General features: G+C 71.5%; 184 protein-coding genes, 5 tRNA genes, 2 pseudogenes and 1 riboswitch. Of the genes and pseudogenes, 88 read left to right on the top strand and 103 right to left on the bottom strand.

Annotated elements, in window-relative coordinates; translation table 11 throughout:
• The 3 genes from AB0N17_RS07550 to AB0N17_RS07540 all read right to left on the bottom strand — a co-directional run.
• On the bottom strand, positions 1–488 hold a 488-nt coding region (locus AB0N17_RS07550; protein ID WP_366010209.1), incomplete at its 3' end, for a chaplin family protein.
• A gap of 120 nt (positions 489–608) precedes the next feature.
• Positions 609–836: a chaplin gene (locus tag AB0N17_RS07545; RefSeq protein WP_366010208.1), complete on the bottom strand. Its 228-nt coding sequence runs from the start codon at positions 834–836 to the stop codon at positions 609–611.
• 283 nt (positions 837–1,119) lie between these two features.
• Positions 1,120–1,533, bottom strand: coding sequence for a rodlin (locus tag AB0N17_RS07540; RefSeq protein ID WP_366010207.1), 414 nt, complete (start codon positions 1,531–1,533; stop codon positions 1,120–1,122).
• A gap of 284 nt (positions 1,534–1,817) precedes the next feature.
• Between AB0N17_RS07540 and AB0N17_RS07535 the strand changes: the two genes are divergently transcribed.
• Together AB0N17_RS07535 and AB0N17_RS07530 are read left to right on the top strand one after the other, a co-directional pair.
• Positions 1,818–2,228, top strand: a complete 411-nt coding sequence (locus AB0N17_RS07535; RefSeq protein ID WP_366010205.1) for a rodlin — start codon at positions 1,818–1,820, stop codon at positions 2,226–2,228.
• Between the two features lie 239 nt (positions 2,229–2,467).
• Entirely contained in the window at positions 2,468–2,875 is a 408-nt protein-coding gene (locus AB0N17_RS07530; protein ID WP_366010204.1) for a rodlin, read from the top strand.
• 57 nt (positions 2,876–2,932) lie between these two features.
• On the opposite strand, the gene AB0N17_RS07525 is transcribed toward AB0N17_RS07530, so the two are convergent.
• The 9 genes from AB0N17_RS07525 to iolC form a co-directional block, all read right to left on the bottom strand.
• Positions 2,933–4,876, bottom strand: a complete 1,944-nt coding sequence (locus tag AB0N17_RS07525) for a long-chain fatty acid--CoA ligase (RefSeq protein ID WP_366010203.1) — start codon at positions 4,874–4,876, stop codon at positions 2,933–2,935.
• 267 nt (positions 4,877–5,143) lie between these two features.
• Entirely contained in the window at positions 5,144–5,998 is an 855-nt protein-coding gene (locus tag AB0N17_RS07520) for an ABC transporter permease (RefSeq protein WP_366010202.1), read from the bottom strand.
• Complete coding sequence (locus AB0N17_RS07515; RefSeq protein WP_366010201.1) at positions 5,995–8,646, bottom strand: CocE/NonD family hydrolase; 2,652 nt, start codon at positions 8,644–8,646, stop codon at positions 5,995–5,997. The genes AB0N17_RS07520 and AB0N17_RS07515 overlap by 4 nt, the downstream gene beginning before the upstream one ends.
• Before the next feature lie 164 nt (positions 8,647–8,810).
• On the bottom strand, positions 8,811–10,250 hold the full coding sequence (locus AB0N17_RS07510; RefSeq protein WP_366010200.1) for an APC family permease: 1,440 nt from the start codon (positions 10,248–10,250) through the stop codon (positions 8,811–8,813).
• A gap of 388 nt (positions 10,251–10,638) precedes the next feature.
• Positions 10,639–12,141: a CoA-acylating methylmalonate-semialdehyde dehydrogenase gene (gene mmsA, locus AB0N17_RS07505; RefSeq protein WP_366010199.1), complete on the bottom strand. Its 1,503-nt coding sequence runs from the start codon at positions 12,139–12,141 to the stop codon at positions 10,639–10,641.
• 17 nt (positions 12,142–12,158) lie between these two features.
• Positions 12,159–14,036 carry a 3D-(3,5/4)-trihydroxycyclohexane-1,2-dione acylhydrolase (decyclizing) gene (iolD, locus tag AB0N17_RS07500; RefSeq protein WP_366010198.1) on the bottom strand — a complete coding sequence of 626 codons (1,878 nt, stop codon included), beginning with the start codon at positions 14,034–14,036 and terminating at the stop codon, positions 12,159–12,161.
• Positions 14,033–14,872: a 5-deoxy-glucuronate isomerase gene (iolB, locus tag AB0N17_RS07495; RefSeq protein ID WP_366010197.1), complete on the bottom strand. Its 840-nt coding sequence runs from the start codon at positions 14,870–14,872 to the stop codon at positions 14,033–14,035. The genes iolD and iolB overlap by 4 nt, the downstream gene beginning before the upstream one ends.
• A 7-nt stretch (positions 14,873–14,879) precedes the next feature.
• Positions 14,880–15,758: a deoxyribose-phosphate aldolase gene (locus tag AB0N17_RS07490; RefSeq protein ID WP_366010229.1), complete on the bottom strand. Its 879-nt coding sequence runs from the start codon at positions 15,756–15,758 to the stop codon at positions 14,880–14,882.
• 65 nt (positions 15,759–15,823) lie between these two features.
• Positions 15,824–16,774, bottom strand: a complete 951-nt coding sequence (gene iolC, locus AB0N17_RS07485; protein WP_366010196.1) for a 5-dehydro-2-deoxygluconokinase — start codon at positions 16,772–16,774, stop codon at positions 15,824–15,826.
• A gap of 216 nt (positions 16,775–16,990) precedes the next feature.
• On the opposite strand from iolC, the gene AB0N17_RS07480 reads away from it, so the two are divergent.
• Together AB0N17_RS07480 and AB0N17_RS07475 are read left to right on the top strand one after the other, a co-directional pair.
• Positions 16,991–17,935: an AraC family transcriptional regulator gene (locus AB0N17_RS07480; protein WP_366010195.1), complete on the top strand. Its 945-nt coding sequence runs from the start codon at positions 16,991–16,993 to the stop codon at positions 17,933–17,935.
• A gap of 395 nt (positions 17,936–18,330) precedes the next feature.
• Positions 18,331–18,531, top strand: a complete 201-nt coding sequence (locus tag AB0N17_RS07475; RefSeq protein WP_366010194.1) for a MerR family transcriptional regulator — start codon at positions 18,331–18,333, stop codon at positions 18,529–18,531.
• A 212-nt stretch (positions 18,532–18,743) separates the two neighbouring features.
• On the opposite strand, the gene AB0N17_RS07470 is transcribed toward AB0N17_RS07475, so the two are convergent.
• Positions 18,744–19,793, bottom strand: a complete 1,050-nt coding sequence (locus AB0N17_RS07470) for a zinc-dependent alcohol dehydrogenase family protein (protein ID WP_366010193.1) — start codon at positions 19,791–19,793, stop codon at positions 18,744–18,746.
• A gap of 53 nt (positions 19,794–19,846) precedes the next feature.
• Positions 19,847–22,060 (bottom strand): MMPL family transporter, encoded by a 2,214-nt coding sequence (locus AB0N17_RS07465; RefSeq protein ID WP_366010192.1) that lies wholly within the window; start codon positions 22,058–22,060, stop codon positions 19,847–19,849.
• Positions 22,061–22,222: 162 nt separating this feature from the next.
• On the opposite strand from AB0N17_RS07465, the gene AB0N17_RS07460 reads away from it, so the two are divergent.
• The 4 genes from AB0N17_RS07460 (at position 22,223) to AB0N17_RS07445 (ending at position 26,543) form a co-directional block, all read left to right on the top strand.
• Positions 22,223–22,861 carry a TetR family transcriptional regulator gene (locus AB0N17_RS07460; RefSeq protein ID WP_366010191.1) on the top strand — a complete coding sequence of 213 codons (639 nt, stop codon included), beginning with the start codon at positions 22,223–22,225 and terminating at the stop codon, positions 22,859–22,861.
• Positions 22,862–22,947: 86 nt separating this feature from the next.
• A complete protein-coding gene (locus AB0N17_RS07455; protein WP_366010190.1) occupies positions 22,948–23,895 on the top strand; it encodes a PrsW family glutamic-type intramembrane protease in 948 nt (315 codons plus the stop codon).
• Between the two features lie 74 nt (positions 23,896–23,969).
• The gene (locus AB0N17_RS07450) at positions 23,970–24,209 is read left to right on the top strand and encodes a heavy-metal-associated domain-containing protein (RefSeq protein WP_366010189.1); all 240 of its coding nucleotides are present in this window, start codon (positions 23,970–23,972) and stop codon (positions 24,207–24,209) included.
• Positions 24,210–24,293: 84 nt separating this feature from the next.
• Positions 24,294–26,543, top strand: coding sequence for a heavy metal translocating P-type ATPase (locus AB0N17_RS07445; protein WP_366010188.1), 2,250 nt, complete (start codon positions 24,294–24,296; stop codon positions 26,541–26,543).
• Between the two features lie 841 nt (positions 26,544–27,384).
• Here the strand turns inward: AB0N17_RS07445 and AB0N17_RS07440 are convergent.
• The 5 genes from AB0N17_RS07440 to AB0N17_RS07420 all read right to left on the bottom strand — a co-directional run bounded on the left by AB0N17_RS07440 (position 27,385) and on the right by AB0N17_RS07420 (position 34,580).
• Complete coding sequence (locus tag AB0N17_RS07440; RefSeq protein ID WP_366010187.1) at positions 27,385–28,674, bottom strand: citrate synthase; 1,290 nt, start codon at positions 28,672–28,674, stop codon at positions 27,385–27,387.
• Positions 28,675–28,872: 198 nt separating this feature from the next.
• The gene (locus AB0N17_RS07435; RefSeq protein WP_366010186.1) at positions 28,873–31,143 is read right to left on the bottom strand and encodes an ATP-dependent RecD-like DNA helicase; all 2,271 of its coding nucleotides are present in this window, start codon (positions 31,141–31,143) and stop codon (positions 28,873–28,875) included.
• Positions 31,144–31,444: 301 nt separating this feature from the next.
• Positions 31,445–32,284, bottom strand: a complete 840-nt coding sequence (locus tag AB0N17_RS07430; RefSeq protein WP_366010185.1) for a sugar phosphate isomerase/epimerase family protein — start codon at positions 32,282–32,284, stop codon at positions 31,445–31,447.
• Positions 32,281–33,432 (bottom strand): dihydrodipicolinate synthase family protein, encoded by a 1,152-nt coding sequence (locus AB0N17_RS07425; protein ID WP_366010184.1) that lies wholly within the window; start codon positions 33,430–33,432, stop codon positions 32,281–32,283. The genes AB0N17_RS07430 and AB0N17_RS07425 overlap by 4 nt, the downstream gene beginning before the upstream one ends.
• Positions 33,429–34,580 (bottom strand): Gfo/Idh/MocA family oxidoreductase, encoded by a 1,152-nt coding sequence (locus AB0N17_RS07420; RefSeq protein ID WP_366010182.1) that lies wholly within the window; start codon positions 34,578–34,580, stop codon positions 33,429–33,431. Before AB0N17_RS07420 ends, AB0N17_RS07425 begins: the two co-directional genes overlap by 4 nt.
• Before the next feature lie 264 nt (positions 34,581–34,844).
• Here AB0N17_RS07420 and AB0N17_RS07415 point away from each other — a divergent pair, with 264 nt between their 5' ends.
• The 5 genes from AB0N17_RS07415 (at position 34,845) to AB0N17_RS07395 (ending at position 39,660) form a co-directional block, all read left to right on the top strand.
• Positions 34,845–35,891 (top strand): LacI family DNA-binding transcriptional regulator, encoded by a 1,047-nt coding sequence (locus AB0N17_RS07415; RefSeq protein ID WP_366010181.1) that lies wholly within the window; start codon positions 34,845–34,847, stop codon positions 35,889–35,891.
• 104 nt (positions 35,892–35,995) lie between these two features.
• Positions 35,996–36,481, top strand: coding sequence for a hypothetical protein (locus AB0N17_RS07410; RefSeq protein WP_366010180.1), 486 nt, complete (start codon positions 35,996–35,998; stop codon positions 36,479–36,481).
• 133 nt (positions 36,482–36,614) lie between these two features.
• On the top strand, positions 36,615–37,541 hold the full coding sequence (locus tag AB0N17_RS07405; RefSeq protein ID WP_366010178.1) for a bifunctional helix-turn-helix transcriptional regulator/GNAT family N-acetyltransferase: 927 nt from the start codon (positions 36,615–36,617) through the stop codon (positions 37,539–37,541).
• An 18-nt stretch (positions 37,542–37,559) separates the two neighbouring features.
• Positions 37,560–38,360, top strand: coding sequence for a sugar phosphate isomerase/epimerase family protein (locus tag AB0N17_RS07400; protein ID WP_366010177.1), 801 nt, complete (start codon positions 37,560–37,562; stop codon positions 38,358–38,360).
• 76 nt (positions 38,361–38,436) lie between these two features.
• Positions 38,437–39,660, top strand: coding sequence for an MFS transporter (locus tag AB0N17_RS07395; protein ID WP_366010176.1), 1,224 nt, complete (start codon positions 38,437–38,439; stop codon positions 39,658–39,660).
• A 19-nt stretch (positions 39,661–39,679) separates the two neighbouring features.
• Here the strand turns inward: AB0N17_RS07395 and AB0N17_RS07390 are convergent, their stop codons facing one another.
• Positions 39,680–40,291 (bottom strand): hypothetical protein, encoded by a 612-nt coding sequence (locus tag AB0N17_RS07390; RefSeq protein WP_366010175.1) that lies wholly within the window; start codon positions 40,289–40,291, stop codon positions 39,680–39,682.
• A gap of 131 nt (positions 40,292–40,422) precedes the next feature.
• Positions 40,423–42,255 carry a glycoside hydrolase family 3 protein gene (locus AB0N17_RS07385; protein WP_366010174.1) on the bottom strand — a complete coding sequence of 611 codons (1,833 nt, stop codon included), beginning with the start codon at positions 42,253–42,255 and terminating at the stop codon, positions 40,423–40,425.
• A 363-nt stretch (positions 42,256–42,618) separates the two neighbouring features.
• Here AB0N17_RS07385 and AB0N17_RS07380 point away from each other — a divergent pair.
• Positions 42,619–42,978: pseudogene (locus AB0N17_RS07380) on the top strand (3-phosphoshikimate 1-carboxyvinyltransferase); the annotation flags it as partial.
• A 12-nt stretch (positions 42,979–42,990) separates the two neighbouring features.
• Here AB0N17_RS07380 and AB0N17_RS07375 read toward each other — a convergent pair.
• From AB0N17_RS07375 to AB0N17_RS07355, 5 genes are all read right to left on the bottom strand, one after another.
• Positions 42,991–43,383: a hypothetical protein gene (locus tag AB0N17_RS07375; RefSeq protein ID WP_366010173.1), complete on the bottom strand. Its 393-nt coding sequence runs from the start codon at positions 43,381–43,383 to the stop codon at positions 42,991–42,993.
• A 106-nt stretch (positions 43,384–43,489) separates the two neighbouring features.
• Positions 43,490–47,227, bottom strand: a complete 3,738-nt coding sequence (locus AB0N17_RS07370; RefSeq protein WP_366010172.1) for an ABC transporter ATP-binding protein — start codon at positions 47,225–47,227, stop codon at positions 43,490–43,492.
• Positions 47,228–47,319: 92 nt separating this feature from the next.
• Positions 47,320–48,345, bottom strand: coding sequence for an esterase-like activity of phytase family protein (locus AB0N17_RS07365; protein ID WP_366010171.1), 1,026 nt, complete (start codon positions 48,343–48,345; stop codon positions 47,320–47,322).
• 73 nt (positions 48,346–48,418) lie between these two features.
• Positions 48,419–49,345 carry a serine hydrolase gene (locus AB0N17_RS07360; protein WP_366010170.1) on the bottom strand — a complete coding sequence of 309 codons (927 nt, stop codon included), beginning with the start codon at positions 49,343–49,345 and terminating at the stop codon, positions 48,419–48,421.
• Between the two features lie 175 nt (positions 49,346–49,520).
• Positions 49,521–50,447, bottom strand: a complete 927-nt coding sequence (locus AB0N17_RS07355) for a serine hydrolase (protein WP_366010169.1) — start codon at positions 50,445–50,447, stop codon at positions 49,521–49,523.
• Between the two features lie 212 nt (positions 50,448–50,659).
• Here AB0N17_RS07355 and AB0N17_RS07350 point away from each other — a divergent pair, with 212 nt between their 5' ends.
• A complete protein-coding gene (locus AB0N17_RS07350) occupies positions 50,660–50,866 on the top strand; it encodes a hypothetical protein (protein ID WP_366010168.1) in 207 nt (68 codons plus the stop codon).
• Positions 50,867–51,237: 371 nt separating this feature from the next.
• On the opposite strand, the pseudogene AB0N17_RS07345 reads toward AB0N17_RS07350, so the two are convergent.
• Both AB0N17_RS07345 and AB0N17_RS07340 read right to left on the bottom strand, forming a co-directional pair.
• Positions 51,238–51,881, bottom strand: a pseudogene (locus AB0N17_RS07345) (hypothetical protein).
• A 32-nt stretch (positions 51,882–51,913) separates the two neighbouring features.
• Positions 51,914–52,330: an ATP-binding protein gene (locus AB0N17_RS07340; RefSeq protein WP_366010167.1), complete on the bottom strand. Its 417-nt coding sequence runs from the start codon at positions 52,328–52,330 to the stop codon at positions 51,914–51,916.
• Positions 52,331–52,533: 203 nt separating this feature from the next.
• Between AB0N17_RS07340 and AB0N17_RS07335 the strand changes: the two genes are divergently transcribed.
• On the top strand, positions 52,534–53,370 hold the full coding sequence (locus tag AB0N17_RS07335; protein WP_366010166.1) for a helix-turn-helix transcriptional regulator: 837 nt from the start codon (positions 52,534–52,536) through the stop codon (positions 53,368–53,370).
• A gap of 8 nt (positions 53,371–53,378) precedes the next feature.
• A complete protein-coding gene (locus tag AB0N17_RS07330; protein ID WP_366010228.1) occupies positions 53,379–53,579 on the top strand; it encodes a DUF397 domain-containing protein in 201 nt (66 codons plus the stop codon).
• Here the strand turns inward: AB0N17_RS07330 and AB0N17_RS07325 are convergent.
• From AB0N17_RS07325 to AB0N17_RS07315, 3 genes are read right to left on the bottom strand one after another with little or no spacing between them, the layout of a single operon-like run.
• A complete protein-coding gene (locus AB0N17_RS07325; RefSeq protein ID WP_366010165.1) occupies positions 53,560–55,248 on the bottom strand; it encodes a thiamine pyrophosphate-binding protein in 1,689 nt (562 codons plus the stop codon). The two genes, AB0N17_RS07330 and AB0N17_RS07325, sit on opposite strands and share 20 nt — an antisense overlap.
• 24 nt (positions 55,249–55,272) lie before the next feature.
• Positions 55,273–56,241 carry an agmatinase gene (gene speB / locus AB0N17_RS07320; protein ID WP_366010163.1) on the bottom strand — a complete coding sequence of 323 codons (969 nt, stop codon included), beginning with the start codon at positions 56,239–56,241 and terminating at the stop codon, positions 55,273–55,275.
• A 56-nt stretch (positions 56,242–56,297) separates the two neighbouring features.
• Complete coding sequence (locus tag AB0N17_RS07315; protein WP_366010162.1) at positions 56,298–57,758, bottom strand: sodium:solute symporter; 1,461 nt, start codon at positions 57,756–57,758, stop codon at positions 56,298–56,300.
• A gap of 191 nt (positions 57,759–57,949) precedes the next feature.
• Between AB0N17_RS07315 and AB0N17_RS07310 the strand changes: the two genes are divergently transcribed.
• Both AB0N17_RS07310 and AB0N17_RS07305 read left to right on the top strand, forming a co-directional pair.
• Positions 57,950–59,485 carry a PucR family transcriptional regulator ligand-binding domain-containing protein gene (locus AB0N17_RS07310; protein WP_366010161.1) on the top strand — a complete coding sequence of 512 codons (1,536 nt, stop codon included), beginning with the start codon at positions 57,950–57,952 and terminating at the stop codon, positions 59,483–59,485.
• Positions 59,486–59,559: 74 nt separating this feature from the next.
• A complete protein-coding gene (locus tag AB0N17_RS07305; RefSeq protein ID WP_366010159.1) occupies positions 59,560–60,348 on the top strand; it encodes a phosphatase in 789 nt (262 codons plus the stop codon).
• A gap of 39 nt (positions 60,349–60,387) precedes the next feature.
• On the opposite strand, the gene AB0N17_RS07300 is transcribed toward AB0N17_RS07305, so the two are convergent.
• The 4 genes from AB0N17_RS07300 to AB0N17_RS07285 all read right to left on the bottom strand — a co-directional run bounded on the left by AB0N17_RS07300 (position 60,388) and on the right by AB0N17_RS07285 (position 63,973).
• A complete protein-coding gene (locus AB0N17_RS07300; protein WP_366010158.1) occupies positions 60,388–60,615 on the bottom strand; it encodes a hypothetical protein in 228 nt (75 codons plus the stop codon).
• Positions 60,616–61,172: 557 nt separating this feature from the next.
• Positions 61,173–62,039: an acyl-CoA thioesterase II gene (gene tesB, locus AB0N17_RS07295; protein WP_366010157.1), complete on the bottom strand. Its 867-nt coding sequence runs from the start codon at positions 62,037–62,039 to the stop codon at positions 61,173–61,175.
• 36 nt (positions 62,040–62,075) lie between these two features.
• Entirely contained in the window at positions 62,076–63,233 is a 1,158-nt protein-coding gene (locus AB0N17_RS07290) for an acyl-CoA dehydrogenase family protein (RefSeq protein ID WP_366010156.1), read from the bottom strand.
• Between the two features lie 140 nt (positions 63,234–63,373).
• On the bottom strand, positions 63,374–63,973 hold the full coding sequence (locus AB0N17_RS07285) for a TetR/AcrR family transcriptional regulator (RefSeq protein WP_366010155.1): 600 nt from the start codon (positions 63,971–63,973) through the stop codon (positions 63,374–63,376).
• Positions 63,974–64,070: 97 nt separating this feature from the next.
• Between AB0N17_RS07285 and AB0N17_RS07280 the strand changes: the two genes are divergently transcribed.
• Genes AB0N17_RS07280 through AB0N17_RS07265 form a run of 4 tightly spaced genes read left to right on the top strand, consistent with a single transcriptional unit; the run spans position 64,071 to position 69,752 of the window.
• Complete coding sequence (locus tag AB0N17_RS07280) at positions 64,071–65,687, top strand: carboxyl transferase domain-containing protein (protein WP_366010154.1); 1,617 nt, start codon at positions 64,071–64,073, stop codon at positions 65,685–65,687.
• An 11-nt stretch (positions 65,688–65,698) separates the two neighbouring features.
• Complete coding sequence (locus AB0N17_RS07275) at positions 65,699–67,630, top strand: acetyl-CoA carboxylase biotin carboxylase subunit (RefSeq protein ID WP_366010153.1); 1,932 nt, start codon at positions 65,699–65,701, stop codon at positions 67,628–67,630.
• Positions 67,627–68,586: a hydroxymethylglutaryl-CoA lyase gene (locus AB0N17_RS07270; RefSeq protein WP_366010152.1), complete on the top strand. Its 960-nt coding sequence runs from the start codon at positions 67,627–67,629 to the stop codon at positions 68,584–68,586. The genes AB0N17_RS07275 and AB0N17_RS07270 overlap by 4 nt, the downstream gene beginning before the upstream one ends.
• 5 nt (positions 68,587–68,591) lie before the next feature.
• The gene (locus AB0N17_RS07265; protein WP_366010151.1) at positions 68,592–69,752 is read left to right on the top strand and encodes an acyl-CoA dehydrogenase family protein; all 1,161 of its coding nucleotides are present in this window, start codon (positions 68,592–68,594) and stop codon (positions 69,750–69,752) included.
• Between the two features lie 12 nt (positions 69,753–69,764).
• Here AB0N17_RS07265 and AB0N17_RS07260 read toward each other — a convergent pair whose 3' ends face one another.
• On the bottom strand, positions 69,765–70,220 hold the full coding sequence (locus tag AB0N17_RS07260) for a hypothetical protein (RefSeq protein ID WP_366010150.1): 456 nt from the start codon (positions 70,218–70,220) through the stop codon (positions 69,765–69,767).
• Between the two features lie 116 nt (positions 70,221–70,336).
• Here AB0N17_RS07260 and AB0N17_RS07255 point away from each other — a divergent pair, with 116 nt between their 5' ends.
• From AB0N17_RS07255 to AB0N17_RS07230, 6 genes are all read left to right on the top strand, one after another.
• On the top strand, positions 70,337–71,383 hold the full coding sequence (locus tag AB0N17_RS07255) for an ABC transporter substrate-binding protein (RefSeq protein ID WP_366010149.1): 1,047 nt from the start codon (positions 70,337–70,339) through the stop codon (positions 71,381–71,383).
• A 49-nt stretch (positions 71,384–71,432) separates the two neighbouring features.
• Entirely contained in the window at positions 71,433–72,275 is an 843-nt protein-coding gene (locus AB0N17_RS07250) for a siderophore-interacting protein (RefSeq protein ID WP_366010148.1), read from the top strand.
• Positions 72,276–72,424: 149 nt separating this feature from the next.
• A complete protein-coding gene (gene desA, locus AB0N17_RS07245; RefSeq protein WP_366010147.1) occupies positions 72,425–73,867 on the top strand; it encodes a lysine decarboxylase DesA in 1,443 nt (480 codons plus the stop codon).
• Positions 73,851–75,128 (top strand): lysine N(6)-hydroxylase/L-ornithine N(5)-oxygenase family protein, encoded by a 1,278-nt coding sequence (locus AB0N17_RS07240; RefSeq protein WP_366010146.1) that lies wholly within the window; start codon positions 73,851–73,853, stop codon positions 75,126–75,128. Before desA ends, AB0N17_RS07240 begins: the two co-directional genes overlap by 17 nt.
• Entirely contained in the window at positions 75,125–75,664 is a 540-nt protein-coding gene (locus AB0N17_RS07235) for a GNAT family N-acetyltransferase (RefSeq protein WP_366010145.1), read from the top strand. The genes AB0N17_RS07240 and AB0N17_RS07235 overlap by 4 nt, the downstream gene beginning before the upstream one ends.
• Positions 75,661–77,430, top strand: coding sequence for an IucA/IucC family siderophore biosynthesis protein (locus AB0N17_RS07230; protein WP_366010144.1), 1,770 nt, complete (start codon positions 75,661–75,663; stop codon positions 77,428–77,430). The genes AB0N17_RS07235 and AB0N17_RS07230 overlap by 4 nt, the downstream gene beginning before the upstream one ends.
• 79 nt (positions 77,431–77,509) lie before the next feature.
• Here the strand turns inward: AB0N17_RS07230 and AB0N17_RS07225 are convergent, their stop codons facing one another.
• Positions 77,510–79,123 (bottom strand): beta-N-acetylhexosaminidase, encoded by a 1,614-nt coding sequence (locus AB0N17_RS07225; protein WP_366010143.1) that lies wholly within the window; start codon positions 79,121–79,123, stop codon positions 77,510–77,512.
• An 84-nt stretch (positions 79,124–79,207) separates the two neighbouring features.
• Between AB0N17_RS07225 and AB0N17_RS07220 the strand changes: the two genes are divergently transcribed.
• A complete protein-coding gene (locus AB0N17_RS07220) occupies positions 79,208–80,086 on the top strand; it encodes a DUF4429 domain-containing protein (RefSeq protein ID WP_366010142.1) in 879 nt (292 codons plus the stop codon).
• A 31-nt stretch (positions 80,087–80,117) separates the two neighbouring features.
• Here the strand turns inward: AB0N17_RS07220 and AB0N17_RS07215 are convergent, their stop codons facing one another.
• Entirely contained in the window at positions 80,118–81,683 is a 1,566-nt protein-coding gene (locus tag AB0N17_RS07215) for a metallophosphoesterase family protein (RefSeq protein ID WP_366010141.1), read from the bottom strand.
• A gap of 165 nt (positions 81,684–81,848) precedes the next feature.
• On the opposite strand from AB0N17_RS07215, the gene AB0N17_RS07210 reads away from it, so the two are divergent.
• Together AB0N17_RS07210 and glmS are read left to right on the top strand one after the other, a co-directional pair.
• Positions 81,849–82,106, top strand: coding sequence for a hypothetical protein (locus AB0N17_RS07210; RefSeq protein ID WP_366010140.1), 258 nt, complete (start codon positions 81,849–81,851; stop codon positions 82,104–82,106).
• Positions 82,107–82,118: 12 nt separating this feature from the next.
• On the top strand, positions 82,119–83,936 hold the full coding sequence (gene glmS, locus AB0N17_RS07205) for a glutamine--fructose-6-phosphate transaminase (isomerizing) (RefSeq protein WP_366010139.1): 1,818 nt from the start codon (positions 82,119–82,121) through the stop codon (positions 83,934–83,936).
• Positions 83,937–84,012: 76 nt separating this feature from the next.
• On the opposite strand, the gene AB0N17_RS07200 is transcribed toward glmS, so the two are convergent.
• Complete coding sequence (locus tag AB0N17_RS07200) at positions 84,013–84,573, bottom strand: GPR1/FUN34/YaaH family transporter (protein ID WP_366010138.1); 561 nt, start codon at positions 84,571–84,573, stop codon at positions 84,013–84,015.
• 124 nt (positions 84,574–84,697) lie between these two features.
• Entirely contained in the window at positions 84,698–85,225 is a 528-nt protein-coding gene (locus tag AB0N17_RS07195) for a universal stress protein (RefSeq protein WP_366010137.1), read from the bottom strand.
• A 310-nt stretch (positions 85,226–85,535) separates the two neighbouring features.
• Between AB0N17_RS07195 and AB0N17_RS07190 the strand changes: the two genes are divergently transcribed.
• The 4 genes from AB0N17_RS07190 to AB0N17_RS07175 all read left to right on the top strand — a co-directional run bounded on the left by AB0N17_RS07190 (position 85,536) and on the right by AB0N17_RS07175 (position 88,314).
• Positions 85,536–85,793, top strand: coding sequence for a hypothetical protein (locus AB0N17_RS07190; protein WP_366010136.1), 258 nt, complete (start codon positions 85,536–85,538; stop codon positions 85,791–85,793).
• Positions 85,794–86,172: 379 nt separating this feature from the next.
• Complete coding sequence (locus AB0N17_RS07185) at positions 86,173–87,393, top strand: helix-turn-helix domain-containing protein (protein ID WP_366010135.1); 1,221 nt, start codon at positions 86,173–86,175, stop codon at positions 87,391–87,393.
• Between the two features lie 119 nt (positions 87,394–87,512).
• A complete protein-coding gene (gene orn / locus AB0N17_RS07180; protein WP_366010134.1) occupies positions 87,513–88,115 on the top strand; it encodes an oligoribonuclease in 603 nt (200 codons plus the stop codon).
• A gap of 126 nt (positions 88,116–88,241) precedes the next feature.
• Positions 88,242–88,314, top strand: a tRNA-His gene (locus AB0N17_RS07175).
• Between the two features lie 128 nt (positions 88,315–88,442).
• On the opposite strand, the gene AB0N17_RS07170 is transcribed toward AB0N17_RS07175, so the two are convergent.
• Positions 88,443–89,498 (bottom strand): LacI family DNA-binding transcriptional regulator, encoded by a 1,056-nt coding sequence (locus AB0N17_RS07170; protein ID WP_366010133.1) that lies wholly within the window; start codon positions 89,496–89,498, stop codon positions 88,443–88,445.
• Positions 89,499–89,810: 312 nt separating this feature from the next.
• On the opposite strand from AB0N17_RS07170, the gene AB0N17_RS07165 reads away from it, so the two are divergent.
• From AB0N17_RS07165 to AB0N17_RS07150, 4 genes are all read left to right on the top strand, one after another.
• The gene (locus AB0N17_RS07165) at positions 89,811–91,139 is read left to right on the top strand and encodes an ABC transporter substrate-binding protein (protein ID WP_366010132.1); all 1,329 of its coding nucleotides are present in this window, start codon (positions 89,811–89,813) and stop codon (positions 91,137–91,139) included.
• On the top strand, positions 91,136–92,161 hold the full coding sequence (locus tag AB0N17_RS07160; protein WP_366010131.1) for a sugar ABC transporter permease: 1,026 nt from the start codon (positions 91,136–91,138) through the stop codon (positions 92,159–92,161). The genes AB0N17_RS07165 and AB0N17_RS07160 overlap by 4 nt, the downstream gene beginning before the upstream one ends.
• Entirely contained in the window at positions 92,158–93,048 is an 891-nt protein-coding gene (locus AB0N17_RS07155) for a carbohydrate ABC transporter permease (RefSeq protein WP_366010130.1), read from the top strand. Before AB0N17_RS07160 ends, AB0N17_RS07155 begins: the two co-directional genes overlap by 4 nt.
• A 113-nt stretch (positions 93,049–93,161) precedes the next feature.
• On the top strand, positions 93,162–94,592 hold the full coding sequence (locus tag AB0N17_RS07150) for a GH1 family beta-glucosidase (protein ID WP_366010129.1): 1,431 nt from the start codon (positions 93,162–93,164) through the stop codon (positions 94,590–94,592).
• 71 nt (positions 94,593–94,663) lie between these two features.
• On the opposite strand, the gene AB0N17_RS07145 is transcribed toward AB0N17_RS07150, so the two are convergent.
• The 3 genes from AB0N17_RS07145 to AB0N17_RS07135 all read right to left on the bottom strand — a co-directional run bounded on the left by AB0N17_RS07145 (position 94,664) and on the right by AB0N17_RS07135 (position 98,398).
• Positions 94,664–96,151, bottom strand: coding sequence for a cellulose binding domain-containing protein (locus AB0N17_RS07145; RefSeq protein ID WP_366010128.1), 1,488 nt, complete (start codon positions 96,149–96,151; stop codon positions 94,664–94,666).
• Between the two features lie 133 nt (positions 96,152–96,284).
• Entirely contained in the window at positions 96,285–97,676 is a 1,392-nt protein-coding gene (locus AB0N17_RS07140) for a HAMP domain-containing sensor histidine kinase (protein WP_366010127.1), read from the bottom strand.
• Positions 97,673–98,398: a response regulator transcription factor gene (locus AB0N17_RS07135; protein WP_366010126.1), complete on the bottom strand. Its 726-nt coding sequence runs from the start codon at positions 98,396–98,398 to the stop codon at positions 97,673–97,675. The genes AB0N17_RS07140 and AB0N17_RS07135 overlap by 4 nt, the downstream gene beginning before the upstream one ends.
• A gap of 101 nt (positions 98,399–98,499) precedes the next feature.
• Here AB0N17_RS07135 and AB0N17_RS07130 point away from each other — a divergent pair, with 101 nt between their 5' ends.
• On the top strand, positions 98,500–99,006 hold the full coding sequence (locus AB0N17_RS07130; RefSeq protein WP_366010125.1) for a hypothetical protein: 507 nt from the start codon (positions 98,500–98,502) through the stop codon (positions 99,004–99,006).
• Between the two features lie 13 nt (positions 99,007–99,019).
• Here AB0N17_RS07130 and AB0N17_RS07125 read toward each other — a convergent pair whose 3' ends face one another.
• Together AB0N17_RS07125 and AB0N17_RS07120 are read right to left on the bottom strand one after the other, a co-directional pair.
• Positions 99,020–99,889, bottom strand: coding sequence for a fused MFS/spermidine synthase (locus AB0N17_RS07125; RefSeq protein ID WP_366010124.1), 870 nt, complete (start codon positions 99,887–99,889; stop codon positions 99,020–99,022).
• A 34-nt stretch (positions 99,890–99,923) separates the two neighbouring features.
• A complete protein-coding gene (locus tag AB0N17_RS07120; protein WP_366010123.1) occupies positions 99,924–100,325 on the bottom strand; it encodes a hypothetical protein in 402 nt (133 codons plus the stop codon).
• Positions 100,326–100,590: 265 nt separating this feature from the next.
• On the opposite strand from AB0N17_RS07120, the gene AB0N17_RS07115 reads away from it, so the two are divergent.
• The gene (locus AB0N17_RS07115) at positions 100,591–102,039 is read left to right on the top strand and encodes a hypothetical protein (protein WP_366010121.1); all 1,449 of its coding nucleotides are present in this window, start codon (positions 100,591–100,593) and stop codon (positions 102,037–102,039) included.
• A gap of 34 nt (positions 102,040–102,073) precedes the next feature.
• Here AB0N17_RS07115 and AB0N17_RS07110 read toward each other — a convergent pair whose 3' ends face one another.
• Positions 102,074–102,670, bottom strand: a complete 597-nt coding sequence (locus tag AB0N17_RS07110) for a histidine phosphatase family protein (RefSeq protein ID WP_366010120.1) — start codon at positions 102,668–102,670, stop codon at positions 102,074–102,076.
• 223 nt (positions 102,671–102,893) lie between these two features.
• Between AB0N17_RS07110 and AB0N17_RS07105 the strand changes: the two genes are divergently transcribed.
• The 7 genes from AB0N17_RS07105 to AB0N17_RS07075 all read left to right on the top strand — a co-directional run bounded on the left by AB0N17_RS07105 (position 102,894) and on the right by AB0N17_RS07075 (position 109,088).
• Positions 102,894–103,838, top strand: a complete 945-nt coding sequence (locus tag AB0N17_RS07105; protein ID WP_366010119.1) for a phosphatase PAP2 family protein — start codon at positions 102,894–102,896, stop codon at positions 103,836–103,838.
• Position 103,839: 1 nt separating this feature from the next.
• A complete protein-coding gene (locus tag AB0N17_RS07100; protein ID WP_366010227.1) occupies positions 103,840–104,937 on the top strand; it encodes a hypothetical protein in 1,098 nt (365 codons plus the stop codon).
• A complete protein-coding gene (locus tag AB0N17_RS07095) occupies positions 104,928–106,517 on the top strand; it encodes a hypothetical protein (RefSeq protein ID WP_366010118.1) in 1,590 nt (529 codons plus the stop codon). Before AB0N17_RS07100 ends, AB0N17_RS07095 begins: the two co-directional genes overlap by 10 nt.
• 16 nt (positions 106,518–106,533) lie before the next feature.
• Positions 106,534–107,871, top strand: a complete 1,338-nt coding sequence (locus AB0N17_RS07090; RefSeq protein WP_366010117.1) for an AAA family ATPase — start codon at positions 106,534–106,536, stop codon at positions 107,869–107,871.
• Positions 107,872–107,955: 84 nt separating this feature from the next.
• Positions 107,956–108,324, top strand: coding sequence for a hypothetical protein (locus AB0N17_RS07085; RefSeq protein WP_366010116.1), 369 nt, complete (start codon positions 107,956–107,958; stop codon positions 108,322–108,324).
• A 130-nt stretch (positions 108,325–108,454) separates the two neighbouring features.
• Positions 108,455–109,024, top strand: a complete 570-nt coding sequence (locus AB0N17_RS07080) for a bifunctional DNA primase/polymerase (RefSeq protein WP_366010115.1) — start codon at positions 108,455–108,457, stop codon at positions 109,022–109,024.
• Positions 109,015–109,088 (top strand) — tRNA-Lys (locus tag AB0N17_RS07075). The genes AB0N17_RS07080 and AB0N17_RS07075 overlap by 10 nt, the downstream gene beginning before the upstream one ends.
• Before the next feature lie 77 nt (positions 109,089–109,165).
• Here the strand turns inward: AB0N17_RS07075 and AB0N17_RS07070 are convergent.
• The gene (locus AB0N17_RS07070) at positions 109,166–110,419 is read right to left on the bottom strand and encodes a M6 family metalloprotease domain-containing protein (protein ID WP_366010114.1); all 1,254 of its coding nucleotides are present in this window, start codon (positions 110,417–110,419) and stop codon (positions 109,166–109,168) included.
• 327 nt (positions 110,420–110,746) lie between these two features.
• Between AB0N17_RS07070 and AB0N17_RS07065 the strand changes: the two genes are divergently transcribed.
• A complete protein-coding gene (locus tag AB0N17_RS07065; RefSeq protein ID WP_366010113.1) occupies positions 110,747–112,552 on the top strand; it encodes a bifunctional diguanylate cyclase/phosphodiesterase in 1,806 nt (601 codons plus the stop codon).
• Here the strand turns inward: AB0N17_RS07065 and AB0N17_RS07060 are convergent.
• The 3 genes from AB0N17_RS07060 to AB0N17_RS07050 form a co-directional block, all read right to left on the bottom strand.
• A complete protein-coding gene (locus AB0N17_RS07060) occupies positions 112,531–113,619 on the bottom strand; it encodes an LLM class flavin-dependent oxidoreductase (protein WP_366010112.1) in 1,089 nt (362 codons plus the stop codon). The two genes, AB0N17_RS07065 and AB0N17_RS07060, sit on opposite strands and share 22 nt — an antisense overlap.
• 117 nt (positions 113,620–113,736) lie before the next feature.
• Positions 113,737–114,468, bottom strand: a complete 732-nt coding sequence (locus AB0N17_RS07055) for a decarboxylase (RefSeq protein WP_366010111.1) — start codon at positions 114,466–114,468, stop codon at positions 113,737–113,739.
• Positions 114,465–115,253, bottom strand: a complete 789-nt coding sequence (locus tag AB0N17_RS07050; protein WP_366010110.1) for an aspartate/glutamate racemase family protein — start codon at positions 115,251–115,253, stop codon at positions 114,465–114,467. The genes AB0N17_RS07055 and AB0N17_RS07050 overlap by 4 nt, the downstream gene beginning before the upstream one ends.
• Positions 115,254–115,392: 139 nt before the next feature.
• Between AB0N17_RS07050 and AB0N17_RS07045 the strand changes: the two genes are divergently transcribed.
• Both AB0N17_RS07045 and AB0N17_RS07040 read left to right on the top strand, forming a co-directional pair.
• Positions 115,393–116,343: a D-2-hydroxyacid dehydrogenase gene (locus AB0N17_RS07045; protein WP_366010109.1), complete on the top strand. Its 951-nt coding sequence runs from the start codon at positions 115,393–115,395 to the stop codon at positions 116,341–116,343.
• Between the two features lie 16 nt (positions 116,344–116,359).
• Positions 116,360–117,760 (top strand): amidase, encoded by a 1,401-nt coding sequence (locus AB0N17_RS07040; RefSeq protein ID WP_366010108.1) that lies wholly within the window; start codon positions 116,360–116,362, stop codon positions 117,758–117,760.
• Here AB0N17_RS07040 and AB0N17_RS07035 read toward each other — a convergent pair.
• Positions 117,741–118,235 carry a DUF3830 family protein gene (locus tag AB0N17_RS07035; protein WP_366010107.1) on the bottom strand — a complete coding sequence of 165 codons (495 nt, stop codon included), beginning with the start codon at positions 118,233–118,235 and terminating at the stop codon, positions 117,741–117,743. The two genes, AB0N17_RS07040 and AB0N17_RS07035, sit on opposite strands and share 20 nt — an antisense overlap.
• Positions 118,236–118,282: 47 nt before the next feature.
• On the opposite strand from AB0N17_RS07035, the gene ehuB reads away from it, so the two are divergent.
• The 6 genes from ehuB (at position 118,283) to AB0N17_RS07005 (ending at position 122,502) form a co-directional block, all read left to right on the top strand.
• Positions 118,283–119,200: an ectoine/hydroxyectoine ABC transporter substrate-binding protein EhuB gene (gene ehuB, locus AB0N17_RS07030; RefSeq protein ID WP_366010106.1), complete on the top strand. Its 918-nt coding sequence runs from the start codon at positions 118,283–118,285 to the stop codon at positions 119,198–119,200.
• Entirely contained in the window at positions 119,197–119,937 is a 741-nt protein-coding gene (gene ehuC / locus AB0N17_RS07025; RefSeq protein WP_366010105.1) for an ectoine/hydroxyectoine ABC transporter permease subunit EhuC, read from the top strand. Before ehuB ends, ehuC begins: the two co-directional genes overlap by 4 nt.
• Positions 119,937–120,587, top strand: a complete 651-nt coding sequence (ehuD, locus tag AB0N17_RS07020) for an ectoine/hydroxyectoine ABC transporter permease subunit EhuD (protein WP_366010104.1) — start codon at positions 119,937–119,939, stop codon at positions 120,585–120,587. Before ehuC ends, ehuD begins: the two co-directional genes overlap by 1 nt.
• A complete protein-coding gene (gene ehuA, locus AB0N17_RS07015; RefSeq protein ID WP_366010102.1) occupies positions 120,577–121,359 on the top strand; it encodes an ectoine/hydroxyectoine ABC transporter ATP-binding protein EhuA in 783 nt (260 codons plus the stop codon). The genes ehuD and ehuA overlap by 11 nt, the downstream gene beginning before the upstream one ends.
• A gap of 211 nt (positions 121,360–121,570) precedes the next feature.
• A complete protein-coding gene (locus AB0N17_RS07010; protein WP_366010101.1) occupies positions 121,571–122,329 on the top strand; it encodes an IclR family transcriptional regulator C-terminal domain-containing protein in 759 nt (252 codons plus the stop codon).
• Between the two features lie 99 nt (positions 122,330–122,428).
• Positions 122,429–122,502: transfer RNA gene (locus AB0N17_RS07005), tRNA-Lys, on the top strand.
• A 56-nt stretch (positions 122,503–122,558) separates the two neighbouring features.
• Here the strand turns inward: AB0N17_RS07005 and AB0N17_RS07000 are convergent.
• The 6 genes from AB0N17_RS07000 to AB0N17_RS06975 all read right to left on the bottom strand — a co-directional run bounded on the left by AB0N17_RS07000 (position 122,559) and on the right by AB0N17_RS06975 (position 128,475).
• Positions 122,559–124,244, bottom strand: coding sequence for an AMP-binding protein (locus AB0N17_RS07000; RefSeq protein WP_366010100.1), 1,686 nt, complete (start codon positions 124,242–124,244; stop codon positions 122,559–122,561).
• A 40-nt stretch (positions 124,245–124,284) separates the two neighbouring features.
• Complete coding sequence (locus AB0N17_RS06995) at positions 124,285–124,752, bottom strand: DUF3592 domain-containing protein (RefSeq protein ID WP_366010099.1); 468 nt, start codon at positions 124,750–124,752, stop codon at positions 124,285–124,287.
• A 97-nt stretch (positions 124,753–124,849) separates the two neighbouring features.
• A complete protein-coding gene (locus AB0N17_RS06990) occupies positions 124,850–125,281 on the bottom strand; it encodes a DUF3592 domain-containing protein (RefSeq protein WP_366010098.1) in 432 nt (143 codons plus the stop codon).
• Positions 125,282–125,374: 93 nt separating this feature from the next.
• Positions 125,375–125,980, bottom strand: a complete 606-nt coding sequence (locus AB0N17_RS06985; protein ID WP_366010097.1) for a lytic polysaccharide monooxygenase — start codon at positions 125,978–125,980, stop codon at positions 125,375–125,377.
• A 134-nt stretch (positions 125,981–126,114) separates the two neighbouring features.
• Positions 126,115–127,248 (bottom strand): SPFH domain-containing protein, encoded by a 1,134-nt coding sequence (locus AB0N17_RS06980; RefSeq protein WP_366010096.1) that lies wholly within the window; start codon positions 127,246–127,248, stop codon positions 126,115–126,117.
• A gap of 84 nt (positions 127,249–127,332) precedes the next feature.
• Positions 127,333–128,475: a peptidoglycan-binding protein gene (locus tag AB0N17_RS06975; protein WP_366010094.1), complete on the bottom strand. Its 1,143-nt coding sequence runs from the start codon at positions 128,473–128,475 to the stop codon at positions 127,333–127,335.
• 189 nt (positions 128,476–128,664) lie between these two features.
• Between AB0N17_RS06975 and AB0N17_RS06970 the strand changes: the two genes are divergently transcribed.
• From AB0N17_RS06970 to AB0N17_RS06955, 4 genes are all read left to right on the top strand, one after another.
• Positions 128,665–128,738, top strand: a tRNA-Lys gene (locus AB0N17_RS06970).
• A gap of 106 nt (positions 128,739–128,844) precedes the next feature.
• Positions 128,845–129,567: a FadR/GntR family transcriptional regulator gene (locus AB0N17_RS06965; RefSeq protein WP_366010093.1), complete on the top strand. Its 723-nt coding sequence runs from the start codon at positions 128,845–128,847 to the stop codon at positions 129,565–129,567.
• A gap of 317 nt (positions 129,568–129,884) precedes the next feature.
• On the top strand, positions 129,885–131,855 hold the full coding sequence (locus tag AB0N17_RS06960) for a glycosyltransferase family 2 protein (RefSeq protein WP_366010092.1): 1,971 nt from the start codon (positions 129,885–129,887) through the stop codon (positions 131,853–131,855).
• Positions 131,852–133,789 (top strand): kelch motif-containing protein, encoded by a 1,938-nt coding sequence (locus AB0N17_RS06955; protein WP_366010091.1) that lies wholly within the window; start codon positions 131,852–131,854, stop codon positions 133,787–133,789. The genes AB0N17_RS06960 and AB0N17_RS06955 overlap by 4 nt, the downstream gene beginning before the upstream one ends.
• Here AB0N17_RS06955 and AB0N17_RS06950 read toward each other — a convergent pair whose 3' ends face one another.
• The 15 genes from AB0N17_RS06950 to AB0N17_RS06880 all read right to left on the bottom strand — a co-directional run bounded on the left by AB0N17_RS06950 (position 133,790) and on the right by AB0N17_RS06880 (position 147,961).
• Entirely contained in the window at positions 133,790–134,836 is a 1,047-nt protein-coding gene (locus AB0N17_RS06950; RefSeq protein WP_366010090.1) for a glycoside hydrolase family 6 protein, read from the bottom strand. It abuts the gene before it with no gap.
• An 89-nt stretch (positions 134,837–134,925) separates the two neighbouring features.
• A complete protein-coding gene (locus AB0N17_RS06945; RefSeq protein ID WP_366010089.1) occupies positions 134,926–135,597 on the bottom strand; it encodes a class F sortase in 672 nt (223 codons plus the stop codon).
• 8 nt (positions 135,598–135,605) lie between these two features.
• Positions 135,606–136,145 carry a hypothetical protein gene (locus tag AB0N17_RS06940; protein WP_366010088.1) on the bottom strand — a complete coding sequence of 180 codons (540 nt, stop codon included), beginning with the start codon at positions 136,143–136,145 and terminating at the stop codon, positions 135,606–135,608.
• 134 nt (positions 136,146–136,279) lie between these two features.
• The gene (locus tag AB0N17_RS06935) at positions 136,280–137,059 is read right to left on the bottom strand and encodes an HAD-IIA family hydrolase (protein WP_366010087.1); all 780 of its coding nucleotides are present in this window, start codon (positions 137,057–137,059) and stop codon (positions 136,280–136,282) included.
• 77 nt (positions 137,060–137,136) lie between these two features.
• Positions 137,137–138,582 carry an alkaline phosphatase family protein gene (locus AB0N17_RS06930; protein WP_366010086.1) on the bottom strand — a complete coding sequence of 482 codons (1,446 nt, stop codon included), beginning with the start codon at positions 138,580–138,582 and terminating at the stop codon, positions 137,137–137,139.
• A 201-nt stretch (positions 138,583–138,783) separates the two neighbouring features.
• Positions 138,784–139,839 (bottom strand): 2-aminoethylphosphonate ABC transporter substrate-binding protein, encoded by a 1,056-nt coding sequence (locus tag AB0N17_RS06925; RefSeq protein ID WP_366010085.1) that lies wholly within the window; start codon positions 139,837–139,839, stop codon positions 138,784–138,786.
• A 55-nt stretch (positions 139,840–139,894) separates the two neighbouring features.
• Positions 139,895–140,692: an ABC transporter permease subunit gene (locus tag AB0N17_RS06920; protein ID WP_366010084.1), complete on the bottom strand. Its 798-nt coding sequence runs from the start codon at positions 140,690–140,692 to the stop codon at positions 139,895–139,897.
• Positions 140,679–141,548, bottom strand: a complete 870-nt coding sequence (locus tag AB0N17_RS06915) for a 2-aminoethylphosphonate ABC transporter permease subunit (RefSeq protein ID WP_366010083.1) — start codon at positions 141,546–141,548, stop codon at positions 140,679–140,681. Before AB0N17_RS06915 ends, AB0N17_RS06920 begins: the two co-directional genes overlap by 14 nt.
• Entirely contained in the window at positions 141,541–142,587 is a 1,047-nt protein-coding gene (locus tag AB0N17_RS06910; protein ID WP_366010082.1) for an ABC transporter ATP-binding protein, read from the bottom strand. Before AB0N17_RS06910 ends, AB0N17_RS06915 begins: the two co-directional genes overlap by 8 nt.
• Before the next feature lies 1 nt (position 142,588).
• A complete protein-coding gene (locus AB0N17_RS06905) occupies positions 142,589–143,296 on the bottom strand; it encodes a phosphonatase-like hydrolase (protein ID WP_366010081.1) in 708 nt (235 codons plus the stop codon).
• Between the two features lie 5 nt (positions 143,297–143,301).
• Positions 143,302–144,426 (bottom strand): TIGR03364 family FAD-dependent oxidoreductase, encoded by a 1,125-nt coding sequence (locus AB0N17_RS06900; protein ID WP_366010080.1) that lies wholly within the window; start codon positions 144,424–144,426, stop codon positions 143,302–143,304.
• 172 nt (positions 144,427–144,598) lie between these two features.
• The gene (locus AB0N17_RS06895; RefSeq protein ID WP_366010079.1) at positions 144,599–145,354 is read right to left on the bottom strand and encodes a GntR family transcriptional regulator; all 756 of its coding nucleotides are present in this window, start codon (positions 145,352–145,354) and stop codon (positions 144,599–144,601) included.
• A 51-nt stretch (positions 145,355–145,405) separates the two neighbouring features.
• Entirely contained in the window at positions 145,406–146,320 is a 915-nt protein-coding gene (locus AB0N17_RS06890) for a hypothetical protein (RefSeq protein WP_366010078.1), read from the bottom strand.
• A 38-nt stretch (positions 146,321–146,358) separates the two neighbouring features.
• On the bottom strand, positions 146,359–146,643 hold the full coding sequence (locus AB0N17_RS06885; protein WP_366010077.1) for a hypothetical protein: 285 nt from the start codon (positions 146,641–146,643) through the stop codon (positions 146,359–146,361).
• A 157-nt stretch (positions 146,644–146,800) separates the two neighbouring features.
• Positions 146,801–147,961, bottom strand: coding sequence for an ROK family transcriptional regulator (locus AB0N17_RS06880; RefSeq protein WP_366010076.1), 1,161 nt, complete (start codon positions 147,959–147,961; stop codon positions 146,801–146,803).
• A 57-nt stretch (positions 147,962–148,018) separates the two neighbouring features.
• Between AB0N17_RS06880 and AB0N17_RS06875 the strand changes: the two genes are divergently transcribed.
• The 3 genes from AB0N17_RS06875 (at position 148,019) to AB0N17_RS06865 (ending at position 150,555) form a co-directional block, all read left to right on the top strand.
• On the top strand, positions 148,019–149,101 hold the full coding sequence (locus tag AB0N17_RS06875; RefSeq protein ID WP_366010075.1) for a Gfo/Idh/MocA family oxidoreductase: 1,083 nt from the start codon (positions 148,019–148,021) through the stop codon (positions 149,099–149,101).
• On the top strand, positions 149,101–149,595 hold the full coding sequence (locus AB0N17_RS06870) for a heme-degrading domain-containing protein (protein WP_366010074.1): 495 nt from the start codon (positions 149,101–149,103) through the stop codon (positions 149,593–149,595). The genes AB0N17_RS06875 and AB0N17_RS06870 overlap by 1 nt, the downstream gene beginning before the upstream one ends.
• Positions 149,596–149,682: 87 nt before the next feature.
• Positions 149,683–150,555 carry an LLM class F420-dependent oxidoreductase gene (locus AB0N17_RS06865; RefSeq protein WP_366010073.1) on the top strand — a complete coding sequence of 291 codons (873 nt, stop codon included), beginning with the start codon at positions 149,683–149,685 and terminating at the stop codon, positions 150,553–150,555.
• 10 nt (positions 150,556–150,565) lie between these two features.
• Here AB0N17_RS06865 and AB0N17_RS06860 read toward each other — a convergent pair whose 3' ends face one another.
• The 5 genes from AB0N17_RS06860 to AB0N17_RS06840 form a co-directional block, all read right to left on the bottom strand.
• Positions 150,566–151,465: a hypothetical protein gene (locus tag AB0N17_RS06860; protein WP_366010072.1), complete on the bottom strand. Its 900-nt coding sequence runs from the start codon at positions 151,463–151,465 to the stop codon at positions 150,566–150,568.
• 90 nt (positions 151,466–151,555) lie between these two features.
• Complete coding sequence (locus AB0N17_RS06855; protein ID WP_366010071.1) at positions 151,556–152,413, bottom strand: fumarylacetoacetate hydrolase family protein; 858 nt, start codon at positions 152,411–152,413, stop codon at positions 151,556–151,558.
• Between the two features lie 129 nt (positions 152,414–152,542).
• Positions 152,543–153,268: a membrane protein insertase YidC gene (gene yidC / locus AB0N17_RS06850; protein ID WP_366010070.1), complete on the bottom strand. Its 726-nt coding sequence runs from the start codon at positions 153,266–153,268 to the stop codon at positions 152,543–152,545.
• Between the two features lie 117 nt (positions 153,269–153,385).
• Positions 153,386–153,700 carry a DUF6412 domain-containing protein gene (locus AB0N17_RS06845; RefSeq protein WP_366010069.1) on the bottom strand — a complete coding sequence of 105 codons (315 nt, stop codon included), beginning with the start codon at positions 153,698–153,700 and terminating at the stop codon, positions 153,386–153,388.
• A gap of 102 nt (positions 153,701–153,802) precedes the next feature.
• A complete protein-coding gene (locus AB0N17_RS06840; protein WP_366010068.1) occupies positions 153,803–154,330 on the bottom strand; it encodes a helix-turn-helix domain-containing protein in 528 nt (175 codons plus the stop codon).
• 143 nt (positions 154,331–154,473) lie between these two features.
• Here AB0N17_RS06840 and AB0N17_RS06835 point away from each other — a divergent pair, with 143 nt between their 5' ends.
• The gene (locus AB0N17_RS06835; RefSeq protein ID WP_366010067.1) at positions 154,474–155,883 is read left to right on the top strand and encodes an MFS transporter; all 1,410 of its coding nucleotides are present in this window, start codon (positions 154,474–154,476) and stop codon (positions 155,881–155,883) included.
• Between the two features lie 23 nt (positions 155,884–155,906).
• Here AB0N17_RS06835 and AB0N17_RS06830 read toward each other — a convergent pair whose 3' ends face one another.
• The 3 genes from AB0N17_RS06830 to AB0N17_RS06820 all read right to left on the bottom strand — a co-directional run bounded on the left by AB0N17_RS06830 (position 155,907) and on the right by AB0N17_RS06820 (position 158,545).
• The gene (locus AB0N17_RS06830; RefSeq protein WP_366010066.1) at positions 155,907–156,719 is read right to left on the bottom strand and encodes a class E sortase; all 813 of its coding nucleotides are present in this window, start codon (positions 156,717–156,719) and stop codon (positions 155,907–155,909) included.
• Between the two features lie 93 nt (positions 156,720–156,812).
• On the bottom strand, positions 156,813–157,553 hold the full coding sequence (locus AB0N17_RS06825; RefSeq protein ID WP_366010065.1) for a TIGR03943 family protein: 741 nt from the start codon (positions 157,551–157,553) through the stop codon (positions 156,813–156,815).
• Positions 157,550–158,545 (bottom strand): permease, encoded by a 996-nt coding sequence (locus AB0N17_RS06820; RefSeq protein ID WP_366010226.1) that lies wholly within the window; start codon positions 158,543–158,545, stop codon positions 157,550–157,552. Before AB0N17_RS06820 ends, AB0N17_RS06825 begins: the two co-directional genes overlap by 4 nt.
• Before the next feature lie 186 nt (positions 158,546–158,731).
• Between AB0N17_RS06820 and AB0N17_RS06815 the strand changes: the two genes are divergently transcribed.
• Positions 158,732–159,760 carry a hypothetical protein gene (locus tag AB0N17_RS06815; protein ID WP_366010064.1) on the top strand — a complete coding sequence of 343 codons (1,029 nt, stop codon included), beginning with the start codon at positions 158,732–158,734 and terminating at the stop codon, positions 159,758–159,760.
• A 325-nt stretch (positions 159,761–160,085) separates the two neighbouring features.
• The gene (gene dcm / locus AB0N17_RS06810) at positions 160,086–161,420 is read left to right on the top strand and encodes a DNA (cytosine-5-)-methyltransferase (protein ID WP_366010063.1); all 1,335 of its coding nucleotides are present in this window, start codon (positions 160,086–160,088) and stop codon (positions 161,418–161,420) included.
• Here dcm and AB0N17_RS06805 read toward each other — a convergent pair.
• The 4 genes from AB0N17_RS06805 to AB0N17_RS06790 are packed head-to-tail and all read right to left on the bottom strand — an operon-like array spanning position 161,346 to position 165,764.
• Complete coding sequence (locus AB0N17_RS06805) at positions 161,346–161,813, bottom strand: very short patch repair endonuclease (protein ID WP_366010062.1); 468 nt, start codon at positions 161,811–161,813, stop codon at positions 161,346–161,348. The two genes, dcm and AB0N17_RS06805, sit on opposite strands and share 75 nt — an antisense overlap.
• Positions 161,814–161,857: 44 nt before the next feature.
• Positions 161,858–163,675, bottom strand: coding sequence for a DEAD/DEAH box helicase (locus AB0N17_RS06800; protein ID WP_366010061.1), 1,818 nt, complete (start codon positions 163,673–163,675; stop codon positions 161,858–161,860).
• The gene (locus tag AB0N17_RS06795) at positions 163,672–165,093 is read right to left on the bottom strand and encodes a hypothetical protein (protein WP_366010060.1); all 1,422 of its coding nucleotides are present in this window, start codon (positions 165,091–165,093) and stop codon (positions 163,672–163,674) included. Before AB0N17_RS06795 ends, AB0N17_RS06800 begins: the two co-directional genes overlap by 4 nt.
• A gap of 17 nt (positions 165,094–165,110) precedes the next feature.
• Positions 165,111–165,764, bottom strand: a complete 654-nt coding sequence (locus tag AB0N17_RS06790) for a hypothetical protein (protein WP_366010059.1) — start codon at positions 165,762–165,764, stop codon at positions 165,111–165,113.
• Positions 165,765–166,383: 619 nt separating this feature from the next.
• Here AB0N17_RS06790 and AB0N17_RS06785 point away from each other — a divergent pair.
• Complete coding sequence (locus AB0N17_RS06785; RefSeq protein ID WP_366010058.1) at positions 166,384–167,142, top strand: hypothetical protein; 759 nt, start codon at positions 166,384–166,386, stop codon at positions 167,140–167,142.
• Here the strand turns inward: AB0N17_RS06785 and AB0N17_RS06780 are convergent.
• Positions 167,139–167,774: an ATP-binding protein gene (locus AB0N17_RS06780; RefSeq protein WP_366010057.1), complete on the bottom strand. Its 636-nt coding sequence runs from the start codon at positions 167,772–167,774 to the stop codon at positions 167,139–167,141. The two genes, AB0N17_RS06785 and AB0N17_RS06780, sit on opposite strands and share 4 nt — an antisense overlap.
• A 219-nt stretch (positions 167,775–167,993) precedes the next feature.
• Between AB0N17_RS06780 and AB0N17_RS06775 the strand changes: the two genes are divergently transcribed.
• The 6 genes from AB0N17_RS06775 (at position 167,994) to AB0N17_RS06750 (ending at position 171,142) form a co-directional block, all read left to right on the top strand.
• Positions 167,994–168,839: a helix-turn-helix transcriptional regulator gene (locus AB0N17_RS06775; protein ID WP_366010056.1), complete on the top strand. Its 846-nt coding sequence runs from the start codon at positions 167,994–167,996 to the stop codon at positions 168,837–168,839.
• Positions 168,840–169,040: a DUF397 domain-containing protein gene (locus AB0N17_RS06770; RefSeq protein WP_366010055.1), complete on the top strand. Its 201-nt coding sequence runs from the start codon at positions 168,840–168,842 to the stop codon at positions 169,038–169,040.
• A 75-nt stretch (positions 169,041–169,115) separates the two neighbouring features.
• Positions 169,116–169,424 (top strand): DUF397 domain-containing protein, encoded by a 309-nt coding sequence (locus AB0N17_RS06765; protein WP_366010054.1) that lies wholly within the window; start codon positions 169,116–169,118, stop codon positions 169,422–169,424.
• Between the two features lie 124 nt (positions 169,425–169,548).
• Positions 169,549–170,220 (top strand): DUF998 domain-containing protein, encoded by a 672-nt coding sequence (locus AB0N17_RS06760; protein WP_366010052.1) that lies wholly within the window; start codon positions 169,549–169,551, stop codon positions 170,218–170,220.
• Positions 170,221–170,344: 124 nt separating this feature from the next.
• The gene (locus AB0N17_RS06755) at positions 170,345–170,887 is read left to right on the top strand and encodes an MOSC domain-containing protein (RefSeq protein WP_366010051.1); all 543 of its coding nucleotides are present in this window, start codon (positions 170,345–170,347) and stop codon (positions 170,885–170,887) included.
• 12 nt (positions 170,888–170,899) lie between these two features.
• Positions 170,900–171,142: a hypothetical protein gene (locus AB0N17_RS06750; RefSeq protein ID WP_366010050.1), complete on the top strand. Its 243-nt coding sequence runs from the start codon at positions 170,900–170,902 to the stop codon at positions 171,140–171,142.
• A 58-nt stretch (positions 171,143–171,200) separates the two neighbouring features.
• Here the strand turns inward: AB0N17_RS06750 and AB0N17_RS06745 are convergent, their stop codons facing one another.
• Both AB0N17_RS06745 and AB0N17_RS06740 read right to left on the bottom strand, forming a co-directional pair.
• Entirely contained in the window at positions 171,201–171,680 is a 480-nt protein-coding gene (locus AB0N17_RS06745; protein ID WP_366010049.1) for a DUF2267 domain-containing protein, read from the bottom strand.
• A gap of 305 nt (positions 171,681–171,985) precedes the next feature.
• Positions 171,986–172,411, bottom strand: coding sequence for an Hsp20/alpha crystallin family protein (locus AB0N17_RS06740; protein WP_366010048.1), 426 nt, complete (start codon positions 172,409–172,411; stop codon positions 171,986–171,988).
• A gap of 193 nt (positions 172,412–172,604) precedes the next feature.
• Here AB0N17_RS06740 and AB0N17_RS06735 point away from each other — a divergent pair, with 193 nt between their 5' ends.
• The gene (locus AB0N17_RS06735) at positions 172,605–172,907 is read left to right on the top strand and encodes a hypothetical protein (RefSeq protein ID WP_366010047.1); all 303 of its coding nucleotides are present in this window, start codon (positions 172,605–172,607) and stop codon (positions 172,905–172,907) included.
• 220 nt (positions 172,908–173,127) lie between these two features.
• Here AB0N17_RS06735 and AB0N17_RS06730 read toward each other — a convergent pair whose 3' ends face one another.
• Positions 173,128–174,693: an MFS transporter gene (locus AB0N17_RS06730; protein WP_366010046.1), complete on the bottom strand. Its 1,566-nt coding sequence runs from the start codon at positions 174,691–174,693 to the stop codon at positions 173,128–173,130.
• Between the two features lie 254 nt (positions 174,694–174,947).
• Entirely contained in the window at positions 174,948–176,261 is a 1,314-nt protein-coding gene (locus AB0N17_RS06725; RefSeq protein WP_366010045.1) for a DUF445 domain-containing protein, read from the bottom strand.
• 210 nt (positions 176,262–176,471) lie between these two features.
• Between AB0N17_RS06725 and AB0N17_RS06720 the strand changes: the two genes are divergently transcribed.
• Together AB0N17_RS06720 and rdgB are read left to right on the top strand one after the other, a co-directional pair.
• Complete coding sequence (locus tag AB0N17_RS06720) at positions 176,472–177,806, top strand: SGNH/GDSL hydrolase family protein (protein ID WP_366010044.1); 1,335 nt, start codon at positions 176,472–176,474, stop codon at positions 177,804–177,806.
• 47 nt (positions 177,807–177,853) lie between these two features.
• Complete coding sequence (gene rdgB / locus AB0N17_RS06715; protein WP_366010043.1) at positions 177,854–178,456, top strand: RdgB/HAM1 family non-canonical purine NTP pyrophosphatase; 603 nt, start codon at positions 177,854–177,856, stop codon at positions 178,454–178,456.
• A gap of 38 nt (positions 178,457–178,494) precedes the next feature.
• Here the strand turns inward: rdgB and AB0N17_RS06710 are convergent.
• A tRNA-Leu gene (locus tag AB0N17_RS06710) sits at positions 178,495–178,579 on the bottom strand.
• Positions 178,580–178,763: 184 nt separating this feature from the next.
• The gene (gene bcp / locus AB0N17_RS06705; RefSeq protein WP_366010042.1) at positions 178,764–179,231 is read right to left on the bottom strand and encodes a thioredoxin-dependent thiol peroxidase; all 468 of its coding nucleotides are present in this window, start codon (positions 179,229–179,231) and stop codon (positions 178,764–178,766) included.
• A gap of 100 nt (positions 179,232–179,331) precedes the next feature.
• Here bcp and AB0N17_RS06700 point away from each other — a divergent pair, with 100 nt between their 5' ends.
• The 3 genes from AB0N17_RS06700 to AB0N17_RS06690 all read left to right on the top strand — a co-directional run bounded on the left by AB0N17_RS06700 (position 179,332) and on the right by AB0N17_RS06690 (position 180,559).
• A complete protein-coding gene (locus AB0N17_RS06700) occupies positions 179,332–179,661 on the top strand; it encodes a DUF3618 domain-containing protein (protein ID WP_366010041.1) in 330 nt (109 codons plus the stop codon).
• Between the two features lie 43 nt (positions 179,662–179,704).
• A complete protein-coding gene (locus AB0N17_RS06695; RefSeq protein WP_323374790.1) occupies positions 179,705–180,064 on the top strand; it encodes a co-chaperone GroES in 360 nt (119 codons plus the stop codon).
• A gap of 70 nt (positions 180,065–180,134) precedes the next feature.
• Positions 180,135–180,203: riboswitch (guanidine-III (ykkC-III) riboswitch) on the top strand.
• A 35-nt stretch (positions 180,204–180,238) separates the two neighbouring features.
• Positions 180,239–180,559, top strand: coding sequence for a multidrug efflux SMR transporter (locus tag AB0N17_RS06690; RefSeq protein WP_366010040.1), 321 nt, complete (start codon positions 180,239–180,241; stop codon positions 180,557–180,559).
• 8 nt (positions 180,560–180,567) lie between these two features.
• Here the strand turns inward: AB0N17_RS06690 and AB0N17_RS06685 are convergent, their stop codons facing one another.
• Positions 180,568–183,315: a transglycosylase domain-containing protein gene (locus AB0N17_RS06685; protein ID WP_366010225.1), complete on the bottom strand. Its 2,748-nt coding sequence runs from the start codon at positions 183,313–183,315 to the stop codon at positions 180,568–180,570.
• Between the two features lie 1,066 nt (positions 183,316–184,381).
• Between AB0N17_RS06685 and AB0N17_RS06680 the strand changes: the two genes are divergently transcribed.
• Genes AB0N17_RS06680 through AB0N17_RS06665 form a run of 4 tightly spaced genes read left to right on the top strand, consistent with a single transcriptional unit; the run spans position 184,382 to position 187,767 of the window.
• The gene (locus AB0N17_RS06680; RefSeq protein WP_366010039.1) at positions 184,382–185,182 is read left to right on the top strand and encodes an ABC-2 family transporter protein; all 801 of its coding nucleotides are present in this window, start codon (positions 184,382–184,384) and stop codon (positions 185,180–185,182) included.
• 49 nt (positions 185,183–185,231) lie between these two features.
• Positions 185,232–185,996 (top strand): ABC transporter permease, encoded by a 765-nt coding sequence (locus AB0N17_RS06675; RefSeq protein ID WP_366010224.1) that lies wholly within the window; start codon positions 185,232–185,234, stop codon positions 185,994–185,996.
• 1 nt (position 185,997) lies between these two features.
• On the top strand, positions 185,998–186,960 hold the full coding sequence (locus AB0N17_RS06670) for an ATP-binding cassette domain-containing protein (protein WP_366010038.1): 963 nt from the start codon (positions 185,998–186,000) through the stop codon (positions 186,958–186,960).
• A gap of 9 nt (positions 186,961–186,969) precedes the next feature.
• Positions 186,970–187,767, top strand: coding sequence for a DUF1707 domain-containing protein (locus AB0N17_RS06665; protein WP_366010037.1), 798 nt, complete (start codon positions 186,970–186,972; stop codon positions 187,765–187,767).
• Between the two features lie 32 nt (positions 187,768–187,799).
• On the opposite strand, the gene AB0N17_RS06660 is transcribed toward AB0N17_RS06665, so the two are convergent.
• The 3 genes from AB0N17_RS06660 to AB0N17_RS06650 form a co-directional block, all read right to left on the bottom strand.
• Positions 187,800–188,192, bottom strand: coding sequence for a hypothetical protein (locus tag AB0N17_RS06660; protein WP_366010036.1), 393 nt, complete (start codon positions 188,190–188,192; stop codon positions 187,800–187,802).
• A gap of 95 nt (positions 188,193–188,287) precedes the next feature.
• Complete coding sequence (gene rph, locus AB0N17_RS06655) at positions 188,288–189,025, bottom strand: ribonuclease PH (protein WP_366010035.1); 738 nt, start codon at positions 189,023–189,025, stop codon at positions 188,288–188,290.
• 75 nt (positions 189,026–189,100) lie between these two features.
• Positions 189,101–189,334 carry a PTS glucose/sucrose transporter subunit IIB gene (locus AB0N17_RS06650; RefSeq protein ID WP_366010034.1) on the bottom strand — a complete coding sequence of 78 codons (234 nt, stop codon included), beginning with the start codon at positions 189,332–189,334 and terminating at the stop codon, positions 189,101–189,103.
• Positions 189,335–189,519: 185 nt separating this feature from the next.
• On the opposite strand from AB0N17_RS06650, the gene AB0N17_RS06645 reads away from it, so the two are divergent.
• The gene (locus tag AB0N17_RS06645; protein ID WP_366010033.1) at positions 189,520–190,836 is read left to right on the top strand and encodes a PTS transporter subunit EIIC; all 1,317 of its coding nucleotides are present in this window, start codon (positions 189,520–189,522) and stop codon (positions 190,834–190,836) included.
• Between the two features lie 154 nt (positions 190,837–190,990).
• Positions 190,991–192,238, top strand: a complete 1,248-nt coding sequence (locus AB0N17_RS06640) for a PTS transporter subunit EIIC (RefSeq protein WP_366010032.1) — start codon at positions 190,991–190,993, stop codon at positions 192,236–192,238.
• A gap of 70 nt (positions 192,239–192,308) precedes the next feature.
• On the opposite strand, the gene AB0N17_RS06635 is transcribed toward AB0N17_RS06640, so the two are convergent.
• Positions 192,309–193,061 carry an MBL fold metallo-hydrolase gene (locus tag AB0N17_RS06635; RefSeq protein WP_366010031.1) on the bottom strand — a complete coding sequence of 251 codons (753 nt, stop codon included), beginning with the start codon at positions 193,059–193,061 and terminating at the stop codon, positions 192,309–192,311.
• Positions 193,062–193,298: 237 nt separating this feature from the next.
• Between AB0N17_RS06635 and AB0N17_RS06630 the strand changes: the two genes are divergently transcribed.
• Complete coding sequence (locus tag AB0N17_RS06630) at positions 193,299–193,757, top strand: type II toxin-antitoxin system PemK/MazF family toxin (RefSeq protein ID WP_366010030.1); 459 nt, start codon at positions 193,299–193,301, stop codon at positions 193,755–193,757.
• Here the strand turns inward: AB0N17_RS06630 and AB0N17_RS06625 are convergent, their stop codons facing one another.
• From AB0N17_RS06625 to AB0N17_RS06600, 6 genes are all read right to left on the bottom strand, one after another.
• A complete protein-coding gene (locus AB0N17_RS06625) occupies positions 193,758–194,216 on the bottom strand; it encodes a hypothetical protein (protein WP_366010029.1) in 459 nt (152 codons plus the stop codon).
• Between the two features lie 137 nt (positions 194,217–194,353).
• The gene (locus AB0N17_RS06620) at positions 194,354–196,426 is read right to left on the bottom strand and encodes a putative Ig domain-containing protein (protein ID WP_366010027.1); all 2,073 of its coding nucleotides are present in this window, start codon (positions 196,424–196,426) and stop codon (positions 194,354–194,356) included.
• Positions 196,427–196,691: 265 nt separating this feature from the next.
• The gene (locus AB0N17_RS06615; RefSeq protein WP_366010026.1) at positions 196,692–197,642 is read right to left on the bottom strand and encodes a cysteine synthase; all 951 of its coding nucleotides are present in this window, start codon (positions 197,640–197,642) and stop codon (positions 196,692–196,694) included.
• A 17-nt stretch (positions 197,643–197,659) separates the two neighbouring features.
• Positions 197,660–197,938 (bottom strand): MoaD/ThiS family protein, encoded by a 279-nt coding sequence (locus AB0N17_RS06610; RefSeq protein WP_366010025.1) that lies wholly within the window; start codon positions 197,936–197,938, stop codon positions 197,660–197,662.
• Positions 197,939–198,100: 162 nt separating this feature from the next.
• The gene (locus AB0N17_RS06605) at positions 198,101–198,523 is read right to left on the bottom strand and encodes a M67 family metallopeptidase (RefSeq protein ID WP_366010024.1); all 423 of its coding nucleotides are present in this window, start codon (positions 198,521–198,523) and stop codon (positions 198,101–198,103) included.
• 134 nt (positions 198,524–198,657) lie between these two features.
• Positions 198,658–200,094 (bottom strand): amino acid permease, encoded by a 1,437-nt coding sequence (locus AB0N17_RS06600; RefSeq protein ID WP_366010023.1) that lies wholly within the window; start codon positions 200,092–200,094, stop codon positions 198,658–198,660.
• Positions 200,095–200,197: the final 103 nt, after the last annotated feature.

Genomic DNA, 200,197 nt, shown 5'->3' with positions numbered 1-200,197 from the left:
GCCGACGGAGTCGAGGTCTCACCACCACCGTGAGCCGACGGAGTCGAGGTCTCACCACCACCGTGAGCCGACGGAGTCGAGGTCTCACCACCACCGTGAGCCGACGGAGTCGAGGTCTCACCACCACCGTACGAGGGTGGGGTGCCGTAGTCTCCGCGGTCGTCGGAATCACCGTGGCCGGAGTCCTCGCCGGGACTGTTCCGGCCGACCTGGCTCGAGCCGCCCCCGGTGCTCTGCGAACCGTGCGTGTTGCCACACGAGTTGCCGAACGCCGGGTTGAGCGCCGCCGCCACGTCCACGGAGTCGCCGCAGACGTTGACCGGGACGTTCACCGGGGCCTGGATGCTGTTGCCGGACAGCACGCCTGCCGAGCCCTGAGCGGCGCCATGCGCTTGGGAGTCGGCGAGCGCGGTACTGCCGCCGTACAAGGACAGCATGCCGGTCGCAGCGGCGGCCACGACCATGCCCTTGCTGAGGGTCTGTCGCAATCTCGTTGTCTTCCTGCTCGAAGATGTGGGAAGGCCGGCCCCGGAACGGAGGATCGACACCACCGGTCCGGGGCCGGCCCAGAACGCAGCCGGTGTGGCTGGCGCGTTGCGCGGCGAACGTCAGTGGTTCGCGCAGCCGTCGCCGAGCGCGGGGTTCAGCAGGCCGATGACGTCCACCGTGTCACCACAGGCGTTGACCGGGACGTGGATCGGCAGCTGGATCGTGTTGCCGGAGAGGACACCGGGGGAGTTGGTGGAGGTGCCCTGCGCCCCGGAGTCGGCGAAAGCCGGGGTGAAAGCACCCAGGGCGAGGATCGCGCCGGCGACAACAGCAGCGCTCTTCTTCATGAGATTTCCCTTCTCTGCGGTCATGCCCCTTTGACGGCCGAAGCCGAGCGAGCACAACTTGAACGGCTCGCACCATGACCGGCAGGTTGTAAAACGAGGGATAGACAGCCGGAGAAACTACGGAACGCGCGCCGCCCGTTAATTCACTCGAACGCCTTCACAGAATTGACAGGTCGGCGGAAACGAAGCCCGATCGAACAGCGGCGAAGACGGCGAAAGCCGCCCGGGCGGCGGCAGCGGAGGACCCGCGCGTCGCCCGGACGGATCTGTTCGCGAGCCCGGATCAGCTGTTGCCGGTGCCGTTGGCGTCCAGGACGGAGACGTCGTCCACGAGGTGCGACAGCGGCTCGTCGTCCTTGGCCTGGGTGGAGTTCTCGGCGCACTGCTGGTTCTGCGGCGACGACAGGACCGGGATGTCCTGGACACCGACGTTGGCGATGACGGCCACGAGGGACTGCGCGTTGACCTTCGCGGGCAGGCCGACGCAGAGCTTGTTGAGCGAGCTCTGCACCAGGGTGGCCTGCGGGCTGAGGTTGCCCCGGGTCACGTTGTTGCCGAACGCCTCCGCGGCGCCGTCGCCGCTGAGCGACGTGGTGCCCGTGTCGTTGCCGGTGGCAAGCGCCTGGGGGGCTGCCGCCGCCGACACACCGACGAAGGACGCGGCGACCGCCGCCACGGCCATTGCCTTCTTCAGCATTTCGCTTTCCTTTCCTTGGCTCCTCGCCAAGACGCACGTTCCTGCCTCCGCATCAACCGCGGTCCGGCCGATTGGTTGCGGGGGATCACCCGATCGGATCGTTCGGCGGAGCGGATCCGGTGGAATTGCCGTATGCGGTGGCCGAACCGCGTTCCACATCCCCGTATGAGCCTTCGGATCACCGACGTATGGGCCATTGGAGTGAACGGGAGCAACTCCTCGACACACCGGGCGGTTGAACCGGGAGCTCCGGTGGACGGGGTTTCTCCAGAAGGGAATGCGCAATGATCAAGAAGGTTCTGGCCACCGCCGCGGTCGCCGCCTCCGTCGTCGGCGCCGGCGCTGCCGCCGCGGCTCCGGCCCTGGCCACCGGCAACGACCACGGCACCACGTCGCTCAGCGGCAACGACGCCACGCAGGCGTTCGGCAACTCCGCCACGTTCGGCAACATGAGCCCGCAGATGGCGCTGATCCAGGGCTCGTTCAACAAGCCCTGCATCGGCCTGCCGGCGAAGGTCAACGCCCAGTCGATCCTCGCCCTGGTCAACGTCGGCGTCCAGGACATCCCGGTCCTGTCCTCGCCGCAGAACCAGCAGTGCACGGAGAACTCGACCCAGGCCAAGGGCGACGAGGCCCTCTCGCACATCCTGGACGACATCTCCGCGCTGTCCGCGAACGGCAACGGCAACAACTGAGGCCATCGGGGTTCCCGACGCGCCCACGACGGGCCGCCGAGCCCTTCGGCGGCCCGTCCGCCGTCTCCCGGTGCCGCCTCCGACGTCGCCCCGCGCTCACCCCGAGCCGCGGGGGGCGTTCATGAACTCATCGGACTGCGCTGGTCCGATCGGGGCAAACACCGCAACTCCGGCGGGTTTCCCGCCGTTGACGATCATGCAACTCCTCCCCGGAGTCCGCCTTTCGAAAGGGAATCAACATGAAGAAGCTGTGGGCAACCGCGGCTGTTGCCGCCTCCGTCGCCGGTCTGGCCGGCATGGCGGCCCCCCAGGCCCTGGCCACGGGTGACGACCACGGCACCACGTCGCTCAGCGGCAACGACGCCAGGTCGTCCTTCGGCAACTCGGCGACCCTCGGTGACATGAGCCCGCAGCTCTCGCTGGTCCAGGGCTCGCTGAACAAGCCGTGTGTCGGTCTGCCGGCGAAGGTCAACGCCCAGTCGATCCTCGCCCTGGTCAACGTCGGCGTCCAGGACATCCCGGTCCTGTCCTCGCCGCAGAACCAGCAGTGCACGGAGAACTCGACCCAGGCCAAGGGCGACGAGGCCCTCTCGCACATCCTGGACGACATCTCCGCGCTGTCCGCGAACGGTCAGAGCAACAGCTGAGCAGTCGTCGTTCCGCTGCGGCGGGTCACCGGTTCCCCGGTGGCCCGCCGCTTCGCGTCATGGGCGGTACAGGGCCTCGATCTCCTCCGCGTAGACGGCCGTGACCGCGTGCCGCTTCACCTTCAGCGAGGGGGTCAGCAGCCCGTTCTCCTCGGTGAACTCCCCCTCCACCAGGGCGAAGGCGCGCACGGACTCGGCACGCGAGACGGCCTCGTTGGCGTAGTCGACGGCCTTCTGCACCTCGGCGCGCAGCCGGTCGTCGCGGACCAGCGAGGACGGCGGGGTGTCCGGCGGCAGCTTCCGAACGGACAGCCAGTGGGCGACCGCCTCCGGGTCGAGGGTGATCAGCGCGGCGACGAAGGGCCGGTTGTCGCCGACGACCACGCACTGTCCGACCGGTGAGCGGCTGCGCAGCCGGTCCTCCAGGACGGCCGGGGAGACGTTCTTGCCGCCGGAGGTGACGAGGATGTCCTTCTTGCGGCCGGTGATGGTGAGATAGCCGTCCTCGTCCAGGGCGCCGAGGTCACCGGTCGCGAACCAGCCGTCGCTCAGCACGGCGTCCGTGGCCCGCCGGTCGTTCCAGTACGCCCCGAACACCACCCCACCACTGATCAGCACCTCCCCGTCGTCGGCGATGCGTACGGCGACCCCCGGGACGGGCGGGCCGACCGTGCCGGGGCGGGGGCCGAGCGGGGGGACGATCGTGGCGGCGGCGCTGGTCTCGGTCAGACCGTAGCCCTCGTAGACGACGATCCCGGCCGCGTGGAAGAAGAGGTTGAGGTCGCGGTCCAGCGGGGAGCCGCCGCTGATGGCGTACCGGATCCGGCCGCCCAGCTCCTTGCGGATGCGCCGGTAGACCAGCAGGTCGTACAGGGCCCAGGCGGCGTACAGCCCCGGACCCGGACCCTTCCCGGTGCCGAGGAACTTCCTCAGGTACGCCTCGCCGAAGCGGACGGCGATCCGCTCGGCCCGGTCGAAGGAGGCGGCCCGGCCGGTCTTCTCGGCGGTGGCGCGCCCGGTGTCGTGGATCTTCTCGAAGAGGTACGGCACCCCGACCAGGAAGGTCGGCCGGAACTCGCGGAGCGCGGGCCGGAGTTCGTCGGGTCTGACGCTCGGGAAGTGGCCGGTTTCGATGCGGGCCAGCAGGCAGGCGATTTGCAGGGTGCGGCCGAGGATGTGGGCGAGCGGCAGGAAGAGCAGGGTGGAGGCGGTCCGGCCGGTGACGGCCTGGAAGACGGGGTGCAGCAGTTCGACGGTGTTCGCGGCCTCGGCGTGCAGGTTGGCGTGGGTGAGGACGCAGCCCTTCGGCCGGCCCGTGGTGCCGGAGGTGTAGCAGAGGGTGGCGATGGTGTCGGGAGTCAACGCGCCACGGCGCTTGGTGAGTTCGTCGTCGGAGATGTCACGGCCGAGGATGCCGAGGTCGGCGAGCGCTCCCCCCGGCGCGGCGGTGTCCGGTGTCCCCGCGAGCTGCCACAGGCGGGGCGGCCGGGGGTGGCGCGCAGTGCCGGCGGTGACCGTGGCCGCGTTCTCGGCGGTCTCGGTGACGACGAACCGGGCGCCGGAGTCGCGGACGATCCACTCCACCTGTTCGGCGGAGGAGGTCGGGTAGACGGGCACGGACTGGCCGCCGGCCGCCCAGATCGCGAAGTCCAGGACGGTCCACTCGTAGCGGGTGCGGGACATCACCGCGATCCTGCCGCCGAGTTCGAGACCGGCGGCGATCAACCCCTTGGCGACGGCGGCGACATCGGCGGCGAAGGCGGCCGCCGTCGCCGGCCGCCAGGCTCCGCCGGTACGACGGCGCAGCAGGACCGCGTCCGGGGTCTCGGCCGCGTGGGCGAACGGCAGGTCGGCCAGGGAGCCGGCGGTGAGCGGGGGTGCGAGGGGTGCGCTGCGCACCTCGCGCACGACACCCCGCGCGTCCTTGACGACCTCCACCGAGCCGCGGGCCGCCAGGTCGGTGCGCTGCCGTGCCCGTTTCAGATCCCTGCGTACGCCCATGACGACTCCCGGTCGCGGTGGTGCCCTGCACGGTCCTTACCGGAGCGTCAACTTACTCGGAAGTAAGGGTAGGTCAATGGGACGCGCACTCCCCGTCGGTCACCGTGATGGTGACGGAGTCGTAGCCCATGGCCTGCTTGCGTTTCATGGCCTGGACGCCGAGGCAGAACGCGGTGTCGACCGGGTTGTCCGGGTTGTGGACGTAGCGGTTGGCGCCCTACTTGCTGCGGACGAATATCCGGTCCTCGTCGTCCCCGTCGCCGGTCGTCAGGAGACCACGTCCTTGCGGGCGAAGCCTCTGAACGCCAGGGCGAACAGGACCAGGGCGTAGGTGAGGGAGATCGCCGTGCCCTGGATCATGCCGGACCACTCGGGGTGCGGCTGCACGGCGTCGGCCCAGGCGAACTGCCAGTGCGCGGGCAGGAAGTCGCGCCAGTGGCCGAGTGCGGTGACGGCGTCCAGGACGTTGCCGACGATGGTCAGGCCGACCGCGCCGCCGACCGCGCCGAGCGGGGCGTCCGTCTTCGTCGACAGCCAGAACGCCAGCCCGCCGGTGACGAGTTGGGACACGAAGATGTACGCCACGGTGACCACGAGCCGCTGCAGTGCCGTACCGGTGTCCAGCGCGCCGCCGGTGGGGATCTGCAGCGGTCCCCAGCCGTAGGCGGCCGTGCCGGCCGCGAGGGCCACGACCGGCAGCAGCACCATCGCGGCGAGACTCATCCCGAGCGCCACGGTCAGCTTGGACAGCAGCAGCCGGGCCCGGGGCACGGGCGCGGCGAGCAGATAGCGCAGGGAGGACCAGCTCGCCTCCGAGGCGACCGTGTCCCCGCAGAACAGGGCGACCGGGACGACCAGCAGGAAGCCCGCCGACACGAACAGGTTCACCGCGGCGAAGTTGGCGCCGGACGCGGTGGCCGTGTCCATCAGGGTGATCCGGTCGTTCCTGCCGCCAGGGCCGCCGCCGACGGCGAAGGCGATCAGCAGCACGAACGGCAGCACGGCGAGGATCGCGCCCATGACCAGGGTGCGGCGCCGCTTGAGCTGCCGGATCAGCTCCACGCGCAGGGGCAGGGTGCGGCCCGCCTGATAGCCGGAGGCGACCTCGGTGAGCGTGCTCATGCGGAACCTCCGATCAGGGTGAGGAAGGCGTCTTCCAGGCGGCGGTGCGGGCCGACCGACGCGACCGGCACTTCCAGCCGGACCAGCTCCACGACCAGCCGCTCGGCTGTGCCGCCCGGTTCGAGCCGGACCAGCAGCCCGTCGTCGGTGCACACCGCGGAGGCGACGCCGGACAGCGCGGCCACCTTCTCCGCGACCGGCGCGTCCACCGGTGTGGCGGTGCCGATCAGCAGGGTGTCGCCGGAGCCGACGATGTCGCGGACGGGACCGGCCTGGACGAGCCGGCCGCGGTCCATCACCACCAGGTGGGTGCAGGACTGCTCGACCTCGGCGAGGAGATGGCTGGAGACGATCACCGTGCGTCCGCCGGACGCGTAGCGGATCATCACCTCGCGCATCTCGCGGATCTGGGGCGGGTCGAGGCCGTTGGTGGGCTCGTCCAGGATGAGCAGGTCCGGCAGGCCCAGCATGGCCTGGGCGATGGCCAGGCGCTGGCGCATGCCCTGCGAGTAGGTGCGCACCGCGCGGGCGAGGGCGTCGCCGAGCCCGGCGATCCGCAGGGCCTCGTCCAGGTGGGCGTCCTCGGCCGGGCGGCCGGTGGCCCGCCAGTACAGTTCCAGGTTCTCCCGGCCGGACAGGTGCGGCAGGAAGCCCGCGCCCTCCACGAAGGCGCCGACCCGGGACAGCACCGGCGCGCCGGGCCGGACCGCGTGGCCGAAGACGCGGATCTCGCCGTCGTCCGGGGTGATCAGGCCCATGAGCATGCGCAGGGTGGTGGTCTTGCCCGCGCCGTTGGGTCCGAGCAGGCCGAGCACCTGGCCCTTCTCCACCCGGAAGGACAGCCCGCGGACCGCGTACCGGTCCGCCGACTTCGCGTACCGCTTGCTCAGGTCCGTGATCTGCAGCGGTACCTCGGCCGACTCCGGGTCGGGTGCGGGGGCCGCCGTACGGCGGCGGCCGGTGAGCAGCAGGGCGAGCGCGGTGACCGCGCCGGCCAGGGGCAGCCACCACACCCAGGCGGGCAGCGGTGCCGCGGCGGTGGTGACCGCGGGGGCCGTCGGCACGCTCAGGCCGCCCTCGACGGAGACGGTGTAGGTGGCCGGGGCTGCCGGTGAGGCGTAGCCGAGGTCGGTGGAGGCGAGGACCAGGCGGAGCCGGTGGCCCTTCTGCACCTCGTGGTCGATCGCCGGGAGGGTGACCGTGACGTCCTTGCCGGACCTGGCGCCGGTCACCCGGAAGGGGGTGACGAGCTGGGAGGGCAGCACCTGTCGGGTGCCGTCGGGGCCGACGTCGTAGACCTTGCCGAACAGGACGGCGTCGCCGCCGGTCGAGGTGATGTGGACGGTGGCGGTCGGGGTGCCGGTGATCTGCAGGTCGCGGGTCAGGGGCGCGGAGTCGAACCTGGCGTACTGGCCGGGGAAGTCGAGGGAGACGCCCACGCCGAGCGCGGAGAGCTGGGAGAGGCCGCCGGAGCCGCCGAGGCCGGGCAGGGCGGAGACGCCGGGCGGGGCGGCCCCGGCCGGGTTGGCGACGTGCTGGGTGCCGCCGGTCAGGGCGAGGGTGCGCCGGTGGTCGCGCAGGCCCGGATAGGTCCTCGCGCTCGCGCCGCGCAGCTGGGCGGTGCCGTCGGTGGAGTCGACGCCTCCGGTGCGGGTGATCCGGAAGGCGGGGCCGGTGTCGGCCGAGGTGTCGCCCTTCAGGTACCGGTCGAACCACGCACGCACGCGTGCCTGGACCCGGCCGGTCTCCATGTCGCCGCCGTCATGGCCGCCCGCGATCCAGTCGACGTCGACGGGGGCGCCGCCTGCCCGGATCGCCTTCGCGGCCGCGTCGGACTGGGCGAGCGTGAACAGGGAGTCCGTCTGGCCCTGCACCAGCAGCGTGGGCACCTTGATGCGGTCGCCTACGGCGGACGGGGAGCGCTCCTCCAGCATCTTGCGGGCGGCCGGGTCCGGGGTGCCGGACTCGGCGACACGGTCGTACATCCGGCACAGCTCGGGGCTGAGGCGGTCACAGCCGCCGCCGGTGTTGACGAAGATCCCGGCCCACAGCTTCTTGAACACGCCGTTCGGGAACAGGGCGTCCGCCAGGTTCCAGTACGTGATGGCCGGCGCGATGGCGTCGACCCGGTGGTCGTACCCGGCGGCGAGCAGCGAGATCGCGCCGCCGTAGGAGCCGCCGGCCACGCCGACGCGCGGGTCGCCCGGTTTGTCGAGCCGTACCTCGGGGCGCTTCGCCAGCCAGTCGATGAGGCGGGAGACGTCGGCGACCTCGCCCTTGGGGTCGTTGAGCCCGATCTTCCCGGTGGACCCGCCGAAGCCGCGCGCGGACCAGGTCAGGACCGCGTACCCGTCCCGGGCGAGGTCCTCGGCCTGCTGCCGCATGTCGTCCTTGCTGCCGCCGAAGCCGTGCGCCAGCAGGACGGCGGGGTGGCGGCCGGCGCCGGCCGGGGTGAAGTAGGAGGTGTCCAGGCGCACCCCGTCGACCGCCATGACCCGGTCGCTCACGCGCACCGCCGCCGGGTCGCCGGAGGCGGTGGCCGCCGTCCAGGTCCCGGCTCCGGCGAGCACCACGACAGCGGCCGCGGCGGCGAACAGCCGGCGCGGCCCCTTGAGCAGTCCCCGCAGCGAGGACACCCGAAGATCCATGACTCAACGGTACGGGCCGCCACCGACAACCGGGGCAGCCGGTGGGCTGAACGCCGGGCCCTCCTCGGGGAGTACGAGGCGGCCCGGCGTACTTCGGGCGCGGTACGGCCCGTGTGCCTTCGGTCCGGCGGGGAGCCGCGGCTCCTCCCCCGCCACGACTGCCTTTACGCCACGGCCTGCGCGAGCCCGGCGTCCTCGTCGTCCTCGACGTCCTCGGGGAGGGACACCAGCCAGCGCGTCGCGCTGCGCGGGCGGAGGTAGAAGGCCCAGTAGAGGGTGGCGACGGCGGTGATGCCGCCGGTCCACAGCAGGTACGTGACGTCCTGCTCCACGAGGATGTAGACGAGGACCGCGATGAGCAGGACCGGCATCGCCGGCCACAGCGGCATCCGCCATGCCTTCCGGGTGCCGTGCGCCCCGCGCCGGGCGACCAGCGCGGCGATCGCGACCAGCAGGTACAGGCCGGTGACGGCGACGCCGGTGACGCCGTACAGCGTGTCCAGGTTGACGAAGCAGAGGAACGCGCCGGGGACGCCGACGACGAGGGTGGCGACCCAGGGGGAGCCGAACCGGCCGAGCTTGGCGAGGGCGTTGTTGACCGGGGAGGGCCAGGCCTTGTCGCGGGCGGAGGCGAAGAGCACGCGGGAGTTCTGGATGACCATGACGATGCCCGCGTTGATGATGGCGAGGGCGACGCACAGGCTGACGAAGGTGCCGACGGCCGAGTTGCTCCAGGCGATGACCATGCTGGAGATGTCGCCGCCGGTGAGGGCCTTCAGGTCGCCGGCGCCCAGGGTGATGGCCACGACCGGGACCAGGATGACCACGCTGGAGATGGCGAGCGTCGCGAGGACCGTGCGGGCGACGTTGCGGCGCGGGTTCTCCAGCTCCTCGGAGAGGTAGACGGCGGTGGAGAAGCCCTGGGTGGCGAAGAGGGCGATGGCGAGCCCGGAGAGCACCATCATGGCCGTGACGGGGTTGACGTGGGCGTGCTCGCCGGCGATCTGCAGCGAGCCGAGGCTGCTCACGCCGCGGTGGGAGTGGGTGAAGCCGAGCAGGGCGACGACACCGGCGGCGACGACCTCCAGGACCAGGAAGATGCCGGTGATCCAGGCGTTGGCGCGCAGGTCCAGCAGGCCGGCCAGGGTGGCCGCGATCATCACGCCGGCGCCCGTCATGGACGGGTCGAGGTGGACGAGGGGGGCGAGGTAGTCGGCGGTGCCCATCGCGATGACCGGGGGGACGATCATCACGACGAGGAGCGACATGACGAAGGCCAGCCAGCCGGCGAGCCGTCCGGCGAGGGTGGAGACGATCGCGTACTCGCCGCCCGCGCTGGGGATGAGGGTGCCCAGCTCGGAGTAGCAGAAGGCCACGGGGATGCAGAGCAGCGCGCCGATGGCGAGGCACAGCGCCGTCGCGGTGCCGAGGCTGGAGAACAGGTCGGGCACGATGACGAAGAGAGTCGAGGCGGGCGTGACGCACGACAGCGTCAGCAGGGTGCCGCCGACCACGCCGATGGAACGCTTCAGCGTCCGGGGACTGTCAGAGACGCCTGAGGCGTCCATGACGGCAGCGTCGGCTGGGCGGAGCGTGTCGGTCATGCGGCGGTTCCGATCGACTGGTGCGGGTGAGGGTGGGCTCGGGAGCGCTATCGCCTCCGGCGGATCGTCGTACGTTCGTCTCGTCCGCTCCCGGCGCCCATAGGGAACCCCGACGAAAACCACCACGTCAATGGCCGTTTACCTTCGGAATCCGCACTCGCGAACGGGATCACGCCGCATCACTTTCCCAGGCTGTGACGCGCTATAGGCGCATCCATCAAGCCCCAAGCTAATGTGACCTTGCTTTCAAAGGTCATCTGCGCGTAACCCCTTCGCCACCCGTTTCATCCCGCCGAAACGGGAACCGCAGCGAAGGTGTCAAAAAAATGTCAGGCCGTCCGGAATCCGGACGGCCTGACGGGGGCCGGAGGTGGCCTCCGGGTGACACTCAGTGGTTGCGCGGGAAGCCCAGGTCCACGCCCGCCGGGGCGTCGGCCGGGTCGGGCCAGCGGGTGGTGACGACCTTGCCGCGGGTGTAGAAGTGCGTGCCGTCGTTGCCGTAGATGTGGTGGTCGCCGAAGAGGGAGTCCTTCCAGCCACCGAAGGAGTGGTAGCCCACCGGGACCGGGATCGGCACGTTCACGCCGACCATGCCCGCCTCGACCTCCAGCTGGAAGCGGCGGGCCGCGCCGCCGTCCCGGGTGAAGATCGCGGTGCCGTTGCCGAACGGCGAGGCGTTGATGAGGGCCAGGCCCTCCTCGTACGTCTCGGCGCGCAGCACGCACAGCACCGGGCCGAAGATCTCGTCCTGGTACGCCTTCGCGGTGGTCGGCACCCTGTCCAGCAGCGAGATGCCGATCCAGTGACCGTCCTCGAAGCCCTCGACGGTGTACCCGGTGCCGTCGAGCACGACCTCGGCGCCCTCGGCGGCGGCGCCGGAGACGTACGAGGCCACCTTGTCGCGGTGGGCGGCGGTGATCAGCGGGCCCATCTCGGACGTCGGGTCGTTGCCCGGGCCGATCTTGATCTTCTCGGCGCGCTCGCGGATCTTCTCCACCAGCGTGTCGCCGATCGCGCCGACCGCCACGACGGCCGAGATGGCCATGCAACGCTCGCCCGCGGAGCCGTAGGCCGCGCTCACCGCCGCGTCGGCCGCCGCGTCCAGGTCGGCGTCCGGCAGGACCAGCATGTGGTTCTTGGCGCCGCCGAGGGCCTGCACGCGCTTGCCGTTGGCGGAGGCGGTGGTGTGGATGTAGCGGGCGATCGGGGTCGAGCCGACGAAGGAGACGGCCTTGACGTCCGGGTGCTCCAGGAGGCGGTCGACGGCCACCTTGTCGCCGTGCACGACGTTGAACACGCCGTCCGGCAGACCCGCCTCGGACAGTAGCTCGGCGATCCTGACGGACGCCGACGGGTCCTTCTCGCTCGGCTTCAGCACGAAGGTGTTGCCGGTCGCGATCGCGATCGGGAACATCCACATCGGGACCATCGCGGGGAAGTTGAACGGCGTGATGCCGGCGACGACACCGAGCGGCTGGCGGATGGAGGAGACGTCCACGCGGCTCGCGACCTGCGTGGACAGCTCGCCCTTGAGCTGCACGTTGATGCCGCAGGCCAGCTCCACGATCTCCAGACCGCGCGCGACCTCACCGAGCGCGTCGGAGTGCACCTTGCCGTGCTCGGCGGTGATCAGCTCGGCGATCTCGTCGCGGTGGGCGTCGAGCAGCGCGCGGAATTTGAAGAGGATGTTGGTCCGCTGGGCCAGCGAGGACTGGCCCCAGGTCGCATAGGCGTCCTTGGCCGCCGCGACCGCCGCGTCCACCTCCTCGACCGACGCGAACGCGACCTTCGTGGTCACCGCGCCGGTCGCCGGGTCGGTGACCGGCCCGTACGTGCCCGACGCGCCTTCGGCGGTCTTCCCGCCGATCCAGTGGTTGACGATCTTCGTCATGCCCAGAGACTCCTTAACTACAGGTGGCGGCGTCGGGTCGAGACGTGCCGTTCGTACAGCTCACGTGCCTTGACCGCCGACGGTCGGGTCGCGGTCTCGGCCACAGGAACATCCCACCAGGCCTGCGCCGGGGGCGCGCCCGACACAGTGTCGGACGTTTCGGTCTCCACGTAGACACATGTGGGAGTGTCGGCCGCCCGGGCCTCGGCGAGCGCCGCGCGCAGGTCCCGCACGGTCTTCGCGCGCAGCACCCGCATGCCCAGGCTGGCCGCGTTTGCGGCGAGGTCGAGGGGCAGCGGGGCACCCGTGTACCTCCCCTCCTCCGTGGGGAAGCGGTAGGCGGTGCCGAACCGCTCCCCGCCCACCGACTCCGACAGCCCGCCGATGGACGCGTACCCGTGGTTCTGCACCAGCAGCATCTTGATCGCGATGCCCTCCTGCACGGCCGTCACGATCTCCGTCGGCATCATCAGATACGTGCCGTCGCCGACCAGCGCCCACACGTTCCGCTCCGGCGCGGCCAGCTTCACCCCGATGGCGGCCGGGATCTCGTAGCCCATGCACGAGTACCCGTACTCCAGGTGGTACTGGTCGCGCGACCGCGTCCGCCACAGCTTGTGCAGGTCACCGGGGAGCGAGCCGGCCGCGTTGATGATGATGTCCGACTCGTCCACCAGGGCGTCCAGGGCGCCGATGACCTGCGGCTGGGTCGGCCGTACGTCGATCTCGTCGGCCTCGAAGCAGGCGTCCACGCGCTGCTCCCAGCGCTCCTTGTCCTCCGTGTACTCGGTGACGTACGACTCCGGCACCTGGTGCCCGTGCATCACCAGCGCCTCCGTCAGCTCGGCGAGCCCGCTGCGGGCGTCGGCGACCAGCGGGAGCCCGGCCAGCTTGTGGCCGTCGAAGGGGGCGATGTTGAGGTTGAGGAAGCGGACGTCCGGGTTCTCGAAGAGGGTCCCCGAGGCGGTGGTGAAGTCCGTGTACCGGGTGCCGACGCCGATCACCAGGTCCGCGGTGCGGGCCAGCTCGTCGGCGGTCGCGGTGCCGGTGTGACCCACCCCGCCCACGTCCTGCGGGTGGTCGTGGCGCAGGGAGCCCTTGCCGGCCTGCGTGGAGGCGACCGGTATCCGGGTGGCCGCCGCGAACTCCGCGAGGCCCTCCTCGGCGCGGCTGTGGTGGACCCCGCCGCCCGCCACGACCAGCGGCCTGCGCGCCTGGCGGATCGCCCGGACCGCCTCCGCCAGCTCGGCCGGGTCCGCGCCCGGCCGCCGTACGGTCCACACGCGCGCCGAGAAGAACTCCTCCGGCCAGTCGTAGGCCTCGGCCTGCACGTCCTGCGGCAGGGCGAGGGTGACCGCGCCGGTCTCCACGGGGTCGGTGAGGACCCGCACCGCCTGCAGGGCGCTCGGGATCAGCTGCTCGGGGCGGGTGACGCGGTCGAAGTACCTCGACACGGGGCGCAGGGTGTCGTTGACCGAGACGTCGCCCGCGTAGGGCACCTCCAGCTGCTGCAGCACCGGGTCGGCGGGGCGGGTCGCGAAGACGTCGCCGGGCAGCAGCAGGACCGGGAGGTGGTTGACGGTGGCCAGGGCCGCGCCGGTGACCAGGTTGGTCGCGCCGGGGCCGATGGACGTCGTCACCGCGTGCGTGGACAGGCGGTTCGACTGGCGGGCGTAGCCGACGGCCGCGTGCACCATCGACTGCTCGTTGCGGCCCTGGTGGTAGGGCATGACGTCGGCGTGCTCGATCAGCGCCTGGCCGAGCCCCGCGACATTGCCGTGGCCGAAGATGCCCCAGGTGGCACCGATCAGCCGCCGCCGCTCACCGTCGCGTTCGGTGTACTGGGCGGCGAGGAAGCGGACGAGTGCCTGGGCGACGGTCAGCCGGATCGTCATCGGTAGCCCCCTGTGCTGTCTACGTGGTCGGGGTGGAAGCAGATCCGCCATTCCCGGGTCGCGCCCGGGCCCGCCATGACGTTCAGGTAGTACATGTCGTGCCCGGGCTGGGCGATGGACGGTCCGTGCCAGCCGTCGGGGACGAGCACGGCGTCGCCGGAACGGACCTCGGCGAGCACGTCGGAGCCGCCCGCGCGTGAGGGGAACACGCGCTGGTAGCCGAGCCCGTTCGAGCCGTCGATCTCGAAGTAGTAGATCTCCTCCAGCTCGGACTCCTCGCCCGGCCGGTGCTCGTCGTGCTTGTGCGGCGGGTACGACGACCAGTTGCCGCCCGGCGTGATCACCTCGACGGCGATCAGCCGGTCGCACTCGAACGAGTCCGCCGAGGCGAAGTTGCGCACCCGGCGGGCGCAGGTGCCGCTGCCGCGCTCCTCGACGGGGACCTCCGGCGCGGGGCCGTAGCGGGCGGGGAGTCGTCGCTCGCACTTCGCTCCTGCCAGGGCGAAGCGGCCTCCCGCGCCGGAGGCGATCTGGACCCGGGTGTCCCGGGGGGCGTACACGAAGTCGGAGGCCGACGCGAAAACGCTCTTCCGGCCCAGGAGTTGGAACTCGCTCGTCCCAGTTGATGCGGTCTCAATTTGTACGGTACATCCGCCTTCCAGCGGAAGCACGATCCATTCACCGTCCCCGGTGGTGAACGTATGCGTACCGTCCGGTGTCAACTCCACGACACGCAGGCTGCTGTGCGTCCAGCCGGCCCGCTCGGGGCCGATGTCGACGGCGTACCGGGCGTTCGCGGTGGCGCCCCGGGGCAGATGCAGGTCGGTGCTGGTCATGCGGCCCTCACAGCAGTCCTACGGCGGTGTCCACGGCGGCGGCCACATCGCCGTCCGCCGGGTACAGCAGCGAGCGGCCGACCACCAGGCCGCGCACGGTGGGCAGTTGCAGCGCGCCGCGCCACTTCTCGAACGCGGCGACCTGGTCCTCGGGCGAGTCCCCGATGTCGCCGCCGAGCAGCACGGCGGGCAGGGTGGAGGTCTCCATGACCCGGGCCATGTCGTCGGGGTTCTCGGTGACGGGCACCTTCAGCCAGGTGTAGGCGGAGGAGCCGCCGAGGCCGGAGGCGATGGCGATGGACCTGGTGACCGCCTCGGCGGACAGGTCGTTGCGCAGCCGCCCCTCGGGGTCGCGGCGGCTGATGAACGGCTCCACGAAGACCGGCAGCCGGCGCGCGGCCATGTCGTCGATGGCGCGGGCCGTGGACTCCAGGGTGGTCAGGGAGCCCGGGTCGTCGTAGTCGACGCGCAGCAGCAGTTTGCCCGCGTCGAAGCCGAGGCGCTGGATGTCCTCGGGGCGGTGGCCGGTGAAGCGGTCGTCCAGCTCGAAGCGCGCGCCCTGCAGGCCGCCGCGGTTCATGGAGCCCATGACGACCTTGTGGTCGAGGACGCCGAGGAGGAGCAGGTCGTCCAGGATGTCGGCGGTGGCGAGGACGCCGTCGACGCCTGGCCGGGACAGCGCGAGACAGAGTCGTTCGAGCAGGTCGGCGCGGTTGGCCATGGCGAGCCTGCGGTCGCCGACCGCGAGCGCGCCGCGGGCCGGGTGGTCGGCGGCGACGATCATCAGCCGGCCGCCCTCGTTCAGCAGCGGGCGGCGGGCCCGGCGGGTGGCGGCCTCAGCGATGGCCTCGGGGTGATGGGTGCGGATGCGGACCAGTTCGGCCACGTCGACCCGGGAGCGCCGTCCGGCGTCCCCGCCCTCGGTGTGCGTGCCCGCGACCCGGCCGGCCCTCACAGCACCGCTCCGGCCTCGAGCGCGGCGGCCACCTCGTCCTCGGTGGGCATCGCGGAGGAGCACTCCAGGCGGGAGGCGACGATGGCACCGGCCGCGTTGGCGTGTCTCATGATCGTCTCCAGGTCCCGGCCGGCGAGCAGGCCGTGGCAGAGGGAGCCGCCGAAGGCGTCCCCGGCGCCGAGCCCGTTGAGGACGGTGACCGGCAGCGGCGGGACCTCGGCCGATTCACCCTCCCGGCTGACCGCGAGGACGCCCTTGGGGCCCTGCTTGACCACGGCGATCTCGACCCCGGCGGCCAGCAGCGCACGGGCCGCCGCATGGGGTTCGCGGACGCCGGTGGCGACCTCCACCTCGTCCAGGTTGCCGACGGCGACCGTGGTGTGGCGCAGGGCCTCGGCGTAGAAGGGGCGGGCCTCGTCGGGGTGGCTCCAGAACATGGGCCGCCAGTCGAGGTCGAAGACCGTCGGGCCCGCCTTCGCCCGGTGGGCGAGGGCCGCCAGGGTCGCCGAGCGGCTCGGCTCCTCGCTCAGGCCGGTGCCGGTGACCCAGAAGATCCCGGCCTCGCGGACGGCGTCCAGGTCCAGGTCGGATGCGTCGATCTCCAGGTCGGGCGCCTTGGGCCGGCGGTAGAAGTACAGCGGGAAGTCGTCCGGCGGGAAGACCTCGCAGAAGGTGACCGGGGTGGGGAGCCCGGGGACCGGGGTGACCCAGCGGTCGTCGACGCCGAAGCCGCGCAGCGCCTCGTGCAGATAGGCGCCGAACGGGTCGTCACCCGTGCGGGTGATCACGGCGGTGTTCCGGCCGAGCCGGGCCGCGGCGACCGCCACGTTCGTCGCCGACCCGCCGAGGAACTTGCCGAAGGACGACACCTGGGCGAGCGGGACACCGGTCTGCAGCGGGTAGAGGTCCACTCCGATCCGCCCCATGGTGATCAGGTCGTAGGCCATCGGCTTCCCTTCGTCATGGCTCTCCCCGGCTTTGTAGTCCCGCACGCCGAGCCCTGTCAATGTTTTGTCCGGACATTCGGACCAGGCGGGTGCGGAGATCCTCCGGAGCGCCTACCGATGTGCCGCGTGTCCGTGGGGAGCGCACGCGGTCCCCCCTGGGGTCACCGGGCCGGCGCTCGTACGATGGGTGCCCTTCGGCTCGGTGCGGGAGGGCGGATGTCGGACGAGGTGCCCTGGGAGACCGTTCTCGCGCGGCCGCATCCGGCACTGCGGCCCGGCGTGATCAGTTACCGCGGGATCCGGGTCGCCCTCGGCCGGCCGCGGCGCCGGCTGGAGACGCCGATCGCCGCGGCCACGCTGCTGCTCGGCTTCGAGCAGCCGGTGCGCATCTCCCGGCCCGGGCGCGCCCCGGTGAGCCTCGTGTCCGTGGTGAACGGCCTGACCACCGTCCCGGCCCTCGGTGAGCACGGCGGCCGGATCTCCGGCGTCGAGGTGCTGCTCGCGCCCTGGGCCGCCTTCACCCTGTTCGGCACCGAGCAGTACGAGCTGGCCAACAGGTCCGTCGCACCTGAGGAGTTGGGAGCGGAGTTCACGGAACTGGCCGCCGCCCTGGCCGCGTCACCCGGCTGGACGGAGCGGTTCGCGCTGCTCGACGAGGTGCTGCTGCGCCGGTGGCGGGCCGGCGCCCCCGGTTCGGCACGGGTGGTGCGGGCCTGGTCGCTGCTCGCTCGCAGCCGGGGTGCGATCCCGGTGCGCCGGCTGGCCGAGGACGTCGGCTGGAGCGTCCGGCACCTGGAGAACCGGTTCCGGGAGCAGATCGGCCTCTCCCCCAAGGCCGCGGCCCGCGTGCTGCGGCTGCAGCGGGCGCGACGACTGCTCGCCGCGGGGCACGGGCAGGCGGAGACGGCGGCGGTGTGCGGGTTCTACGACCAGGCGCATTTCAGCGGCGAGTTCAAGGCGATGACCGGCTGTACGCCCGGGGAGTTCCTGGCGGCGCGGCGGCTGCCGACGGCGGCCGACGTGACCGACCGGCTGACCGGCGAGGCGACGAGCCTGCTCGTCCCCGCCGACCGCGGTGCGCTTTTCTCCAAGACCCGCGCGGGCCGGTCCCGGCAGGCTGACCACCCGGCCCTCCGACTCACGCGGGAGGCGGGAACCTGAGGCGGCACGGGGGAAACGGCCGTCGCGGGCACGTCGGAGGCACGGGGGACGGCGGGCCGGGCTTGACGCAGCAGGCCCGGCCCGCCTTCGGCACACCGGACTGCGGGCCGGCTTCTCCGGCCTCCACGAACTCCTCGCACACTCCGTCCGGGGAGCTCCGCGCCCCACCGGCGTCCCCACGCGCCCCTTTGCTGCGGTCGTGTCACAAACGCCCCCTTCGTGTCACACATGTCCCGGGTACGCGGGTTCTCCGTCACACCCGGTCGACAGGCACTGTCCCCTGATCGCTCCGTGTCGTTCACCGGACGCAGGCTTGGTGATCGCCAGCGCAGCGCCCGGCTCCCCCGACGGCCGTCCTTGGTCGCCGCCGCGGTGCGCGCAGGGAGGTGCAACTCATGACCGACCGAAGGCTCTGGTCCTACAAGGACATCGCGGCGCACATCCGGGTGCAGCCGGACACCGTACGGTCCTACCGCAAGCACGGGCTGCTCCCCCCGCCCGACCACGTGGAGAGCGGCAAGCCCTTCTGGTACGCCGACACCATCCGCGCCTGGGTCGCCTCCCGGCCCGGCAACCGCGGCCGCCGCTGGGACTGACCCTCTCTCCCCCACCGGCGCAATCCCTGGCGCCCCGCCACCGATCCCAGGCGGTCCGTTATCCCTTCGAGCCGTCCACCACGCTCACCCCGGACCGCCTCCGCTCCCGGTACGGCGTGCGGTGGTGAGGGCCGTACTCGACCACGGGCGGGCCGCCCGCCTCGGGCACCCCGGGCGGAAGCCCGGCGTCGCACCCCGGACCCGGGCGGACCTCATGCCCGGCTCCACGGCTCGACGACCGTGACCCCCGTTCCCGCCGCCGTGCCCATCGCCGCGAGCGCCGCCGGGGCCGCGTCGAGGGGGATGGTGGACGTCACCAGCAGGTCAGGGCGCAGCACGCCGGAGCGGACCAGCCGGAGCATGCCGGGATAGCCGTGGGCGGCCATGCCGTGGCTGCCGAGCAGTTCCAGCTCCAGGGCGATGGCGCGGGCCAGCGGGACGGGCGTGGTGCCGTCGGCCGAGGGCAGCAGGCCGACCTGGACGTGCCGGCCGCGCCGGCGCAGCGAGTTGACCGAGGCGGCGCAGGTGGCGGGCGAGCCGAGGGCGTCGAGGGCGAGGTGGGCGCCGCCGGCGGTCAGCTCCCGGACGGCGGCGGCCGTGTCGGTCACGCCGGTGGCGTGCACGCACTCGGCCGCGCCGAACTTCCGCGCCAGCTCGAGTGCCTGGGCCGATATGTCGACGGCGACCACCCGCGCCCCCGAGGCCGCCGCGATCATCACCGCCGACAGTCCCACCCCGCCGCAGCCGTGCACCGCGACCCACTCCCCGGCCGCGACCCGGCCCTGCTGCACCACCGCGCGGAAGGCGGTGGCGAAGCGGCAGCCGAGGCCGGCGGCCCTGGAGTACGCCATGTCGTCCGGGACGGCGACCAGGTTGACGTCGGCGTGGTCCAGCGCCACGTACTCGGCGAAGGAGCCCCAGTGGTGGAAGCCGGGCTGGGTCTGCCGCTCGCACACCTGCTGGTCGCCCGCCGCGCAGGACGGGCAGTTGCCGCAGGCGCAGACGAACGGCACGGTGACCCGGTCGCCGGGCCGCCACCCGGTGACCCCGGGCCCCACCGCCTCGACGACGCCGGCGAGTTCGTGTCCGGGCACGTGCGGCAGCGTGATGTCCGGGTCGTGGCCCATCCAGCCGTGCCAGTCGCTGCGGCAGAGGCCGGTGGCCTCGACGCGGACGACCACGCCGTGGTCGGCGGGCTCGGGGTCGGGTACCTCCCGCACCTCGGCGGGGGCGCCGTACCGCTCGAAGACGACGGCTCGCATACGCGCTCCTTTCGGGAACCTCCGCGAAGGGTAGAGGGTCGGGGGCCGCCGGGTTATCTGGCCATTTCCGGTTCGTTCCGGCTGCTCGCGCCGGTCTCCGCCGCCTCGGCGGGCGCCGCGGACTCACCCTCGCTGAGTCCGAACCGCCGGTGAAGGCGGCGCAGTGGCGCTGGGGCCCACCAGGTCGCCCGGCCCGTCAGCCGCATGATGGCCGGGACCAGCAGGCTGCGGACCACCATCGCGTCCATCAGCACGGCGAGCGCGATACCGAGGCCCAGCATCTTGGTGTTGGTGACCCGGGAGGTGCCGATGGCGACCATCACCACCGCCAGGATGACCGCCGCCGCGGTGATCAGCCCGCCGGTGCGCTGGAGTCCGTGCCGCACCGCCGCCTCGTGGTCGCCCGTGCGGTCGTACTCCTCCTTGATGCGGGAGAGCAGGAAGACGCCGTAGTCCATGGAGAGTCCGAAGGCCACGCAGAACATCAGCACCGGCAGGGTGGTCTCTATGGAGCCGGAGCTGGTGAACCCGAGCGGGCCGGACAGATGGCCGTCCTGGAAGACCCAGACCACCGCGCCGAACATCGCCGTCAGGCTGAGCGCGTTGAGCACCACGGCCTGGAGCGGGATCAGCACGCTGCCGGTGAGCAGGAAGACCAGGAGCAGGGTGACGACGGCGATGAACGCGGCCGCCCAGGGCAGGCGCCCGGCAATCGCGTGCTTGGAGTCGACGAGGACGGCGGCCGTGCCGGTCACCCGGGTGTCGAAGGGGGCGTGCAGCGCGCGCAGGTCGCCGACCAGGCGCTGGGCGGTGTCGTCCACGGCCTCGCCCCTCGGCTGCACGGTGTAGTAGGCCGCGTCGCCCTTGACCAGGGGTCCGTCGACGCGGGCCACCCCGGGCAGGGCGGCCACCTGCCGCCGGTAGTCGGTGTACTGGGCCTTGGTGGCCGCGCCCTCGGCGAGGATCTCCAGGCCGCCGCCGGGGCTGCCGGGGAAGCCCTCGCGGATGTGCTGCTGGACCACGTGGGACTCGGCGGTCGAGGGCAGCTGGCGGTCGTCGGCGGTGCCGAACTTCACGCCCAGGAAGGGCAGTCCGAGGATCACCAGCAGGGCGCTGGTGCCGATGGCGAAGAGCGGGGCACGGCGCATCACCAGGCCGGCGGCGCGGGCCCAGGTGGCCCCCTCGGCGGGTTTCGTGGCGCGGTCCCGGCGGAACAGGCGGCGCACGTCCAGGGAGTTGACCCGGTGGCCGAGCAGGACCAGCGCGGCCGGGAGCAGGATCAGGGCGGCGGCCGCGGCGAGCAGGACGACGGCGATGCCGGCGTAGGCGAAGGACCGCAGGAAGTACTGCGGGAAGACCATCATGGCGGCCAGGGACACCGCGACGGTGAGGGCGGAGAAGAGCACGGTGCGGCCGGCGGTGCGCAGCGTCGTACCGACCGCGGTCACCGGTGTCGCTCCGGTGGCGAGCTCCTCGCGGTAGCGGCGGACGATGAACAGGGCGTAGTCGATGGCGAGGCCCAGGCCGAGGGCGGTGGTGAGGTTCAGCGCGAAGACGGAGACGTCGGTGAAGGCCGTCAGGCCGCGCAGGACCGCGTTCGTACCGAGGATGGCGACGATGCCGATCCCGAGGGGCAGCAGGGCGGCGATCGCGCTGCCGAAGACCATCACCAGCAGCACCAGGGTGATGGGCAGGGCGATCAGCTCGGCGCGGGTGAGGTCCTCCTTGATGATGGTCTGCATCTCATGGCGCACGGCGACCATGCCGCCGATCCTGACCCGGACCGGTCCGTGCGTGCCTCGGTACCGGGGCGCTATGCGGTCCAGGGTCTTGCCCATCGCGTTCTCGTCGCCGGTGATGCGGGCGGCGATCAGCGCCTCGTGGCCGTCCTCGGCGCGCAGGGCCGGTGCCCCGCTCTGCCAGTAGGAGCCGACTCCGGTCACCCCCTTCTCCGCGGCCAGCCGCTCGGCCAGGCGCCGGGCCTCGGCGGCCACCGCCGGGTCGTCGACCGAGGAGCGGCCGGTGTCGACCAGCAGCAGCACGTTCGGCTGGGAGTCGGGGAACTGCCGCTCCAGGGCCTTGGTCGCCCGGGTCGACTCGGCGGCCGGGGCCTCCCAGCCGCCGCTGCCGAGGCGGTCCGCGACCCCGCTGCCGGCCAGCACGGCGAGCGCGGTGAGCAGCAGGGCCACCAGCAGCGACAGCCGTGGGCGGGCGGTGACGAATCGGGTCCAGCCACCGGGCCGGGGCGGGCTGTTGACATCGGACATCGTGCGGTGTCCCCTTCACCACGGACCGTGCCCGCGCAGGCAGGGGGCACGGAGGAGTCATTGCCAATAAACTGGCAAACACGAGAGATCGCTCGCGTTTCTCAAGAATGCGAGCGACCACTCGCGTTTGTCAATCACCTTGTGGAGAGCTGGGGATCACGCGTGTCCGACACCTCGGAGAAGGAGCAACCGCGCCGCCGGCAGGCCCGCGGCGAGCGCCGTATCGCACAGCTGCTCGAAGCCGCCGCCCAGGTGTTCTGCACCACCGGCTACACGGCCGCCAGCACCAACGCCATCGCCCGCGAGGCCGGGGTCTCACCGGGCACGCTCTACCAGTTCTTCCCGAACAAGGAGGCGATCGCGGTCGAGCTGGGCGGACGGCTCATCCACGAGATGCGGGAGACCTACGGCGAGGCGCTGGCCCCCGTCGACCCCGTCACCCCCCTGGACGAGGTCATCGGCGCCGCCATCGACCGGTTCATGGCGTTCAACACCGCGCACCCGGTGTTCTTCGCGCTGATGCACGGCCCCGACATGCCCGGCGGGATCACCGAGGCGCACGACCAGTTGCACACCACCCTGGTCGGACGCATCGAGGACCTGCTCGGCTCCCTCCTCCCCGAGGCCCCCGCGGCCGACCTCACCCGCACGGCGCACGTCTGCCTCGGCATCTACAAAGCGGGCCTGGAACTGGTCCTCGCCCACCAGGGCGCCGAGCGCGCGGCCTACGTGCAGGAGATCAAGAACGTCCTGATCCGCTACCTGGAACCCCTGGTGGGTGACCGGTGCGGCCGTACATGACCCGACGGAGGAACCCGGACTGCACCTCGCGGGACATCTGCCTAAAGTGCGGATGAACCGCCCAGCAGCAGTCCGAGGGGACCGACGTGACCCACCCCCCGCCGCCCGGCACCCCCAGGGCCCGCATCCCCGGCCCCCAGCAGCCCCCGCCGCCCTACCCCCGCATCCGCGCGGGCCTGTGGAAACGCTGCCTGGGCGGCGGCCTCGCCGTTTGGGTGCCGGGCATGGTGGTCACGTACGCCACCCGCAGCACCGCGCTGCTGCCGACGCTCGTCCTGCTCGGCAGCTTCCTCGTACCCGTCACCTTCGTGCTCTGGGCGTACGAGCGGCACGGCCGTGACCTCGGCGTCAGCGCGATCCTCGGATCCTTCCTGGCCGGCGGCGCGCTCGGCGTGCTCGGCACCGCGGTGATGGAGTCGTACCTGCTGCACCCCTCCCTCGGGATGTTCACCGGCGTCGCCCTGGCCGAGGAGGCGGCCAAAGCGGCGGCGCTGGCCTTCGTGCTGCGCCGGCAGCCGGGCGTCCGCGGACTGCGGGCGGGGCTGGTGCTGGGCGCGGCCGTCGGATTCGGCTTCGCGGCGATGGAGGGCGCGGGGTACGCCTTCGACGCGACCCTCTCCACCGGGGGCGTCGATCTGCGGACACTGCTGGAGACGGAGCTGCTGCGCGGGGTACTCGCCCCCTTCGGCCACGGGCTGTGGACGGCGCTCGCCGGCGGCGTGCTGCTGTCCCTGCGGCGCGTGGGCGGGAGCTTCCGGTGCGCGGCGCCGGTCGTCGGCACCTATCTGGGCGTCTGCCTGCTGCACCTCCTGTGGGACTCGGCACACGGCATCGCCGCACGGCTGGTGGCCCGCCTGGCCGGCGGCGGCCCGGCCGGGCGGCTGCTGCCGGGCTCCCCCGCCTGGCCGACCGCCGGGCAGGAGCACCTCTTCGCCCTGTTCTCGATCGGCGGGTGCCTCCTGGTCGCACTGGCCGGCGTCGGCTGGGTGCGATCGCTGACACTCCGCGAGTCCTCTTGGAGGAATACCCCCTAGGGGTATAGTGTGAGGAGCATGGGGTTCCCTGCTGGGACCCATCTGCCCCGCACGCCTCGACGAGGAGTAACGACATGAGCGCTCAGACCGACACCCCCGGCTCCGTCACCACGGTCTACAAGGTGACCGGTATGAGCTGCGGCCACTGCGAGGGCTCGGTCTCCGGCGAGATCTCCGAGATCCCCGGCGTGACCTCGGTGAAGGCCGTGGCGTCGACCGGCGAGGTGACCGTCGTCTCCGACGCCCCGCTGGACGACGAGGCCGTGCGCGCCGCCGTCGACGAGGCCGGCTTCGAGCTGGCCGGCAGGGCCTGAGACGTACGCCCGTTTCCCCGACCGGCCGCGCCGACCAGCTGATACTGGCTCCGTACGGTCCGGTCCGATGTCTGGAGTCCGGACATGACCAGCACCGCAGAGACCGCCATAACCTCAGGTACGACCGCCGAGGTCGAGCTGCTCATCGGCGGCATGACCTGCGCCTCCTGCGCCGCACGGGTGGAGAAGAAGCTCAACCGGATGGACGGCGTCAGCGCCACCGTCAACTACGCCACCGAAAAGGCCAAGGTCAGCTACGCCGAGGGCGTCGAGGTGGCCGACCTGATCGCCACCGTGGAGCGGACCGGCTACACCGCCGAGGAGCCCGCGCCGCCGCAGCCGGCCACCGAGACGGCCCCGGAGACCCCCGAGCGGGACACCGAGCTGGGCGCCCTGCGGCACCGCCTGCTCGTCTCCGCACTGCTCGCCGCGCCCGTCGTGCTGCTCGCGATGATCCCCGCGCTGCAGTTCGACGACTGGCAGTGGCTCTCGCTCACCCTCGCCGCGCCCGTCGTCGTCTGGGGCGGGGCGCCCTTCCACCGGGCCGCGTGGACCAACGCCCGGCACGGCACCGCCACCATGGACACCCTCGTCTCGGTCGGCACGCTGGCCGCGTTCGGCTGGTCGCTGTGGGCGCTGTTCTTCGGCGACGCGGGCATGCCCGGCATGCACGACGAGTTCCGCCTGACCGTCTCGGCGATGGACGGCGCCTCCACCATCTATCTGGAGGTCGCCGCCGGCGTCGTCGCGCTGATCCTGCTGGGCCGGTATCTGGAGGCCCGCTCCAAGCGGCGCGCCGGGGCCGCCCTGAAGGCGCTGATGGAGCTGGGCGCCAAGGACGTGGCGGTGCTGCGGGACGGCCGTGAGGTGCGGGTGCCGGTGTCGTCCCTGGCCGTGGGCGACCGGTTCGTCGTGCGTCCCGGCGAGAAGGTCGCCACCGACGGCACGGTGGTCGAGGGCGCGTCCGCCGTGGACGCGTCGATGCTGACCGGCGAGTCGGTGCCGGTGGACGTCGGCCCCGGCGACCGGGTCACCGGGGCCACGGTCAACGCGGGCGGCCGGCTGGTCGTCGAGGCCACCCGGGTCGGCGCCGACACCCAGCTCGCGCGGATGGCCCGGCTGGTGGAGGACGCGCAGAACGGCAAGGCCGAGGTGCAGCGCCTCGCCGACCGGGTCTCCGCCGTGTTCGTGCCCGTGGTCCTGCTCATCGCGGCCGGCACCTTCGGCGTCTGGCTGGGCGTCACCGGGGACACCGTCGCCGCCTTCACCGCCGCAGTCGCCGTCCTGATCATCGCCTGCCCCTGCGCGCTGGGCCTCGCCACGCCGACCGCGCTGATGGTCGGCACCGGCCGTGGCGCCCAGCTCGGCATCCTCATCAAGGGCCCCGAGGTCCTGGAGTCCACACGCCGCGTCGACACGGTCGTCCTGGACAAGACCGGCACCGTCACCACCGGCCGGATGACCCTCCTGGAGGTGTACGTCGCGGACGGCGAGGACGAGAAGGAGCTGTTGCGGCTCGCGGGAGCCGTGGAGCACGCCTCCGAACACCCGGTCGCCCGCGCCGTCGCCGCCGGCGCCGAGGAACGCGCCGGATCGCTGCCGCCGGTCGAGCACTTCGAGAACGTCCCCGGGCGGGGCGTGCGCGGGCGCGTGGAGGGCCGTGAGGTGACCGTGGGGCGCCTCTACGAGGACCTTCCGCAGGAGTTGGCCCGCGCGGCACGCGAGGCCGAGGAGCAGGGCCGTACGGCCGTCGTGGCCGGCTGGGACGGGCGGGCCCGCGGGGTCCTCGCCGTCGCCGACGCGGTCAAGGAGAGCAGCGCCGGGGCGGTACGGGAACTGCGCGCCCTCGGGCTGACCCCGGTGCTGCTCACCGGGGACAACCGGACGGTCGCCGAGGCGGTCGCCAGGACCGTCGGCATCGACTCCGGGAACGTGTACGCCGAGGTGCTGCCCGAGGACAAGGTGGACGTCGTACGGCGGCTGCAGCGCGAGGGGCGGACCGTGGCCATGGTCGGCGACGGAGTCAACGACGCCGCCGCGCTCGCCACCGCCGACCTGGGCCTCGCCATGGGCACCGGCACGGACGCGGCGATCGAGGCCGGTGACCTGACGCTCGTCCGCGGGGACCTGCGGGTGGCCGCGGACGCGATCCGGCTCGCGCGGCGGACGCTGGCCACCATCAAGGGGAACCTCGTGTGGGCCTTCGGCTACAACGTGGCCGCGCTGCCGCTGGCCGCCACGGGGCTGCTCAACCCCATGATCGCGGGGGCGGCGATGGCCTTCTCGTCGGTGTTCGTGGTGACGAACAGTCTGCGACTGCGCCGGTTCCGGTGAAGTCCCCGGGGGTTACCGGGGGTTAGGAGCAGCCGATGTAAGAGTCCCCCTGGAGTCCGGCGCGAGCCTCACATAAGCTCTTCACAAGGCTCGCGCATCATCCTTACGCTTGAGCCTCGATCTCTGTATCGGGGCTCTTGCGCACCTATAGGACATATGCAAGAGACGCAGATCACAGTGATGCGAACGTAACCATCGAAGGGGTTCGAAGGTCTAAGTTGGCGATGTCAGACCGGCGTCTTGGGGGGCGCTGACTGACATCTGGGGATGTCTTGGGGGACTTCCTCAGAGATGCGTTGCCGGGGCACGTACACCGGGAAGCTTTGAGCGGCCCTCCCTGCGTGCGTTGTCCCGGCAGATCGCACCGTGTCACTGGAGTGGGGCGAGTTTTGCTCGTTCTGCTCACCGACAGCGAATTCAGGCGCTGTCTCTCCGAGCGCCCGGCCGGATCCCGTGGGGGGAATCCGCACCGGGACATGGGAAGGCGCCCTGGTCGTCGGCCCGTGGGGGGACCGGCGCCAGGGCGCCTTCTGCTGCGCACAGCGACCTCAGGGCCCACCCCGTGGGGCAGGCCCTGGAACTCCATGACGAGACACACCGCCGCAGTGGGGCACCGGAAGGTCGGCGCCCCTCACCGGCAGGTGTCAGCGCTCCTCGACCGGCACGAAGTCGCGCTCGACGACGCCCGTGGCCGTGCCGACCCGGGGGCGACCCCCGGACCCCCGGCCGCAGCCCCGGAGCCCCCGCCCTTCCGGGCCGGCGGCAACGAGCGGACACCCGCCACGGGAGGCGCACCGCCGCAGTGGGGCACCGGAAGATCGGCGCCCCTCACCGGCAGGTGTCAGCGCTCCTCGACCGGCACGAAGTCGCGCTCGACGACGCCCGTGTAGATCTGGCGCGGGCGGCCGATGCGGGAGCCCGGCTCCTTGATCATCTCGGTCCACTGGGCGATCCAGCCCGGCAGGCGGCCGAGGGCGAACAGGACCGTGAACATCTCGGTCGGGAAGCCCATGGCCCGGTAGATCAGACCGGTGTAGAAGTCGACGTTCGGGTAGAGGCTGCGCGAGACGAAGTAGTCGTCGGAGAGCGCGTGCTCCTCCAGCTTCAGGGCGATGTCCAGCAGCTCGTCGGACTTGCCGAGGGCGGAGAGCACGTCGTGCGCGGCGGCCTTGATGATCTTGGCGCGCGGGTCGAAGTTCTTGTAGACCCGGTGGCCGAAGCCCATCAGGCGGACGCCGTCCTCCTTGTTCTTCACCTTTCGGATGAAGGAGTCGACGTCGCCACCGGTCTCCTGGATGCCCTCCAGCATCTCCAGCACGGACTGGTTGGCGCCGCCGTGCAGCGGGCCCCACAGGGCGCTGATGCCGGCCGAGATCGAGGCGAACATGTTCGCCTGCGAGGAGCCGACCAGGCGGACCGTGGAGGTCGAGCAGTTCTGCTCGTGGTCGGCGTGCAGGATCAGCAGCTTGTCGAGCGCGGAGACGACGACCGGGTCCAGCTCGTACTCGTCCGCCGGGACCGAGAAGGTCATGCGCAGGAAGTTCTCGACGTAACCGAGGTCGTTGCGCGGGTAGACGAACGGGTGGCCGATCGACTTCTTGTACGCGTAGGCCGCGATCGTCGGAAGCTTCGCGAGCAGCCGGATCGTCGAGAGGTTGCGCTGCTTCTCGTCGAACGGGTTGTGGCTGTCCTGGTAGAAGGTGGACAGCGCCGAGACGACCGAGGACAGCATGGCCATCGGGTGGGCGTCGCGCGGGAAGCCCTTGTAGAAGTTCTTGACGTCCTCGTGCAGCAGCGTGTGCCGCGTGATGTCGTTCTTGAACGTCGTCAGCTCGTCGACGGTGGGCAGCTCGCCGTTGATCAGCAGGTACGCCACCTCGAGGAAGGTGGAGCGCTCGGCCAGCTGCTCGATGGGGTAGCCGCGGTAGCGGAGGATGCCCGCCTCGCCGTCGAGGTAGGTGACAGCGGATTTATAGGCGGCCGTGTTGCCGTAACCGCTGTCCAGAGTCACCAGACCGGTCTGGGTGCGGAGCTTCCCGATGTCGAAGCCCTTGTCGCCGACGGTGCTGTCGACCACCGGGTAGGTGTACTCGCCGTCGCCGTACCGCAGTACTACAGAGTTGTCGCTCACGTCTTCCCTCACCGACGTAGTGCCTCATCTTCGAGGTGCCCTGACTGTCTCTACCATCCCCCATTTGGCTCAGGAGAGTGCACTCGGGGTCGACCATTGGGCCTATCGGCGGCACTCAGTGCCGCCAACCTGCTCATCCTGCCCCCTCGGAGGGGGCATCTGGAAGTGCTCTGTGACCCACATGACTCATTTGATCGATCATTTTTCGTGATGAGCCACGCCGAGCCTGAAATCGAGGGCCGTGCACCGCCGCCCCGCCGACACCGTGCGCACCGCCTGACCGATCGCCTTGCGTGAACCGACGAGGACGACCAGCCGCTTGGCCCGCGTGACCGCCGTGTAGAGCAGGTTCCGCTGGAGCATCATCCATGCCCCCGTCGTGACCGGGATCACCACCGCGGGATATTCACTCCCCTGCGACCGGTGGATGGTCACCGCGTACGCGTGTGCCAGTTCGTCCAGTTCGTCGAATTCGTATGGAACCTCCTCGTCCTCGTCCGTCAGCACCGTCAGGCGCTGTTCGACCGGGTCGAGCGAGGTGACGACGCCCACGGTGCCGTTGAAGACACCGTTCTTCCCTTTCTCGTAATTGTTACGGATCTGGGTGACCTTGTCTCCGACACGGAACACCCGGCCGCCGAACCGCTTCTCCGCCAGATCGGGCCGCCCCGGGGTGATGGCCTGCTGCAACAGCCCGTTGAGCACGCCCGCGCCGGCCGCCCCCCGGTGCATCGGCGCCAGCACCTGCACGTCCCGCCGCGGATCCAGCCCGAACTTGGCCGGAATCCGCCGCGCCGCGACGTCCACGGTGAGCCGCCCCGCCTCCTCCGTATCGTCCTCGACGAAGAGGAAGAAGTCCTTCAGCCCGTCGGTGAGCGGATGCTGCCCGGCGTTGATCCGGTGCGCGTTGGTGACGACACCGGACTGCTGGGCCTGCCGGAAGACCCGGGTGAGCCGGACGGCGGGGACGGGGCTGCCGTCGGCGAGCAGATCCCGCAGGACCTCCCCGGCGCCGACGCTGGGCAGCTGGTCCACGTCCCCCACGAACAGCAGGTGCGCCCCCGGCGGTACGGCCTTCACCAGCTTGTTGGCGAGCAGCAGGTCGAGCATGGACGCCTCGTCGACGACCACGAGGTCGGCGTCGAGCGGCCGGTCCCGGTCGTACGCCGCGTCCCCGCCCGGCTTGAGCTCCAGCAGCCGGTGCACGGTGGACGCCTCGGCGCCGGTCAGCTCGGCCAGCCGCTTGGCGGCCCGCCCGGTGGGGGCGGCGAGCAGCACCTTGGCCCGCTTGGCGCGGGCCAGCTCCACGATCGAGCGGACGGTGAAGGACTTGCCGCAGCCGGGCCCGCCCGTCAGCACGGCGACCTTCTCGGTCAGCGCGAGCCTGACGGCCGCCTCCTGCTCCGGGGCGAGGTCGGCACCCGTGCGGGACCCCAGCCAGGTGAGCGCCTTGTTCCAGTCCACGTCCCGGAAGGCCGGCATCCGGTCCTCGCCGGTGCGCAGGAGGCCCAGGAGCCGGGAGGCGAGGGACACCTCGGCCCGGTGGAAAGGGACCAGGTAGACGGCCGTGACGGGCTGCTCGGCGTCCCCCTCCGGGCCGGGCACCTGCTCCCGTACGACCCCGGGGTCCTCGCCCTCCGCCGGGGGGCCGGCCAGCTCGGCGAGGCACTCGATGACCAGCCCCGTGTCGACCTGCAGAAGCTTGACGGCGTCGGCGATCAGCCGCTCCTCCGGCAGGAAGCAGTGGCCCTGGTCGGCGGACTGGGACAGGGCGTACTGCAGGCCCGCCTTGACCCGCTCCGGGCTGTCGTGCGGGATGCCGACGGACTGGGCGATCTTGTCGGCGGTGAGGAAGCCGATGCCCCAGACGTCGGCGGCGAGGCGGTAGGGCTGCTCCCTGACGACGGAGATCGACGCGTCCCCGTACTTCTTGTAGATCCGCACGGCGATGGACGTCGACACCTCGACGGTCTGGAGGAAGAGCATGACCTCCTTGATCGCCTTCTGTTCCTCCCAGGCGTCGGCGATCTTCTTCGTCCGCTTGGGCCCGAGACCGGGCACCTCGATCAGCCGCTTCGGCTCCTCCTCGATGATGCGGAGGGTGTCCAGCCCGAAGTGCTGGGTGATCCGGTCGGCGAAGACGGGGCCGATCCCCTTCACCAGCCCGGACCCCAGATAGCGCCGGATGCCCTGGACCGTGGCGGGCAGGACCGTCGTGTAGTTCTCGACGTGGAACTGCTTGCCGTACTGCGGGTGCGACCCCCAGCGGCCCTCCATCCGCAGGGACTCCCCCGCCTGGGCGCCGAGCAGCGCGCCGACCACCGTGAGGAGGTCACCGCCGCCTCTGCCCGTGTCGACCCGGGCGACCGTGTAGCCGTTCTCCTCGTTGGCGTACGTGATCCGCTCCAGCACGCCTTCGAGCACAACGAACCGCCGCTCACCGGCCTGGTTCCCCGCCTGCTCCGCCATGATCCGACGGTACCGGGGGGCTCTGACAGCGGGGCGTGGTCGGGGTGGAAGGGCCATCGGCGCAGCCGACGCGAAGCGCCGTCGACTCGCCTCGCTCCAGCCCGAGACTCACCAAGAAGCGGGCGGCCCCACGGCAACCGATCAACCGACGGCCACAACATCACCGGCTCACCGACACATCGGAGGCGGGGGAAGGGTTGCATCCGGCCCCTGGATTTTCTAGCGCTGAGTTCCTGGGTTCCTTTGCTTCCCGCCCTCAGGTCAGCCCGCAGGTCAGCCCCGGCAGCCCCTGGATCGGCCCTCAGGTTCCTCTGATCACGTGCTGCACGAAACGCTTCGCCGTCTCCTTCAGTACCGCTCGGCCGTCCCGTGACCACAGCCCCTCGTTGAAGAGTTCGACCTCGATCGGGCCCGTGTAGCCGGCCGCGTCCACGTACGTCTTCCATTCGCGCATGTCGATCGCGCCGTCGCCGAGTTGGCCGCGGCCGTTCAGGACGCCCTCGGGGAGCGGGGTCGTCCAGTCGGCGAGCTGGAAGGCGTGGATGCGGCCGGACGCGCCGGCGCGGGCGATCTGGGCGGGGGCCTGGTCGTCCCACCAGACGTGGTACGTGTCCACGGCCACCCCGACCTGGTGTGCGGGGAAGCGTTCGGCGAGGTCCAGGGCCTGGGCGAGGGTGGAGACCACGCAGCGGTCGGAGGCGTACATGGGGTGCAGGGGCTCGATGGCGAGGCGGACGCCGTGCTCCTCGGCGTAGGGCGCCAGTTCGGTGAGGGCGTCGGCGATGCGTTCGCGGGCCGCCCGCAGGTCCTTGCTGCCCGCCGGGAGGCCGCCGGAGACGAGGACCAGGGTGTCCGTGCCGAGTGTGGCCGCCTCGTCCACCGCGCGGCGGTTGTCGGCCAGGGCCGCGGCCCGCGCCTGCGGGTCGATCGCCGTGAGGAAGCCGCCGCGGCACAGGGTGGTCACGGTCAGCCCGGCGTCCCGGATCAGCTTGGCGGTCTGCTCCGGGCCGTACTCCTGGACGGGTTCGCGCCACAGGCCGACCCGGCCGACGCCCGACCGGGCGCAGGCGTCGGCGAGTTCCGGCAGGGACAGCTGCCTGACCGTCATCTGGTTGATGCTGAAACGCGCCAGATCGCTCACTGGTCCACTCCGTACAGGGACAGCAGGTTCTTCATCCGTTCCTCGGCCGGCTTCGGGTCCGGGAAGAGGCCGAGTCCGTCGGCGAGTTCGTAGGCGCGGGTGAGGTGCGGCAGGGAGCGGGCCGACTGGAGGCCGCCGGCCATCGTGAAGTGGGTCTGGTGGCCGGCGAGCCAGGCCAGGAGGACGACGCCGGTCTTGTAGAAGCGGGTCGGGGCCTGGAAGAGGTGGCGGGACAGCTCGACGGTGGGGTCGAGGAGGTCGCGGAAGCCCCGCACGTCGCCCGTGTCCAGGACCCGTACCGCCTGGGCCGCCAGCGGGCCGAGCGGGTCGAAGACGCCGAGCAGTGCGTGGCTGAAGCCCTGGGCGTCGCCGGCGATCAGCTCGGGGTAGTGGAAGTCGTCGCCGGTGTAGCAGCGGACGCCGCGCGGCAGACGGCGGCGCAGGTCGGTCTCCCGACGCGCGTCCAGCAATGACACCTTGACGCCGTCCACCTTTTCCGGGTGCGCGGCGATGACCTCCAGGAACACCTCGGTCGCCGCGTCCAGGTCGGCCGATCCCCAGTAGCCCTCCAGCGCCGGGTCGAACATCGGGCCCAGCCAGTGCAGGATCACCGGCTCGGCGGCCTGGCGCAGGAGATGGCCGTAGATCTCCAGGTAGTCCTCGGGTCCACAGGCGCCGGCCGCCAGGGCCCGCGAGGCCATGAGGATCGCCTGGGCGCCGGACTCCTCGACGACCGCGAGCTGTTCCTCGTAGGCCGCGCGGACGTCGGCGAGCGAGCCGCCGGTGAGCTGGTCGGTGCCGGCTCCGCAGGCGATCCGGCCGCCGGCGGCCTTCGCCTCCGCGGCCGAGCGGCGGATCAGCTCGGCCGCGCCCGCCCAGTCCAGGCCCATGCCGCGCTGGGCGGTGTCCATCGCCTCGGCGACGCCGAGTCCGTGGGACCACAGGTGGCGGCGGAAGGCGAGGGTGGCGTCCCAGTCGACGGCGGCGGGTCCGTCGGGGGTGGTGTCGGCGAACGGGTCGGCGACGACGTGGGCCGCGGAGAAGACCGTGCGGGAGGTGAAGGGGGTGCCGGGGGTGACCGTCAGGGGGTCGGTGCGCGGCTCGTACGTGCGCAGGGTGCCGTCGGCCACGGGGAGTCGGATGGTCACAGCGCGATCTCCGGTACGTCGATGCGGCGGCCTTCGGCGGAGGACCGCAGGCCCAGTTCGGCGAGCTGCACGCCGCGGGCTCCGGCCAGCAGGTCCCAGTGGTAGGGGGCGTCGGCGTAGACGTGCTTGAGGAACAGTTCCCACTGGGCCTTGAAGCCGTTGTCGAAGTCGCCGTTGTCCGGGACCTCCTGCCACTGGTCGCGGAAGACCTCGGTGGCCGGGACGTCCGGGTTCCAGACCGGCTTGGGGGTCGCGGACCGGTGCTGGACGCGGCACCCGCGCAGGCCGGCGACCGCCGAGCCCTCGGTGCCGTCGACCTGGAACTCGGCCAGTTCGTCGCGGTGGACGCGCACGGCCCAGGAGGAGTTGATCTGGGCGATCGCGCCGCCTTCGAGTTCGAAGATGGCGTAGGCGGCGTCGTCGGCGGTGGCGTCGTAGGGCTTGTCCTGTTCGTCCCAGCGCTGCGGGATGTGGGTGGTGGCGAGGGCCTGGACGGACCGCACGCGGCCGAACAGCTCGTGGAGGACGTACTCCCAGTGCGGGAACATGTCGACGACGATGCCGCCGCCGTCCTCGGCACGGTAGTTCCAGGAGGGGCGCTGGGCGGGCTGCCAGTCGCCCTCGAAGACCCAGTAGCCGAACTCGCCGCGGACGGAGAGCACGCGGCCGAAGAAGCCGCCGTCGACGAGCCGCTTCAGCTTCAGCAGACCCGGCAGGAAGATCTTGTCCTGGACGACGCCGTGCTTGATGCCCCTGGCGTGGGCGAGGCGGGCCAGTTCGAGGGCGCCGGCCAGTCCGGTCGCCGTCGGCTTCTCGGTGTAGACGTGCTTGCCTGCGGCGATGGCCTTCTTGACCGACTCTTCGCGGGCGGAGGTGACCTGGGAGTCGAAGTAGAGGTCGACGCCGTCGTCGGCGAGGACGGCGTCGACGTCGGTGGAGACGTGTTCCAGGCCGTGCCGCTCGGCGATCTCGCGCAGGGCGTGCTCACGGCGGCCGAGGAGGATCGGCTCCGGCCACAGCACGGTGCCGTCGCCGAGGTCGAGGCCGCCCTGCTCGCGCAGGGCGAGGATCGACCGGACGAGGTGCTGGCGGTAGCCCATGCGCCCGGTCACTCCGTTCATGGCGATCCGCACCGTCTTGCGTGTCACGTCAGTCCCCTTCGTGGGCGCCGGGCGCCCCGATCAGTACGGCGGTCCGCACGGCGTGCCAGTGTGCAGCAAGCGCTTTCTATCCGCTGAGAAGCTACCCCTGGACCGTGGTCCGTACAAGACCGTGTCCCTTTCGAGTTGTTCGAGGGGACGAACAGGAGGGGTGCCTGGCTTTAAGGTCTGCTCGACACGCTCTCGGAACCAGCGGCAGGACCTGGCTGTCTACGAGGGCGTACGACGACATGCGCGACCGGAGGACGACAGATGACCGTGACCCTGGCGGACGTGGCGGCCCGCGCCCAGGTCTCCCCCGCGACGGTGTCGCGCGTGCTGAACGGCAATTACCCGGTGGCCGCGTCCACGCGCGAGCGGGTGCTGCGGGCGGTGGACGAGCTGGACTACGTCCTCAACGGCCCGGCGAGCGCCCTCGCGGCGGCCACCTCCGACCTGGTCGGCATTCTCGTCAACGACATCGCCGACCCGTTCTTCGGGATCATGGCGAGCGCGATCCAGGCCGAGATCGGCGGGCCGGGGGGCCGGGCGGGCGGCGAGCGGCTTGCGGTGGTCTGCAACACGGGGGGCCTGCCCGAGCGTGAGCTGACGTATCTCACCCTGCTCCAGCGGCAGCGGGCGGCGGCCGTGGTGCTGACCGGCGGGGCCGTGGAGGACGCGCCGCACGCGGCGGCGGTCGCGGCGAAGCTGCGGAAGCTGACGGAGGCCGGGACCCGGGTGGTGCTGTGCGGGCGCCCGCCGGCACCGGAGACCGGGGCGATCACGCTGACCTTCGACAACCGGGGCGGTGCGCGCCGGCTGTCCGAGCACCTGCTCGGCCTCGGCCACCGCCGGCTCGGTTACATCGCCGGCCCCGAGGAGCGCACGACGACCCGCCACCGTCTGGAGGGTCATCGCGAGGCGCTGGCGGGGGCCGGCGTCGAGGAGGACCCGGGCTGGACGGTGTACGGCCGCTACGACCGGCGGTCCGGTTACGAGGCCACGCTGGAGCTGCTGCGCCGGGACCCCTCGCTGACGGCGATCGTCGCCGCGAACGACTCCGTCGCGCTGGGCGCCTGCGCGGCGCTGCGGGACTCGGGGCTGCGGATCCCGGACGACGTCTCGGTGGCGGGCTTCGACGACCTGCCGTTCAGCATCGACGCGGTGCCGGCGCTGACGACGGTACGGCTGCCGCTGGCGGAGGCGGGGGCGCGGGCGGGCCGCGTCGCCATGGGCCGGGAGGAGCCGCCGCCCGGGGGGATCGCCTCGGTGCGCGGGGAGTTGATGGTGCGGGGGTCGACGGGGGTGCCGCGGCGTTGAGCGGCGCGGCTCGTCCACGGGCCGGCGGGTCGGCCCCGTCCGCGGGGGGCGCCCCCGGGCCGGACGGCGGAGCCGGACACCCCTCGGCGGGTGGTGACGCGGGCGTGCCGTGGAACGGCTCGGACGCCGTGGCCCGGACACCGTACGGAACGCCCGTCCTCGAAGGTCTCGAAGGCCCTGCCCCCTGCCCGTCCTGCGCCGGTACCGCGCGGTGGCAGGGAGCCCAGGTCCTCCTGGCGGACGACTCACTGCGGTGGGACACCGAGGTGGTCTGCCCGCGGTGCGGCGGCGCTGTGGCCGCGTGCGGCAGGGAGCTGCCGGCCGGACCGCGGGAGCGGATGCTCGCCGAGCACGGGCGCACGGAACTGCGGCTGGGCCCGTCGGCCGACCGGGTGACGGTCATGCGTGTCCTGCGGCGGGAGCTCGGGATCGGGCTCGGTGAGGTCCGGGCGCTGCTGGAGCGGGGATACGGCGGCACTTTCCCCGAGACCGAGCTGCTCGCGCGCAAGCTGCGGGCCGTCGGCGTCGACGCGCGGGCCGTACGTGGTACCGGTGAGTTTTCCGAAGGCCGGCGGTCCTCACCGCCGTAAGTGATCAGCCGTACGGCCAAGGGGTGGATCGCGCCCGGCCCGCGCGAGTCGACGCGCAGGCGTGGACGCGGGGGCGCGGCGGGCCTAGTCTCGGAAAGAAACCTCTGACTGAGTCAAGTATCCGGGGACGATCATGACCGTTCAGGACGTCCGTGCCTTCAACCGCTTCTACACGGGCGTCATCGGCGCCCTCGACTACGGGCGCCACCTCTACGCGCCGTACACCCTCACCGAGTCCCGTGTGCTGTACGAGCTGGCCCAGGTCCCCCATCTCGACGCGGCCGACCTGAGGACCGGACTCGATCTCGACGCGGGGTATCTGAGCCGGATCCTGAACAAGTTCGAGGAGGGCGGGCTGATCGAGCGCGGGCCGTCGCAGAGCGATCCCCGGCGGCGGCGGGTCCGGCTCACCGCGCGGGGGCGCGAGGCCGCCGGGCTGCTCGACGAGCGGGCCCGGGACACCGTGGGGGCGCTGCTCGACACCGTGGCCCCGGAGGACCGGTCCCGGCTGGCGGAGGCCATGCGGACCATCCGGACCGTCCTCGGGGACGAGCAGCCGCGCGAGGAGGTCGTGCTGCGCGAGCCCCGGCCCGGTGACCTCGGCTGGATCGTGCAGCGCAACGCCGCCCTCTACGCGGCCGAGTACGGCTGGAACACCGACTACGAGGGGCTGGTGGCCCGGATCGTCGCCGACTTCGCCGAGGACCACGACCCGCATCTGGAGCGGGTGTGGATCGCCGAGTCGGGCGGCCGGCCCGTGGGGTGCGTGATGTGCGTGCGGGACGACGCGCCCGGTACCGCACGGCTGCGGCTGCTGCTCGTCGAACCCGGCGCGCGCGGGCGGGGCGTCGGCGACCGGCTCGTCGGCGCGGTCGTCGGCTTCGCGCGCGAGGTCGGCTACCACGACCTGGTGCTGTGGACCAACGACGTGCTGAGCAGTGCCCGCCGCATCTACCGGCGGCACGGCTTCGCGCTCGTCGCCGAGAAGCCGCACCGCTCCTTCGGAAAGGATCTGGTCGGCCAGGACTGGCGGTTGGATCTGCGCGAATCGGGCGAGTGACGAGTAGGGTCCGTGCCCATGAAGCTGGCGTTCTCCACTCTCGGTGTCCCCGGCCTGCCCGTTCCGGAGGTCCTCGCGCTCGCGACCGCGCACGGCTACCACGGGGTCGAACTGCGCGCCCATCCCGAGGAACCGGTCCATACCGGCCTCTCCCCCGCCGAACGCGCCGAGACCGCGGCCCTCTTCAAGAGCGCCGGGGTCGAGGTGCTGGGCCTCGGCGGCTACGCGCGCGTCGCCGCGCCGGGTGACGACGCGCCCGTACTGGAGGAGATCCGGCAGCTCCTCCAGCTCGCCCACGACCTCGGCGCCCCCTTCGTCCGGGTCTTCCCCGGCGCCGACCCCGACCGCCCCCGCGAGGAGTCCGACACCCTCGCCGCCCGCCGGCTCGGCACCGCCGCCGAGGACGCCTCCGCGCTCGGCGTGCGGATCCTGCTGGAGACGCACGACTCGCACCGCACCGGCGCCGACGCGATCCGGATCCTCGGCCCGGTCGGACACCGGCAGGTGGGCGCGCTGTGGGACGTGATGCACACCTGGCTGGGCGGGGAGCAGCCGCAGCAGACCTACGCGGCGCTCGCTCCGCACCTGGGGTATGTGCAGGTCAAGGACATCGCCTCGGCCGAGGACACGACACCGCTGCCGCTCGGTGAGGGCGTGTTGCCGCTGACCGAGTGCGTGGATGTGCTGTCGCGGCAGGGGTGGGACGGGTGGCTCTGCTGGGAGTACGAGAAGCGGTGGTACGAGGAGGCGGCGCCGCTCGCGGGCCTGCTGGGGGCGGGGCGCGAGCGCCTGCTGCGTCTGCTGGGTGAGGCGGCGTAGCGCGGCCGTGCGTCCGAGGCTGCGGGCGCCGGTTTATTCACTGGTCAGAGGATCGGCGCCCCGCTAGCCTCCCTCGGTGATCCAGCCGCTCGTCGACATCCAGCCCCTGCGTACCTCGGCCGTCTTCCGGCGGCTGCTGATCGGGCGGACCGTGTCCGTGTTCGGCGGGTTTCTGACCATGGTGACGGTCATGTACCAGGTGTGGGACGTGACCCGCAGCACCGCCTGGACCGGGGCGGTGGGGCTGGCGCAGGCGTTGCCGCTGGTGGTGTTCGGGCTGTTCGCCGGGGCCTGGGCGGACCGGGCCGACCGGCGGCGGGTCTTCCTCGCGGCCACCGTCGGCCAGGCGGTGTGTTCGCTGCTGCTGGCCGTGCAGGGCTTCACCGGGCATGTGCCGGTGGGGGCGATCCTGCTGCTCGTCGCCGCGCAGTCGGCCTTCGGCGCACTCGGCGCACCGGCCGCCGGTGTCTTCGTGCCGCGTCTGCTGCCCCGGGAGCAGGTGGCCGCCGGGCTGGCGTTGCAGCAGGTCAGCGGCCAGTCGATGATGCTGCTCGGTCCGGCTCTGGCGGGGGTGCTGCTGGGCTGGCTGGGGATCGGGGCCTGCTACCTCCTCGACGTCCTCAGCTTCGGCCTCGGTTTCTACGGCGCCTTCGGGCTGCCCGCGCTGCCGCCGGAGGGCGAGCCGTCGCGGGCCGGGATGCACGGCGTGCTGGACGGGCTTCGCTTCCTGGCGGGTCACCGGGTGGTGCGGGGCGCGCTGATCACCGACCTGGCGGCGACCGTGCTGTCGTTCCCGGTGAGCCTGTTCCCGCTGGTGAACGCCGAGCGGTTCGGCGGTGATCCGCGCACTCTCGGGCTGTTCCTGTCGGCGCTGGCGGTGGGCGGTGTCACGGCGACCGTGCTGTCCGGCCCGCTGACCCGGCTCGCCCGGCCGGGCCCGGTGATGCTGTGCGCGTCGGGGACGTGGGGCATGGCCCTGCTGCTCTTCGGCCTGTCGAGCAGCCCGTGGACCGGTCTCGCGCTGCTCGTGCTCGCCGGGGCGGCGGACGCCACCGCGGTGGTGTCCCGGTCCACGCTCGTGCAGACCCGCACGCCGGACGCGCTGCTCGGCCGGGTGACGGCGGCCGAGGTGATCGTCGGCCAGGCGGGCCCGAGCCTCGGCAATGTGCGCGGCGGTCTCCTCGCCGGCTGGACGTCGGGTACGACCGCCCTGGTCAGCGGGGGTCTGCTGTGCGTGCTGGCGGTGGCGGCGGTGGCGACGGCGACACCGGAACTGCGGAACGGCGCGGTAGCGGCGTGAGCCCGCCGGCCCCGGGGGGTCACACGCGCCGGGCGCAGCCCACCGGTTCGCGTCCCCCCAGCTGGACGTAAAGAGCGGTCGAGGCGGGGCAGTCCGTGCGGGTGCGGGCGGCCTCGGTGATGCGGTACTGCGGCCGGTGTCCGCCCGAGCCGTCGCAGGCCGTCTCGCGGACCTGGCCGGCACCGGAGTCGTACACGCAGTCGCCCGGGACGGTGCGGGGGCCGCCTCCGGCGCCGGGGTCGCCGGGGTGCGGGGGTTCCAGGTTGCGCATGCAGGCGTAGCCCTGGGGGATGGCGCCGTCGCCGTCCTCGTCGGCGGCGCCCGCCTGGGCACTGATGTGCAGCACGAAGTCGGTGGTCGCCGGGCACAGCGGGCCGTCGGTGGCGGTGCCGTCGTAGCGGGCGACGACCCTGGCCGCCGCGCGCTCGCTCGCACAGGGCACCTCGGTGAAGCTGGTCGTGCCGAAGGAGCTGCACTCGCCGACCCCGAGGAACTCCGCGCCGTAGCCGGCGGTCGCGCCCGGTGTGGGGCGGGCGTTGGCGACCGGTGCGTCCGCCGGGCCCTGGCAGGCGGTGAGCAGGGTGGCCGACAGGGCGGCGGCGAGCGCGGCCGGCAGCAGTCGACGCGGCACGCCTGCGGCACCCTTCATCGCGAACCCCCCATGCACCCCCGCCCAGCGTGACCCCCGGTGCGGGGGCCACGCCAGACGTGCCGGAGGGTTTCCGCCTGTTGCGGGCGGTACGCCCGAGGTGTGACGTACGCCTAGTACGTCAGCCCGTGTCCGATCGGGTACAGCACCTGTGCGGGGTCGTCCGCCCGCTGCACCGGCACCGGCAGCCTGCCGCGCGGGGAGACGCGCCCGGCGATCACCCGTGCGGCGGCGCGCAGTTCGACGTCGGTCCAGCAGTAGGTCGCCAGGCAGCCCTTGACGGAGGGGAGTTGGGCCACGTCGTAGGGGTTGCGGACGGCCACCGCCACCACCGGCCTGCCGGTGGCCAGCAGCCGTTCGACCAGCGTCCGCTGGGAGTTGCCCGCCGTCACGTTGTACGTGGCCACGACCACCGCGTCCGCGTCCTGCGCCGCCGTGACGGCCTTGGTGACGGTCGCGGCGGAGGGTGCGGTGCCGGTGGACAGGGCGGTGGCGGTGAAGCCCAGCTCGGTGAGGGCGGCGGCCAGCACGCCGGTGGGCGGGCCGGTGGTGCCGGACGGGGAAGCGGGGTCGGCGCCCACGACCAGGACGCGGCGCCGCTCACGGCGGTCGAAGGGGAGGATGCCGTCCTCGTTGACCAGCAGGGTCGTGGTGCGCTCGGCGATCCGGTCGGCGGTGGCCAGGTGGGACTTGGTGCCCACCGCGCGGTCGACGCCGGCCCGGGTGGTGGAGGTGTGGTCGAAGAGGCCGAGGCGGGCCTTCATCCGCAGGATGCGCAGGATCGATTCGTCGAGCCGGGCCTCGGTGAGTTCGCCGTCCTGCACGGCCCGCAGTACGGCGTGCCAGGCCACGTCCAGCGACGGAGGGTTGAGGAGCTGGTCCACGCCGGCCTTCAGGGCGAGCACCGGTACCCGGTCGTCGCCGTACTTGGTGCGGACGCCCTCCATGCCGAGGGAGTCGGTGATCACGACGCCGTCGTAGCCGAGTTCCTCGCGCAGGATGCCGGTGAGGATCGGGTGCGAGAGGGTGGCCGGGTCACCGGAGTCGTCCAGGGCGGGGAACTGGATGTGCGCGGTCATGATCGAGTCGATGCCGGCGGCGACGGCGGCCCGGAACGGCACGGCGTCCAGCTTCTCCCACAGGTCGCGGCTGTGGGTGATGACGGGGAAGCCGGTGTGGCTGTCGACGGCGGTGTCCCCGTGCCCGGGGAAGTGCTTGGCGGTCGCCGCGACCCGGGCGTCCTGATAGCCCTTCACCTCGGCGGCCACCAGCCGGGCCACCGCGTCCGGGTCGGCGCCGAAGGAGCGGACGCCGATGACCGGGTTGGCCGGGTTGACGTTCACGTCGGCGTCCGGCGAGTAGTCCTGGTTGATGCCCATCGCGCGCAGCTCGGTGCCGGAGATCCGGCCGAGGGTGCGGGCGTCGGAGCGGGAGCCGCCCGCGCCGATGGCCATGGCGCCCGGGAAGAGGGTGGCGGGCGCGCCGACCCGGCACACCGCTCCGTGCTCCTGGTCGGTGGCGATGAGCACCGGCAGACCGCGCGGCAGGCCCAGGGAGGCCTGCTGGATTCCGTTGGAGAGGTCCGCGATCTGGTGCGGGTCCCGGGTGTTGTGGGCCCAGGTGAAGTAGAGGATCCCGCCGACCCGGTACGTCTCGATCAGCTCGGCGGCGGTGCGGACGCCGATCTCCTTGAGGTTGGCGTCGATGTCGGCCTGGTCGGGGGCGGTGGCGGAGTGGCCGTAGACCCGCATCACGAAGAGCTGGCCGACCTTCTCCTCCAGGGCCATCCGGGAGATCAGGGCGCGCAGCCGGCGTTCGTCGGGGGTGGCGGCGTGGGCGGTCGTCGGGACGGTCAGCGCGGCGGTGAGGCCCGCGGTGGCGGCGAGCACGGCGCGTCTGGACGGCCGTGCGGTGTGTCCCGTGCTTCCCGTGCTGGTGTCGTGCACGTGCGCTCCTTCCAGAGGAGAACCGCTGAAGGAAACTTCCGAGGAGTCACCAATATCCGGGAAGTTTCTTTCCGTCAAGGGAATGCACAGTAACCAGCGAGGGGCCGCCACCGGCGCATTCAGGGGGGCGCGCCGGTGGCGGCGGGCTGTCGGCCGTGCCGTGGCGGAGAGGGTGGGTCGGCGTTCGCGGCCAGTCGCGAGGGGCCGACACCACGGCACGGAAGACTCGTCCGGCAACCTGGGCGTTGGACGGAGACGGCGGCCGACGGGTTCCCCCCGGCCGCGCGAGAGGCGTCGTCCGGCCGGGAAGCGCCGAGCCGGGAGGGGTTCCGGCGGGGAGGCGTCCAGCCGAGAGGCCCCGAGCGGGACATCTCCGACACCATGCCGACGCTGGCGGCGATCGCGCCGTTCGCCTCCGGTCCGGTCCGTATCGAGGACGTGGCGAACACCCGGGTGAAGGAATGCGACCGGCTGGAGGCCTGCGCGCAGAACCTGCGGCGGCTCGGCGTGCGGGTGCGGACCGGCTCCGACCGGATCGAGATCGAGCCCGGCTCCCCCGCGCCCGGCACGGAGATCACGTCCTTCGGCGACCACCGCATCGTGATGTCCTTCGCGGTCACCGGCCTGCGCACGCCGGGTCTTTCGTACGACGATCCCGGGTGCGTCCGCAAGACGTTCCCCGGCTTCCACGAGGCGTTCGCGGGGCTGCCCGCGGCCGGCTGACCGGGATGCGGATCAGCAGAGGATCCAGCCGGAACTCCTCGACGCCGTCCCGACCGAGCCCCTGATCCACACGCAGCGGTGGCCGGCATGGACCGACACCGGGCCCGCGAGGTGCCGGTAGCGGCCCTCGTCGACGACCGGGCGGCTGCCGCGGGCCTGGACGCTGACGGACATCGTCTGGGGGGCGCCGGGGTGTCTGGCGACGGTGACGGCGCAGACGTAGCCGTCGTGCTTGTAGACGTGCGTGACGCCGGTGCTGAACGGCAGGGTCCGCACCTCGTGTCCCGCGCAGGTGCCGTCGGCCGCCGCCTGCGCGGTACCGGATCCCACCAGGGCCAGCGCCCCGGACGCGGCCAGCACGGCCGCGCCGAGCGCCAGGCGTCGGCGTATCGCACCACTGTCCACTCTCGTCCTCCCCGACTCCGGTCACACACCCGACGACCGTACTGATGTACGGACGCGCGGGTGTGTCGGATGGTTGCACGACCGTCAGGAGGACGCGTCGGCGGGGTCAGCGGGAGGCGGCGACCGGTTCCTCGGGTTCGGGGCGGCCGAGGAAGGTCCGCCAGAGTTCGGCGTACCGGCCGCCGAGCGCCAGCAGTTCCTCGTGGGTGCCGTCCTCCGCGACCCGGCCGTGGTCCATGACCACCACGCGGTCGGCGCGGGCGGCGGTGGTGAGCCGGTGGGCGACCACCAGCGTGGTACGGCGTCCCACCAGGCGGTCGGTGGCCTGATTGACCTGGGCTTCCGTGGCCAGGTCGAGGGCGGCCGTGGCCTCGTCCAGCAGGAGGACGTCGGGGTCGACCAGCTCCGCGCGGGCGAGCGCGATCAGCTGGCGCTGTCCGGCCGAGAGGTTGCGGCCGCGCTCGGCGACCTCGTGCAGGTAGCCGCCCTCCAGCGTGGCGATCATCTCGTGCGCGCCGACCGCCCGTGCCGCCGCCTCCACCTGGGCGTCGGTGGCGTCGGGGCGGCCGTAGGCGATGGCGTCGCGGATCGTGCCCGGGAAGAGGTAGGCCTCCTGCGGGACCACCCCGAGCCGGTGCCGGTACGCGGTGATGTCCAGGGTCCGCAGGTCGGTGCCGTCGACCGTGACCCGGCCGGCGGTCGGGTCGTAGAACCGCGCGACCAGCTTGACCAGGGTGGACTTGCCGGCGCCCGTCTCGCCGACGAACGCCACCGTCTGGCCCGCGGGGATCACCAGGTCGATGCCGGTCAGCGCCGCGTCGGCGGTGTCGGCCGCGTCGGCGGCGCCGTAGGCGAAGTGCACGTCCTCGAAGGCGATGTCGCCCCGCAGGGACGGCACGTCCAGCGGCTCGTCCGCCGGCTTCGTGGACGCCGGCTCCCGCAGCAGCTCCTGGATGCGGCCCAGGGAGACCGTGGCCTGCTGGTAGCCGTCGAAGACCTGGGACAGCTGCTGGACGGGGGCGAAGAACAGGTCGATGTAGAGCAGGTAGGCGACCAGCGCGCCCGTGGTGAGGGTGGCGGCCTCGATGCGGTGCGCGCCCGCCATCAGGACCGCCGCCGCGGCGACCGAGGACAGCAGCTGGACGAACGGGAAGTAGACCGATATCAGCCACTGGCCGCGGGTGCGGGCGCGCCGGTAGCTGTCGCTGCGCTCGGCGAACCGCCGCCCGCCGTCCCGCTCGCGCCGGAACGCCTGCACGATCCGCAGCCCGGCCACCGACTCCTGCAGATCGGCGTTGACCACCGAGACGCGTTCGCGGGCGAGTTCGTACGCCCGCACGCTCGCCCGGCGGAAGAAGAAGGTCGCCACGATCAGCGGGGGCAGCGTCGCGAACACGACCAGGGCGAGCTGCACGTCGAGGACCAGCAGGGCGACCATGATGCCGAAGAAGGTGACGACCGAGACGAACGCCGTGACCAGGCCGGTCTGCAGGAAGGTGGACAGGGCGTCGACGTCCGTCGTCATCCGCGTCATGATCCGGCCGGTCAGCTCGCGCTCGTAGTAGTCGAGGCCGAGCCGCTGGAGCTGGGCGAAGATCTTCAGGCGCAGGGAGTACAGCACGCGTTCGCCGGTACGGCCGGTCATCCGGGTCTCGCCGTACTGCGCCGCCCACTGCACCAGCACGGTCAGCAGGCCCAGCAGGGACGCCGCCCAGACCGCGCCGAGCGCCATCCGGGACACGCCCTGGTCGATGCCGTGCCGGATCAGCACCGGTAGCAGCAGGCCCGCGCCCGCGTCCATCGCGACCAGCAGCAGGCTGATCAGGAGGGGCGCGCCGAAGCCGTGCAGCAGACGGCGCAGGCCGTACGACTGCTCCGGGCGGACCGCGCGCGTCTCGTCGATGTCGGGGGTGTCGGCCGCCGGGGGCAGCGCCTCGACCTGGGCGAGGAGTGCGGGGGTGGCCGGGGTGCCGGAGAGCGCCTGGTCCTTGGGTTCGCGGTCGCCGGTCCACAGCCTGGGGGTGACCCCGCGCTCGGCGTCGAACTCGGCGTCCAGCTCGTCGCGGACGGAGGTGTCCTCGGGCGGCAGGGCGGGCGCGGTGTGGCCGGGGGAGACTCCGCCCAGCTCGTCCGGGTCGGTGAGCAGACGGCGGTAGAGGGCCGAGCGCTCCTGGAGCTCCTCGTGGGTGCCGACGTCGGCGAGCCGGCCGCCGTCCAGGACGGCGATGCGGTCGGCGAGGTTCAGGGTGGAGCGGCGGTGGGCGATCAGCAGGGTGGTGCGGCCCGCCATGACCTGTTCGAGGGCCTCGTGGATCTCGTGCTCGACCCGGGCGTCCACGGCGGAGGTGGCGTCGTCCAGGACCAGCAGCCGCGGGTCGGTGAGCAGGGCGCGGGCGAGCGCGAGGCGCTGGCGCTGGCCGCCGGAGAGGGTCAGGCCGTGCTCGCCGACCTTGGTGTCGTAGCCCTGGGGCAGCTCCCGGACGAACCGGTCGGCCTGGGCGGCGCGGGCGGCGGCCTCGATCTCCTCCTGGCCGGCGTCCGGGCGGCCGTAGGCGATGTTGTTGCGCACGGTGTCGGAGAAGAGGAAGGAGTCCTCGGGGACCAGGCCGATCGCGGCCCGGAGCGAGTCGAGGGTCAGCTCGCGGACGTCGTGGCCGCCGATCAGGACGGCACCGTGGGTGACGTCGTAGAAGCGCGGCAGCAGCAGGGAGAGGGTGGACTTGCCGGAGCCGGAGGAGCCGACGACGGCGAGGGTCTCACCCGGGCGTATCTCGAAGCTGAGCCCGTCGAGGACCTTGGGGCCGTGGTCGTAGCCGAAGGAGACGTCGTCGAACTCGACGGTGGCGGGCGCGTCGGCGGGCAGTTCCTTGGTGCCGTCCCGCAGCGTCGGCTCGGTGTCGATCAGCTCCAGGACGCGCTCGGTGCCGGCGCGGGCCTGCTGCCCGACCGTGAGGACCACGGCGAGCATGCGGACCGGGCCGACCAGCTGGGCGAGGTAGCTGGAGAAGGCGACGAAGGTGCCGAGGGTGATGTGCCCGCGCACCGCGAGCCAGCCGCCGAGGGCCAGCATGGCGACCTGGCCGAGCGCGGGTACGGCCTGCAGGGCGGGGGTGTACTTGCTGTTCAGGCGGATGGTGCGCAGGCGGCCCGCGAAGAGGCGGCGGCCGACCTGGCGCAGCTTGTCCGTCTCCTGCTCCTCCTGCCCGAAGCCCTTCACCACGCGTACGCCGCTCACGGCGCCGTCGACCACCCCCGCGACGGCGGCGGCCTGGGCCTGCGCGTACCAGGTGGCGGGGTGCAGCTTGCTGCGGCTGCGCTTGGCGATCCAGCCGAGGGCGGGGGCGACGGCGAGGGCGACCAGGGTCAGCGGCAGCGACAGCCACGCCATGATCACCAGGGATATCAGGAAGAGCAGGAGGTTCCCGATGGTCATCGGGAGCATGAAGAGCAGGCTCTGGATCAGCTGGAGATCGCTGGTGGCCCGGCCCACGACCTGTCCGGTGGACAGCTCGTCCTGGCGGCGGCCGTCGAGGCGGGTGATCGTGCCGTACATCTCGGTCCGCAGGTCGTGCTGGACGTCCAGGGCGAGCCGTCCGCCGTAGTAGCGGCGGACGTAGGCGAGGACGTAGACGACGAGGGCGGCGCCGATCAGGGTGGCGGCCCAGGGGGTCATGGAGCGGGTGTGGGTGTCGATGACGTCGTCGATGATCACCTTGGTGATCAGGGGGACGAGGGCCATGACGGCCATGCCGGCCAGGGAGGAGCCGAGGGCGAGGACGACGTCCTTCGGATACCGCCAGGCGTACCCCGCCAGCCGTCGCGCCCATCCCCGTTGCGCTTCCACGCCGGTGCCTTCCTGTCGACCTGCTCTACCGGAAGACACCAACGCGAAACGAAGCGGATTTCATCCCTCCGCAACAATCGGGGGGCGCGGGGTCACACCCGTACCCGCAGGTAATAGAAGCGGGTCGTCTGTGCCGCGTTCTGGTTGTCGTCGCTCACCAGGAGCACCCGCAGCCGCCCGGCGCGGTCACGGCCCGTGATCGTCATGCCCTCGATGTTGTCCAGCAGCGGGTTGGGCTGGGGCTGCTTCGCCGTGGCGCCGAGGGACGGGCAGTCGGCGATGTCGGCCAGCGGGGTCTTCCCGATCAGCCGGACTCCGGGCTGCCCGGTGAGGCTGTCGATGCCGCTGGTGTCCGTGGCGTGGCGCGGGTCGGCCAGGTAGAGGCGGACCGTGTTGCCGACGCCGGCGGTGAAGCCGCGCTCCAGGACGAGGAGGCGGCCGTCGGGGGTGGCCTGGACCTCGGGGACGCCGAGACCGGCGTCGGTGCGGTAGGCGTACTGGGCGGCGAGCCGGAAGTGGCCCCGGTGGCGCCGCCAGGTCTGGAAGCGGACGATCCCGGCCGAGTCCCCCGAGAGCGCGTACTCCATGGAGGCCAGCAGCGTCCGCCCGCCGGGCAGCAGGGTGAGGCCCTCGAAGGTCTGGTTGGCGGTGGCGCGGCCGGCCGGGGCGACCTGGAGGGAGGACGGCACCGGGAGGCGGTCCAGGATCCTGCCGTCGGGCGAGTAGCGCCGTACGGAGGGCTCGGTCTCGGAGGTGATCAGCCGGGTGCCGTCACCATCGACGGCCAGGCCCTCGGAGTCGAGGTCGGCGCCCTTCTCGTCGGCGAGGTGGACGGCGGACCTCGGCCGGAGGGTCGCCGGGTCCAGGCCGAAGAGGGAGGAACGGTCCTCCAGGGCCGCGAGCGAGCCGTCGCGGTCTACGGCGAGGGCGGAGAAGTTGCCGACGAAGGTGCCGCCGTACGTCGTCTTGTCGAGCGCGTCGGAGAAGCGGTCGAGGGAGACGGCCGGGGAACAGGCGTGGCTCTCGGCGGAGGCGGCACCGGCCGGCCCGGCGGCGGTCAGGCAGGTGGCCGCCGCCAGGCCGGCGGTGAGGGTGGCGAGTACGGTTCTCAGGCGCATGCCGGTCACCGTAGGGCGGTCCGGTGACCTGCGGGAGACCGCACCGTGAAACCCTGTCAGGCCGTCAGAGGCGTCACGTCCGGGGCGGAGTGGCGACGAACGCCTCCCGCGGGCGGCCGGTCGGGGTGTACCGGGTGACGCCGGACTTCGCCGGGACCAGGTCCTTGTGGATCGCCGTGGCGATGCTCTGGATCGTGGCGACGCCGTCGTCCATGGTGCTGTTGTCCTGCGTGAACACGCTGATCATGTAGTCGTGGCCGGCGCCGTCGAAGGTGCCGAGGCTGTGCACCCGCCAGCCGTGCGTCGAGCGCTGCAGCCAGCCGTTCTTGACGTGCACGGAGACGGTGGACGGCGCACCCGCCGGGGTGCCCCAGCGCTGGTCGGCCTCGACCTGGCCCATCAACTTCAGGATGTAGGCACGGGAGTTGTCGCTCAGCACGCTGTTCTTGGCGGTGACGAGCTTCAGCAGCTTCTGCTCGTCGGTGACGTTCTCCTGGGTCAGACCCCAGTAACCGTCCGCGCCCGGCGTGGTCTTCGTCATCCCGGCCGCGGTCAGGAAGCCCTGGACCTTCGCCACGCCGAGCTGCTTCCACAGCGCGCTGGTGGCGTCGTTGTCCGACTGGGTGATCATGGCCGTGGCCAGGTCGGACTCGGTGTCCGTGAGGTGGCGGCCGGTCTTCTTCGCGTCCCACAGCAGGGCGGCGAGCACGGTGACCTTGACGGTGCTGGCCGAGTCGAAGGCGGTGGCCGGGTTCAGCGTGCAGGTGGTGTTGCCGGAGCGGTCGTACAGGCCCAGTGCGACGGAGCCCTTGTGGTTCTTCAGGGCGGCCGTGATGTCCTTCGTCAGCTTGGCGGCGAGGCCCGCCGTGCCGGACGTGCAGCTGACGGCGGGCGCCGGCGCGGGGGCCGCGGCGGCCGTGACGGCGACGACCGGAGCGAGCAGCGCGGCGGAGAGGGCCGCCACCAGTGCCGCGGTACGGCCGGATATCCGATGGGTCATGCGGAACTTCCCCCTTGGACGTCTGAACGCCCGTAGGTCACACGGGCGTTCGATGAAAGGTGTTCGCATGTTCCCAGGGCCCGTGTCCGAGGAATCACGGGGGTGCCCTTCGCGGTGACGGCGTTCCCGGCGGCGGGCCGGCCCGTCCGTGGCCGGCCCGTCGTGGAGCCGGGTGTCAGCCCTGCGGCGGCGTGGCCACGTACGCCTCGCTCGGCCGGCTGGTCGGGGTGTAGACGGCGGTGCTCGACGTGGTCGGCACGAGGTCCCTGTGGATGACCTTGGCGACGTTCTGGATGGTGGTGACGCCGTAGTCCATGGTGCTGTTGTCCTGCGTCAGCACCGAGATCATGTAGTCGTGGCCGGCGCCCTTGAAGGTGCCGAGGCTGTGCACCCGCCAGCCGTGCGTCGAGCGCTGCAGCCAGCCGTTCTTGACGTGCACGGAGACGGTGGACGGCGCGCCCGCCGGGGTGCCCCAGCGCTGGCTGGAGACGACCTGGCCCATGAGCTTCAGGATGTAGGCACGGGAGTTGTCGCTCAGCACGCTGTTCTTGGCGGTGACGAGCTTCAGCAGCTTCTGCTCGTCGGTGACGTTCTCCTGGGTCAGACCCCAGTAGCCGTTCGCGCCCGGCGTGGTCTTCGTCATCCCGGCGGCGGACAGGAAGCCTTTGATCTTCGTGAGGCCCAGCTGCTTCCACAGCTTGCTCGTCGCGGTGTTGTCCGACTTGGTGATCATGGCCGTCGCGAGCGACTGCTCGGTGGTCGTCAGATAGCGGTTGTGCTTCTTGGCGTCCCACAGCAGGGTGGCGAGCACGGTGACCTTGACGGTGCTGGCCGAGTCGTAGGCACTGGTGGCGCGCAGCGTGCAGGTGGTGCCGGTGCTGCGGTCGTACAGGCCGAGGGCGACGGTGCTCTTGCGCGTGGCCAGGGCCGCGGTGATGTCCTTCTGCAGCTTGGTGGCCAGGCCCGCCTTGGCGGAGGTGCAGCTGACGGTGGGCGTGGTCGCGGCGGCCGGCGTGGCGGCGGCGGTCACGGCCGGTATGAGCAGCGCGGCACCGAGGGCGGCGGCGCCCACTCTGGCCCGGCCGAATGTCCGGTAAGTCATGGAAAGTTCCCCTTGAACGTCGTACGGGCGTCCCCCTGAACGCCGTTGCGCGCACCCGTGCGCTGCCTGAGTGGACTCGCCGGGGCAGCGGATGGTTGTACAGGTGTTCCAGGGGTGGGAGTTCGAAGGGGTCGCCCGGGCCGCCGCCCGGCCCCGAGGACCACGGGGCGAAGGACCACCTGCCGTCCCGGCTGAGCGAGCTCAGGGAGGGGTTGTACGACGACCTGACCGCGGCGTGCGTCCGGGGAGGCGACCACGGGAAGGCTGCGGCCGCCACATTCCGGTCGATACCGTCCTTCCTCGAGCAGGGACGGCTGCCCGAGAAGAACTTCAGCCTCGCGAAGTCGGCCGACCACCGGGCCGGATACGACGCCCAGATCGCCGCCCTCCGGGAGGAGTTCCCGAAGCTGCTGACCTGACCGTCCGTCCCACTACCTGCGCCCAGGTGGGCCACAGTCCGTACCCCTCGCCGGGCTGCAAGGTGCCCTGCCACGACCGGCGGCGACTTCGGCGGCGGGCCGGGCGGGGGTCGGGGCGGCTTCTCCCGCGGCGCCCGGGGGAACGGTGCAAGCACCGAGGCAGGCGGGATGCCGGGCGGCACGAACGGCGATCCGCCGGGCGGTGGCACCGGCGGCCGGGACGGCGAGTTCCCCGGCTCAGGCCAGGCACTCGGCGGCACGGGCGGTGCCACGCAACGGCGCGGCGCCCCTCGACGGCGGCCCCATGGGAGGCACGACGAGCAGTGAGCTGATCACCTACCTGAAGAAGCATCAGGACGGCGCCACCTGGCTCACGCCTTGTCGAACAGCTCCGTCGCGGCCTCGGCGTGCACGGCTCGCTGGGCCCAGACCTCCAACTGTTCCAAGTCCGTACAGGTCATCACCCGCTCGCGAACGGAGTCGGGCACCGCGACGCCGCGCCATTCCAGGATGCGCAGGGTCATCTCCTGGCGGTCCTGGACGCGTCCTTGTTCCAGGCCTTGTTCTCGGCCTTCCTCGCGTACCTGTTCCGCCAGCGGGTGTCGCCAGAAGTACTGGATCGCCGTCATCAGGTCCCTCCACATCTGCTGTGCCTGGGGGTCGGTCAGGCAGGAGTCGACGAACTGCACGAACACTGCGGCGGTGTCCGAATCGATGGTCCGCAGGGCGGCGGCCAGGGATTCCAGTATGGCCGGAGCATGCGGTCCACGACCGTGTGTCATGGCCGAGAGCACCGCAAGGGGGACGTCCTTCTCGGCCTGCCGCTCGTCCGCAATCACCGGCACGTTGTCCGGGCCCAGCACCAGCGGACGCACCGTCAGCGAGTGCCAGTCCCGGAACCCGAGGCGGATCGGACTGGGAAGGGGACGTGCAGGACCTTCTGTAACGCCTTCGTCAGCAGCGTCGGATCCTTCTGGAAGATCCGGTGCAGCGCCTCATGCGACGAGCCGACCATCAGCTCTCCTTTCCATCGCGGTGATCAACGAGCTAGGCCGCCGCGAGTTCGCACCACACGTATTTCCCCCGGTCCCCGAACCGGGCCGCCGGCTGCCACCCCCAGTACTCCGAACAAGCCCGCACGAGACCGAGCCCCCGCCCGTCCTCCCACTCCAGCTCCGCCACCTGCTCCAGGGGGCGTGGCGGGTCCGGCGGGGCCGGGTCGGTGTCCCACGCGCCGATCCACACCATGCCCTCCGGGGTACGACGGACCCTGAGCGCGGCCGGCCCCTTCGTGTGCCGCACCGCGTTGGACACCAGTTCCGTCGCCAGCAACTCCGCGACATCCACCAGACCGGTCAGACCGTGCAGGGTCAGGATCAGGCGCAGGGTGCGGCGGCACACCGTGACCGCTCTGAGGTCGTTGGGGATGTAGAGGGTGTAGTCCCAGGACTCGGTTTCGGGCATGCGTCATCAACTCCGAAGAGAGGAAGGGGATTTGGCGCGCGGTGGCATTGCCGCGGCCGTCATGGCAGGACGACGCGGTGCACTTCCGCTGCGTGTGCGCTACGTCACCGACGGTAGATCTAAATCTAGGGACGGGACAAGCAGATCGCGTAATCTGTCACCGAACGGGTCGTTCTCTACAGACGTGTCAGGAGGCCCAGTCGATGGTGAAGAGGCGCGAGCCAACGGCACGTCAGCTGCGGCTGGCGACGGAGCTGCGCAGACTCCGCGAGGCTGCGGGGCTCAATTCCCGTCAGGCTGCCGCGCTGCTCGGCGTGAACCCGGCTCAGATCACGCATATCGAGTCGGCACTCGCGGGCGTCAGCGAGCAGCGCATCCGTCGCCTCGCCTCGCACTACGCCTGCACCGACGACGAGTTCGTCAACGCCTTGGTCGCGATGGCTGCCGATCGGACGCGCGGCTGGTGGGAGGAGTACCGGGGCCTGCTGCCCACTTCGTTCCTCGACCTGTCCGAGCTGGAGCACCACGCCGCGTTCCTGCGTCACGTGGCGATCCTCTATGTGCCGGGCCTGCTGCAGACGGAGGACTACTCGCGTGCGGTCTTCTCGTCCAGGCTTCCTGAACTGACCGACGACGAGTTGGAGTTGCGCATCCAGCACCGAAGGGCACGCCAACGGTTCGCCATCCCGTACGAAGCGGTGATCCATGAGGCTGCACTGCGCATCCGAGTCAGCGACCGCGCCACCTCCAGGGCGCAGCTCGCCCGACTGGTCGAGGTCTCCGAAGCGGACCACGTCACCGTGCGCGTCATCCCCTTCGACCTGGACGGCTTCGCCCGAGCCTCCAGCACGATGACGTACGCGGTCGGCCCGCTACCCCAGCTGGACACGGTGGTACGGGACGCACCTCATGGAACCGTCTTCATCGACTCGGAAGCTCAACTCGCCAGTTACCGAACGCGTTTCCGTAAGGTGGAGGAAGTCGCACTCGAGCCCGATCAGTCACGGGACTTCATTCACCGGCTGGCGAAGGAGCTGTGAGGCATCCCATGGTCAACGTCGACAACTGGCGGAAGTCGTCCTACTCCGGCGAGGGCGACGGCAACGAGTGCGTCGAGGTCGCGCACACCCCCGCCCACATAGCCGTCCGCGACTCCAAGGCCCCGGCCAGAGCCACCCTCACCTTCCCTGCCGGAGCCTTCGGTCGGTTCATCGCATCACTGAAGGGGCTCAGCGGCCCAGGTGCGTAGGCGCGAACATCCGCAGCACCGCCGGGAGTACGACCACCGAGGGGCCCGGTGTGGACAGGGCCTTCAGCAGGTCCTCCTCCAGGGTCTGCGGTGTCGTACGGACGCCGGGTACCCCGAAGGACTCCGCGAGGGCCACGTAGTCGGGGCGGGTCAGTTCCGTCGCCGTCGCCTGGCCGAAGGCGTCCGTCATGTACTCGCGGAGGATGCCGTAGCCGCCGTCGTCGACGATCAGCCAGGTGACCGGGAGGTCGTACTGCCTGGCCGTGGCCAGTTCCGCGATCGAGTACAGGGCTCCGCCGTCGCCGGACACCGCCAGGACCGGGCGGGTCGGGTCGGCCGCCGCCGCGCCCAGCGCCGCGGGGAAGCCGTAGCCGAGGCCGCCGGCGCCCTGGGCCGAGTGCATGACGTTCGTGCCGCGGGGATCGAACGCGGACCAGGCCCAGTACGCCAGGATCGTCATGTCCCAGAAGGAGGGCGCACCCGACGGCAGGGCTCGGCGGACCGAGGCCAGCACGTCCTGTTCCAGGGTGAGTTCCTGGGACGCGAGGCGCTCCGCGACACGGGCCAGCAACGCCCGCACGCGCTCCGGCGCCGTGGGGTCCGTCCGCTCCTCCACCGTCTCCAGCAGGGCCTGCAGCGCCGGCCGGGCGTCCGCGTGGATGCCGAGGGCCGGGTGGTTGGACTCCAGCTTGCCGAGGTCCGCCTCGATCTGGATCACTCGGCCGCGGGGCTTGAACGTGTGGTAGTTGGAGGAGAGTTCGCCGAGGCCCGAGCCCACGACCAGCAGGACGTCCGCGTCCTCCAGGAAGTCCGTCGTGTGGCGGTCCTCCAGCCAGGACTGCATCGACAGCGGGTGCTCCCAGGGGAACGCCCCCTTGCCGCCGAACGTGGTCACCACCGGCGCGTCCAGCTTCTCGGCCAGCTGGAGCAGCTTGCCCGAGGCGTCCGACCGTACGACCCCGCCGCCCGCGATGATCGCCGGGCGGGCCGCGTGCGACAGCAGGTCGGCCGCCACCGCCGTCAGTTCGGGGCGCGGGACCAGATCCTCGGGCGTGGCGTCCGGCGCCGTCACCACCGGAAGCGCCGTCGCGGCCAGCAGCACGTCCTGCGGGATCTCCACCCACACCGGGCCGTGCGGAGCGGTCAGCGCCGACTTCCAGGCCGCCGCGATCGCGGAGGGGATCTGGGACTGGGTGCGGACCGTGTGGACGGACTTGACCACGCCCCGGAACGATGCCGCCTGGTCGGGGAGTTCGTGGAGGTAGCCGTGGCGGCCGCCGCCCAGGCCCGCCGTCGGGATCTGGCTGCTGATGGCCAGGACAGGGGCGGAGGCGGCTGCCGCCTCCTGGAGGGCGGCGAGGGACGTCAGCGCGCCCGGGCCCGTCGAGAGCAGCAGCGGGGCCGCCTCGCCGGTGATCCGGCCGTACGCGTCCGCCGCGAAGCCCGCGTTGTTCTCCACCCGCAGGCCCACGTAGCTCAGGGAGGAACGCCGTAGCGCGTCGAACATGCCGAGGGCGTGCTGGCCGGGCAGGCCGAAGACGGTCGTCGCGCCGAGCCCGGCCAGCGTCTCCACGACCAGGTCTCCGCCGTTGCGGCCCGGGGGCGGGTTCAGCGCGGCCTCCGTCTGCGCGGGCGTCGGGCGGAGTACCAGGTCGTGGTCGTGAGTCACTGCTCTCGATCCCCCTAAGGAGCGTCAGGCGTTGCGGGCCGCCGCGATCTGGCGGCTCATGATGGTGGTCAGTTCGTAGGCGGTGTGGGAGGCCGCCACCGAGGTGATCTCGGCGTGGTCGTACGCGGGGGCCACCTCGACGACGTCCGCCGAGACCAGGTTGCAGGACGCCAGGCCGCGCAGGATCTCCAGCAGCTCGCGGGAGGTCATGCCGCCCGCCTCCGGGGTGCCGGTGCCGGGCGCGTGGGCCGGGTCCAGGCAGTCGATGTCGATGGAGATGTACAGCGGGCGGTCGCCGATGCGCTGGCGCAGCTGGTCGGCGACCTCGTCGGCGCCCCGGCGGTAGACGTCGGCCGAGGTGACGATGCCGAAGCCCATCTTCTCGTCGTCGGTGAGGTCCTGCTTGCCGTACAGCGGGCCGCGGGTGCCCACGTGGGAGAGGGCCGAGGTGTCGAGGATGCCCTCCTCGACGGCGCGGCGGAACGGGGTGCCGTGGGTGTACTCGGCGCCGAAGTAGGTGTCCCAGGTGTCGAGGTGCGCGTCGAAGTGGAGCAGGGCCACCGGGCCGTGCTTCTTCGCGACCGAGCGCAGCAGCGGCAGGGCGATGGTGTGGTCGCCGCCGAGGGTCATCAGGCGGGCGCCGGTGCCGAGCAGGTCGTCCGCGGCGGCCTCGATGGTGTCGACGGCCTCGTTGATGTTGAACGGGTTGACCGCGATGTCGCCGCCGTCCGCGACCTGCACCAGGGCGAACGGGGAGGCGTCCTGCGCCGGGTTGTAGGGGCGCAGCAGCCGGGACGCCTCGCGGATGGCGTTGCCGCCGAAACGGGCGCCCGGCCGGTACGAGACGCCGGAGTCGAACGGCACGCCCACGACGGCGACGTCGGCGGTGCCGACCTCGTCGAGGCGGGGCAGCCGGGCGAAGGTCGCGGGGCCGGCGTACCGCGGGACGCGGGAGGAGTCGACGGGGCCGCGGGGCGTCTCGTTGCTGCTCATGGTGAAATGCCTTCTTTCCTGCGCTTCGTCGCGCATGCACTGCTTTTCATACGACTCTACTGGTGAGCCGGGACCGGTTCGGACGCGAGTTCGGGGTTCCGGCCGGCGAGGCGCTCGCGCCAGGTGGCGAGAACGGTCTCGTCGGTGGGCTTGGTCGCCAGGGAGACGACGACGTACGCGGCGAGGGAGGCGAGCAGGCCGTAGTAGACGGGCTCGTTGGCGAGGATGCCGTACCCGGCCATCAGGCCGATCACGGCGAGACCGCCGACGATCACGGAGGCCAGCGCGCCCTGCACCGTGCCGCGCTTCCACAGCAGGCCGCCGAGGATGGGCACGAGCAGGCCGGCGACGAGCAGGTTGTACGCCACGGTCAGCGCCTCGACCACGTTGTTCAGCGCGATCGCCGTGCCGATCACGGCCACGCCCATGATCAGGATGAAGGCGCGGTTGCCCGCGACCTCGTCGTGCTGCTCGCCGTCACGTCGTACGGCGCCCTTCAGCCGCGACCAGATGTCGTTGTTGGCGACGGCGGCGCAGGCGATCAGGGCACCGGAGGAGGTCGACATCACGGCGGCCAGGGCGGCGGCCAGCACCAGGCCGCGCACGCCGACGGGAAGCTCGTCCTTGACGATGGTGGCGAAGGCGTCGTCGGGGCTGCCGAGCTTGGGGTAGAGCACCTTGGCGGCCGTGCCGATCACCGCGCCGGCGACGGCGTAGGCCAGACAGTAGGTTCCGGCCACGGTGCCGCCCCACCGGGCGGTCTTGTCGGTGCGGGCGGTGAAGACGCGCTGCCAGATGTCCTGGCCGATCAGCATGCCGAACGTGTAGATCAGGACGTAGGTGAAGATCGTCTCGCCGCCGATGCCCAGCGGGTCGAAGTACGAGGTCGGCAGCTTGGCCTTCATCTCGCTGAAGCCGCCCGCCTTGACGACCGCGATCGGCAGGAGCAGGAGCAGCACGCCGATGGTCTTCACGACGAACTGGACCATGTCGGTCAGCGTGATGGACCACATGCCGCCGAGGGTCGAGTAGGCGACGACGATCGAGCCGCCGAGGACGATCGCGAGGGTCCGGTTCATGTCGAACAGGACGTCGAAGATCGTGGCGTAGGCGATGGTCGAGGTGACGGCCAGCATGAGGGTGTACGCCCACATGACCACGCCGGAGATGACCCCCGCCCGGCCGCCGTACCTCAGGTCCAGCATCTCGGAGACGGTGTAGACCTTCAGGCGGGCGATGCGCGCGGAGAAGAAGACCGACAGGGCGAGCAGGCCGAGGCCGATGGTGAAGACCATCCAGGCGCCGGAGAGGCCGTACTGGTAGCCGAGGCCCACGCCGCCGATGGTGGAGGCGCCGCCGAGGACGATCGCGGCCATGGTGCCGGAGTACATGGCGGGCCCGAGGCGGCGTCCCGCCACCAGGAAATCGCTCTTGGACTTGGCGCGGCGCATGCCCCACCAGCCCATGGCCAGCATGCCGGCGAGATAGACGACGATCACTGTGTAGTCGACGGCCATGAGGCAGCCCTCCTTCGCGCACTGTCGGTGGCGTGTCGTGCAGAGACGTGGGGGTGTGACGGCAGCGGATCGCGAGGACATCCGCCCGTACCCGCGGCTGCCGTTCCGTGTTGACACTAAGTGGCTGGAAAGAGACTGCGAAGTGTACGTTTCATCCATACGAACGGGACCGGATGGAGGGAACGCACACCATGCCGGAAACGATCGCCCCAGCCGTCCCACCGACCCCACCGGTACCGCTCTCGGCCCTGCTGGCCCGCGAGGACCTGGCCCTGCGCCAGGTCGCCGGCCCGGCCGATCCGTCGATCGTGATCCACTGGGCGCACACCTCGGAGATGGCCGACCCGTACCCGTATCTGCTGGGCGGCGAGCTGTTGCTCACGGCCGGGGTGCACATCCCGGAGGCGGCCGGCGCGGGCGGCTACTTCGACGACTACGTGTCCCGGATCGTGGCGGCGGGCGGCGCGGCCCTGGGCTTCGGCCTGGCCCCGGTGCACGACACGGTGCCGCGCGCCCTCGTCGAGTCCTGCGACACCCACGGCCTGCCCCTGCTGGAGGTCCCGCCGCAGACCACCTTCTCCGGGGTGGCCCGCGCGGTGTGGCAGCTGATGGCGCAGGCCCGCCTGGCCGAGCTGCGCCGCGTGACGGAGGCCCAGCAGAGCCTCGCCTCCGCCGCCGCCCGTCCGGACCCGGTGCCCTCGGTGCTGCACCGCCTGGCCCGGCACCTCTCCGGCCGCGCGGTGCTCTACGGCCCCGACGGCACGGAACTCGCGGGAGCGGGCCGGGAGCCGGCCCAGCGGGTGCGCGCGGCACTGGCGGACCTGGCCGCGGTGGTACGGCCGCTGCCCGCCGCCGCGGACCCGGCCGCCGCCTCCCCTGCTGCCGCCGCCCCCGCCGCCGCCCCCGCCCCGGCCGCGCGCCCCGCCTCCGCCACCGAGTCGCTCGGGGACACCCACCTGGCCGCCTACGCCCTCGGCTCGGGAGAGGGCTTCGTGCTCGGTGTCGTCTCGCCCGGCCGTGAACCCGGGGACCACACCATCGCCTCCGTGGCCGCCGTGCTGCTGTCCCTGCTGACCGGGGAGCACCAGAGCGGGGCCGGCGCGGCCCGCTCCTCCGCTCTGGTGCGGGTGCTGCTCGGCGCGCCGCCCGAGGAGGTCGCGCCGCTGCTCGGCGGCCGGGGGTGGGTCGTCGTGCACGCCCGGCCCGAGGCGCAGTCGCCGGACGCCGTCGCCGCGTCCGCGCTGGGCGCGGCCCTCGGGTCGCCGCTGGTCGACCTGCGGCACGACGTCGTACGGGTGCTGGTGCCCGCCGGGCGTGAGCCGGCGCCGGTGCCCGGCTGGACCCTGGGGGTCAGTGCGGCCGTCGGCCCGCACGAGTGGCCGGCCGCGGACATGCAGGCGGCGCGCGCCCTGACCCGGGCCCGCGCGACGCGTTCCCCGCTGGCCCGGCACGGCGCCGGGGCCGGTCTGGCCGGGCTGGTGCCCCCGGCGGAGGCGGAGGCCCACGCCCGCGCGCTGCTCGCACCGCTCGCCGGCCGGCCGGAGCTCACCGAGACGCTGCGCACCTGGCTGTCGCTGCACGGCAGTTGGGACCGTACGGCGGTGGCGCTGGACGTGCACCGCAACACCGTGCGGCAGCGGATCGCCCGCTGCGCGGCCCAGTTGGACGCCGACCTGGACGACCCGGACGTGCGCATGGAGTTGTGGTTCGCGCTGCGGCACGGCTGACGGGGCGAGTGACCCCCGTCCCAGCGGGCGATATGCCGAGGACGCCCGCGGTGCGCTGGCCCACAATGGGAGGCATGCCGATACCCGGGACACCCAGCCGCGCCCAGCTCGTCGACCACCTGGTGAGGACCCGTATCGCGGGGGACGTCGCCACGCCCCGCGAGAACAACCTCTCCCACTACCGCAAGCTGGCCAACGGCGACCGCCACTACTGGTTCGGTCTGGAGCTGGGCGACCGGTGGGCGGACGAGCAGGACGTGCTCGCCGTGATGGCCGAGCGGGCCGGCGTCAACGACGATCCCGAGTACCGGTACGGGCAGGACACCATCGACCCCGAGCTGACCGTGGACGCGCTGGAGCGGATGGCGGCGCGGCTGCGCAAGGCGGCGGAGGGGCGGCAGCGGGTGCTGTTCGCGACCGGTCACCCGGGGGGCCTGCTGGACGTGCACCGGGCCACGGCCGCCGCGCTGCGGGCCGCGGGCTGCGAGATCGTCGTCATCCCGGACGGGCTGCAGACGGACGAGGGGTACGTGATGCAGTTCGCGGACGTGGCCGTGCTGGAGCACGGGGCGACGCTGTGGCACACGCACTCCGGGGAACCGATGCGGGCCATTCTGCACGGACTTGAGCGCGCGGGACGCCCGCTGCCCGACCTGGTCGTCGCCGACCACGGCTGGGCCGGATACGCGGGACAGCACGGCGTCGACTCGGTCGGGTACGCCGACTGCAACGACCCGGCGCTGTTCCTCGCCGAGTCCGAGGGCACCGTCCAGGTGGTCGTACCGCTCGACGACCACGTGGTCAGCCCGCGCCACTACGACCCCATGACGGCGTTCCTGCTGGCCGCGGCCGGCCTGGAGTGACGGGATGTGCGGCCCCGCGGGCGGGGTCGCACATCGGGTTCAGGTGGGTGTTGGTTCAGTGGCCGCCACCTCCGCCACCGCCGTGGCCTCCGCCACCACCGCCGCCGTGGCCTCCGCCACCACCGCCGCCGTGGCCTCCGCCACCACCGCCGCCGTAGCCGCCGCCACCGTGGTCACCGCCGCCGTAGCCGCCGCCACCGTGGTCACCGCCATAGCCGCCACCACCGTGGTCACCGCCATAGCCGCCACCACCGTGGTCACCGCCATAGCCGCCGCCATAGCCACCGTAGCCACCGCCATAGCCGCCATAGCCACCGCCGCAGTCGCCGCCCCACCAGTCATCGTCGTCGCAGCCCCAGCTGTAGGAACCGCGGTTGTCGTGGTGGTCGTACGTTCCCGCCGAAGCGGTTCCCGCGGCGCCGAGGGCGGCTCCACCGGCCAGCAGCACACCGGCTGCGGACGTGGCGAAAAGGCGCCTCGTGCGTTGTGCTCGCATAGGGGATACCTTCCGTTCCCATCGTCTCTCGCGGCTCCCGGACGGGAGGGCGCGAGGTGGATGGCCGCCGCCGCACGGACAAGAGGGGAAGAGTGCGGCACGGTCTTCGGATGTCACCGCTGGAGAGGTGCGACACGCCGGTTCGGTCGACGCCTGCGGCCCGCCCGGGCGCTGGTGCGCCCTCCGGTGCCGCGGCTGAGGTCACAGGTCTTCCCGGGACCTCGTCGGCCGCGCATGCCGTGCACTTGCGGCTTCACCCAAAGAGCCTAGTACCGCATCCGTCACTCGGCACCCCAGGAAACTAATGTCCGCTCATCAGGGCGATGGGTCACCGGGGGATCCGGACGACACCCTCCTGGATGACCGAGATGGCGAGCTGCCCGTCCTGGGTGTAGATCCGGGCCTGGCCCAGGCCCCGGCCGCCGTGCGCGGACGGCGACTCCTGGTCGTACAGCAGCCATTCGTCGGCACGGAAGGGCCGGTGGAACCACATCGCGTGGTCCAGGGAGGCGCCCACGACGTCGCCGACCGCCCAGCCGCCGCGGCCGTGCGCGAGCAGCACGGAGTCGAGGAGGGTCATGTCGGAGACGTAGGTGGCGAGGACGACGTGCAGCAGGGGGTCGTCGTCGAGCTTGCCGTTGGTGCGGAACCAGACCTGGCTGTGCGGTTCCCGCGGCTCGCCGAACTTCCCGTACGGCGGCTCGTCCACGTACCTGAGGTCGATCGCCTCACGGGCCTCCAGGAACTTCTCGACGACCTCGGGCGCGAGGTGGTCGTAGCCGCGCAGCCGCTCATGGGAGGTGGGCAGGGTCGCCGGGTCCGGGGAGGGCGGCATGGGCGCCTGGTGGTCGAGGCCCTCCTCGTGCGTCTGGAAGGACGCCGAGAGGTGGAAGATCGGCTTGCCGTGCTGGACGGCGACCACGCGGCGGGTGGTGAAGGACCGGCCGTCGCGGATGCGGTCGACGGTGTAGACGATCGGCGCGCCGGGGTCGCCGGGGCGCAGGAAGTAGGCGTGCAGGGAGTGGGCCGGCCGGTCCGCGGGGACCGTCCGCCCGGCGGCGACCAGCGCCTGCGCCGCGACCTGCCCGCCGAAGACGCGGGGGACGACTGCGGAGCGGGACCGGCCGCGGAAGATGTCCTCCTCGATCTGCTCGAGGTCGAGCAGATCGAGGAGGTCCTGGAGTGCCTGGCTCATGGCTTCAGTTGTACCGGCCGCCGTGTGCGGTCGGCCTTACAGGCCCATGTCCTTCGCGATGATCGTCTTCATGATCTCGCTGGTGCCGCCGTAGATGCGGTTGACGCGGTTGTCCGCGTACAGGCGGGCGATCGGGTACTCGTTCATGTAGCCGTAGCCGCCGTGCAGCTGGAGGCAGCGGTCGATCACGCGGTGGGCGACCTCGGTGCAGAACAGCTTGGCGGAGGCGGCCTCGGCGGGGGTCAGCTCGCCGGCGTCCAGGGCCTCGGTCGCGCGGTCGGCGACGGCCTCGGCGGCGTCGACCTCGGCCTGGCAGGCGGCCAGCTCGAACTTGGTGTTCTGGAAGTGGGCGACCGGCTTGCCGAAGACGGTGCGCTCCTGGACGTACTGCTTGGCGAACCGGACGGCGGCCTTGGCCTGCGCGTAGGCGCCGAAGGCGATGCCCCAGCGCTCGGAGGCCAGGTTGTGGCCGAGGTAGTAGAAGCCCTTGTTCTCCTCGCCCAGCAGGTCCTCGACGGGGACCTTGACGTCGACGAACGCCAGCTCGGCGGTGTCGGAGGTCTTCAGGCCGAGCTTGTCCAGCTTGCGGCCGACGGAGTAGCCCTCGGACTTGGTGTCGACGGCGAAGAGGGAGATGCCGTGGCGGCGGTCCTCGGCGGTCGGCGCGGCGGTGCGGGCGCAGACGATCACCTTGTCGGCGTGGACACCGCCGGTGATGAAGGTCTTGGCGCCGTTGAGGACGTAGTGCGTGCCGTCCTCGGAGAGCTTGGCGGTGGACTTCATGCCCGCGAGGTCGGAACCGGTGCCCGGCTCCGTCATCGCGATGGCCCACATCTCCTCGCCGCTGACGAACTTCGGCAGGAAGCGCTTCTTCTGCTCGTCGGTGGCGAGCATCTTGATGTACGGCAGGGCGAGCAGGACGTGCACGCCGGAGCCGCCGAACTGGACGCCCGCGCGGGCCGTCTCCTCGTAGAGGACGGCCTCGAACTTGTGGCTGTCCATGCCGGCGCCGCCGAACTCCTCGGGCACGTTGATGCCGAAGATGCCCAGCTCGCCGAGCTTGTAGTAGAAGTCGCGCGGGGCCTGGCCGGCGGCGAACCAGTCGTCGTACACCGGCACGACCTCGGCCTCGATGAAGGCGCGGAGGGTCTCCCGGAACGCCTCGTGATCCTCGTTGAACACCGTACGGCGCACGGCCACCTCCACGTACCTCGTCAGATCGGCATGTCTAAGCGCTTGCTCAGAACCGAAGATACCGGTGAGTACGGTCGTGCGTCCAGGGTGAGCTTGACCACGCGAGGGTCAGTTACCGGCTCTGCCGTACCGAAGGAAGGTCACCCCTCCCCCGCGGCTTCGAACGCCCCCCGCGCCATCCGGTGCAGCAGCGCCGCCGTGGTCCCGCGCCCCGGCAGCGTGCCCGCGCGGCCCAGGTGCGGGGTGGAGTTCAGCAGGCCGAAGACCGAGTGGACGGCCGAGCGGGCCGCCGGCTCGGTGAGCGCAGGGTAGGCCTCGCGCACCACCTCCACCCACAGCTCGACGTACTGCCGCTGCAGCTGCCGCACCAGCTTGCGGTCGCTGTCGCGCAGGCGGTCCAGCTCGCGGTCGTGCAGGGTGATCAGGGGACGGTCGTCCAGGGCGAAGTCGATGTGGCCCTCGATGAGGGAGTCCAGGACCGCGAAGGCGCCGGTCCGGCCGTCCGTCTCCGCCAGGCGCCGCTTGGCCCCGGTCAGCAGCTGGCCGCTGATGCCGACCAGCAGCTCGGCGAGCATCGCGTCCTTGCCCGGGAAGTGGCGGTAGAGACCGGGACCGCTGATGCCGACGGCGGCCCCTATCTCGTCGACACCGACGCCGTGGAACCCGCGCTCGGCGAAGAGCCGGGCGGCTTCCTTCAGGATCTGCTCGCGGCGGGTGGGGGCGTCGGTTCTGGTGACCATGCAGGTAATTCTAGACAGCGAGGTTAGCGGTCGTTAACCTGAAGGAAATGGTTAACGCTCATTAACTGGTTCGATCACCGGGTGAGGGGACCGCAGGATGCACGAGGCACCGGAGCTCCAGAGCGCGGCAGATCCCGCGTCGGAGGCCTGGCGGGCCAATGAACAAGCCCATCTCGCTCTCGTCGAGGAGCTGCGCGCCAAGCTGGCCGCGGCGGCGCTCGGCGGCGGCGAGAAGGCGCGCGCCCGGCACACCGCGCGGGGCAAGCTGCTGCCGCGGGACAGGGTGGACACACTGCTCGACCCCGGCTCGCCGTTCCTGGAGCTGGCCCCCCTGGCGGCCGACGGGATGTACGAGGGACAGGCGCCGGCGGCCGGGGTGATCGCCGGGATCGGGCGGGTCGCCGGGCGCGAGTGCGTGATCGTGGCCAACGACGCCACGGTCAAGGGCGGCACGTACTACCCGATGACGGTGAAGAAGCACCTGCGCGCCCAGGAGGTGGCCCTCGACAACCGGCTGCCGTGCGTCTACCTGGTCGACTCCGGCGGCGCCTTCCTGCCGATGCAGGACGAGGTCTTCCCGGACCGCGAGCACTTCGGGCGGATCTTCTACAACCAGGCCCGGATGTCCGGCGCGGGGATCCCGCAGATCGCGGCGGTGCTCGGCTCGTGCACGGCCGGCGGGGCGTACGTGCCGGCGATGAGCGACGAGGCGGTGATCGTCCGCAACCAGGGGACGATCTTCCTCGGCGGCCCCCCGCTGGTGAAGGCGGCCACCGGCGAGGTCGTCACGGCGGAGGAGCTGGGCGGCGGCGAGGTCCACTCGCGGATCTCGGGCGTCACCGACCACCTCGCCGAGGACGACGCGCACGCGCTCAGGATCGTCCGGAACATCGTCGCCACGCTCCCGGCCCGGCGGTCCCTGCCCTGGGAGGTGCGGCCCCCGGTCGAGCCCAAGGTCGACCCGTACGGGCTGTACGGCGCCGTCCCCGTGGACTCCCGTACCCCCTACGACGTACGCGAGATCATCGCGCGCGTGGTCGACGGCTCGCGTTTCTCCGAGTTCAAGAGCGAGTTCGGGCAGACGCTGATCACCGGGTTCGCCCGGATCCACGGTCACCCGGTCGGGATCGTCGCCAACAACGGCATCCTGTTCTCCGAGTCCGCCCAGAAGGGCGCCCACTTCATCGAGCTGTGCGACCAGCGCGGGATTCCGCTGGTGTTCCTGCAGAACATCTCCGGGTTCATGGTCGGCAAGGACTACGAGGCGGGCGGTATCGCCAAGCACGGCGCCAAGATGGTGACGGCGGTGGCCTGCACGCGCGTGCCCAAGCTGACGGTCGTCGTCGGCGGGTCGTACGGCGCGGGCAACTACTCGATGTGCGGCCGGGCCTACTCCCCCCGCTTCCTGTGGATGTGGCCCAACGCCAAGATCTCGGTCATGGGCGGCGAGCAGGCCGCGTCCGTGCTGGCGACCGTCAAGCGGGACCAGCTGGAGGCGCGCGGCGAGGAGTGGCCCGTCGAGGACGAGGAGTCCTTCAAGGCGCCGATCCGCGCGCAGTACGAGCACCAGGGCAACGCCTACTACGCCACCGCCCGGCTCTGGGACGACGGCGTGATCGACCCCCTGGAGACCCGTCAGGTGCTCGGGCTCGCCCTGACCGCCTGTGCCAACGCGCCTCTGGGAGACCCCCAGTTCGGCGTCTTCCGGATGTGAGGAGGGGAACCGTGTTCGACACAGTGCTGGTCGCCAACCGTGGCGAGATCGCCGTACGCGTCATCCGTACGCTCCGCTCGCTGGGCGTGCGCTCGGTGGCGGTCTTCTCCGACGCCGACGCGGACGCGCGGCACGTCCGGGAGGCCGACACGGCGGTACGGATCGGCCCCGCGCCGGCCGCCGAGAGCTATCTGTCGGTGGAGCGGCTGCTCGAGGCGGCCGCCCGCGCAGGCGCGCAGGCGGTGCACCCGGGGTACGGCTTCCTCGCCGAGAACGCGGGCTTCGCGCGCGCGTGCGAGGAGGCGGGGCTGGTGTTCATCGGCCCCTCGGCGGACGCGATCGCGCTCATGGGCGACAAGATCCGCGCCAAGGAGACGGTGCAGGCGGCCGGCGTGCCGGTGGTGCCCGGCTCCAGCGGCAGCGGGCTGAGCGACGGCCAACTCGCCGACGCGGCGCGGGAGATCGGGATGCCCGTACTGCTGAAGCCGTCCGCCGGCGGCGGCGGCAAGGGCATGCGGCTCGTCCGGGACGCGGACGGGCTGGCCGAGGAGATCGCCGCCGCCCGCCGCGAGGCCCGCGCCTCCTTCGGCGACGACACGCTCCTGGTGGAGCGGTGGATCGACCGCCCCCGGCACATCGAGATCCAGGTGCTGGCCGACGGCCACGGGAACGTCGTCCACCTCGGCGAGCGCGAGTGCTCCCTCCAGCGCCGCCACCAGAAGATCATCGAGGAGGCGCCCAGCGTGCTCCTCGACGAGGCCACACGCGCGGCGATGGGCGAGGCGGCCGTGCAGGCGGCCCGCTCCTGCGGGTACCGCGGCGCGGGCACGGTGGAGTTCATCGTGCCGGGCGGGGACCCTTCGCAGTACTACTTCATGGAGATGAACACCCGTCTGCAGGTGGAGCACCCGGTCACCGAGCTGATCACGGGCCTGGACCTGGTGGAGTGGCAGCTGCGGGTGGCGGCCGGGGAGAAGCTGGGCTTCGGGCAGCGGGACGTGACCCTGACCGGGCACGCGGTCGAGGCCCGGATCTGCGCCGAGGACCCCTCGCGCGGCTTCCTCCCCTCGGGCGGCACGGTGCTGCTGCTGAACGAGCCGCAGGGCGACGGCGTGCGCACCGACTCCGGGCTCAGCGAGGGCACCGAGGTGGGCAGCCTGTACGACCCGATGCTGTCCAAGGTGATCGCCTACGGCCCCGACCGTGAGACGGCGCTGCGCAGGCTCCGGGCGGCCCTCGCCGAGACGGTGACGCTGGGCGTGCAGACCAACGCGGGCTTCCTGCGCCGGCTGCTGGCCCACCCGTCCGTCGTCCGGGGGGACCTGGACACCGGACTGGTCGAGCGGGTGGTGGACGAGCTGGTCCCGGCCGGGGTGCCGGAGGAGGTGTACGAGGCGGCGGCGGCCGTACGGACGCGGGCGCTGCAGCCCCGCGCGGACGGCTGGGTCGACCCCTTCTCGGTGCCGAGCGGCTGGCGGCTCGGCGGCACCCCGAAGCCGCCCGCCTTCCACCTGCGGGTGCAGGACCCGGTGACGTACACCCCGCGCGGCGGCCACACCGTCGCCGAGGACCGGGTGAGCGTCACCCTGGACGGCGTCCGGCACGCCTTCCGCCGCGCCGGTGACTGGATCGGCCGGGACGGCGACGCCTGGCACGTGCGGGACCACGACCCGGTGGCGGACTCCCTGGGCCGCGCGGCGCACGCGGGCGCCGACTCCCTGACCGCGCCCATGCCCGGCACGGTCACCGTGGTCAAGGTGTCCGTCGGCGACGAGGTGGCCGCCGGACAGAGCCTGCTGGTGGTGGAGGCGATGAAGATGGAGCACGTCATCTCCGCCCCGCACGCCGGCACGGTCGCCGAGCTCGACGTGACGCCGGGCACGACGGTCGCCATGGACCAGGTGCTGGCCGTCATCGCACCGCACGAGGAGGTGGCGCGGTGACCGCCGAGGGACTGCCCATGGTCGTACCGGCGTCGGACCTGCCCGCGCGGGTGCGGATCTACGAGGTCGGCGCGCGCGACGGGCTGCAGAACGAGAAGCGGACCGTACCGGCCGAGATCAAGGCGGAGTTCATCCGCCGGCTCGCGGACGCGGGCCTGACCACCATCGAGGCGACGAGCTTCGTGCACCCCAAGTGGGTGCCCCAGCTCGCCGACGCCGAGCAGCTGTTCCCGATGGTCGGCGGCCTGCCGGGCGTCGCGCTGCCGGTGCTGGTGCCCAACCAGCGGGGGCTTGACCGGGCCCTGGCGCTCGGCGCCGACCGGGTCGCCGTCTTCGCCAGCGCCACCGAGTCCTTCGCGAAGGCCAACCTCAACCGCACGGTGGACGAGTCGCTGGCCGTGTTCGCCCCGGTGGTCCGGCAGGCGAAGGACCGGGGCGTGCACGTGCGCGGCTATGTGTCGATGTGCTTCGGGGACCCCTGGGAGGGTGCCGTCCCGCTGCACCAGGTCGCCCGGGTCTGCGCGGCCCTGCGGGACATGGGCTGCGACGAGCTGAGCCTCGGCGACACGATCGGCGTGGCCACCCCGGGCCATGTGCTCGAACTGCTCAACCTGCTCAACGAGGAGGGCGTGCCGACCAACATGATCGGCGTGCACTTCCACGACACCTACGGCCAGGCGCTCGCCAACACCTATGCGGCCCTGGAGCACGGGGTGACCACGGTCGACGCCTCGGCCGGCGGGCTCGGCGGCTGCCCCTACGCCAAGTCCGCCACCGGCAACCTCGCCACCGAGGACCTGGTCTGGATGCTGCACGGCCTCGGCATCGAGACCGGGGTCGACCTCGGCCGTCTCACCGCCACCAGCGTGTGGATGGCCGCCCACCTGGACCGGCCCAGCCCGTCCCGTACCGTCCGCGCGTTCGGTAAAACGACACAGCCCCACAAGGACCAGTGATCAGCATGGACCACCGTCTCAGCCCCGAGCTGGAGGAACTCCGCCGTACGGTGGAGGAGTTCGCGCACGACGTGGTGGCGCCGAAGATCGGCGACTTCTACGAGCGGCACGAGTTCCCGTACGAGATCGTTCGCGAGATGGGCCGCATGGGCCTGTTCGGGCTGCCGTTCCCGGAGGAGTACGGCGGCATGGGCGGCGACTACCTCGCGCTCGGCATCGCCCTGGAGGAGCTGGCCCGGGTGGACTCCTCGGTGGCCATCACCCTGGAGGCCGGTGTCTCGCTGGGCGCGATGCCGCTGCACCTGTTCGGCACCGAGGAGCAGAAGCGGGAGTGGCTGCCCCGGCTGTGCGCGGGCGAGATCCTGGGCGCGTTCGGCCTGACCGAGCCGGACGGCGGCAGCGACGCGGGCGCGACCCGGACGACGGCCCGCCTGGACCCGGACACGGACGAATGGGTGATCAACGGCACGAAGTGCTTCATCACCAACTCGGGCACGGACATCACGGGTCTGGTGACCGTCACCGCCGTCACCGGCCGCAAGCCGGACGGCAGGCCGCAGATCTCGTCGATCATCGTCCCGTCCGGCACCCCGGGCTTCACGGTCGCGGCCCCGTACTCGAAGGTCGGCTGGAACGCCTCGGACACCCGTGAGCTGTCCTTCCAGAACGTGCGGGTGCCGGCCGCGAACCTGCTCGGTGAAGAGGGGCGTGGCTACGCCCAGTTCCTGCGCATCCTGGACGAGGGCCGCATCGCCATCGCCGCGCTCGCCACCGGGCTCGCGCAGGGCTGTGTGGACGAGTCGGTGAAGTACGCCAGGGAACGCCACGCCTTCGGCAAGCCGATCGGCGCCAACCAGGCGATCCAGTTCAAGATCGCCGACATGGAGATGAAGGCCCACACGGCCCGTCTGGCCTGGCGCGACGCCGCCTCCCGCCTGGTGGCCGGCGAGCCCTTCAAGAAGGAGGCGGCCCTGGCCAAGCTCTACTCCTCCACCGTCGCCGTGGACAACGCCCGCGACGCCACGCAGGTCCACGGCGGCTACGGCTTCATGAACGAGTACCCGGTGGCCCGCATGTGGCGCGACTCCAAGATCCTGGAGATCGGCGAGGGCACGAGCGAGGTGCAGCGGATGCTGATCGCGCGCGAGCTGGGGCTGGTCGGCTGAGGGGCCCCGGGGTCACTTCCGCCGGGTGAAGCGGACGTCGGGGGTGCAGGGGTCGTCGAGATCGACGGTGACGCAGAGGGTCTTGCCGCCGTCGATCGCCAGCAGCTCGAACACGCAGTTCTTCGGCTCCTCGTCGAAGTAGAGCGCGAGCTGTGAGCCCGACGGCACCTTGTCCGCCGTACTGGCGCTGCCGTCCGCGGCGACGAACGACCAGGTGCCAGTGGCCCTTTCACCCGGGCACAACACGTACTCCTCGGCCAGCTTCTTCGAGTCGAGGCCGGTGGAGATGAACGTGCGGTCGGCGGCGAAGGACAGCTCCTCGCCGTCGGCCGCCTTCCATGTGCCGACGACCTGGCCCATGGAGACCTTGGCCGTGTCGTCCATGAACGCACATCCGGCGACCGGCAGCAGCGCCGCGAGGAGGAGCACGGCGGGCCGACGGGCGGGCCGGCAAAGGGACATGAACACGCGGCCATCCTAGAGCGGGCCGTCACCCCACCCCCTGGACATCGAGTGAGGTTAGGCTAACCTACCTTCGAACCTGTCCGGCGGGCGCTCCGCCCCGTTCGAAAGCAGTCATACCCATGCCCTTCGCCCGTGCCACCCATCTGAACCGCCGCGGTTTCCTCGCCGCGGGCGGCGCCCTCGGACTCGGTGCCGCGCTCGCGGCCTGCGGGGACGGCAAGGGCAAAGACGGTGACGCCGGGAGCGGGGGCGAGGCCGCCGCGTCCGGGCCCTGGTCCTTCAAGGACGACCGCGGCCGGAGCGTGAAGCTGGACCGGGTCCCCGCGAACATCGTCGCGTTCACCGGTGTCGGCGCCGCGCTCCACGACTACGGCATCCAGGTCAAGGGCGTCTTCGGCCCGACGAGGACCAGCGCCGGCAAGCCCGACGTGCAGGCCGGCGACATGGACATCAGCAAGGTCACGGTCATCGGCAACGCCTGGGGCCAGTTCAACATCGAGAAGTACGCGTCCCTCGCCCCGGACGTGCTGATCTCCACGATGTTCGACGGCGCGGGCACCCTCTGGTACGTCCCCGAGGAGTCCGGGAAGAAGATCGCCGAGCTCGCTCCGAGCGTCGGCATCTCCGTCTACGACCGCCTGCTCACCCAGCCGCTGCAGCGCATGTGGGACCTCGCCGAGTCGCTCGGCGCCGACATGAAGGCGGCGAAGGTGACGGACGCGAAGAAGCGGTTCGAGGACGCGGCGGCCCGGCTGCGCGCCGCCGCCAGGGCCAAGCCCGACATCAAGGTGATGGCCGGCTCCGCGAGCGACCAGCTGTTCTACGTCTCCGGGACCGACCTCTCCGTCGACCTCGAGTACTTCAAGTCCCTCGGCGTGAACTTCATCGAGCCGCCGGCGAGCGCCAAGAAGCAGGGCGGCGGCTGGTACGAGTCGCTGAGCTGGGAGAACGTCGACAAGTACCAGGCCGACCTGATCATGATGGACGACCGGACCTCGGCGATCCAGCCCGCCGACATCACCAGGGCGACCTGGAAGAAGCTGCCCGCGGTCAAGGCGGGGCAGGTCATCGCCCGCTCGCCCGAGCCGATCCTGTCGTACGACAAGTGCGTGCCGCTGCTCACGAACCTGGCCGAGGCCCTGGAGAAGGCCGAGAAGGCCGGCTGACCGGGCAACTCCCCCGACATCGCCCTGAATCCCTTCCTCAGGAGCCCACATGACGACGGCCGTAGCCGCCCCGTTCCGATTCTTCTCCGCGCAGGTCGTACGGACGAGGCGGCTGGGGCCGTCTCTCGTGCGCGTCACCTTCGGCGGAAGCGACCTGCACGCCTTCCACTCCGACGGGCGTGACCAGTCCCTGTCCCTGTTCCTGCCGCAACCGGGCCGGCCGGAGCCCGTCGTCCCGCTGGAGCTGGGCGACGGCTGGTGGCAGGGGTGGCGTGAACTCCCGGACGACGTACGGGCGGTGATGCGCTCGTACACCCTCCGGGCGTTCAGGCGCGACCCGCACGAGGTGGACATCGACTTCGCGCTGCACGGCACGGAGCCCGGCGCCGCCGCCCCGGCCGGACCCGCCTCCCGCTGGGCCTCCCGGGCCGTCCCCGGCGATCGCGTCCTGCTGCTCGGGCCGGCCGTCGCCGACAACCGCGCCATCCGGTTCCGCCCGCCCGAGGACACCGACCTGGTCGTCCTGTGGGGCGACGAGACCGCCGTCCCGGCCGCCACCGCCGTCCTGGAGACCCTGCCGGCCGGCACCCGGGTCCGGGCCTGGCTGGAGGTGCCGCACGCCGGTGACATCCAGGACGTGCGCACGGAGGCGGACGCGGAGATCACGTGGCTCGTACGGCACGACGGGTCCCCCATGGCCGTCGACGCCGTACGAGCCGCACAACTGCCCGTCGCCGAAAGGCCGTACGTGTGGATCGCGGGTGAGTCCGGGCAGGTGAAGGCGTTGCGGCGGCACTTCGTCGGGGAGCGGGGCGTCGACCGGCGGCGCGTCACCTTCGTCGGCTACTGGCGGCAGGGCATGACGGAGGAACAACTGCGCGCCGCGGAGTGACCCCGGCGCGGCGGCGCCTCGCGGAGCAACTTGCCGCCACAGGAGGGCGGTCAGGGGTGACCCCTACCTTGATCCCGAAAACTTAAGTTAGGCTAACCTAAGTTCATCACGACGACCTCCCGCACGGACTGTCCCCGGAGGACCCCCACATGCGCTCGCACCTGCTCAATGGCCTCACCGCGGAGCACTACCGCCGCTCCGTGACCGAAGGAGTCGAGCGGGTGGCGGCCAAACTCGCCACCACCGACCGTCCGTTCACCGGCGTCACCGTCGACGCCCTCGCCCCCCGCGTCGACGCGATCGACCTGGACCGGCCGCTGGGCGACACCGCCGCCGTCCTGGACGAGCTGGAGGACGTGTACCTCCGCGACGCGGTCTACTTCCACCACCCCCGCTACCTCGCCCATCTCAACTGCCCGGTCGTCATCCCGGCGGTGCTCGGCGAGGCCGTGCTCTCCGCGGTCAACTCCTCCCTCGACACCTGGGACCAGTCGGCCGGCGGCACCCTCATCGAGCGCAGGATCGTCGACTGGACGGCCCGGCGGATCGGCCTCGGCCCCGCCGCCGACGGCGTGTTCACCTCGGGCGGCACCCAGTCCAACCTCCAGGCGCTGCTCCTCGCCCGCGAAGAGGCCAAGAGCGAGGACCTCGCCGCCTTGCGCGTCTTCGCCTCCGAGGCCGGTCACTTCAGCGTGCAGAAGTCCGCCACACTGCTCGGGCTGGGGCGGGAGGCCGTCGTCCCCGTCCCCGTCGACCACGACAAGCGGCTGCAGACCGTCGCCCTCGCCCACGAGCTGGAGCGCTGCCGGCGCGAGGGCCTGGTGCCGATGGCCGTCGTCGCCACCGCCGGGACCACCGACTTCGGCTCCATCGATCCGCTCCCCGAGATCGCCGGACTCTGCGCCCAGTACGGCGTGTGGATGCACGTCGACGCTGCCTACGGCTGCGGACTGCTCACCTCGCTGAAGCACCGGGACCGCCTCGCCGGCATCGAACGCGCCGACTCGGTCACGGTCGACTACCACAAGTCGTTCTTCCAGCCGGTGAGCTCCTCCGCCGTCCTGGTGAGGGACGCGGCCACCCTGCGGCACGCCACCTACCACGCGGAGTACCTCAACCCGCGCCGCATGGTGCAGGAACGCATCCCCAACCAGGTCGACAAGTCCCTGCAGACCACCCGCCGCTTCGACGCCCTCAAACTGTGGCTGACCCTGCGCGTGATGGGCGCCGACGGCATCGGGCAGCTCTTCGACGAGGTCTGCGACCTGGCGGCCGAGGGCTGGCGGATGCTCGCCGCCGACCCCCGCTACGACGTCGTCGTGGAACCCACCCTGTCCACCCTCGTCTTCCGCTACATCCCCGCGGCCGTCACCGACCCGGCCGAGATCGACCGCGCCAACCTCTACGCCCGCAAGGCCCTGTTCGCCTCCGGCGACGCCGTGGTCGCGGGCACCAAGGTGGCCGGCCGTCACTACCTGAAGTTCACCCTGCTCAATCCCGAGACCACGCCGGCCGACATCGCCGCCGTCCTCGACCTGATCGCCGGCCACGCCGAGCAGTACCTGGGAGAGTCCCTTGACCGCGCGTCCTGAAGCCCCGCACCCCGCCTACGACTTCGTGGGGATCGGGCTCGGCCCCTTCAACCTCGGCCTGGCCTGCCTCACCGAGCCCATCGCCGGACTGGACGGCGTCTTCCTGGAGTCCAAGCCGGACTTCGCCTGGCACGCCGGGATGTTCCTGGACGGCGCCCACCTGCAGACCCCGTTCATGTCCGACCTGGTCACCCTCGCCGACCCGACCTCGCCGTACTCCTTCCTCAACTACCTGAAGGAGAAGGGCAGACTGTATTCGTTCTACATCCGCGAGAACTTCTACCCGCTGCGGGTCGAGTACGACGACTACTGCCGCTGGGCGGCCGGGAAACTGAGCAGCGTCCGCTTCGGCACCACCGTCACCGAGGTGACGTACGAGGACGGGCACTACGTCGTGCGCACGCAAGGAGGCGACACCTTCCGCGCCCGGCACCTGGTCCTCGGCACCGGCACCCCGCCGCACGTCCCCGACGCCTGCCGGGACCTGGGCGGCGACTTCCTCCACAACTCCCGCTACGTGCACCACAGGGCGGAGCTGCGGCGCAAGAAGTCGATCACGCTGGTCGGCAGCGGCCAGTCCGCGGCCGAGATCTACTACGACCTGCTCGGTGAGATCGACGTCCATGGCTACCAGCTGAACTGGGTCACCCGCTCCCCGCGCTTCTTCCCCCTCGAATACACCAAGCTCACCCTGGAGATGACCTCCCCGGAGTACGTCGACTACTACCGCGCACTGCCCGAGGCCACCCGCTACCGGCTGACCGCCGAGCAGAAAGCCCTGTTCAAGGGCATCGACGGGGACCTGATCAACGAGATCTTCGACCTGCTCTACCAGAAGAACCTCGCCGGCCCGGTCCCCACCCGCCTGCTCACCAACTCCTCGCTGAACGGCGCACGGTACGCGGACGGCACGTACACCCTCTCCTTCCGCCAGGAGGAGCAGGAGAAGGACTACGAGCTGACCACCGAGGGCCTGATCCTCGCCACCGGCTACCGGTACGCCGAGCCGGGCTTCCTCGAGCCCGTCAGGGACCGGCTGCGCTACGACTCCCGGGGCAACTTCGACATCGCCCGCAACTACGCCATCGACGTCACCGGCCGAGGCGTCTTCCTGCAGAACGCCGGCGTCCACACCCACAGCATCACCAGCCCCGACCTGGGCATGGGCGCCTACCGGAACGCGTACATCATCCGCGAGCTGCTCGGGACCGAGTACTACCCGGTCGAGAAGAGCATCGCCTTCCAGGAGTTCGCCGCATGAACGACACGAACACCACCTTCACCTTCCGTACCGTCGACCCGCTGAAAGACGGCCGGCTGCTGCACTCCTGGGTCACCCATCCCAAGGCGGCCTTCTGGATGATGCAGGACGCGAGGCTCGAGGACGTCGAGCGGGCGTACATGGAGATCGCCGCGGACGAGCACCACGACGCGCTGCTCGGCCTGCGTGCCGGCGAGCCCGCCTTCCTCATGGAACGGTACGACCCCGCGCACCGGGAGCTGGCCGGGCTGTACGAGGCGCGGCCCGGGGACATCGGCATGCACTTCCTCACCCCGCCGGCCGGCACGCCCGTCCACGGCTTCACCCGGTCCGTCATCACCGCGGTGATGACGCACCTGTTCGAGGACCCGGCGGTGCGGCGGGTCGTCGTCGAACCCGACGTGCGCAACACGGCCGTGCACGCCCTGAACGAGGCCGTGGGGTTCGTGCCCGAGCGGGAGATCCAGAAGCCGGAGAAGAGGGCCCTGCTGAGCTTCTGCACCCGCGAGCAGTTCGAGCAGGCGGTGGCCCGATGACCCTCGCCGACGCCGTGGCCCACCTCTCCCCCGAGCGCTGGGCGGCCGCCGACCGCCTGCTGATACGCAAGGCGCTCGCCGAGTTCGCGCACGAGCGGCTGATCACACCCGAGCGGGAGGGCGGGGGGTACGTCGTCCGCAGCGACGACGGGCGCACCGCCTACCGGTTCACCGCCGTCCGCCGCGCCCTCGACCACTGGGAGATCGATCCCGGGTCCGTCACCCGGCACCGCGACGGGACGGAACTCCCCCTGGCCGCACTGGACTTCATCCTCGACCTGAGGGCGTCCCTCGGACTGAGCGATGAGGTCCTGCCGGTCTACCTGGAGGAGATCTCCTCCACCCTCTCCGGCATCTGCTACAAGCTCACCAAGCCCCGCGTCACCGCCGCGGAACTGGCCGGCAGCGGCTTCCAGGAGATCGAGACCGGGATGACCGAGGGGCACCCGTGCTTCGTCGCCAACAACGGGCGGCTCGGGTTCGGCGTCCACGAGTACCTGTCGTACGCCCCGGAGACCGCGAGCCCGGTCCGGCTGGTGTGGCTGGCCGCGCACCGCTCCAGGGCCGCGTTCACAGCCGGCGCCGGGATCGAGTACGACTCCTTCCTGCGGGAGGAGCTGGGCGAGAAGACCCTGAGCCGGTTCCGCGCGACCCTCACCGCCCAGGGCCTGGACCCGGCCGACTACCTCCTCCTCCCCGTCCACCCCTGGCAGTGGTGGAACAAGCTCACGGTCACCTTCGCGGCCGAGGTGGCCCGCCGGCACCTGGTCTGCCTCGGCGAGGGCGACGACGAGTACCTGGCCCAGCAGTCCATCCGGACCTTCTTCAACACCAGCGCCCCGCACAAGCACTACGTGAAGACGGCCCTGTCGGTCCTCAACATGGGTTTCATGCGGGGCCTGTCGGCCGCCTACATGGAGGCCACCCCGGCGATCAACGACTGGCTGGCCCAGCTGATCGAGAACGACCCGGTGCTGAAGTCGACGGGCCTGTCGGTCGTCCGGGAGCGGGCGGCCGTCGGCTACCGGCACCTGGAGTACGAGCGGGCGACCGACCGCCACTCGCCGTACCGCAAGATGCTGGCCGCGCTATGGCGGGAGAGCCCGGTGCCCTCGCTGAGGGACGGCGAGTCGCTCGCCACCATGGCCTCGCTGCTGCACCTGGACCACACCGGCGCCTCCTTCGCGGGCGCCCTGGTCGAACGGTCCGGGCTGTCCCCCACCGCATGGCTCCGCCGCTACCTGCGGGCGTACTACACCCCGCTGCTGCACAGCTTCTACGCCTACGACCTGGTCTTCATGCCGCACGGCGAGAACGTGATCCTGGTGCTGAAGGACGGGGTGGTCCAGCGGGCGGTCTACAAGGACATCGCCGAGGAGATCGCGGTGCTGGACCCGGACGCGGTGCTGCCGCCGGAGGTCCGGCGCATCCGCGTCGAGGTCCCCGAGGACGAGAAGCTCCTCTCCCTGTTCACGGACGTCTTCGACTGCTTCTTCCGCTTCCTCGCGGCGAACCTGGCCCGCGAGGGAATCCTGGCGGAGGACGCCTTCTGGCGCACGGTCGCCGAGGTCACCCGCGAGTACCAGGAGGCGACCCCCGAGCTGGCCGGCAAGTTCGACCGGTACGACATGTTCGCCCCCCGGTTCGCCCTGTCCTGCCTCAACCGTCTGCAACTCCGCGACAACCGCCAGATGGTGGACCTCACCGATCCGTCGGGCGCCCTCCAGCTGGTCGGCGACCTCGAGAACCCGATCGCCGGCTTCTGACGCACCGGGCCGCACCAGGCCGCACGAGACGGACGGGCACCCCTGAGTACGGTCCTCGGGGGTGCCCGTCAGCGGATGGTCAGCCGTTCGGCCAGGGGACCTGCGGTGACTTGTAGTAGGCGATGCCGAGCGCGTCCCAGCGCGGGGCCTGGGCGGCCAGGCGCCGGCGGTAGGTGGTCCAGTCGTGCGTGGCCGCCGGGGACCAGCCCAGTTCGGCCGCGCCGGGCAGGCGCGGGAAGGCCATGTACTCGATGTCGGCGGAGGTCTTGAGGGTCTCCGACCAGAGGGGGGCCTCGACGCCCTTGACGGCCGAGGCCGGTGCCCCGGCGAGGTAGGCGCCGGGGTTCCAGTCGTACGACCGCTGCACCTCGACCGTGCCGGCCCAGGTCGTGCCCGGCTTGGTGCTCTTCGTGTACTTCATGTCGAGGTAGACCCGGTCCGCCGGGGACAGGATCAGGCCCGTGCCGTTCCGGGCGGCCTCCGCGACCTGCGCCTTCTCGGTGGCGCTGGTGCCGTCCAGACCCCAGTACTGGGCGAGGGCGCCCTCGGCGGGGTGGGCGCCGGTGAGCTGGTGCCAGCCGATGACCGTCTTGCCGTACCGGGCGACGATCGGCTGGACCCGGTCCATGAACGCCACGTAGTCGGCGTGGCTGGTGGAGTGTGCCTCGTCACCGCCGATGTGCAGGTAGCGGCCGGGGGTGAGGGCGGCCAGCTCCCGGATCACGTCGTCGGCGAAGTCGTAGGTGACCTTCTTCGGCACGCACAGCGAGCTGAAGCCGACCTGGGTGCCGGTGTACAGCGGGGGTGCCACGCCGTCGCAGTTGAGCCGGGCGTAGGAGGAGAGGGCCGCGTTGGTGTGGCCGGGCATGTCGATCTCGGGGACGACCTCCAGGTAGCGGGAGGCCGCGTACCGGACGATCTGTTGGTACTGCGCCTTGGTGTAGTAGCCGCCCTTGCCGCCGCCGACCTCGGTGGAGCCGCCGTGGGTGGCCAGGCGCGGCCAGGAGTCGACGGCGATGCGCCAGCCCTGGTCGTCGCTGAGGTGCAGATGCAGCTCGTTGATCTTGTAGAGGGCGAGCTGGTCGATGTAGCGCTCGACCTGGGCGACGGTGAAGAAGTGCCGGGAGACGTCCAGCATGGCGCCCCGGTAGGCGTAGCGGGGGCGGTCCTCGACGGTGCCGCCGGCGATCCGCCAGGGGCCGGTCTGCACGGTCTTCCTCTCCACGGACGCCGGGAGCAGCTGGCGCAGGGTCTGGACGCCGTGGAAGAGGCCGGCGGGGGTGCTCGCGGTGAGGGTGACGCCGTCGGCGGCGCTCTGAAGCCGGTAGCCCTCGGCGCCGAAGTCGCCCTTGGCGAGGTGGAGGCGGATGCCGCCGGTGCCGCTGTCGGTGAGCGGCACCGGGTAGCCGGTGGAGGGGCGGAGGATGGCGGTGAGGTACGCGCCGATGCGGCGGACCTCGGCGTTGTGGTCGACGTGGACGCCGGTGGCGCGGGTGAGGGTGTACGGCGTGCCGCCCGGCTGGACCGAGGCGGGCGCCGGGACCACCTGGTCCAGCGGGGCCGGGGCGGCGGCGCGGGCCGCGGGGGCGGCGCCGAGGGTGAAGGCGCCGGCCGCCGCGACCAGCAGCAGTGAACCGAGGAGGCGGGGCGTTCGAGGAGTCGTGCCGTGGTGCCGTCTCACAAGCGCTCCCATCGGACGGAGTTGAGCCATGGAGGTGAGTGACCGTCAGACGTGGTCGAGACCACTCTCCCGCAGATCCGGTGAAACAATCCCCGCATGGCGGAAATCATCCAGAAGGACGGCACCTGGACCTTCGACGGCGAGGCCCTCCGGCTCACTCCGGGCCGGGACAAGAACGTGCCCCTGCTCCGCCGCGAGATGGGCGAACTCGTCGTGCCGCTAAAGGCTTTGGCCGGCGTCTCCTTCGAGCAGGGGAAGCGGGCGGGGCGGCTCAGGCTGCGGTTGCGCGACGGCGCCGATCCCCTGCTGCAGGCCACGGCGGGCCGGCTCGCCGAGGCCAACGACCCGTACCAGCTGGCGGTGGAGTCGGAGCGGTACGGCGTCGCCGAGTACTTCGCGGACGAGGTGCGCAACGCGCTGCTGCTGGACGGGGTGTCACCGGACCCGGTCGACGGGTATCTGCTGCCGGGTCCGTCGCTGCCGGTGTCCGTGTCGGCCGGGGACGGCACGGCGAGCTTCGACGGGGAGCGGGTGCGGCTGGAGTGGAACTGGAAGACGGAGGACGCCAAGGCCGCCACCGGCCCCCGTACGATCCCGCTCCCGGACGTCGTCGGCGTGGAGTGGCAGCCGGCGGCCGGGCTGGAGAACGGGCACTTGCGGTTCCTGGTGCGCGGGGCGCCGGTCACGGCTCCGCCCAAGTACGACCCGAACGCGGTCGAGCTGTGGGGGTTCAAGAAGGACCCGCTGATGGCCCTGGTGGCCGCTGCCGTACAGGCGCGGCTGCCGCATCCCTGCGCGGCCGGGCGCGACGCCGTGGCGCAGGCGCCGGGGCTCACGAAGGAGCCGGAGCCGGCCGGGGACGGCCATGACGCGCTGCTGCGGCGGCTGCGTGAGCTGGGCGAGCTGCACCGGGACGGGGTGCTGACGGCGGAGGAGTTCACCCTGGCCAAGCAGGCGGTCCTCAGGCGCATGTAGCGCGCGAGGACCGCTCGCTCGGCGGCTGGGGTTACTTCGCCGTGCGGGAGACGGTGAAGTGGTCGATGCGGTCGCCGGTCTCGGCGATGCCCGACACCTTCAGCGTGGCCTGGCGGCCCTTCGGGGCGGGCTGGACGTCCACGCGCAGGAAGGAGTAGTTCAGGTAGCGCACCCGGGACCAGGCGACGGTCTCGTCGACCTTGCCGTCCTTGGTGTTGATGAAGGACGCGACCGAGTCCACCTCGTGCTCGTGGCCCTCGTAGGAGTCGGGGGCGCTGAACGCGTAGAGGCTGCGGCCCGCCGCGCCGGCGGTGACGTACACCACGCCCTCGGTCTCGGGGTAGGCGGTGCCGCCGATCGGGAGCTTCTTGGTGACCTTGCCGTCCTTGATGACGTCGGTGCGCTCGTACTGGTGGTTGTGGCCGTTGATGACCAGGTCCACCTGGTACTTCTCGAACAGCGGCACCCACTCCTGGCGCACGCCTCCCTCCGAGGCGTGCGCCGTGGAGGTGCAGTAGGCGCAGTGGTGGAAGAAGATGACGACGAAGTCGACGTCCTTGGAGGCGCGGTACGTCTTCAGCTGGGTTTCCAGCCACTTCGTCTGGGTTCCGCCGGAGATGCCCAGATTCGCCGGGATCTCGAAGGAGATGTCGTTGGCGTCGAGCGAGATGACCGCCGTGTTGCCGTGGACGAAGGAGTACACGCCCGGCAGGTTCTTGGCGTCCGGCCCGTTGTCGGGCAGGGTCCAGCGGGCTTCCTCGCCGCCGTAGCCGTTGGGCGAGTACCAGGCCTCCATGTCGTGGTTGCCGTAGGACGGCATCCACGGGACCTGCTTGGCGACCGACTCGGTCTGGTACAGGAACTGGTCCCAGGTCCGCGAGTCGAAGCCGGTGTCGGTGGACTTGCCCTGGCCGGCCGGGTCGCCGTAGGCGATGTCACCGGCGTGCAGGTGGAAGGCCGGGTTCTGGCCGAGGATCAGCGCGTTGTTGGCCAGGCCGTGATAGCCGACACCCTCGTCGCCGAAGGCGGTGAAGGTGAACGGCGCCTTGTGCGCGGGGGCGGTGGTGAAGGTGCCCACGGTGCCCAGCAGGTGCGGCTCGGCCGGGTCGAAGCCCTCGTGGCCGACGCCGTAGTAGTACGTCCTGCCCGGACGCAGGTGGGTGAGCTTGGCGTGCAGGTAGTACTGGGTGTGGTCGCCGCTCGCGCCGACACCGGCCGGGGTGTAGAGGGTGCGGACCTCGGCCTCGATCTTGCGCGAGAGGTCCCAGGGGTGGGCGCCGATGCGGATGAACGGCTTCTTCACGGCGACCGGCACCTGCCAGGAGACGGTCATCTCCGTGCGCGGGTCGTTGCCGAAGGCGAGGTGGCGGCCGAAGGGGGCCACGAGGGCGCCGTCGACCGGCTCGGCGGCGGGGGCGGCGCCCTGCGTCGGCACGGCGGCCCGGGCGGTGGCGCCCGTCACGAACGCGCCACCCGTGACGGCGCCCAGGGTGACGGCGCCGCCTCTGATCATGGTGCGCCGGGAGAATCTGGCGCGCAGGTACTCGTGCTGCTCGGCCATGCTCATCCGCGCGGCCAGCTTCTCCGGTACTCCCATACGAGGAATGTCCATGGCGTCTGAAAATGGTCCACATCTCCAACGAGACGTAGGACACAGGGTGGACGGCCGACGAACAGAGATCCACCAGCCCGACAACAGTCGGTTGCCCGATATCGGGCACGATTCTTGCGAATCCGGCGCCGGTACCCCAGGATCTACCGGGTGCACGACGAACTCGTTGATCACCTGACGCGATCCTCACCCCTGAGCCGGGGCGAGGCGCTGCGGGTGATCCAGGACGTGCTCGCCTACTTCGACGAGTCGACGGGGGACTTCGTCCGGCGCCGCCACCGCGAACTCCAGGCCCAGGGCCTGGTGAACGCGGAGATCTTCGAACGGATCGAGGCGGACCTGAAATACCGCGCGGTGGCACCGCCCGAGCTGACGCTCAGGCAGCTGCGGCGCATCGTCTACGGCTAGGAATACCCATACATGTGCGGAATTGTCGGATACATCGGGAAGCGTGACGTCGCCCCTCTCCTCCTGGAGGGCCTGCAGCGGCTGGAGTACCGCGGCTACGACTCCGCGGGCATCGTCGTCACGTCCCCGAAGGCGCCCGGCCTGAAGATGGTCAAGGCCAAGGGCCGGGTGCGGGACCTGGAGGCCAAGGTCCCGGCGCGCTTCAAGGGCAGCACCGGTATCGCCCACACCCGCTGGGCCACCCACGGCGCCCCCTCCGACGTGAACGCCCACCCGCACATGTCGGCCGACAGCAAGGTCGCCGTCGTCCACAACGGCATCATCGACAACGCGGCCGACCTGCGCCGCAAGCTCGAGGCGGACGGCGTCGAGTTCCTCTCCGAGACCGACACCGAGGTCCTCACCCACCTCATCGCCCGCTCCACCGCCGAGAAGCTGGAGGACAAGGTCCGCCAGGCGGTCCGGGTGATCGAGGGCACCTACGGCATCGCCGTCCTGCACGCCGACTTCCCCGACCGCATCGTGGTGGCCCGCAACGGCTCCCCGGTCGTCCTCGGCATCGGCGAGAAGGAGATGTTCGTCGCCTCGGACATCGCCGCCCTGGTGATGCACACCCGCCAGATAGTGACCCTGGACGACGGCGAGATGGCCACGCTCAAGGCCGACGACTTCCGCACCTACACCACCGAGGGCACGCGCACCACTGCCGAGCCCACGACGGTGGAGTGGGAGGCCGAGTCGTACGACATGGGCGGCCACGACACCTACATGCACAAGGAGATCTTCGAGCAGGCCGACGCCGTCGACCGCGTGCTGCGCGGCCGGATCGACGACCGCTTCTCCACCGTGCACCTCGGCGGCCTCAACCTGGACGCCCGCGAGGCCCGGCAGATCCGCCGCGTGAAGATCCTCGGCTGCGGCACCTCGTACCACGCGGGCATGATCGGCGCCCAGATGATCGAGGAGCTGGCCCGCATCCCCGCCGACGCCGAGCCGGCCTCCGAGTTCCGCTACCGCAACGCGGTGGTCGACCCCGACACCCTCTACGTGGCCGTCTCCCAGTCCGGTGAGACGTACGACGTGCTCGCCGCCGTCCAGGAGCTCAAGCGCAAGGGCGCCCGGGTCTTCGGCGTCGTCAACGTGGTCGGCTCGGCGATCGCCCGCGAGGCGGACGCCGGCATCTACGTGCACGCCGGTCCCGAGGTCTGCGTGGTGTCGACCAAGTGCTTCACCAACATGACGGTCGCCTTCGCGCTGCTCGCCCTGCACCTCGGCCGCACCCGTGACCTCTCGGTCCGCGACGGCAAGCGGATCATCGAGGGCCTGCGCAAGCTGCCCGAGCAGATCACCGAGATCCTCAAGCAGGAGGAGAAGGTCAGGGAGCTGGCCGAGCTGTACGCCGACGCCCGCTCGATGCTCTTCATCGGCCGCGTCCGGGGCTACCCGGTGGCCCGTGAGGCCTCCCTGAAGCTCAAGGAGGTCTCGTACATCCACGCCGAGGCCTACCCCGCCTCCGAGCTGAAGCACGGCCCGCTGGCCCTGATCGAGCCGGCCCTGCCGACGGTCGCCATCGTCCCCGACGACGACCTGCTGGAGAAGAACCGCGCGGCCCTGGAGGAGATCAAGGCCCGCGAGGGCAAGATCCTCGCGGTGGCCCACCAGCCCCAGGAGAAGGCGGACCAGACCATCGTCGTCCCGAAGAACGAGGACGAGCTGGACCCGATCCTGATGGGCATCCCGCTCCAGCTGCTGGCGTACCACACGGCGAAGGCCCTGGGCCGGGACATCGACAAGCCGCGGAACCTGGCCAAGTCGGTGACGGTGGAGTAGGCGCCCCGCACGACAAGAGAACGGACCCCCACGTGTGCCACCTTTCACGTGGGGGTCCCTTCCGTGCCGCTCCGTTTCAGCCGGTGGCCGTCACCCCCCGGCCCGCGGCACGCCGGGGAAGTACCGTCGGCCAGTGGGCGACCGCGGCCGTCGCCGCGTACCAGGCCACCGCACCGGAGGCGACGGCCACCCAGCCGCCGGCCTTGGTCAGGACGGAGCTGTCCGCGAACTGCGCGACGGCGAGCACGAGCATCGCCAGGAAGAGCAGCCCGTACACGGCCTGGCCGAGGGTGTCCCCGCCGGCGAGGGTCAGCGTGAGCGCCACGAGGGCGAACAGCAGCAGGAAGAGTCCGGCCGCATGAGCCGAGCCGGAGCCCGACACGGCCCAGGTGAACCACAGGGCGCCGAGGGCCACGAAGCCCGTGCCGGAGACGCCGTCACGGTCCCGGAGCGCGAGCAGGCCGACGAGGAACAGGGCGACTCCGCCCACGTAGTGAGCCAGTGTCACGGCGTCCGACGTGCCCACACCGTCGATGACACCGGTCGTACCGAGCCCGAACGCCAACAGGGTGATCCCCAGGGCGAGTCGGCCCACAACGGAAGTACTTCCGCTTCCCGCAGAGACGTCGTTGTCCACGGCGGGCTCCCTTCTTGCTGTGCAGTTGCGCGGTGACCGGTATATGCCCTTCACAAAGGCACAAACCACCTCTACGCGCGAGTAGTTTCGCGCTGCACAAAGGGAGTTGACGAAGCGTGAGGTTCTACGGAATGACGATCACGGGCCGCTTCGCCCGCTTGGCCAGCCGCCCGGCGACGGAGCCGAAGATCCGGCCGACGAGGCCGTGCGTCGAACCGACGACGATCGCGTCCGCCTCGTACTCCCGCCCCACCTCTTCGAGTTCGTGGCAGATGTCCCCGCCCCGCTCGACCAGGATCCACGGCACCTCGGACAGATAGTCCGCACAGGCCAGTTCCAGCCCGAGGACCTCGGTGCGGTGGTCCGGCACGTCGACGAAGACGGGCGGCTCGCAGCCGGCCCACACGGTGGTCGGCAGCCGGTTGGCGACGTGGACGATGATCAGGCCGGCGTGGGAGCGGTGGGCCATGCCGATCGCGTAGGCGAGGGCGCGCTCACTGGAGGTGGAGCCGTCGAAGCCGACGACGACTCCGTGCCGGAAGGCGGGGTCGCACGAAGGGCGTGGCTCTTCCGCCGCCAGGGGATCGGCCGCCGTGGGATCGGCGACCGGCCGCTTGCGGTCCGCGGGTTCGAAGAATTCGTGACCGGCCATGACTGTCTCGGCGTTGTGATCCTTTTTGGGAGGGACGACAGTGTGCGGCGGAGCTGTGTCCGGGAAACATCTTCCCAAGCCCATACCCCCAAGGGTACGGCGGCACGCCTCCTGAGCCCAGATCCCGCGCACGCTCCGTGAGCGGCCCCCGACGTCCGTAGGGGTTCACCGGAGCATGCACGAGCCGCGCCCGTAACGCAATGGTTGCTGCCCCGTACAGGCGGTTTGCACAGCATCCAGACGTACGGCCGGTGACCGACCCGTCGAACGCGCGTTGTACCCGGTGAGTCACCGCCACAGGGAGTACGAGATGCCCGGACCGCGCCCCACCTCCGAGCCGCGCCGCGCGCCGGACACGGCGAGCGACGTGATCCGCTGGTGCGCGTTCAGCTGTCTGCTCGTCCCCGTGGTCCTGGTCTGGTACGGCACCTCGCTGGCCGGCGCGGCGGGCGCCGCGCTGGGCCTGGCCGCCGTCACGGCCGTCTGCCGGATTCTGCTGCGCCGCTCCGAGCGTTGCGCGGCGCAAAGAGGCGGACGTCACACGCGGGGACAGACACCGGGCGACTGACCTGTTTCCGTACCCTCGAACGCTTCTTTTCAGCCAACTTCTGGATATCGCCCAGGAGGGCCCCCGACCACCCCCCAACCCCCGTTCCACCTGCACGGAAAGGGCCTACGGGCCGCTGCGCACCCTACGCGGTTTGGCCACTGCGACAAGGCGCACTTCCCTGCACGCCCCGTGAGTGCAACGCTTCGTGATCGAATGCTTCACGCCAAGTTGTCATGTCGACAATCTCGGGCGTGTGGAACTGGTCACCGTGAGACCGCGGGAGCCAGTAGATTCGATCTTGACTGTCTTTACGGCGGGGGACTCGTGCAGGACCGAGGGGAAACGTGCAGGAGCGACACAACCGAGGAGCCGCGACCACCGAGGGGGGCTTAGCAGTATGAGCCACGACTCCACTGCCGCGCCGGATGCCGCGGCCCGGAAACTGTCCGGGCGACGCCGCAAGGAGATCGTCGCGGTGCTGCTGTTCAGCGGCGGCCCCATCTTCGAGAGTTCCATTCCGCTGTCGGTGTTCGGGATCGACCGCCAGGACGCCGGGGTGCCGCGCTACCGATTGCTGGTGTGCGCCGGCGAGGAGGGCCCGCTGCGGACCACAGGGGGCCTGGAACTCACCGCACCGCATGGGCTCGAGGCGATCTCACGCGCCGGGACGGTCGTCGTACCGGCCTGGCGCTCGATCACCTCACCGCCGCCGGAGGACGCGCTCGACGCTCTGCGCCGGGCGCATGAGGAGGGCGCCCGCATCGTCGGGCTGTGCACGGGCGCGTTCGTGCTCGCGGCGGCCGGACTGCTGGACGGACGCCCGGCGACCACCCACTGGATGTACGCGCCGACGCTGGCCAAGCGCTATCCGTCGGTGCACGTCGATCCACGGGAGCTGTTCGTCGACGACGGCGACGTGCTGACCAGCGCGGGTACGGCGGCCGGGATCGACCTCTGTCTCCACATCGTGCGCACGGACCACGGCAACGAGGCGGCCGGCGCGCTCGCCCGGCGCCTGGTGGTCCCACCGCGCCGCAGTGGCGGTCAGGAGCGCTATCTCGACAGGTCTTTACCGGAGGAGATCGGCGCCGACCCGCTCGCCGAGGTCGTCGCCTGGGCGCTGGAACACCTCCACGAGCAGTTCGACGTGGAGACCCTGGCGGCACGCGCCTACATGAGCCGCCGCACGTTCGACCGCCGGTTCCGCTCGCTCACCGGCAGCGCGCCGCTGCAGTGGCTGATCACCCAGCGGGTGCTGCAGGCGCAGCGGCTGCTGGAGACGTCGGACTACTCGGTGGACGAGGTGGCGGGCCGGTGCGGGTTCCGCTCGCCGGTCGCGCTGCGCGGGCACTTCCGGCGCCAGCTCGGCTCGTCGCCGGCCGCCTACCGGGCCGCCTACCGGGCCCGCCGTCCGCAGGGCGAGAGGCCGGGTGAGGCGGAGGCGCCGGTGGGCATGTCCGGCCAGCCGGGCCCGCCCGCGGGTCTGCCGGGCCCCGGGCCGGTGGGACACGCGCCCGCCGTGCTGCACTCGGACCGCGACAGCGGGGTGCCGATGCAGAGCCGCCGCCAGGCGGCCGGCGCGGTGGGCCTGCTGCCGGGACCGCGCAACGGCAGCTGAAGCCAGACCCTGACAGGGGGGCGGAGTTCTCCTCCGCCCCCCTGTGCCGTGCTCCCGCACCCACAAGGTCGCCGCACACCCGGGTCCGGTGCACGGCGACGCGCCGTAAGGTGAGACACATGAACGATCGCATGGTGTGGATCGACTGCGAGATGACCGGCCTCTCGCTGTCCGACGACGCGCTCATCGAGGTGGCCGCCCTCGTCACCGACTCCGAGCTGAACGTACTCGGCGAGGGGGTGGACATCGTCGTCCGCCCGCCGGACTCGGCGCTCGAGACGATGCCGGAGGTGGTGCGTCAGATGCACACCGCGTCCGGACTGCTCGCGGAGCTCCCGAACGGCACGACTCTGAAGGATGCCGAGGAGCAGGTCCTCGCCTATGTGAAGGAGTACGTGAAGGAGCCCGGCAAGGCCCCGCTGTGCGGCAACTCCGTCGGCACCGACCGCGGCTTCCTGCTGCGGGACATGCCGACCCTGGAGGACTACCTGCACTACCGGATCGTGGACGTCTCCTCGGTCAAGGAGCTGGCCCGCCGCTGGTACCCGAGGACGTACTTCAACAGTCCGGAGAAGAACGGCAACCACCGGGCCCTCGCCGACATCCGCGAGTCGATCGCCGAGCTGCGGTACTACCGCGAGGCGATCTTCGTGCCGCAGCCCGGCCCGGACTCCGACACCGCGAAGACGATCGCCGCCAGACACGTCCTGCCCGCCCGGTAGGCCGCTCGTCGGGTCCACGGGTCCGCTCGGGGGCACGCGCGAAAACCTGTGCGCGAGCACCCCTTCGGACCCTGTAGACTTCTTCTCGGCCGGTCGGGGAAACGACAAGTTCGACTGCCGGTCGTGGTGGGTGTAGCTCAGCTGGCAGAGCACCTGGTTGTGGTCCAGGATGTCGCGGGTTCAAGTCCCGTCACTCACCCTGAGTGATCAGCCGGTGACTCCGTTGAAAGACGGGTCACCGGCTGATTCGTTTTCTCCGCCGGCGGCCGGGGGGGCTTAACCGTCCGATCCGCGGCCCCTTCCCCCGTACGTACCGCGCGGACCGCGTCACGACGACGCCCGCGCCACCAGCTCCGTGGCCAGCACCGCGTGCCGTCGCTCCAGGTCCCGGGACGCCGCCGGGCGGCGGTCGGCTATCTCCGCGAGCAGCAGGTCGATCATCGCCCGGCCCATCTCCTCGATGGGCTGGCGGACGCTGGTGAGCGGGGGGTCCATGTGGCGGGCGATGGCGGAGTCGTCGTAGCCGATCAGCGCCACGTCGTCCGGGATGCGACGGCCCGCCTCCCGCAGCACCTGGCGGGCGCCGGCCGCCATCACGTCCGACCCGGCGAAGACCGCGTCCAGGTCGGGGTGCCGCTCCAGCAGCAGGGACATGGCCCGCCGGCCGCCCTCCTCCGTGAAGTCACCGGCTACGACGAGGCTTTCGTCCACGGTCCGGCCCGCGTCGCGCAGGGCGTCGCGGTAGCCGTCGACGCGGCGCTGGGCGCCGTAGACGTCGAGGCGGCCGGTGATGTGCGCGATGCGGCCGCGGCCCCGGGCCAGCAGGTGCTCCACCGCCGAGCGGCCGCCGCCGTAGTTGTCGGAGTCGACCGAGGTGAGCGTCTCGCCGGCCGAGCGGGGGCCGCTGATCACGGCCGGGATCTCCAGCTGGGCCAGGAGATCGGGCAGCGGGTCGTCGGCGTGGACCGAGACCAGCAGGACGCCGTCCACCCGGTGGGCCGCGAGGTACTGGGCGAGGCGCTGCCGCTCCCGGTCGCTGCCCGCGAAGATCAGCAGCAACTGCATCTCGGTGTCGGAGAGTTCGGCGCCGACACCGCGCAGCATGTCCGAGAAGTAGGGCTCCGCGAAGAACCGGGTCTCCGGCTCGGGGACGACGAGGGCGATGGCGTCGGTGCGGTTCGCCGCGAGGGCGCGGGCCGCCGTGTTGGGGACGTAGCCGAGCTCGGCGACCGCCGCCTCGACCGCGGCGCGGGTGGCGTCGCTGACCCGGGGCGAGCCGTTGATCACCCGTGAGACCGTGCCCCGGCCGACCCCGGCCCGGGCGGCGACCTCCTCGAGCGTGGGCCGCCCCCCGCTCCGGCTCCGCGCTCCGTGGCTTGCCATGGGCTCCGCCTCCCTCGACACCAAATCCGGCTGGCTGGAATCTAACAGTCCTGGCCAGAGCAGCGGGTGGCACAGGGCTTCCGACGGCGGCCGGTTAACGCTCGGATAACCGAACGCATCCCTGCGCGTCCGGTCCCTTGACACCCCGCCCCGAACCGACGACTCTTCAACACATCACTTGTGGGAGCGCTCCCACAGTACCTGACACATACATGTCCCGCACGTTCCCCGCCCGAGCCGCAGCGAGCACGAACGGGCCCGAATCCATGCAGTTGGCCGGGGGGTCGGCACGTCAGGCAACAGGAGGACGCAATGCGCACGAGCATCCGCCGGTCCCAGCGGCTGATGGCCCTCGCGGCCGTCGCCGCCCTGACCACGGGGCTGCTGGCCGGCTGCGCCAAGGACTCGGACGACGGCTCGTCGGACAGCTCCGGTGGCAACGGCAGTGGCAAGGGCAAGACCACGCTGACCATCGGCACCTTCGGCGTCTTCGGCTACAAGCAGGCCGGCCTCTATGACGAGTACATGAAGCTCCACCCGGACATCACCATCAAGGAGAACGTCACCACCCGGACCGACGTGTACTGGCCGAAGGTGCTCACCCGCCTCCAGGCCGGCTCCGGCACGGACGACATCGAGGCCATCGAGATCGGCAACATCACCGAGGCCGTGCAGACCCAGGCCGACAAGTTCGTGGACCTCGGCAAGGAGGTCGACAAGTCGCAGTGGCTGGACTGGAAGCTCGCCCAGGCCACCACCAAGGACGGCAAGCTCATCGGGCTCGGCACCGACATCGGCCCGATGGCCATCTGCTACCGCAAGGACCTGTTCCAGAAGGCCGGGCTGCCGACCGACCGGACCAAGCTCGCCGAGATGTGGAAGGGCGACTGGAGCAAGTACGTCGACGTCGGCAAGCAGTACATGCAGAAGGCTCCCAAGGGCACCAAGTTCGTGGACTCGGCCTCCTCCGTCTACAACGCGGCGGTCGGCGGCGCGAGCGAGCGGTACTACGACAAGGACGGCAACGTCGTCTGGGACAAGTCCGACGGCGTGAAGAAGGCCTGGGACGCCGCCATGAGCGTCGCGACCAGCGACATGTCGGCGAAGCTGAAGCAGTTCGACCCGACCTGGGACCAGGGCTTCGCCAACGGCACCTTCGCCTCCGTCGCCTGTCCGGCCTGGATGATCGGCTACATCGAGCAGAAGTCCGGTGACTCCGGCAAGGGCAAGTGGGACGTGGCGGCGGCCCCGGCGGCGTCCAACTGGGGCGGTTCCTTCCTCGGCGTGCCGACCGCGACCAAGCACCAGAAGGAGGCCGTCGCGCTGGCGAAGTGGCTGACCGCGCCCGAGCAGCAGGCGAAGGTCTTCGCCAAGCAGGCCAGCTTCCCGTCCACCCCGTCGGTGTACACGGGGCTGAAGCCGCAGTCCGACACCACGGCGTACTTCTCGAACGCGCCGATCACCCAGATCTTCTCCGACTCGGCGAAGACCATCCCCTCGCAGCCCCTCGGCGCCAAGGACAAGCCGATCGACAACGCGATCAGCGACGTCGGCATCCTCCAGGTCGAGCAGAAGGGCAAGTCGCCCGCGCAGGGCTGGGACGCCGCGAAGAATGAGATCAAGGACGTGCTCGGCCAGTGACCAGCTCCAAAGAGGCTCTCGCGCACCCCGCGTCGAGCGCCGACGCCGCGCCCGGCACCCCGCCGGGCGCGGCCCGGGGCGCTCACGGTCGCGGTGCGCCGGCGGGCGCCGAGTCCTGGCGCAGCCGGCTCTACCGCTGGGACATGAAGGCGTCGCCGTACGCGTTCGTCTCCCCCTTCTTCCTGCTGTTCGGGGCCTTCACCCTGGTCCCGCTGCTGTACACGGCCTGGTACTCGCTGCACACCGTGCAGCTGTCCTCGCTGGACCACCAGACCTGGGCGGGCCTGGACAACTACAAGAACCTGTGGACCTCGGACTTCTTCTGGAACGCCCTGAAGAACACCCTGAGCATCGGGGTCATCTCGACCGTGCCGCAGCTGCTCGCGGCCATCGGCCTCGCCCATCTGCTCAACTACAAGCTGCGCGGCTCGACCGTGTGGCGCGTGGTGATGCTGACCCCGTACGCCACCTCGGTGGCCGCGGCGACGCTGGTGTTCACGCTGCTGTACTCGTGGGACGGCGGCATGGTCAACTGGAGCCTGCACTTCCTGGGGATCGGGCCGGTCAACTGGCGTGAGTCGGACTGGGGTTCGCAGTTCGCGGTGTCGTCCATCGTGATCTGGCGGTGGACCGGGTACAACGCGCTGATCTACCTGGCCGCCATGCAGGCGATCCCGGCCGATCTGTACGAGTCGGCGGCGATCGACGGCGCCAACCGCTGGCAGCAGTTCCGGCACGTCACCATCCCGCAGCTGCGTCCGACGATCCTGTTCACGGTGGTCGTCTCCACCATCGGCGCGACCCAGCTGTTCGGCGAACCGCTGCTGTTCGGCGGGGTCAGCGGCTCCAAGGGCGGCTCCGAGCACCAGTACCAGACGCTCGGCCTGTACATGTACGACCAGGGCTGGATCATCGGCAACCTCGGCAAGGCGTCCGCGATCGCCTGGTCGATGTTCCTGATCCTGCTGATCGTCGCCGCGGTCAATCTGCTGCTCACCCGACGGCTGAGGAAGTCCCAATGACGACCAGTGAACTGACCCCTCCGCCGGCCGTGGGCAAGAAGCGCCGGCGCCGGGTGCTGGGCGCGGGCAAGCAGTTGCACGCGGGCCCGGTGACCTACGTCGTCCTGACGGTCTTCGCGCTGGTGTCGCTGGCCCCGCTGGTGTGGACGGCGATCGCGGCCTCGCGCACCGACCGGCGCCTGGCCCAGACCCCGCCGCCGCTGTGGTTCGGCGGCAACCTGTTCGAGAACCTGCAGACCGCCTGGGACCAGGCCGGGCTCGGCACGGCGATGTTCAACTCGGTGCTAGTGGCGGGCACGATCACGGTCAGTACGGTGCTGTTCTCCACGCTGGCCGGGTTCGCCTTCGCCAAGCTGCGGTTCCGGTTCTCCGGCCTGCTGTTGCTGCTGACCATCGGCACGATGATGATCCCGCCGCAGCTGGCGGTCGTGCCGCTGTACCTGTGGATGTCGGACCTCGGCTGGTCCAACCAGCTGCAGACGGTGGTCCTGCCGAGCCTCGTGACGGCGTTCGGCACGTTCTTCATGCGCCAGTACCTGCTGCAGGCGCTGCCGACGGAGCTGATCGAGGCGGCCCGGGTGGACGGGGCGAGCAGTCTGCGCATCATCTGGCACGTGGTCTTCCCGGCGGCGCGTCCGGCCATGGCCGTGCTGGGGCTGCTGACGTTCGTGTTCGCCTGGAACGACTTCCTGTGGCCGATCATCGCCCTGAACCAGCAGAACCCGACCGTGCAGGTGGCGCTGAACTCGCTGGGCACCGGCTACGTCCCGGACCAGGCGGTGATCATGGCGGGCGCGCTGCTCGGCACCCTGCCGCTGCTGCTGGCGTTCCTGCTGTTCGGCAAGCAGATCGTGGGCGGGATCATGCAGGGCGCGGTCAAGGGCTGACCCGCCGCTCGCCTCGGGGGCCGGACCACCGCCGCTCCGGCCCCTGTCTTCTCCCGGCCCTCTCCCCCTTCTTTTACTCCGTCGGTCTCCACGACCTCTTTGGGAGCGCTTCCATGCCTGACTCCGTTTCCTCCGTGACCTTTCCTCCCGCCTTCCTCTGGGGCGCCGCGACGTCGGCGTACCAGATCGAGGGGGCGGTGCGGGAGGACGGCCGCACCCCCTCGATCTGGGACACCTTCAGCCATACGCCGGGCAGGACGGCGGGCGGGGAGACCGGTGACCTCGCCGTCGACCACTACCACCGCTACCGCGAGGACGTGGCGCTGATGGCGGAGCTGGGCCTGAACTCCTACCGCTTCTCGGTCTCCTGGTCCCGGGTGCAGCCCACGGGCCGGGGGCCGGCGGTCCAGCGGGGTCTGGACTTCTACCGCAGGCTGGTGGACGAGCTGCTCGCCCACGGCATCCGGCCGGCGCTCACCCTCTACCACTGGGACCTGCCGCAGGAGCTGGAGGACGCGGGCGGCTGGCCGGAGCGGGACACCGCGTTCCGGTTCGCCGAGTACGCGCAGCTCGTCGGCGAGGCGCTGGGCGACCGGGTGGAGCAGTGGATCACCCTCAACGAGCCCTGGTGCAGCGCCTTCCTGGGCTACGGCTCGGGTGTCCACGCCCCCGGCCGCACCGACCCGGCCGCCGCCCTGCGCGCCGCCCACCACCTCAACCTCGGCCACGGCCTCGCCACGTCGGCGCTGCGGGCGGCGATGCCGGCCCGCAACCAGATCGCGATCAGCCTCAACTCCTCGGTCGTACGGCCCCTTACGCAGGACCCGGCCGACCTGGCGGCGGCCCGCCGGATCGACGACCTGGCCAACGGTGTCTTCCACGGCCCGATGCTGCACGGCGCCTACCCCGAGTCGCTCCTCGCGGCGACGGCGTCGGTGACCGACTGGGCGCACGTCCTCGACGGCGACCTGCGCACGATCCGGACCCCGCTGGACGCGCTGGGCCTGAACTACTACACGCCGGCGCTGGTGTCGGCCGGCTCGGACACGGCGAAGGGTCCCCGGGCGGACGGCCACGGGGCCAGCGACCACTCGCCCTGGCCGGGCGCCGACGACGTGCTGTTCCACCAGTCGCCCGGCGAGCGCACGGAGATGGGCTGGACGATCGACCCGACGGGCCTGTACGACCTGATCACGCGGTACACGCGCGAGGCCCCCGGGCTGCCCCTGTACATCACCGAGAACGGCGCGGCCTACGACGACAAGCCCGACCCCGACGGCCGCGTCCACGACCCCGAGCGCATCGCCTACCTGCACGGCCATCTGTCGGCGGTGCGGCGCGCGATCGCGGACGGCGCCGATGTGCGCGGCTACTACCTGTGGTCCCTGATGGACAACTTCGAGTGGGCGTACGGCTACGGCAAGCGGTTCGGCGCGGTCTACGTGGACTACGCGACGCTGGAGCGGACCCCGAAGTCGAGCGCGCACTGGTACGCGAAGGCGGCGCGGACGGGGACGCTGCCGTCGGTGGAGCCGGCCGTCTGAGCACGGCTCGAAGGGGCGTGGCATTCCCCCCGGAGTGCCACGCCCCGGTTCGGGGGCCCGTCGGTGCCGGGTCAGCCGAAGGCGTGGAACGCCTTCGAGAACGCGAACCTGTCCTGGACGACCGAGCTGCAGGTGGGGTCGGCGGAGTTCTTCGCGCCGCCGTCGCAGCTCTTGTCGCGGGCCGCGGACCACATGGAGAGCCCGCCGAGACCCTTGGACTTGGCGAAGTCCGCCAGCTGGGTGGCGTCGTCGACCTTGAAGACCTCGGAGGAGACGTCGTTGACGCCGATCATCGGGGTGACGGCGACGGTCTTCCAGGCGGCGGAGTCGGACAGTCCGAACACGCTCTTGACCTGGGCCTGGGTGGCCGTAGCGGCCTGCTCGGCGTAGTCGCCCATGTCACCGCTGTACGCGGGGCCGTAGTCCATCGCCATGATGTTGACGGTGCCGGTCTTCACGCCGTTGGACTTGGCGTCGGACAGCAGGTTGACGCCGTCCTGGGTGAGGCCTTCGGGCATCACCGGGAGGGTGAAGGAGACGTCCAGGCCGGGGTGCTGGGCCTGGAGCTTGGCGATGGCCTGGGCGCGGCGGGTGTTGGCCGCGGTGTTGGGCAGTGCGCCGCCCTCGACGTCGAAGTCGACCTTGGTCAGCTTGAAGGCGTCGATCACCTTGCCGTAGGCGGCGGCCAGCGCGTCCGCGGAGGAGCAGGTGGTGGCCAGCTCCGAGCCGGAGGCGCCGCCGAAGGAGACCCGGACGTCACCGCCCTTGGCGCGCAGCGAGCCGATCTGCGCGGCCACGCCGTCGCCGGTCACGTCCGTGACACCGCCCCACTTGGGGGTGCAGCCGCCGCCGTCGGTGACGAAGGCGAGGTTGTAGGTCTTCACGCCGGTGGCGTCGGCGGCGCCGAGGAGGTCGAAGGCCGGGTAGAGCGAGGTGTCGACGTACGGTGCGAAGCCGGCGGCGGCGGTGGTGGTGCCGGAGCCGGTCGTCGGGGACGCGCTCGGGGTGGGGGTGGCGCTCCCGGTCGGCGTCGGGGTGGTGCTCCTGGTCGGCGTGGCGCTGTCGCCCGGGGTGGCGGTGGGGGCCGGCGACGTGGTCCCGGTGGGACGGCCGCTGGGCTCGGGGGTCGCGCCGCCGTCCGCGGAGCACCGGGTGTCGTCGATACGGCAGCCGGTCGGATCGCCGCCGCCGTTCACGACGAAGCCGACGGTCACCGACTTGCCGGGGGCCAGTCCGGCGGTGTCCCACCGCGCGGGCTTCACGGTGACGTGCCGGCCGCTCACGCTGGACTCGCCGTTCCACAGCGAGCTGAGCGTGGCGCCCGCCGGCAGGTCGAACTCCAGCGTCCAGGTCTTCTCGGCCTGGGGGCTGTTGTTGGTGACGACGTACTGGGCGGTGTAACCGGAGGACCAGTCGCTGGTCTTGGTGTACGCGGCGTTCACCCCGGCCGCGTTCGCCGTGCCGGTGAGCAGGAGCGCGCCGCCACCGACCACGGCTGCGGCCACCAGGCCGCCTATCGCCTTGTTCCTGCCACTGATCCTGCGCCGGTGCGTGCTCATGCGCGTGCCTGCCTTCGCTGTTCACGGGGGGTGGGGTGCGGCAGCACGCTAGCGAGCGGGAATCGGGCAAACGGCCTGATCCGGACGCCCTTCGCAGACCTTAGGGTTCGCTTAAGGATGGGATCGGGGACGATTAATGGTCGAGACCAGTGGGGACCGGTTTGCCCGGTCGGCGTCTGCGCACCGCGCCCCGGTGTCCCCGTCTCACCGGCTTGCGCCCGTCCAGCTGGAACCAGATCCGCACCTCCGTGCCGCCCAGCACCGAGGAGCCGATGCGGACGTCGCCGCCGGTGGCCTCGGCGAGCCGGCGCACGATGTCCAGGCCGAGGCCGGTGGAGCCGGTGCTGCCCGAGCCGCGCCCGCGGGCCATCGCCGCGTCCGGGTCGGGTATGCCGGGGCCCGCGTCGGAGACCAGCACGATCACCGCGTCCTCGCCGTTGTGCACGTCGACCGCGAAGGCGGTGCCCTCGGCGGTGTGCCGGAAGACGTTGCCGAGCAGCGCGTCCAGCGCGGCGGCCAGGTCGGCGCGGGCGACGGGCAGGCGCACCGGCCGCTCGACACCGGCCACCCGCCACTTGCGGCCCTCGTCCTCGGCGAGCGCGGACCAGAACTCCATGCGCTCGCGCACCACTTCCGCCGCGTCGCACCCGGCGCCGGGTCCGGCAGCGGCGGTCTGCGGCTTGGCCTCCCGGGCCGTGCGGATGATGGTGTCGACCTCGCGCTCCAGCTGGGCGACGGCGGTCCGGGTCTGCTCGGCGGCGGGTCCGGCGCCCAGGGAGGCCGCGTTCAGCCGCAGCACGGTGAGCGGGGTGCGCAGCCGGTGCGACAGGTCGGCGGCCAGCTCGCGCTCGTTGGCCAGCAGTTGGACCACCTGGTCGGCCATGGAGTTGAACGCGGCCGCCGCCAGTCTCAGTTCGGTCGGCCCCTCCTCCGGCACCCGGGCGCCCAGCTTGCCCTCGCCGAGTTCGTGCGCGCCCTCGACCAGCCGCCGGGCGGGCCGCACCATGCGCACCCCGAGCCGGTCGGCGACCGCGACCGAGCCGACGACCAGCGCGAGGCCGACGGCCGCGAGGACCGCCCAGGCCGTGCCGACGCCGTTGGTCACCTCGGACTCGGGCACGTACACCTCGACCACCGCGATCGAACCGGAGCCGAGCGCCACCGGCTGCAGCAGGGTCGAGCCGCCGGAGACGGCCGTGGTGGAGGCGCGGCCCAGCTTCCGCACGGCCCGTATGTCGCGGTCGGCGGCGCGCCGCGGGCCGAGGTCCAGCGCGGCCCGGCCGCCGTCGGCCGGCAGGTGCACCGCCATCCCGGAGCCGTCACCGGCGGAGGCCACCACCCGCTCCAGCTTGTCCCGGTCGGTGGTGATGGACAGCGCGGGCGCGACCGCGGCGGCCTGCCGCTCGGCGTTCGAGAACGCCCGGTCGCGGGCCATCTCCTTGACGACCAGGCCGAGCGGGACGGCGAACGCGACCACGACCATCGTGGTCACCGCCAGGCAGACCTTGACCAGCGCCCATCTCATCGCACCGGCTCCCTGTCGCCCGCATCGCCGCCGCCGGCGGGGGGTTCGAGCTTCACGCCGACACCCCGGAGGGTGTGCAGATAGCGGGGCCGCGCGGCCGTCTCCCCCAACTTCCGGCGCAGCCAGGACAGATGCACGTCGATCGTCTGGTCGTCGCCGTAGGACTGCTGCCAGACCTCGGCGAGGAGTTCCCTGCGCGGGACGACCACACCCGGGCGCCCGGCGAGGAAGGCCAGCAGGTCGAACTCGCGGCGGGTCAGGTCCAGCCGGACGCCGTCCAGCTCGGCCTGGCGGCGCAGCGGGTCGACGGTCAGGCCGCCGACCCGCAGGACGCTGGACGGCGGGACCTCGCCGCCCGCCGAGCGGGTACGGCGGAGCACGGCGGCGATCCGCGCCGACAGGTGCTCGACGGAGAACGGCTTGGTGAGGTAGTCGTCCGCTCCCGCGTTCAGCAGCCGCACGACCTCCGTCTCGTCGTCCCGGGCGGTGGCGATGATGACCGGCACGTCGGTGATGCCGCGCAGCATCTTCAGGGCCTCGGAGCCGTCCAGGTCGGGCAGGCCGAGGTCCAGGATGACCACGTCGAAACGGAAATGGGCGACCTCGCGCAGCGCCTCCAGTGCCGTACCGACGCTGCGCACCATGTGCGAGGCGTCGGTCAGATGCCGGATGAGCGCCGAGCGGACGAACTGGTCGTCCTCGACCACGAGCACACTTGCCATGCGCCGCACCGTACGCCATGCGGCCCGCACCGGTCCGGGACCTGTGGACAGGGCGGCCCCTGTGGACAACCGGTGTGCCCCGTGCGGCAGTATGGCCCGCGATGCGCAGAGGACTCGTACACGTACTGGCGTGGCTGCTCGCGACGGGAGCGGCGGTCACGCTGTCGTGGTGGGGTGTGCACACGGTGATGACGGGGACGGCCTACGACCCCCCGCGCGCCCTGCCGGTCACCGCGGCCGACACCACCGCCCAGGGCTCCGGGCCCCTGCCGTCCCCGACCCCGTCCCGGGCCCCGTCGAGCAGGCCGCCCGCCCCCACCGGGACCCGCACCCCGGCCCACGGCACCGCGCCCTCCCGCACCGCGACCGCGTCCGCGCCGACGTCCGGGCAGGTCAAGGCCTACGACACCGACGGCGGCCGGGCGGTGTTCGAGCTGGGCACGTCCAGCGCCACGCTCGTCTCGGCGACCCCGGGGACCGGCTGGTCGATGCAGGTGTGGAAGACGCAGACCTGGATCCGGGTGGAGTTCAGCCGGGGCACGGACCGGGTGTCGGTGTTCTGCACCTGGCACGACGGGCCGCCGCACGTGGAGATCGGCACCTACTGACCGGGGCGGGTGTTCACCGGAACACCGAGGGCGGCGGGGCCGGGGAGGCGACCGCCGCCGCGTCCGTCACGGGGGCGGCGCCGCCGGTGAAGTCGGTGAGCCGCCTGCCGTGTTCCACCCGGCCCGGGTGCGGGTCGGAGGCGGCGCGGCGGGTGAGTTCGGCGAGCGGCAGCGGATGGTCGGAGGCGACCAGGATCGCGTTGCCGAAGCGCTTGCCGCGCAGGACGGCCGCGTCGGCGATCAGCGCGAGTTCCCCGAACCGGGCGGCGGCGGTGGCGATCTGGCCGCGCAGGTGGGCGAGCGGGGGGCCGTCGGCGAGGTTGGCGGTGTAGACCCCGCCCGGTCTCAGGGCACGGCGGACCTCGTCCAGGAACTCGGCGGAGGTGAGGTGGGCGGGGGTGCGGGCGTCGCTGAAGACGTCGGCGACGACCAGGTCGGCCCAGCCGTCCGGCACCTTGGCCAGTCCCGCGCGGGCGTCGGTCGAGCGCACCCGGATGCGTGCGTTCGGGTCCAGGGGCAGCTCGCGGCGGACCAGTTGGACGAGGGCCGCGTCCCGTTCGACGACCTGCTGGGTGGAGCGGGGGCGGGTGGCGGCGACGTACCGGGCGAGCGTGAACGCCCCACCGCCGAGGTGGACGGCCTGCACGGGCTTGCCGGGCGGGGCGGCGAGGTCGATGACGTGGCCGAGGCGGCGCTGGTACTCGAAGGACAGGTACCCCGGGTCGTCCAGGTCGACGTGCGACTGCGGCGCCCCGTCGATCAGCAGGGTCCAGGCCCGGTCGCGGTCCGGGTCGGGTACGAGCTGTGCGAGCCCGCCGTCGACCGTCTCCGTGACGGCTTCGACGGCGGCCGACCTGCGCCGGGTGTTCCTGGACCTGCCCATCCGTCCATTTTCGCAGGTGACCCGGGTGAGCGCGTCAGCGGCAGTTGTCGGCCGCCGCGATCATCCGCGCCGCCTCCCCGAGGGCCCGGCGCAGCACCGCCGGATCGGTGGCGAGGTCGGCCTCGCCGGGCGGCAGCAGCCAGTCGGAGCCCTCGACCGGTGGCTCGGGGTTCAGCCGGAGGCCGTGGCCGTTCGTCTCGGTGCAGGTGCTGCCCGGTACGTCCCAGCCGGCGGCCGTGCCGGCCGGCACCAGGAAGCCGAGGGTGTCGCAGCCGTCGTCGTGGAGCACGGGCCCGACCGCGTCCCCGGCCCCGCGGCGCAGGATGTCGACCGCCTCCAGGCCCTGCCGGGCCGGCACCGTCACGAGGTCGCACACCGCGTCGCCCACCGGCGACGGCGCCGTAGGACAAGGTTCGTTGCTCTGGCTGGTCTCCATGCCGGCCTCCACCACACAGCCCTGTTGCGGTCCATGGAGTTCAACGCGCGACCTCGTCAACGGCTACGGCACAAGTGCGCCGCAAAGGATGGCACTTCATGGCAGATCGTGGATGAGATATCCGGTTTGTAGCCAAACACAGCGTGGCGGGTCCTTCACAGCAGGTACGTTCATGCCCGCCGGAACCAGGGCGTCACTCGGACAACTCGTCCGAATCCGCCCCGGCACCGGCATGGTTCGACGGTTCGCACGAGAGGACCCGGCCATGGCGTCGTCAACCGAGACCGCGTCACAGCCCGAACGGCCACCCCGGCCGAACCTCGCCTTCCGGCAGCTGCGCGGCAGTCGTTCACCGGCCGAGTTCGCGGCACTGGTACGCCGTGCCGCGCGCGAGATCGGTGAACGGGTGAGCTGTGACGCGCGCTATGTCGGCAGGGTCGAGGCGGGCGAGATCCGCTGCCCCAACTACGCGTACGAACGGGTGTTCATGCACATGTTCCCCGGCCGGACGCTCACCGACCTCGGCTTCGCGCCCCGCTCGTCCGTCCGCGGACGCGCGGCCCGCGCGATCCCGGACGCGGACCCGGCGCTCACCGCCGGTGCGCCGCCCGGTGAGCCGCCGGTTGAGTCACCGGGGGCCTTCGAGCCGTACGACACGCATGAGAACGACCAACTGAACCACGAGGAGAGCGACGTGCTGCGTCGCGCATTCATGACCGGCGGTGGCGCCACGGTGGCCGCCGCCACGCTGGGCCCGCTGCGGCCCACCACGGACGCGACGGCCGCGGTCCGGCCGCCGCGCCGGCCCGGCACCCCCGAGGCGGCGGCCCTGGAGGAGGCCGTCCGCCGCATCCGGCTGCTCGACGACCGGCACGGCGCCGACGGCCTCTACCGGCGCGCGGCGGCTCCGTTGCGCGCCGCCTACGCGCTGCTGGACGCCGGCGCGACCCGGCAGACCACCGCGGACCGGTTGCACGCGGGTGCCGGTGAACTCGCCATCTCCGTGGGCTGGCTGGCGCACGACTCCGGCCGCTACGACGACGCCCGCTCGCACTACGCCGAGGCGCTGGCCACCGCCCGCATGACCGGTGACCCGGGGCTGGAGGCACACGCCTTCTGCAACACCGCGTTCCTGGCGCGGGACGCCGGCCGGCCCCGGGAGGCGGTGCGCGCGGCGCAGGCCGCCCAGCGCGCCGCCCGCCCGCTGGGCTCCGCGCGGCTGATGTCCCTGCTCGCCCTGCGGGAGGCGGGCGGCTGGGCGGGCCTCGCCGACCGCACCGGCTGCGAACAGGCGCTCGTCCGGGCGCAGGCGCTGTTCGAGCGGGGGCGGTCGGAGGCCGACCCCGAGTGGATGAGCTTCTACGGCGAGGCCGAGCTGGAGGGTCTCGAAGCACAGTGCTGGTCCACGCTGGGCGACTGGCGGCGGGCGTCCCGGCACGCGCGGCGTGCGGCGCATCTCCAGGACCCGCACTTCACCCGCAACATCGCGCTGTACACGGCGGAACTGGCCGACGACCTGGCCCGCGAGGGGCGGCCCGACGAGGCGGCGGCCGCCGGGCTGCGTGTCCTCGCCCTGCTGGACCAGGTCCAGTCCTCCCGCATCCAGAGCATGCTGGCGGGCACGGCCCGGGTGCTGCTGCCGCACCGGCGGGCGTCCGGTGTGTCGGACTTCCTGGAACGGCACGCCTCCACGCCGCGCACCGCGCGGGCCTAGGCGGGGACGCTGCTCGTCGCCGTCATCGCCCCCCTCACCCCGCCAAGTGCCCCACGTCGTTCCAGCTCTCGATCGCCGGGTCCCCGTACGCCCAGCCGAGGACGGACAGTGAGGTCGGGTTCAGGCGTATCCGCGCGGCGAAGTCCAGGGGAAGGCCCAGCCAGCGGGCGCCTATGGAACGCAGCACGTGTCCGTGGGCGAAGACCAGGACGTCCCGGTCGGACGACCGTGCCCACGACACCACCTCGTCCGCCCGCGCGGTCACCTCGGCGATGCTCTCCCCCTCCGGCACCCCGTCCCGCCAGATGAACCACCCCGGTCGCACGGCCTGGATCTCGGCCGGCGTCATCCCCTCGTAGGCCCCGTAGTCCCACTCCATCAGCGTGTCCCAGGACTCGGCCCGCTCGCCGAACCCGGCGAGTTCGCACGTCTCACGCGCGCGTACCAGCGGGCTGGTCCGCACCTCCACGTCCGGCAGGCCGTCGAACGGCGCCCGGTGCAGCCGCTCCCCGAGCAGCTTGGCCCCGCGCCGGCCCTCCTCCAGCAGCGGTACGTCGGTCCTGCCGGTGTGCTTGCCGGACAGCGACCATTCCGTCTGTCCGTGCCGGGCCAGCAGGATGCGCGGTGCCATGGGGGGCCTTTCCGGGAGGTGGACGTCGAACGGACGTCACGGGAACAACAGGACGAGACCCTTCCATCATCGCTCACGCCCGCGCCGGGCAACCCGGTGGGCGATCCCGGCGTCTTCCAGGGCCGGAGTGCCCCTCATGGGTGACGGACGCACACCGTAAAGTGGCACGGTCGCCCGCCGGGCGGACGGCACAGCAGAAGGCAGAAGGGGGAGGGCGAATCGGATGCCGCAGACCGAGACACCGGGCACCGAGGTGGCCCCCCGTACCCGGCTGCGCTGGTGGACCGAGCTTCCGCTGATCCTCCTGGTCTACGGCTGCTACTCGGCCGGCCGCCTCCTCGCGCGCGGGGACGTCGCCGGCGCCGTCGACCACGGCCTGGCGATCCTGCGCTTCGAGAAGCTGCTGCACCTGAACGCCGAACACCCGCTGAACCGCCTGTTCACGCGCGAGCCGTGGCTCGGCGTGCCGGCCGACTTCTGGTACGCCTCGCTGCACTACCTGGTCACGCCCGCCATCCTGGTCTGGCTGTTCCGGGCCCGCGCCGAGCACTACCGGGCGGTCCGCACCTGGCTGATGACGTCCACGTTCATCGGTCTGATCGGCTTCACCCTGCTGCCGACCTGCCCGCCCCGGCTGCTCTCCGCCGACCACGGCTTCGTCGACACGATGGCCCACTACAGCTCGTACGGCTGGTGGGGCGGCGAAGCGAGTGCGCCACGCGGCATGGGCGGGATGACCAACCAGTACGCGGCCATGCCGAGTCTGCACGTCGGCTGGGCGCTGTGGTGCGGCATCATGCTGTGGCGGTACGGCGGCACGCGCGCGACGAAGGTCTTCGGCGTCCTCTACCCGCTGGGCACCGCGCTCGTGGTCATGGGCACCGCCAACCACTACTTCCTGGACGCGGTCGCCGGGGTCGCCGTGATGGGCGTCGGACTCCTGCTGGCGCCGCGGGTGATGCGGGCCGCAGACCTGGTCCGGGAACGGCTGTTCCCGCGCACCGCACCGGTCACGGAAGGCTCGGGTTCCCCGATTGTCAGTGCCGGATGCCAGACTTCCGCGGGTGAGCGAATTCCACGGCAGCGCGAGTCGCAGCTCGACGCCGCAGCCGAGCCGGACGCCTCCCCCAGCGACGCGGGAGAAGGGGCTCCGGCACCGGCTCGCTGAGCTGCGCGGTCCCGACGTCCCCGCCAAGCCCCTGGACGCGCGCGCCCTCGCGGCGCTCGCGGCGAACCCGGGGTGCGAGCGACGGGCGATCCTGGACGGCGCCGGGGTGGACAAGGCGCGGCTGGCGGGTGCGCTGGGCGCGCCGTCCGGTTTCGGGCAGTCGCAGTTCGCGCTGACGCGCGGGAACGCGTTCGAGGCGAAGGTGAAGGCCGACGGCGGCGCCGAGCTGCTGCGGCTCGTGCACGCCCGACTCGACCCGGGCGCCGAGCCTCCGGAGGGCGCCGCCGTCCCGGACCTGACCGCGCAGGGCCCCGAGGGGCGTACGGCCCGTACGGCGCTGGCGCTGCGCGAGGCCACGCAGGCGGGCGGCTGGACGCTGCTGGACCACCCGATGCTCGCCCTGGACGTGGCCGGTTCGCTCGCCTTCCTGGAGCCGGACGCGGTGGTGGTGCACCCCGACGGCAGCTGGTCGGTGGTGGAGATCAAGTCCTTCCCGATGCTGGACGGCTCCGCGGACCCGGCGAAGGTCGGCGCCGCGGCCCGGCAGTCGGCGGTGTACGTGCTGGCCCTGGAGGAGGTCGCCGCCCGCCTCGACCCGGCGCCGCGCGTACGGCACCGGGTGCTGCTGGTGTGTCCGAAGGACTTCTCCAACCTGCCCGCCGGCTCCGCCGTGGACGTCCGCAAGCAGCGCGCGGTCACCGCACGCCAGCTGGCCCGGCTGACCCGGATCGAGGAGATCGCCGACGCGCTGCCCGAGGGGCTCTGCTTCGGGCCCGACCGGGACGCCGAGGAGCTGACGGCGGCCGTGGAGGCGGTGCCGGCGGCGTACGCGCCCGACTGCCTGTCCGCGTGCGAGCTGGCCTTCCACTGCCGGGAGCGGTCCCGGGAGTCGGGCGCCGTCACGCGTCTCGGCCGCCCGCTGCGCGCCGAGCTGGGCGGTCTGACCACGGTCGAGGAGGTCCTCGCGGCGGCCCGCGGCCTGAGCGGCGACCCGAACGACCCGGCTGTGGCGGCCCTGCGCCGGGCCGCCGCCCTGCGCGCGGAGGCGCTGGCGGACGCGGGGGCGCCGGCGGACGCGGAGGCGGCCGTATGTCCCTGATCACCACGCTGGCCCGCCTCGAGGCGGTCAGCAGCGGCCGCGCCCAGCCCGCGGCGACCGTCCGGCACCGGCATCTGGCCGACCGCCCGCTGGTGTTCGTGCCGCTCACCACCGCCGGTGAGGCCGGTGCCCCGCTCGGCGCGCTGGTCGGCACCGACCGGGACGCCCCGCGCCTGCTGGTCGTGCCGCAGCCGCGCGACCGCGATCTGCGCTTCACGTTCCTGGCCGAACTGGCCGACGTCGTCCTGCCGTACATCGACTCCTACGCCGAGTCGGTGGAGGCGGCCGAGCGCACCGAGACCGATCCGGAGACCGGCAAGCGGGTCAAGGTCGAGGTGGAGCTGTGCGCGGACGCGCCCCAGCTGGTCGTGCCGAGCCGCGCGGGCCTGGACCTCGTACGGCTGCTGGGCCGGTCGATGCGGTTCCGCCGGACCGCCGAGCAGGAGCCGGAGGCGCCCTATCCGGCGCCGCCCCGGGTGCCGCTGCTCGGCCGCTGGCTGACGCACTACGGCGAGCGGGCCCGGGTCCCCGGATCCTCCCTGCTGCTCGCCCTGACCGAGGTGCTGTCCCGGCACTGGGCGAGTGGCCAGTCCGGTCTGGAGGACCAGCACCTGGGCGCGCTGCTCGCCTGGATCGACCCGCCGCAGGACAGCTCCGGCGCGGAGGCCGCGCGCCGGGCCGAGCTGGCGCGGGACGCGGCCGGGCAGCTGCTGTGCCCGCCGGCCGGTCCGGCCACCGACCCGGCGTTCGACAACAAGCTGCTGGCCCCGGCGATCGAGCGCTACGACCGCGCGCGAACCGCCCTCGCCGCCGCCGAGGACGCCCTGGCCGCCGACGACCGGCTGGCCGCGCTCACGGCGGCCGAGCGGGAGGTCCGCGACCTCGTCGAGAGCCGCACCCGGCCGACCTGGGACGCGGTGTGGCGGGGCCTGGACCTGCTGCGGGCGCTGCCCGAGGGCGCGCATGTCGAGGAGCGCTGGACCCGGGACCGCTGGTCGTTCACCGGGCACCGGGACCGGGTGCTGGCCGGCGAGCCGCCGCAGCCGCGCCGGGACGACGCGGTGACGGCGGCGAACAAGCTGGCCACGCGCGAGCGTGAGCAGGCCCGGCTGGAGGCGCAGGAGGCGCTGGACGATCCGCTGGTGATGGCGGGGCGGCGGCTGGCCGGGGAGGCGTTCGCGGGCGAGGTGACCGACGTCGTGATGGCGTACAGCGAGAGCAAGCGGCCGAGCCCGCGCCCGCTGGTGACGGTCCGCACGGACGACCGGCCGCATCTGGCGGAGCGGGCGAAGGTGTACCGGTCACTGGGCGGCAAGCCGCAGGCGGCGGAGTTCGTCGGCCTGGAGGGCGAGGGTGTGCTGGTGCTGCGGATCGTGGACAAGATGGGCCGGGGCAAGGAGCCGGAGCCCGGGTCGGTGCCGGAGAAGGGCGACCGGATCTGCTTCACGCTGTTCGAGCACGAGCAGCGGGGCGGGGCGAAGCTGCCCGACCAGGAGGAGACCCCGTGGACGCACGGCGGCCCGCCGGGCGAGGCCGTGCCGGAGGCGCCCGACGCCGTGACCGAGGAGGACGTGCTGTGACCGAGGAGGACGTGCTGTGACGACGGTCGGCTTCGACCCCGGAGCCGCTGCCGCCCGCGCCACCGAAGCGATCCTCGACGACACCCTGCACGGCACCGAGCGGGGCGTGGTCGTGGACTCCCCGCCGGGCGCCGGCAAGTCCACGCTGGTGGTCCGCGCGGCCCTGGAACTGGCCCGCGCGGGCCGCCCGCTGATGGTGGTGGCGCAGACGAACGCGCAGGTGGACGACCTGGTGCTGCGCCTGGCCGAGAAGGATCCCGAGCTGCCGGTCGGCCGGCTGCACAGCAGCGACAGCGACCCGTACGACAAGGCGCTGGACGATCTGCCGCAGGTCCGCACGTCGGCGAAGGCGGCCGATCTGAACGGCCTGCCGGTCGTCCTCTCCACGGCCGCCAAGTGGGCGCACGTGAAGGTGGACGAGCCGTGGCGGCACGCGATCGTGGACGAGGCGTACCAGATGCGCTCGGACTCCCTGCTGGCCGTGGCGGGCCTGTTCGAGCGGGCGCTGTTCGTCGGCGATCCGGGTCAGCTGGATCCGTTCGCGATCGTCGGCAGCGAGCAGTGGGCGGGCCTGTCCTACGATCCGTCGGCCTCGGCCGTGACCACGCTTCTGGCCCACAATCCGGGCCTGCCCCAGCATCGGCTGCCGGTCTCCTGGCGCCTGCCGGCCTCCGCGGCCCCGCTGGTCTCGGACGCGTTCTACCCGTACACGCCGTTCCGCAGCGGCACGGAGCACGGCGACCGCCGCCTGACCTTCGCGGTCCCCTCGGACGGCTCGGGGCCGGACCGGGTGATCGACGAGGCGGCGGAGTCCGGCTGGGGCCTGCTGGAGCTGCCCGCCCGGCACACCCCGCGCACGGACCCCGAGGCGGTGCGGGCGGTGGCGGTGGTCGTCCGCCGTCTGCTGGACCGCGGCGGGGCGGCCGTCTCGGAGCGCTCGCCGGACCCCGCCCCGCTCACCGCCGACCGCGTCGCCGTCGGCACGGCCCACCGCGACCAGGCGGCGGCGGTCCGCGCGGCTCTGGCGGACCTCGGTGTGACGGACGTGACGGTCGACACCGCGAACCGCCTCCAGGGCCGCGAGTACGACATCACGGTGGTCCTGCACCCGCTCTCCGGCCGCCCCGACGCCACCGCCTTCCACCTGGAGACGGGCCGCCTGTGCGTGCTGGCCTCCCGGCACCGCCACGCGTGCATCGTGGTCTGCCGGGCCGGCGTGGGCGACCTCTTGGACGACTACCCGTCCACGGAACCGGTCCAGCTGGGCACCCTGGTGAAGTTCCCGGACGGCTGGGAGGCGAACCACGCGGTCCTGGCCCACCTCTCGGAACACCGCGTGAACTGGCGGCCCTAGGCCCCCCTTGCGTGGGCGCGGGACAATGGACGGTGGCCCGCCCGAAGGCGGGGCACAGCGAACCGTACGAGGAGGAGACGAGACATGGCGGAGCCCACGCCGCGTCGTAACGAACCGCGGCTACGCCCCGCGCCCCTGCTCTTCGAGCCCGCGGAGGCGGCCGGAGATCCCGAGCACTTCTTCGGCCTGGAGAGGATCGAGGATCCGCGGGCGCTGCTGTCCCGGGCGACCGAGCTGGCCCAGGCGTTCCGCGCCGCCGCCGACCGGGCCGTGGAGTTCCAGGCCGTCGCGGCGGCCCAGCTCGCCGACCCGCGCCGGTTCGACCGGCTGACCCCGGCGGACATCGCCGACCGGGCGGAGTGGACCGAGGACTACGCGAAGAAGATGGTCGAGTTCGGGCGGGACCTGATGCGGGGCAACAGCGAGGGACGGACCTCCGCCGACCCCGTCTAGCCCCGGTCGGCCCCTGGCTCCCCCCACTGGCATATGCCAGGCGGGCAAGATACTCCTCCCCGTCCCCTCCTGTCCCGACTTTCCGCAACTCACGGGAATCGCACGCTCACGGCCGGTACACCTGGACGACATGAGCAGCGCACCGAACGTCACCCGCGCCACCCCCGACGGCGTCACCTGGCTCGCCTCGGCAGGAACGTATCCCCGGAGCACGCTGGCCCTCTGGGAGGAGCGCCCGGACGCCCCGATCGTGCTGCCCTGCGGCACCGTCTTCGACGTGGTGAGCGCCCCCGCGATCTTCGGGCGCAGGATGCTGGACCGGCTGTGGGACGAGGGCCCCGGATCGGGCCCGGTCGCGGTGTTCCGGGGCCGGGTCCTGCTGTTCACCGCCCCCGGCACGGCCCAGCGGCTGCCCTCGCTGCTGAACTGGGAGGAGTGGGGGTCGCACCGCACGGACGAGGTGCCCCCGCTGCTGTGCCACGGCCCCGGGGACGCGGTGACCGTACCGGCCCTGACCGGGAACGACACCCCCGGCAGCTCCCGCTGGCTAGTCGCCCCCGACACCCGGCACCCCTGGCTGCCGGGCCCGGAGGTGCTGCTGTGGGCGGCCGTACGGGCGGCCCGCTCGGCGGTGCGGATATCGATTTTTCCTCCCGCCGATCAGGATGCTAAGGTCTACGACGTCAGCAGGCGCCGCTAGCTCAGTTGGTTAGAGCAGCTGACTCTTAATCAGCGGGTCCGGGGTTCGAGTCCCTGGCGGCGCACGCGAAGGAAACGGCGGGTCCGGTTCGAAAGAATCCGGCCCGCCGTTTTCGTGTACACGCACGCCCCGGAGCGGGGCTCAGCCCGTCGCCCCCGGCGTGATCTTCACCGTCCACGCCCCCGACACCGTCCGCCCCTCCACCTCCACCCGCACGTTCGCCCCGGGCACGGTGAAGGTCTCCCCGGTGGAGACCGGCGCGTCGGCGAGGGGCGGATAGACCGAGTTCTCCCAGCAGGCGTCGGTGTGCGGGTGGGCGTCGACGACCTCGACCGGGCCGCTGCCGGACTCCGCGCCACTGTTGACCCGGTAGATCAGCACCCCCTCGCGGCAGGTCGTGCGGTCGTTGCCGGCCCTGCTGCGCACCTCGAAGGCGAGGGCGCTGTCCGGGCCGGTGCGCACGACGGCCAGCTTCACCCCGGCCCCGAGGCCGAAGCCGGGCCAGCCGCCCGCGCGCTGCGCCGGGATGCCGGGACCCACCTCGACCGGCTCCAGGGTGAGCCGGGTCGGCCGGGTGCCGCGCACGCACACCACCTGGCGCTGGTCCAGCCAGCCGAGCCGCCACTTGTGCCAGGCGAACAGGTCCGGGGCGAGGCCGAACTGGCTGCCCATCAGGTCCCAGTCGCCGACGTAGGTGTCCCAGTCGCCCTTGCCGTCGGCCGGGCGATGGTAGAGGTCGGGCAGGTCGAAGACATGGCCGCTCTCGTGGGCGAGGACCAGCCGGTCGGGCGGGTGTTTCTCGAAGACCGTGACCACCCGGCGGACGTCCGTGCCGTCGGCCCGCTGCGGGGGGTCGAGGTTGACGACCTTGGTGGCGTCCGAGTCGACGCCGGGTGCGTCCGGGTCGGCGACGAAGTAGACGACCTGGTAGCGCGAGAAGTCGACCTCGGCGTCGGCCGCGGCGAACGCGTCACGCAGATAGGCGGCCCGGTCCTCGGGGCTCCAGTCCCGCTTTATGGCGTACGCCGTAGACGGGCGTGGCATCCGCAGCCAGTGCGCCAGCGGGTGTGGGCGCAGGGTGAACTTGCCGTAGGAGGACTCGGTGAAGAAGCGGGTGGTGGCAGGGAAGTGGTCGGCGGTCAGCTCGGCGGGGGTGGTGCGCGGGGTGGCGTCCGGGAAGGAGAGGAAGATCATCACCGCGTCGCGCGTGCCGTTCGGGCGGGTGTAGTCCGGATTCCAGCTGTCCACGCCCTCCGAGTGGTGGGCCTCGGTACGGTGCAGCGCGCACGGGGCCGTCGAGAAGGGCTCGGCGGCCGACGGGCCGGTGAGGATCGAGGTCGCGGCGAGCGCCGACAGCGTGGTGACCACAGCGGCGGTGCTGCGCAACTTGGGCACGACATGACCTCCGAGTGCGATTCACGGAATCCAGCACCCAGATTGCTGCGATTTGACATACTACGCCCTGTTTGTCTGCACCAGAAGGGTGAGCGCGCCACGCGCACGCACCGGTGCGCTCCGGCGCTCGACACCCCGGAACACTCACGGAACGTCACAACTGGTCGGGGGCCTGAAGAACCCGTCCAGCTGCGGGCAGAAACGATCTGTCAGAACCCCCGCCGGATCCGGGACACTGGAGACCGGCTGGAAGGCCCCGGGGCCAGCCTCTATGATCGGCACACTTTCCGGCACGGACAGAGATCGAGTGCACTGCGGGAGCGAGCGGTGAGCGGAACGTCCGAAGGGCCGACGCCCGCGGCAGACCTCGACCGGTCAGCCGTAACAGACAGTGATCACACCACCTACCACCGTGTCTTCGCGGCCGCCCCGCTCTCCATGGCCGTCGTGGACCGCGAAGGGGCCGTCGTCAGCGCCAACGCCGCCTTCGGCGAGCTGGTCGGCGCCGACCCGGGGGCGCTGACCGGGCGGGTCGCCGCCGAACTGGTCGACCTGGCCTCGGACGCCCGCGCCTGGCACGCCTACCGCGAGGTGCTGCGCGGCCGGCAGGCGCGGCTGCGCTGCACCCGCCGGCTGAAGCACCCCGACGGCCCGTCGGTGTGGGTGCAGGTCACCGTGGCCCCGCTGACCGGCGGCGGGCCCGGGGTACTGCTGTCGGTCGTCGACATCACCGCCCGCCGCGAACTCCAGGCGCGGCTGAGGCACTTGCAGATGCACGACCCGGTGACCCGGCTGCCCAACCGCACGCTGTTCTTCGAGCGGCTGACCGCCGCGCTGGAGGCGGAGTCCTACGAGCAGACCGGTACCGGCCGGGTCGGCCTGTGCTATCTGGACCTCGACGGGTTCAAGGCCGTCAACGACACCCTGGGCCACCGCGTCGGCGACCGCCTCCTCGCGGCCGTCGCCGAGCGCCTGACCCGGGTCGCCGACGAGGCCGGGTACGCGCGCGCCGCCACTCCCCTGGTGGCCCGGCTCGGCGGGGACGAGTTCGCCCTGCTGGTCGAGGACTCCACCGGCACCGAACAGCTCGCCGACCTCGCGGAATCCGCGCTGAACGCCCTGCAGGAGCCCTTCGACCTGGCGGGCCAGCGGCTGTCCCTGACCGCCTCCATCGGCGTCGTGGAGCGGCACGCGGCCGGGACGACCGCCACCGGCCTGATGCAGGCCGCCGACACGACCCTGTACTGGGCGAAGGCCGACGGCAAGGGCCGCTGGACCCTGTTCGACCCCGAGCGCAACGCCCACCGCATGACCCGTCAGGCGCTGGCCTCCACCCTGCGTCCCGCCATCGAGCGCGGTGAGTTCGCGCTGGAGTACCAGCCGTTGGTCGGCATGGAGGACGGACGGCTCAGCGGGGTCGAGGCGTTGATCCGCTGGAATCATCCTCAGTTCGGCACACTGACGCCGAATCGGTTCATCGGACTGGCCGAGGAGGACGGTTCCATCGTGCAGCTGGGCCGCTGGGCGCTGAACACCGCCTGCCGGCAGGCCCGCCGCTGGCAGCTGGACCACCCCGGCGAACCGCCCATCTTCGTCAGCGTGAACGTGGCCGTGCGCCAGGTGTGGGACTCCGACCTGGTCGCGGACGTGGCGGAGATCCTCGCCGAGACCGGACTGGCCCCGCACCTGCTGCAGCTGGAGCTGACCGAGTCGGCGGTGATGGGGTCCGGAGGCCGCCCGCTCCAGGCCCTGCAGGCCCTCAGCGACATGGGGGTGCGCATCGCCATCGACGACTTCGGCACCGGCTACTCCAACCTCGCCTACCTGAGCCGGCTGCCGGTGTCGGTCCTGAAGCTGGACGGCTCCTTCGTCCGCGGCTTCCAGTACGAGGAGGCGGCCAAGGGGCTCGCGCCCAACCCCGCCGACGAGGTGATCGTGGAGGCCATGATCCAGCTGGCCCACCGGCTCGGGCTGACCGTCACCGCCGAGTGCGTGGAGACCTCGGCCCAGGCCAGCAGGCTGCGCCGGATCGGCTGCGACACCGGACAGGGCTGGCTGTACTCCCGCCCGGTGTCGCCGGATCGTATCTCCGAGCTGCTCGGCACCCAGTCCTACGCGGTCGGCAACCCGTAGGCGTCCGCGATCAACTCGTAGGACCGCAGGCGCAGTTCCCCGCGGTGGGCGTGGCTGGTGATCATCAGTTCGTCGGCGCCGGTGCGCTTCTGCAGATCGTCGAGGCCGGAACGGACCTCACCGGCGGTGCCGTTGATGACGTTCGCGGTCCAGGAGGCGATGAACTCCTCCTCCATCGCGCCGAGTTCCTGCTTCTCCACGTCCGCCGGGTCGGGGAAGAGTCCGGGGCGTCCGGTGCGCAGCCGGAGCATGTTCACCGCCATGGCACGCGTCTGCCGGCCGGCCTCGCGCTCGTCGTCCGTGGCGAGCGCGGAGACGCCGATGAGGGCGTACGGCTCGGTGAGGACCGCGGAGGGGCGGAAGGTCTGCCGGTACAGGTCGAGGGCCGGGACGGTGTTCTGCGCGGAGAAGTGGTGCGCGAAGGCGAAGGGCAGGCCCAGGAGGCCGGCCAGGCGGGCACTGAAGCCGGAGGAGCCGAGCAGCCAGATCGGCGGCCGGTGCGCGGACTGGACGCCGCCGGCGGTGGTGCCCTGCACCGGGCCCGGGATCGCGTGGATCCGCCGGAACGGGTGCCCGTCGGGGAAGTCGTCGTCCAGGAAGCGGGTCAGCTCGGCGAGCTGCTGCGGGAAGTCGTCGGCGCCCTCGTTCAGGGTCTCGCTGCGGCGCAGAGCGGCGGCCGTGGCCCCGTCCGTGCCCGGCGCCCGGCCGAGGCCCAGGTCGATCCGTCCCGGTGCCATCGCCTCCAGCGTGCCGAACTGCTCGGCGATCACCAGCGGGGCGTGGTTGGGCAGCATGACGCCGCCCGAGCCGAGACGGATGCGCTCCGTGTTGGCGGCGAGGTGGGCGAGGATCACGGCGGGCGAGGAGGAGGCCACCCCGGGCATGGAGTGGTGCTCGGCGATCCAGTACCGGTGGAAGCCGCGGGCCTCCGTGAGCCGGGACAGCGCGACGCTGGTGCGCAGGGCGTCGCCGGCGGTGCTTCCCGCGCCGACGGTCGCCAGGTCCAGTACGGAGAGGGGGACGGGAGCGGTCCCGTGCGTCGTGCCCCGGATCTCGTCTGCCGACACGGTGTGGCCTCCTGGTTGTGGCGTGGGCTGTCCTGCCGTGCCGTAACAGGAGGCGGTCTCCGTTTATTCCGGGGCGGACCCGACCCGCGCCCTTCCCGTTCCGCGGGAGGCCCCCGGTCAGACCTGCACGATCGGCTCGCGCGTGAAGAGCGTGCCCAGGGTCGGCGCGTTCACCCGGCGGTCCGCCAGCCTCAGCCCCTCCCAGACGGTCACCTGGTTGGCCGTGAGCACCGGCTTGGACAGCGCCTTCTCCAGCAGGGCCAGGTGCGCGGCGGTGTGCAGCGCGGTGTCCGGCAGGAGCACCGCCTGCGCGTCCGGCACGTCGGCGGCCCGGGCCAGGGTCAGCACGTCCTCCTCCCCCCAGGTGCCGACCTCCGCGGCCGTGACGATCCCCGAGGAGCGCATCCCCACCACCTCCAGACCGCCGGCCCGCAGGAAGTCGCCGAACAGTTCCGCCACGTCCTGCGGGTACGTCGCCCCGACGGCGACCCGGCGCACCCCGAGCTCGCGCGCCGCGTGCACGAAGGCGAACGACGTGGAGGAGGCCGGCATCCCGGCCAGCCGGGCGAGTGCGCGCACCTGGTCCTGGGCGCCGTCCCAGCCGTGCACGAAGCTGCCGCTGGTGCACGCCCACACCACCGTCTCGGCGCCGGCCAGCCGCAGCCCCTCCATGCCCGCGCCCAGCCGCTCGGCGGAGCCCATCTCGCGCAGCGCGTCCACCCGGTGCGCGTCCTCGCCGATGTCGGTGTGCACCAGGTCCACCCGGATGTCGCTGCCCAGGAGCTGCTCGATGCGTGGATAGTCGTCCTCGGCGGAGTGGCCCGGGTAGAGGAATCCGAGTGCGGTCATGTCCAGCCTTCCTGCGTCTCTTCGGGCAGTACGGGGGGCCAGGCACGCGCGGCCTCGTCCAGCAGCGCCTGATAGGGCCCCACGGCCCGGGTACCCATCCGGCGCAGCGCAGCCCACATCGTGACCTGGTTGGCCGAGAGCACGGGGATGCGCAGCTCGGCCTCCAGCTGGGGGATCACGTCGTACGTCGGCAGGTTGGTGCAGGAGATGAAGAGGGCGTCGGCGGTGCCGGGGCGGACCGCCCGCCGTGCCATGGCGACGACCTCCCGGTACGGCACCTGCCAGATGTGCCGGGTCAGCCCCATGAAGGCGCAGCCCGTCACCTGCACGCCGGCCTCGGCGACGAAGTCCTCCAGCGCCCGGGTCACCGACACGGTGTACGGCGTGACCAGCGCCACGCGCCGCACCCGCAGCTCGGCCAGCGCCTCCAGCAGCGCGCCGGAGGTGGTCACCGAGGGCGGCGCGCCCGCCAGGCTCATCGCCGCGCACATCGCCCGTTCCCCGGCGACCCCGCCGACGAAGCTGCCGGAGGTGCAGGCGTAGGCGACGACCTCCGGGGAGACGGCGGTCAGCGCGCGCACGGCGTCCCCGAGGGTCTCGTGCTCGCTCACCAGCCGGGCCAGGTCCAGGCTGACCTCGACCGGCACGAACGGGGTCCGGGTCAGGTGCAGCGACACCTCGTCGGGCACCCAGCGCCACAGCTCGCGGTCCAGGGCGAAGTCGAAGGGGGCCACGACTCCCACACCGCGCTGGGCGCGGGGACCACCGAGAAAGGAGATGTCCATGGCTGGCACCGGCCTCACCGTGAGTGGACAAGTGGGCAACGGATCGCGAGTACGCCCGTGTTGACGAAGGTAGGTTCGGGTGCGAGCGTGGTCAATCCGCGCATAATCCGTGCATGTCAGACGCCCGGAGCCGCCCCGTATGACGACCCTCCCCACCCTTCTCGTCCTCGACGCCGACCCGCCGCCCCGGCTCGGCCGGCTCACCGGCCGCGCCCGGATCGTGCACACGGACGCCGCGCACCTGGCCGAGCGGCTGCCCACGGCGGACGTGCTGCTGGTGTGGGACTTCGCCTCGCACGCGGTGCGCGACGCCTGGCCGGGGGACGGTCCCCGGCCGGCCTGGGTGCACACGGCGAGCGCGGGCGTGGACCATCTGATGTGCCCGGAACTGGCCGCGTCCGAGACGGTGGTGACCAACGCGCGCGGGATCTTCGACGAGCCGATCGCCGAATACGTGGCGGCCCTGGTGCTGGCGGTCGCCAAGGATCTGCCGCGCACGCTGGAGCACCAGCGGGAGCGGAACTGGCGGCACCGGGAGGCCCGGCGGGTGGCGGGCACGCGCGCGTGCGTGGTCGGCTCGGGCCCGATCGGACGGGCGATCGTGCGCACCCTGAAGGCCCTGGGCGTGACGACGGCGCTGGTGGGGCGGGTGCCGCGGACCGGTATCCACGGCCCGGACGACCTGGACCGGCTGATCTCCCGGGCGGACTGGGTGATCGCAGCGGCGCCGCTGACCGAGCAGACGTACGGCATGTTCGACGCCCGCCGGTTCGGCGTGATGCAGCCCTCGGCGTTCTTCGTGAACGTCGGCCGGGGCCGGCTGGTCGACGAGGACGCCCTCGCGCAGGCCCTGACCCGGCGCTGGATCACGGGCGCCGCCCTGGACGTGTTCACCACCGAGCCGCTGCCCGCGGACAGCCCGCTGTGGGACCTGCCCGGGCTGATCGTCTCGCCGCACATGAGCGGGGACACCATCGGCTGGCGGGACGAACTGGGCACGCAGTTCGTGGAGTTGTACCAGCGGTGGGCGGCGGGCCGATCACTGCTGAACGTGGTCGACAAGAAGCGCGGTTACGTGCCCGGTCACTGACCCCCTGGGAGGGTGCATGCAGCTCACCGACCTCACCGCCGGCCGGCTCCTCGACGGCTACCGCAAGGGCGAGTTCTCTCCCGTGGACGCGGCCGAACAGGCCCTCTCGCGGGCGCGGTGGAGCCGGCCGGAGGTGAACGCGTTCGCGCGGCTGACCGAGGAGGACGCGCTGGCGCGGGCGCGGGAGTCGGAGGAGCGCTGGCGGCGCGGCGAACCGGCCGGGCTGCTCGACGGGGTGCCGGTGACGGTCAAGGACCTTCTGCTGCTGCGCGGCCACCCCACCCTGCGCGGCTCGAAAACCATCTCGGAGCAGGCGAGTTGGGACGAGGACGCACCCTCGGTGGCCCGGCTGCGCGAGCACGGCGCGGTGTTCCTCGGCAAGACCACCACCCCCGAGTTCGGCTGGAAGGGCGTGACGGACTCCCCGCTGACCGGCGTCACCCGCAATCCGCACGACCCCTCGCGCACCGCCGGCGGCTCCAGCGGGGGCAGCGCGGCGGCGGTGGCGGTCGGGGCGGGTCCGCTGTCACTGGGCACGGACGGCGGGGGCAGCATCCGCATCCCGGCCGCGTTCTGCGGGATCTTCGGGCTGAAGCCGACGTACGGCAGGGTGCCGCTGTACCCGGCGAGCGCGTTCGGCACGCTGTCGCACACGGGCCCGATGACCCGGGACGCGGCGGACGCGGCCCTGCTGCTGGACGTGATCTCCGGCGCCGACCCGCGCGACTGGTCGGGGCTGCCGCCCGCCCCCGGCTCCTTCACGGAGGCGCTGGGGGGCGGTGTGCGCGGGCTACGGGTGGCGTACTCGCCGTCCCTGGGCGGGCAGGTGGCCGTCCAGCCGGCGGTGGCGTCGGCCGTGCGGCGGGCGGTGGCGCGGCTCGCGGACCTCGGGGCGTTCGTCGAGGAGACCGACCCCGACTTCAGCGATCCGGTGGAGGCCTTCCACGCGCTGTGGTTCAGCGGGGCGGCCCGGCTCACCGAGCGGTTCTCGCTGCGTCGGCGTCAGCTGCTGGACCCCGGACTGCGGGAGATCTGCGCGCAGGGCGCCCGGATGAGCGCGCTGGAGTATCTGGCCGCGGTGGACGTCCGCATGGACCTGGGGCGGCGCATGGGGCGCTTCCACGAGCGGTACGACCTGCTGGTGACGCCCACGCTGCCGGTGACGGCGTTCGAGGCGGGGCAGGAGGTGCCGAGCGGTGCGGCGCACCGGCGCTGGACGGGGTGGACGCCGTTCACGTACCCCTTCAACCTCACCCAGCAGCCGGCGGCCACGGTCCCGGTCGGGACCGACGGGGACGGGCTGCCCGTGGGGATGCAGCTCGTCGCCGCCCGGCACCGCGACGATCTGGTGCTGCGGGCGGCGCACGCGTTGTACGAGGCCGGGGTGGCACGGGTGCTCACGCCCGCCGGAAGCTGAGCGTCTCGCCCGCCGCCCCGCCCCGCCACAGGTCGTTGCAGGCCTCGGCCATCCGGTCGAGGCCGTCGGTCACCTGGCCCCAGACGATGCCGGGGACCCAGCCGACGTCCCCGTTGAGCAGCAGGTTGTTGCGCTCGTAGAACAGGGCCAGGTCGACGACGGTGGCGCCCGGGCGGACCTCGCGGTCGTAGCCGTAGGCCTGCGTGCCCAGTTCGGTGCCGGCGAAGGAGAAGTAACAGAGGTCGCCGGGAATCGGGGTGACGGTCGGGTTCTCCAGTGGGGGTTCCGTGGAGGCGAACGGCGGGAAGAGGGCGTAGATCTCGTTGCGCGCGTATTTGGCGTGGTAGACGTCGCCTCCGAGGGGCAGCGCCTCCCACACTGCCGCGCAGGTCAGCGGCGCACGGTCGTCCAGGAGTCGTGCCGTGCAGTGCACGTCCCGCTTGTCGAGCGAGACGGTGACGAATCGATCGGCCATGAAATCCAGGGTGCATACGGCGGGTGCACTTGGGTAGCCGCGCCGCCATGGCTCCACCACTTGGGAACGACGTACACACGATACGGGCGGAACACAGACACACCCGGCGCTCGGTGCTCGCGGGCGTCGCCGCCCTCGGTGCGCTGGGCGCGGCGGGCTGCACGCGGGTGGCCGCGGCGTCGGGCAAGAAGGGCGGCGACCTGCTCGACCGGCTCCGCGCCCAGGGTGTCGTGCGGCTCGGCATCGCCGGTGAGATCCCTTTCGGCTACATCGACAAGGACGGGCAGCTCACCGGTGAGGCGCCCGAGCTGGCCAAGGCGATCTTCAAGCGGCTCGGCGTGGACCGGGTCCAGCCGGTGCCGACCGAGTTCGGTTCGCTGATCCCGGGCCTGAACTCCCAGCAGTTCGACGTCGTGGCCGCCGGGATGTACGTCAACCCGGACCGCTGCGGGCAGGTGATCTTCGCCGACCCGGACTACCAGATGCTGGATTCGTTCATCGTCCGCAAGGGGAACCCGAAGGGGCTGCACTCCTACCGGGACGTCGTCGAGAAGAAGGCGAAGTTCGCCACCGGCACCGGGTACGCCGAGATCCAGTACGCGGTCGAGGCCGGGTACAAGGAGGGCGACATCCTCATCGTCCCGGACCAGGTCGCGGGGCTGAACGCGGTCGAGGCCGGGCGCGTCGACGTGTTCGCGGGTACGGCGCTCACCACCCGCGAGGTGGTCAAGAAGTCGGCCAAGGCGGAGGCCACCAAGCCGTTCGCGCCGCTGGTCAAGGGCAAACCCCACGTCGACGGCGGCGCGTTCGCGTTCCGCCCCACCGAGACGAGGCTGCGGGACGCCTTCAACGTGGAGCTGCGCAAGCTGAAGAAGAGCGGCGAACTGTTCCGGATCCTCAGGCCGTTCGGCTTCACCGAGGCCGAGATGACCGATCTCACCGCGAAGGAGCTGTGCGGCGGATGACCTCGGGGCTTTGGGAACTGGTACTGAAAGGCGTCTGGACCACCGTCCAGCTGCTGGTGTTCAGCGCGCTGCTGGCCGTGGCGGTGTCGTTCGTCGTCGGCATCGCGCGCACCCACCGGCTGTGGATCGTGCGGTTCGTCGCGGGCTTCTACACCGAGGTGTTCCGCGGCACCTCGGCGCTGGTGATGATCTTCTGGGTGTTCTTCGTGCTGCCGATCGCCTTCGGCTGGCAGCTGGTGCCCCTGTGGGCGGGCACGCTGGCGCTCGGGCTGACGTACGGCGCGTACGGCTCGGAGATCGTGCGCGGCGCGCTGCAGGCGGTCGACCCGGCCCAGCGGGAGGGCGGCATCGCGCTGAGCTTCACCCCGGCCCAGCGGATGCGGCTGATCGTGCTGCCGCAGGCGGTGCCGGAGATGATCCCGTCCTTCTGCAACCTGCTGGTCGAGCTGCTCAAGGGCACCGCGCTGGTGTCGGTCATGGGCATGGGCGATCTGACGTTCAGCGCGAACCTGGTGCGGCTGGCGCTGCAGCAGAGCGCGGAGATCTACACGTACATCCTGGTGATCTACTTCGTGATCGCCTTCGTCCTGACCCGGCTGATGCGCGGGCTGGAGAAGCGGCTGAAGGCCGGGGTCGGCAAGGATCCGGGGACGGAGTCGGCGGCGCGTGAGCTCAAGCGCGCGCAGACGACCGGCGTGGGCGCCGCGGGCGGCGCGGGCATGGGCGGAGGTGCCTGATGAAGTGGGACTGGAGCGCCGTCAGCGCGTTCATGCCGGCCTTCTGGCACGGGCTGCTGGTCACCCTGCAGGCCCTGGCGCTGGGTTCGCTGGTGTCGTTCAGCCTCGGGCTGGTGTGGGCGCTGCTGATGCGGACGCCGCTGCGCTGGGTGCGCTGGCCGGTCGGGGTGGTCACGGAGTTCGTGCGCAACACCCCGCTGCTGGTGCAGCTGTTCTTCCTCTTCTACGTGCTGCCCGAGTGGGGCCTGACGTTCTCGGCGCTGGCCACCGGCGTCTTCGCGGTCGGCCTGCACTACTCGACGTACACCATGCAGGTCTACCGGGCCGGTATCGAGGCGGTGCCGGCCGGCCAGTGGGAGGCGGCGACCGCGCTGAACCTGCCGCGGCGGCGGACCTGGACCGCGGTGATCCTGCCCCAGGCGATCCGCCGGGTGGTGCCCGCCCTCGGCAACTACGTGATCTCCATGCTCAAGGACACACCGGTGCTGATGGTGATCACCGTGCCGGAGATGCTCCAGCGGGCCCGTCTCTTCTCCCAGCAGCACTTCCAGTTCACCGAGCCGATCACCGTGATCGGAGTGGCCTTCATCCTCATCTCCTACCTGGCCTCCCTTCTCCTGCGAGCCCTGGAGCGACGCCTTGTCCGTTGAGACCCGTACGAAGTCGTCCGTCACCGACGCCCCGTCGACCGAGCTGATCCGCCTGGAGAACGTCACCAAGCGCTTCGGCTCGAACACCGTGCTCGACCGGCTGAACTTCTCCGTCGAGCCCGGTAAGCACGTCACCCTGATCGGGCCGTCCGGCTCGGGCAAGACGACGATCCTCAGACTGCTGATGACCCTCACCCAACCGGACGAGGGCACGATCACCGTCGACGGGGAGCGGCTGTTCCCCGCCCCGGAGAAGCAGATCCGGGAGGTCCGCAAGAAGATCGGGATGGTGTTCCAGCAGTTCAACCTGTTCCCGAACATGAGCGTGCTGCGGAACATCACCGAGGCACCGGTCCAGGTCCTCGGGATGTCCAAGGACGAGGCCGAGGCGCGGGCCCGGGAGCTGCTGGAGCTGGTGGGGCTGGCCGACAAGTGCGACGCCAGGCCGACCCGGCTCTCCGGCGGGCAGCAGCAGCGGGTGGCGATCGCCCGGGCGCTGGCGATGCGGCCGCGGGTGCTGCTGCTGGACGAGGTGACCTCCGCCCTCGACCCGGAGCTGGTCGCGGGCGTCCTCGACCTGCTCAGGGACATCGCCCGCAGCACCGACATCACGATGCTCTGTGTGACCCACGAGATGGGCTTCGCCCGGGACATCTCCGACCAGGTCCTGATGTTCGACTCGGGCCGGGTCATCGAGGCGGGCCCGCCGGAGCAGATCTTCAGCGACCCCGAGCAGGACCGCACCCGGGAATTTCTCAGCGCAGTGCTGTGACTCCGTAGCGTGACGGGAGGGAACAGCGGAGGTCCGGCTGCTGGGGCATACCTCTGGCATATGCCAAGGGGACTAGCCGCAGTTGGGAGGGGCACGGCGGGCGATTCAATCTCGCCAACCCCCTCTCCCTGATCGGGGTTTGCCCGTTATCGTGGTAGCGATCCGCCGACCGGACATTCGGCCACAGACAGGCGAGCGCAGGGGGACCACCGTGGCGCTGATGCACGAGCCGACCGCCCCGTACCACTCCGCCCAGGACGCGCTGCGCGTACTGGAGACCGTGGCCCGTCACTCCGCCGGCGTCACCGACACCGAGCTGGCCCGGCACACCGGCCTCGGCAGCGAGCGGCTCACCGCCCTGCTGCGCATGCTGCGCCGCGAGGGCTACGTCGAGCAGATCACCGACGGGGCGTACGTCACCGGCGACACCCTGCGCCGCCTGACCTCGGCGCACGACCGCGAGCGGGCCCTGCGCGACAAGCTCCAGCACACCCTGGACCGGCTGCGCGACTCGGTCGGCGCGGCGGTCTACATCAGCCGCTACGTCGACGGCGAGGTCAAGGTCACCCAGTACGCGGCCGGACCGGCCACCCCGGCGGTCAACGAGTGGGTCGACTTCCGCTACTCCGCCCACGCGACGGCGGTCGGCAAGAGCCTGCTGACCCAGCTGGACCCCAACGGCCGCCGCGACCACCTCTCGCGGCACAAGATGGCCCGCCTCACCTCGCGCACCATCACCAGCGACAAGCTGCTGCTGTCCCGCCTGGAGTCCCAGCCGCCGACCGTGCCGGTCCTGGACCTCCAGGAGTACGCGGTCGGCACGGTCTGCGCGGCCGTCCCGATCACGGCGGGCTCGTCGGTGGGCTGCCTGGCGCTGTCCCTCCCGGTGGAGCACGCGCACCGGCTCAAGCAGGCGGCGGAGGCCCTCAACCGCAACGCGGCACCGGTGCTGCTGTCTCTCACCCTGTAGGCGATCACCTGTGCGTGGTCACGAGCACCCCTCGGGACCAGGTAGTATTTTCTTCGTCGCCAGCCGCGGAAGACGAAATCCGAGGCAGGCGAGAGTCATGCGCCGCTAGCTCAGTTGGTTAGAGCAGCTGACTCTTAATCAGCGGGTCCGGGGTTCGAGTCCCTGGCGGCGCACGATGACGATGGCGACCCAGGTCCGCACAACGCGCGGACCTGGGTCGCCATCTCTGTTATTGCGCGGCTTCGCCGCGCTGAGTGGGGGCTCCGCCACCCACACCCCCCTCGGCATCCCCACCGGTGAGTACCCGGTACGCACTCTCCCCCGGCCCCCGCCACCACACCGGATCGGCGCACGCGTACCCCTCCCGCCGCAGCAGCGCCCGGTGGATCTTGTTCGTCGCCGTCACCGGCATCCGCTCCACCACCCGCACGAACCGGGGCGCCATCTTCGTGCCCAGGTCGGGCTGGGCGGCCAGGAACTCCGCGAAGTCCTCCGGGTCGAAGGTGCCGGCGATCGTGGCCATCACCTGGTCCCCGGTGACCGGATCCGGCACCCCGTACACGGCGACGGCCACCGCGCCCCGGTACCGGGCGACGATGTTCTCGATCATCGCGGCGGCCAGGTTCTCCCCGTCGACGCGGATGCGGTCGTCGGTCCGCCCGGCGAAGTACAGGTATCCCTCGCCGTCCCGGTAGAACAGATCCCCGGTCCAGTACGCCCCTCCCCTGCGCCGCTCGGCCTCCGCCGCCGGATTGCGCCAGTAGCCCTCGAAGGGGCTGGGTGCCCGGTTCACCAGCTCGCCGATCGCCCGCTCCCCGTTGAGCAGGCGCCCGGCGGAGTCGAACACGGCCGGCGGGCACTCCCGCCCCGTGGCCGGATCCAGCACCACCAGCCCGGGTGCGGCCGGCCCCACCGCGCCCCGGGGCGTGCCCGGCGCCCACTGGATCGCCGCGCCGCCCTCGGAGGACCCGTACCCCTCCACCAGCCGCACCCCGAAACGCTGCTCGAAGGCCGCGGCGTCCACCGCGCCCGCCTCGGTGCCGAAGCCGAGCCGCAGGGGGTTGTCCCGGTCGTCGGGGCGGGGCTCGGTGGCCAGGACGTACTGGATCGCCCGGCCGACGTAGGTGAAGTAGGTCGCCCGGTAGCGGCGTACGTCGTCCAGGAACCCGGACGCCGAGAACCGCCGGCGCAGCGCCACCCCGGCCCCGGCCGCCAGCGCGGGCGCCCAGTCGGCGATCACCGCGTTGCCGTGGAACATCGGCATGCAGAGGTAGTGCACGTCGTCGGCGCGGACCCCGAACTGCCGGACCAGCGCCTGGCCGGCTGCCGCCAGCCGCCCCTGGGTGCAGATCGCGGCCTTGGGGGCGCCGGTCGAGCCGGAGGTGAAGTACAGCAGCAGCCGGTCCGCGGGGGTGGCCCGGGACGGGTCGGGCACGGCGTCGGCGTAGGGGGCGAGGAGGGCGCCGTACTCCGCGCCGTACTCCGCGCCACTTCCCTCGCCGCATCCCTCGCCGCACCCGTCCCCGTCCGTCACGAGGATCCGCACCCCCGGCAGCTCCAGACCCGCCAGCAGGGGCAGGTGGGCCCGCTCGGTGACCAGCAGCGGGCACTCGGTGTGCAGGATGTCCCGGGCCAGTTCGGGGCCCCGGCGGGTGGGGTTGATCCCGGCGACGGCGGCTCCGGCGAGGGCGGCCGCGGCGAGCCAGAGCGGGAACTCCACGGTGTTGTCGAGGAGCACCCCGACATGCGGCGCGGCCCCGGACGGCAGCAGGTCGGCCAGCAGGGCCGCCCGGGCGGCGGCGCCCGCGGCGACCTCGTGCTGCGTCAGGACCAGCTCCCCGCACCACAGGCCCGGCCGGTGGTCCCCCCACCGTGCCGCGACCAGCTCGGCGACCGTGCGCACCGTGGACTCCATGGACACGCACGGTAATTGACGTAGCGTCAGAAAGGGAGGGTCACGGCATCAGGCTGTCCGTCTCCGTGAACACCATGTGCGCCACGACGATGAAGCCGATGCAGAAGGCGATGGCCACCCCGAGGAAGACCAGTCCGCAGCCGGTTCCGACGGCGAGCCTGCCGTGGGAGGGCGGGAGCGCGGTGGCCCGCTGGGGCTGCTCCGGCAGGTACCGCACGGTCACGAAGTCGCCCTCCAGGACGGTCGCCGGGCCGCCTTCCTCCTCGAAGCGGACCGTGCGGCCGTCCTGCGTGGTGAACTCGTAGACGTGGTGCACGCTCGTACGCACCGAGGCGTCCCCGCCGCCCCCGCTGGTCGTCGTGAACATCCGCAGACAGCGGCCCTCGGCCGTCAGCCCCTGCGACCACGTCCTGCCGATGCGCCGGGCGCGGCGGACCAGCAGGAACGCGGCGAAGCCGAGGCCGCCGATCATGAGGATGGGCACGGTGTAGAAGAGCAGCTCGAGCATGGTTTCCCCCCAAGGTCCGGTACGCCGCCCCCGCTCGGTCGGCGTGCGAGGAACGTACCCGCCGGTAGGGGCGGTTCGGCTCAAGGGAAGCTCAGTATCAGTACTGGGACAGTTCGATCCACTGGTACACGGTGTAGACGGTGCAGAAGGCGAGCACCAGCACCCCGAAGACGGCGGCCGCCGTGTCCTTGCCGGGCTGCGGAGCGGAGGCGGTGGCCCGGTCGGGCTCGTGCGGGGCGTAGTGGACGACGATGTGGTCGCCCACCGAGCGGTCGCGGGGACCGCCGTTCTCCTTGAAACGGACGAAACGGCCGTCGCGGGTGGTGAAGTCGTACTCGTGCCACTGCACCCGGCGGGCCACGTTGTTGACCACCTGGGTGGTGGCCCAGGCCCGCACCACCCGCGCCTGCGCGGTCAGTCCGCTCTCCCAGGCGGCGCGCCGTTGCCGCGTCCGGCGCACCAGCGCCACCGCGGCCCAGACGAAGAAGCCGATCAGACAGGCCATGGTTATGTGGAAGATGGCGTCCACGCGCGCGTACCCCTGTGCATCGGTTGCCGGACTCACGTGCGCCGGGACCGGAACACCCGGTACCGGCGCACGCGGACCTTACCCGAGCGGGGGTCAGAAGGTGACGTCGGAGCAGGCGTAGAACGCGTTGCCCGTGTCCGCGATCGTCCACACCGCGACGATGACGTGATGCCCGCTCAGGCCGCTCGGCAGCGTGCCGCTGTGACTGAGGGTCTGCGGCGGCCGCTGACCGTTGTAGGGCACCGTCAGGAACGGGGTGAGGTTGAGGTCCGAGCGGGACAGGGGATGGTTCTGGTTCCAGCCCGGCTTGGTGACGTAGTACTTGAAGTCCGTCGTGGCGTGCATGGCGGTGAACTGCCAGCGGAAGGTGTACGTCTGGCCGCCCGTCACCTTGGTGGTGGGCCAGGCGCCGCCGGACGGGGTGGCCGGCGAGCTGAGCGGGGCGAACCGGCTCAGGCCGCCGTTGCAGATCTGGCCGTCGGCGGGACCCGCGGCCGGGAAGCCCTTGGGGCCCTCGACGCTCTGCGGCTCGTACTGGATCTCGCCGCAGCCCGTCACGGTGCCGTTGGCGCAGAGCTTCTGCCTGCTGATGGGGAGGTCGGTGTAGCCGTGCCCGCTGGCGCCGCCGGTGGAGAGCGCGAAGGCTCCGGCGGTCGCCACGGCCAGCACGGCCGCGGACATCGTGGTCTTGATGCGCATGCTGCCGCTCCTGGAGAACGTGGGGAGTTCAGTGAGCCGTGCAGGAAGGGTGGTGCACTAGGTCTAGACCAAGTCCCAGATTATTGCCGCCTCTTGACTGTGTCCATACAAGCGACACGTCCGTCGTGCACCGGCTACACCGGCTCCCCGCGTCCCGAGCAGAAGGCGACCGTCAGGTCCCGCACCAGCACCTTGCGCTCGTAGTCGTCGAGTTCCACCAGGCCCCTTATGGTCAGCCGGGTCACCGTGTCCTCCACCGAGTCCACCACCGAGGTGAGCATGCTGGCCCGCTGCCGGGCGTCCAGCGCGGCGATCCGGCGCCGGTGCACGGCGGCGGCGACCTCGGGTGCGTACTCCACCCGCAGCGGCTGCACCGAGAACACCTCCATGCCCACCGGCGCGGTCTCCTCCGCCACCAGCCGGGTCAGCGCGTCCCCGGCCGCCGTCACCCCGCCCCGGGTGCCGCCCGCCGGCTCCACCGGCACCCGGGCCAGCGCCGCCTCCACGCACTCGCGCAGATACGTCTCGTGGTCCTCGACACCGAGCACGGCCCGCGCCGTGTCCCGCACCCGCCACACCACCAGCAGGACCACCCGCAGGGCCATCCCGTCCGGATCCGCGGCCGGCATCGACTCGCTGCGCCAGTGCCGCAGCCGCACGTCGACCCGGCGACGCGGCAGCAGCGGGTTCACCCAGACCAGCCCGGTGCGCCGGACCGTGCCCCGGTACCCGCCGAACAGGCCCAGCACCCAGGCCCGCCCGGTCCTGCCCCGGGCCAGCCCGCCGAAGCCGAACGCGGTGAGCGCCCCGGCCCCGGCGTACGACGCCCACTGCGCGGGACCGAGGCCCGCACCCGTGTACGCCGGAAGGTGCAGCGCGTGCGCCGCGAGACGTGGGAGCACCCCCGCCCACCACGAGGTCGCCACGCACCCGGCGACGCCGCACACCCCGGCGAGCACCCCGGCCGCCCCGGGCAGCACCCGGGCCGGCCGCTCGGCCAGCCCCGCGTCGACCTCCGGCAGCGGACGCCTGCGCACCGGGGCGGGGCGGGTGAGGCGCGGCTGCTCGCCGGTGCCCTGCCGGCGGGCCACCACGGCGGGCCTGAGCGGCACCTGCACCGGGTCGGGATCGTCCCGGAAGAGCATGTGGACGGGGATCTCGGTGGTCGCCTCGTTGTGGATCAGCCGGGCCGGACGGGCGGCCGGGCCCGCGGCGTCCTCCGGCTGCCCCTCGGATTCGGGCGGCGTGTGTGACGTGCTCGTACTCATGCGTGCCTCCAGCCTCCGCGCCAGATGCGTCATGAACAGGGGGGAAGGGGACGTGCCGCGGCATGCCCGACCGGGCGGGGGACGTCAGCGCGCGGCAGGGGCCCGGAGGAACAGCCGGCGCCAGGTCTCCGGCCCCGGATAGCCGTCCGCCGCGCCGCCGCGCCAGCCCTGGGTGCGCTGGAAGGCCTCGACCGCGCGCCGGTCCGCCTCGCTCCAGCGCGACCCGGGGTCGGCGGCGTAGAAACTGCCGAACCCCTGCCGCGCCAGCTGCCGGCGCAGCTGGACGAGGTACTCGTTCTCCGCGCCCGGAAGGAAGTGGCCCCGGCCCGGGTAGCCGGGCACCCCGTGCGAGGCGGGCTCCGCACCGCCCGTGCCCGGCACGGGCCGCGTGGTGTCGGCGGGTTGTTCGGTGTCGGCAGGCTGCTTGGTGCCCGCCGCGGCGTCGGTCAGGCCCTTGTAGCGGTAGGGGACGTACTTGTCGGCGTTGCTCCAGTAGGGATAGGGGGTGGTCTGGCTGCGAGCGTGCGGGGGTGTCTGCTCGTAGACCGTGTAGTGGGTGTGGTCGGAGTCCGTCCAGCCGGCGAAGATCACCACGTGCGAGCCCGATTCCGGGTTGTCGGGGTTGTGGTACAGCAGGATGTCGCCGGACTGCAGATCGTCCTTGGTGATCTTGACGCCGAACTGGTCGAGGCTGCCCGTCCACTCGTTGGTGGGCAGGCCCCAGGCCATGGAGACATAACCCGAGCAGTCCTGCCGGTACCCGTCGGACCAGTACGAGGTCATGCTGTACGGCACCTTCGCGGCCACCCAGACCTTGGCCCTGCTGATGATCTGGGCCCGGGTCGTGGCGGGGGTCGGCACCGTGGCGGGCCCGGCCGGCGGGCCCCCGGCGCCGTGCAGCTGGGATCTGGCGCCCTGGGGGGTGGCGGGCTGGCCGTCCCCGGGGGTGTCCGAGGGCCGGGGTGTGGCTTGGGGGTTCGGGGTGGCGGTGGGGTTGTCGCCGGTGGTGGGCGCCCCGCCGGCACCGGGACCGGGGGTGACGGCGGCGGCCGGGGTGACCGCGCCCAGGGCCGCCGAGGCGGCGGCCATGACCACGACCACGGGGGCCGCCGGACGGCCGCACAGGCCCCCGGACGGCGGGCGGTGGCTCGTCCGTCGCCGGTCGACGCAGCCGGGACAGTCGCAGTCGCTCGCAGGATCGAAGTCTTCGAACATCGGAGCGGTCATGCGATCTGCCTCACATTCGGGGGAGATTTGTCCGCGAGTGTGCACGTTGATCAGTTTCCCAACTGTCCCCACGGCGCGCACTCTGACGGTCCGAATGATGTACCCGACCGCCGCCGGGCGGCCCTATCGCTCACCCGGAGGTGGTCGGAACCACCACTCCAGGTCAGGTAGAGTTCTCCTTGTCAGCAGGCGCCGCTAGCTCAGTTGGTTAGAGCAGCTGACTCTTAATCAGCGGGTCCGGGGTTCGAGTCCCTGGCGGCGCACCGACCGGAAGGCCCCTCGCGGAAGCGGGGGGCCTTCTGCATGCCCGGGACGCCCCCCCCTGTCCGGAACCGGGCCATCCCCCCGATTGCCGGATACCCTCTCGCCATGGCAGCCCGGGACCTCCAGGAACGGATCAAGAAGCTGATCGTCGACCGGCGGCTGCCCTCGGGTGCCCCGCTGCCGACCGAGCCCGAGCTGATGGAGCTCCTCGGGGCCAGCCGGAACTCGGTGCGGGAGGCCCTGAAGGCGCTGCAGGCGATGGGGATCGTGGAGATCCGGCACGGGTTCGGGACGTACGTCGGTTCGATGTCGTTCGCACCCATGATCGAAGGGCTGGCCTTCCGCACCGTCGCCGGGCACTACCGGGGCGAGGACTCGCTGCTGCAGCTGCTGGAGCTGCGCGAGGCCGTGGAGACCGGGCTGGTGTCGCGGCTCGCCGGCCGGCTGCCGGAGGCGGACCTCGTCGAACTGGACGCCCTCGTGAACCGCATGGAAGACCAGGCCGCGCAGGGAGCCGGCCTCGCCGAGACCGACCGCGCCTTTCACGCCACCCTCTACCGCGGTCTGGACAACGTGCTGCTGAGCGAGGTGCTGGAGGCGTTCTGGGACGCCTTCCACCGGGTGCAGCGGGATCTGGTGGACGTGCCGCAGGATCCCCGGGTCACCTGCCGCCAGCACCGGGAGATCCTCGACGCGGTCCGCTCCGGTGATTCCCTGCGGGCGGAGGAGGCCATAAGGGATCACTTCGGCAACATCCGCACCCGTCTCTCCACCACCGGCGCACCCCCGCCACCTGCGCCCCACGCGCGCCACAATGAACGGGTTTGACCGGTAAACACCGCGTTTCGCGTCTTGCGATCATGCCGAACGCCGTAGAACCCTGGATGTCCAAGCTGGCGCTGTTTGGCGGCAGTTGAGGGAAAGAGACCGGTTGCGCACCGGCGGGGAGGGGGCCCCGCTCATGAATCGGTGCCGAGGGGGGCATCCATGCAACCGGAAGGTCGCCGTCCTATGTCGCCGGCGGGTGAGGACGACGTGGTGACTGCGGCCGGCCGCTGACTCCGCACGCGCGGGCCGAGGGGAGCCGGCCGGGCGGGAAAGGACCGACGAAACACGCGGTGACCTGCGTGCTGGGGGAATGACTCATGACGTCGACGCCGAGGGGCGCCGGGCGGAGCCACGCTCACGACCACCCGTCACAGACCACACAGCCGAGAGCGGCCGGCCACCGGACGGGCCAGTTCCGCCGGATCCGGAGAAGCCTGCCGAGATACGACTACGAGCACTACAGCCGGCTCGCGGGCCCGCTCACCCAGCCCGACCCGGCCAGGCCCTACAAGGTGCAGTACCGGTCCCTGCTCTCGCAGGAACCGCACCGCGTCCGCGCCGCCCTCATGCTGGGCGCGGCCCCGGTGCTCTCGCTCGTGCTGCTGTTCTGGCTGCTCCAGCCGGGCCACTGGACCGAACGCGACTACCCGGCCTACGGCTTCCTGCCGGCCCTCGACACCGTCATGCTCGTCTCGATCGGCCTGATCGAGTTCTTCCGCTGCCTGAACGTGCTGTCCAACGCGCACGCCACGCTCGTCGCCCGCGACCCGGTCCCGGTGGTCCCGGAGACCGGCACCCGCGTCGCCTTCCTGACCTCCTTCGTGCCCGGCAAGGAGCCGCTGGAGATGGTCACGAAGACCCTGGAGGCGGCGGTCGGGCTCCGCCACCGTGGCCTGCTGCACGTGTGGCTGCTGGACGAGGGCGACGACCCGGCCGTCAAGGAGGTCTGCGCCCGGCTCGGCGTGCACCACTTCTCCCGCAAGGGCGTCGCGCGGTGGAACCGGCCCAGGGGCCCGCACCGCGCCAGGACCAAGCACGGCAACTACAACGCCTGGCTGGAGGCGCACGGCGACGGCTACGACTTCTTCGCCTCCGTCGACACCGACCACGTGCCGCTGCCCAACTACCTGGAGCGGATGCTGGGTTACTTCCGCGACCCGGACGTGGGCTTCGTCATCGGCCCGCAGGTCTACGGCAACTACGACTCGTTCGTCACCAAGGCCGCCGAGTCCCAGCAGTTCCTCTTCCACGCCCTGATCCAGCGCGCCGGCAACCGCTACGGCGCCCCGATGTTCGTCGGCACCTCCAACGCCGTACGGATCACGGCGCTTCGGCAGATCGGCGGCCTGTACGACTCGATCACCGAGGACATGGCGACCGGCTTCGAGATGCACCGCGCCAAGAACCCGGCGACCGGGAGGAAGTGGAGGTCGGTCTACACCCCGGACGTGCTCGCCGTCGGTGAGGGCCCGAACGCCTGGACCGACTTCTTCACCCAGCAGCTGCGCTGGTCCCGGGGGACGTACGAGACGATCCTCAAGCAGTACTGGAAGGGCTTCTTCACGCTGCCGCCCGGCAAGCTCTTCAACTACACGATGATGATCGTCTTCTACCCGATGTCCGCCCTCAACTGGATCCTCGCGGCGCTGAGCTGCGCACTGTTCCTGGGCCTGGGCGCCTCGGGTGTGAACATCGACCCGACCGTGTGGCTGATGCTGTACGGCAACGCCTCGGCGCTCCAGATCGGCCTGTACGTCTGGAACCGCCGGCACAACGTCTCCCCGCACGAGCCGGAGGGCTCCGGCGGCGTCGCGGGCATGGTGATGTCGGCCCTGTCCGCACCGGTGTACGCCCGCTCGCTGATGGACGCGGTGCTGCGCCGCAAGAGCAGGTTCGTGGTCACGCCCAAGGGCGAGTCGGCCAGCCCCGACACGCTGTTCGGGACCTTCCGGATCCACTGGTTCTTCATCCTGGTCTTCGCCGGCTCGCTCGCCGCCGGCCTCGTGCTCGGGCACTCCCACCCCGCGATGCTCACCTGGGCGTCCTTCGCGCTGCTGATCACCGCGTCGCCGATCCTCGCCTGGCGGTACACGCTCCGGCAGGAGCGGAGTAGGCCGCGGCCGGCGCCGGCGCCCGAACCGCAGGACGCCGTCCCCGCGGGGTACGCGGCGGCCCGCGTCCCGCAGCAGCGGCCCACCTGGGCGGCCTCCGCGCAGGCGGACCCGGCCGGGGAGAGCGAGCAGACCATGAAGATCGCCCTCGGCGGACTTGGGGGACGTGACGAATGAAGGACCAGGCCGTCCGCCGCCGTACCCGAAGGCTTGCGATCGGTACGGCGGTGGTCCTCGCGCTGGCCGGGACGAACGGGCCGTGGGTGTACCGCTTCGGCGCCGCGCAGTACCACCAGTACAAGATCAACAGACCCGAGTACAAGGCCGACAACGGCCACTGGGACATCGTCGAGTTCCCGCCGGAGTACCGCCAGGACACCATCCACGCGGCGCTCCTGCACACCGGCAAGGTGCTGCTGGTCGCCGGGTCGGGCAACAACCAGGACAACTTCGACAAGAAGAAGTTCGACACCCGGATCTGGGACCCGGTCAAGGGCACGATCAAGAAGATCCCCACGCCCAGCGACCTGTTCTGCACCGGCCACACCCAGCTCGCGAGCGGCGATCTGCTGATCGCGGGCGGCACGAAGCGGTACGAGAAGCTCAAGGGTGACGTCACCAGGGCCGGCGGCCTGATGATCGTCCACAACGAGAACCCGGACAAGCCGATCACGCTGCCCGCCGGCACCGGCTTCACCGGCAGGGCGGGCGGCAAGACGTTCGTGTCCAAGGACCCGGTGCTCGTCCCGCGGGCGAAGAAGGTCTTCGACCCGAAGACCGGCGCGTTCCTGCGCAACGACCCGGGCCTCGGGCGCATCTACGTCGAGGCCCGGCGCAGCGGCACCAGGTACGAGACCGGCACCCAGGACAACTACCGGATCCAGGGCCTGACCGGCGCCGACGCGCGCAACACGTACGGCATCGCGCAGAAGCTCGCCCTCGACAAGAAGGACTTCCAGGGCATCCGCGACGCCTACGAGTTCGACCCGGTCGCCGAGCGGTACATCAAGGTCGACCCGATGAACGAGGCCCGCTGGTACCCGACGCTCACCACCCTGTCGGACGGCAAGGTCCTCGGCGTCTCCGGGCTCGACGACATCGGCCAGCTGGTGCCGGGCAAGAACGAGATCTTCGACCCGAGGACCGGGAAGTGGACGTACACCCGGAAGATCCGGCAGTTCCCGACGTACCCGGCGCTGTTCCTGATGCAGAACGGGAAGATCTTCTACTCGGGTTCGAACGCGGGGTACGGACCGGACGACGTCGGCCGGCACCCGGGTGTCTGGGACGTCGCCACCAACAAGTTCACCGGGCTGCCCGGGCTGAGCGACCCGGACCTGATGGAGACCTCCGGGACCGTGCTGCTGCCTCCCGCGCAGGACGAGAGGTTCATGGTGGTCGGGGGCGGGGGCGTCGGCGAGTCGCCGCTGTCGAGCAGGAGGACCCGGCTGATCGACCTGAAGGCGAAGGACCCGAGGTTCGTGGACGGGCCCGAGCTGGACGAGGGCACCCGGTATCCGCAGTCCTCGATCCTGCCCGACGACACGGTCCTGGTGTCCGGCGGCTCGCGGGACTACCGGGGGCGGGGCGACTCGGACATCCTGCAGGCGCGGCTGTACCACCCCGACAGCGACAGCTTCACCCGCGTCGCCGATCCGCTGGTGGGCCGGAACTACCACTCCGGGTCGATCCTGCTGCCGGACGGGCGGGTGATGTTCTTCGGGTCCGACTCGCTGTACGGGGACAAGGCGAACACGAAGCCGGGGACGTTCGAGCAGCGGATCGAGATCTACACGCCGCCGTATCTGTACCGGGACTCCCGGCCGGAGTTGAGCGGGGGCCCGCAGACGATCGCGCGGGGTGCTTCGGGCACGTTCACGTCGAGGCACGCCGCCGGGATCAAGAAGGTGCGGCTGATCCGGCCGAGTGCCTCGACGCATGTGACGGACGTCGACCAGCGGTCGATCGCGCTGGACTTCAGGACGGCCGGGGACAGGATCACGGTGACCGTCCCCGGGAACCGGAATCTGGTGCAGTCGGGCTGGTACATGCTGTTCGTGGACGACGACCGGGGGACGCCCAGCAAGGCGCAGTGGGTGAAGGTGCCGTAGTCACCCGCTGTTACGGGCCAGGGTGAGCGCGTAACCGGCCCACCATTCCCCCGCCTTCGGTCCCCCCTTGCACGTGCCGTCCGACTCCCCCGGGCGCTTGATCCACAGGTAGGCGTCCACCAGGGGGTCGGCCGTCCTGGTCGTCGGGGTCTCTCCGAGGGCCCGGCCCGGCGGGTTGCACCAGCGCTGGGCCGGGTCGCCGGACCGGTAGGGGCCGTTTCCGTTGCGGCTGGTGTCGATCACGAAGTGTTTGCCGCCCAACCGGGCCGAGAGCTGCTTGCCGTAGGCGAGGGAGTCCTCGGTGGAGTAGAAGTTGGAGACGTTGACGGAGAAGCCGTCGGCCTGGTCGACACCGGCCTGTTTCAGGGCCTGGAGCATCTGGTCGGCGTGGCCCCCGCCGGCGTTGCCCGCGTCCAGGTAGACCGTGGTGTGCTGCAGGGACTTGAGCTTGGCGACCGCGCCCCTGAGCAGGTCGTAGCGCTCCTCCTGGAACTGGGCCGGGGTGCAGCCGTCGGCGAGGTGGAGCACCGCGTCCGGTTCCAGGATCACGATGGCGGCGCGGTCCCCGATGCCCCGGGCGACGGCGTCGACCCAGGCCCGGTAGGCGTCGCCGTCGGCCGCGCCGCCCCGGGAGTACTGGCCGCAGTCGCGGTGCGGGATGTTGTAGAGGACGAGCAGGGCCGTGCGGTCGGACTTCTCGGCGGCCTCGGTGAAGCCGCGCGCCTCCTCCTGCGGGTTCTCCCCGCCGATCCACTCCCCCATCGGCTGCTCGGCGATCTTCCGGATCTGCCCGGCCTCGGCTTTCTGGCCGGCCTTGGTGTAGGCGGCGAGCTGGCGGGCCGCGGTGCCGTCCGGGTTCACCCAGAACGGGTCGGCGGACTTGGGCTGTTGGGTGATCCGTGCCGAAGGGCCCGCGTCGCTGTCCCCGCCGGTCCCGCCGCTCCCGCCGCTCCCGCCGGTGGAGCATCCGGCGAGCAGCAGTGCCGCCCCCAGCACCACCGCCGCCGACGCACGCGCGGACGACCGGGCCCCCCTGCTGTCGTACATGCGATTCCCCCTGGGCACTGTGGTCCGGGTACCAATCGTGGCATATCCGGCCGGTCCGCCACGAGGTCGCGTGGCAGCGCGTACGGGTGTCAGCGGGCGGTTCCGGTGAGGTAGGCGGAGACCACCACGTTCGCCGTGTAGCTGCGGGTGGCGCGGTCGAAGGTGCCGCCGCAGGTGATCAGGCGGAGTTCGGCGCGGCCGGGCCGGTGCGGGCCGTAGGCCTGGTGGGCGTCGAAACCGGTGCGGGGCAGGACCCGGACGTCGTCGACGGTGAACTCGGCGACCGTGCCGTCCGAGCGGACCACCCGGACCGTCTCGCCGGGTTCGACCGTGCTGAGCTTGTAGAAGACGGCGGGCCGGGTCGCGGTGTCGACGTGCCCCACCATCAGCGCCGCCCCCACGGCGCCGGGCTTGGGACCGGAGCCGTACCAGCCGACCACGCCCGGCTGGTCGAAGGGCGGCGGGTCGACGGCGCCCTGCGCGTCCAGGCCGCGGGTCACCACGGGTGCCTGCACGGCGAGTTCGGGGATGTCGATGCGCTGGGGAAGTGCGTCGCCCAGCGGTTTCGCCGCGGGCGGCAGCAGGGCGGGGTCGGCGGGCCGGCCGGCGGCGAACAGCCCGCCGGTGTCGGGTCCGTCCGTGCCGTGCGCTCCGTCGGACACCCCGCGTCCCCACAGCCACAGCCCGAGCAGCAGCAGCGTCCAGGCGAGGACGGTGAGGAGCCGGCCGGTGCCGCCGGCGCGCTCGCGGTCGTCGGTCATGCCGGTCGTCAGCGCGTTCCGCGGCTCCGGCGGGCGCGGACGCCGAAGACGGCCGCGGCGACCGCGGCGAGCGCCAGGCCGGTCACCGTCTGGGCGGTGTCGGGGCCGGATCCACTGGTGGCCACGGTGGCGAAGTGGGCGGTGCCGCCGCCGCCCGCGGGGACGGGGGCGACGGGCGAGGCGTGGGACCCGGTGGGCTCGTCGGACTGTCCGGATCCGCTGCCGCCGACGGTGACCCTGCCGGTGACCACGTAGTCGCCGCAGCTGATCTGCACGTCGTAGGTGCCCGGCGCGAGGGAGGAGCGGACGCGGGTCTCACCGGCCAGGGCGCCCTGGGTGCCGGTCAGCGCGGCGTCGGAGACGAAGGCCCGCGAGACGGCGGTGCCCTGCTTGCCGGGGCAGCCGTCGACGTGCAGGGACACGTCGGAGCCGGGCGCCGGAACGGCGGGGGTCACGGAGACCGAGCCGCCGCCGGCCGCGTGGGCCGCCGGGGTGAGGACGGCCGCGGCCAGGATTCCGGTACAGACAGTGAGACGTAGTGAGCCCATCGTGAACCTCCAGTACCAGGAGGCTCCCCCGCCACGGGCGCCCTCGCATCCCCGGAGGGCGCCCGATTGCTCCATATGGGTGGATCCGGATCGAATGACACCAGGTCAGAAGGGCCCGGACGCGGGCGGCGGACTCAGACGAGATCGACGAGGTCCGCGATGGAGTCGGCGACCTGCGACGGCCGGAACGGGTAGCGGTCGACGTCCTTCGGCCGGGTCACGCCGCTGAGCACCAGGAACGTGCGCATGCCGGCCTCCAGACCCGCGAGCACGTCGGTGTCCATGCGGTCGCCGATCATCGCGGAGGTCTCGGAGTGGGCGCCGATCGCGTTGAGCCCGGCGCGCATCATCAGCGGGTTCGGCTTGCCGACGAAGTACGGCTTCTTGCCGGTCGCGGCGGTGATCAGGGCGGCGACCGAGCCGGTGGCGGGCAGGTCGCCCTCGGTGGACGGGCCGACGTTGTCGGGGTTGGTGGCGATGAACCGGGCGCCGTTGTTGATCAGCCGGACGGCCTTGGTGAGCGCCTCGAAGGAGTAGGTGCGGGTCTCGCCGAGGATCACGAAGTCGGGGTCGTGGTCGGTGAGGATGTAGCCGATGTCGTGCAGCGCGGTGGTCAGGCCCGCCTCGCCGATGACGTAGGCGCTGCCGCCGGGCCGCTGGTCGTCCAGGAACTGGGCCGTGGCCAGCGCGGAGGTCCAGATGTTCTTCTCCGGCACGTCCAGGCCCATCCGCCGCAGCCGGGCGTGCAGGTCGCGGGCGGTGTAGATGGAGTTGTTGGTGAGGACGAGGAAGGGCCGGCCGGAGTCGCGCAGCTTCTTCAGGAAGGCTTCGGCACCGGGAATCGGCACGCCCTCGTGGATCAGAACCCCGTCCATGTCGGTGAGCCACGATTCGATGGGCTTGCGGTCTGCCATGTTGGGCGTCTCCTGGCGTACGTACGGTCAGAAAGCGGGGGCGCCGGAACCACGGCGTACCGACGCCCCCAGCCTAGTCAGACCTGGCTGATCCGTACCCCGTCGATCACCCAGTACCAGTTGTTGCCCCCGGTGTAGCGGAAGCGGACCCGGACGCTGGTCGCGCCCGCCGGGACCTGGAGGGTGACGGTCTCGGTGCGGGAGGGCACGTCGGCGGTGTACGTCTTCACGCTCACCGGGGTGCCGCCGTCGTAGGAGACGAGGACCTCGCCCTTCTGCGGGGACTCCTGCCGGTAGTAGGTGGTGTACGTCAGGGTCGCCGTGCGGCCCCCCGTCACGGGGTGGGCGGGGCTGACGAGGGTGGAGTCGAAGCCGCCGCCGAGCGGCTTGTCGCTCCACTCGTCGCCGTCGGCGACCGCGAAGACGCCCCGGGCGCGGACGTTGCACTCGCGGTTCTGGTCGCGCTGGGCCTGGGTCCAGAACTCGTCGGTGGTGAAGGACCAGCCGCGCCACTCGGTGACCCCGCCGGTGCCCATGGCGGAGTTGTCCACGGACCAGCCGGCGGGCGGGGTGTGCGTGAAGCCCAGGACGGCGGCGGGGATGCCGGTCTCGTCGACGCGGCTCTGCAGCTGTCCGCGCAGGGCGTCGAAGTCGTCGGGGACGGGCTGCTGGACGGGCCGGCCGTCCAGGCCCCAGGCCGGGTCGAGGGCGATGCCGAGGTGGGCGAGGGCGGAGGCGGCGACGTCCGGCATCTTCACGTCGTACCGGACCGAACCGGCCGCGAGGGCCGGCCCGGTGGCGATGAGGAAGGTCTGGCGTTCCTGCAGGGTGGAGCCGCCGTGGCCGCCGGGGTCGGTGTGACCGTGGTCGGCGGTGACCATGATCAGCCAGTCCTCGGACGCGTACGTGGGCCGGGCCTCGACCGCGGCCACCATCTGCCCGACCTGGGTGTCGGCGCCGTGGATGGCGTCCAGGTACTGCTGGGAGGCGGCGCCGTAGGTGTGGCCGGCGTGGTCGATGTTGTCCAGCTGGACGAAGACCGCGTCCGGGTCGGCGTCCTTCAGCCGGGCGACCGCGCGGGAGGCGGTGCCCGTGTCGTACTCGGCGCTCGGCGTGGAGACCCGGGTGTCGACCTTCGCCGAGAAGACGGTGTCGGTGAGGGGCGCCCAGGAGGAGACGGCGTACGTGTTCAGGGCGGGCCGGGCGGTCTCGGCGCGGGTGAGGAAGTCGGGGTACAGGTCGAAGCGGGCGCCGGTGAAGGTGTTGTCCTTGACGTTGTGCTTGTCGGGCCAGACACCGGTGATGAGCGTGGACCAGCCGGGGCCGGAGAGGGTGGGCGCGAGCGGGTTGGCGTAGATGCTGCTGGGCGCGGTGAGGCCGGCGGCCATCAGGGCGTCCAGGTTCGGCGCGTCGGCGTCCTTGATCCGGCTGAGCAGACAGCCGTCCAGGCCGATGACCAGCACCTTGGGCGTGCGGGCGGCGGCGCGGGCGATGCCGCCGAGCGGGCCGGCAGAGGCGGCCACGCCGACGGCACTGACGAGAAGGGAACGACGGGAAAGGTGGGGCACGAAAACTCCGAGGGCGAGGACGAGCGTGCGGCGCGCCCTAGGAGCGCGGGGCTGTGCCGGCAAGCGGCTCCGCCGCGTGGGCGCGACCGGCCACGACGGCGGGGCACATACGAACGGCGGGCCGGAGCCGGAAGACCCGCCGGACCCCCGCAGGGTTCAGCTGCCGGTGGCCGACTTCCAGTCCTCGACGTACGACGTGAGGTTCTTGTCGATCTCGTTCCAGTCGGGCTCGAAGAAGTCGACGCCGTTCATCAGCCCGGTGAGCGCGGTGGCGTTGGCGTCGGTGGCCTTGACGTCCTGGCGGGCGGCGAAGCCGCCGCCGATCTCGCTGACCTCCTGCTGCTGCTTGCGCGCGAGCATGAAGTCGAGCAGCTTCCTGCCGTTCGCGCTGTGCGGGGCCTTGGTGACCAGGCCGGCCGCGTACGGCAGCGCGAAGGTGGTGGGCTTGCCGTCCTTGCCGGCCGGGAACCAGATGCCCAGGCCCGGCATGGTCTTGGACTGGGCGTAGTTCATCTGCACATCGCCGTTGGCGACGAGCAGTTCGCCCTTGTCGACCTTGGGCGCGAGCTTGCCGGTGGAGGCGGACGGGCCGACGTTGTTGGCCTGGAGCTTCTTCAGGTAGGCGAGGGCCGCCTCCTTGCCGCCGAAGTCGTGGATGGCCTTGATGAGCACGGCGGTGCCGTCACCGGCGACACCCGGGGTGGAGTACTGCAGCTTGTTCTTGTACTTCGAGTCGAGCAGCTCGTCCCAGGTCCTGGGGGCCTGCTTCAGCTCCTTCTTGTTGTAGACGAAGCCGAAGTAGTTGTTGACGACGGCGGTCCAGGTGCCGTCCGTGGCCTTGTCGGCGCCGCTGACCTGGACGGAGTCCTTCGGCTCGTACTTCTGCAGCATGCCCTTGCTGTCGGCCTCCTGGATGAAGGGCGGGAGGGTGACCAGCACGTCGGCCTGCGGGTTGCTCTTCTCGCGGACGGCGCGCTGCACCATCTCGCCGGAGCCGCCCTCGACGTACTTGACCTTGATGCCGGTCTGCTTCGTGAAGTCGGCGAAGACCTTGTCGTACCAGCCGTCGCCGTTCTCGCCCTTCAGCCCGTCGGCGCTGTAGACGGTGACGACCTTGGCGTCGGAGGCGGCGGAGGAGGTGCCGCACGCGGCGAGGGCGGGGGCGGCGAGCAGGGCGAGGGCTACGGCGAGCGGGAGGCGGTTTCTGGGCATGGCGAGGCCAACTCCTGGCGTGTTCAGGGGGTGCGGGGAGGGAACGGGAGAGGGTTCAGCGGTACGACGCCCGGGTGCGGACCCGGGAGACGGCGAACAGGACGAGCAGCGTCGCGGCCATGAGCACCACGGCGACGGCGGAGCCGGTGAAGAGGGCGCCGCGGTCGGTGGCCGCGTAGATGAGGACGGGCAGCGGGGTCCAGTCGGGCGGGTAGAGCATCATCGTGGCGCTCAGTTCGCCCATGGACAGGGCGAAGCACAGGCCGGCGGCGGCGGTCAGCGAGGGCAGCAGCAGGGGCAGCCGCACCCGGAGCAGGACGTAGGAGGGCCGGGCGCCGAGGGAGGCGGCGGCCTGTTCACAGGCCGGGTCGAGGCGGGTGATCGCCGCCGACACGGACTGGTGGGCGAAGGCGGTGACCAGCACGGTGTGCGCCAGGATCACGATCCACCGGGTGCCGTTGAGCAGCATCGGCGGCTTGGAGAAGGCGACGAGGACCGACAGGCCCACGACGACCGAGGGCACGGCGAGCGGCAGCACGAACAGGGCGTCCACGACCCTCCGGTACCGCTTCTTCAGGGCGGCCCCGGCCAGCGCGGCCCAGGTGCCGACGGTCAGGGCGAGCAGGCTCGCGGCGGTGGCCGTGAGCAGGCTGGTGGTGAGCGCCTGGAGGGCCTCGCCCCGGGTCGCGGAGCGGTAGTTGGCCGTGGTCAGGCCCGAGGGCAGCGCCCCGGACCAGTGGGTGGCGAAGGAGGCGCCGAGGACGACGAGGAGGGGCAGGGCGAACAGCGGCAGGAAGAGGACGAGGAACACCGCCCACACGGCCCACCTGGCCCCGCGGCTATGCACCAGCACGACGGCTCACCACCCGGTACAGGCTGTACAGCCCCACGGAGATCAGGACGTTGACGACGGCGACCACGCACGCGCCCGGGTAGTCGGACTCCAGGATCGCCTTGCTGTAGACGAGCATCGGCAGGGTGGTGACCCCTTTCGCACCGGTGAACAGGACGATCCCGAACTCGTTGAGGCAGAGCACGAGGACGAGACTGCCGCCGGCCGCGAGCGCGGGCAGCGCCTCGGGCAGGATCACCCGCCGTACGATCCGCGGCGCCCGCGCCCCCAGCGAACCGGCCGCCTCCAGCTGTGCGGTGTCCAGCTGCGAGAAGGCGGCGAGCAGCGGCCGCATCACGAACGGCGTGAAGTAGGTGACCTCCGCCAGCAGCACACCCCAGGGCGTGGTCAGGAACTGGAACGAGCCGATGATGCCGGTCGTGCCGTAGATGAACAGCAGCGCCAGCGTGATCAGGAAGGACGGGAAGGACAGGTACACGTCGATGAACCGCGCCACCCCCTTCGCGCCGGGGAAGGGCACGAACGCGATGACCAGCGCGAGCAGGAAGCCGAGGACCAGACACCCGGCGGTGGACGCCACGGCCAGCCAGACGGTGGTCCACAGGGCGTGCCGGAAGGCCTGGGAGGCGAACACGTCGGCGTACGGCCGGACCGAGGTGCCGCCGCTGTCCGGCTGGAACGACTGCTGGACGACGAGGGCGAGGGGGTAGAGGAAGAAGAGGGCGAGGGCGGCGACCGGGGGAAGGGCCCACAGCAGCGCCCCGGAGGAGCGCGCGGCGGTGGGAGCGGTGCGGCTGCCGCCGCGGGGGCGCGACCGGCCCCGGCCGGCCCGCGCCTTCTGTACGGCCTCAGCCATGACTCACCCCCGCGGGCAGCAGCACCGCGTCGTCCGGGGCGAAGTGCAGGCTCACGGACTCCCCGTACCCGGGCGGATCCCTCAGCTCGCGCACGTCCGCCATGACGGAATGCCCGTCGATCTCGACGTACAGCCGGTGCGTGGCCCCCCGCCACTGGATCTCCCGTACGACACCGGTGAGTCGGTTGGGTCCGTCGCCCAGCCCGATCAGGTGCGGCCGCACACACAGCGTGGCCCGCGCCCCCGTGGCCACACCCGCCGTGCCGACCTTCAGGTCCGCCCCGGCGAAGTCGACACCCCCGGAACCGACCGTCACCGGCAGCAGGTTCGCGCCGCCCACGAAGGACGCCGTGAACTCGCTCTTCGGCGCCCGGTACAGCTCGCGCGGTGTCCCGCACTGCTGGAGGCGCGCGGAGTCCATCACCGCGATCCGGTCGGCCAGGGTCAGCGCCTCGACCTGGTCGTGGGTGACGTACAGCATCGACACGTCCGGCAATTCCCGGTGCAGTCGCGCCAGTTCGGCCAGCATCCCGGACCGCAGCTGGGCGTCCAGCGCGGACAGCGGCTCGTCCAGGAGCAGCACGGCGGGCCGGATGGCCAGCGCGCGGGCGATGGCGACCCGCTGCTGCTGCCCGCCGGACAGCTCGCGCGGGTGCCGGCGGGCGTAGGCGGCCATGCCGGTCATCTCCAGCGCCTCGGCCACCCGCTGCCGTATCTCGCTCTTGGCCGTCCTGCGCGCCCGGAGCCCGAAGGCCACGTTCTCGTCGACCCGCATGTGCGGGAAGAGGGCGTAGCTCTGGACGACCATCCCGATGCCCCGGCGGTACGGCGGCAGGTCCGTCACGTCCCGGCCGCCGAGGAGCACCCGCCCGGACACGGGCCGTACGAACCCGGCGACCGCCCGCAGCGCGGTGGTCTTGCCGGAGCCGGACGGCCCGAGCAGCGCCATGACCTCGCCGGGCTCGACGGTCAGATCGAGCGAGTCGAGGACGACGTTGCCGTCGTAGGCGACGGTGACGGAGTCGAAGCGGATGCTCATCTCACCGGGCTCCTGTGAGCAGGGCGGGCAGGTCGGCGACGGAGTCCAGGACGTGGGTGGCGCCGGCGGGCCGGAACTCCGCGTCCCCGTGTGCGCCGGTGCGCACGCCGGCGACGAGGCCGGCGCCCGCCCGTACGCCGCTGAGCACGTCGTAGGAGGTGTCGCCGACGACGGCGACCTGGGTCACGTCCTCGGCGGCCTTGGTGCGCAGGAACGCCTCCAGCACCATGTCCGGGAAGGGCCGCCCGCGCCCGCCGGCGTCGGCCGGGCACAGGGTGAGCGGGACGAGGTCCTGCCAGCCGAGGGCGTCGAGGATGGCGTCCTGGGTGACACGGGCGAACCCGGTGGTCAGGACGACGGTGCGGCCGCTGCCGGCCAGCTCCTCGACGGTCTCGCGGGCGCCGGGGACGGGCGCGATGAGACCTTCGTCGACGAGTGCGCCGTACGCCTTCTCGAAGGTGGTGTTGGCGCGCCGGGCGCGCTCCTCGTCACCGAACAGGTGCCGGAAGACGGAGATCTTGGACTCGCCCATGGTGGCGCGGACGTGGGCGAGGTGCTCGGCGTGCCGGGCCGAGCCGGGCTCGACGCCGAGTTCGGCGGCGGCGGCGGCGAAGGCCCGCTCGACCAGTCCGCCGTCGGCGACGGTCGTACCGGCCATGTCGAGGACGACGAGACGGATGTCGCCCGGGGTGGGGGTCACAGTGTTCATGGGGGTCACCAGCCCAGTTCGTTCGCGGTGGTCTCGGCTATCGCGGGGGCGCAGGTCATACCGCGCCCGCCGGGCCCGGTGACCAGCCACACCCCCTCGCGCACCTGCTGTCGGTGCACCACCCGGCCGGGCTCGGTGCACTGTGCGTACACGCCCGCCCAGCGGTGCCGGACGCGCGGCAGCGGCCGGCCGAGGAGGGACTCGACGACGCCGGTGAGGTGCTCGTACGGCTCCTCGACGGTGTCGAAGGCGAAGGGGTGCTCGTACTCGTGGGTGTCGCCGATGGTCAGGCCGCCGTCGGCGCGCTGCACCATGAGCAGCTGCATCCTGTGCGTGGCGGCGGTCTCCGGCTGCGGCTGTCCGGCGTTGAGCCGGTCCAGGGCCGGGGAGGCGTAGGCCGGGTAGTAGCGGAAGCTGTCGGCGTCGGCGACGGAGGTCGGCAGCCGCTCGCCCAGCGGGTCGGTCTGCATCATCTGGAGGCGGACGCGGCGCACGGGCAGATCCGGCCCGGCCAGCTCGCGGACCAGTCCGCCGAGCCACGCTCCGGTGCAGAGCACGACCGCGTCGGCCCGGTGCACGTCCCCGTGGTCGTCCCGTACGGTTCCGGCGCCGGTCACCTCGCGCACCTCCCGCCCCGGCAGGAAGGTGTAGTCCGGGGACTTCAGCAGTTCTTCGCGCAGCGCGAGCTGGGCGGTGCGCGGCTCCACGGCCGCGTCCCGCTCGCAGTACAGGGCGGCGGTGAAGTCACCGCGCAGGGCGGGGTTGAGGGCGCGGGCCTCACCCGGGGTGAGCAGCTTGTAGCCGCGGGCGCCGGCGTCCGGGCGGGCGACGGCGGCCTCGGCGACGGCGAGCTCCAGGGGGCCGCGGACGGGGGTCAGGGACCCGTTCGCCCGGAAGCCCAGCGCCGGCACGCGCGCGCCGATGCCCTCCCACAGCTCGCGCGCCCGCAGCGCGGTCTCCAGCTCTTCTCCACCGGCGCGGCCACTGACCCAGATCTGTCCGAAGTTGCGCAGCGAGGCGCCCCGCGCCTCGGCCTCGCGCTCGATCTGGACGACCTGGTGGCCGCGCTGAACTGCATGCCAGGCGTGCATGGTGCCCACCACGCCTGCTCCGACGACTGTCACTTTCACGACGGCAACGCTCCTCGCGATTCGGTAACCGGAGACATCCGGCTGACAACGAGAGCGTGAACGACCCATCACGTTTGGGCTAGACCCGTTATCCATTCGTTATGAACTTTCGGGGAGCAGAGGGCTTGCTTTTCGCTCGCGCGAGTGCCTGATGTCGGTCCCGCGACGGCCGTCAGCCGCGCAGGTGCGCCGTGAAGGAGAACCGGTCGCCCCGGTACAGCGACCGCACCCGCTCCAGCGGCCCGCCGTCGGTGTCCCGGGAGATCCGGTGGATCAGCAGCATCGGCAGGGCGGGCGGGGTGCCGATGAGGAGCGCCTCGCGGGGGGTGGCCAGCACGGTCTCGACCCGCTCGTCGGCGTCCCCGAAGGCGATGTCCTGGGCCTTGAGATAGCCGTAGAAGGAGGAGTCGGGGTCGAAGTCGCGGTCCAGCCGGGGCACGCGCGCGACGGCCACGTACGTGCTCTCCAGGCCGACCCGCTCCTCGTCGGCGAGCAGCACCCGCTCCAGGTGCCAGACGGGCTCGCCCCGGGTGAGCCCGGTCTCGGCGGCGAGGGCGTCCGGGCAGGGGAAGCGGTCGAGGGTGACGAGGGTCCGGCCGGGGGTACGGCCCTGCCGGCGCACTCCCTCGGTGTAGCTGGCGAGGGACAGCGGCTGGGCGAGCTTGGGCCCGGCGACGACGGTGCCGCGGCCCTTCCTGCGCAGCCGCCCCTCCAGCACCAGCTCCCGCACGGCCTGCCGCACGGTCTCCCGGGCGACGTCGTACCGCTCGGCGAGGTCGCGCTCGGTGGGGATGTGGCTGTCCTCCCCCAACTCCTCCAGCAGGGCGGCGATCCGCGCCTTCACCGCGTAGTACTTGGGGATGCGCCCGTGCTCGGGGATGCCGGAGCGGACGGGGGCGCCGGGGGCCTGGTCGTTCGGGTAGTCCACGCAAGGGATCGTCGCAGACGGGGCCGGAAGTGTCGCACGGCGGCCCGTCGTTCAGCGGCGCCTGCGGGCCAGCAGGAACGCGGCGCCGCCCACCGCGAGCACGGCGGCGGCGGCCGCGAGCAGGCCGTGGGCGAGCTGCGGTCCGGTGCGCGCCAGTTCCCGGGCCCGCTCCCCGGCCGCCTCCGCCTCCTCGGCCACGGGCAGGGCGGGGTCCGGGCCGGCGGTGCCGGAGGCGGTGGGCCGGGGGCCGGTGGAAGGAGCGCCGGAAGGACCGACGGATGGGCTGCCGGAAGGGCCGGTGGACGGGCCGGTGGGGGGCGCGGTCTCGTCGCCGCCGTCGGCGTTCCGCGTGTCCCGCGGATTCGGGTTCGGGCTCGCGGGGGGCGGCACGGTCCGGTCGTCCGGCTCGACCCCGATCCCGAACCGGTAGGCGTTGGACTCCCCGACCCAGTCCCCGTCGCCGCCCCGCCGCTGGACGACGGCGGCATTGACGGTGACCTGGTCGGCCGCGGCGTCCGAGGTGAGCATGAGCCTGACCTTGACGCTGACGGTCTTGCCCGCCGGCACGGTGAACCCGCCGAACCCGCTGCCGTCCAGCACGCCGACCAGCTCCTGCTCGTCGGTGCTCTCGAAGGTGACGGGCCGGGGCCGGGAGCCGTCGTAGAAGTCCAGCTTGGGCTGGTCCGGCTTGAGGGTGTGCTTGTCGTCGGCGAGGACGACGACGGGGTGGATGGCGGCGCAGGCCTGGTGGGTGCCGTTGGTGAGGTCGATGTACCAGGTCCCGTAGCCGCCGCCCGCCTCGTAGACCTTGGGCCCGCCCCGGATCCGGGCGCCCAGCGGGAAGGCCCGCGTGTCGGAGCCGACGCAGGAGGTGGCGCCGGTCGCCGCGGACGCGCCGGCCGCCGACGCGGGCACGCAGACGGCGGCCGCGGCGAGACAGACGGACAGGGAGGAGCACAGTCGCATGAACACACCACCTCGCCGGGCCGGTACGGGGTGCTCCGCTAGGCGGACGCCACGACCTGGCCGGACATGACCTGGGGCGGGTTGGGCAGCAGCGGCGCCAGGTGGTCCCGTACGAAGACCGCCGCCCTCCTGATCGATTCCGAGGCACCCGCCTCGTTCTCGAAGATGCTGGTGGAGACCATGACCCCGTTGCCCGCGTCGACCCAGTAGTAGGCCACGAGCCCGGGGATGTCCCGGACGAGCGGTACGAAGCCCTCACTCACCCGGCGTCCGGCCTCGGCCGGGTCGGTCACACCCTCGTACCGTCTGACGGCTGCGTACACCGCTGGTCTCCCTCGCTCTCCCCGCGGCCGCGAGCGCCGCCTGCGAAGAGTCGTACCCGCGCCGCGCCCGCTCGCTCGCGAACCGCCCGGCCGTCACCGGAACGGCGCGGCGGATGGCCCGAACGGCTGGCCCCCCTTGCGCCCGGCCGCACGTGCCCTATCCCTCGCGACCGCACGTGCCCCATCCCTCCCGGCCGAACAGCGGCGCCAGCAGCAGCTGGGCCGCCCCCTCCGCGACCACCCGCTCCCCGCCCGGAGCCACCTCCACCGGCACCGTCCCGCCGAACACCCCCTCCCGCCGGGCCCGCGCCCCGAGCACCTCGCCGACCCCGCGCACGAACGCCTCCGGCGCCGCGGCCACCGTCCGGCCGCCCAGCAGCACCCGGTCGATGTCCAGCAGCCCCACCAGGTTCGCGGCCCCGACCCCCAGCACCCGGGCCGCCTCCGCCGCCTCGCCGCGTCCTACGGCCGCGAGACACAGCGCCTCCACGCACCCCCGGTTCCCGCACTCGCACAGCGGCCCGTCCAGCTGGATCACCTGGTGCCCGAACTCCCCCGCCCCGGTCCGCGCCCCCCGGTGCACGCTCCCGTCGATCACCAGCCCGGCCCCCAGTCCCGTACCGAGGTGCAGATACGCGAAGGAGCCGCCCGCGCCCCGGGCCGACAGCCCGAGCGCGGCCGCGTTCGTGTCCTTGTCCACGACGACCGGGACCCCCAGGCGCTCCTCCAGCGCGTCCCGCAGCGGGAACCCGTCCCACTCCGGGAACCCGGTGACCCGGTGCAGCACCCCTCGCGCATGGTCGAGCGGCCCCGGAAGCGCCACTCCCACCCCCAGCGGCTGCCCGGCGCCCACGAGCCCGCCGGCCGGGCCGAGGCCGTCCGCGACCAGCCCCTCCACCGCACCGGCGACGACGCCGAGCACGGCCTGTGCCCCCGATCCGAGGTCCACCCGCGTGCGCCGCTCCCCCACCACGGCCCCGTCCAGATCGGCCAGCACCACCCGCAGCTCGTCCCGGTCCAGATGCACCCCGACCGCGTGCCCGGCGCCGGGCACCAACCGCAGCACGGTGCGCGGCTTGCCCCCGGTGGACGCCCGCCGTCCGGCCTCCGCCGCGAACCCCGCCTCCCGCAGCCGTGCCGTGATCTTGCTGACGGCCTGCGGGGTCAGGCCGGTCCGCTCGGCCAGCTCCAGCCGGCTGATGCCCTCGGCCCCCGCCTCCCGCAGCAGCCCCAGCACCAGCGCGGTGTTGTGCGACCGCACCGCGCCCAGATTGGCGCCCGCCGGCCCGTCGCCCCTCGCCCTGCCCGTGGTGTTCACGCCACCCATTCTCCCCGCCGCTTGCACTTTGGCAACAGCGTTGCGAAAGTGGGACGCATGACAGGACGCAACACCACCCCCCTCCGCGTCGGCCTGATCGGCTACGGCCTCGCGGGCTCCGTCTTCCACGCACCGCTGATCGCCGCCACCGCGGGCCTCGCCCTGGACACCGTGGTCACCTCCAGCCCGGAGCGGCAGCAGCAGGCCCGCACCGAGTTCCCCGGCGTGCGGATCGCCGCCGACGCCGACGAACTGCTGAAGCGCGCGGACGAGCTGGACCTGGTCGTCGTCGCCTCCCCGAACAAGACGCACGTCCCGCTCGCCACCGCCGCCCTCGAAGCCGGCCTCCCCGTGGTCGTGGACAAGCCCGTCGCGGGCACGGCGGCCGAGGCCCGCGGCCTCGCCGCCCTCGCCGAGGAGCGCGGCCTGCTCCTCTCCGTCTTCCAGAACCGCCGCTGGGACAACGACTTCCTCACCCTGCGCCGGCTGCTGGCGGACGGCGAACTCGGCGACGCCTGGCGCTTCGAGTCCCGCTTCGAGCGCTGGCGCCCGCGCCCCAAGGGCGGCTGGCGCGAGTCCGGTGACCCGGCGGAGATCGGAGGTCTGCTCTACGACCTCGGCAGCCATGTCGTCGACCAGGCCCTGGTCCTCTTCGGCCCGGTCACCGAGGTGTACGCCGAGACCGACGTCCGCCGCCCCGGCGCCGAGACCGACGACGACACCTTCATCGCGCTCACGCACGCGAACGGCGTCCGCTCCCACCTCTACGTCTCCGCGACGACCGCCCAGCTCGGCCCCCGCTTCCGGGTGCTGGGCTCACGCGCGGGCTATGTGAAGTACGGCCTGGACCCGCAGGAGGCGGCCCTGCGCGAGGGCCTGCGCCCGGGCACGGCCGACGACTGGGGCCGCGAGGACGAGTCCCTGTGGGGCCGGACCGGCTCCGGTGAGTCCCCGGTGACCGGCGGCGGCACCCCCGTGCCGACCCTGCCGGGTGACTACCCCGCCTACTACGCGGCCGTCGCCGACGCCCTGACCGGCGCCGGCCCCAACCCGGTGACCGCGCTGGAGGCGGCCGCCGCGCTCGACGTACTGGAAGCGGCCCGCAGGTCCGCCCGCGACAAGGTGACGGTGACCCTCTGATGCCCCGGACCACCCCCGGAACCGACCCCGCCCGGACGCCGTCCGTCGAGGACCTCCAGGCACAGGAACACCGCCTGGTCTTCCGTCGGTTCACCCACGACGACGCCTGGGCCCTCGGCTCGCTCCTGGTCGAGCTGGCCCGGGAGCGCCGGGCCCCGGTCGCCATCGACATCCACCGCGCCGGCCAGCAGCTCTTCCACGCGGCCCTGCCCGGCTCCACCCCGGACAACGACGCCTGGATCGCCCGCAAGCGCCGGGTGGTCGAGCGCTACGGCGCCTCCTCCTACCTGGTCGGCAGCCGCTTCCGCGCCAAGGGCACCACGTTCGAGGACTCCTCCCGGCTGGACCCGGACACCTACGCGGCCCACGGCGGCTCGTTCCCGATCACCGTCGAGGACGTGGGCGTCATCGGCGCGGTGACGGTCTCGGGCCTGCCCCAGCTCCAGGACCACGAGCTCGTGGTGGAGGCGCTGGAGCGGTTCCTGAACAAGTGACGGCCCCCGGGGATTACGGGAGGGGCTCACCGGGTTGGCAATGGCCGTAGACGTCATGATCACGGCCCGCCCGGAGGGATCGCACCCATGAGCACCCCGATTTCACTGAAGGACAGGATCGGCCGGTACGGCATCTGGAACGTCGGCCTGCGCGCGGAGGACCCCGCCCGCAGCGCCGAACTGGGCGAAGCCGCGGCCGAGTTGGAGGAGCTCGGCTACGGAGCCGTATGGCTGGGCGGCAGCAGCGCCGCCCGGCACGCCGTACCGCTGCTGAAGACCACCGGCACCCTCACCGTCGGCACCAGCATCCAGAGCATCTGGCAGTACGACGCCGGCACGAGCGCGGCGGCCTTCGCCGAGGTGGAGGCCGCCCACCCCGGCCGTTTCCTGCTCGGCCTCGGCGTGAGCCACGCCAAGCTCGCCGACCAGTACCGCCGCCCGTACTCGGCCCTGGTCGCCTACCTCGACGCCCTGGACACGGCGGGGGTGCCCGCCGACCGCCGGGTCCTGGCCGCCCTCGGCCCGAAGACCCTGGAGCTGGCCCGCGACCGGGCCGCGGGCGCGGTGCCGTACCTGGTCACCCCCGAGCACACCGCCCGGGCCCGCGAGATCCTCGGCGCCGGTCCGCTGCTCGCCCCGGAGCTGAAGGTGGTCCTGGAGACCGACCCGGCCCGCGCCCGCTCCCTCGCCCGTGGCGCCCTCGCCATGTACCTCGCGCTGCCGAACTACACCGCCAACTTCCTGCGGAACGGCTTCACCGAGGACGACCTGGCCGACGGGGGCAGCGACCGCCTGGTCGACGCGGTCTTCGCCTGGGGCGACGACAGCCGCGTCCGCGACCGCATCGACACCTTCCACCGGGCGGGCGCGGACCACGTGGCCCTCCAGGTGATCACGGACGCCGAGCGGGACACCCTGCCGAGGAGTGAATGGCGCCGCCTGGCCGCACTGCTGGGCTGAGAGACCCGGCTCAGCCGGCGCTCCCGCCGCCGCGCCCCGCCGGGCAGTCCCGCAGGAGCTTTTTGATCTGCCCGGCGCGGTCGTTCCCCGGGGGCAGCTGGTTCGCGCGGCGCTGCAGCAGCTGCCTGGTCTCCTCGTCCAGCAGCTCGCAGTGCCCCCGGAACACCTCGCGCAGCGCCTTGAGTGCCCAGTACTCGTTGAAGGGTTTGTCCTCGGACACCGCCGCCTCGGCGAGTTCGCGTCCCCACGCCGGGTCGGGATCGGCGTACAGGTACGCGGCGGCGGCCAGCCGCAGCCCCGGGTCGCCGCTGCGGAGGTGGCCTGCGACATCGAAGTCCCGGGCGCCGCGCAGCAGATCGATCATCTCGTCCACGACCGCGCCCATCGCGGCCGTCCGCGCGCGCCCGCTGGACATGGTCCACCGGATCTCGTTGTACCGTGCCGCCAGCCGCTGGACGGGGTCGTCCGGCGCCGAGGCGGCGGTCCGACCGGCCGGCCGCGTCCTGCTGAGGGCCTCCCGCACGCCGTCGGCCAGATCCCCCGCCGCCTCCTGCTGCCTCTCCTCGAACCGCCGCGTCTCGTGGATGGCCTCCTGCGCGGTGCTCCGGGCCTCCTCCACCTGACGCTTCAACGTGATCCCGAATCCGGAGACCTCGGAGAAGAAGACTCCGAGGAGCACCAGGACCACGAGGCCCAGGACGACCATCGGAGGATCCGTCATCTGCGGGTGCCGGCAGACCGTGACGACCTTCCCGTTCGAGGCCAGCTGCTGGTTGCACACCTCGGTGGTGAAGAACAGGGCCACGGCCGCGGCCGCGGCGAGGGTCACCAGGGAGGCGGCCAGCCACTGCAGCGGCCTGACCGCTCTCCGGCCGGTCGCCGAGGTCTCGTTCGCGCCCGTCGCGGCCATCCCCCACCCTTCGGCCCTGTCGGCTCCGGCGCCATGGTTGCCCCCGGGACGGCCGCGTGGCAAGCGGGGCGGCCTTCAACGCCCGGAGCTTCAGGCGTCCTTCAGCTCCTGGCGCTGCCGCCCCAGACCCGGAATCTCCAGCTCCACCACATCACCGGACCGCAGGTACGGCTTGGGCTCGGGCTGTCCCATGGCCACCCCCGCCGGCGTGCCCGTGTTGATGACGTCCCCGGGATACAGCGTCATGAACCGGCTGACGTACCGCACGACCTCCCCCACCGGGAAGATCTGCTCCGCCGTCGTACCGTCCTGCTTCAGTTCCCCGTTGACCCACAGTTTCAGCGACAGCGCCTGCGGGTCCGGCACCTCGTCCGCCGTCACCAGCCAGGGCCCCAGCGGGTTGAACGTCTCGCAGTTCTTGCCCTTGTCCCAGGTGCCGCCCCGCTCGATCTGGAACTCCCGCTCGGAGACGTCGTGCGCCACCGCGTACCCGGCGACGTGGGCGAGCCCTTCCTCGGCCGACTCCAGGTAGCGGGCCGTACGCCCGATGACGACGGCCAGCTCCACCTCCCAGTCGGTCTTCTCGGAGCCGCGCGGCACCAGCACGGTGTCGTTCGGCCCCACGACCGTGTCCGGTGCCTTGAAGAAGACCACCGGCTCGGCGGGCGGCTGGGCGCCCGTCTCACGGGCGTGGTCGTGGTAGTTGAGGCCGATGCACACGATCTTGCCGATGCGGCCGAGCGGCGGCCCGACGCGCAGTCCCGCCGCGTCCAGCACCGGCAGTTCGCCGGACTCCGCCGCGGCCCGTACCTGGCCGAGCGCGGTGTCGTCGGCGAGGAGCGCGCCGTCGATGTCGTCCACGATCGACGACAGGTCCCGGAGCGTTCCCTCGGCATCGAGCAGCGCGGGGCGCTCCGCCCCCGCCGTACCGACGCGCAGCAGCTTCATGGTCACCATCTCCCTCGATCGCGGGCGTCCGGCCGATGGGTGCAGCCATCGGAGGACTGGTCGATCCTCCAAGTCGCCTGTCCACTCCGCAAGACCCTGTTCACGTACTGGACCGTAACCGGACGTCCCCTACCGGTACAGCGCGGCCCGCTCCACGGCGCTCCAGGTGGTGCTGGTGACGACGTACAGCGCGGCGGCGAGCGGTACGACCGCCACGGTGACGAGCGTGAAGAAGGACAGGAACGGCATGGCCTTGCCGATCGCGCCGAGCCCCGGCACCTGGGCACCGTCACCGGCGCCCACCGTGACCGGGTTCGCCGCCGCCGTCCGCTTGGTGCGCCGGTAGTTGAACGCGGCGACGGCCGCGACGAGGGCGAAGAGACCGAGGTAGACCAGGCCGGCCGGGCCGAACACCCCGCCGTCGGCGAGGGCGTCTGCCCAGCGCCCGCCGAGCGGTGCCGCGAGCAGCCGGTGGGCGAGCAGGCCGTTGCCGTCGCCGCCGATCGTGGAGCTGGAGAAGAGGTGGTAGAGGACGAAGAAGGCGGGCATCTGGAGCAGGCCGGGCAGGCAGCCGGAGAGCGGGGAGACCTTCTCCTCGGCGTGCAGTTCCATCACCGCCCGCTGCAGTCGCTGCGGGTCCTTGGCGTGCTTCTTGCGCAGCTCGGCGATTCTCGGCTGGAGTGCGGTGCGGGCGCGCTGGCCGCGGGCGGCGGCCCGGGACAGGGGGTGGACGAGGAGTCGTACGAGGGCGGTGAACAGGACGATCGCGGCGGCTGCCGCGGAGGCGTGGAAGAGCGGGGTCAGGAGGTCGGCGAGCTGCTCGACCAGGTGGGCGAAGGCGGGGAAGACGGACATGGGTGAGCCCTCCGGGGGTCTCGTCGTGCCGGAAACGATCAGAACGGCATGACGACCCGCGCGGGGTCACGCGAGGGAAGAGACTCGGCTCGATGGCGAGACTCGGTGAGACGTGCCCTACGCGGCGGTCGCCGGAAGGGCCCGGCCGGGTGCCCTGGGCCGGCGTCGGCCGGGCGCGTCGGGATCGCGCTGGGGCAGGAAGGCCGTACGTCTGGCCCGGTCGCGTATCGCCGTCCGCACATGGGTGGGCGGGACGGCTGGGGCGCAGCGGGCCGCGAGGAGAGAGCAGAGGGCGAGCGCGGAGCCGACGGCGGCGGTCGCGGCGAGGGCGACGGTGGTGGTGATGCTGCCGGTGTCGAGCAGGACGAGGGGCAGCAGCAGGAACAGCAGGAGGGCGACGGGACGCACGCCGGCCACACGACCGCGCATCATCGCCTCCCCCTCCCTCTGGCCTGCGCCTTCACGCGCAGCTCCCCCGTTTATACATGACCGGTCCGCTCATACATGACCGGTCCGCTCTACATGACCGGTCCGCTAGGCGTGATCGGTCTCCAGGGGCTCCAGCAGCCGCTTCGGCTTGAGCAGCGCCCTGCTGACCGGATCCGCCGGGTCGGGATCGAGTCCGGGGCCCGGCACCATGACAACGTCCGGGACCGGTACGACGGTTCCGCACGCGGGACATTCGCCGTACGAGCCGAGTTCGGTGCCGCATGCGGCGTGCCGGAAGTAGCGCAGCCGGCTCTCGGTGAAGTGCTCGCGCCCCCACAGCCCGAGGGCGCGCAGGGTGGGCCACAGGGCGATGCCGCGCTCGGTGATCACGTACTCGTCGCGCGGCGGCGACTCCTGGTACCGGCGCTTGTCGAGGATGCCCTCGGCGGTCAGGGTCTGCAGCCGGGCGGCCAGGACGGCGCGCGGGATGCCCAGGTGGACCAGGAAGTCGTTGTAGCGCCGCACGCCGTAGAGCGCGTCGCGCACGACGAGCAGCGTCCAGCGCTCGCCGACGATCTCGAGCGCGCGGGCGATCGAGCACTCCTGTGTCGCGTAGTCCTTGCCCAGTGCCATGCCGTCCACTGTAGCCACTTTCCGACATCAGGTTCAATGACCGAACCTACCGTGCTACGGTGAAGGAGCCGCATAAGTTCAATCACCGAACCGAGCGTCGGTTCAGCATCCCGCCCCAGGCTCCGGAAGGACAGGACCACGCCATGACCGGGCTCGACTCCGCCACCACCGCTCCCGCCACCACCGCTCCCGCCGCCGTACGCGGCACGACCGCCCGGGACGCCCCCCTGCGCCCCCGCGCCACCCTCGCCCTGACCAGCGCGGCGACCGCCGTGACCCTGATGACGTACACCGCCCCGATGGTCACGCTGCCGCAGACGGCGACCGCCCTGCACACCTCCGTCTCCGCCCAGGCCTGGCTGCTGAACGGCACCCCCCTCGGCCTCGCCGCCCTCCTCCTCGTCGCCGGCAGCCTGGCCGACGACTACGGCCGCCGTCGGATCTTCCTCGCCGGCACCCTCGCTCTCGGCCTCACCACCGCGCTCGGCGCGTTCACGACCTCCACCTGGCAGTTCACCCTGGCCCGCATCGCCCAGGGCGCGGCGAGCGCGGCGATCCTGGCGAGCAGCCTCGGCCTGCTGGTGGCGGCCTTCCCGACCGCGCGCGGCCGGCTGCACGCGACCGGCGTCTGGGGCGCGTTCGTCAGCGGCGGCATCGCGGCGGGCCCGCTCGTCGCGGGCGCCCTGCCGTCCTGGCGGGTGGCCTACGCCGTCCTCGGCGCGGCGGCACTGCTCGTGGCCGCGCTCGGCGTCCGCCCCCTCCAGGAGTCGCGGGCCCCCCGCGGCGGCCGGCCGGACGTGCCCGGCGCACTGACCTTCGGGCTCGCCCTGGTGTCACTGGTCGCGGCCCTGACCCTGGGCCGGGACGGCTGGCTCCGGGCGCCGGTGGAACTGCTCCTGGCGGCCGCCGTCCTGCTGGTCGCGGTCTTCGTCGCGGTCGAGCACCGGGCCGGCACCCCGATGATCGACCTCGGCCTGCTGCGCCACCCCCGCTTCCTGGCCTCCTCCGCCGGCGGTCTGTTCACCGGCCTCGCGGTGATCGGCACGTTCAGCTTCCTGCCGGCCCTGGCCCAGCAGACGCTCCACCTGACGCCCATGTCCACGGCCTGGCTGTACCTGTTCTGGTCCGGGCTGAGCTTCCTGGTGGCCTTCCAGGTCAAGCACCTGGCCGGCCGCATCGCCCCGCGCACCCAGCTCGCCCTCGGCTTCGCCCTGCACACGATCGCCGTCCTGACCATGCTCGGCGCCCTCGCCTCGGGCTCCTGGACCCGTCTGCTGCCCGGCCTGATCGTCGGCGGAGTCGGCAGCGGCCTGCTCAACGGGGCGCTTCCCCTGCTCGCCGTCGAGTCGGTACCGAAGGAAAGGGCCGCGATGGGCTCGGGCGCCCAGCAGACCTTCCGCTACATCGGCTCCTGCGCGGGCGTGGCCCTGACCATCGCCCTCGCCACCTCGTCCGGCGCCCTCGCCCACGGAGCGGACATCGCCCTGCTGGTGTCGGCGGGCCTGGCCGCGGCGGGAGCGGTGAGTGTGCTGGCGCTGCGGGAGCGGGCCTGACGCCGCCCCGGCCGCCGGCCGGCTCACCGCGGCCGCATGGACACCAGCTTCCCCCACACCACCATCCGGTACCGGGAGGTGAACTCGGGGGTGCAGGTGGTCAGGGTGATGTAGTAGCCGGGCTCGGTGTAGCCGTAGGAGGGCCTGACGAGGGAGCGCGGGACGGGACGGACGACCCCCGAGTCCGTGGCCGAGGTCTGCGGAAGGATCGTGTCGACGTCGTACGTGTACGTCGCCGTCCGCGTCTCCACCTCGATGGCGTCCCCGCGCCGCAGCCGGGGCAGGTACCGGAACGGCTCGCCGTGCGTGTTCCGGTGCCCGGCGAGCGCGAAGTTCCCTGCCTGGCCCGGCTGTTGCGTGCCCCGGTAATGACCGACGTACCCCTTGTTCAGCACCTCCGCCTTGCTCACCCCCTCGGCGACCGGCACCCGCAGGTGCAGGCGGGGGACGGTGAGCACGGCGTACGCCTGGGAGCTGCGGGGCAGCGTGACGGGGACGTACGACCGCCGCGCCCCACCGGACCGGCCGGCCCCGGAAACCGCCGCGGCCGACGCGCCGGCCGCGGGCGAGGGCGCCGGGGACGCCGTCGGCGACCCGGACTCCCCGCCGCCCCCGGACCCTCCGCTCCCCCACTCCCGCTCCAGCGCCTCCACCTTCCGCTCGGCCCCGCGCCGCGCCTCCCGGTTGGTCCACCACAGCTGGTGCACGACGAGCAGCAGCATCACCACCCCGACCGTGACCAGCACCTCGCCCCCGCCCCACAGCACCCGCCTGCGCCGGGCACGCCTGCGCCGATCGCTGTGCCGTACGACCCGCACGCCCGACGCCGCGAACATCCGCACCCACCTCCAGGCAGCCGCCCGCAGGGTAGGCGCAAGACCTTCAACAGGCCATAGCCGCAAGGGGCCGGGACGTCCAGGTGGACGGCATCACCGGGTGCGGGCCGAGGGCAGCGGAAGGGCGTCCTGGTAGCCGTTGACGGGCCGCGGCACCTTCTCGACCGTCTGCACGTCCAGCGCGACCGGCGCGGACGCGGTGCCCAGCGTCCCGCCGGGGTGCCAGGTCCCGGTGACGGTCACCCAGGCGTTGGCGGCCGGGACGGTGCCGCCGTAGATCCGCACCTTGACCGACTGGGCGTCCGCCGCACAGCAGTTGATGATGATCCGCGTCAGATCCCAGCCACCTTGGCGCGGGGTGACGATCCCGGTCATCAGGACGGTCCGCCCGTTGATGGCCCTCTTGCGGTCCTGCTGCACCCGGCTGGTGAACTCGGAGAGCGTCATGGGCAGCGGGGAGGTCGCGGGCAGCGGACCGAAGTCGCTCTGCTCGGCGACGGGCTTGGCCGGCTGCCGGGAGGCGGTGTAGGCGCCGAGGGCGGGCGGCGCGTAGAGGAGCAGGCTCAGCGCGGGCAGGAGCAGCAGCCAGGCGACCCGGGGCAGACCGGAGTGATCGTGCCCGTGGCCGTGGCCGTGGTCCTTCTGTTCGGCCCCGGCGCGGCGGTCCAGGAGGGCACTCGCCGCCCCCAGCAGGACCAGTACGGCCCCGGAGGCGATGAGCATGGGCCGCATGCTCTCCTTCACGTACCGCAGGCAGAGGTCGGTGAAGAGGGAGATGCGCAGCAGACCGAGCCCGCACAGGACGAGCAGCACCGCCCGAAGCGACCGTTTCACAGCAGTCCTCCCCCGATCAGCGCGCTGCACGCGACGGCGACGACGACGGTGGCGGCGGAGAACCGCACGGCGAAGGGCCGCCCGAACGTCCCCGCCTGCAACGCGATGAGCTTCAGGTCGACCATCGGCCCGACGACCATGAACGCCAGCCGCGCCACCGGCGGGAACCCGGTGAGCGAGGCGGCGAGGAACGCGTCCGCCTCGGAGCAGACGGCGAGCAGTACGGCGAGCCCGGCCAGGAACAGCACGGAGAGCCAGGCGGACCCGGCGAAGGTGTCGAGCACGGACCGCGGCACGGTGACGTTGAAGGTGGCCGCGGCCATCGCCCCGACCACGAGGAACCCGCCGGCATGCAGGAAGTCGTGCTGGAACCCGGCCCGGAACTCGTCCCAGCGGTTGCCGCCGTCCCGGTGCCCGGTGTGCCGCACCGCGGGCCGCAGCCACTCCGCCCGCCCGAACCGCAGCCACAGCCAGCCCATGGCGACGGCGGTGGCGAGCGAGGCGAGCAGCCGGGCCAGCACCATGGCGGGGTTCCCGGGGAACGCGATGGCGGTGGCGGTCAGCACCACGGGGTTGATGGCCGGCGCGGACAGCAGGAACGCGAAGGCGGCGGCCGGCGGAACCCCCCGCCCGATGAGGCTGCTCGCGACGGGCACGGACGCGCACTCGCACCCCGGCAGGACGACCCCGGCGACCCCGGCGACGGGAACGGCGAGCGCGGGATGCCGCGGCAGCATGCGCCGGAACACCCGCTCGGGCACGAAGGCGTTGATGGCCCCGGACAGCGCCGTACCGAGCAGCAGGAACGGCAGGGCCTGCACGGTCACGGCCAGACACACGGTCCGCCACGCCTGCACGGCCGGCGCGTCCCCCCACCGCCCCACGAGATAGAGCAGGGCACCCGGCACGACGGCGGCACCGACGAGCAGCAGGGGCCAGTACGGGGGCGGCTCGACCCGCCCCGCCCCGGCCGCACTCTCCTCGCCCGCTATGCCCCCTTCACCCGGTATATCCCCTTCGCCTGCTACGCCCCCCGCAATCGCCCCACTCGACGTCGTCCGCACGCCACCCCCACCGTTCGCCCACACCTGTGGCTGTCCGCCCCGAAGATAGCGGCCCTGCCTGAGCGCCCCCTCCGCGCCTCACTTTTGTCACCGGGCGGCAGTACGGTGTCCCCCATGCGCCCCGACACGCCTGCCGAGAACGTCGACCACACCGCCGAAGCGGCACGCCTGGAGCGGACCGCCGGCCTGTATCCCGAGGACGCCGAGGCCCTCCTGCTGCGCGCCGCGGCCCACCTGGAACTCTCCGGCGACCGCCCCGCGGCCACCACGCTCTACGACCGACTGCTGTCCGCATCGGACGGCCCTTCGCAGGGTCTGGAGAACCCCACCCTGATCCGTGCCCTGAAGGCGTCGAACCTCTGGGAGTACGACCACGAGGCCGAGGCGCGGGCGATCATCGACGGCATCCGGCTGACCGCCCCGCGCGACCCGGCCCCCTGGGTGATCATCGCCGAGGCGCTGGAGGCGCACGACGAGCTGGAGGCGGCGGAGGAGACGTACACGGAGGCCGCGCGCCTGCTGCTCCCGTCCGCCACGGAAGCCACCCCCTCGACCCACCCCCTCCTCTACGGCCGCCACCGCGTCCGTCGCATGCGAGGCCTCCCGCACGACGACTGGGACACCCTGGCGGACACGCTCCACTCCGCCCCCGTCTCCCTGGACGAACTCCACGACCCCAAGCGCGTCTGGTCCCTCGGCTCGGAAAACCCGGCAGAACTCCAGGCCGAGATCTCCCGCCTCCAAGCCGAACTTGGCGCCTACAGGGAGGCCCTCTCCCGCCCCTTCCCGGTGGCGGTCCTCCACTGGCCGGCACCCGAACTCGCGGAACTCCTCGCGGCGTACCCGACCCTGTCCACGGAGTACCCGTCCCACGAGACCCACCTGTCGACCATAGAGTCCTCCCTGCGCGAGCTGTCCTCGTCGGGCACGGGAAACCTGGGCATCGTCACGGGCACGGTCCCGTCGTACGAGGCCTTCGCGGCCTCGGAGGGCTCGTCCCCGGCCGACGCGACCCTGCTCCCGCAGTACGCGACGACACTGGCAGCCCGGGGACGGGCGGTCGCCTGGCCACCGGAGACGGGGGCGGGGTGCTGGTGCGGCGAGCCCAAGAGCTATGTGGCGTGCCACGGCGCAGCAAACTGACCACGCGCCCCTGAAGAGGCACACCCCCGCGTCCCGCAGGCCCTCAATCCACCCGGCGTGCATGAGGAAGCACGACACTGCCCAAGAAGCGGGCGGCCCGACGGTGTGGCACAAGCGGGCCTTGCGCGGTCCTGGATGAGAATGAGTGCCTGCGCAGCACGCTTGGGCACAAGGTATGGCAAAATCGTGCGTCAGTTCGACAACGGGTGGCCAGCCTGTCGCCGGCGCTCAGATGAACCTGGCGAGAAGTGCGAGACTCTTGGTGCTGGGGAGCAGTCGCTGATCACTGCTCCCGACCTGTACATGATCATCCAGGAGGAGCTGCATGCCCCGCAGCGGCCAGAAGCGACCGAAGTTCGCCTCGCCATTGACCTCGATCGAGATCTGCGCGGGCGCCGGTGGGCAAGCCGTCGGGCTGCACAACGCCGGTTTTGACCACCGCGCGCTCGTGGAGTGGGACCCGCACGCCGTGGCCACCCTGCGGGCCAACGTGGGCGACTGGCCCGGCTGGGACCAGGAGAAGGCTGACGCCATTCGCCCGATGGACGTCAAGGACTTTCTGGAGTCCGACACCCGGAAGAATCTCGGCTTGCAGCCTGGAGATCTTGATCTGCTCGCGGGCGGCGTACCTTGCCCTCCGTTCTCCCTGGCGGGACACCGGCTGGGCCCTGACGATGAACGCGACCTTTTCCCGGCCGCGCTTGACATCATCGAAGCTTTGCGGCCCAAGGCAGTGATGATTGAAAACGTTCGAGGAATCCTGGAACCTCCAGAGTTCTTCATTGATTACCGGATCTCAATCCTCGAAAGACTTCGCGGCCTGGGCTACCTGGTTCCCGAGCTTGATCGAGGCCTTTCCGCGACCGAGCAGGACATCGTCATGCGTTCGGTCTGGCGCCGTCTCGACGCAAGCTATTTCGGCGTTCCACAGCTTCGGCCGCGCGCGATTTTGGTCGCCATTCACGAGAGTGCGGTAAGTTCAGACAGTCAGGGGTTCAGGTGGCCCACAAGAATAAAGGGAGACCCGGTAACGGTCGGAGGAGAACTCAATGACAGCATGGAAGCGCGCTGCAAGGAGTTCTGGGACAAGAACGTTCACGGACAGCCTGCTGGCCCCGGAGAGAAAACGGGGCAGCAAATCTTCGAGGACTGGGAGAAAGCCACCGCAGGTAAAACCGTCGCCCCCACTCTCGTAGGCGGGTCAAAGAAGCACGGCGGCGCCGACCTTGGTCCCACACGAGCCAAGCGTGCTTGGCGGGACTTGGGAGTTGACGGCATGGGAATCGCGAACGACCCCGAGAATTGCGTCCCGGAGCGCGACCTCTTCCGTCCCGACGGCCCCATGCTCACCGTCGCTCAGGCCGCGATCATTCAAGGCTTCCCCGAGTACTGGAAGTTCCAGGGCCGCAAGACCGCCCGCTACCGCCAGGTCGGTAACGCGTTCCCGCCCCCGGTGGCGGAAGCCGTTGGCCGGGCCATTGCGGCTGTTCTGCGTCCCGAACACCGCGAGGAGCTTCTCTCCGAGTACGAGATGGAACCGGCGGGAGCGCTGCCCGTTGCAGACGTCCCCCGGCAGCTGGAGATTTCAGTCTCCGCCGCCCGGGCTGCCCTTGCGCCGACCCAAGACCGTGAGGGCGATTTTGTCGGCACAAGCGTCTGATGGTTCGTGCTCCCAAAAGCGGAGCACGCACCACCCGGCTGCCGCCAGTTTCTGGTCCGTGTCCCTGTCCCGTGTCATGTTCCGCAGGACTTTCTCGGACCAGTAACCTGAATTCGTCCTAGGCGGCACGTAATGCTCCGGGCAGCCATGCCAGTAGCAGCCGTCTATGAAGACAGCGACTTTCGCCGGACGGAAGACCAAGTCCGCTGTCCGGCGGAGGTCCGGCAGGGGCCGGGCCGCGACGCGGTAGCGGAGACCCTTCGCGTGGACCAGCCTTCGGATGAGCCACTCGGGCTTGGTGTCACGGCTGCGGATCGCCTGCATGTTACGGCGGCGTGCTGCGGACGAAGCCCAGGAACCTTCCGGGGCCTCCCATTGGGCATCATGGGACACACCGCAGAGGGTAGTCCCGCGAGGTCCGCAGCACGCGGCCGGTCCTAGCGACCTCCCATGTGACTGAGCAGTGCCTCTATGTCACTCGGCGCGAGTCCGGCGGCCACCGAGGGCTCCTCCTCCAGGTCAGCGAGCTGCTGCACCGTGGGGTCGTCCAGGATGCGCCCCATGAAGTCGAGCTTCCGCTCCAGGCGCTCGGCGACCACCTCGTCGATGGAGTTCCGCACCGCCAGAACAGTCACCCGGGTCTCCGTGTCGGGGGCCAGCCCGAGGCGGTGAATCCGGTCGAGGCTCTGAAGGAAGCGGCCGGCCATGAAGTCGCGGTCCACGTAGACAGCGTCGTGGCACACATGGTGCAGGCTTATCCCTTCTCCCAAGGTCGCAGGGTTCGAGATCAGCACCATGCACGCCGGGTCCTCCCGGAACCGGCGGAGCTGCTCCTCACGGTCCGCGGTGCCGCCGTAGACGACTGCCGGGCTGTACTTCTCCAGCAGGCGTTCCAGTGTGGTGAGGCTCCTGACGAAGGTCGTCCAGACCAGCGTCTTCCGGCCCTGAGCGGCGTTCTCCGCGATGATCGCGATGGCTTCCTGGTACTTGGGCGACAGCTCGAAGTCGGGAAGATTCTGCATGAGCGAGTACAGCGAGCTGCCTTCAGGAACATCCAGTGGCGGCAGTTGGTACGCGAGCGGCTCGTAGCGGCTGGCTCCTTCAAGAAGCAGGGCGGGGCTCGTAGCCGCCATGAGAAGACGCAGAGCCGTCTTACCCAGGCTGCTCAGGTCATCGCGCGCTGCGCCGCTCCTCTCGCCGCCCACAAGAGCCGTGTAGATCTCGTCGTGCAGAGGCGGCATGTCGACGAAGCGAAGCCCCAGCTGAACCGGCGGCAGACCGAGTTCATGCTTGGTCGTGCGCGTGAACAGCGGCCGGAGGACCGAGCTGGCGTGTGCGAGATCACCGCCGGCCACCGCCTGCACGACCGTGCGCTGACCGTGCCCGGGCCAGACGAAGCCCAGCAGGTTTTCCAGGTCCCGGGATCCGTTGGGGGCCGGTGTACCGGTCAGGATCAGCCGGCGCGCGGCCAGAGGCCCCAGGGCCATGCAGGCTGCCCCGTACGTCCCCCGGGCGCCCAGCTTCATCCGGTGCGCCTCGTCGAGGATGATCATCGAGGGACCCGCCTTGAGCCACCCGGCCAGCATGGGCAGCGACCGGTCAAGACGCTCGTAGTTCACCACGAGCACCTCGGCCCACTCGTCCCACGAGCCGTCCAGGACGTTGATGCGCAGCGGGTGAATGAGACACTCGGCGGTCTCGTAACGCCATGACTCGTAAGCCGACTTGGGACAGACGACCAGCAGGCGGCTTACCTTGCCGGCGGCCTTCTGCGCGGCGTACACGGCGAGGGCGACACGGGTCTTGCCGGCACCGGGCACGCTGAAGTTCGCACCGTGCTGCAGTGACAGAAGCTTCGCGATGTCGCGGCGCTGGAACTCGCTGAGTTCGCCCTTCCAGGTGTCGCCGAGGAGGGCGAGCACGTCATCGGGGACAACCTCGCCGGGCGCGTCCCGCCCCGCCAGCCGCTGTTGCACGGTGTGTGCGTCCTGGACCACACCGGAGACCAGCTCCCGCAGGTCATCCGCCCACTCCACGCCGGCCGGATCGGACCAGGTGCTGAGAAGGCCAAGATCTGCGAGCAGCTCGTCCAGGGAGACCGAGGCGCTCAGGGGGCCGAGCTGGCCGCCGGTGCGAAACCGGGCGGCCAGCTGCACGAGTTCCTGCTGGAACGATTCCGTGGTCCGCAGGACCACCCGGGTCCGGGTCTCATCGAATCCGAGACGCAGCGACTTCTCGCTGACAGGACTGGTCACCGGGAGCCCTCCGCCGCGGCCGCCTCCAGCAGCCAGGCAACGCCGTCTCCCGGCTCCGGCAGCCCGCGACCGGCCTGCTGCGCGAGCTTGACGAGGCTGCCTCGCAGCTTGACCACCGCCTCATCGAACGCCTCCTCGTCCAGGCTGCGAGAGGTCCGGGCCTGCACCAGGTCGCTCACGCACTGGTCGATGCTCGCGCAGGCTTCCGCCAGCCGGGCCGGGGCGAGCTGCTTGCGCTTGCGCAGCCGGGCGTTGCGTCCCGCCGCCTCGATCGCTTCGTCGAACGCCTTCTTCGTGTTGTCCCAGGCGTCCTGCACGGCGGCCTTCCGCTCGTCGCCGAGATCCGAGGCTCCGTTCCTCATCAGGGCGGCGGTGCGAAGGATCTCGTCGTTCATCGCCCGGGCCTCCGCGACGGCGGAGGAGGCGGCGGGGACCTCCAGGCCCAGACCGGGGATGGACACCGATTGCGGCTGCGCAGCCGTGGTACCGCCCATGGGCAACTGCCGCTCCAGCCCCGCGTCCAGGAAGTCCTCGTTGATGTGCCGGACGTCCGTCTTGGAGAAGTCGAGCAGGATCGCGGCCAAGCGCAGCTCCTTCAGGACTTCGGCCTGGTCGCGATCCACCGTTTCCAGCTTCGCGTACAGCCGGTGAAGTTCCTTGAGCCGCTCCTGTGCGCCCTCCCAGTCAACCAGGCGGAGCCCGTTGCCACCGCCCGTGCGGCTGCGCTCGTTCAGTTCGCGGATCGTGCTGAGGATCCACCGCTCCTGGTGGTAGGTACGCACCTGGATCCGGAAGTCCTTGGCGATCTGCTCCGGCGTCCGGCCCAGCGCCGCCTGCTCCTCCATGGCGATAAGGCGGTTGATGTAGGAGTAGTCACGTCGGTGATCCTTGCGAAGCTGCAACGCCAGCTCGACGGCGTTGATGTCGGACCAGGTGAACGACGCCGGCAGCACACCCACCCGCATCGACTGCGCACCGAGTTCGCGCAGCGCGGCGGCCCGGGTGTTGCCGTTCACCAGCACCCCCTGCCGGGTCACGAGCCCAGGGTCGTTCTGCCCGAACTGGTTAAGGCTGTCCTTCAGGACATCGAAGTCCTTGTCCCGCACGTTCGTGTTCTCGGGGTCCGCCTTGAGCAGGAAGCCGAGGTAGTCCTGGCTCTCAGCGCACCAGGGGTCCTTGTCCAGCAGCGCGTCCCGCTCAGCGTCGTGGCTGCGCTGGGCCCGGATCCGGTGAGTGCTGGGGTTGTAGAAGAGGCTGCTCAGCGGCAGATCGATCACTTCGACATGGGCCTGCTGCCCGTTCCAGTCGACAGTCACGGTCTCTCGCGTACCGCCGGCCGCCTTGACCTCCTCGACCTTCTTGCTGATCAGTTCGCTGAACTCGGCCGCCCTCGGCGTAGCCGGAAACTCGCGCATCATCGTCGTCCCGTCCTGTCTCAGTCGTCCGTACCGTCGAGCTTGTCGGCCACGGCCTTGCGCTCGTCCGCAGGCAGCGTCCGGTACAGCGCCCACAGCTTCTCCAGCGCGCTGGGGCTCCGGCGGTCCGCGGCGATCCACCCGCGGAACACCCTCCGCTCTACCGAAGCCAGCGACTCGATCTCCCCCAGGACGTCCGCCATGTGCACGGTCCGGTCCACGTTGCCCCGGCCGCACCGCTGGCACTCCGTGACGAGCTGGTGGACGACGCTGCCGTCCGGCTGAACGACCGGCCGACGCGCCACGTTGAGCACGGCCTGCTCCAAACCCCCGTCGCCGTACGTCTCGCCGCCCGTCACGCCGCAAGTACGGCAGAGGTAGCCATCGTCCTGGAACACCTTGGCCCGCTGGGAGTTAGTGATGCTCCCCTTGTGCGCCGGCGCCTTCGACTGTCCCGGAATCCAGACGTCAGCACCCCTGGTCCGAAAGCGGTGCTCCTGCTGGCGCAACGTCGGGTCCTCGCGGCTCGTGGCGATCTCCCAACCGCGGTCACGCAGGTCACGCATGCGCCGGTCGATCTGCGCCACGTCCGGGAACGCGGCCCGCAGGTCGCCCTTGGTGAAGGTGCCGTTCTCCTTCACCTCCTGGATGAGCCACAGCGCGACGCGCGCCATGGTTCCGAGCTTGTGGCCCCCGTAGGTCGTGTCCCGCCAAGACGGCAGCACGGTCATCCGTTCCCTCCCATGTGGCAATTACCTGAATCTGGCCTTAAGGCGCGCACTACTGCATAGCGGCACAAGAACTGCCATTCCTGCACAAGCGTTCGCCTCGCGACCACCCCCCGCCTCAAGAGCGGCTGACGTCCAGTGAACACGACAGATGCCGAGATTCAATCCCCTTTGAACACTTGCCGACACAAAGCAAGCCTTGCTCGTCAAAAGCAAGCACAACTCCGCCATCACTACGGCAGAATGAGCCAGGCACCTGGCAACGGGCTTGCTGGCAGAGCAACTTGCTGGAGGACGGGGAGGTCTCAAGAGCGTGCCGTGCAGCAGGAACAGTCGCCCTCCCTTTGCATGGGCGGAAAAGCCCATCGACAGTGGCCTTTCACCAGCAAGGCGTGAACTCGCCTCCACCCTTCAGCGCCTTTGCCCGCTCCTGCTCATCACGCCAGAGAGCACCGGCGTACCTACACGCAGCCCGACCCAGGGCGAGGCCGCCAACCGGCTCAGAATGAGCGAAAGCGCCCTTTCTAGGGCGCTCAGCGGAAAGGCGCTTCCCCAGCGAAGATCGGTGGAGATCCTCTTCGAGGAGGCGCGCGCTGACGCCTCGAAGCGGGGCATCGAGATCGGCGTAACCCTGGACGACTTGTGCCAGTTGCACGCGAAGGCGGCGGCCGAGCAGAACGGTGGGATCGCTACGCACCTGAGCGCAGACCTGGAGTCGGCGTCCAGAGAACTACGCGCGCTTCGTGACGAGAACGAGCAGCTCAGGAGCGCGAACGAGGAGCTGCGCGCGGAACGTGACACGCTGCGCCAGCAAGCCTCGCCGAAGGCCGACAGCCTGCGTTCCCTCCAGCGGAAGTACGCGGTGCTGCAGCGAAAGGCCGCCTCACTTCGGGAACGGGTCAACCTCCTCGAAGCCGGCTCACCAGTCCATCCGCCTCACGCTCCGGCCGCCGCTCCGCTGCCGGTACCCCGTCAGGCGGGGTACCGGCAGCGGACTGAACTTGATACGGAGGCCGCCCGGAACGTCGCGAGGCGAGCGGAAGCTCTGCGCGGCGACGGCCGGCAAGCGGATGAGGTGCTGGCCCTCCTGCGGCATACGGCGGACGCCTACAGCCCGGCAGAGACGGCCTTGCTGGTCGTCCTGCTGACCCAGGAAGGCCAGGAGGATCTCGTCAGGGACCTTCTCCACATCCACGGACGGGACCAGCCCGACCGCGAAGTGCTGCGTACCGCGCTGGAACTTCTCAGGTCCGGCGCCCCAGGTAACGCTGAAGCCCTGCTGCTGACCGCTGCGCAAACGCGCAAGTCATACCGTACCGCTTAGGCCGCCCCTCCCAGCTCCGCCTCGTAATGCATCTGAACACGGTCGAGGACATCGTCTGGATCCTGGCCCCGGGCAACAGTCCAGTGGAGCAGGTCAGCAATCAATTCGACTACTGACTCGTCGAGTGCCGCAGCGCCACTACGTCCCGCCCACGCCACAGTCCGGGCCTTCGCCTGATACCACTCCAGAACGGCCACCGCACGCTCGATGCGCCGGCAGTCCTTCTCGGAGTCGACCGGCACCTCGCACCACACCGCCTTGCCGGCGGCCGTCGGCACTGCGCCCCAGTCCAATGCAAGTGCCGCGACCAAGTGAAGCCCTCGGCCGCACTCCTCCTCGCAGCTGCGCGCCTGGACCGAGGGCAGTGCCGGGCTCCTGTCGTGGACTTCAAGCCGCAGACGATCGAGCCTCCACTCCAACACCAGCGTGGCCGACGTTCCCTCACCGACGTGCTTCACCACGTTCGTCGCCAGTTCGGTGACGAGGAGTTCCGCCTCCTCAACGCAGGCAGGCATTCCCCAGCGGTGCATCTGAGAGGCCGCCGCTCTGCGTAGCAGCCGCACCTCTGTCGGCACCGCTTCGAACGGCAGGACACAGCGGAAACGGAGGTCGGTGGGGTCAGGGCCGGGCATGGCTACTCCTCCTCGCGAAGCCACGCACCTGCCTGCGCCGACCGTGTCCATACGGATGCAGTGCGTAGCGGTCCGTGAGTGAGCATGGCACAGGAGAAGTCTCGCTGTGCAACTTCTCACGAACATCCATCGAGTGAATCTGGTGGTCCCCACCCACCACGCTGCCTAGCCTGGCCAGGAATCTCCGGGCCGCTGCCCGACACACGGCGAAGGAGCCGCATGTCCGAACGGACCACAACACGGCGTCGGCAACTGGGCGTCATGATGCGCAAGTTGCGTACTCGCACCGGCCTCACCCTGGAGGAGGCAGGCCAACTTGTGGGCGTCTCCAAGGCGACCATCAGCCGGTATGAGACCAAGGCGGGACCGGTCAAATGGATCGTCGTCGATGCGTTGTGCCGCGAGTACGGAGCAACCGCGGCTGAACGGCGTGCGGTTGTCACGCTGGCCAAGGACGCCCGGCAACAGGGGTGGTGGAGTTCCTTCGCCGACTCCATCCCGGAGGAGATGAACCTCCTCCTCACCTTGGAGGACGAGGCAGTTCGGGAGAGTCACTTCTGCTGTGTCTATGTGCCCGGACTCCTCCAGACCCGCGCCTACAGCACCGCCCTGCAGAAGGCCAACGAAGTTCCGCTGGACGCCTCGGAGATCGAGCGTCTCGTGGACATCCGCATGAAGCGGCAGGAGATTCTCGGCCGGCCGAAGCCGCCGTACCTCTGGGCCATCTTGGACGAATCCGTGATCCGCCGGGTCGTGGGGTCACCTGACATCATGCGCGAGCAGCTTGACCGGCTGCTTGAGGCGGACGAGTCACCTCACGTCACGCTGCAAGTACTGCCGTTCTCCAAGGGTGCCCATGCAGCCGCGCTCGGCAGCTTCGTCGTCTTCGGTGGCCCCGAGCCAGGGCTCGACGTGGTCTATGTCGACTTCCATACCGGGTCCCTGTTCCTTGAAAAGGATGAGGAACTCGACAGATACAGACTTGCGTTCGAGTATCTGCAGGCGCAAGCGTTGGACATGGAGGCTTCCTCCGCTCTTATCCACCGCGCCCGCAAGGAGCTGTGAATGTCCCGCAGTCAGCAGCCCGTCACCGACCTCGCATGGTTCAAGTCGTCATACAGCGGCGGCAACGCCACTGAGTGTGTGGAGGCGGCTGTCGTGCCCGCCGGCGTGCTGTTGCGCGACTCGAAGCAGCCCGGTGGTGCGCGTCTGGCCGTGTCTGCCGATGCCTGGAGAGAGTTCCTGGCGGTGACCATCAAAGGCTGAGCCGGGGCGCTCGTCGGGCGTCTCAGCCGCGGAGGAGGTCCGGCACTGCCGCGTACACCGCCCCGGCGCGTCCAGATGCACGTCATGCCCCGCTCCCGCGATCACCTCCGCCCGTGTACCTCAGTGCTCAGGCACTCGACTTCGAGTCCTCAGCCGAGCTCATCGAACGGATCAGTAAGGAGCCTTGATGGCAATGACACCGGAAGTTCACTGGTTCAAGTCGTCTCACAGCGGCGGCACGGGACCGAGTGTGTGGAGTGCGCGTACACCAGCACCGACACTCTCATACGCGATTCAAAACAGGCAGAGGCATCCGTGATCCAGGTCCGCCCTGGAACGTGGCGCGCCTTCATACGTGCCCTTGCGCAGGATGCCCTCAGATAGGCACAGCTTCCGGTCGCCAGTAGGGGCCGCCCCACCCCCGACCCGGGGGCCCGCCGGAGTGCCTGTGGCTCGGGGCGCGTGGTCCGCTGGGTCGTACAGGAAGCGTGCGGCAGAAGGTGGACGGGTGAAGGCTCGGATCGGGTGTTCCATGTGGATCGCGGGTGCGGTGCAGTTCTTAGTGATCCACGTGTTCGTGGAGTCGGCGTGGGCGAGACCGTACAGTTGGGCGCGGAACAACATCAGTGATCTGGGCAATGTCCACTGCGCCATGCAGCAGGATCCCGAGCCGCGGTATGTCTGTTCACCCGAACACGGCTTGATGAACACCTCGTTCGTCGTCCTGGGGGCGCTGCTCGTTGTCGGCGCCGCTCTGACCGCTTCCATGTGGCGCCGGGGCGCGACCGCCGCCGTGGCCCGGATTCTCCTCGCCGGGGCCGGTCTGGGGTTCGTGCTCGCCGGGCTGGCGCCCGCGGACGTCCATGAGAACCAGCACGTCCTGGGCGCCCTGCTCATCATGGGGACGGGAAACGTCGGCCTTCTGCTGGCGGGAATCGGCCTGTCCCATGATGTTCCGGGTGCGGTGCGTTGGGCCACCGGTCTGCTGGGAGTCACGGCGATCACGGGCTTCGGGCTCTTCCTTTCCCGCCATTATCTGGGGCTGGGCATGGGAGGTATGGAGCGGGTCGCGGTATTTCCCCTGCTGGTGTGGGCGTTGGCCGTCGGTGCACGCGGTCTGTTCCGTCAGCCGCCCCGCGAGGAGGATGCGAGCAGGTCCGTGGCCCTCATGGCCCCGTGAGGACGCGAGCCGCCGGATCTGAAGCAGCCGTTCCTCCTGGCTCTCGGTGCGAATCCCCCCGGGGGTGCACCAGGGCGGGAGTTAGGCTCGTAGCAGATCTTGACGGTACGAGGGGAGAGACGCCGTGAGTGCGGTCGTTGCTGCTGTCAGTCGTAATGAGGAGTACTCCTTCACCAAGCCCAACCGGGAGAGCATCACGCTGCTCGCCGGGCTCGGGGTGGAGGGGGACGTGCACGCCGGGGTGACCGTGAAGCACCGGTCGCGGGTCAAGGCCGATCCCACTCAGCCGAATCTGCGGCAGGTGCACCTCATTCACGAGGAGCTGTTCGAGGAGGTCGCCGGCGCGGGGTTCGGCGTGCGGCCCGGAGACCTCGGGGAGAACGTGACCACCCGTGGGATCGATCTGCTCGGGCTGCCCGTGGGGACGCTGCTGCGGATCGGGGACGAGGCCGTCGTCGAGGTGACCGGGCTGCGGAATCCATGTGCGCAGATCGACGACTTCCGGCACGGGTTGCTGAAGCAGGTCGTCTCGCGAAGGGACGACGGGCGGCTCGTCCGCAAGGCCGGGATCATGGGGGTCGTACGGGAAGGCGGTGTCGTACGGCCCGGGGACGCGATTCGGGTGGAGCTGCCCGCCGAGCCTCATCAGGAGCTCGACCGGGTCTGAGGGGATCCCGCCTTGGCCGCTCTCGTCTATTTCGCGAAGGCTGACAGCACTGCCGTGCGGCACGGAAGCATTCGGTACTCCTTCGGTGCCGGTCCTGAGGAGATGGGGCGGCAGCTCTGCCTCGACACCGTGACGCGGTCGGCCCGGCCCGTCGACGGTGAGATCGACTACCTCTTCCTCAAAGCCTCGCGTGCCATCAACGCGTCGTACGACGCGCGGGGGCGCTGGCCGGAGCGGGGAATGAGCGCCAGCTGAGCGTCGTCACAGGGCGCCGCACATACCCTCGGCGGCGCCCTCGTGCGGGGCGATGGCGCTAGGCCGTGGGGGCGAGTTCCGCTCGGCCGAAGAGGAGGGCGTAGCCCGGGGGGAGTTGGCCGAGGAGGCGGGTGGTCAGGGGCTCGCCGATCCTGTCCGCCAGGACGCCGAGCACCGAGCTGACGTCCCAGCGGGCCGTCGCGGGGGTCGAGCCCTCGATGCCGGTCGCCACCGACTCCACGAACTGCCTCGCGGTCAGGGACCGCGCTGCGGGGATCTGGGCCGCGATCAGCATGCCCGCCTCCCGGGGGAGGGCCTGGGCCAGGGACACGCGTTCTTCGCCGGTCACGTGGCCGCCCAAGGCGGAGAGGACGGCGCGGGTGACGCGTTCGGCCTGTGCCCTCGTGCCGTACTGACCCGCCTCGCGTACCGCCTCCGTCAGTTCCTGCCAGCGCGTGGTGTCCGCTGCCTCGCCCGCGTACAGGGAAGGGGCGGGGATCGTGGCTCTCGTCTGCGGCTGCGGCGTCGTCACGGTCATCGTGGTGGTTCCTCCTCCAGGACACTTCCGGGCACCGGGCATCCGGATATCCGGACGTCTGGTACCCCGTAACGCGGCGGGCATGAGGGGCAGTTCGGCCAATGTGCGGCATGTGGTCTCATGCGGCCTGTGGGGCGGGGGGCCGGGGGGGCGGGGGCAGGGTCCGGGAGGCGTGAGCGTCGTGTCCCGAGCCCGGGGGGGCGGGCTCGGGACACGTGGGGGCGGGTCGGGCCGGGCCGCGGCTCAGGGGCGCGGGCCGGGGCTGCGGCTCAGCCCGTTCCGTCAGCCTCCCTGCCGATGCCGGCTCAGCCGCTGATCTGCTTGCGGTCGCCGACGCCGCCGCTGATCTGGATGCGGCGCGGCTTGGCCTGTTCGGCCACCGGGATGCGCAGGGTCAGGACGCCGGCCTCGTACGACGCGTCGATGCGTTCCGTGTCGAGGGTGTCACCGAGGAACAGCTGGCGGGTGAAGGTGCCCGTGGGCCGTTCGGCGAGGAGCATCTCCGCACCCTCGGGGGCGGGGTTGCGGCGCTCGGCGCGGATGTTGAGGACGTTGCGCTCGACGTCCAGCTCGATCGTCTCCGGGTCGATGCCGGGCAGATCGAAGTGGACCAGGAAGTCGTCACCGGCGCGGTAGGCGTCCATCGGCATGGCGGACTGGCGCGCGTTGTTTCCGAAGACCTGCTGCGTGAGCCGGTCGAAGTCGCGGAAGGGGTCCGTGCGCATGAGCATCACGGGTCACTCCTCTCTACAGGAACTGGGTGCGATGCCCTACGACTTCTTATATAGCTCGCCGGTAGAAAGTTGACAAGCCACGACTCACGTTCGGGTGATGGACCGGCCTGCGCGTTAGCCTCGGGGGAGATCTCACAGGACGTACCTGACGTGTCGCGAGGCAGGCACGGGGGATGACGAGGAGGCACTCATGGCCAAGGTTCCCAGCGCGGTCGTCGCCGCCGGTGGACTCGTCGGCGGCTACGGCGTCGCCCGCTGGACCAAGAAGCGGCCGCTGGGCGGAGCGGTGCTGGCCGTCGCGGGCGCCGCCGCGGCCCAGCAGTGGCGCGCGCAGGCGGGTGGGAAGGCCGCGGGTGCGCTCACGGCCGCGTACGTCGCCGCGTTCGCCGGGTCCCACCCGCTCGCCAAGAAGATCGGCGCTTGGCCGTCGGTGCTCGGTGTCGCGGGGGCCGTCGCCCTCGCCTCCTGGGCCGTCGCCGACCGCCGGAGCTGAGGGCCTGCCGGCCGCGGGCAGCGGGCAGCGGGCAGCGGGCAGCGGAAGCACTACGGCCTGACCGCCGACCGGCAGAAGCCCCTACGGCCTGACCGCCCGGCAGAAGCCCGACCGACACCGACGCCAGACGCGCTCCAGCCCGACCGCCGACGGCAGAGGCGCTACCGACGCGCCCGCCACAGCCCGCCCACCGCCGACGACGCCCGCGGCGCCCGCGCCCCTACGGCCTGCTCGCCGCCGGTGGTGCCGAAGGGCCCGGGCCCTGGGAGCCGGGCGTACTGCCCGACGGCCGGGTGCCCTTCGTCGCCGCCCTGGCCCGGCCGGCCACCGCCGTCAGCGGACGGGCGATGTCCTCCAGGGAGCGGCGTTCGGCCCGTACCGCCAGGAACGCGGCCACCAGACCCGCCAGGCACATCAGGGTCGCGCCGATCGAGAACGCCAGGACCGTGTCGCCGACCTTGCCCGTGCCGGTGAGATCCGCGAAGAGCAGGGGGCCGCTGATGCCGCCCGCCGCCGTGCCGAGCGCGTAGAAGAAGGCGATCGACATCGCCCTCGTCTCCATCGGGAAGATCTCCGAGACCGTCAGGTACGCGCTGGACGCACCCGCCGAGGCGAAGAACAGCACCACGCACCAGCAGGCCGTCAGCGTGGCCGCGCTCAGCGAGCCCCGGTCGAACAGCCAGGCCGTGCCGAACAGCAGCAGGCCCGAGAGCAGGTACGTGGAGGAGATCATCACCCGCCGGCCGACCGTGTCGAACAGGTGGCCCAGCAGCAGCGGGCCGCAGAAGTTGCCGACCGCGATCACCGCGAAGTAGTAGCCGGTGTGGTCGGACGGCACGTCGAAGAATTTCGTCAGGATCGCGCCGAAGCCGAAGGTGATCGCGTTGTACAGGAACGCCTGCCCGATGAAGAGGGAGAAGCCGAGCACCGCCCGCTTGCGGTACTGGCCGAAGACCGTGCGGGCGATCTCCAGGAACGTGACGCTCTTGCGCTGGTGGATCTCCAGCTCGCCGCCCTCCGGCTCGGGCAGCCGCTCACCCCGCTGCTCCTCCACCTGCCGTTCGATACCGGAGACGATCTCCTCCGCCTCCCGGTCCCTGCCGTGGATCAGCAGCCAGCGCGGGCTCTCCGGGACGTGCCGCCGTACCAGCAGGATGACCAGGGCGAGGAAGGCGCCGAGGGCGAAGGTCAGACGCCAGCCGACGTTCGCCGCCAGCAGGTCGGTGTTGAGCGCCACGATCGACAGCAGGGAACCGCCGACCGCGCCGAGCCAGAAACTGCCGTTGATGATCAGATCGACCCGGCCGCGGTAGTTCGCCGGGATCAGCTCGTCGATCGCGGAGTTGATCGCCGCGTACTCACCGCCGATGCCGAAGCCAGTCAGGAAGCGGAACAGGAAGAACCACCAGGCCTCCCAGGACACGGCCGTCAGCGCCGTCGCCGCCAGATACACCGCCAAGGTGATCATGAACAGCTTCTTGCGTCCGAAGCGGTCGGTCAGCCGGCCCCAGAAGAGGGCGCCGATACAGGCGCCCGCCACGTACAGGGCGGCGGCCGTGCCGGTGATCTGGCCCGAGGTGATCGACAGACCGCTGCCGGGCTCGGACAGCCGGCTCGCGATGTTGCCGACGACCGTGACCTCCAGGCCGTCCAGGATCCATACGGTGCCCAGGCCGATCACGATCGTCCAGTGCCAGCGGGACCAGGGCAGGCGGTCCAACCGGGCGGGGATGGTGGTGGTGATGGTCCGTCCGGTCTCCGGCGATGCCGCCTCGGCTGCGCTCATGGGCTCCCTCCTCGTCGAAGGACGTCCCCCGGGAAGAGCGGGGGACGGCACCAAGCGGGTGCCCGCAACCTGCGGAATCAGTCGGCACGGAGCGCGGACGACTCAAGCCCGGAAGCCGGTCGGCTCAGGCCCGGAGCCCGGACGACTCAGCCCGGAGCCCGGTCGGCTCAGGCGCGGAGCCCCGACGACTCAGCCCGGAGCCCGGTCGGCTCAGGCCCGGAGCCCGGTCGGCTCAGGCACGGAGCCCCGACGACTCAGGCCCCCAGCGCCCGCGACACCACGTAGATCAGCAGACCCGCCAGTGATCCCACCACCGTGCCATTGATCCGGATGAACTGCAGATCGCGGCCGATGTGCGCCTCGATCTTCCGGGTGGTGTGCTCCGCGTCCCAGCTCGCCACGGTGTCCGTGATCAGCGAGGTGATCTCCTTGCGGTACGTCGTCACCACGTGCACCGCCGCGCCCTCCACCCAGCTGTCGACCTTGCCCTGCACCTTCGGCTCGGTCGCCATCCGCCGGCCCAGCGACAGCAGCGCCCCCCGCACCCGCAACCGCAGCTCACTGCGCTCGTCCTCCGCCGCCGCCACGATCATCGACCGTACGGCCGTCCAGGCCGACGCGATCAGATCCTGCACCTCCCCCCGGCCCAGCACCTCACCCTTCAACCGCTCCACCCGGGCCCGGGTGTCCGTGTCGGACTGCAGATCGGAGGCGAAATCCGTGAGGAAACGGTCCAGCGCGCCACGCGCCGGATGCGAGGGCATGTCCCGCATCTCCGTGACGAACCGCAGCAACTCCTTGTAGACCCGCTCCCCCACCTTCCGGTCCACGAACCGCGGCGTCCAGCCCGGCGCACCGCCCTCCACCGCCACCATCACGTCGTCCCGGTGCAGCACCAGCCAGCCGTGCGCACGGGCCACCACCAGATCCACCGCGCGCCGGTGCCCTCCGTCGGCGACGATCTTCTCCAGCATCTTCCCCACACCCGGCGCGATCTCCTGCACGTTCGCCCGACGGGTGATCGCCTCCCCCACCACCACCTGCACGTCCGAGTCCCGCAACACCGTCAGCGCACCCCGCAACGCCGTCGCCAGCTCCGCCGTCACCCGGTCCGCATGCTCCGGCTCCGCCAGCCAGGCCCCCAGCCGACTGCCGATACCGACCGCCCGCAGCCGCTGCCGCACGACCTCCTCGGAGAGGAAGTTCTCCCCGACGAACTCCCCCAGCGAGACCCCCAGCTGGTCCTTCTTCGTCGGAATGATCGCGGTGTGCGGAATGGGCAGCCCCATCGGATGCCGGAACAGCGCCGTCACCGCGAACCAGTCGGCCAGCGCGCCCACCATGCCCGCCTCGGCCGCCGCCGCCACATACTGCGTCCACTCCCCGGCACCCTCGTGCCCGGCCGCCTTCGCCACCACATAGACCACCGCCACGAACAGCAGCAACGCGGTCGCCGTCAGCTTCATGCGCCGCACCCCGCGCCGGCGCTCCTCGTCGGCCGGAGTGAAGGCCGTCATGGTCCGGTACGACGTGGCCCGCGCCGGTCCTGCCGTCTCCGTAGGTTCCATCAGCTCCACCCGTCAGCTCCACCCGCTCGGTGATCCCGCACACAATTGTCCCTTCCTGACCGACTCCCGGAACGGAACAAGAGTTCCCGGCGTCTGTCTGGACGGGAGTCCTGGGCAGGGCCCTGTCATCTCCCCGCACCCCATGCCGCATCATGGAGTGACCTAGATCGGAGCCCCGGGCTCCCATCTCCCGAGGAGAACAACAAAAGCGTGGCCAAGCGTCATGGTTATGCAGTACTGACTGCGCTCGTCGCGCTGGTCGTGGCACTGTCCGCCGCCATATACGTCACCGTGGCAGCCGACGACGGCACACCCCGCAGCGCCCTCACCGACAACCGCGCCCACCGCGACTCGTCCGCCGCCCCCGTCTCCGCGGGAACCTGGGTCGGCTCCTGGTCCACCGCCCCCGTGGGCGGAGAACCCGGCACCGAGACGAACGGCATGGCAGGCCACTCGGTCCGCAACGTCGTACACGCCGACACCGGTGGTACGAGTGCCCGCATCACACTGTCCAATCTCTACGGCCAGTCACCGCTCACCCTCACGCACGCCTCCCTCGCCCTCTCCACCGGAGACGCCACCGCGGCGGCCGACCCCCAGACCATGCGGCGCCTCACCTTCAACGGCGGCACCGGCGTCGTCATACCCGCCGGCGGACAGATCGTCAGCGACGCCGTCCGCCTCACCATCCCCCACGGCAGCGACGTCCTGGTCACCACCTACTCCCCCACCCCCTCCGGCCCGGTCACCTACCACCCCCACGCCCGGCAGATCTCCTACGTCGCCGCCGGCGACGCGACCGAGGACGCCACCGGCACCCCGTACACCGAACAGACCTCCTACTGGCGCTACTTGACCGCCCTGGACGTCCTCAGCAACGAGGCAGACGGCACCGCCGTCGTCTTCGGCGACTCCATCACCGACGGCATAACCTCCACCACCGGCGCCAACCACCGCTGGCCCGACATCCTCGCCGGCCGGCTCCGCACCGCCCTCGAAGGCGGACAGCAACTCCCCCGCTACAGCGTCGTCAACGAAGGCATCAGCGGCAACCAGGTCCTCGCGGACGGACTCGGCCGGCCCGCCGAGAACCAGAGCGGCCTCGGCCGCTTCGGCCGCGACGCGCTCTCCCACCCCGACGTCAAGGTCGTCGTCATCGACCTCGGCATCAACGACATCATCCGCAACCCCCGGCTCGCCGACCCGGACCGCATCACGGCCGGCCTGCGCACCCTCGTCCGCCAGGCCCACGCCCGCGGACTGAAGGTCGTCGGCGCCACCCTCATGCCCTTCCGGGGCCACCGCGGCTGGACCCCCGCCCGCGAGGCGGTACGCCTGCAGGTCAACGCCCAGATCAGGTCCGGCGGGCTGTACGACGCGGTCGTCGACTTCGACAGGGCCCTCCGCGACCCCTACGCCCCGCAGCGCCTGCGCCCCGACTACGACTCCGGCGACCACCTGCACCCCAGTGACCTGGGTTTCGCCAGGATGGCCGAGGTCTTCGACCTGCGCACACTGGGCGGCGCGGGGCAGGCGGAACTGTAAGCGGGGCAGACGAAACCGTCACCGGGCGGCGAGGAATACTGACGGGCATGACCCGCTTGATCCTCGCCACCCGCAACGCCGGAAAGATCACCGAACTCAGGGCGATCCTCGCCGAAGCAGGCCTGCCGCACGAGCTGATCGGCGCCGACGCCTACCCCGAGGTCCCCGACGTCAAGGAGACCGGCGTCACCTTCGCCGAGAACGCCCTGCTCAAGGCCCACGCCCTGGCCCAGGCCACGGGCCTGCCCGCGGTCGCCGACGACTCGGGCCTGTGCGTCGACGTCCTGGGCGGCGCCCCCGGCATCTTCTCCGCCCGCTGGGCCGGCCGCCACGGCGACGACCAGGCCAACCTGGACCTGCTGCTCGCCCAGCTCTCCGACATCGCCGAGGAACACCGGGCGGCACACTTCGCCTGCGCGGCGGCCCTGGCCCTGCCGGACGGCAGCCAGCGGGTGGTCGAGGGACAGCTCCGGGGCGTCCTGCGCCACGCCCCCGCCGGCACGAACGGCTTCGGCTACGACCCGATCCTCCAGCCGGAGAACGAAACCCGCACCTGCGCGGAACTGACCCCGGCGGAGAAGAACGCGATCAGCCACCGGGGGAAGGCGTTCCGGGCCCTGGTACCGGTCGTGCGGGAGCTGCTGGGCTGAGCAAGAAGGGGCCGCCCGGCCGGACGGCCCCTCTCATGTGCGGTCGGTGGGACTCGAACCCACACGGGATTTCTCCCACGGGCACCTAAAACCCGCGCGTATCGCCTATTTCGCCACGACCGCCCCAAAACGGACAATTAGCCTGCAGGCTGTTTTGCCTCGCTCAGTGTACGGGGCCGCTCTTTCGTCGTCCGCCCCCTCGGCACCAGGTGCGTGTGCCGGCATGGCAGTTGGGGCACAGCAGCCGAAGGTGCGGCCCGCCCCGGGTCGTCCCGGTGCGGGCCGCCAGCAGTTGGGTACAGGCCTCTCAGATGCCCAGATCCTTGATGATCTTGGCCACGTGGCCGGTGGCGCGGACGTTGTAGAGGGCTCGTTCGACCTTGCCCTCCTCGTCGACGACGATCGTGGAGCGGATGACGCCCATGTACGTCTTGCCGTAGTTCTTCTTCTCGCCGTACGCGCCGTAGGCCTCGGTGACCTTCTTGTCCGGGTCGGCGAGGAGGGTGACCTTCAGGGACTCCTTGTCGCGGAACTTCGCCAGCTTCTCCGGGTCGTCGGGGGAGATGCCGATGACGTCGTAGCCGGCGGTGGCCAGGACCTCCAGGTTGTCCGTGAAGTCGCAGGCCTGCTTCGTGCAGCCGGGGGTCAGGGCGGCCGGGTAGAAGTAGACGATGACCTTGCGGCCCTTGTGGGAGGAAAGGGACACCTCGGTGCCGTCGGCGTCCGGGAGGGTGAAGGCGGGGGCCACGTCCCCCGGCTGGAGTCGCTCGCTCATCGGGCCAGCGTAACCGGGGGGCCTTGCGGTGCGGTGCGGGCATGAGCTGACAGACTGTCCGGAACAGCATCAGACTTCGGCAGACTTCGGAGGCCGTACGGTGGCGGACACGTCGGACACCAGAACCCCGGCGCAGATCGAGGCGGACATCAAGCGCCGCCGCGACGTGCTGGCCGAGACGCTCGACGAGATCGGGGTGCGGGTGCACCCGAAGACGATCGTCGGGGATGCGAAGGCCAAGGTCGTCGCCAACATCGACCACACGGTCGGGCGGGCGTACGTGCAGGTCAACCGGGCCGTGACCGAGGTGCGGGCGCAGTTCGTGGACGAGGACGGGGCGCTGCGGGTGGAGCGGGTCGTGCCCGTGGCGCTGCTCGCGGTCGGCGTCGTGGGGCTGATCGCCCTGGGTGCCCGACGGCGCAAGGGCTGACCCGGAGGCGTACGGCCGGGGCGAAGGCAGGTAAGTTCGAGGCGTGAGCGCCAACAGAAACGAGCACAGGACCCCCCATCACGACAAGCTGCCCATTCGGATGCTGCACGACCGGGTTCTGGTCAAGCAGGAGACCGGTGAGGGCGAGCGGCGGTCGGGGGGCGGGATCCTGATTCCCGCGACCGCGGCGGTCGGGCGGCGCCTGGCCTGGGCCGAGGTCGTCGCGGTCGGTCAGAACGTGCGGACCGTGGAGCCGGGTGACCGGGTTCTGTTCGATCCGGAGGACCGGGCCGAGGTCGAGGTGCGGGGTGTGGCGTACGTGCTCATGCGCGAGCGTGATCTGCACGCCGTCGCCGCGGACCGGTTCGAGGGGTCGGAGGACTCCACCGGGTTGTATCTCTGATTCACGGATCTCTGATTCACGGATCAGGGCAGAGGGGCCGGTGACGGTGGTCACCGGCCCCTTTGTCGTTGTTTTGCTATGTTCGGGAGCGAGCCCGACGAGACGCGCCGTACCGGGATGCAGGCAAAGACGACGCACCGATGAAGAGTCGTTGCGTCTCGGAAGGTGCCTGTCATGGCGTGGGTTCTGTTGGTCGTCGCCGGTCTGCTGGAAGTGGCCTGGTCGATCGGGATGAAGTACAGCGAGGGGTTCACCCGGCTGGTCCCGAGTCTGTTCACGGGCGCCGGCATCGTCGCGAGCATGGTGCTGCTGTCGTACGCCGCGAAGTCCCTGCCCATCGGTACCGCCTACGGCGTGTGGGTGGGCATCGGCGCGGCCGGGGCGGCGGTGCTCGGCATGGTGGTGCTGGGTGAGCCGGTCACCGCCGCCCGGGTGTTCTTCGTGTGTCTGCTGCTGGTCGCCGTGGTGGGGCTGAAGGCGACCAGCGGGCACTGATGCCGGGGTCAGGCGCCGGGGTCTCCGCCGCCGGCGCCCGCGGCCGTGCCCGTCGTGCCGCCGCCGTCCGTGCCCCCGCCCGCGGCCGTGCCGCCCCCTGGGGTGCCGCCGCCGGTCGTGGTGCCTCCGCCGGTCGTGTCGCCGCCTCCGGTCGGCGTTCCTCCGCCGGTGGTGTCGCCTCCGCCGGTGGTGGTGCCGTCCGTGGTGGAGCCGTCGCCGGCGGTGGTGCCGCCGTCCGTGGTCGGGCCGCCGTCGGTGGGCGTGCCGGTGGTGGTGCCGCCGTCGGTCGGGCTGGCGGTCGTGCCGCCGTTGTCCTGGCCGCCGTCGGTGGTGGTGCCGCCGGTGTTCTGGTCGCCGGTGGTGCCGGGCTGGGCGGAGCCGGAGCTGCTGGGCGCCTGCGGCTGGTCGGCGCCCTGCTGGAGCTGCAGGTCGAAGTCGGCGGACGGCTTGCCGCGCAGGGCGTCGTGCGTGTACTGGGCCCAGATCTGGGTGGGCGGGCCGCCGCCGTTCATACGGGCCTGGCCGAGGGCGCCGTACAGCGGCATGTGCTTGGCGGTGACGGGGTCCTGGCCCATGACGGAGACGACGGTGGCCAGGTCCGGGGTGTAGCCGGCGAACCAGGCGGCGGTGTCGTTCTCGGCGGTGCCGGTCTTGCCGGCCGCGGGACGGCCGGCGTTCTGCGCGGCGGTGGCGGTGCCGTTGTCGACGACGCTCTGCAGGATCGAGGTGGTGGTGTCGGCGGCCTCGCGGCTGACGGCCTGCTTGACGTTCTGGCCGGGGAGCTGGACGTCCTCGGTGTTGTCCTTGGTGATCTTCTCGATGAGGGTGTACGTGCCGTGCTTGCCGTGGTTGGCGAGCGTGGCGTATCCCTCCGCCATGTCCAGCACGCTGGCGGTGGCGGTGCCGAGGGCGATCGACGGGTACGGCTGGAGGTCCGGGGTGGCGGAGGGGATGCCGAGGTCGATCGCGGTCTGCTTGACCTTGGACGGGCCGACGTCGACGGCCATCTGCGCGTAGACGGCGTTCACAGACAGGTCGGTCGCCTTGGTGACGGTGATCTGGCCGTAGGACTTCTGGTCCTCGTTCTGGGGGGCGTAGGTGCCGCCGCTCCAGCCCTGGACGGGGCGTTCGTTGGTGCCGTCGTACATGGTGTTCGGGGTGATGGTGCGGCCGTCCTGGGTGGTCGAGCCGTTCTGGACCGCCGAGGTGAACACGAAGGGCTTGAACGTGGAGCCGACCTGGAAGTCTCCGCGGGTGGCACCGTTGGTGTACTGCTTCACGTAGTCGACGCCGCCGTACATGGCGACGACCTTGCCGGTCTTGGGGTCGACGGAGGCGCCGCCCGCGCGGACGTAGCGGTCGACCTTGTTGTTCTTCTTGTCCAGCTTGGAGATCAGCTGGTCGTGGACGGCCTTGACGAAGGCGTCCTGCCGGTTCTTCTGGATGGTGGTGGTGATGCGGTAGCCGCCGGCCGCGAGCTGGTCGTCGGTGAGGATGTTGTTGGTGGTCAGGTAGTGCTTGACCGCTTCGACGAGGTAGCCGCGCTGGCCGGACAGGCCGGTGGAGATCGTCTGTTCCTTGGGCATGGGGAACGTCATGCCGGCGCGCTTGGACTGGCTGAGCCAGCCCTGCTTGACCATGCCGTCCAGGACGTAGTTCCAGCGGGCGACGGCGGCGGCCTTGTTCTCCGGGTGGGCGACGACGTCGTACTCGCTCGGCGCGTTGACGAGCGCGGCGAGGTAGGCGGCGCGGGCCGGGTCGAGGTCCTTGGCGTCCTTGCCGTAGTAGGCCTGGGCGGCGGACTGGATGCCGTAGGCGTTGCGGCCGAAGTAGCTGGTGTTGAGGTAGCCCTCGAGGATCTCGTTCTTGGACTTGTTGCGGTCCAGCTTGATCGAGATGAAGAACTCCTTGGCCTTGCGGGTGACCGTCTGTTCCTGGGCCAGGTAGTAGTTCTTCACGTACTGCTGGGTGATCGTCGAGCCGGACTGCTTGCCCTTGCCGGTGGCGGTGTTCCAGCCGGCGCGGATCATGGCCTTCGGGTCGATGGCGGACTCGGTGTAGAAGTCGCGGTCCTCGGCGGCCAGGACGGCGTGCTGGGCGTCCTTGGAGACCTGGGCGAGGGTGACGTTCTCGCGGTTGATCTCGCCGTCGCGGGCGATCTGCGAGCCGTCGGCGTAGAGGTAGACGTTGGCCTGCTTGGTGGCGAGGGCGTTGGCGGGCGGGATCTTGACCATCGAGTAGCCCAGGAAGAACAGGCCGATGACGAGCAGGACGCCGATGACGAAGGTGCCGAGGACCATGCGCCAGGTCGGGAACAGCCGTCGCCATCCGGTGCGCTTGGGCCGCTTGGGCTTCTTGCCCTTGCCGGGGGCGGGGGTCGGGGTGGAGGTGGGGGTGTCCGCGGTGGTGGCGGCGAGGGCGGCGGTCCCGGCCTCGGAGGACGGGGCGGGATGCGGGGTGGCGGGCGTGGTGGGCGTGGCGGGCGTGGCGGGCTTCGCCTTGGGCCGGACGCCGGTGCCGGTGCCGTCGCCGGTGCCGTCGCCGGTGCGGGGGCGGGGGGTGGCGGCGCCCGCGGGGGAGGCCTGAGCGGCGGCGCCGAGGCCGGCCGCGGCGGCGCGGGCGGCGCGGGCCTTGGCGGGATCGGCGGGTTCGCCCTTGCGGGGCGCGGTGACGCGGCGCAGCACCTGGGTGCTCTCGGCCGGCTGGTCCTCGCCGGTGTCCTGGGGTCCGCGCGGCGGGGTGACGCGGCGCAGCACCTGGGTACTCTCGGCGGACTGGGGCCGGCGTTTGCCGGTGTCCTCGCCGTCCTTGGTCGTCGCCGGGGTCGGGGCGGGGGTGTCCCCACCGGAGGCGGCGGCCCCGGACGCGGAACTCCCGGGGGACGCCGGGTCGCCGCCACGGGAAGCGGACGAGTCCGTGGAGGGCGCCGGGATGCCCTTGCCGTCGGTGCGGCCGCCGAGGGCCGCCTGACGGGCGCGGGCGACGGAGGCCGTACGGTCGTCGCGGCCCGCGCGTTCCGCGGCCGCACCGGAACGACCCGCAGACGCGCCACCGTCCGAGGCCACACCAGAACGACCCGCAGACGCGCCACCGTCCGAGGCCACACCAGAACGACCCGCAGACGCGCCACCGTCCGAGGCCGAAGCGCCCCGAGCCGCGTCGCCACCGGAGGCCGAAGCACCCCCAGCCGCGTCACCGCCGGAGGCCGAAGCACCCCCAGCCGCGTCACCGCCGGAGGCCGAAGCACCCCCAGCCGCGCCACCGGCCGTCTTCGTCGCGTCCCGAGCCGCCTCACCTGCCGGGTCCGACGGAGCCCGGGCCGGCTTGCCGGGCGTGCCCGAGCCGCTCTTCGACGTGGCCGCGGAGGCACGCGCGGCGTCGCCCGGCGTCATCCGTTCGGCCGTACCCGACCGGTCCCCGGACTTCGCCCGCTCCGGCCTGGCGTCCCCGGGCTCGCCGGTGCCGTCGGCGCTGTCGGTACCGCCGGTGCGCTGCGTCCCCTTCCCCCTCTCGGTGGCCTGCTCCTCGCGGACCTCCGGGGCCCCGGGCCCTTCAGCCGGCAGCGGCTTTTCCGGCGCCACGCCTTCCTTCGGCTGCTGCGGCTGCGGCTCGTCGCTCATGTCGTGCACGGACTCCTGTTTCGCGTCGTACGTTCCTGTACGCCTCGTACGCCTTCTGCGCCCCCGGTTTGAAGACTCTCGCACCTGGCGTTCCGTTCCCGGATTCCAGCACGCTTTGGGCACAAAATGCGTGGCCGGCCGCCGGGCCTCCGGACTAGGCTCCTGCGCTTCGGTGTCGAGGTGTCCGAGGAGGTCGACTGGCGTGGGCGCTGGACGGTTGTACGGGGCCGTCGCGGCGGGGGGATTCAGACGGTACGCGACCTATCGGGCGGCCACTGCGGCAGGGGTGTTCACCAACACGGTCTTCGGGTTGATCCTGGTCTACACGTACCGGGCGCTGTGGGACGTGAAACCGCACCTCGGAGGCTATGACCAGGCGCAGGCCGTCACCTATGTGTGGCTGGGGCAGGCCTTTTTGTCGACCCTCGCGATCGGTGGTGGCGGTGTCGAGGACGAGTTGATCGAGCGCATCCGTACGGGGGACGTGGCGATCGACCTGTACCGGCCCGCCGATCTTCAGCTGTGGTGGCTGGCCGCGGACGTGGGGCGGGCGTTCTTCCAGTTGCTGGGGCGGGGGATGGTCCCGTTCGTCTTCGGGGCACTGTGCTTCCCGGCGTACCTGCCGTCGGACGCGGGGACGTGGGTGGCGTTCTTCGTGGCCGTGCTGCTGGCCATGGTGGTCGGCTTCGGGATCCGGTACCTGGTGGCGCTGTCCGCGTTCTGGCTGCTGGACGGCGCGGGCGTGGGGCAGATGGCGTGGCTGCTGGGTTACTTCTGCTCGGGGATGCTGCTGCCGTTGAACGTGTTCCCGGGCGCGCTCGGCGAGGTCGTGCGGGTGCTGCCCTGGTCGTCGCTGCTGCAGGCGCCGGCGGACATCCTGCTCGGGCACGGGGATCCGCTGAGCACGTACGTCTTCCAGGGCGCGTGGGCGGTGGTGTTGCTGGGTGCCGGGCGGCTGGTGCAGTCGGCGGCGACGCGACGGGTGGTGGTGCAGGGTGGCTGAGCGCGGCCGGCTCGCGGAGAGTGTCCGGGTGTACCGGTTGGTCGCGGGGATGTGGATCAGGTCGACGATGGCCTACCGGGCGTCCTTCGCCATGACCACGTTCGGGAATTTCACGGCGACCTTCTTCGACTTCGTCGCGATCACGCTGATGTTCTCCCGGGTGGACGCCCTGGGCGGCTGGTCGCTGCCGGAGGTGGCGTTCCTGTACGGGCTGTCGGCGGTCTCGTTCGGTCTGGCGGATCTGGTGATCGGGTCGATGGACCGGCTGGGGCGGCGGCTGCGGGACGGGACGCTGGACACGTTGCTGGTGCGGCCGGCGCCGGTGCTGGCGCAGGTGGCGGCCGACCGGTTCGCGCTGCGGCGGCTGGGCCGGGTGACGCAGGGTTCGCTGGTGCTGGGCTGGTCGCTGTCCCGGCTTGAGGTGCACTGGACGGCGGAGAAACTGCTGCTGATGCCGGTGGCGGTCCTGAGCGGCTTCGGGATCTTCTGTGCGGTGTTCGTGGCGGGGGCGGCGTTCCAGTTCGTGGCGCAGGACGCCTCGGAGGTGCAGAACGCGTTCACGTACGGCGGTACGACGCTGCTGCAGTATCCGCCGACGGTGTTCGGCAGGGAGCTGGTGCGCGGGGTGACGTTCGTGCTGCCGCTGGCCTTCGTCAACTGGCTGCCGGCGAGCTATGTGCTGGGGCGGGCGTATCCGCTCCGGCTGCCGGTGTGGGTGGCGTGGACTCCCCCGCTGGTGGCGGTCGGCTGCTGTGCGCTGGCCGGGCTGGCGTGGCGGGCGGGGCTTCGTTCGTATCGGAGTACAGGGAGCTAGCGTGGGCGACTTCATCGAGCTGGAGAACGTCGAGAAGGTCTTCGAGGTGCGCAGGAAGACCGGGTTCCTCAAGCGGGAGCGGCGTGAGGTGCGGGCGGTGGACTCGCTGTCGTTCACGGTGGCGCGTGGCGAGATGGTGGGCTACATCGGTCCGAACGGTGCCGGGAAGTCGACCACGATCAAGATGCTGACCGGGATCCTGACGCCGAGCGGGGGGCGGCTGCGGGTCGCGGGGATCGACCCCTCGCGGGAGCGGTCGCGGCTTGCGCGCCGGATCGGGGTGGTGTTCGGGCAGCGTACGACGCTGTGGTGGGACCTGCCGCTGATCGACTCCTACCGGCTGGCGCACCGCATGTACCGGATTCCGCTCGCCCGTTACCGGGAGAACCTGGACCGGTGCGTGGAACTGCTGGAGCTGGAGGCGCTGTTGGACGTGCCGGTGCGGCAGCTGTCGTTGGGGCAGCGGATGCGCGGGGACATCGCGGCGGCGCTGCTGCACGATCCGGAGGTGCTGTACCTGGACGAGCCGACGATCGGCCTGGACGTGGTGTCGAAGGCGAAGGTGCGGGGTTTCCTGCGGGAGTTGAACGCCGAGCGCGGTACGACGGTGCTGCTGACCACGCACGATCTGCAGGACATCGAGCAGTTGTGTTCCCGGGTGATGGTGATCGACCACGGCCGGCTGATGTACGACGGCCCGCTGGCGGGGCTGCACGAGGTCGGTGAGAGCGAGCGGCTGCTGGTGGTGGACCTGGAGCGGGAGTTGCCGCCGGTGGAGGTGGCGGCGGCGCGGGTGGTGCGGGTGGAGGGGCCCCGGCAGTGGCTGGCGTTCCCGGCGGGGCAGTCGGCGGCGCCGCTGGTCGCGTCGCTCGCGGCTCGGTATCCGCTGGTGGACCTGTCGGTGCGGGAGCCGGACATCGAGGCCGTCATCGCCAAGATGTACGCGGAGAAGGCGGTCTCGTAGGCTGCTGCCATGACCGACGACGCAACGCCGGATCTCCGGGCCTCCGACGCCGACCGTGAACGGGTCGCCGAGGTCCTGCGGGACGCCCTCGCGGAGGGGCGGCTCGACATGGAGGAGTTCGAGGAGCGGCTGGAGGCGGCCTACAAGGCGCGCACGTACGGCGAGCTGGCTCCGCTGACCCGGGATCTGCCGGCGTCCGGTGCCGTCGCGCCGCCCCCTCCGGTCTCGTTCGTCAAGGGGCCGGTTGACGAGGGGGGTTGGGCGTCCCGGATCGTCGGGGGCGAGGGATCCTCGACGGGTGCGATCGCCGTCATGTCGGGGTTCGAGCGCAAGGGCCGCTGGACGGTGCCGAAGCGGTTCAACTGCTTCGCGTTCTGGGGCGGCGGCGAGATCGACCTGCGCGAGGCGAACTTCGCGGACCACGAGGTCGAGGTCAACTGTGTGGCGATCATGGGCGGGATGCAGGTGATCGTGCCGCCGGGCGTCGAGGTCGTCGTCCGGGGCATCGGGGTGATGGGCGGCTTCGAGCACCCGAGGGACGACGGGCCGCCGGAGCCTGGCGCCCCGCGCGTGATCATCGGCGGGTTCGCCTTCTGGGGCGGGGTCGGTGTGGAGCGCAAGGTGACGCGGGCCGAGCAGAGGCGTCTGAAGGAGCAGCGCCGCCAGGAGAAGCTGGAGCTGCGTCAGGAGCGGCACGAGTTGCTCCGGGCGCGGCGCGAGGAGCGGCACGGTCTGCTGCGCGAGCGGCGGGAGGAACGGCGCGAGGAGCGGCGCGAGGAGCGGGAGCGGCGCCGCGGCGGGTACTGAGCCGCGTCCCGCTCCCTCGAGCGCGGGACCTGCTACTTCGTGCAGACCTTCGTCAGTTCACCGGCCGCGTCCGTGACCGGCCCCACGTCGGGGGTCCTGTCGCCGTTCTTGATGGCCGTCCGCACGTTGTCGACGGCCTTGTCGATGTCGTCGACCGCCTTGTTGACGTCGGTGTCGTCGGTCTTGTCGCCGATCTTCTTCAGGTTCCGCTGGATGGAGTCGAGGGAGGCGTCGGCCTGGGAGGGGTCGTCGGCCGCGTTCTCCACGGCCTGCTGCAGGTCGGTGACGCTGTCGGCGATGGAGTCGGCGGTCTGTACGCAGTCCAGGGCTTTGTCGACGGTGTCGCAGCCGGCGGTGAGGCCGGCCGTGAGTGCGGCGAGCGCCACGGCGGCGACGGCGGTGATACGGCGTCGGCTGACGGCCATGGTGGTGTGTCCCTCCCCTGTACGACTGTTCGTACGTGAGACGTCGGGGAGGGCGCGCGGGTTGCCCGCGCGCACCCGTCGTGTTGGCCTGCCCTTTACTTTGCGAGCGTGGCTTCCAGGGCCGCGCGCTGGTGGGCGGTCAGTTCGGCGCAGCCGGTGACCGCGAGGTCGAGCAGGGCGTTCAGCTCGTCGCGGTCGAAGGGGGTGGCCTCGGCGGTGCCCTGGACCTCGACGAAGCGGCCGTCGCCGGTGCAGACGACGTTCATGTCGGTCTCCGCGCGCACGTCTTCCTCGTAGCAGAGGTCGAGCAGCGGGATCCCGCCGACGATGCCGACGGAGACGGCGGCGACGGTGCCGGTGAGGGGCTGCCGGCCGGCCTTGATCAGCTTCTTGCCCTGGGCCCAGGCGACGGCGTCGGCGAGGGCGACGTAGGCGCCGGTGATGGCGGCGGTGCGGGTGCCGCCGTCGGCCTGGAGGACGTCGCAGTCGAGGACGACGGTGTTCTCGCCGAGTGCCTTGTAGTCGATGACGGCGCGCAGGGACCGGCCGATGAGCCGGGAGATCTCATGGGTACGGCCGCCGATCTTGCCCTTGACGGACTCGCGGTCGCCGCGGGTGTTGGTGGCGCGGGGCAGCATGGCGTACTCGGCGGTGACCCAGCCCTCGCCGCTGCCCTTGCGCCAGCGCGGGACTCCTTCGGTGACGGAGGCGGTGCAGAAGACCTTGGTGTCGCCGAAGGAGACGAGGACGGAGCCCTCGGCGTGCTTGCTCCAGCCGCGTTCGATGGTGACCGGGCGGAGCTGTTCGGGGGTACGGCCGTCGATGCGAGACATGCGGATGAGCCTAGCCGCACAGGGGAAGGGGCTCGTCCCGTGCCGGGAAGAGCCCCTCGCCGGTGAGCCGGGGGCTCACATCATGTCTTCGATCTCCGCGGCGATCGGGTCGGCGTCGGTGCCGATGACGACCTGGATGGCGGTGCCCATCTTGACGACGCCGTGGGCGCCGGCGGCCTTCAGGGCGGCGTCGTCGACCAGCGAGGGGTCGGACACCTCGGTGCGCAGCCGGGTGATGCAGCCCTCGATCTCCTCGATGTTGTCGATTCCGCCGAGGCCGGCGACGATCTTCTCAGCCTTGCTGGCCATGTTGCTTCTCCCTGATCCGAACCGATTGGTCGCAGTAACCCACAGTTGGCCCATCTTCGCGAGCGGTCGTGCCGTCCGTGCCGAATGATGGCGATCACGACAGCGGAACCGTCCGCGAACTGGTCTACACCACCGGGGGTACGGTCGCCAAACCGCGTCCGAGTCGAGTGGCCGGGAGGACGCCCATGAGCGCCGAGAGCGCGCCCGCGGACAGCACGGTGAGCCCGGCGCGGGAGCGCTGGAACCGGCTGTTCCAGGGGCTGCAGAAGATGGGCCGCAGCCTCCAGCTGCCCATCGCGGTGCTGCCGGCCGCGGGCATCCTGAACCGGCTGGGGCAGCCGGACGTCTTCGGCGACCAGGGCCTGGGCTGGACCGCCGTGTCGAAGGTGATGAAGGGCGCGGGCGGCGCGCTGCTCGACGGCTCCTTGGGTCTTCCGCTGCTGTTCTGCGTGGGCGTCGCGATCGGCATGGCGAAGAAGTCGGACGGCTCGACGGCGCTCGCGGCCGTGGCCGGGTTCCTCGTCTACTACGGCGTCCTGCACCAGTTCCCGCAGGCGTGCCCGGGCGGCTCGAAGGCGATCGCGGACATCGGCTGCCAGGTGAGCGTGGGAGCGGGCGCCGGTGCGGTGACGCCGTACACCTTCCAGAACCCGGGGGTCTTCGGCGGCATCGTGATGGGCCTGCTGGCCGCCTTCTTCTGGGCCCGCTACCACCGCACGCGGCTGGTGGACTGGCTCGGCTTCTTCAACGGCCGCCGGCTGGTGCCCATCATCATGGCGTTCGTCGCCATCGCCTTCGCGGCGCTGTGCCTGTGGATCTGGCCGCCCGTCGGTGCCGGCCTGGAGAGTTTCAGCAAGTGGCTGAGGGACGCCGGCTCCTGGGGCGCGGGGGTGTTCGGGGTCGCGAACCGGGCGCTGCTGGTGGTGGGCCTGCACCAGTTCCTGAACGTGCCCATCTGGTTCCAGTTCGGCACCTACACCCCGCCCGGCGGCAAGCCGGTGCACGGCGACATCAACATGTTCCTCGCGGGCGACCCGAACGCCGGCCAGTTCACCTCGGGCTTCTTCCCGATCATGATGTTCGCGCTGCCCGCCGCCGCGCTGGCGATGACGCACTGCGCCCGGCCGGGCCGCCGCAAGGAGGTCGGCGGGCTCATGCTCTCGGTGGCGCTCACCTCGTTCGTCACGGGCATCACCGAGCCGCTCGAGTACTCGTTCCTGTTCATCGCGCCCGCGCTGTACGCGGTGCACGCGGTGCTGACCGGTGTGTCGATGGCGGTGACCTGGGCGCTGGGGGTGCACGACGGCTTCAGCTTCTCGGCGGGGCTGATCGACTACATCATCAACTGGAACCTGGCGACCAAGCCGTGGGCGATCGTCCCGATCGGCCTGTGCTTCGCGGCCGTCTACTACACGGTGTTCCGGTTCGCGATCACGAAGTTCGACCTGCGGACTCCGGGGCGGGAACCGGAGGAAGAGGTCGAGGACACGACCAAGGCCTGAACAGGACCCGGTGCCGGACGGTTCCCCTTAGCACATCAGCACGCCGCGTAGCGTTTCCGTAGCGGATTTCGTGGTTCCTTATACCGCCTTCATCGTGCTAAAACAGGTCTACACCACTGAGTGGTGTAGACCACCACCGATGGAGGAACCATCCATGAGCACCGCCACCGCGACGGCGGCTCCCGCAAAGAAGCGGGGATCCGGCCTCTTCCAGGGCCTGCAGAAGGTCGGCCGCAGCCTGCAGCTCCCCATCGCCGTCCTGCCCGCGGCGGGCATCCTGCTGCGTCTGGGTCAGCCGGACATCCATGACAAGCTGCACCTGCCCGACAAGGTCACGGCGGTGTTCGCCACGGCCGGCGGCGCGATCTTCGACAACCTGCCGATGCTGTTCTGCATCGGTGTGGCGATCGGCTTCGCCAAGAAGTCGGACGGCTCGACGGCACTGGCCGCCCTGGTGGGCTTCCTGGTGTACAGCAACGTGCTGAAGGCCTTCCCGGTCACCGAGGCCAAGATACAGAAGGGCGCGGACGTCGCCGCGACCTACAACAACCCCGGTGTCCTCGGCGGCATCCTCATGGGTCTGCTGGCCGCCGTGCTGTGGCAGCGCTACCACCGCAAGAAGCTGGTGGACTGGCTCGGCTTCTTCAACGGCCGCCGACTGGTGCCGATCATCATGGCCTTCGTCGGCACCGCCATGGGCGTCTTCTTCGGCCTGATCTGGAAGCCCATCGGTGAGGGCATCTCCAACGCCGGTGAGTGGATCACCGGTCTCGGCGCGCTGGGCGCGGGTCTGTTCGGTCTGGTCAACCGCGCACTGATCCCGGTCGGCATGCACCAGTTCGTGAACACCGTCTCCTGGTTCCAGATCGGCGACTACAAGAACGCGGCCGGCCAGGTCGTGCACGGTGACCTCAACCGCTTCTTCGCCGGTGACCCGCACGCCGGTATGTTCATGGCCGGCTTCTTCCCGATCATGATGTTCGGTCTGCCGGCCGCCGCAATCGCCATCGCGCACTCCGCCCGCCCCGAGCGCCGCAAGGCCGTGCTGGGCATGATGATCTCCCTCGCGCTGACCTCCTTCGTCACCGGTGTCACCGAGCCCATCGAGTTCGCGTTCATGTTCATCGCGCCGCTGCTGTACGCGATCCACGCGGTGCTGACGGCCCTGTCCATGGCGATCACCTGGGCGCTCGGCGTCCACGCGGGCTTCACCTTCTCGGCGGGCTTCATCGACTACGCGCTCAACTGGAACCTGGCGACCAAGCCGTGGCTGATCATCCCGATCGGCCTCGTCTTCGCGGCGATCTACTACACCGTCTTCCGCTTCGCGATCACCAAGTTCAACCTCCCCACCCCGGGCCGTGAGCCCGAGGAGGAGGTCGAGGACCTCACGAAGGCGTGAGTCCCGCCCGTGCGGCATGACAAGGGCCCCGGAACCGGCGAGGTTCCGGGGCCTTTCGCATGCAGGCGGGCTAGATCTCGTACGTGACCCGCGGAGCGGCCAGTTCCACCGGTCCGTCGAAGACCTCGCGGGCGTCGCGCAGGTTGATCTCCGGGTCGGTCCACGGCGGGATGTGGGTGAGGACCAGGCGGCGGGCGCCCGCGCGGGCCGCCGTCTCGCCCGCCTCACGGCCGTTGAGGTGCAGGTCGGGGATGCTTTCCTTGCCGTGCGTGAACGCGGCCTCGCACAGGAACAGGTCGGCCTCCGCGGCCAGCGAGTCCAGCGCCTCGGTCACCCCGGTGTCGCCGGAGTACACCAGGGTCTTCCCGCCGTGCTCGACGCGGATGGCGTACGCCTCCACGGGATGGCGGACCCGCTCGGCGTGCACGGTGAACGGGCCGAGCTCGAACGTGGACGGCTTGACCGTGTGGAAGTCGAAGACCTCGCTCATGGAGGAGGCCGAAGGGGTGTCCGCGTAGGCGGTGGTGAGCCGGTGCTCCGTGCCCTCGGGTCCGTAGACGGGGATCGGGGCGCAGCGGCCGCCGTCGTGCCGGTAGTAGCGCGCGACGAAGTAGGCGAGCATGTCGATGCAGTGATCGGCGTGCAGATGGCTGAGGAAGATCGCGTCGAGGTCGTAGAGACCGCAGTGGCGCTGCAGCTCGCCAAGGGCGCCGTTGCCCATGTCGAGAAGCAGCCGGAAGCCGTCGGCCTCGACGAGGTAGCTCGAACAGGCCGATTCCGCGGACGGGAACGACCCCGAGCAGCCGACGACGGTGAGCTTCATGAAGCAGAAACCTCCGTTGGCGGGAGAGCGGTGGGCGGGGACGGGAGCCTGAGGGGTCCGGGCAGACGGGCGTCGTGCGGTCCGTCGAGCGTAAGGCGCGAAAGGGCGGGTCGCTCCTCCGCCAGGGGCCGTTGTGGGCGAACTCACCTGTGCTGTCACCGGTTCGGCTGGACCAGAGGCGCATCAGGATCACAAGAGGGCGCGCGATGCTCGGCGCACGCCGGTAACGTCGTGCCTATGGACACGTCCTGGTGGCTGGCGCTCGCGGCGGTGGTACTGCTCGCGCTGGTCGCCACGCTCGTCGACGGCTGGGGACACGGTCGCAGGCCCGGCGGCCGGCGGCTGCGGCCACCGGGCCGGCCGGGCGCCCGCAGGACACGGGCCGGGCGGCCGGTCCCGGGGGACATCTGGTGGGCGAACGTCCCCTACGAGGACCGCACCGAGGTGAAGGACCGGCCCTGTCTGGTGCTGGCCGTGCGGGGCGACCGGGCCACGGTCGCGAAGATCACCAGCAAGTACCACGACGAGCGGGCCGGGGTGATCCCGCTGCCGCCGGGCGCGGTCGGCGACGCCCGGGGGCGGCCCAGCTTCCTGGAGACCGACGAGCTGCGTGAGGTGCCGGTCGGCGACTTCCGCCGCCGGGTCGGTGTGGTCGACCCGGTTCTGTGGGACCAGGTACGGCACCTCGCGGGCTAGTCACTTCACGTTCACCGTGACCGTCCACTCCTGGATCCCCTTGCAGGACACCTGGCCCGAGCCCGTGGGCTGCGCGCACAGGGGGCGGGAGGACGTCAGCTTCGTGGTGCCGGCGGACACCGCCCGGTAGGCGGCCGTGGCGTCACCCGGCTGGAGGACGAAGCCGGCGTTGATGGCCTGCAGCCCGGTGCCGCTCGTCATGACCGGCTTCCAGGGGCGGTCCTTGGTGCCGTCCAGGGTGAGCCGGACCTCGCCGCCCTTGGCGACGCAGACGGTACGCCCGTTGTCGGCGGCCTTCAGCTCCGCCAGGCTCACGCACGCGGAGGAGGAGTGAGAGGAGTGGCCGGAGGGGGCCGGGGAGACCTTGCCGTTGCTCGAGGTGTCCCCGCCGCTCTGCGAGCCGCAGCCGGCGAGGAGCAGGGGTGCGGCCGCGAGGGCGCACAGGGTCGTACGGCGCATGGAGGTTCGCCTTTCTGCCGTGGCCGGACGACCGGCCGCCTGGTGCAGATGTGACGTACCACGCGCGGATGAGGATCCCGCACACGACGGGCCGGGCCTGTCGTGTGCGGGATCGGGTGGAGCGGGTGCGGTACGGCTCAGCCGGTCGTCAGGGCGGTGTCGTCCACGACGAAGCTGGTCTGCAGCGAGGAGTCCTCCACGCCGTTGAACTTCAGGGTGACCGTCTGGCCCGCCAGCGAGGACAGGTCGAAGGTCTTCTGCGTGTACCCGGAGGACTTGTTGAGGTTCGAGTAGGTCGCCAGGGTGGTCGAACCGGCGGTGACCGTCAGCTTGTCGTACGCGGAGCTGGTGGTGGTCTCGGCGGTGTCGACGTGCAGGTAGAAGGTGAGCGTGGCCTTGCAGCCGGCCGGGATGGTCACCGACTGGGACAGCGTGTCGGTGTGCGCGGAGCCGTAGCCGTCCAGCCAGGCCTTGTAGGAGCCGCCGTGGGCCGCCTCACCGGTGTCGTTGGTGATGACGCCGCTGGACGCGGTCCAGCCGGTGCTGCCCGACTCGAAGCCGGGGTTGGCCAGCAGCTGGGAGGAGGTGCAGCCGCCGCCGGAGGTGCCGACGGTCCAGGTGAAGGAGGTCGAGCCGGAGGCTCCGGTGGAGTCCTTCGCGGTGACCGTGACCTGGTAGGTGCCCGCGGTGGACGCCGTACCGGAGATCAGGCCGGTGGAGCTGTTGATGGACAGCCCGGTGGGCAGGCCGGTGGCGCTGTAGGTGAGCGCGGCGCCGCCGCTGTCGGAGGCCGAGATCTGCAGGCTGACCGAGCTTCCGGTGGTGGTCGACTGGCTGCCCGGGTTGGTGACGGTGACCGTGTTGCCGCCGGTGCTGCCACCGGAGGTGAAGGCGGTGGTGCCGTTGGGGGTGCCCCAGCCGGTCGGGCCGTCGTAGCCGGTGGCCGCGGTGCAGAAGTACGACGGGGAGCAGGAGCCGTTGGAGCCGCTGGTGACGTCGTACAGGTTGGCGGTGTGGGAGTACGGGTACTTCGCCGGGTAGTCGCTCGCGGCCGGGGTGCCCGCGAGGGCGTAGACGCCGGCGATGATCGGCGAGGAGGCGCTGGTGCCGCCGTAGACCGCCCAGCCGGAGCCGCCGTAGGTGTCGTAGACCGCCACGCCGGTGGCCGGGTCGGCGACCGCGGAGACGTCGGCCTCCATGCGCTTGGAGCAGCCGGTGTCGGTCTGCCAGCTCGGCTTCGGGTCGTAGGCGGAGCAGCCGGAGCCGGTGCCCTCGGTGGAGCTGGTGTGCCACACCGACTCGCTCCAGCCGCGGGAGTTGGAGGCGGTGGTGAGCGCGGTGCCGCCGACGGCGGTCACGTACTGGGAGGTGGCCGGGTACTCGGCGCCGTAGGCGGAGTCGCCCGCCGAGACGGTGATCGCGACGCCCGGGTGCTTGAAGTACTGGGTGTCCTCGCTCGTCTGCGTGGACGCCTCGGAGCCGCCCCAGCTGTTGGAGACGAACTTGGCGCCGAGCGAGACGGCCTCGTTCTCGGCGATGCCGAGGTCGGTGTCGTTCGCCGAGTTGGCCTCGACCAGGACGATGTTGCAGTTCGGGCAGGTCGCGCTGACCATGTCGATGTCGAGCGCCTCTTCACCGGCCCAGCCGCTGTCGTTGGTCGGCAGCGAGGTGGTGGAGCCGGTCTGGCTGACCTGCTTGAAGCAGCCGTTGGCCTTGGTGCAGGCGGACAGGCCGTAGGTGGAGCGGTAGGTGGCCAGGTCCGACTCGGCGTTGGGGTCGTTGTAGGCGTCGACCACCGCGACCGTCAGGCCCGAGCCGCCCGTGGCGGGCAGGTTGTAGGCGCTGTGCAGGTTGGCCGGGGAGAGGCCGGAGGGCGCGGCGGCGGCGAGCGCCGAGGCGAGCCGCTGCTTGATGTCGGTACGGCGCTGGGCGAAGCACGACGCGTGGCCCGGCTCGGCGGTGGCGCACAGATGGGTCGTGGGGACCTTCTGGCCTGCCTTGCCGGTGGAGTGGAAGGTCTGCCGCCCGGGAGCGGTCAGGGCCTTGGCGTTCTGCGTCGCCTTGGAGGTGTGGGGGTGTGCGGTGGCGGTCTGCGCCCCGGCCGTCGGTGCCGCGGTGAATCCGGCGACGGTGAGGGCGAGGGCGGGGAAGGCGACGGTGACGAGTCTTCTCAGACTGCGTCTGCGCCGGTTGGGGCGTGACTCACGCATGGGGTACTGCCTCCGGTTGACGTGGGGTTTCGCACTGGATTGGCAGGCCCGTGACGCGCGTTGCGGCGGTGGACCGCGCAGTCATGAGCATGACACTCGCAGACACCTGTCATGGCGCTGGGTGAGCGTGACATGTCAGGGTGCGACGAGGAACGTAGCTCTGGCCTTCGTGCCACCGGCAGTACTCAAAGGAATTCTTTGCCCGGCCATAGGAATGGCTTAGCCCCCTCATGAGAGGGGGCTGGCGCGCGCTTGACAGGGGGAACTACGCCCAGAGCTGGCCCTGGAGCGTCTCGATGGCCTCCTCGGTGGTGGCCGCCGTGTAGACGCCGGTGGAGAGGTACTTCCAGCCACCGTCGGCCACCACGAAGACGATGTCGGCGGACTCCCCCGCCTTGACCGCCTTCTTCCCCACGCCGATCGCCGCGTGCAGGGCGGCGCCGGTGGATACGCCCGCGAAGATGCCCTCCTCCTGGAGGAGTTCACGGGTGCGGGTGACCGCGTCGGCCGAGCCGACCGAGAAGCGCGTGGTCAGCACGGAGGCGTCGTACAGCTCCGGCACGAAGCCCTCGTCCAGGTTCCTCAGGCCGTACACCAGGTCGTCGTAGCGCGGTTCGGCGGCGACGATCTGGATGCCCGGCCGGTGCTCGCGCAGGTAGCGGCCGACGCCCATCAGGGTGCCGGTGGTGCCGAGGCCCGCGACGAAGTGGGTGACCGAGGGGAGGTCGGCGAGGATCTCCGGACCGGTCGTGGCGTAGTGGGCGCCCGCGTTGTCCGGGTTGCCGTACTGGTAGAGCATCACCCAGTCGGGGTGCTCGGCGGCCAGCTCCTTGGCCACGCGGACCGCGGTGTTGGAGCCGCCCGCGGCCGGGGAGGAGATGATCTCCGCGCCCCACATGCCGAGCAGGTCCCGGCGCTCCTGCGAGGTGTTCTCCGGCATCACGCACACCATGCGGTAGCCCTTGAGCTTGGCCGCCATGGCGAGGGAGATGCCGGTGTTGCCGGAGGTGGGCTCCAGGATGGTGCAGCCCGGGGTGAGCCGGCCGTCCTTCTCCGCCTGCTCGACCATGTGCAGGGCGGGCCGGTCCTTGACCGAGCCGGTCGGGTTGCGGTCCTCCAGCTTGGCCCAGATCCGGACGTCGGCCGACGGCGACAGCCGCGGCAGGCACACCAGCGGGGTGTTGCCCACCGCGGCCAGCGGGGAGTCGTAGCGCATGGCTGCTCAGCGGCCGATCAGCGCATGCCGCCGGCGACCGCCGGCAGGATGGTCACGTTGTCGCCGTCGGACAGCTTGGTGCTGATGCCGTCCAGGAAGCGCACGTCCTCGTCGTTCAGGTAGACGTTGACGAACCGGCGCAGCTGGTCGCCGTCCACGATGCGGGCCTGGATGCCCGCGTGCCGGGTCTCGAGGTCGGCGAAGAGCTCGGCGAGGGTCTCCCCGGTGCCTTCGACCGCCTTCTGACCGTCGGTGTAGGTGCGAAGGATGGTGGGGATGCGGACCTCGATGGCCATGGTTGCGGGCTCCTGTCGGAAAGTGTCGTCGGGGCGGCAGGCTCGGTACGTCAGCAGCGGGCGCACACCACAGTCAGAACCATGGGCTCATCGTATCGATTCCCGGTCGAGGGCCCGGCATGTGATCCCGTATGACGGACGCTTACCGACCGGATGGTGAGATCAGTACGTCTCCACCACCGTGACCTCCTCCTCCGTGACCTCCCCGTCCACGATGCGGAAGGAACGGAACTGGAACTCGCCGAGGCCGTCGGTGTCCGCGGTGGACACCAGCACGTAGTGCGCGCCGGGCTCGTTGGCGTAGGAGATGTCGGTCCGGGAGGGGCGGGCCTCGGTCGCGGTGTGGGAGTGGTAGATGATCACCGGCTCCTCGTCGCGGTCGTCCAGCTCGCGGTAGAGCTTGAGCAGGTCGCCCGAGTCGAACTCGTAGAACGTGGGCGACATGGCCGCGTTGAGCATCGGGATGAAGCGCTCGGGGCGGTCCGAACCCGCCGGGCCCGCGACGACACCGCACGCCTCGTCGGGGTGGTCCTTGCGGGCGTGGGCGACGATCTGGTCGTACAGGGCCTGGGTGATGGTCAGCATGACGGTCAGGATAAGCAGAGGGGCCGTCCCGTACCGAGGTGTGGTACGGGACGGCCCACATGCCGGACGCCCTGAGCGGCGGCCGCCGGGAGTGCCACGAGTACTCCCGCCGGCCGGACGTCCTTCGGGGAAGGTCAGCGCTTGCTGAAGGCCGCGGCCTCCGGGTTGCGGCGCTTGAGCGCCCAGTAGGAGACGCCGAGGATCGCGGCCCACAGCGGGGCACAGTACAGCGAGACCCGGGCGTCCTTGTCGATACCCATGAGCACGATCACCATGAAGATGAACACCAGCGCGAACATGCTCGTCCACGGCGCTCCCGGCGCGCGGAACTCGCTCTGCGGCAGCTGGCCGCGGTCCGCCTTCATCCGGTAGCGGATCTGGCAGATCAGGATCACGATCCAGGCCCACATGCCGGAGATGGTCGCGAAGGACACCACGTAGTCGAACGCCTTGCCCGGCCACTGGTAGTTGATCCAGACGCCGACCAGCATCAGCGCGGCGGAGAACGTGGTGCCGACGAGCGGGGTGCCGCTGGACGTCAGCTTGGTGAAGACCTTCGGACCCTGGTTGTTGAGCGCGAGGTCGCGCAGCATGCGGCCGGTCGAGTACATGCCGGAGTTGCAGGACGACAGCGCGGCGGTCAGGACGACGAAGTTGACGATGCCGGCGCCCGCGGGCAGGCCCATCTTCTCGAAGGCGACCACGAACGGGCTCGCACCCGCGTGGAAGTTCGTCCACGGCACGACCGACAGGATCATGATCAGCGCGCCGATGTAGAACACGGCGATGCGCCACGGCACGGTGTTGATCGCCTTCGGCAGCACCTTCTTGGGGTCCTTGGACTCGCCCGCGGTGACACCGACCAGCTCGACGGCCAGGAAGGCGAACATGACCATCTGCAGGGTCATCAGCGTGTTGCCGACACCGTGCGGGAAGAAGCCGCCCTCGTTCCACAGGTGGGCCACGGAGGCGGTGTCGCCGGCGTCGGAGAAGCCGATCGTGAGGATGCCGGCGCAGATCAGGATCATGCCGATGATCGCGGTGACCTTGACCATGGAGAACCAGAACTCCAGCTCACCGAAGAGCTTCACGGAGATCAGGTTGGCGCCGTACAGCACGACCGTGAAGATCAGGGCCGACAGCCACTGCGGGATGTTCCACCAGTACGTCATGTAGGCGGCGGCCGCCGTGACCTCGGTGATGCCGGTGACCACCCAGAACAGCCAGTACGTCCAGCCGGTCACGAATCCGGCGAACGGACCGATGAACTCGCGCGCGTACTCCGAGAACGAACCCGACACCGGGCGGTACATCAGCAGCTCGCCGAGCGCCCGCATGATGAAGAAGATGACGAGGCCCGCGACGGCGTACGCCAGGATCAGGCTGGGGCCCGCCTTGGAGATGCCCTTGCCCGCGCCGAGGAAGAGGCCGGTGCCGATGGCACCGCCGATGGCGATCATCTGGATCTGCCGGGAACCGAGCCCGCGCTGGTACCCCTCGCCGCCCTCGCTGCCCTCGGCCCGCGCGGCCTCATTGCCGTCGCGAAGCTGGTCGACCTGCGATGAGGTCATGTGTGGTGCGCCTTTCTCCATGCCGACCCGCGGCCTTCAGTCGGCCTCGGATCGGGTTTCGATCCCCCCGGATTGCTGGAGTCATTGCCTGGCCGACGGTCGT

This window comes from Streptomyces sp. NPDC051133, from assembly GCF_040682635.1.
Taxonomy (GTDB): domain Bacteria; phylum Actinomycetota; class Actinomycetes; order Streptomycetales; family Streptomycetaceae; genus Streptomyces.
Note: the sequence above shows the minus strand (reverse complement) of the source record. Positions and strands in the feature narration are given on the sequence as shown.

What these genes read in the sequence shown, in the direction of transcription:
- AB0N17_RS07545 (WP_366010208.1), bottom strand. Translation starts at nt 836, where the DNA reads ATGAAGAAGAGCGCTGCTGTTGTCGCCGGCGCGATCCTCGCCCTGGGT.
- AB0N17_RS07540 (WP_366010207.1), bottom strand. Translation starts at nt 1,533, where the DNA reads ATGCTGAAGAAGGCAATGGCCGTGGCGGCGGTCGCCGCGTCCTTCGTC.
- AB0N17_RS07535 (WP_366010205.1), top strand. Translation starts at nt 1,818, where the DNA reads ATGATCAAGAAGGTTCTGGCCACCGCCGCGGTCGCCGCCTCCGTCGTC.
- AB0N17_RS07530 (WP_366010204.1), top strand. Translation starts at nt 2,468, where the DNA reads ATGAAGAAGCTGTGGGCAACCGCGGCTGTTGCCGCCTCCGTCGCCGGT.
- AB0N17_RS07525 (WP_366010203.1), bottom strand. Translation starts at nt 4,876, where the DNA reads ATGGGCGTACGCAGGGATCTGAAACGGGCACGGCAGCGCACCGACCTG.
- AB0N17_RS07520 (WP_366010202.1), bottom strand. Translation starts at nt 5,998, where the DNA reads ATGAGCACGCTCACCGAGGTCGCCTCCGGCTATCAGGCGGGCCGCACC.
- AB0N17_RS07515 (WP_366010201.1), bottom strand. Translation starts at nt 8,646, where the DNA reads ATGGATCTTCGGGTGTCCTCGCTGCGGGGACTGCTCAAGGGGCCGCGC.
- AB0N17_RS07510 (WP_366010200.1), bottom strand. Translation starts at nt 10,250, where the DNA reads ATGACCGACACGCTCCGCCCAGCCGACGCTGCCGTCATGGACGCCTCA.
- mmsA (WP_366010199.1), bottom strand. Translation starts at nt 12,141, where the DNA reads ATGACGAAGATCGTCAACCACTGGATCGGCGGGAAGACCGCCGAAGGC.
- iolD (WP_366010198.1), bottom strand. Translation starts at nt 14,036, where the DNA reads ATGACGATCCGGCTGACCGTCGCCCAGGCACTCGTCCGCTTCCTCGCC.
- iolB (WP_366010197.1), bottom strand. Translation starts at nt 14,872, where the DNA reads ATGACCAGCACCGACCTGCATCTGCCCCGGGGCGCCACCGCGAACGCC.
- iolC (WP_366010196.1), bottom strand. Translation starts at nt 16,774, where the DNA reads ATGGCCTACGACCTGATCACCATGGGGCGGATCGGAGTGGACCTCTAC.
- AB0N17_RS07480 (WP_366010195.1), top strand. Translation starts at nt 16,991, where the DNA reads ATGTCGGACGAGGTGCCCTGGGAGACCGTTCTCGCGCGGCCGCATCCG.
- AB0N17_RS07475 (WP_366010194.1), top strand. Translation starts at nt 18,331, where the DNA reads ATGACCGACCGAAGGCTCTGGTCCTACAAGGACATCGCGGCGCACATC.
- AB0N17_RS07470 (WP_366010193.1), bottom strand. Translation starts at nt 19,793, where the DNA reads ATGCGAGCCGTCGTCTTCGAGCGGTACGGCGCCCCCGCCGAGGTGCGG.
- AB0N17_RS07465 (WP_366010192.1), bottom strand. Translation starts at nt 22,060, where the DNA reads ATGTCCGATGTCAACAGCCCGCCCCGGCCCGGTGGCTGGACCCGATTC.
- AB0N17_RS07450 (WP_366010189.1), top strand. Translation starts at nt 23,970, where the DNA reads ATGAGCGCTCAGACCGACACCCCCGGCTCCGTCACCACGGTCTACAAG.
- AB0N17_RS07445 (WP_366010188.1), top strand. Translation starts at nt 24,294, where the DNA reads ATGACCAGCACCGCAGAGACCGCCATAACCTCAGGTACGACCGCCGAG.
- AB0N17_RS07435 (WP_366010186.1), bottom strand. Translation starts at nt 31,143, where the DNA reads ATGGCGGAGCAGGCGGGGAACCAGGCCGGTGAGCGGCGGTTCGTTGTG.
- AB0N17_RS07415 (WP_366010181.1), top strand. Translation starts at nt 34,845, where the DNA reads ATGACCGTGACCCTGGCGGACGTGGCGGCCCGCGCCCAGGTCTCCCCC.
- AB0N17_RS07405 (WP_366010178.1), top strand. Translation starts at nt 36,615, where the DNA reads ATGACCGTTCAGGACGTCCGTGCCTTCAACCGCTTCTACACGGGCGTC.
- AB0N17_RS07400 (WP_366010177.1), top strand. Translation starts at nt 37,560, where the DNA reads ATGAAGCTGGCGTTCTCCACTCTCGGTGTCCCCGGCCTGCCCGTTCCG.
- AB0N17_RS07365 (WP_366010171.1), bottom strand. Translation starts at nt 48,345, where the DNA reads ATGCGCCTGAGAACCGTACTCGCCACCCTCACCGCCGGCCTGGCGGCG.
- AB0N17_RS07360 (WP_366010170.1), bottom strand. Translation starts at nt 49,345, where the DNA reads ATGACCCATCGGATATCCGGCCGTACCGCGGCACTGGTGGCGGCCCTC.
- AB0N17_RS07355 (WP_366010169.1), bottom strand. Translation starts at nt 50,447, where the DNA reads ATGACTTACCGGACATTCGGCCGGGCCAGAGTGGGCGCCGCCGCCCTC.
- AB0N17_RS07340 (WP_366010167.1), bottom strand. Translation starts at nt 52,330, where the DNA reads ATGCCCGAAACCGAGTCCTGGGACTACACCCTCTACATCCCCAACGAC.
- AB0N17_RS07335 (WP_366010166.1), top strand. Translation starts at nt 52,534, where the DNA reads ATGGTGAAGAGGCGCGAGCCAACGGCACGTCAGCTGCGGCTGGCGACG.
- AB0N17_RS07330 (WP_366010228.1), top strand. Translation starts at nt 53,379, where the DNA reads ATGGTCAACGTCGACAACTGGCGGAAGTCGTCCTACTCCGGCGAGGGC.
- speB (WP_366010163.1), bottom strand. Translation starts at nt 56,241, where the DNA reads ATGAGCAGCAACGAGACGCCCCGCGGCCCCGTCGACTCCTCCCGCGTC.
- AB0N17_RS07315 (WP_366010162.1), bottom strand. Translation starts at nt 57,758, where the DNA reads ATGGCCGTCGACTACACAGTGATCGTCGTCTATCTCGCCGGCATGCTG.
- AB0N17_RS07310 (WP_366010161.1), top strand. Translation starts at nt 57,950, where the DNA reads ATGCCGGAAACGATCGCCCCAGCCGTCCCACCGACCCCACCGGTACCG.
- AB0N17_RS07305 (WP_366010159.1), top strand. Translation starts at nt 59,560, where the DNA reads ATGCCGATACCCGGGACACCCAGCCGCGCCCAGCTCGTCGACCACCTG.
- AB0N17_RS07300 (WP_366010158.1), bottom strand. Translation starts at nt 60,615, where the DNA reads ATGGCGGTGACCACGGTGGTGGCGGCTATGGCGGTGACCACGGTGGTG.
- tesB (WP_366010157.1), bottom strand. Translation starts at nt 62,039, where the DNA reads ATGAGCCAGGCACTCCAGGACCTCCTCGATCTGCTCGACCTCGAGCAG.
- AB0N17_RS07285 (WP_366010155.1), bottom strand. Translation starts at nt 63,973, where the DNA reads ATGGTCACCAGAACCGACGCCCCCACCCGCCGCGAGCAGATCCTGAAG.
- AB0N17_RS07280 (WP_366010154.1), top strand. Translation starts at nt 64,071, where the DNA reads ATGCACGAGGCACCGGAGCTCCAGAGCGCGGCAGATCCCGCGTCGGAG.
- AB0N17_RS07265 (WP_366010151.1), top strand. Translation starts at nt 68,592, where the DNA reads ATGGACCACCGTCTCAGCCCCGAGCTGGAGGAACTCCGCCGTACGGTG.
- AB0N17_RS07255 (WP_366010149.1), top strand. Translation starts at nt 70,337, where the DNA reads ATGCCCTTCGCCCGTGCCACCCATCTGAACCGCCGCGGTTTCCTCGCC.
- AB0N17_RS07250 (WP_366010148.1), top strand. Translation starts at nt 71,433, where the DNA reads ATGACGACGGCCGTAGCCGCCCCGTTCCGATTCTTCTCCGCGCAGGTC.
- desA (WP_366010147.1), top strand. Translation starts at nt 72,425, where the DNA reads ATGCGCTCGCACCTGCTCAATGGCCTCACCGCGGAGCACTACCGCCGC.
- AB0N17_RS07235 (WP_366010145.1), top strand. Translation starts at nt 75,125, where the DNA reads ATGAACGACACGAACACCACCTTCACCTTCCGTACCGTCGACCCGCTG.
- AB0N17_RS07230 (WP_366010144.1), top strand. Translation starts at nt 75,661, where the DNA reads ATGACCCTCGCCGACGCCGTGGCCCACCTCTCCCCCGAGCGCTGGGCG.
- AB0N17_RS07225 (WP_366010143.1), bottom strand. Translation starts at nt 79,123, where the DNA reads ATGGGAGCGCTTGTGAGACGGCACCACGGCACGACTCCTCGAACGCCC.
- AB0N17_RS07220 (WP_366010142.1), top strand. Translation starts at nt 79,208, where the DNA reads ATGGCGGAAATCATCCAGAAGGACGGCACCTGGACCTTCGACGGCGAG.
- AB0N17_RS07215 (WP_366010141.1), bottom strand. Translation starts at nt 81,683, where the DNA reads ATGGGAGTACCGGAGAAGCTGGCCGCGCGGATGAGCATGGCCGAGCAG.
- glmS (WP_366010139.1), top strand. Translation starts at nt 82,119, where the DNA reads ATGTGCGGAATTGTCGGATACATCGGGAAGCGTGACGTCGCCCCTCTC.
- AB0N17_RS07195 (WP_366010137.1), bottom strand. Translation starts at nt 85,225, where the DNA reads ATGGCCGGTCACGAATTCTTCGAACCCGCGGACCGCAAGCGGCCGGTC.
- AB0N17_RS07190 (WP_366010136.1), top strand. Translation starts at nt 85,536, where the DNA reads ATGCCCGGACCGCGCCCCACCTCCGAGCCGCGCCGCGCGCCGGACACG.
- AB0N17_RS07185 (WP_366010135.1), top strand. Translation starts at nt 86,173, where the DNA reads ATGAGCCACGACTCCACTGCCGCGCCGGATGCCGCGGCCCGGAAACTG.
- orn (WP_366010134.1), top strand. Translation starts at nt 87,513, where the DNA reads ATGAACGATCGCATGGTGTGGATCGACTGCGAGATGACCGGCCTCTCG.
- AB0N17_RS07170 (WP_366010133.1), bottom strand. Translation starts at nt 89,498, where the DNA reads ATGGCAAGCCACGGAGCGCGGAGCCGGAGCGGGGGGCGGCCCACGCTC.
- AB0N17_RS07165 (WP_366010132.1), top strand. Translation starts at nt 89,811, where the DNA reads ATGCGCACGAGCATCCGCCGGTCCCAGCGGCTGATGGCCCTCGCGGCC.
- AB0N17_RS07155 (WP_366010130.1), top strand. Translation starts at nt 92,158, where the DNA reads ATGACGACCAGTGAACTGACCCCTCCGCCGGCCGTGGGCAAGAAGCGC.
- AB0N17_RS07150 (WP_366010129.1), top strand. Translation starts at nt 93,162, where the DNA reads ATGCCTGACTCCGTTTCCTCCGTGACCTTTCCTCCCGCCTTCCTCTGG.
- AB0N17_RS07145 (WP_366010128.1), bottom strand. Translation starts at nt 96,151, where the DNA reads ATGAGCACGCACCGGCGCAGGATCAGTGGCAGGAACAAGGCGATAGGC.
- AB0N17_RS07140 (WP_366010127.1), bottom strand. Translation starts at nt 97,676, where the DNA reads ATGAGATGGGCGCTGGTCAAGGTCTGCCTGGCGGTGACCACGATGGTC.
- AB0N17_RS07135 (WP_366010126.1), bottom strand. Translation starts at nt 98,398, where the DNA reads ATGGCAAGTGTGCTCGTGGTCGAGGACGACCAGTTCGTCCGCTCGGCG.
- AB0N17_RS07130 (WP_366010125.1), top strand. Translation starts at nt 98,500, where the DNA reads ATGCGCAGAGGACTCGTACACGTACTGGCGTGGCTGCTCGCGACGGGA.
- AB0N17_RS07125 (WP_366010124.1), bottom strand. Translation starts at nt 99,889, where the DNA reads ATGGGCAGGTCCAGGAACACCCGGCGCAGGTCGGCCGCCGTCGAAGCC.
- AB0N17_RS07120 (WP_366010123.1), bottom strand. Translation starts at nt 100,325, where the DNA reads ATGGAGACCAGCCAGAGCAACGAACCTTGTCCTACGGCGCCGTCGCCG.
- AB0N17_RS07115 (WP_366010121.1), top strand. Translation starts at nt 100,591, where the DNA reads ATGGCGTCGTCAACCGAGACCGCGTCACAGCCCGAACGGCCACCCCGG.
- AB0N17_RS07110 (WP_366010120.1), bottom strand. Translation starts at nt 102,670, where the DNA reads ATGGCACCGCGCATCCTGCTGGCCCGGCACGGACAGACGGAATGGTCG.
- AB0N17_RS07105 (WP_366010119.1), top strand. Translation starts at nt 102,894, where the DNA reads ATGCCGCAGACCGAGACACCGGGCACCGAGGTGGCCCCCCGTACCCGG.
- AB0N17_RS07095 (WP_366010118.1), top strand. Translation starts at nt 104,928, where the DNA reads ATGTCCCTGATCACCACGCTGGCCCGCCTCGAGGCGGTCAGCAGCGGC.
- AB0N17_RS07085 (WP_366010116.1), top strand. Translation starts at nt 107,956, where the DNA reads ATGGCGGAGCCCACGCCGCGTCGTAACGAACCGCGGCTACGCCCCGCG.
- AB0N17_RS07080 (WP_366010115.1), top strand. Translation starts at nt 108,455, where the DNA reads ATGAGCAGCGCACCGAACGTCACCCGCGCCACCCCCGACGGCGTCACC.
- AB0N17_RS07055 (WP_366010111.1), bottom strand. Translation starts at nt 114,468, where the DNA reads ATGACCGCACTCGGATTCCTCTACCCGGGCCACTCCGCCGAGGACGAC.
- AB0N17_RS07050 (WP_366010110.1), bottom strand. Translation starts at nt 115,253, where the DNA reads ATGGACATCTCCTTTCTCGGTGGTCCCCGCGCCCAGCGCGGTGTGGGA.
- AB0N17_RS07045 (WP_366010109.1), top strand. Translation starts at nt 115,393, where the DNA reads ATGACGACCCTCCCCACCCTTCTCGTCCTCGACGCCGACCCGCCGCCC.
- AB0N17_RS07040 (WP_366010108.1), top strand. Translation starts at nt 116,360, where the DNA reads ATGCAGCTCACCGACCTCACCGCCGGCCGGCTCCTCGACGGCTACCGC.
- AB0N17_RS07035 (WP_366010107.1), bottom strand. Translation starts at nt 118,235, where the DNA reads ATGGCCGATCGATTCGTCACCGTCTCGCTCGACAAGCGGGACGTGCAC.
- ehuB (WP_366010106.1), top strand. Translation starts at nt 118,283, where the DNA reads ATGGCTCCACCACTTGGGAACGACGTACACACGATACGGGCGGAACAC.
- ehuC (WP_366010105.1), top strand. Translation starts at nt 119,197, where the DNA reads ATGACCTCGGGGCTTTGGGAACTGGTACTGAAAGGCGTCTGGACCACC.
- ehuD (WP_366010104.1), top strand. Translation starts at nt 119,937, where the DNA reads ATGAAGTGGGACTGGAGCGCCGTCAGCGCGTTCATGCCGGCCTTCTGG.
- AB0N17_RS07000 (WP_366010100.1), bottom strand. Translation starts at nt 124,244, where the DNA reads ATGGAGTCCACGGTGCGCACGGTCGCCGAGCTGGTCGCGGCACGGTGG.
- AB0N17_RS06995 (WP_366010099.1), bottom strand. Translation starts at nt 124,752, where the DNA reads ATGCTCGAGCTGCTCTTCTACACCGTGCCCATCCTCATGATCGGCGGC.
- AB0N17_RS06985 (WP_366010097.1), bottom strand. Translation starts at nt 125,980, where the DNA reads ATGCGCATCAAGACCACGATGTCCGCGGCCGTGCTGGCCGTGGCGACC.
- AB0N17_RS06980 (WP_366010096.1), bottom strand. Translation starts at nt 127,248, where the DNA reads ATGAGTACGAGCACGTCACACACGCCGCCCGAATCCGAGGGGCAGCCG.
- AB0N17_RS06975 (WP_366010094.1), bottom strand. Translation starts at nt 128,475, where the DNA reads ATGACCGCTCCGATGTTCGAAGACTTCGATCCTGCGAGCGACTGCGAC.
- AB0N17_RS06965 (WP_366010093.1), top strand. Translation starts at nt 128,845, where the DNA reads ATGGCAGCCCGGGACCTCCAGGAACGGATCAAGAAGCTGATCGTCGAC.
- AB0N17_RS06960 (WP_366010092.1), top strand. Translation starts at nt 129,885, where the DNA reads ATGACGTCGACGCCGAGGGGCGCCGGGCGGAGCCACGCTCACGACCAC.
- AB0N17_RS06955 (WP_366010091.1), top strand. Translation starts at nt 131,852, where the DNA reads ATGAAGGACCAGGCCGTCCGCCGCCGTACCCGAAGGCTTGCGATCGGT.
- AB0N17_RS06950 (WP_366010090.1), bottom strand. Translation starts at nt 134,836, where the DNA reads ATGTACGACAGCAGGGGGGCCCGGTCGTCCGCGCGTGCGTCGGCGGCG.
- AB0N17_RS06945 (WP_366010089.1), bottom strand. Translation starts at nt 135,597, where the DNA reads ATGACCGACGACCGCGAGCGCGCCGGCGGCACCGGCCGGCTCCTCACC.
- AB0N17_RS06940 (WP_366010088.1), bottom strand. Translation starts at nt 136,145, where the DNA reads ATGGGCTCACTACGTCTCACTGTCTGTACCGGAATCCTGGCCGCGGCC.
- AB0N17_RS06935 (WP_366010087.1), bottom strand. Translation starts at nt 137,059, where the DNA reads ATGGCAGACCGCAAGCCCATCGAATCGTGGCTCACCGACATGGACGGG.
- AB0N17_RS06925 (WP_366010085.1), bottom strand. Translation starts at nt 139,839, where the DNA reads ATGCCCAGAAACCGCCTCCCGCTCGCCGTAGCCCTCGCCCTGCTCGCC.
- AB0N17_RS06915 (WP_366010083.1), bottom strand. Translation starts at nt 141,548, where the DNA reads ATGGCTGAGGCCGTACAGAAGGCGCGGGCCGGCCGGGGCCGGTCGCGC.
- AB0N17_RS06910 (WP_366010082.1), bottom strand. Translation starts at nt 142,587, where the DNA reads ATGAGCATCCGCTTCGACTCCGTCACCGTCGCCTACGACGGCAACGTC.
- AB0N17_RS06905 (WP_366010081.1), bottom strand. Translation starts at nt 143,296, where the DNA reads ATGAACACTGTGACCCCCACCCCGGGCGACATCCGTCTCGTCGTCCTC.
- AB0N17_RS06890 (WP_366010078.1), bottom strand. Translation starts at nt 146,320, where the DNA reads ATGCGACTGTGCTCCTCCCTGTCCGTCTGTCTCGCCGCGGCCGCCGTC.
- AB0N17_RS06875 (WP_366010075.1), top strand. Translation starts at nt 148,019, where the DNA reads ATGACAGGACGCAACACCACCCCCCTCCGCGTCGGCCTGATCGGCTAC.
- AB0N17_RS06870 (WP_366010074.1), top strand. Translation starts at nt 149,101, where the DNA reads ATGCCCCGGACCACCCCCGGAACCGACCCCGCCCGGACGCCGTCCGTC.
- AB0N17_RS06865 (WP_366010073.1), top strand. Translation starts at nt 149,683, where the DNA reads ATGAGCACCCCGATTTCACTGAAGGACAGGATCGGCCGGTACGGCATC.
- AB0N17_RS06860 (WP_366010072.1), bottom strand. Translation starts at nt 151,465, where the DNA reads ATGGCCGCGACGGGCGCGAACGAGACCTCGGCGACCGGCCGGAGAGCG.
- AB0N17_RS06855 (WP_366010071.1), bottom strand. Translation starts at nt 152,413, where the DNA reads ATGAAGCTGCTGCGCGTCGGTACGGCGGGGGCGGAGCGCCCCGCGCTG.
- yidC (WP_366010070.1), bottom strand. Translation starts at nt 153,268, where the DNA reads ATGTCCGTCTTCCCCGCCTTCGCCCACCTGGTCGAGCAGCTCGCCGAC.
- AB0N17_RS06845 (WP_366010069.1), bottom strand. Translation starts at nt 153,700, where the DNA reads ATGATGCGCGGTCGTGTGGCCGGCGTGCGTCCCGTCGCCCTCCTGCTG.
- AB0N17_RS06840 (WP_366010068.1), bottom strand. Translation starts at nt 154,330, where the DNA reads ATGGCACTGGGCAAGGACTACGCGACACAGGAGTGCTCGATCGCCCGC.
- AB0N17_RS06835 (WP_366010067.1), top strand. Translation starts at nt 154,474, where the DNA reads ATGACCGGGCTCGACTCCGCCACCACCGCTCCCGCCACCACCGCTCCC.
- AB0N17_RS06830 (WP_366010066.1), bottom strand. Translation starts at nt 156,719, where the DNA reads ATGTTCGCGGCGTCGGGCGTGCGGGTCGTACGGCACAGCGATCGGCGC.
- AB0N17_RS06815 (WP_366010064.1), top strand. Translation starts at nt 158,732, where the DNA reads ATGCGCCCCGACACGCCTGCCGAGAACGTCGACCACACCGCCGAAGCG.
- dcm (WP_366010063.1), top strand. Translation starts at nt 160,086, where the DNA reads ATGCCCCGCAGCGGCCAGAAGCGACCGAAGTTCGCCTCGCCATTGACC.
- AB0N17_RS06795 (WP_366010060.1), bottom strand. Translation starts at nt 165,093, where the DNA reads ATGATGCGCGAGTTTCCGGCTACGCCGAGGGCGGCCGAGTTCAGCGAA.
- AB0N17_RS06790 (WP_366010059.1), bottom strand. Translation starts at nt 165,764, where the DNA reads ATGGCGCGCGTCGCGCTGTGGCTCATCCAGGAGGTGAAGGAGAACGGC.
- AB0N17_RS06780 (WP_366010057.1), bottom strand. Translation starts at nt 167,774, where the DNA reads ATGCCCGGCCCTGACCCCACCGACCTCCGTTTCCGCTGTGTCCTGCCG.
- AB0N17_RS06775 (WP_366010056.1), top strand. Translation starts at nt 167,994, where the DNA reads ATGTCCGAACGGACCACAACACGGCGTCGGCAACTGGGCGTCATGATG.
- AB0N17_RS06770 (WP_366010055.1), top strand. Translation starts at nt 168,840, where the DNA reads ATGTCCCGCAGTCAGCAGCCCGTCACCGACCTCGCATGGTTCAAGTCG.
- AB0N17_RS06765 (WP_366010054.1), top strand. Translation starts at nt 169,116, where the DNA reads ATGCACGTCATGCCCCGCTCCCGCGATCACCTCCGCCCGTGTACCTCA.
- AB0N17_RS06745 (WP_366010049.1), bottom strand. Translation starts at nt 171,680, where the DNA reads ATGACCGTGACGACGCCGCAGCCGCAGACGAGAGCCACGATCCCCGCC.
- AB0N17_RS06740 (WP_366010048.1), bottom strand. Translation starts at nt 172,411, where the DNA reads ATGCTCATGCGCACGGACCCCTTCCGCGACTTCGACCGGCTCACGCAG.
- AB0N17_RS06735 (WP_366010047.1), top strand. Translation starts at nt 172,605, where the DNA reads ATGGCCAAGGTTCCCAGCGCGGTCGTCGCCGCCGGTGGACTCGTCGGC.
- AB0N17_RS06730 (WP_366010046.1), bottom strand. Translation starts at nt 174,693, where the DNA reads ATGAGCGCAGCCGAGGCGGCATCGCCGGAGACCGGACGGACCATCACC.
- AB0N17_RS06725 (WP_366010045.1), bottom strand. Translation starts at nt 176,261, where the DNA reads ATGGAACCTACGGAGACGGCAGGACCGGCGCGGGCCACGTCGTACCGG.
- rdgB (WP_366010043.1), top strand. Translation starts at nt 177,854, where the DNA reads ATGACCCGCTTGATCCTCGCCACCCGCAACGCCGGAAAGATCACCGAA.
- bcp (WP_366010042.1), bottom strand. Translation starts at nt 179,231, where the DNA reads ATGAGCGAGCGACTCCAGCCGGGGGACGTGGCCCCCGCCTTCACCCTC.
- AB0N17_RS06690 (WP_366010040.1), top strand. Translation starts at nt 180,239, where the DNA reads ATGGCGTGGGTTCTGTTGGTCGTCGCCGGTCTGCTGGAAGTGGCCTGG.
- AB0N17_RS06675 (WP_366010224.1), top strand. Translation starts at nt 185,232, where the DNA reads ATGTGGATCAGGTCGACGATGGCCTACCGGGCGTCCTTCGCCATGACC.
- AB0N17_RS06665 (WP_366010037.1), top strand. Translation starts at nt 186,970, where the DNA reads ATGACCGACGACGCAACGCCGGATCTCCGGGCCTCCGACGCCGACCGT.
- AB0N17_RS06660 (WP_366010036.1), bottom strand. Translation starts at nt 188,192, where the DNA reads ATGGCCGTCAGCCGACGCCGTATCACCGCCGTCGCCGCCGTGGCGCTC.
- rph (WP_366010035.1), bottom strand. Translation starts at nt 189,025, where the DNA reads ATGTCTCGCATCGACGGCCGTACCCCCGAACAGCTCCGCCCGGTCACC.
- AB0N17_RS06650 (WP_366010034.1), bottom strand. Translation starts at nt 189,334, where the DNA reads ATGGCCAGCAAGGCTGAGAAGATCGTCGCCGGCCTCGGCGGAATCGAC.
- AB0N17_RS06645 (WP_366010033.1), top strand. Translation starts at nt 189,520, where the DNA reads ATGAGCGCCGAGAGCGCGCCCGCGGACAGCACGGTGAGCCCGGCGCGG.
- AB0N17_RS06640 (WP_366010032.1), top strand. Translation starts at nt 190,991, where the DNA reads ATGAGCACCGCCACCGCGACGGCGGCTCCCGCAAAGAAGCGGGGATCC.
- AB0N17_RS06635 (WP_366010031.1), bottom strand. Translation starts at nt 193,061, where the DNA reads ATGAAGCTCACCGTCGTCGGCTGCTCGGGGTCGTTCCCGTCCGCGGAA.
- AB0N17_RS06630 (WP_366010030.1), top strand. Translation starts at nt 193,299, where the DNA reads ATGGACACGTCCTGGTGGCTGGCGCTCGCGGCGGTGGTACTGCTCGCG.
- AB0N17_RS06625 (WP_366010029.1), bottom strand. Translation starts at nt 194,216, where the DNA reads ATGCGCCGTACGACCCTGTGCGCCCTCGCGGCCGCACCCCTGCTCCTC.
- AB0N17_RS06620 (WP_366010027.1), bottom strand. Translation starts at nt 196,426, where the DNA reads ATGCGTGAGTCACGCCCCAACCGGCGCAGACGCAGTCTGAGAAGACTC.
- AB0N17_RS06615 (WP_366010026.1), bottom strand. Translation starts at nt 197,642, where the DNA reads ATGCGCTACGACTCCCCGCTGGCCGCGGTGGGCAACACCCCGCTGGTG.
- AB0N17_RS06610 (WP_366010025.1), bottom strand. Translation starts at nt 197,938, where the DNA reads ATGGCCATCGAGGTCCGCATCCCCACCATCCTTCGCACCTACACCGAC.
- AB0N17_RS06605 (WP_366010024.1), bottom strand. Translation starts at nt 198,523, where the DNA reads ATGCTGACCATCACCCAGGCCCTGTACGACCAGATCGTCGCCCACGCC.
- AB0N17_RS06600 (WP_366010023.1), bottom strand. Translation starts at nt 200,094, where the DNA reads ATGACCTCATCGCAGGTCGACCAGCTTCGCGACGGCAATGAGGCCGCG.